Raw genomic sequence first — 227994 nt, forward strand, 5'->3', positions numbered from 1 at the left:
GGTCGGTGAGACGGTGTCCCAGACGAGCCGCGCCAGGTCGTGACGCTTGGTCTTGTCCTCCATGGCGATCCGGCCGCGCTCCGTGGCGAAGTAATACTGGTACCACCAGGCGTACTCGGCTTTGGGGGGCAGGGGCTGGAGGTTGGCCTTCAGATTCGTGATGAGGTAGCCGCTCACCGAGACCAGGGCCTTGCAACGCTCGGGCCACAGGGCCGCGATGATGTCGGCGGTCCGCGAGCCCCAGTCGAAGCCGGCGAGCACGGCCTTGTGGATCTTCAGGGCGTCCATCAGCGCGATGATGTCGAGGGCGATCGCCGACTGCTGGGCGTTGCGGAACGTCCGGGAGGAAAGGAACCGGGTCGTGCCGTGGCCGCGCAGGTAGGGCACGATCACGCGGTAGCCCTCCGCCGCCAGCAGTGGTGCGACGTCGACGAAGCTGTGGATGTCGTAGGGCCAGCCGTGCAGGCAGATGACCACGGGGCCGTGTGCGGGGCCCATCTCTGCGTAGCCGACGTCCAGCAGCCCGGCCTTGATCTGCTTCACCGAGGCGAAGGACGTGTGGTCACCGGGGACGGCCGTGGGTGCGGTCCCGGCCCGTGCCGGCGTCGAGTGCCGTGACCCCGGGGCGGCGGAGGCGCTCGGGAGGCCGTGCAGACCGGTCACCGCAACGGCAGTCGCGCCCGTGCCCAGCCCCAGGGCCTTGCTGAAGGTGCGCCTGTTGATCATATGAAAACCCTCCGCGTAATCCATTGTCCTGATATGCCCGATGCGGGCCATCCGGGCCGGGTAGCGGTGTGTGGCGCTGTCCCGGATCGGCGTCCGGGGTGACCCTCGCACGGCATGCATCACCGGTCAAGCTGGTGACGCTGTTCTGTGAGGTATGCGACGGCGACTCTTCCGTGCGAGTGAGCTCGCAAGGTTTGCCGATGTGTGAGTGGGGACGCCCGTCGGGTGACCTTCACTCTCGGTAGCCGCGACTGGGCGTGTTCGTCACCGGCTTGACTAGTGATTCTTGGCGTGTGACGATCGTCGGCACATGATGAGTGGTGACTTCGGAAAGGTGCAGTCCCATGAACTTCGCGAAGGGCCTCGTGGCCGTGTTCGCCGTGGTCGTCATCTCGGTCGGCTGCTTCACCCAGGTCTTCTGACGGGACGTCGGGCGGCCTTCACCGGACACCTGTGGGCGGCGCGCGCATCCTCGTGCAGGGTGTCGGCGCCGCCCACGCGTGTTTCCGGCGTGGCTCGGCGCGTCGTTCCCTTGTCTCTCCCGATCGCCGCGTCACCGGCTTGACGGGCGTACGACGGCGAGGCGCGGAGACCCCGGGTCTCCGCGCCTCGCCGTCGTACGCTCATCCCCGCCCGATGCCGGCCGGGGGTCTCATAGGCACGTGCGGACGAGCCACTCGTCGTAGTTGAAGGCGTCCTTGGCCGGGTCCGGCGCCGAGGCCGGCCTCTCCTCGACCGTGTCCTCCAGGCGGATGCGCTCCGGCAGTGTGCCGAAGCGTGCGCGGCGAGCCGCTTCGGCGACGGTGTCCGCGACCACTTCCTTGCGTGACATCTGCTCTCCTCGACCGGGCCCCGGCGGGCCCATCCGGGCGGACGGGTCGGCCGCCGTGAACGGTTTGCTCGCAGCCGGCGGTATGTCGGCGACGGCCTCCATCGTTGCTCAGGAGGCTCCGTTCGCGATACCGCTTGAACTGGTGACGATGCTCGCAGTATCACCATCACCTGTCAAGGTGGTGACGGAATTGAGGTGTGCCGACCCGTCGGATCGCTTCGTGTCGAGCGAGGGGATCAAGCGGTGCCGACGCCGTGCAGCAGGGTGTCGACGACATGGTCGGCCGCCTGGGCGTCGCTGAGGTCGGGCAGTTGCTGTGAGGCCACGTGCATCAGCTGTGGCAGCAGAGAGCTCACCCATCCCGTGGGCAGGCCGGAGCGGAGCAGTCCCTCGTCGATGGCGCGTTCCAGGAAGACGTCGAACTCCCGGATCACGCGGTTGCGGCGTTCGCGGATGGACTCCTCGGCTCGCATCCGGGTCAGCTCGACGGGCCACTTGCGGTTGACCGCGATGATCCCCTCCACGTACCGGTGCAGCGCCACGGTGACGGGCGCCTCGCGCAGCCGGGCGGCCTCGACGGCCTCTTCGATGGCGTTGAGGCGGGCCTCGTAGACGGCGGCCAGGAGCGCTTCGCGCGAGGCGAAGCGCCGGTAGACCGTCCGGCGGTCCACGCCGGCCTCCGCGGCGATGGCGGCGATGCTCGCGGCCGGATCGGCCGCGAGCATGCGCGCGCCGGTGGTCAGGACGGTTTCCAGGTTGCGTGCTGCGTCGGCTCTCACCTCCTCAGTTTAGGCGCCGACGTGACTCCTCGGTCGCGTACTGGCGCATGAATGTAGCTGTCATGAAAATAAGTGCTACGATGCAGTGACACTTAAGGCTCGAGAGAGCCCGCCGAACGCATGCGGAGGGATCCAGGATGATCACGTATGACCAGCTCTTCGTCGGAGGCTCATGGGTCGCGCCGAGCAGTGCGGAGCTGCTCGACATCCAGTCCCCGCACGACCGGACCGTGATCGGCCGTGCGGCTCAGGCCCAGCCCGCCGACGTGGACCGCGCGGTGGCGGCCGCCCGTGCCGCTTTCGACGCCGGCCCCTGGCCGCGTACGGCACCCGCGGACCGCATCGCCGTCCTGCGGCGGTACAACGCGCTGCGCGAGGCCCATGCGGAGAAGATCGCCGAGCTCATCTCCGCGGAGGACGGTTCGGCCCGGTGGTTCACGCTCGCCGGTCAGCCCGGGCTCTCGCGGCAGGCCAACGCGTACTTCAAGGCGGCGGAGGAACTGGACTGGGAGGAGGCTCTCGCGCCCAGCGATCCCGCCTCGCCCGTGCGCAGCCTGCTGCGCCGCGAAGCCGTCGGTGTCGTCGCCGCCGTCATTCCGTGGAACTCGCCGTTCTCCGCCGCCAACGCCAAGATCATCCCCGCGCTCCTCGCGGGCAACACGGTCGTTCTCAAGGTCTCCCCGGAGAACTCCCTGAGCATGGGATTCCTGGCCGAACTGCTCCAGCGGGCAGGCCTGCCCGAAGGGGTGATCAGCGTGCTTCCCGCCGACCGTGAGACCAGTGAGTACCTGGTGTCGCACCGCGACGTGGACAAGATCGCGTTCACCGGCTCGACGCGCGCCGGCCGCAGGATCGCGTCGATCGGGGGCGAGCAGCTCAAGCGGGTCAGCCTGGAACTGGGCGGCAAGTCCGCCGCCGTCATCCTGCCCGACGCCGATCTGGACAAGGCGGTCCAGGGGCTGAAGTTCGCCTCCCTGCTCAACAACGGCGAGTCCTGCATCGCGCACACCAGGATCCTCGCGCCGCGCGGCCGCTACGAGGAGGTCGTCGCCGCCCTCAAGGATCTCGTGGAGTCCCTGAAGGTCGGCGACCCGGGCGACCCCGGCACGTTCATCGGCCCGATGGTGCGCCGCGATCAGCAGCGGCGCGTGCGCGACTACATCGAGCTCGGCATCCGGGAGGGCGCCCGGCTCGTCACCGGCGGCCCCCAGGTCCCGCCCGGTCTGGAGGGCGGCAACTACGTCACTCCGACGGTGTTCGCCGATGTCGACAACACGATGCGGATCGCGCAGGAGGAGATCTTCGGTCCCGTCCTCGTGGTCATCGCCTACGACGACGAGGACGAGGCTGTACGCATCGCCAATGACTCCGAGTACGGCCTGTCGGGCGGCGTGTGGTCGGCGGACGAGGCGCATGCCCTCGATGTCGCCCGCCGCATCCGGACCGGCACGGTCACCGTGAACGGCGCGTCCATCGGCTTCGACGGGCCGTTCGGCGGCTTCAAGGCCAGTGGGATCGGCCGAGAGTACGGGGCCGTCGGGCTGGCCCAGTACATCGAGTACAAGACCGTCACCGTGTGACGGCCGGTTCGGAGGCGAGGGGCGCGCCGATGACCACGAGGCGGACACCCGCCCGTACGCGAACTGCGCACCCGCATCGGTCATGTGAGCTCGGCTCAGGCCGTGCCGAAGGGCGTCGACTCCCGCACCGCCGTCCTCGCCGGGCGCGGCGGCACGGTCCAGTCGCAGTGGCGCACGTACGGCGACGGGGTGCATGAGCGTGCCGACGCGCTCCGCACGGAACTCTTGGACGTGACCTCATCGGGTGCCAAATCGGATAATTGACGCATCTGGCGTATTTTGGAGCTCATTGGTAGGGGATTCCCGTGGTGCCCTCACCCGGCCGGTCGTCCCCACCTACGGCGGTGCCCCCCACCGGCAGAGCCCCGAAAGCGAGACCACAGCCATGGACTTGAAACTCGAAGTCGTCGTACTGCCCGTCTCCGACGTCGACCGGGCCAAGGACTTCTACACGCGTCAGCTGGGCGGTCGCCTCGACGCGGACCTGCCCGTCAAGGACGGCTACCGGGTCGTGCAGGTGACACCCCCGGGTTCCGCCTGCTCGGTCATCTTCGGCGAGGGCGTCACCGACGCGGAACCCGGCTCGGCCCAGGGCCTCTACCTGATCGTCTCCGACATCGAGAAGGCTCATGAGGAACTCACCGGCCGCGGCGTGGAGGTGAGCGACCCCTTCCACGACGACACCGGGATCTTCCACCAGGCGGGCGAGACCGGCCGGGTGCCCGGGCCGGACTCCGAGCGTGCCAGCTACGGGTCCTTCGCGTCGTTCACCGACCCCGACGGCAACGGCTGGGTCCTCCAGGAGATCACGGAGCGGCTGCCCGGCCGGTGACCGCGGCCCCCAGGGGGCGGCCGGCACCGGCCTGCCCCCGCTTCGGCGCCTGGCGAGGCTGCCGCATCCCTTTTGGCGTGTAGCCCGCCTCGAAGAGACTCATGGTGGCTCGGCCATTCTTCGGCCATCGATGACGTCGTCGAACGAGCCGAACGCGAACTGGACCTCAACTCCGCAGTCCGGTGAGTGACTTCGGGTGGCAAGGACGTCGTCACCAAGGCCGTCGGACAGTCCATGACCGGCGTGGCGGCACAGCCCGGCACGCGCTTCCGGTCCGGCTCGGTGGGCATCGCCTGCATGGCCCCCGTCCTGCCGCAACCGGCCACCGGCCGGGGCGACCGGGCGACGGACCCCGACCGCGTCGCCACGTCAGCGCAGCGCCGCGTCGAGTTCCGCCAGCCGGTTCGCCACCGGGCCCAGCGTGAGCAGGCCACTGCCCGCCGCCTCCTCGGCGGCCGCCGGCAGCAGATGCGCCCGCGCCCGCTCCATCACGCCCCGCTCGCCCACGGCGACGGCGGCCCGCGCCACGAGGCACCACAGCGCTTCGAACATCAGATCACGCGGCGGTGAGTCCAGACACCGCAGTGCCTCGCGCGCCTCCTCGGCACGTCCCTCGTCCACCAGGAGCGCGGGACGCACCCAAGGCTCGTACGGTCCGGGGTCGACGTCGCCGTCCCCCGCGAGGGGCAGTCCGTGCCGCACCCGCACGCTCATCAGCGCCAGCGGCAGCAGACCGCGGCTCAGGCCGGGCATCCCGGCCCCGCGCAGCGACCCGGCCGCCCGCCGGTAGGCGTCCAGGGCGGCAGCCGGCGGCTCCGTCGCCGCGACCCTCAGCGCGCGGAACCAGGTGGTGAAGACCGACACCAGCGGCAGCTCGTGCCGTGCGGCCAGTTCGTCCGCCGCGTCCGCGTGACGGCCGGCCCCGGCCAGGTCCGCCCGCGCACACCGTGACTGGAGTCGGATCAGATGCCCCAGCACCTCGTACCTGACCAGGTCGTGCCGTGCCGAGAGCGCCACGATCTCCGCCCCGACCGCGTCGCGTCGCGCCGCCAGTCCGGCTCGCTGGAACGACTGCATGAAGACGCCGTTCAACGCGAAGGCGAGCAGGGACGGATCCCCGAGGCGCCGGGCGATCTCCTCCGCCCGCCGGGCCGCCCGGACGGGCCACGCGTGCTCATCCGACGGCGGTTCCTCCGGCGGCAGCGCGCCCCGTGATTCCACGGCGACCGTCGCCAGCAACCGGCATCGTGCGGCGTCGTGCCCCTCCGCGGGCAGCGACCGCAGGGTCCGCTCCGCCGCTCCCACAAGCCGTCGAGCCTGCTCCGGGTCGTCGGAACGCGTCCAGATCGCCGGTACGTCGTAGACGCCGATGACCCGTGCCGTCAGCTCGGGGTCACCCAGCTGTTCCGCGGCCGCCACCGCCGCGACCCGGTGCTGCCGCGCCGCCTCCAGACCGCCCCCGCCCGTGACGGCGAGGTCCCGCATCAGCCCCGCCGTCGATTCCAGTCTGGTCCGTGCCCGCGCCGCCACGGCACTCTCGTAGGCCGCCGTGGCCCGTGCCCACACCCCGTCCACGGTCTGCGCCGCGTCGGGATCCAGATGATCCGCGTGCCGCAGCACGTCCTCCTCCAGCCGGCGCAGCCGAGGCCCCGGATCCACGCCCAGATGCTCGCGGAGCATGCCGCGCGCCCGCCGCAGCACGGTCAGCGCGTCGGCCTGACGGCCGGAGTGGTACAGCGCCAGCGCCAGCAGACGCCACGCCTCCTCGCGCCACGGATGCTCCGTGACGTGCGCGTCCAGGTCGGGTACCGCCTCGGCCGCCGCCCCCAGGGTGATCCGCGCCTGCGCCATGCGCTCGACGGCGTGCAGCCGCAGCTCGGTGAGCCGGGAGCGCTCGGCGCGCAGCCAGCGTTCGTCCCCGAAGTCCGCGAAAGCGGGGCCGCGCCACCAGGTCAGCGCCTCGGCGAGCCGGTCCGCCACCTGCGCGGGCCCGGCGTCACCCAGGGCGTCCAGCACCTGCTCGAACCGCCAGGCGTCGACGTCGTCCTTCGTTGCCCGCAGCGCGTATCCGGGTCCCTCGGTGACCAGCAGCCGGGGCGGTGTTCTGGGCACCCGGTCCGGTTCGACAGCTCGCCGCAGGTCGCCGACGAACGTACGCACCGTGCCCACCGCGTCGGCCGGGGGGTCCTCCCACAGGTCCTCCACCAGCCGGGAGACGGGAACCACCCGCCGGCGGGCGACGACCAGCCGGGCCAGGACCGCGCGATGTCGCGGTCCTCTGAGCGGCAGCGGGTCACCGGCCTCGTCCCAGGCGGTCACCGCCCCGAGCACCCCGAACCGCACCCTCACCGCCGCTGCCCGTCCCTTCCACCTGCCGCTTCTCCCACGCGCCGATCCGTCCAACCTACAAGCGTTCATCCGTTGCTGATCCGCGCCCCGCAGCCTGGGTCCCGTCAGCCGCCGGGGACCACCTCACGGCGGCAGGAACGGCGATCGCCACCGGGCCGAGGAGAAGTGCCATGGCACACACCATGACCGGATTCGACCACCAGCGCGTGCGGGTGGACGACGGAGTGGAACTGCACGTCGCGGTGGGCGGGAGCGGCCCAACGATCGTGCTGCTGCACGGTTTCCCGCAGACCCACCTGATGTGGCGGCACGTCGCCGCGGACCTCGCCGCCGACCACACGGTCATCTGCCCCGACCTGCGCGGCTACGGAGACAGCGACAAACCGCGGGAGGAGGGCCCGCAGACGTACGCGAAGCGCACCATGGCCAAGGACGTCGTCGCGCTGGCCCGCGCCCTCGGCCACGAACGTTTCGCCCTCGCGGGCCACGACCGCGGCGCTCTCGTCGCGTTCCGGGCCGGACTCGACCGCCCCGACGTCGTCACCCACCTGGCCTGTCTGGACGTCCTGCCGACCCTGGACATGTGGGAGGCACTCCACGGCACCTCGGCGGCCGTCGGCTTCCACCTCTACCTGATGGCCCAGCCTGCCGGCCTGCCCGAGCGGATGATCGAGGCCAGTGCCGACGCCTTCTTCGGCCACTTCCTCGACGCCTGGACCAAGGCCCCCGACGCCGTGCCGGCCGGCGTTCGCGACGTCTACCTGGAAGCGTGCCGTGGCGCCGTCCCGTCCATCGTCGCCGACTACCGCGCCTCGGCGGGCATCGACGTCGAGCACGACCAGGCGGACCGCGCGAGCGGGAAGCGGCTCACCATGCCGGTGTCGGTGCTTCAGCAGGACTGGGGCGCGGCCCTCGGGTACGAGGCCGCCGCACTGTGGGGCGCCTGGGCCACGGACCTGCGGCACTCCACCGTGTCGTGCGGTCACTTCATGGCCGAGGAGGCACCCGGCGACATCGTGAAGGCCCTGCGGGACCTGATGGCCCGCTGACCGACGCGGGGCCGGCTCGAGCGGAACTCCGGGCGCGCACCCCGAACGGGCCCGCACGCATCCCGGAACCGGTGGCCGCCCTGGACCGCGTACGACCAGAATGGGCCAAGTCGACTCAGGCGCAGGCGAGTTGTGGCCGAGCCGGTCGTACCAAGGATGCCGGCCGCAGTGCCTCGCGGCCCCGGGGACGGATTCGTCGGTGGCCCCGACCACGAGGCGAGGCGGTGAGTTTCTACGAGGAGGACCTGCGTGACGCACACACTGGCTCGACTGGCCGTCGCCGGATCACTGATCACCGCCGTCTCGGCACTGGCCCCCGGCGCGCAGGCGACACCTGCGGGCCCCGGGGTCACCGGCCGGGTCATCTCACAGACCACGGTCGGCGGCACCGACTACATCCTGCGGGAGGTGACCATACCGCCTGGTCAGGCGACCGGATGGCACTACCACGACGGCGTCCTCTACGGGTACGTCAAGCAGGGGACCCTGTCCCATTTCGACGCCGCGTGCACGTCGGACGGCGTCTACCCCACAGGCAGCGCCCTGAAGGAGCCGGCGGGCCCCGGCAACGTGCACATCGGCAGGAACCTGGGAACCACGGACGTCGTCCTCGAAGTCCTCTACGTCCTGCCGCACGGCGCCCCCTTCTCGGAGGACGCGGTGAACCCCGGGTGCGACTTCCAATAGCCCTTCCCGGACGGCCTGTTCCCCCGTCGCGGGGCTGCCCTGTCGGGCAGCCCCGCGCTCCGGCGAGGGGCCTGGCGCGGGCCGTGGGCGTCGCCGGGGAGCGGTGGGGGTGCCGGAGAGGGGCCTCAGCGCCTGTGGCCTTCGGGTGCGGGTCCGGGCTCGGCGGGGGAGCCGGCGGAGAGAAGACGGCGCAGCCAGCGCAGTCTCGCCGCGCGCGCCTCGCGTGAGACGGTCGCCTGCGGAGCGGCGAAGTCGAATCCGTGGAAACCCCCGGGCCACACGTGCAGTTCGGCCACTCCGCCGGCCTGCCAGATGCGCGAGGCGTGGGCGACCACCTCGTCGCGGAACGTCTCCGCCGAACCCACGTCCAGGAACGCCGGGGGAAGTCCGGACAGATCCTCCGCCCGTGCCGGAGCCGCGTAGCCGGGTACGTCGTCGCTGCCGTGCAGACCGCCCAGGAAGTGCCGCCAGGCGGTGCCGTTGGACTCCCTGTCCCAGATTCCCCGCCCCTCCATCTGCCGGGCGGAGGGGCTGTCGTTGCGGTCGTCGAGCATCGGGCAGAGAAGCATCTGCCCCAGTGGCCGCGGGCCCCCGCGGTCCCGGGTGAGCAGACACAGGGCCGCGGCGAGCCCGCCGCCTCCACTGACTCCGGTCACGACGATGCGCTCGGGATCGATCGCGACGTCCTCGGCATGTCCGGCGAGCCACTCCAGCGCGGCGACGCAGTCGTCCAAGGCGGCCGGGTACGGGTGCTCGGGTGCCAGCCGGTACTCCACGGACACCACCGCGAGTTGGAGTTCCGCCGCCCAGGGCAGGAGAGAGTCCACCCCGAGGCGACTGCTGCCCATGATCATGCCGCCGCCGTGCAGATGGAACAGCACCGGCAGAGCTCCTCGGGCACCCGACGGGCGGCACACGAGGAGGCGGACGCCGGGCGCGCCGACCGGGCCCGGGACGGTCCGTTCCTCGACGTGGAAGGCGCCGTCGCGGGCGAGGTCCTCGTTCGTGGGCATCAAGGGAACCTGCTCGGCACGCAGCGAGACCAGCTCGCCCGGCGACAGCGCGCTGTTCATGTGCTGTGCCAGCGCGTCGGCCAGGCCTTCGAGCTCGCCGTCGAACGGCGGGGGGTTCAGTTCCACGGGCCATCCAGTCGGAATCGGGAGACGGTCCCGCCCGTGTCACGCACGAGGCGGGCTTCGAAACCGTGTGCCCTCCGCAACGCCTCCGCATGCGCGCACATGCAACCGACCACACCCATGGACGGGGGCGTTCTTGTGGGTTTCGCCTCGGCAGCAGGTCCTCCACCGACCTGTCGGCGGCGGGGCCCGCCGCGATGGACCGGACGGGCACCACCCACGTGCGCCTCCGCTTCGCATCGAACTCCGCCTCGACCGCGTACCTCTTCGTCACCAAGGGCACCCGGGCCACAGTGACCATCGAGGACCAGTAGCGACAGACCCGCAGGAGACGGGGGCTTCCGGGGGCTTCCCATGGCCGGCGACCGCGCCGCCGGTCACGGAGAGCTCAGTTCGGCTGCTCGGCCTCGAGCGAGCCGATCATGCGAACGGCGTCGCGCAGCCCGTACGGCCGCAGCAGCCCGGGCTCGGGCCGCCGGTCCCAGCCGGGCCCGCACAACAGCACCGTGGTGCGGGTCCGGGCGCCTTGAACTCCCCATTGTTCGGCGGCGATGTGACGTGCCAGCGGGAGGCTCGAGGTGGAGCGGGACTGGGACCACAGGACCACGGCGAGAGGGCTCACGCGATGGACGGCCGCGAGGAACGCCTCCGCCGGGACGTCGCCGCCCAGCATCAGGGCGGCTGCTCCCTGCTCCGCGAGGGCGGCGCCGAGCGCCTCGATCGGCAAGGTGTGCGGTTCGCCCGGGACACACCCGAGGAGGACGGGGGAGGCACCCTGGCGTGCTTCCGGGGCCGCGGTCGCGGTCACATACGCATGGCGCAGGGTGGCCGAGACGTGCCAGGACAACAGGTGCTCGACCTCGACATGACGGTCGTCCGAAGCCTGCCACTTGCGTCCGACCGCGTGCAGGGCGGGCATCATCACCTCTTCCCAGGCCGTGGCCAGGCCGTGGGTGCGTACGGCGCAGGTCAGGTGCCGCTGCACGGCCGCGCCGTCCAGCCGGACGGCGGCGGAGGCCAGTCCCCGGCATCGCGTGCGCGCGTCCCCGGCGAGCGGTTCGCCGTCCAGGGCCTCGTCCTCGGGATGCGGGGTGCGCGCGGAGTCCGTGACCGCGGGCCCGTCCGTCGTCCCGGGGGGCGTGCCGAGCGGGTCGGCCGTCGGCGCGCCGCGGGTACGGGCATGTCTCTTGGCCGTACGGGCGGCCTCCGCGGGCGGCACGCCCGCCGTCGTCAGCCTGCACATCTCCTGCACCATGCGGACATCGTCCGGGGACCAGCGACGATGCCGACCGTCCGTCCGTACGGCCGGCCCCAGCCCGTACCGGCGGTCCCAGGACCGCAACGTCATGGGGGAGACACCCAGTTTGCGCGCCAGGAACCCGGTCGTCACACCTGCGTCGGCGGGTCCCGCCGCCCGGTGGGCGTTCACCTCCATGGCGAGTCCCCTCAGTTCAGCCGGACGCCGGAGCCCAAGTGCTGGTCGAGGGCCTGCGGCAGCTGCCGGGAGACCTCGTTGCCGAGGCGTTCGAACTCCCGCTTCAGCAGGGGGCCGGCCAGCCGGACCCAGCCGTGGAAATCGATGCGGGCCCGGTAGACGAGCAGCGTGTGCCCGCCCCGGCTCTCGAAGAGCATGTCGTCCGTCGACGTAGCGGTCCTGTTGCGTCCCACGAAGGTCAGACGATCGTGCTGGTGCCGCACGAGCCGGTAGCGCAGTTCGGTGCGACGGCCGCGGAATTCCGACACGTTGAGCCACTCGGCGCCTTTGGCGACCGGGCCTCTCCCGACCCGCTCGCAGCTGACTGTGCCGGGATCCCAGGCCACGGCATGGGAGAAGTCCGCGAGCCAGGGCAAGACATCGGACAGCGGATGGCCAAGGAGGACGGTGCGCTCGACTCGGACCATGGGCCTCTTCCCTCTCGGACGTCCCGGCGGACATCGCCGGTGCGGGTGGACACCCTCCCTTCGGCGCGGACCACCGCCATGGATGCGGGTGTCACCCAAGAGGAGGACCCACCTCGGGGGGAGCACGCTGCGAGGGCATATCGATGCAGACTCGATGCAAGTTGTATCGATGCATTCCTGCGCCGCATGGTGGGAGCGTGACGTCGCCCGGAGCGACCGGCGCACCCCGGCATCCGAGGGACGGCACGGCGAACGCACGGTCCGCCGCTTCCGCCGGGACAGACGCCGATCCCGCGAGGAGACGGTCTTCCACGGCGCGAGGAGCAGTCGTCATGACCACCATCCAGACCCGCGAGCACTCCCGCGACGACATGTCGCTGTGGGCGCCGGTGGAGGAGTCACTCGCCGACGAGCAGCTCGCCGAAGGATTCCGACGAGGGGACGAAGCCTGCCTGACGGCCATGTACCGACGATGGGGCTCGCTGGTGTACACACTCGCGAGGCGATCCCTGGGCGACGCGCGCGAGGCCGAGGACGTCACCCAGGTGGTGTTCCTGGCGGCCTGGCGCGGCCGCGGCGGCTACTCGCCCGAACGCGGTGAGCTCTCGGCCTGGCTGGTGGGCATCACCCGGCGCAAGATCGCCGACGCGCTCTCGGCCCGTACCCGGCGCTCCGAACTCGTCGCGGCGGCAGGCGCGAAGCTGTCGCTGGACACCCACGACGGCCCGCCCCGGCCGGACGCCGTGGTGGACCGCGTCGTCATCGGGGTCGAACTGGACCGACTGCCCGCACCGCAGCGGCGCGTGCTCAGCCTCGCCTTCTACGACGACCTCACACAGACCCAGATCGCGCGGCTCACCGGCTGGCCGCTCGGCACGGTCAAGAGTCACGCCCGGCGTGGCCTGCACCGGCTCGGCCGCAGGCTCCGGGACGCCGACGCGGCCTTCCACCAGCCGACGGCCCCCGTGGCCACGGGTGACCACCCGTAGTACCGACGCAGCATCGATGCGACCTGAGTCGGCGCTCCTGGGCGGTCGTCTTGCGCCAGCTGCATCCGAAGGGGCCGCGTCGCGGCGAAGAGAAAGCGTCGTCCGCAGTTCGCGCCGTGTGCACGACGGCGCCGATCGACCGCGGAGGTGTGACCGATGAGCGATCCCCGGCAGGCCCCCCACCTGCATCCCGCCGACCTGGCGCAGCACGCCCTCGACGACGGGGAGGTGCCACGCCCGGTGTACGCACGCCACCTCGCCGAATGCGCGCCGTGCCGGCGCCGGCTCGCGGAATTCCGGCGCGTCGTGGCCGCGGGCAGGAGCTCACGCCCGAACGACCCTTTGCACGCTCCACCACCCCGCGTCTGGCAGGCCATCCGCACGCAGGCGCGCGCCGGTCGTCCGCCGCACCGTGCGACGGACCGTCCGCTGTTCCCCGGTACGAAAGGACAGGGCAATGCCCACTGATGAAGCGGACGTCGTCGTGATCGGCGCCGGCCTGGCGGGACTCGCCTGTGCGAGCGACCTGAGCGCCGCCGGGATGAAGGTGCGCGTCCTCGAAGCCTCGGACGGGGTCGGCGGGCGGATGCGCTCCGACCGCGTCGACGGTTTCGTGGTGGACCGGGGCTTCCAGGTGTTCAACACGGCCTACCCACAGGTCAAGCGACGTCTGGAGCTCCGCCCTCTGCGCCTGCGCCCCTTCACTCCGGGATTCCTTGCGCACACCGACCGGGGACGCATCCGCCTCAGCGACCCCAGCCGACGGCCCCGGCACGCCGCGGGGTGGCTGTCCAGGCACGGCGCAGGCACGCGCGACCTGCTCGCCCTGGGCAGGCTGTCGGCCCGCGACGCGCTCGCGCCGGCAGCCGTGCTGAAACGCGGCACGGAGCACACGACCCGCCACGCCCTCAACGCCTGTGGTCTGTCCGGGAAGTTCGTCGAAGACGCCCTGCGGCCGTTCCTGTCGGGTGTCTTCCTGGAGGACGAACTGGAGACGTCCAGCCGGGTCTTCCACCTCGTGTGGCGCAGCATGCTGCGCGGCACGCTGTGCCTGCCCGCCACGGGTGTCGGCGCCGTCCCCGCCCAACTGGCGGCCTCGCTGCCGCCGGGCACCCTCCGCCTCGATCACCCCGTCCGACGCCTCACCGACGAAGGGGTGCTCGGCGCCGACGGCACCGAGACCGCCGCCCGCGCCGTCGTGGTGGCGACCGGGCCCGGCCCGGCCACCCGGCTGCTGCCCGGCCTGCCGGTCCCGGCCTACCGCACCGTCACGTCGTACTACCACGCCGCCCCCACGTCACCGCTGACCGAGCCGACCCTGATGACCGACGCGCGGCGCCGGTTCGTCAACACGTGCGTCCTCAGCGAAGTGGTGCCCGGCTACGCTCCACGCGGGGCCGCTCTGGTCGTCACGTCCGTCCTCGGCGAGGACACGCCGGGCCGCGAGGACCTGGTGCGCGAGGCGCTGGCCGAGGCGTACGACACGGACACGGCGGGATGGAGCCGGGTGGCGGTCCGTACCATCGCGGACGCCCTGCCCGCGATGCCGCCCCCGCAGCCGCTCACCCGCACGACCCGTGTCGGCTCCGGCCGTTACGTGTGCGGCGACCACCGGGCCACCGGCTCGGTGCAGGGTGCCCTGGCCTCCGGCGGCCGGGCGGCGCGCGCGGTGCTGCGCCACTCGGGCCGGTAGCCGGACCGGGGCGCGGACCGCACCCGCGAGGACGGACGGCGTGGCACGACCTGGCGCCGACGCGATGGCAGGTCGCGCCACGACGGTCCGGGGGGCACGGCGGGCGCGACGGGCGCCGCGGACGGAACGGAGGGCACGGAGGGCACCGGCGCCGCGGGCGTCACGGAGGGCACGGGCGGCACGGGTGCGAAGGAGGGCACGGGTGCCATGAGCGCGACACTCACGCGGTCGGCCCGGCACGCGCTCCCACCGGAACGGCGGCGCGGCCGGTCGGCCGACGGGACTGTCACGGCGCACCGATCGGTCCGGTGCCGGGCTCAAAGGGCAGCCGCAGGGCCCGGACCGCGAACGAGACGGCGTGGTACCAGCCGCAGATCAGGACCGCTTCGAGTGCCGCGTCCTCGCCGGCGACCGCGACCAGCGACGCCCAGGTCCCGTCGCAGAGGTCGTACGTCCGGTGGAGCTCGTCGACCGCTTCCAGCACGGCCCGGTCGTCCGCGTCCCAGCAGTCGTCGGCCGGCATCCCGGAGGCCAGCGACGTGAGTTGCTCCGCGCCGAGACCTGCCTTCCCGGCGAACGCGGCGACGTGGACGCCCCATTCGTAGTCGGCGCCGCACAGCGAGGTCGTCCGGTCGATGACCAGTTCGCGGCGGCGGACGGTGAGGGCGGAGCGCTGGGAGAAGTAGTAGCGGCCCCAGCCCGCGACGCCGCGGGCGAGGTCCGGGCGCCGGGCCCAGATCCGGAACAACTGGATCGGCGGCCCGAGGAGATCGAGGGCCGCCGCGGTCTCCTCGTCGTACGGCGGCGCGAGGGGTTCGATGCGCGGTTGCTTCGAATTCAGAGGCATGGCGGGATGCTAGTGTCGGCGCTTCGGAAAGGGAAGCAGATGACGCGACCGACCCCGCTGCCCGGCCGACGGGTCCGCGGTTCACACACCGGGCGCCCGATCATGGCGCTGCTCGACCTCCTGGGGCGGCGCTGGGTGCTGCGCGTTCTGTGGGAGCTGCGGGACGGGTCCGCGCCGACCTTCCGGCAGCTCCAGCAGCGTTGCGACGGGGTGTCGTCAAGTGTCCTGGCGGCCAGGCTCCGTGAGCTCGCGGAGGCGGACCTCGTCGAGCACACGGGCGACGGCTATGTGCTCACCGGACAGGGCACGGCCCTGCTCGGACGACTCGCGCCGCTCGATGCCTGGGCCACGGACTGGCGCCCCAGGCCGGCGGACGACTGAGCCCCGACGGGCATCGGCATCGGCATCGGCGTCGGCGTCGGTGCCGGGGCGCCGAGGTGCCAGGATGGCCGAACCGCGCTGTCGCGCCCGCCAACTGCCGTGCTCCGCAAGGCGACATGATGTGCGAGACTCGATGATCGTCAGCACCCCAGGTCACCTCGCGCGACGGAGTCCGCCATGACGACCGGCACCCCCGGCCCCCAGCAGATCGACACGAGCAAGGCGCACCCCGCGAGGGTGTACGACTGGCTTCTGGGCGGCAAGGACAATTACCCCGTCGACGAGGCGGTGGCCGAGAAGCTCCCGGCCGAGGCGCGCGACGCGGCCCGGCAGAACCGCGAGTTCATGCATCGGGCCGCCGCCTGGCTCGCCGGACAGGGCATCGACCAGTTCCTCGACATCGGCACGGGCATCCCCACCGAGCCCAACCTCCACCAGATAGTCCAGCGACTCACGCCGGCCGCGAAGGTCGTCTATACGGACAACGACCCGATCGTGCTGCGGCACGCGGAGGCCCTGCTGGTCAGCCGCCCCGAGGGGGCCACCGACTACATCCAGGCGGACGTCCGCCGGCCGCGCGAGATTCTCGAACACGCCCGGGGCGTACTCGACTTCGAGCGTCCCATCGCCCTGTCCCTGATCGCGCTGATGCACTTCATCCCCGACGACCAGGACCCGTACGGCATCGTGAGCGATCTGCTCGCCGCCCTGCCGCCCGGCAGCCACCTGGTGCTCTCCCACGCGGCGTCGGATCTCTACCCGGAGCTCGCGGAGCAGGTCACCGCTGAGTACGCGAAGGGCGGCATCCGGCTCGGCTTCCGCACCCGCCCCGAGGTCGACCGGTTCTTCGACGGCCTGGACCTCGTCGACCCGGGCCTGGTGACGGCCCCGGAGTGGTTCAAGGGCACCCCGTCGCCGTCGCCCGAGGGGAGCGGCATCTACGCCGGCGTGGCGCGCGTCCGCTGACGGCCACCGCTCCACGCACACCGCGAGAACGCGTGCGCGTGGCCACGACCGAGGGCGCGTGGCCACGACCGCGGGCATGGCGACGAACACGCGCGCACCGCGACGGACGGGGCGTGCGGAACGGCCGGGTCCGACCCGTCGCGGCCTCGACAGGGGGCCTGGGCCGGATATGTTCACCCCCGACAAGGCCCCGCGGCGAGGTCTGGGAGACTGAGACCCTGTGACCACACACTCCGATCTCGCTCGCCGTATCCATGCCGTCTCCCACCTGACCGGGCAGTTCACTCTGCGCTCGGGACGCACCACGGCGGAGTACTTCGACAAATACCGCTTCGAGGGCGACCCGGTGCTCCTCGACGAGACGGCCCGCGCGATGGCCTCCCTGGTGCCGGCCGGCACCGAGGTGCTGGCCGGGCTGGAGATGGGCGGTATCCCTGTCGTCACCGCCCTGGGCCGGCACACGGGACTGCCGTGCGCGTTCGTCCGCAAGCAGGCGAAGCCGTACGGTACTTGCCGTCTCGCCGAGGGCGCGGAGGTGGTCGGGCGCAAGGTGCTGGTGGTCGAGGACGTCGTCACCAGCGGCGGACAGATCGTGCTGTCGACCGCCGACCTGCGAGCCCTGGGCGCGGAGGTCGGCGCGGCTCTGTGCGTGATCGACCGTGAGCAGGGCGGGACCGATGCCCTCGCCGCCGAGGACATCGAGCTCATCTCCCTGCTGACCGCCACGGACCTGCGGGACGCCGTCTCCGACTGCCCGTGAGACGAGCCGCGTTCTCGGCTGCCGTCGGGGTCCGGCGCTCCGCGGCCGAGCGCGGCCTCGCTCTCGAGGAGGGCGTCGGGATCGGCGAGGGCTTCACCGAACATACGGTGGACCCGGTGGAGACGCCGGCGGGCGGTCCGGGGATGGATCCCCAGGCGCGCGGCGGTCTCCGGAGCGGTGCAGTGCGGGGTCTGGAGGCAGCCGGCGGGGTGCAGGCGAGCCGGTCGCGCTGCTCGGGGGTGAGGGGCGCCGGGGGCCTGAGCCGGTGGGCGGCCATCAGACGTACCAGGGTGGGATCCGCCGGAAGCGGCAGTTCGGCGAGGCACCCCCGCAAGGTGCTGTGCCAGGTGGTTGTGCCCCTGACCGGTCCGGTCGTCCCGACGGACTGACATCGCGGGCCCGTTCACACGCCGGCCCGACCACCACCCCTGTGGACACTGTGCAAGGCATCGAGGTGAGGCCTCGGGCAGTGCGGCGGGCCCTGCCGTGGAGAGCCGGCAGGGCCCGCCGCCTTGCGGGGAGGTCAGGCCGTGTGGAGCGTCAGACCGTACCGGTTGAGGATCTCGTTGACGGGCTGGAACCAGGTCTCGCCGCCGCTGGAGCAGTTGCCCCAGCCGCCGGAGGTGACGCCCTGGGCCTGGTCACCGCTGATGAACGAGCCTCCGGAGTCGCCGGGTTCGGCGCAGACGTTGGTCTTGGTCATCTGATGGACCGCGCCCTGGCTGTAGTTGACGGTCTCGTTCTTGGCGAGCACCGTGCCGCAGTGCCAGTGCGAGGTCGATCCCGAGCGGCAGATGGAGGCGCCGACGGGGGCCTCCGCCGAACCGCGCACGAGCTGGTCGGAGACCGTTCCCCAGCCGAGGACGACGGGGACCGTCCACCAGCCGCTGCCGACGTTGACCCAGGCGTAGTCGTTGTCCGGGAACGACGAGCCCTGGAAGTTGCCAATGTAGGACCTGTCCCAGCCGCTGACTCCGGCGCCGGGCTGTCCGCAGTGCCCCGCGGTGACGAACCCGCCGTACACGGAGAAGCCGATGGAGCAGCGGACGTTGCCGGTGTAGTACGGGTCGCCGCCCACCGTTCCTGCCGCGAGGGTCCGCGGGGCGCCCGCCGTCTGCTCGACGGTCATGGGGCCGGCCTTGCGGGCCTTTGCGAGGAAGCGCTGGACATCGTTGTCATCGCGCGCGCCCGGGGCGACGTTCACGATCACGGTGCTGGCCTTCGGGTCGACGTGCCAGCTGCTGACGCTCGCCGGTGCGGACAGCTCGTCGATGCGCGCTTTGGCGGCGTCGAGTTGCCGCGCGGTGTGTGCCACGGTGCGGACGGCCGCTCCGGTGGCCCGTATCGCCCGTCGTGTCGCGGGGGACGCGTCGGAGGTGACGCCGACGGTCAGCCGACTGTCGGCGGCGTCGAACCATGAGCCCCCGAAGGAGGTATGCGCGGCTCGGCGGGCCTTCGGTTCCACGGCGGTGGCGCGCTGCTCGGCGGCCAGCCGTGCGGTGGCCTCGGTCCTCGACAGGTGCAGATCCCGTCGCATGGCCGATAGGAGGGCGGTGGAGGCGGGGGCCTCGGCCGACCGGCCGCGTATCGGGGAGTCGCTGGCCGAGGCGGGCAGGGTGCCCGTGGTGACGCAGGTGCCGAACGTGAGCAGTGCGGCGAGGCCTGCGAGGCTGGAGGTGGTGCGTCTCATGGGGGTTGCCCTTCGTCGTTCCATCTGGGTGGGGGTGGAACAGAGCCCTGAGAGCGCTCTCAGTCTGGTGTCGCGGCAGAGCCTAGCGGGTGATCATGGGCAGGTCCATGCCAATGCGAGGGGTAATTGGTCCGGAGCTGACACTGTGTGATCTCCGGCCTTCGGGCACAGGCCCGTACGGATCACGGGCGGGACGTCTCCGCCCCGCTCGGAACCCCGGGCAGGCGTACGCCGCGGGCCGGGCTAGGGTGCCCGCACGGAATCGCCCGGCGCGTGGTCGCGCACACGCCGCGTGGCGTTCAGCCCCGGCGCGGGTTCGGCTTCAGAACGGCGAACATCGCCTGGCTCGGGTCCGCCAGCCAGGCGATCCGCCCGACCTCCGGGACGTCTGTGGCCGGCATGAGGACCGCACCGCCGTTCTCCCGCACCGCGGCGACGGTGGCGTCGGCGTCGGCCACCGCGAAGTACGGGATCCAACGGGCCTCTTCCTGATCCGACCGGAGCGGGGCCACGCCGCCGAACGCCCCGTCCTGCTGATCGCCGTCCCGGATGCTCAGCACCCGGTAGGTCATGCCGGGTGCCTGCATCTCCTGGGAGCGCCAGCCGAACAGCCCGTCGTAGAAGCGGATCGCGGCATCCGGATCGCCGACGTGCAGCTCCACCCACACCAGGGTGTCGTCCTCGGACGTCGTCTCCAGGCCGCCCGTGCCTGGTTGCAGCACGGCGAACTCCGCGCCCTGGGGATCGGTGAACTGGGCGAACGACGCCTCACCCATGTGCGCCGGCTCGACCCGCACGGTCCCGCCGCCGGCGACCACGTCGCGGGCGGTGGCCTGGATGTCGTCGCTGTGGAAGTACGTCGTCCAGGCGGGCCGGGCTCCCTCCTCGCTCAGCCGCCCGAGGGCGCCGACGGTCCTGCCGCCCCTCTGGAAGAACCCGTAACCGCCCGCGTCGGGCCCGGCCGACACGTACTGCCACTCGAACACCGACCCGTAGAAGGCCGCGGCCGCGTCCTGGTCCGGGCTGCCGAGGTCGATCCAGTTGGGCGAGCCGGTGCGGAAGTCGGTGCCGAGCATGTCGTGCCTCCTGCGGTGCCGGGTGCGGACCCGGCCACTATGCCGCCTCGGCGGGCGCTGTCCGGCGTACCTGTCGCGATGTCCCGAGGGAGTTCACCCGGGCCGGGGCCGGGCGGGTGCGGATCACTTCTGCGGGGCCGGGCGGCCCTGGGGATGACCGTCGTGGTGGGCCGCGAGGTGGGGGCGACGGTGCACCGGGGTGCGCTGGATGACCAGTAGGGCGGCGTCGTCGGTGGGGCGATGGCCGACGTGGTCGACGAGGTCCTCGTGGATGCGTTGCAGAAGGCCTTCGGGGTGTCCGGTGGCGAAGGCCGCGACCCGCTCGGCCAGCGGGTAGAAGGCCCCGCTCGGGGAGCGTGCCTCGATGACGCCATCGGTGTAGAGGATGAGGGTGTCGCCGGTTGCCAGCTCGAAAGGTTCGGGGTGGTGGTTGGTGGCCGGGAGCTCGCACATGCCGAGGGGCGGCACCGGGCTGCGCGCGTGCAGGACCGTGACGTCACCGTCCTGGAGCAACAGGGGAGGCGGATGACCGCAGTTGATCAGCATCGGCTGGGCGCCGTCGTCGGGGATGTCGAGGACGAGAGCGGTGATGAAGTGCTCGCCGGGGTCGAGCGCGGTGTCGGCGACTTCTTCCATACCCCGGCAGACGCTCACTTCGAGCGCGGACGTCAGTTCCGGCAGGGTCGCATAACGGTGGGCACCCTCGCGGAATGCGCCCAGCAGCACCGATGCCTCGGCGATGGAGGCGAGCCCCTTGCCGCGGACGTCGCCGATGATGACGCGGGTGGAGGAGCCGGTGGCGCGGGTGACCGCGAAGAGGTCGCCGCCGATGCGCGCTTCGTCCTCTGCCGCGAGGTACAGCCACGCCACGCGCAGGGGGCCGACGCGGCGGGGCGGCGGCCGCAGGAGGACGCGTTGCGCGGTCTCCGCCACCGAGCGGGCCCGGCTCAGTTGCCGAGCGCGGCGTTCGCGCAGGAAACAGACGAAGACGACCAGGGCGGAGAGCACGGTCAGGGCGATGATCTGCGCGATGTGGTTCGCCGTCATCAGGCCTCCGTGGAGGGCGGCGATGACGATCTGCGCGATCACCGCGAGCGCTCCGACGAGGGCGGTGACTTTCGCTCCGGCGAGCGAGGCGGTGAGGGCCGGTGCGATGACCAGCAGCGGACCGAGGTGGATGTCGGTGGGGGAGTGGACGTCCACCACGGTGATGACGACGATCAGCGCGAGGGGAATCAACACCCACCCGCGGCCCGGCGGCTGATCGGCGAGGTGGTCCACTGGCACGCGCCGGATCTCCACGCGCCCATTTTGCCCTGAAATCACCGGCCTGTCGCCTGTCGCCTGTCGCCTGTCGCCTGTCGTCAAGGAGGGCGACACCTGCGGCGGGAGCGGTCGCGCCCTCGGGGAGATGCGGTGTGCGCGGTGGTGGCCGGCTCCCGGGGGCCTGGCGGCGACGGTCCGGTGGAGCGGTGTCAGGCGGCCGGATGTGGCCTGTGACACGCCCGTGACAGTCGACGGACGTGGTGATGACGTCGCCGAGTCAGTCTTTTGGAACCAGGGCAAAACACCTTAATCGGGCATTTGCCTACTGCTTCCGAGGGTGCGGGCAGTGACGACCCGGCCGACCCGTCGACAGAGAAGGAAGACCTCATGAGCCCCGCCCTCACCGCCCCGATCTCCACCCCGTCCGCCGAGACCTCGGCCCCCGGCGCCCAGGTTTCCGCCATGACCTCCGCCACGACCTCCGAGGCCGACGCCCCCGCGCTGGCCCCGCGCGAACGCGAGACCCTGCGACATATCGCCGCCGGCTGCACCTACCTGCAGGCGGCACGCCAGATGGGACTGTCCAAGCACACGGTCGACGCCTACCTGCGCCGGATCCGCGCCAAGCTCAACATCACCACCACCGCCGAGATGACCCGACTGGCCATCTCGCTCGGCCTGTGACGGCCGTGCGGCGAAGCAGCGGAGAGAGAATCGGAATATGACCTTCCGATTCCGTGGCGGACGGGCAATCCCGAGGCGCGGGCGGACCGTATATACGGATGTGACGAGATTCAGGTTCCCGGTGGGCCGTCTTCCGGACGAAGCACTGTTGTCCGGGCTGGCCGACGGTGATCCGGAGCTCGCGGTCACCTTCGTACGAAGGTTCCAGCACGCGGTCTTCGGCGTCGCCATCGCCGTCACGGGTGATCCGCAGCTCGCCGAGGACATCGCTCAGCAGACGTTCGAGCGCGCGTGGCGCCACGCGCAGATGTACGACGCGCGCCGCGGTTCGGTGAAGACCTGGCTGACGGCCATCGCCCACAACCTCGCCATCGACGCCGTGCGGTCGCGACGGCTGGAGCCGGTGGCGCCCGAGGATCTCGAAGCGATCCTCGACGTGGTCAGCGACACTCCGGAGCAGCACGCGCTGGCCGACGAGGCCTCCGCCCGACTGCGGGCGGCTGTCGCGCAGCTGCCGCGCGAGCAGGGCCGTGCCCTGGTGATGGCGGGCATCTACGGCATGACCGCCCAGCAGGTCGCCGACTCGGAGAAGATCCCGCTGGGCACCGCGAAGACGCGCATAAGGACAGCGATGGGCAAGCTGCGCACGACGCTTGCGTCTCCGAAACGAGGCGACCATGTCCAGTGAAGTGACCTGCGAGAAGGTGCGGGAGGTCGGCACCGAGCTGGCGCTCGGCGTGCTGCCCGGCCGGGAGCGGGCCGGCGCGGTCGCCCATCTCGACGAGTGCGCGGGCTGCCGGGAGTACGTCGAGCAGCTCACTCTCGTGGGGGACGGCCTCATCGGGCTGCTGCCGGGCAGCGAACCCCCGGTCGGGTTCGAGGCCCGGGTGGCCCAGTCGCTGACGCAGGAGAAGCACGTGCGCGAGGCCCGCGGGCACGGGGCCCGCATGCGCGGGCCGACGGGACGCGACATGGCGCACGAGACATCAGTGCATGAGACGTCCGAGCGCGAGACGTCCGTGCGCGAGGCGGCTGTGCGCGAGACGCATCCGCGTCCCGGCGGGCACTCGGCCAGGCGCAAGGGCGGACGCGGACGGATACGGCCTCGGGTCGCCGCCGTCGCGGCCGCGGTCCTCGCCGCGGTCGGTTTCGGCGGCTGGGCCGCAGGTACGGCGATCGAGAACGTCATTGCCGGCCCGGCCGCCACGTCCGTCGGCACCGACAAGGAAATGCTCTCCGGTGACCTGATCTCGACCGTCGCCCAGAACAAGCCGAGCGGCGAGGTCTACGCACACACCGACCCCGAGGGCTGGGTCTACATGACCGTCGATCTCGCCGAGGCGGGCAACCCCTTCAGCGGCAAGATCGTCTGCCTGTTGGAGCACAAGGACGGCAGCACGGTTCGCGTGGGCACCTTCACCTTGCGCGACGGCCGCGGATCCTGGGGGAGTCAGGCCCGAGTCGACCCCTCGGCGGTCTCCGGCGCCCGGGTCGCGACGCCCGACGGCACCGTGCTCGCGTCGGCACACCTCGGCCCCGGCGACGTGGGGGGCGACCAGGAGTCATCCGCAAGCTCCGTAGCGAGCCACCTGGAGTGATCCGCGGTTTTCCAGTGAGCGCACGGCGGAGCGGACCGCTTCCCAGGTCACCGGTCCGCTCGGCCTGCCCTCGCCAGTCGTGGTCACGTCTCTTCCCGCGACACGTTCGTCGGGCAGGCCCTCACACGTGTTTCGAGCCAGGCCCTCACACGCGTTTCGACAGGTCTCGCCCGGTGTCCGACAGGTCTCGCTCGGCCGGTGCCGGAGCGTGGGCCGTCCTGCGCGGCAGCCCGGGCACGACGCCGTGCGCGGTCCTGTCGCCGAGCCAGACGAGGAAGGTCAGGACGAAGAGTGCCTCGACGAGTACGGACAGGGGGCCGTAGGGCGCTTCCCAACCGGGCTCGTAATAGCCGCCCGGCAGGCCGACGGTGCGCGACAGCACGAAGCCGACGATCATGCCGAGACTGACGAGCGCCCCGGTCAGCCAGGCGATCAGCGCTCGCCTCATCAGGATCAGTGCCACGGCCACGCCGAGCATGACGGCACTGCCCACGGCGAACAGGACGCCGATGTAGAACATCTCCTCCAGGTGGTCGGGGACGAGGATCGTGTGCAGCACCGTGTTGGCGACGGCACAGCACACGCCCAGCCCCCGCAAGGCCGCTTCGGCGGCGTTGTGGGACGTCATGGCGACTCCAGGTGTTCATGGGCACGGACAAAGCCCACGGGGGAAAGGCGTCCCGGCCGGGGGATCGCCGCGCGGTGCGGTGCGGACCAGAGCGCGGCACTGGCCGGATCGCGGGCGGGCACCGGCCGGCCGGGACGCATCCGCGCGCCGGGCGCCGCCCTGGGACACCCGGCGCCGGTCACCACGCGGAGCCCGGCGTCGCGGAGCTGTCGTCTCGGAGGGATCGCCTCCTGTCAATGCATACGGACAACAGCCCTGTAGGGATTGCACGACTCGGCGACGACCGGACGGCGGGAGTCGTAGGACCGGCCTGAAACCGGACCTGCCGACAGCCGCGGACCGAGCCCCTTCGCACGGCCGTCCCCCTTCTCGTACATGCGTCCGGCGCCTCAACGTGCGTTTCCCGCATCCGAGATGAGCCTTCGGGGTTGCCGCTCGAAGTCCGCGGGCGATTGGCTATCGTGACGGCATGTCCGCCCCTGAACTGATCCGCATCGTCTCGCGCGACTCGCCCATGGCCCTGGCACAGGTGGAACGTGTGCGCGCCGAACTGGCCGTGCTCCACCCCGGGATCCGTACCGAGGTCGTGCCGGTGAAGACCACCGGCGACAAGTGGATGGGGGATCTCGCCCAGGTCGAGGGGAAGGGCGCGTTCACCAAGGAAGTCGATGCCGCGCTGCTGGACGGACACGCGGACCTCGCGGTGCACTGCGTCAAGGATGTACCCGCCGACCGCCCGCTCCCGGCAGGCACGGTCTTCGCCGCCTTCCTCCGGCGCGACGACATCCGCGACGCACTCGTGCACTTGGACGGCCTCACCCTCGACGAACTGCCCGCCGGCACCCGTGTCGGCACCTCGTCGGTGCGGCGCGTGGCCCAACTCGCCGCGTCCTACCCCCACCTGGAGTGCGTCCCGATGCGCGGCAACGCCAACCGGCGCCTGGACAAGCTCGCCGCGGGCGAAGCCGACGCCCTCCTGCTGGCCGTCTCCGGGCTCGAACGCATCGACCGTCAGGACGTGATCACCGAGATCCTCCCGACCGACGTGATGATGCCCCCGATCGGTGCCGGGATCCTCGCACTCCAGTGCCGGGAGGACGACACCGAACTGATCGACACCGTCAGCGCCCTCGGCCACCCCGACACGCACCGGGAAGCAACCGCCGAGCGGATGTTCCTCCATGTGCTCCAGGGACACTGCAACTCGCCCATCGCCGGATACGCCAAGGCCGAGCGCAACGGCGATCTGTCCCTGCGCGCCTGCGTGTTCACTCCCGACGGCAAGACCGTCCTCAACGCCCATGAATGGGCCGGACCCCTCGACCCGGGCACGCTCGGCACCGCGGTCGCCGTCGCCCTGCTCCGCCAGGGTGCCCGCGACCTCATCGACTCCATCGCCCACTGAACCGACTCCGTCGCCCACCGGTCGGACGCGGCACGACGCCGGTGCGAGAGCGTCCGGCGGGCGACCGCCCGCCCGGCGCGGCGCTCTGCCCGCCGCGCCGCGCGGGCCGGCGTACGTCTGCCTCAGGGCCCTCAACAGACCGGCGGTCTCAGTGAATCCGCGTCGCTCAGCGTGTTCCAGGGCGGTCACGCCGTCACCGTCGGCAGGTGCGGGGTGGCGCCCGCCGTGACGAGCAGCCCCACGATCTCCTGGTGTGCGCGCCCGCCGTCATCGAGGATCACGGGCTTGCACAGGGCCGTCCAGCCGAGGCGGTTGACGTGGTCGACGTCGATGTCGGTCTCCCGTGATACCGCGCGTACGCAGTCCACGTGGCCGCGTTCCGCCGTGGGGACGAGGGCGATGCCGCCGAAGCGGTTCCGCAGTCTCAGGTCGGGGGCCGCCGGGAGCAGGGCGCGCGTCATGGCGACGCTGCAGGTCATCCCGGTGACCAGCCAGGGGCTGTCGTCGCGGTTGTCGCGGGCGTTCGGGTCCGCGCCCGCCGCGAGGAGCGCCTCGGCGGCGGTGACGTGGTCGCCGAGCGCGGCGAGCAGGGGTGGGGTACGGCGGTATCCGTCGCGGGTCTCGGGATCGGCGCCCGCGGCCGGCGCGGCCCGCACGGAGTCGGTGTCGCCGTCCCGGCGGCGCCGAGCAGAGCGCGTTGCCGCGTGTTCATGGTGGCTGTGCTCCCCTCCTTGACCTGCGGGCGAGCCGACAGGGCCCACGGATCCCTACGGGCGAGCCGGCAGGGGTCCACGGATCCCTACGGGCGAGCCGCCCGGGTCACGCGGACCTCTGCGGCGCGAGTCGGATCGGGCTCGTGCCGCAGAGGTCCGCGTGCGTCGGCGACCGGCTCGGTCACCGGATCAGCGGCCCAGCGTCGCCGCGCCCGCCGCCGCGAACTTCTCGTCCAGGTCGCCGGACGGCGCACCGGCGACACCGATCCCGGCGACCGGGGCACCCTTGGCGGCGACGGCCACGCCACCCCCGAGGAACAGGGTGCCGGGGATGTCCTTGAGGTTCGGAGCCTGCTCGAGACGCTTGGCGAGCTCGGACGTGGGCGCGTTCCAGGAGACGGCCGTGTACGCCTTGCGCTGCGCGGACTCGTACGACTGCGGGCCCGCGCCGTCGCCGCGCAGGGTGACGACGGTGTTGCCGTTGCGGTCGACGACCGCGACGGTGATCTTCTGGTTCTCCCGCTCGGCGGCGTCGAGCGCGGCCTGCGCGGCCTCGGTGGCGGCGTCGACCGTGAGGTGGGTGGACGTGTTGGTGCTGCCGCTCTTCGCGTTCGCCACGGGAGCGGCCGCGGGTGAGGCGGGTGCCGAGGCGTTCGCGGAGACCGTGCCGAACGTGCCGGCGGCGACCACCGCGATCACGGCACCGCCGGTGGCGGCGCGGGCACGGCGGGAGAGCTTCTTCATGAGGTCGACTCCTGGGGTCGCAGGGCAATCGCTTCTTCCGCTCTCCAGCCTGGTGCCGTCCGCGTCCGGCCCGGTCGGCGTTCCGGCTGGTGACCGGGCGCCGACCGGGTGACGGCCGGGTCAGCCGATCGGATGACCCCGGGGTCGCCGAGACTGGCGACAATGGGAGTGTTTGACCTGGCAGGAGCGGTGGAGGAGGTGGATGACGTGGATTCGGAGGCGAACCGCAGGTACGACACCGGCGCGGGCGATGACCCGGCGCGCGCCGCGTCATCGCGAACGGACCGACGGCGGACGCCGTCCACGCGGACGGGCCAGGACCAGGCGTCCTCCGCGCGGACCGGCGAGGAACACGCGTCCTCCACGCGCACGGGCCGCGACCACGCGTCCTCCACGCGAACGGCCCGGGACCGCTCGGCGTACGCGCGAACAGGCCGGGACCACGGGGCGTACGCGCACCCGGACCCGACGTACGACGCGGACGGCCCCTGGCTCGGCGCCGTGATGCACGTGGCGTTCTTCCTGCTGCTCGGCGGCGCGCTCGCCCGGTTCCTGCTGCGCCACCCCGGGGAGCCCCGCACCCCGTGGATCATCGCGCTGTCCGTCGTCCTCGCCCTGCTCTACGCGATCCCGTCCTCCGGAACCGCCGCGGCGAAGGGCCGCTGGGCGCCGCTGGGCCGGGACGCCGGGCCGGACGACGAGGGCGCGCGGCCCACCGCACTGGGGCTCGGCCGGCTCGCCGTGGTCGTCGCGGTGTGGATGGTCCTCGTGGTGCTCGCCCCCAGCTTCGCCTGGTGCGCGGTGCCGCTCTTCTACACCGGGCTGCGCATGCTGCCGGCCCGGGCCGCACTCGTGCTGGCCGCCGTGCTCACGGTGTTCGTCGTCGCCGTGCAGCTCCGTCTCGCGGGCCACTTCGATCCGAATCTGCTGTTCGCGCCGCCCGCCGTCGCCGCGATCGCGACCGCCGTCTTCCTCCAGATGGAGCGGCAGACCGCGCGCCAGCGCGCCCTCATCGACGATCTGATCCGCACCCGCCGTGAACTGGCCGCGTCGGAGCGCCGTGGAGGGACCTTCGCCGAGCGGCAGAGGCTGTCGATGGAGATCCACGACACGCTCGCCCAGGGGCTGTCGAGCCAGCAGATGCTGCTCCAGGCCGCCGACCGGCTCTGGGAGTCCGACCCGGCGAGGGCACGCGCGCACGTGCGGACGGCCGGGGCCGTCACCCAGCACAACCTCGACGAGGCTCGCCGCTTCGTGCACGACCTCGCCCCCTGCCGACCTCGCCCGCGGCGGCGGCCTCGACGACGCGCTGCGCGCGCTGGCCGCCCGTGAGTCCGGTGAGCGGCTCACCGTCCGTGTCCACGTGGACGACAGCAGTCGCGCGCCCCGCCTTCCGGAGCGGGTCCGGTCCACCCTGCTGCGCATCGCCCAGGGCGCCCTGGCCAACGTACGGGAGCACTCCGGTGCGCGTACGGCCACCCTCACCCTCACGCTCCTGGAGGACCAGGTCGTCCTCGACGTCGCCGACGACGGTCACGGCTTCGCACCCGACGACGCGTCCGTGTCCGCACCCGGCGTCCGGGGCCACGGGCTGCCCGCCATGCGTGCGCGGGCCGGCCGGCTCGGTGGCACCCTCACCGTCGAATCCGCCCCCGGCGAGGGCACCGTCCTGTCCGCCGCGATCCCCCTGGCGCCGCCCCGATGAACGGCGCACACGGCGCCTCCCGCCCCGTCCGCATCCTGCTCTGCGACGACCACGCCGTCGTACGGGCCGGTCTGCTCGCCCTGCTCGGCAGCGCCCAGGACATCGAGGTCGTCGGCGAGGCGGGCACGGGTGAGGAGGCGCTCGCCCTGACGACGAAGCTCGATCCGGACGTGGTGCTGATGGACCTGCAGCTCGGCGACGGCATCGACGGGGTCGAGACCACCCGTCGGCTCACGGCCGCTCCCGGTGACCGCCCGCACGTCCTCGTCCTCACCACGTACGACACCGACGCCGACATCGCCCGTGCCATCGAGGCGGGGGCGACCGGCTATCTGTTGAAGGCCGAGCGGCCGGAGGAACTGTTCGCCGCCGTCCAGGCCGCCGCGCAGGGCCGTACGACGCTCTCGGCCCCGGTCGCCGGCCGGGTGATGGCCCACATGCGCAGCCCGCGCCCCACCCTCACCGACCGTGAGCGGGACATCCTCACACAACTGGCGCAGGGCCTCGGCAACCGGGAGATCGCGAAGGCACTCTTCATCAGCGAGGCGACGGTGAAGACGCACCTCGGCCGGATCTACGACAAGCTCGGCGTCGGCACGCGGGCCGGCGCCGTGGCCGTGGCAAAGGAACGACGCCTGCTGCCCTGAAGACGTCACCGGTGGCCTGTCGACGGCGAGGCTTCAAGCCGTCGCGGGGCCGGGCGGAGGTCACCACGGGGCCGAGGCCGGGCCGTCCCAGGGGTCGGGCCCCGGGCTGTCGGTCCCGGACCATAGGTTGGGGGTGTGACGACCACCGCATCGCAAGAAGCGTTCCTCCAGGCCTTCCACGCCGAACGTCCGGCGGTGACCGCGGAGGCGTTCGGGCGCGGCCGTGCCCCGGACGGCCGGTCCAGTTACGAGATCCTGTGCGACCGGGTCGCCGGCAGCGAGCGCGTGCTGGACCTCGGCTGCGGCGACGGCCTGCTCCTGGAGCTGCTGGCCCGAAGCGGCGGCAGGCGGCTCGCCGGGTTGGACCTGTCGCCCGAATCGCTGGCGCTCGCCCGACGGCGGCCGGCCCTGTCCGGGGCGCGGCTGGAGGAAGGCCGGGCCCAGGCCCTTCCGTTTCCCGACGACAGCTTCGACGCCTGTGTCTCCCACATGGCGCTGATGCTCATGGCCGAGATCGAGCAGGTCGCGGCGGAGGTGGCCCGAGTGCTCTCGCCGCGAGGTGTGCTGGCCTGCGTGGTGGGAGGCGGAGCGGCCGGCGAAGAGGCGTACGAACGCTTCGTCGGGCTGTTGCGTTCCACGGTCCAGGAGCTGCCGCCCTCGCGGCGCATCCCGGCACTGGGAGACAGAAGGACCCGTACGCGCGAGGGTCTTGACGACGTCCTCGGGGCGGCGGGTTTCGCCCCCGTGGAATGGGACACCTTCGCCATCGATCTGAGCGGTCCCGTGGAGCAGGTGTGGGCGACGGTGTCGGGCCTCTACGACCTCGGCCCGCTGGACCGCACCACGGTGGAGCGCCTGCGGGAGGACTTCATCGCCGAGGCGGCGGAGTTGACGACGCCTCAGGGAACCGTCCCCTGTGTCTTCACGATGCACCTCGCGACGGCCCGACTGCGCTAGGGGTGGTTTCGTCTGGACCGGGTCGGATCAGGCCGCGGCGTCCGGTGGGTGCATCGCAAGGCGGAGGATCACCCGTGTTCTGGGGATACTCGGTTGGTCCGACAACGTGGCGAGGTGTCGTGCCGGGCGTCGCGGACCCCGGCCGATCCGAACGAAACCCCCTGGAGGCCGGCCAGGCACGGGCGGTGAGGTGGCCGACGTAATGTGCATGCGTCGGCGCGCGGGCGGACGTGAGCGCGTCGGTGTGCGCGTCGGTGTGCGTGGACCGTCGTGCGGGCGTGCCTCGGCGGGTGCGTGTGCGTCGGCGGGTGTGCGTGGTGCGGCGCCTGTTGACCTTCACCTTGGGGCAGGTCGCAGCATGGGTGGGCCGGGCTACCTGCCCGGCGGGGGAGGAGTGGGAATGGGGTTGTTGACCATCGGGGCGTTCTCGAAGGCGTCCCGTCTGTCGCCGAAGGCGCTGCGTCTCTACGACGAGCTGGGCCTGCTGACCCCCGCTCGCGTCGACCCGGTCACCGGCTACCGGCTCTACGCCCCGGAGCAGCTGGACCGTGCCCGCACCGTCGCCTGGCTTCGGCGCCTGGGAATGCCGCTGGCCCGCATCCGGCACGTGTGCACGCTGGAGCCCGCACAGGCGGCCCGGGAGATCCGCGCGTTCTGGGCCCAGGTCGAGGCCGACACCGCCGCACGGCGCGATCTCGCCGCCTTCCTCGTCGACCACCTGTCCAGGAAGGACCCTGCCATGACACCGACCACAGGCACCCTGGGAATTCGCTACGCCGCCCTCTCCGACGCGGGACTGGTCCGCACCGGCAACCAGGACACCGCGTATGCCGGCCCCCGCCTGCTCGCCGTCGCCGACGGTTTCGGCGGTGCGGGGGCGCGGGCCGGCGCGGCCGCCGTCGACGCTTTCAAGCACCTCGAAACGGGCGGCATCCCCGCGGGCAGCCTCCTCGGGGTCCTCGAGGACGCGGTCGAACAGGCCCGGCAGGCCGTGTACGACGTGGGCGGCTCCTCGCCCGAAGCGGCCGGCACCACGCTCACCGCGATGCTCTGGACCGGGTCGCAACTGGCGCTCGTCCACATCGGTGACTCCCGTGCGTATGTCCTGCGCGACGGCGAGCTGTTCCAGATCACCCACGACCACACCGTGGTGCAGTCGATGGTCGACGAGGGCCGCATCAGCGCGGAGGAGGCCGTCTCCCACCCTCAACGGTCCTTGCTCATACGGGCCTTGGGACAGGGCGCGGACGGCACCCCCGACATGCGCCTGCACGACGTACGGTCCGGGGACCGCTATCTCCTCTGCTCCGACGGCCTGTCGACGGTCGTCGACGCCGCGGAGGTCCGACGGGTGGTCACCACGGTCGCGGACCCGGAGCAGGCGGTACGCGAGCTCGTGGCCCTCGCCAACCGCTCCGGCGGACCCGACAACGTCAGTTGTGTGGTCGCGGACGTGTCGGAGGTGCCGCGGTAGCGGTGCAGCGGCCGGCGCCGCGCACGGCCTGTCGTGCCGTGCGCGGGCAACGGCCCTGTCCCTCCCCGGTGTTCAGAGTTTGCTCGCCTCGGCGCTGCGCACCCGCGTGGCCGTCGGCTGCGGGGTCTCGGAGGCGGGGCGCAGGATGCCGGCCGTGACGGCGCCGACCACGCACAGGGCGACCGGCAGGAGGAGAACCGTGTCGAGCGGGGCGAGGTGGGTGAGCGGGCCGATGACGGCGGGCCCGGCGAGCATGCCGAGGTAACCGAGACCCGCCACCCGGGACACGTTCGTCGCGGCCGTCTCGGGATCGGTGTGTCCGGCGGCGCTGAACAGCTGGGGGACACAGCCGGACAGGCCGATCCCGAACAGGGCCCAGCCGGCCAGCGCCAGGGGAATCCACGGTGCCAGAGCCGCCGTGCCGAGGCCGAGGGCGGCGACACCGGCTCCGTGGCGCAGGACGGCGACCGCTCCGACGCGGGCGGCGATGCGGTCGGTCAGCAGGCGTCCCACGGTCATCGCGGTCGCGAAGGCCCCGTAGGCGAGGGCCGCGGTGGAGGCGGGGGCGTCGAGGACGTCCCGCAGGTGCAGCGCGGACCAGTCGTTGGCCACCCCTTCGCAGAGCATCAGCATCAGGGCGAGCGCGGCCAGTACCCAGACACGGGGCGGTGTCCGCCGTCGTACGGAACCTCCGGCAGGGGCGGCGGCGCCCTGCACGGGCGAGGTGCGCAGCAGGGCGGGCGCGGCGAACAGGCCGGTCGTCAGTCCGAGCGCGGCGACCACGCCCAGGGTGGCGGCCGGGGAGACTCCCTCGCCGAGGGTGCGGGCGCCGAGCAGCGCGGCCAGCACACCGCCGATCGAGAAGACGGCGTGGAAGGCGGACATGACGGGGCGCCCGTAGGCGCGTTCGACGTGGACGGCGTGGGCGTTCATCGCGACGTCCAGGCAACCGTTGCCGAAGCCGAGGACCAGCAGGGCGCCGCCGAGCGCGAGGGGGCCGCTGGCCAGTCCGGGCAGGGCCAGCGCGCCGCTGCACAACGCCGCTCCGGCGGGTACGGCGATGCGGGCGCCGAGGCGGTCGGTGAGCGGACCGACCAGCTGCATTCCGGCGAACGCGCCGGCGCCGAGCGACAGCAGCAGCCAGCCGAGCACGGTGTGGCTGATCCCGGCACGATGCTCGATCACCGGGATGTGCACGATCCACATGCCCATGACGAAGCCGTTCAAGCCGAAGTAGAAGAAGGTGGCCCAGCGGGCGATCCGAAGCGAGCGTGGCATACGGTGAACATACAGAACATTTTCTTTGTTCGTAAACTCCCATCTCGAACATACTTGATGTTCAATAGGACTCATGAGCAGTGAACGACTGAGGCAGATCACGGATGCCGTGCGTGCGGCGGGCCGCATGGGCGTGGCCGAGTTGGCCGAGCTGACCGGGGCGTCGGAGATGACCGTCCGCCGCGATCTGGAGGTCCTCGCCGCGCAGGGCGTCCTGGAGCGCTACCGCGGCGGGGCCCGCACGCTGCTGTTGCGCGGCCAGGAGCCGCCGTTCGCGCTGCGCGCCGCCGAGGGCCAGGAGACCAAGCGGCGCATCGCCGAAGAGGTCTGCCGGCTGATCTCCGACGGCGAGTCGGTCGTCCTCGACAGCGGTACCACCTGCCTGGAGGTGGCCCGGGTCCTCCACGACCGCCGTGTCACCGTGATGCCGCTGTCCTTGCACGCCGTCAACGCCCTGACCGGCGGCCCGGAGGTGACCCTCCTCGTCCCCGGCGGCCAGCCGCGCCCCGGCGAACTCGCCCTGACCGGCCCGCTGACCGAGGCCTCGCTGGCCGCGCTGCGCTTCGACACCGCCGTCATCGGCTGCTGCGGCCTCACCGCGGCCGACGGCCTGACCGCCTTCGACCTGGCCGACGCCGCGGCGAAGCGCGCGGCGATCGGGTCGGCCCGTCGCGTGATCGCGGTCGCCGAAGCCCCCAAGCTGACCCGCACGGCCCTGGCCTTCGTCGCACCCGCCTCCGCGCTGCACGCGATCGTCACGGACACCTCGGCCCCCGATGAACCCAGCGCGGCCCTGGCCGCGGCGGGCGCCGTCATCCGGAAGGTGTGACCCCACGACGCACACCGCGCATCGGCCACGCCAAGCCCGACCCGGCCGCCTTCCGGTGGTGCGTCGACGCGCTGGGTACCGAGCCCCGGAACATCCTCTTCGTGGACGACCGCCACGAGAACGTGCGGGCCGCCGAAGAGCTCGGCATACAAGGCCACCTCTTCACCGGCGCTGCCCCGCTCAGGACCGTACTGACCTCCAACGTCCGAGGCAGCGGGGAGGCTTGACCGTCCACAAACGCCCTCCCGGTGGACTCACATCGTTGCCGCGTCCCGTCGGCAGGCGGCCTTCACCGGCCTCCGCCCGGCCCCTGAACAGCCTCACCCGGCCCACCCGGCGGGTCGGCCGGCCGCCGCTCCTACCGGCGCGCTCCGTGGATGTGAGAGGAAAGCGGCGGCAGAAGGGGCGCGCGTTCGGCCTGGGGGGACGATCCTGTATGCGGGGCGGTCCGGGCTGCGGAAGCCGTGGTCCGGGCGCCGTCCCGCAGCCGACCAGCACCGTGACCGCACTGTCCCGGTCTCGTCCGGGGATGGGAGGAGCGCGTGAGCGAGCGCACGAGCGAGGCGCCGTCCGAGAGGGGCGACGGCCGGCGGACGGATCCACTCGTCCAGTTGTCCCTGGCACAGCTGAGAGCGCGCACCAGCATGAAGTGGCGTACGCACCCCGAGGACGTGCTGCCGCTGTGGGTGGCGGAGATGGACGTCCCACTCGCAGCGCCCGTCGTCGACGCGCTGCGCACGGCCATCGATCTGGGCGACACCGGATACCCCCACGGAACCGCCTACGCCGAGGCGCTCGCGGCCTTCGCCGGCAAACGCTGGCAGTGGGACGACCTTCGCGTCGAGAACACGACCGTCGTGCCCGACGTCATGCTGGGCACCGTCGAGGTGCTCCGCCTGATCACCGGTCCCGGTGACGCCGTAGTGGTGTGCTCACCGGTGTACCCGCCCTTCTACGCATTCGTCTCCCACGACGCCCGTCACATCGTCGAGGCACCCCTCGGGCCCGGCCTGCGCCTCGACCTCGGCGCACTGGAAGACGCGTTCGTACGGGCCCGGCGGCACGGCAGGCGAGCGGCGTTCCTCATGAGCAACCCGCACAACCCGACCGGTACCGTCCATACGCGCGAGGAGCTCGAAGCGGTCGCTGAGCTGGCGCGCCGACACGGCGTACGGGTGGTGTCCGACGAGATCCACGGACCTCTGGCGCTGCCCGGCGCCACCTTCACCCCCTTCCTGACGGTGCCCGGCGCCGAGAACGCCTTCGCCCTGACCTCCGCCTCCAAGGCCTGGAACCTCGCCGGTCTCAAGGCCGCCCTCGCCGTGGCCGGCACGGAAGCCGCCGACGATCTGCACCGCATGCCCGAAGAGGTCGGCCACGGCCCCAGCCACCTCGGAGTCATCGCCCACACCGCGGCGTTCCGCGACGGGGGCGACTGGCTCGACGACCTGCTGACCGGACTCGACGCCAACCGCGCGCTGTTGGGACAGCTCGTCGACGAACACCTCCCCGGGGTGCGGTATCTGCCGCCCCAGGGCACCTATCTGGCCTGGCTGGACTGCACACACCTGAACCTGCACACCGACCACTGCTCCTCGGACGGTCCGGGTGTGGTCGGCGACGTGGCCGGACCGGCGAAGATGTTCCTCGACGAGGCCCGGGTCGCCCTCAGCTCCGGACACGTCTTCGGTACCGGCGGCGCGGGCCGCGTACGCCTCAACTTCGCCACCTCGCCCGCGGTCCTGCGCGAAGCGCTCACCAGAATGGGGCGCGCTCTGGCCGGACTGCGGGGCATGCGCAGCGACGCCGAAGGCCGGTGACCGCCACCACCGGCACCGGGCTCGCCGGGGATCACCGGGCAACGCGGCTTCCAGCCGGTCGAGTTGCGTCGGGAGTGAGGGTGCGTTCCGGTGACCGGTCCGAGGGCGGTACATTCCGCGCAGTAGGCGCACGGGGAGAGCGTGCGCCGGGGGCGGGGGTGTGTGATGCGTGCACGTGCGGCGACCCTGACCGTCGCCGTTCTGCTGTGCGGTGCTGTGTTCGGCGCGGCGGTGGCCCTGGTCGCGACGGGCGCGCGGGGGACGCTCGGGGCGACAACGTGCGTGCTGCTGTGGAGTGTCGGACTGATCGTCGCCTTTCTGGCCGGCTTCGCCGCACGTGGCCGCATCTCTCGGTCGGCCGGCGCGCCGGACACCGTCGGTGACGCGACCGGCGGGAGCGCCCCCATGGACGCGATGGAAGCGGCGGAGAAGACGCGGGCGGCTCCTGAACCCGCCGCGTCCTGGCGCGGCACCACCGTCCGGTCCGCGCTCGCGTTCGTCGTGTGCCTCGGCCTCGTCGGCGGGCTCTGGGCCCTCCGTGCCGGCGACGAGCCGGATCGGCGGCCGGCGGCAAAGGCTTCGGCCGGCGCGGAGCCGCCCGCGAGACCGACCGTCGCCTGGCACGTCGCGGCCACCGGCGACCGCTACGACGAGGGGCCCGGCGCCTGGGGACGTCGTCCCGCAGTGGCCAGAGATCGGCCCAGGCCGCCGTACGGCCGTCGTGCCGCGCCCGGTCCGCGGCGTGCAGCGCGAGGCTCTTGCCGACCCCGCCGGGCCCCGTCGGCGTGACCAGCAGGTCCCTGGCCAAGGCGTTGGTCGGATGGGCCGGTTCGCTGCCGCGGCCGACGAATCCCGTAGGTACCCCGGGCGGATTGCGCAACACCCCACCAGCCTTGCGTCCCGGCGAGACCCGCCGTGCCGGTTGAGCCGAGACGCGTGGCCGTGCGGGACCCGGGCCCCTCCTGCGTACGGCTCGCCCGGGCGGGACTCCACCCGCGAACCCGTGGCGGAAGACCGGTGACCGCCGGGCCGCGACGCCGCCGGCCCTGGCCGGCGGGCCGTCTGACCTTCGCCGCGGGTCACTCACGGAACGTCACCCCTCGAGGCACGGCGCGAACCGGACCCGCCGTGGGCCGACCGTTCCGCCGCTCCCTGCCGGCCACGCGTCGTCGTGGCTGTTGCTCACTTTCGGGTGAGGGAGCGTGCGGGGGAGACCTGGCTTGCCTGCAGGGGAGGGACGGGTGGCCGTTGCCGGTGGTGAATCCGGCGCGACGGGGCATCAAAGTGGGTCATTCAACGCATAGATGGACGTTGCATCCGAGTATCACGAGCATGTGCGGGATCCGTAACAGGCCTCGTGCCGGAGCCGCGGTCCGGTGTGCCGGCTGGAGGGTGTGGATGCGCGGCCACCCGGCCGCCACCCGCACAACACACCGGGCCGGCCTGCGGCTTTGCTGTCGCACGTGCCGGCGGGGGTGTGCTCTCATCCTGTGAAGGGGGACACCTAGTGTCCGTTTCTGCTTCTTTGATCGCCCGCCGTCTGACCGGCGTCACGGCCGTCGCCGCGGCCGTCGTGGGCGCGGTGGCACTGCCCGCCGTCGCCACCGGGCACCACCCGGGCGACCGGGACGGCGACCAGGTGATCATCAGCGCCGTCCAGTACGACGCGCCCGGCTGGGACAACCGCTCCATCCACTCCCTGAACAAGGAATGGGTGGAGATCACCAACACCAGCCGGCACGACGTGAACCTGGACGGCTGGACGCTGTCGAACGAGTACGGTCGCACGTACACCTTCCGCCACTTCCGGCTGGACGGCCGCGCGACGGTGCGCGTTCACACCGGAGTCGGACGGGACAGCGCGCGCGACGTGTACCAGGACCGTCGTGACCACGTGTGGGACAACCACGACGGGACGGCCACGCTCCGCACCGACCGCGGCCGCTTCGTCGACGAGGCCTCGTGGGGTGACTACCGCCGCCACGGCAACCGCCACGACCGTGACCGCGACCGCCGCTACGACGAGTCCCGCCGTGACCACGACGGTCGCCGCTGACGGGCCCGCGCATGCCGATACGCGCGGAACCCTGCGTCCGGCATGACCTGACCGACGGCGCACCGCTCCCTGTCAGCGGTGCGCCGCCGCCCCGCTCACCGGCCACGGCCCGTGCCACAGGGGTCCCGGCGCGCGACCAGGCGGCCGACACGGTGGTAGCGCCGCTGCACGTCGGGGCGGGCCGTCCGCCGTACGCGAAGGCGGTGACCGGCCTGGTCGGCGAACTGACCGCCCGCAGCGAGGAGTTCCGCACCCGGTGGCGGCCCGTGACGTGCGGGACCACCGTCGCGGCACCGAGCGGTTCGCCCATCCGCTGGTGGGGGAGCCGACCCTGCGCTTCGAGGCGCTGGAGATCGCCGGCGCCGGCGGGCTCGGCCTGATCGGCTGCACCGCCGGGCCGGGCTCCCCCTGCCACGAGGCCCTCCGGCCGCTCGCGAGCTGGATCATCGAGGACGGGCACTCGCCCGCCCGCCGGGACACGGACGCCACAGCGCGCACGTCGCAGGGCGAGTGGGCGCCCCCGCGCCCGACGACGGACTTCTCGCGTGGTGGCCCGCGGCCCGTCCAGACCGGCAGCCTGGCGTCAGTCGCGCCCGTGGTCGTCGCCGTTGCCGTCGTCGCTGTCGTGTTCGTCGTCGCCGGAACGATGGCGGTCGCCGCCCGAACGGTACCGGTCATCGTCGGCCCGAGTGGACACGGCCGTCCCGGTCCGCGCGTCGACACCGATCTCGTGCTCCAGCCCCGCGGAGTCGACGACGTCGACGTGCCACCCGACGGCGCCGCCCTCGTGGTCGTCGAGTTCGGCCGAGACCGCCGTACCGTCGACGACGCCGAGCGCCGCGTCCACCGCGCGGCCCAGATCGGCCCCGGCGGTCCGGGCCCGCGTGTCGTCGTCCCGGTCCCGGTCGGCACCGATCCCGAGGATCCTTCCGTCGCCGGCGTCGACGGTGACGTCGCGCTCCACGCCGGCGGCGTCGACGACCTCGACCTTCCAGACCGCCCGGCCCGCGCGTCCGTCGAGTTCGACCTCGGTGACGGTGCCCGCGACGGACTTGGCGGCCGCCTCGGCGGCGGACCCGAGATCGACGTTCGTGCCGTCCACGACGACACGGTGGTGACCGGAGTCGTCCCGCCCCTCGTCCGTAGGGCCGTTGTCGTCGTGCCGCGATGCGAGCGCGCCGCCCGCGGTCGTACGGGTGTCGTCGTCGTGCCGGTCGTCGGCGACCGCCACCGCGGTCGCCGCGGCGCCGCCGCCGAGGAGGGCGGTGGCCGCGAGCACGGCGGCCAGCGTGCGGTGACGACCTGTCAGGGGGCGCTTGAGAGCCTTCATCGAGGGGTGGTCCTTTCCTGGCGTCTGCGGCTCGACCGCAGCGGAGCCGACGACTCGGTCTGACGTGCACCACCATGGACGGGAGACCCTGAAGCCAGGCTGAAGCATCCTGAAGATCACTTCAGGTGTGGTCTGAGACGCTGTGCCCATGCGCCTGTTGATCGTGGAGGACGAGAGACGTCTCGCCATGGCCCTGGCCCGCGGCCTGGCGGCCGAGGGCTACGCCGTCGACACGGCCCACGACGGTGTCACCGGGCTCCGGCTGGCACAGGAGCGCGACTACGACCTGATCCTGCTGGACATCATGCTGCCCGGCCTCAACGGCTACCGGATCTGCACCCAGTTGCGTGCCGCGGGAGACGACACCCCGATCCTGATGCTCACCGCGAAGGACGGCGAGTACGACGAGGCCGAGGGTCTGGACACCGGCGCGGACGACTACCTCACCAAGCCGTTCTCCTACGTCGTGCTCCAGGCCCGTGTCCGCGCGCTGCTGCGCCGCCGGACGCGCGGTGGCGCCCCGGTACTGCGGATCGGCGACCTGACGGTCGATCCCGACGCCAGGCGTGTCGACCGCTCCGGGACCGAAGTGGTGCTGACGGCCAAGGAGTTCGCGGTCCTGGAACACCTCGCACTGCACGCCGGGCAGGTGGTGTCGAAGGCCGACATCCTCGGTGGCGTATGGGACTTCGCGTACGACGGCGACCCCAACATCGTCGAGGTCTACGTGAGCGCGCTGCGCCGTAAGATCGACCTGCCCTTCGGACGGCGGTCCATAAGGACCATCCGCGGGGCCGGGTACCGGCTGGAGGCCGACGGCGGTCGCGGTGCCTAGCCCGTTCTCCTCGGTACGGGCCCGGGCCGCGCTGGCCGCCACCCTCGTCGTGTGCGTCGCACTGATCGCGGCGGGCACGGCGGTCGTCGCCGTCCTGCGGCACAACCTCACGGACCGTGCTGGGCTGGAGTCCGAGGTCAGGGCCCGCACCGTGGCCGCTGCCCAGGCCGCGCTGAACGGCGACTTCGGCGGACTGGATCTGCCCGACGACGAGGACGACCCCGTCCAGGTCGTCGACTCCGCGGGCCGGGTGCTTGCCGCGAGCGACGACCTGGACGGGCGCGCTGCCGTCGCCGACTACGCCCCGGCCGCCGCCGGCACTCCCTCGAGTACCGCGTCCGACGGCAGCGGCGACGACCACGGAGGCGACAACCACGGCCGCGGCGGCCATGGCGGCGACGGCCGTGACGACGACAACGGGGACGACGAGGACAACAGCCCGCCGCGCGGCAAGGTCGGCACGGACGTGGATCACAGGACACTGAGGGTCACGGTGGGCGGCGAAGCCCACGACTACACCTTCGCCGCGGTGCAGGGCACCACCTACGGAGGCCGGACGTACACGGTGTACGCCGGCACCTCCCTCGACGACCAGCAGGCCACGCTCGCCCAGGTGTCCCGGGCCATGCTGACCGGTCTGCCGTTCCTGCTGGTGGTGGTCGCCGGGGTGACGTGGCTGGTCACCCGGCGTGCGCTGCGCCCGGTGGAGGGGATCCGCTCGGAGATGGCGGAGATAACGGGCAGCGGGGACCTGGCGCGTCGTGTGCCCCAGCCCCGCTCACGCGACGAGATCGCCCGGCTGGCGAGCACCACCAACGAGACGCTGGCCGCCCTCGAGAAGTCCGTCGAGCGGCAGCACCGCTTCGTCGCCGACGCCTCGCACGAACTGCGCAGCCCCATCGCCAGTCTGCGCGCCCAGCTCGAAGTCGCCGAGCAGCACCCCGGCCTGCTGAACACCACCGACCTGCTGCACGACGTCGTGCGCCTGCAGGGTCTGGCCACCGATCTGCTGCTCCTCGCCCGCCTCGACGCGGGTGAACAGCCGGGCGGCACCGCTGTCGACATGGCCGTACTGGTGGCGCAGGAGGTCGCCCGGCGCGCCCAGTCCGGCCGCATCACCCCCACCCTGAACATCGAGGACACCGCGCTGTCGGTCCGGGGCAGCGGCGGGCAGTTGTCCCGCGTCCTGGTCAATCTCCTGGACAACGCCCAGCGGCATGCGGCCGCCGCGGTCACCGTCGCCCTGGAGGCCGAGGGGGACGTCGTCCTGCTGACCGTCGCTGACGACGGCCACGGCATCGCACCTGCCGACCGCGAGCGCGTCTTCGAGCGCTTCGTCCGCCTCGACGAGGCCCGCGGCCGCGACGACGGGGGAACGGGTCTCGGACTCGCCATCGCCCGTGACGTCGTGCACCGGCACGGGGGAACACTGGCCGTCACCGACGCACCGGGTGGCGGTGCGGCCTTCGAGGTCCGGCTGCCCCGGGCGGGCTGAAGGCCGTCTCCGGGCCCCGCGGACCGCATACCCTCGGCGGGTACGTCAGTGCGCCCAGACGCCGGGCCCGCCGCCGCGCCACTCGATCCACTCGGCGGTTTCGACGTCCGCGGCCTCGATGTCCTCCCACCCGGCCCGGCGCAGGAATTCCGCGATGTCGACCAGCGTGTAGGCCAGGCCGACGAAGCGTTCGCCGACACGGACGCGACGGCCGCCGTCGGGGGCCGGGGCGTAGACGACCGCGGATATCTGCATGCGTCCAGAGTGACGAGGGCTCCCGGCCCGCGCATTCGGGGCCGTGCGCCGGCCGGTAATGCCGAACACGGTGACGCGCGGAAGGCTCGCCGGCCGCCTGCCGGGCCCGCGGGATGAACGGCCGTTCGGGTGATCCGTATTTACCCCGATAGTGCTTGGAAACCAAGGGATACCGGTGCACCGGCCGCTGCCGACACGCTTTGCGACCGATTCGGAGTGGCAATCTCCCAGTGCCCGAACGAGACTGATCTTACGGTTCGTGATCAGAAGCGAACACGGGTCCGCGGCCGATGGCCGATCGGGCTGTCAGCCGTGGCACGAGGACTGTGGCACGAGGACAAAAGGCAACCATTTCGTGCCGATGTGGCATCGGCGAGCGAGACGTCCTTCAGGAGGTCAAATGGTGGAGAAGTCCTCCGAGGTCCATATAGCCGGGCCGGACCGGTTCGTTGTCGGCGAGCACAGCAGCGCCGGCACGTTGGGGATGGACACCGAGAGTAAATTCGCGGAAGTGCTGGCCCAGGTCACCTGCGTCGAAGACGTTCCGGTCGACGCGCACTTCTTTGACGATCTCGGCGCCAATTCTCTGGTGATGGCCCAATTCTGTGCGCGAATCAGGAAGATGCCCGGCCTGCCGTCCGCGTCGATGAAGGACATCTATCGGAACCCCTCGATCAGAAGTCTGGCGGCGGCCCTGACAGCGGCGGATCCCGCGACGGTCGGCGTTCACGCCCGGACATCGCAGGCGGCGCGGACCACGCCGGTGCTCCAGCCGATGCCGAATCCGACGAGCAAGCTGAACTATTTCCTCTGCGGCACGTTCCAGTTGGCGATTTTCCTGGCGTACTCCGTGGTGTTCGGACTGATAACCGCTCGGGGTTACGAGTGGGTCGCCGCCGGTTCAGGTGCAGTCGACATCTACCTGAGATCTGTCGTGTTCGGGAGCTGCGGTCTTCTGGCTGTGTTCCTCCTCCCGATCGCCGTCAAATGGATCCTCATCGGCCGCTCGAAACCATGTGAATTCCCCGTCTGGGGCATGGCCTACATGCGCTTCTGGGTCGTGAAGGCGCTGCTCCACAGCAATCCCATCGTCCTCTTCGCCGGAAACCCGCTGTTCGTGCTGTACCTCCGGGCGCTCGGTGCGCGGATCGGCAGCGGGGTCACGATCCTCTCCCACTCCGTACCGGTCTGTGCCGACCTGCTCACGATCGGCTCGGGCAGCGTGATCCGCAAGGATTCGTCCTACCTCTGCTATCGCGCCCACGCGGGGCGTATCCAGACCGGCCGGGTCACGCTCGGACGCGATGTGTTCATCGGCGAGAAGACGGTTCTGGACATCGACACCTCGATGGGCGACGGAGCCCAGCTCGGCCACTCCTCCGCGCTGCACCGTGGTCAGTCGATCCCGGACGGCGAGCACCGGCACGGATCGCCGGCGCAGCCCACCGACATCGAGCACGTGAGGGTCGCCCCGGCGACGTGCGGTGCCCTGCGACGGACCTGGTTCGGCCTCGTCACCGTGCTCCAGATGTTCTTCCTGTACGTACCGCTGGGCGTCGGCGGGCTGTACATACTGTTCATCGAGGTTCCGGAACTCGGCCGGCGACTGGGGCCGGACACGAGCGGACTCGCGACGTCGGTGCTGATCACCGATGCCGTGTATCTCTCCCTCGTGGTGTTCTTCGGCTTCATCGTCCTGGGCCTGGCCTGGTTGTACACCGTGCCCCGTGTGCTGAATCTGGCCCTCGAGCCCGACAAGGTCTATCCGCTCTACGGGTTCCACTACGCGGCGCACCGGGCGATCGCCCGCATGACGAACATCAAGTTCTTCGGCTGGCTCTTCGGTGACAGTTCGTACGTCGTGCACTATCTGCGCGGTCTCGGATACGACCTGTCCCGCGTCCAGCAGACCGGGTCCAACTTCGGCACCGAGCTGCAGCAGGACAACCCGTATCTGGTGACCGTCGGTACGGGGACGATGGTGGCCGACGGACTGTCGATCGTGAACGCGGACTACTCCAGCACGTCCTTCCGGGTGTCCCGGACCTCGATCGGACCGCACAACTTCCTCGGGAACAACATCGCCTATCCCGCGGGCGGCAGAACGGGCAAGAACTGCCTGCTCGCGACGAAGGTGCTGATCCCTCTCGACGGTGAGATCCGCGAGGGCGTGGGGCTGCTCGGTTCGCCCTCCTTCGAGATTCCCCGGTCGGTGGAACGCGACGCGCGGTTCGACGACATCAGTACGGGAGACGAACTGCGCCGCCGCCTGTCCGCGAAGAATCGCTACAACCTCCGCTCGATGGCGGTCATGCTGTTCGCGCGCTGGGTGTTCACCTTCCTGCTCACGCTGTTCGCCCTCGCCTCCATCGACTTCTACGGTGTGTTCGGGCACGTGGTGATAGCGGCCTATCTGGCGCTCTCGCTCGCGTTCACCGCCGGCTACTACATCCTCGTGGAGCGTCTGGCCGGTCGGTTCCGCCGGCTGACACCTCAACTGTGCTCCATCTACGACCCGGCCTTCTGGTGGCACGAGCGCATCTGGAAGGTGCCGGACGAGCACCTGAACATCTTCAACGGAACCCCTTTCAAGAACGTGATCTGGCGGCTCATGGGGGTTCGTATCGGCAAGAGGGTGTTCGACGACGGTTGCTACCTGACGGAGCGGACCCTCGCCACCATCGGCGACGAGTGCACCCTGAACTTCGGCAGCAAGATCCAGTGCCATTCCCAGGAGGACGGCACGTTCAAGTCCGACGTCTCCACCCTCGGCGCCGGCTGCACGCTCGGTGTGGGCGCGCATGTGCACTACGGCGTGACGATGGGGGACGGCGCCGTGCTGGCAGCCGACTCCTTCCTCATGAAGGGCGAAGAGGTCCCGGCGAGGGCGCGGTGGGGCGGAAATCCCGCCGTAGACATGCCGGATGCGTTCGAACCACTGCCCTTCGGCGTCGAAACGGTGAAAGCGACGACGCCCTCGGTCAACGGCACTGCGGCGAAGGTGGGTTCATGATGGAGACGCGCGTGGAGTCGGACCGGGAGTTCTGGAGCCGTGTCCTGACCGCCGGTGGGTTCACCGCGGTGCCACGGTGGGCTCGCGAGCCCGTCCAGGGGGTCGCCGAGTACGAGGTGGCCGTGCCGGACGACGTCCTGCGGGCCCTGCGTGAGCTGGTGCGGGAGTCCGGCGTCCCGCTGAGCACGGTGCTGCTCGCGGCGCACGCCAAGGTGCTGGCCGCGCTCTCCGGCGAACCCGAGGTGGTCACGGGCTACGTCACGGGTTCGCGGAGCGGACCGCTGCCGTGCCGGCTGACCGTCGGCCCCGGATCCTGGCGCGCGCTGCTGACCGGTGTCCAGCGCGTCGAGGAACAGCTGCTGGCACACCAGGACTTCCCTATGGCCGAGCTGCGGCGGGAGCTGGGTGTGGCCGGGCCGTCGTACGAGGTCGCCTTCGACGCGGCGGCCTCCGCGAGCGGTCTCGACGACGACACGGCGCTCGGCGTCAGATGGTGCGACCGCGGCGAACGGCTGCTGATGCGGCTGCGGTACCGCACCCAGGTCATCGACGGCGAGTGCGCGGCCCGGATCGGCGGCTATCATCTGGCCGTGCTGCGGTCGGTGGCGGCGGACCCCGACGCCGAGCACACGCGGCAGAGTCTGCTGTCCGCCGACGAGGTGCGCGAGCAGCTCGAAGGACTGGCCGGACCCCGCAGGGAGCTGCCCGACGCGCGGGCGCACGAGCTGTTCGAACAACGGGTACGGGAACACCCGGAGGCGGTGGCCGTGGTGCACGGCGACCGCGAGTGGACGTACGGCGAGCTCAACGCTCGCGCGAACCGACTGGCGCGCGCCCTGCTGGAGCGCGGACTCGGGCGCGAGGACGTCGTCGCCGTGGTGACCGAACGCAATCCCGACTGGGCCGCCGCGATCCTCGCGGTCTTCAAGGCGGGCGGCGTGTACCTGCCGATCGAGCCGCACTTCCCGGCCGGTCGCATCCAGGCGACGCTGTCGCGGGCCGCCTGCCGGCTCGTGCTGACCGAAACCGGCAGCACCCACACCCTCGACCAGGCGCTCACCACCCTGCCCGGGGTCGAGAAGCTGCTGATCGAGGACGCGTACGCGCAGCAGCACGCCGACGGCGACGTCGGTGTGAGCGTCGCCGCCGACCAGTTGGCGTACATCTACTTCACCTCCGGCTCCACCGGCGAGCCGAAGGGCGCCATGTGCGAGCACGCGGGCATGCTCAACCATCTCTTCGCGAAGATCGACGACTTGGGGATCGTGCAAGGGCGTGTGGTGGCGCAGACGGCCCCGCAGTGCTTCGACATCTCCTTGTGGCAAGTGCTGTCCGCCCTGCTGGTGGGCGGTCGGACACTGCTGGTCGCGCAGGAGGCGATCGTCGACGTGGAGCAGTTCCTCGACACGCTCGTCCGCGACCGGGCCGGAGTGGTGCAGGTAGTGCCCTCCTACCTGGAAGTGGTGGTGTCGTACCTGGAACGGCATCCGCGCGAACTGCCCGACCTGCGCTGTGTGTCGGTGACCGGTGAGGCGCTGAAGCGGGAGCTGGTCCAGCGCTGGTTCGCGATCCAGCCGGGGATCAAACTGGTCAACGCCTACGGACTGACCGAGACCTCGGACGACACCAACCACGAGGTGATGACCGGGGTGCCCGAGCGGGTCCTGCTGGGGCGCGCGGTCAACAACGTGCACGTCCACGTCGTCGACGAGCAACTGGCACTGGTCCCCCTGGGCGCGCCCGGACTCATCGCGTTCTCGGGTGTCTGCGTGGGCCGCGGATACGTCAACGACCCCGAACGGACCCGCGAGGCCTACCGCGAGAACCCTCACCGGCCCGGTGAGCGGCTCTATCTGGGCGGTGACTGGGGGCGCTGGCACCCCGGCGGCAAGCTGGAGTTCCTCGGCCGCCGGGACAACCAGGTCAAGATCCGCGGTTTCCGCATCGAGATCGGCGAGATCGAGAACACGCTGCTGCGGGTGACCGGAGTGCGGGACGGCGCGGTCGTCATCGCCGAGCGGGCCGGCGACAGCAAACACCTCGTCGCCTTCTACTCGGGCCGGGAACTGCCCACGGACGAGCTGCGTGAGGCGCTCGCCGCCCAACTGCCCGCCTACATGGTCCCCTCGGCCGTCCACTGGCAGCAGAGCTTGCCGCTGACCGCCAACGGCAAGATCGACAGGAAGGCGCTGACCGCGCTGGCCGAACAGACGCCGGCGGCGCAGAGCGACGGTGCGGGAAAGCGCGAGGACGCCCCGCTCACTCCGTCCGAGCGGAAACTCGCGGGCGCCTGGGCCGAGTTGCTGGGTGTCCCGGAGTACCGGATCGGCAGGCGCGACCACTTCTTCGACTCCGGCGGCACCTCACTGTCGGCGGTGAAGCTCACCATCGCCCTGGACCGCGCGGTGTCCCTCAAGGACATCACCCGGCACCCGGTGCTCGCCGATCTGGCCGCACTGCTCGACGGCGCCGCCCGCCGCCCCCCGGAGCTGCTGCAGCCGCTGTCGACGCCGGCCGGCGTGCCCGAGTACGCCCTGGTGTGCTTCCCCTACGCGGGCGGCAACGCGGTCAACTACCAGCCGCTGGCACGTGCGTTGGCAGGCAGCGGCATGGACACGACGGGCGGTCCGCACGGACCGGACCGGCTCGCGGTGTACGCCGTGGACCTCCCCGGCCACGACCTGGCCGCCCGGAACGAGCCGTTCGCCCCGATAGAGCAGGTGGCGGAACAGGTCGTCGCCGAGGTCACCCGGCGTGGTCTGACCCGCGTCATGCTGTGGGGCCACTCCTCGGGTGCGGCGCCGGCGGTGGAGACCGCCCGCAGGCTCCAGGAGCGCGGCATAGACGTCCCACGGGTGTTCCTCGGCGCACAGCTGCTCGGCTCCGCCGCCGAACGTCGGGCCGCGCTCACCGAACTGACCGGCCGCAGCGACACCGAGATCGCCGCGGGCCTGACGGCGGACGGCGGATACACAGAACTCGGCGAGCTGAACGCGCAGCACACCGCGCAGATAGGCGCCGCCTACCGGCACGACTACACGTGCGCACACCGCTACTTCGCCGAGGCGCTGGAAGCCGCGCCGACCGCGAAACTGTCCGCGCCGGTCACGGTGGTCGTGGCCGCCGACGATCCCGTCACCGCCGGATACCGCGACCGCTACCGCGACTGGCAGCACCTGGCCGAACACGTCGAACTGCACGAACTCGCCGACGGCGGCCACTACTTCCTGCGCATCCGTCCCGCTGAGGCGGCCCAGGCCGTCCTCGGCGCAGCCGAACCACTGGCCTCCCCCTGAAACCCGGCCGGGAGATTCCCCGAGCCGCCGGAGGACCGACCGAAAGGAACCCGAGATGTCGTCCTCACCAATGGCACCACCGCTCGACCTGGATCTGCGGCCGGACAGGCCTCCGGTGCTGCACGTCGAGACGCCCGGTGACGCGCCGAGTTGGGCGACCCAGTACCGCGACGCCCTGCACGCGCAGGTCACCGAGCACGGCGCTCTGATCGTCCGTGGTCTGGCACTGCGGGAGCCTGAGCAGACCGGTGCCGTCTTCCAGGGACTGACCAGCGGTCTGATGACCGAGCGCGAGGCCTTCGCTCCCCGCGAGACGTACCGCCCCGGGGTCTACTCGTCCTCGACCTGGCCGCCCAACCAGCCCATGTGCATGCACCACGAACTGAGCTACACGCTCGAGGTTCCGGGCCTGATGCTGTTCGCGTGCCTGACCGCCCCGGAAAGCGGCGGAGCGACGGCGGTGGCCGACGCCGAGCAGATGCTCCAGGCACTGCCCACCGCGCTGAGCGAACGCTTCGAGCGGGAGGGATGGCTGCTGACCCGCAGCTACAACGACGAGATCGGCGCGTCCCTGGAGGAGTCCTTCGGGACCGACGACCCGACCGCCATCGAGCGCTACTGCCACGCCAACGACATCGAGTTCACCTGGCAGCCGGACGGGTCCCTGCACACCCGGCAGCGGCGCAGCGCCGTGGTGCGGCACCCGCTCACCGGCCGGCGCTGCTGGTTCAACCAGATCGCCTTCCTCAACGAATGGACCCTGGCCCCTGAGGTCCGTGAGTACCTGGTCGATGTCTACGGCGAGGACGGACTGCCGTTCAACACCCGCTTCGGGGACGGATCTCCGATCGGCGAGGACGTCGTCCAGGTGCTCAACAGCACCTACGACGCCCACACGCGCCGTGAGCCGTGGCAGGCCGGTGACCTGATGCTCGTGGACAACATCCGCACCGCGCACAGCCGGGAGGCCTACACCGGGGAACGCCGGGTGCTCGTCGCCATGGCCGAGCCCCGACGCCTCGCCGACAGCGGCCCGGCACCGGAGGCGAGTCGGCGATGACCCACCTGTTGTCGCCCGCCGAAGAGCGGGCCGCGTCCCATCCGGCCTCGGTGCCGACCTTCGCCGTGATCTCTGGCGCACAGGTGCAGCAGGCGCTGGGCGGCCGGGAGAAGCAGATCGTGGAACTCGTCGAGGCCACCTACCGGCTGCACGGCGCCGGTGACTCGGTGAACCCGCCGTCGTACTTCCTGCGCTTCCCCGACCGGCCCGCCTCGCGCATCATCGCGCTGCCGGCCTCCATCGGCGGATCGGTGAACGTCGACGGCCTGAAGTGGATCTCCAGCTTCCCGGCCAACGTGTCGGCCGGGCTGCCCCGTGCCTCGGCGGTCCTGATCCTCAACGACCACGACACGGGCTATCCCTTCGCCTGCATGGAAAGCTCCATCATCAGCGCGACCAGGACTGCGGCGTCCGCCGCGCTGGCGGCCGACTGGCTCAGCCGCACCCGCGGCCGACCGGCCCGTGTCGGGTTCTTCGGCACCGGGCTGATCGCCCGCTACATCCACACCTTCCTGGCCGGCACCGGCTGGACGTTCGACACGGTCGGCCTGCACGACCTGTCCGCGGACAGCACCGCCGGGTTCGCCGGCTACCTGCGAACGACCGGCGCCGCAGGGAAGGTCACCGTCCACGACAGCGCCGAGGAGCTGATCCGCTCCAGCGACCTGGTGATCTTCGCCACCGTCGCCGGTGAGCCGCATGTCACCGACCCGGGGTGGTTCACGCACAACCCGCTGGTGCTGCACGTGTCCCTGCGCGACCTCGCCCCCGAGATCCTGCTCGGCTCGGCCAACTTCGTCGACGACGTCGAGCACTGTCTCAAGGCGAACACCTCGCCCCACCTCGTGGAACAGCTCACCGGCAACCGTGACTTCCTCGACGGCACCCTTGACGACGTCATGTCCGGACGGAAGGCACCGCCGGCCGACCGGCCAGTGATCTTCTCGCCCTTCGGGCTCGGCGTCCTCGACCTGGCCGTCGGCAAGTACGTCTACGACGAAGTAGCCCGGGAGGGCCAGCTCCGCATCATCGACGACTTCTTCCACGACCTGCGCCGACACGGCTGAACCGACCGTCAGCCAAGGCACCAGGAGGCCCACCGTGCCCGTCATAACCTCTCCCTACGCCTTCAACGAGAGCAGGCTCTACGTCGATCTCGAACCGATATTCGGGCGTCGCCTCTACCTGAAGTGCGAGGGGTTCAACTTCGCCGGCTCCATCAAGCTGAAGGCCGCGAACGAGATGGTGGAGAGTGCCGAGCGCGAGGGAGTCCTGAAACCGGACTCGATCCTCATCGAGTCCTCGTCAGGCAACCTCGGCGTGGCGCTCAGCATGATCGCCGCGAGCAAGGGCTACCGGTTCCTGTGCGTGACGGACTCCCGGTGCAACCTGTCGACCAGGCTCCTCATGGAGGCGCTCGGCAGCGAGGTGCACGTCGTGGCCGACCTCGACGCCAACGGCGGCTTCCTCGGCAAGCGGATCGACTACGTCCGAGCTCTGTGCGCGTCCGACGACCGCTACGTGTGGCTCAGCCAGTACACCAACGAGGGCAACTGGCGGGCACACTTCCGTACGACCGGGCCGGAGATCGCCGAGCACTTCCCCGAGCTCGACGTGCTCTTCATCGGAGCGGGCACCACCGGCACCCTGATGGGCTGCGCGCGCTACTTCCGCGAGTGGAACCGCGAGGTGCGGATCGTCGCGGTGGACAGCGTGGGCTCGGTCGCCTTCGGCGGCCCGCCCGGCCGCCGGATGATCCCCGGCCTGGGCATGAGCATGCGCCCGCCGCTGCTCGACGAGTCCTTCGTGGACGAGGTGGTCCGCGTCGAGGAGGCGGACACCATCCGCACCTGCCACCGGCTGGCCAGACGCGGCTTCCTGTTCGGCGGCTCCACGGGGACCGTGGTCAGCGGCGCGATGGACTGGCTGGCCCGGCACGGGTCACGCGACCTCACCACGGTGGCCATCGCCCCGGACCTCGGCGAGCGCTACCTCGACACCATCTACCAGATCAACTGGCTCCAGGATCTGTACGGCGACGACATCCTCGAGACCGAGGGGATCGCGCCGTCCTCGGCCACGGCCGAGTCCGCCACGGACTCGGCCACGGCCGAGTCCGTGGCGCGCACGCCGCACCGGCCGAGTCCCTAGCGATTCGTCCTCGCACGATCCGGGCCCGGCTCACGCCGGGCCGTCCGGGCCGGGCGCCCCTTCCTCCGGGAGGGCGGCGTCCGGCCCGGCCTCGTCGAGGAGGACGTTCGGGAGCGCCTGCTCGGCCCAGATCACCTTGCCGTGCGGGGTGTAACGGGTACCCCAGCGTTCGGCGATCTGCGACACCAGGAACAGGCCCCGGCCGCCCTCGTCCGTCGTGGCCGCGTAGCGCAGATGCGGTGAGGTGCTGCTGCCGTCGGACACCTCGCAGGTCAGCGTCCTGTCGTGGATGAGCCGCACATGGATCGGCTCGGAGGCGTACCGGATGGCATTGGTGATGAGCTCGCTCAGGATGAGCTCCATGCTGAAGGCGAGCTCGGCCAGCCCCCACTCCTCGATCTTCTCGGTCACGGCCTCGCGCATCCCCGCGACGGCGGCCGGATCGGCGGCCACGTCCCAGTCGGCGATCCGGTCGGGCGACAGCCCCCGGGTACGGGCGATGAGCAGGGCGACGTCGTCCTTCGGGCGCTTGGGCAGCAGGGCCGCCAGCACCTCCCGGCAGCTCTCCTCGGGAGGCCGCTCGGGGTGCCCCGCGAGCGCCTCGCGCAGCAGTTCCATGCCCACGTCCAGATCGCGACTGCGGTCCTCGATGAGGCCGTCGGTGTACAGCACGAGCTGGGTGCCGTCGGCGAGCTCCAGCTCCTCGGTCTGGAACGGCATCCCGCCGAGGCCGAGCGGAGGCCCGCCCGGCAGGTCCGGGAAGGTGACCGTTCCGTCCGGGTGGACCAGCGCCGGCGCCAGGTGTCCCGCGCGCGCCATGACGCAGCGGCGCGTCACGGGGTCGTAGATCGCGTACAGACAGGTGGCGCCCACGACGTGCTCGGGGCTCTCCGTACCCGTCTCGTCCTGGTCGATGCGGCCGACCAGGTCGTCCAGATGGCTCAGCAGCTCGTCGGGCGGCAGGTCGAGGGTGGAGAAGTTGTGCACGGCGGTCCGCAGGCGCCCCATGGTGGCGGCGGCGTGCAGGCCGTGGCCGACCACGTCCCCGACGGCCAGCGCCACCCGGCCCCCGGGCAGCGGAATCACGTCGAACCAGTCTCCGCTCACGTTCGCCTGGGCGGGGAGGTAGCGGTAGGCGATGTCGAGGGCGTTCTGTTCGGGCAGGGCCCGCGGCAGCAGGCTGCGCTGGAGGGTGACCGCCATGGCGTGCTCGCGCGTGTAGCGGCGGGCGTTGTCGATGCTCACCGCGGCGCGCGCCACCAGTTCCTCCGCCAGGGACAGCTCCTCCTCGTCGAACGGCTCGTGGTCTCCGCAGCGCCAGAAATTGACCATGCCCAGGACGGCGCCGCGTGCCTGGATCGGGGCGGCGACGAGGGAGTGGATGCCGTAGTCGATGATCTTCTGGGCGCGTACGGGGTCCTGCGCCTGCCACCCGGTGGCGGCCGCCAGGTCCGTCACGAGCTCGCTGTGGCCGCTGCCGTAGCTGCGCGCCTGGGGCGTGGACGGCACGAAGTCGATCAAGCGCCCCATCTCGTAGAGCGGGTGATCGCTGCGGATGCCCTCCACGGCCGAACGGCGCATGCCCGTCGCGGTGGGGGCCGGCTCCTCGCCGCGGAGCACGGCGTCGGCCAGATCCACGGTGACGAAGTCGGCGAAGCGGGGGACGGCGACCTGTGCCAGTTGTTCGGCGGTGTCCTTCACGTCCAGGGTGGTGCCGATGCACAGACCCGCGTCGTACAGCAGCTTCAGCCGCTCCCGCGCGGTCTCCGCCCGGCCTGTCACCGCTTGGAGCTCGGTGGAGTCGCGCAGCGTCACCACCGATCCCTTGGGGCCCCCGTCCGGATCCGTGGGGCGCTGGTTGACGGCCAGCAGCCGATCTCCGGCGAAGTGCACCTCGTCGGTGGCCTCGCGCCCGGAGACGAGCAGTTCGACGGTCTCGGGGTCGAGACCCGGCAGCTCGGAGACGAGCCGTCCCTCGACGTCCGGGGGCAGCTCCAGCAGCCGTCGGGCCTCGTCGTTGGCGAGCAGCAGCCGTCCGTCGTCCGCGACGATGAGCACGCCCTCGCGCACGGAGTGCAGCACCGTGTCGTGGTGGTCGTACATGCGGGTCATCTCGTCCGGCGCCAGGCTGTGCGTCTGCCGTCGTAGCCGCCTTCCCACCAGGGCCGTCCCGCCGGTGGCCAGCACGAGCGCGCCGGCTCCGGCGCCCAGGATGATCGGCAGCTGCCGGGCCACCTGGTGGGTCACGTTCTTCACCTTCAGCCCGGCAGAGACGAGGGCGATCACCTTGCCGTCGTCGTCCTTGATGGGGACGGTGGCCTGCACCTCGCGCCCGAGCGGACCGTTGACGCTCTCCGTGTAGACCTTGCCTGCGAGTGACGGCTCGATGGTGCCCACGAACCTCTTCCCGATGCGGCTCGGGAGCGGGTGCGTGTAGCGGATGCCCTCCGTGTCCATGACCACGATGAAGTCGACGCCGGCGACCTTGCGCGCCGCCTCGGTGAGCGGCTGGAGGACTTTGCTCGGGTCCGGGGCGGCGAGCGCCTCCTGCACGCCGGGGGAATGGGCGAAGGTCTCCGCGACGGCAATGGAACGACGCTTGGCCTCGGCGTTCGTGTCACGTCCGGACTGCAGGACGAGGGCGAACACGCTGAAGGCCACGAGCAGCACCACCACGGCCACCTGGAGCAGGAACACCTGCCCGGCTACGCTCCGCGGGCTCCTGCTGACCAGTGACCTCAGTGAAAGGCGTCGAAAACCGGCGAAACGATCCGCCATGTGACCTTTCTAGCACCGGTGATCCCGAGTGGCCATGGGCCGCCCGAGAGTGGATCTTGCCGTGTCCGCTCTCCGGGGCCGTTCGGGGCGTGTGCCGCATGCCCTGTTCCGCCTGCCCGGAAAGCGGCTCGGGGGCGGGTCCTCCGGGGTGTGAGCGGTCGCTCGCCGTGTCCGGGTGCGTGCCCGTCGGAGATTGGCGTCCGCTTTGGACCGATATGATTCTGTTTGTGGTCAAGTTCGGACGGCTGCGGGGCCATCGACCCCACTACGGCGGCGGGTGGCAAGCTGCCCAGCTGTCACCGATGATCCTGACGGTCCTCATCACCGGCCTTGCGTTCTCCACGCCGAGAGAGATCGCCTTCAGCCGCCTCCTGCCCGCCGCCCCCGCTCTCGCCGCAGCCATGTGGACCGTCGTCCCCACGATCCTGCTGGGCGGGTTCTGCCTCGTGGTGATGATCGTCCTCAGCTTCTTCTATGAGGACCTGGGCACGCAGTACACCTCGGCCGCCATCATCGCGGTCACCCTCGCCGCCGCGTACGCGAGCCATGTCCGACTCCAGCGGGAGGAGATCCTCCTCCAGGTCCGGCTCGTCGCCGACGCGGCCCAGAAGGTATTGCTGCGCCCCCTGCCGCGCCGCATCGAGGACGTCGAGATCGAGTCCCTGTACCTCGCAGCCCAGGAGCAGTCCCGGATCGGTGGCGACTTCTACGAGGCGGTCGGCACGCCGTACGGGGTACGGCTGCTCATCGGCGACGTGCGGGGCAAGGGACTGTCCGCGGTCGGCGCGGCCTCGGCGGTGATCAGCTGCTTCCGGGAAGCCGCGTACGACGAGTCCGACCTGAGGAGCGTCATCTACCGCCTGGAAGCCAGCATCAACCGTCACAGCGCCTCGTTTCCCGGCCAGGACCTGCCCGAACGCTTCGCCACCGCCCTCGTCGCCGAGATCCCCCACGGCGGCGGACGCGTCCGCATCCTCAACTGCGGGCACCCGCCCCCGCTGCTCGTGCACGGCGACAACATCCGCGTGCTGGAGCCCACCATCGCCTCGCCCCCGCTCAACCTCGCGGAGCTCATGGGGCACCAGTACTGCGTCGACACGGTCGCCCTGGGGGCGGGCGACCAGCTGCTGCTCTACACCGACGGCGTCTCGGAGACCCGGGACCGGACCGGTGCGTTCTTCCCGCTGCCGGACTGGATGCGGGGGCAGATCCTGCAACCGCCCCGAGGACTGCTCGACCGCCTCCACCACGACCTGCTCGAGTACAGCGGGGGACGACTCGACGACGACATCGCCGCCCTCGCGGTGCGCTGCCCGAACACACTGGGCCGGGAGCGTTTGGCGTAGGCGGGCTCCGACGTGCGCGCGCCGGGCTCCGGTGCGGCCGTGGCAGTCTCGGTGCGTGCATACCGGGTTTCGGTGCCACCGCCACCGTGTGCGTCCGTGTGCGCGCCGGTCTTCGGCCACCGCGAGGACCCCTCCCGAGTGTGTGCGCCGCCCGTCGGCGTCACCCCGTCCGCCCCGGTGGGACCGCGCCGACCCGCTGGTCCCGGGAGCGCAGCCGTCGCAGCATCCGGGCATCCTCGAAGCCCACCTCGCGGGCGGCGGCATCCAGCGTCGCCCCGTGCCCCGCCAGGTGCTCGGCCCGCTCCAGTCGCAGGGTCTGCTGGTAACGCAACGGAGTCAGCCCGTTCGTGGCCCGGCTGAACAGACGGGTCAGGGTGCGCTCGCTGACTCCCGCGTACGCGGCCAGGGCCGCCAGCGGCAGCGGCTCGGTGAAGCGTCGCTCGATCAGGTCCTGGACCCTGTGCACCGTGTCGTCCAGGTGTGAGCGGTGCCGCAGCATGGCGCTCGCCTGGGGCTCGCCGCCGTTGCGCCGGGCGTAGACGACGATGTCCCGTGCGACCTGGGCCGCGAGCGCCGGACCGTGCCGGACCGCCAGCAGATGCAAGGCGAGATCGATGCCGCTGGCGATGCCCGCGGACGTCACCACACGGTCGTCCGTGGTGAACAGCACGTCGCGCACGACGGTCGCCCGGGGGTACCGGGAGGCCAGTTCGTCCTGCACGTCGTGGTGCGTGGTGCAGCGCCGGCCGTCCAGCAGACCGGCCCTGCCGAGCGCCTCCGCCCCGGCACACACGCTGGCGACGGTGCCGCCCGCGCCGTGATGGGTGCGCAGCCTCTCCAGCGTCTCCGCGCCGGGTTCCGGCCCCTGGCACAGGCGGTGAGCCCGCCAGCCCGGCACGACGACGAGGTCGTCGGGGCCCAGCTCGGGCCACCGGGTGTCCGCGGCGAGCGGCAGCCCCTGCGCGCTGACCACCTGCTCTCGCTCGGCGACGTACGCGAGGGCGTAGGGCTGCCCGAAGTCCGCCGCCGTGCTGAAGACCTGAGCCGGACCGGCCAGGTCCAGGAGGTGGACCCCGGGCAGAAGGACGAAGAGGACTCGGCTCACACCGGAGATACTTCCAGCTCGGCCTCCAGCTCGGCCACCGAAGCGATGCGCGCGAAGCGGTCACGGAGGACCGCCTCGGTGCGTTCGATGATCGCGGCGGCGCTCAGGCCGCCGATCGGATTCGTGGCGGTGGCGTCGGTGACGAAGACCATGCGGTACCCGAGGTCGCTGCCCACACGCGTCGTCGTCTCGACGCACTGCTCGGTACGGATCCCGCAGACCCACAGCTCGCCGACCCCGGCCTCCGTCAGCAGCTGCTGGAGGTTGGTCGTCGTGAAGGCGTTGTGCGAGGTCTTGTACAGCACGGCCTCGTCCGGCCGTGGCCCGTCCAGTTCCTCCAGCAGGCGCACGTGCCCGGACCGGGGATCGAACACGTCGCCGCTTCCCGGTTCGGTGTGCAGCACCCAGAAGATCCGGTCGCCCGAGGCCCGGGCCAGGGCGACCAGCCGGTTGACCGGCTCGGCGATCCCGGGATCGGAAATCTCCTCCCACAAGGGGCGGGCACGGAAGGACTCCTGGACATCCACGACTATCAGCGCTCGGTTCATGACATCGATTCTGAGCTGCCGAGACACATGAACCCCAGGCCCGATCCAGGCCCGTGCCGGAACGATCCGGTCAGCGTGAACGCCCGCGGAACTCCTCGCCGGGCGGCCGGCCCGGGTCCGCGCACGGCCCGGGCCCGGCGACGCGTCCTCCCGACGGCGAGCGACGCGTCTTCCCGACCGCTGGCCTACGTGGCAGCCAGGAGCGGCGTCACGACTCCGTGGCGCCCTCCGGACCGTCCGTCCCGGAAGGCAGCCACCAGACCGCCGCCCAGCAGCACGCCCGCACCACGAAAGCTCCCGCCAGCGCCCACCCCACGCTGCTCACGTGGACATCGGACATCCAGGCGATCAGGTACCACACCAGTGTGTCCTGGAGCAGGCCGACGATCGCCAGCAGGGGCAGCAGAAGGCCTTGGCGCGGGTCCTTGGGGGTGGCCCAGATCGCGGTGCTGACGCCCGCGAAGACGACGTACGCGATGACGTAACCCAACAGCGCGCTCTGACCGGTCTCGTCGAGCGTGATGCCGGGAAGCGCGGCGGCGAGCGCGACTCCCGGAAGCAGGCCGACCTGTTGTCTTCGTATGTCCTTCATGATCGGGACTTTGGCAGACACCGCCCCGCTCGGGAAGGGGTGCCGACGATCAGCCGTGTACGGACCCCGTCCGCCGCCACCCGGACCCGGATGTGTGGATCGTGAAAGGATTCGAGTCGCAAATCTCCTGATGCGCACGTGACTTGAACGGGCGTCAGCAGGGAAGGTTCGAGATGCCGTCCGGGGGGCCTCTGGGCGAAGGGCTGGCACGATCAAATGCCCTTTCCCTAGGATGGTCCGCCTAGCCGGGCCACTTGAAGCTGCTTGGAGCAGGGGGAACGATGCAGGCTGGTAGGCAGTTGTCCACGAAGATCGACGCCACCGTGCCCACGGCCGCGCGCATGTACGACCACTATCTCGGCGGCAAGGACAACTACGCGGCCGACCGTGCGGCCTGCGCCGAGCTCGACAAGGTCGTGCCCAGCACGGGTGCACTCGCGCTGAACAACCGGCGCTTCCTCCAGCGGGTGGTCAGGACGCTCGCGGCCGAGCACGGCATCAGGCAGTTCCTCGACCACGGATCCGGTCTGCCGACCCAGGAGAACGTCCACCAGGTCGCACAGCGCGTCGATCCCGCATCGCGCGTGGTCTACGTGGACAACGACCCGATGGTGCTGGTGCACGGCCGGGCGCTGCTCGACCAGAACGACTGCACCGCGGTGATCCACGCGGACCTGCGGAACACGGACGAGATCTTCGCCCATGCGGACACGCAGCGCCTGATCGATTTCTCGGAGCCGGTGGCCGTGCTGTTCAACTCGGTCTTCCATTGCATCCCCGACAGCGAGACCGACGGTCCGCCTGCCGTGGTCCGCCGCGTGGCCGAACGCCTCGCGCCCGGCAGCTTCATGGTGATGTGCCAACTGGTCAGCGAGGACCCCAAGGTCAGGGAGTTCGTCACCGACTTCATGGCCCAGGTCACCCAGGGGCATTGGGGCAGGGTCCGCCAGGAGAAGGATGTCGCGGCGTTGTTCGACGGCCTCGAGATCCTGGAGCCGGGGCTGGTGGAGGTGTCCACGTGGCGACCCGACAACGAGGTGGCGCCCCGTCAGCTCACGCAGGAATGGGTGGAGTTCGGCGGCGTCGGCCGACTTCCCTAGGAGCTGGGAGCATCGAGCGGGCCGTCCTTCGTCCGGTGCGCCGACGAGACGCCTTCGGGTACGCCCGCACCGCGGCGGGCGTACCCGTGACCGTGTTCAGGATGCGGCGTAGCGTTCCGCCGCCGTCTTCTTCAGGAGCGCCAGCGACTCGCGCGGGGTGAGGGCCTCGTCTCCGAGCCGGTCCAGCGCCAGCCGGTACTCCTCGGTCTCGTCCCGGTCCTCCAGGAAGTTCGCGCTCCTGATGTGCTCCAGATAGACGATGTCGGGCAGGTCGAGACCGCCGAAGCGCAGATAGGTGATGGGGATCGCGGGGGCGGAGGCGTTCGTCACGTCCAACGGCACGATCTGCAGCGTCACATGGGGACGTTCGGCCATGTCCATCAGATATTGCAGCTGCTCACGCATGACGTCACGGCTGCCGAGCACCCGCAGCAGCACCGACTCGTCGATGACCGCCCATAGTTGCGGGGTGTCCGCGCGATGCAGGAGTTCACGCCTGCGCATGCGCATCTCGACCCGGCGCTCCACCTCGCTGGACGGTGCCGTCGGCAGCCCGCGCTCCACAACCGCCCTGGCGTAGGCGGCAGTCTGCAACAGGCCGGGGACGTACTGGATCTCGAAGGTGCGGATGGCCGCCGCGGCCTCCTGGAGTCCGACCAGCCGGTCGAACCACTCGGGCATCAGACGTTTGTCGTAGCGCTGCCACCACCCGGGCTCACCTGCGCGCCGGAGCAGTTGCAGAAGGATCGACGTCTCGTGCTCGCCGGTCCTGTACAGGTTCAGCAGGGCCTGCACGTCGCGTTCCGTGGGCGGGCGACGTCCCTTGCCGGCCTCGATACGCGACAGCTTCGCGGGACTGAACCCGATCTCACGGGCGGCCTGGTCCTGCGAGAGGCCCGAGTCCTCGCGGATACCCGCGAGCTGCACGCCGACCAGCATCTTCAGCAGTGTCGGGGCGGGCTCGGTCCGCTTCAGATAGGGTTCGAGGCGGGAGATGCGAGGTGACTCGGCGGACATCCTGACTCCCAGTAGACCGGCAGACGACGGGGTTCATCATCGCATCCCTGGCCGTACTGCCGCACGCCTGCGGAGAAGTGGGCCACGTGACTCCACTTCACACCAGGTGATCGAACTCCCCGTCCTTCGCGCCGGCCAGGAAAGCGGCCAGCTCGGACGGGGTGTAGACGAGTGCCGGCCCGTCGGGGTCCCGCGAGTTGCGCAGCGCGATCCCGCCTCCGGCGAGGGAAGCGACCTCGACGCAGTTGCCCTCCGCGTTGCTGTGCCGGCTCTTGACCCAGTCGACGGCCAGTGAACTGGCAGGCACACCGTTTCGCACTGATGGCACCGGACTCTCCTCGCTCACGTTCGATGACGGGCTCGACGCGGCCGCCCTGTGACGGGACCGAACGAGCGTGGCCTGTTTGAGTCGCCACTCGTGCAATTTCCCGTGAAATTGCACGCCGGGCGCTGACGGAGTGGATAATAGCTGAGGAGTCAACGCCGCTGCAGTCGTGCGAGCCTGACGTTCCATCAGGGAGAATGCCGTGTCGTTACCTGCGCGCTCAGCACCACGCTCCGCCGCTCGGACCGCGTCGGGGGACGGTCCGAACGACGGGTCGCGACCGCTTTTGCGGGGAGCGCATCCTGACGCCGCGACCCAGTTGCGGCTCGCCGGTCACCGGCCGGCGAGCCGCTTCCCGGTGCCCGCCAGGATGCGTGTCATCGACGCACAGCACGGCCTGGCCCAGGTACGGGACTTCACCCGCCGGACCCTCGCCGCCTGGGAGTTGAGCGCCTGCGGCGACGAAGCCGTGCTCGTCGTCGACGAACTGGCCACCAACGCGCTGCTGCACGCCGCGTCGAAGGTCCCCGTCGAGCGCAGGGAGGTCTGGCTGAAGCTCTCGCTTCGGCGCGCTCACCTCGTCTGCGCGGTCACCGATCCGTACGACCGCCCCCCTGTGCACCTGCCCGCGGATGTCACCCAGGACGACCACGGCAGAGGCCTCGGGATCGTCGACGCCCTGTCCGAGCACTGGGGCTGGACACGATTCCCCGCGGGCAAAATCGTCTGGGCCATGCTGCGTACTCCCTGTCCACCCGACGGCATCGAGGCATGGGGCCCGGCATGAGACCCGCGCCGGCGGCACAGCAGTCGAGCGCGCAGCAGCCCCCCTTCTGGAGAAGCAGACATGGAGACACCCCTGAAGAGCCTGAGTCACGTCCCGTGGCGCGAACTGCAGGACTCCACCGGGTCGGCCGCGGAGATCCCCGAATTGCTCAGCGCGATCACCTCGGAGGACGCGGCCACGGCAATCGCCGCGCTCGCGCGTCTTCGCGACCGCATCTGCCAGTACGGCTTCGTCGTGGACCAGGCGACCGCCGCGACGGTGCCCTTCCTGTGGGAGCTCGCCCAGGACTCCGAGGTCGCCTGCCGTGTACAGATCCTCCAGCTGCTGAAGAACATCGCGGACGCCAGACAATGGGAAAGCACCGCCGTCGCCTATCCCAAGCTGCTCAACCGCCGCGAGAACTACGTCGGTTGGGAACGCGAGGCCCGCCAGGCCGTCCGCGCCCACCGCGGTGACATCAGGGGTCTCCTCGCCGAGCCGGACGGAGAACTCGTCCAGGCCACGAAGGAACTGGCCGCCGCGCTGACGGACTGAAGGATCGACTCTGCACGCCGTCGATCCCGCACCGCAACGCCCCCGCATCGCATCGATCCCACACCGCCACGCTCCTGCATCGCATCGATCCCGCACCGCATCGATTCCGCGCCGCAACGCCCCCTTGCGTCCCATCGATCCCGCAAGGCACCGCTCCCGGACGTCCGGGGACAGCCGCTTTCGGACAACACCGCGAGGAGGCCGAGGGCGGAAGCGAGCATGGCCGACCAAGCCGCCGGGCGCCCCGCCACGGATCACCGGTGACAGACTGAAGATCCGAGCGAGGCGAACGCGTGGCAGACGGGGAGCACCGATGGCGGCGCAGGCGAAGACATCCCCTCTTGGTGGGGCGGGCGGGCCCGCATCCGCGCTGGTGACGCACCACGCCCCCGCCGAGGTCCGCACCGCCGTCCTCTTCCTGCACGGCGGCAGAGCCCACAGCCGGGCGCCGTCCAGGCCCTGGCACCTGGCCGCGGTCCGGATGAGGCCCTTCATCCGGGCAGCGGCGGCAGCGGTACCCGACGACGTCTTCGTCGGCGAGGTGCGCTACCGCCTCAGGGGATGGAACGAACCCGACGCCGACCCCCTGCGGGACGCACGCCGAGCGCTGGGTGAACTCTCCCGCCTCACCGGCGACGTGAGCGTCGTCCTCGTGGGCCACTCCATGGGCGGTCGCGCGGCCCTGAGAGCCGCCGCGGCCACAGAAGTACGGGGTGTCCTGGCCCTGGCCCCGTGGTGCCCCGACGACGAGCCCGTGGCCCACCTGCGCGGCAAGGACGTCGTCGTGCTCCACGGCGACCGGGACAAGGTCACCGATCCCGACGCGTCCGTGTCCTTCGTGGACCGGGCCCGCGAGGCGGGCGCCCGGGCGGATGCCGTGGTGATGGCGGGTGGCGACCACGCCATGCTCCGGCCGCGCGGGGCATGGAACCGGGCCGCGGTCTCGGCCATCGCGGCGCTGGCCGCGTCCGGTCCCGGCTCGGCAGGCTGACCGGGCACCCCGTGCACCCGTCCGTCCGCGCACGCCGGCGGGCGTGGCAGCCCCGTCCGCTGAGCGACGCAGGCGACGCGAAGCCGCAGGGCGCCCGCCGTCAGGCGGTCGGCACCGCCGTCGGGGGCCGCGACGGCGCCATCGCCCACCGGACCGCCGAGGTCACGGCGCAGCCCAGCGGCCGTACGCACAGACTGTCCACGACGGGCAGCCTGGGCAGCCGCAACTCGGCCGCGGCCCAGGAAGGCAGCAGCGACACGGCGTTGGCGGCCAGCACCCCGTACGGAAGACGGACCGCCAGCGGCACGGGCGGGTCGAACAGGAGGAAACGCGCGGCTGCCCGCGCCTCCGGAGTGGCCCGTGTCTCCGCACGATAGGCGGCCAGACGTGCCTGGAGCTCGGCCAGGCTCGAGGGCGGGTCGGGGACACCCAGTGCCGTGGCCACCCGCGCCATGTCCATGACGTATGCGTCGCACCCCGTCGAGGACAACGGCCTCACGCCGTACCGCTGGTGAGCGCGCAGGAAGCTGTAGGCCTCCGCGGCGTGCACCCAGCCGAGCAGATGCGAGTCCGCGGCGTGATATCGCATTCCCTCGCCGGTGACGCCCCGCACCCTCTCGTGCACCGCCCTGACCCGGTCGCACGCCTCCTGGGCGCTCTCGGCCGTGCCGTACGTGGTGGTGGCGAGGAACGTACTCGTGCGCTGGAGCCTTCCCCAGGGGTCGCCGCGGTAGCCGGAATGGGCGGCGACGGCAGCCATGGCGAGGGGATGAAGCGACTGGAGCAGCAGGGCGGTCAGTCCGCCGATGAACATCGACGCGTCCCCGTGCACCCTGCGGATCGGACGGTCCGGGCCGAACCAGCGCGGGCCGGGAGTGCCGTGGATCCGGGCGCGGTTGCTGGGTCCCTCCGGGCCCGCCACCCGGGCGAAGAGGCTGTTCCCCAGCCGCTCCCGCAGGCCGGGCGGTTCCGTGCCGGTGCGTCTCATCGGTGCTGGGCCTCCCGGTCTCCTGGTGCCGGCGCGGCGCCCGGGTCTTCCGCCGCCGACGACGAAAGACCCGGGGGGTACGGCACACCGTCCCGCCACCGGGCGAGGGCGACGTGCTGCCCGCCGTCTCTTCGGTGTCCCGGCCGCCTTCGGATGCAGCGCTCTTCGCATCGGGTGACGGAGGGCACCTCCTGTGGCAGCAGCGTCCACCATGGCTCGAATCCCCGGAAACGCCTACATTGACAGTACCTCTGCCGGGTAGGGCGGCGCGGAGCGCGCCGCGGGAACCGGCTGCCCCGAGCGAGCGGCCCGAGGAGCGGCGGAGGACGGGACGAGCCGTGCGAGAAGCCCAAGGGACACCGCATCGCGGGGCGACGGCGTCCGGGAGCGGCCGGACCTACGGGATCTCCGCCGTGAACTGGCGCGAGTCGGCGGCCTGCCGTTCCGAAGACCCGGAGCTCTTCTTCCCGATCGGCGACGACGGGCTGTCGCTGCGCCAGATCGAGCGGGCCCGCGCGGTCTGTCGTGGCTGCCCGGTCGTCCGGGCCTGTGCGGACTGGGCGCTGCGCCACGCCGAGTACGACGGAGTGTGGGGCGGGATGTCGGCGGAGGAACGCCGCAGCCTGCGCCGCGACCGAACGGCCGGGAGCGCGCGAAGCCCCGAGGCATGACACGACAGGCGGGCGCGGGCGTGGCCGGCGGGGCCGTCCGGCCCGCCGAGGGCAGGTCCGGTCAACCGTGTTTTGGACGGAGGAACACCTCGTCCTCGTAGCACCAGGCCCAGGTGTCGCCCGGTTCCACGGACCGGGCGAGGGGATGCCCGGTCCGCTCGTGGTGCGCTGTGGCGTGCTGCCCGCGGGAACTGTCACAGCAGCCGACGTGGCCGCAGGTCAGGCACAGCCGAAGGTGCACCCAGCGCATGCCCCTGGTGAGGCACTCCTCGCAGCCGACGCCGGGGGAGACAGGGAGATCGGGGAGATCCGCGGCCAGGTGCGTGCAGACTCCGCCCTCCGGCCGTCCGCCGTCCTCGGCGACTGCCCACGTGACCATCGGACCTCCCCGGTCGGCCTGCGTCCGGTATCCACCTTGGCGTGTCGGCTCGGCGAGCGCACGCGCGACTCCGGGCACGGCGCACCCTTGCGCGTGGCACGGCGGTCCCGAGCGTGCGCCCGTGCACTTGGCGCGGCGGCCCCCGCGGAGGGCCCCTGCGCGTTGCACGGCGGCCCCGGGGAGAACTCGTCGCGGGCTCTCCCCGGGGCCGCGTCGGGGGGCCGGGCGGCGCGGTCGGCGTCAGACCCGGTCTGCGGCGATCAGCAGGTACTGGAAGCTGCCGTTCTTGTACGCGTTGATGAACGTCTCCTCGATGCCGGTGACGAGATCGTCGGCCTGGCTGCGCAACTCCCAGTAGGGGAGGGCGGCCTCGGTGAGGTCCTCGACGTGCACGGGCACCAGGCGGTTGGCTGCCAGGGCCCGGAAGTACGCCGACCGGGGGTGGATGTCGCAGATGTAGTGGGCGTTGATGAGGGAGACCTCGCGCGAGGCCTGGCCGTAGGTGTCGTTGTAGCAGCCGGTGATCACGACGTAGCGGCCGCCGCGTCGCAGCAGCCGGGCGTGTTCGGCGAACAGCAGGTCGAGCTCGACGTACATGGTCGATTCGTTGTTCCACGACGCGGCGAACTCCCCGGACGGGAGGCCGGTGTCGAGCATGTTGGCATGGTGGTAGCGGACCTTGGCGTCGATGCCGCGCTTGCGGGCCTGCGCGTTGGCGAACTCGGCCTGCTTGGCGGAGATCGTGACGCCGTCCGTCCGGCAGCCGTACCGCAGATGGGCCACGACGCTGCCGCCGCCGCGCCCGCAACCGGCGTCGAAGACCCGGTCGGTGGGGGCGAGGGGGCCGAGATGGGCGGCGAGGAGTTCGGCCTGGGAGTGCTCCAGGCGGTGCAGTTCGGCGGTGATCCGCTCGTGGCGCCGGACGGGGTCCCGTTCGTCGAGCACGGAGTCGTCGGCCGCACCGATCCCGTAGTGGTGGTGGTACAGGTCGTCGATCTTGCCGAGTTCGAGGTTGACCGGGTTCTCCTCGGCGTTCCAGTAGTCGGCGACGCGGGACTGGTACGTGGACTGGGTCGGGACCGAGGCTGCCTGGGTGATGTGGGGGGCTGTGGTCAACAGTGACTCCTCGCGATGCTTCTGACGACAGGTCAGGGACGGTGCGGGTGACGGATTGCAGGGGTCGGGGGCGGTCACCAGTAGTTCGGCAGGTGGTAGCGGTGGGTATTGGTCGCGTGCCATTCGTGGTTGCCGGACACCCAGGAGGCGAGACCCCCGGCGTAGCGCTCGACGAGGGGTGAGCCGGCGGACAGGGCGGCGGCCTCCTCCTCGAAGGCCGTCATGATCTCGTTGTGGATCTCGACGGACTTCAGATAGGCGGCCTTCAGCCCGCGGCGGTCGTTGGCGGCGACGACCTGCGGCAGATTGAGGTGCGTGGGATCGTTCGCCAGCTCCTTGGTGAAGGAGTACAGGTCGTTGACGATCGTGGTGGCGTTACAGGCGAGCGCCGTGATCCGCTGGATCTCGGGCCGGGCGTAGAGGGCCTCGGGCAGTTCGTAACCGTCCACGGCGTCGACGATGGAGAGGCAGGGGCGGAAGTTGTTGAACTGCCGCATCACCAGGTACTCCCACACCCGCGGCGCGTACCGGGTCTCCGCCCAGGCGGCCTCGGCGAGATATCCGAGGTGCAGCCGCGCGATGTCGTGCAGGAAGCGGTCGGCCTGACTGGGCGTGGCGAAGGCCGCGTACTCCTGGAGCGCCCAGTGGTACGAGCGCAGCGGTCCGTCGGCCTGCATCCCGTCCCTCCACTGCGCCTCTGTCCCGGGGGTGCCGTGGAAGGGGTCGATGGCCGACTGGGCCATGATCAGCCGGCCGCCGAGGCCCCGGGGCGATCCGCCCTTGTCCTCGCAGTAGCAGTCGTCGACGACGTTCTCGGCGAGGAGCAGCTTGCCGGCGGTGGTGAGGCGCTCCAGGTCGGCCGCGCCCGGGTGCTGGAGCACCACGGCCCGGCCGAACTGGAAACCCGCGAAGTCCTCGAACCAGGCGTCCGGGAACAGGTCGAGTCCGCGGGCCCAGGCCTCCAGCCTGCGATCCACCTCCTCGACCTTCGCCGGATCGGCGGGCACCGCGGGTCTGTGGCGCAGCCCGGGAACGGCCCCGCCCCGCCGGGCTCTGAGAGAGCCCGCCAGGTCGGGCGGACCCGGGGGCGTGAACGGGGCGGCGGAAACCGGCGGCGCGCTCATCGCGTACCCCTCCTCCTGGGCGATGTCATTCAGCGGTCCGTCCGATCTGGACGTTCTCCAGGAGCCCGGCCGCGTCGGGCACGAGGATCGCCAGCGAGTAGTAGGCGGTGACGAGGTAGTTGATGATCGCCGCGGAGTCGATGCCCATGAACCGCACATTGAGTCCGGGCTGGTACTCCTCGGGGATGCCGGTCTGGTGGAGGCCGATGACTCCCTGGTCCTCCTCGCCGGTGCGCAGAGCGAGGATGCTGGTCGTGTGCTGGGGGCTGATCGGGATCTTGCCGCAGGGAAAAATGGGGACGCCGCGCCAGGCGGGAACCTCGTGGCCGTCGACGTTCGCGGTGCCGGGCACCAGGCCGCGCCGGTTGCACTGCCGGAAGAAGGCCGCGATGGCCTTCGGATGGGCGAGGAAGAGCCGGGTCTTGCGGCGCATGGACAGCAGGTCGTCGAGGTCGTCCGGGGTGGGCGGGCCGGAGAAGGTGCTGACCCGCTGGCCGTAGTCGGTGTTGTGCAGCAGCCCGAACTCGCGGTTGTTGAGCAGCTCCCACTCCTGACGCTCGCGGATCTCCTCGACGGTGAGCCGGAGTTGCTGCTCGGTCTGGTCCATCGGGTCGTTGTAGAGGTCGGCGACCCGGCTGTGGACCCGCAACACCGTCTGGGTGAGCGACAGCTCGTACTCGCGCGGAGCCAGTTCGTAGTCCACGAACCCGCCCCTCAGGGTCGGCTCGCCCGAGTGTCCGGCCTGGACCGGGACGTCGGCCTCGCCCTTGCGGTTCATCGGCAACCGCTGCCGCTGCGCGTACGCCGCCAGGTGCGCCGCGAGGGACGGCGCCCGCTCGATGAACTCCCTGACGATGTCCCAGGGCAGCACCAGGACGGTGCCGGCCGTCTCGGCCCGGACCGAACTCAGCCACAGCGGGTCAGGCTGGCCGATGGCCTCGTCGCCCATCTGGTCGCCGTCGGTGACGACCCCGAGGACCTCCTCCTCGCCGTACTTGCCGGCGGTGTAGCGGGTGAACCTCCCGTGGGCGACCAGGTACGCCTCGGTGACCGGTTGACCGGCCTCGAAGAGGACCTGCCCGGCCCGCACCCGCCGGGTCCGGAATCGGGTGGCGATCTCACCGAGGACAGCGTTGTCGGAGTAGCCGCGCAGGACCGGGAGTTCGGTCAGCGTCTCGGGAATGACCCTGATGTCGTCCCCGCCGTTCTGTTCGAACCGCACCCTGCCCCGGCCGACGCTGAGCTGAAGGCGCCGGTTGACCCGGTAGGCGCCGCCCTTGACGTCCACCCAGGGCAGCATCTTGAGCAGCCATCGTGAAGTGATGGCCTGCATCTGCGGAGCGGACTTGGTGGTCGTGGTGAGCCTGCGCGCCGCGTGGGTGCTCAGACTGGTCAGCTGCTGGTGGTCGGCGGTGTCGGGGGCGGGTTCGTCGGTGGCGGGACCGGTGGCGCTGTCCGGTACGGGCACATTCCCTCCTGGGAGGTGAACGAGGGTGAGCGAAGCGGTCGGCGATGCGCGAGGTCCGTCCGCGCACATCCCAGGCAAACAGCTGTGACGTGCTGTGCGGTACGGCGTACGAGGGGCGGTTTTCGCGTTCTGGTGGTGCAAACCCGCCGGATGAGGCGGGTGGCAGGTGGGGCGGCGACCGCACGCCGTTCACACGCTCCGGGAACGTGTGTGCCGTGGGTGTACGGGCGATCGCCACACCGGCGACGGCCGGGACCCTCCGGTGCCGGACCGGCGAGGGGTGTCCGTCGGCGGACTCCGGCCGCTGCGATATGACGGTTATCATCCGATTGAAGCGGGTTCATGCCTTCTGTCGATACTGGTGTATTCCTTCTGGAGTGGTCGATGGGCCGCAAGCGCCTGACGGGCGACGGCGACGAGCTGCTGGCCAGGCTCGGCTCCCTGACCGCCCAGGTGCGCGAACGCGCGGAGTTCCAGCGCTCCCAGGTAGAACTGGCCATCGCCCTGCAACGCGACATGCTGCCCGGCGACATGCCGACCGCCCCCGGGTTCCATCTGGCCGTCCAGTACGCGCCGGCCTGCTACGGCCTCAATGTGGGCGGGGACTGGTACGACGCCTTCAGGCTGCCGGACGGCTGCATCGGCCCGTCCATCGGCGACGTCCAGGGACACAACATCGAGGCGGCGGCCTTCATGGGCCAGGTCCGGGTCGGTCTGCGGGCGCTGGCCTCCGTAACGGGCGATCCGGGGGAACTCCTCTCCCGGACGAACGAGCTCCTCCTGACCCTGGGCACGGACCTCTTCGCCACCTGCACCTTCGTGCGGCTCGACCCGGCCACCGGAGTGCTGGAGAGCGCGCGGGCCGGACACATCCCCTGCGTGTGGGCCACCGCGGACGGGCGGTCCGGCATCGCCGAGGACGAGTGCGGGCCGCCGCTCGGCGTCCTGGGCGGCACGGACTACCCGGTGACCTGCCAGCGGCTGAGCTCGGGCGGGGTCTTCGTGCTGCTCACCGACGGTGTCGTGGAGGGGCCTTCGATGAACATCGACGAGGGGCTCGACCAGGTGGTCCGCCTCGCCGGCCCGGACGTCGACGATCCGGCAGTGGCGCAGCCGCCGTTCTGGCACTGTGCGTCCCGCCGTCACGGCCCGGTGCGACCGCGGAGCCCGGTGGGGAAAGATGAGACCACAAACGAAGAACCACCGATGTGGAGGTGCGGGCACATGCAGCACGAGCGAGCGGGCAGTCCGGCCGGCCCCGAGGACCTCGTAGACGTCGCCCGGTTGGTCACCGCGTACTACGCGCTCCACCCCGACCCGGCGGAGCCAGGACAGCGGGTCGCCTTCGGAACCTCCGGACATCGCGGATCGTCCCTGGCGACCGCGTTCAACGAGGACCACATCGCCGCGACGAGCCAGGCCATCTGCGAGTACCGCGAGAGCCAGGGCATCGACGGCCCGCTGTTCCTGGGCGCCGACACCCACGCACTGTCGGAACCCGCGAAGGTCACAGCCCTGGAGGTGTTCGCGGCCAACGACGTGTCGGTCCTCATCGACGACGCCGACGGCTACACGCCGACGCCCGCGGTCTCGCACGCCATCCTCACCCACAACCGCGGACGGTCCGCCGGCCTCGCGGACGGGGTCGTGGTCACTCCCTCCCACAACCCGCCCGCCGACGGCGGCTTCAAGTACAACCCGCCGAACGGCGGCCCGGCGGGCTCCGAGGCGACATCCTGGATCCAGGACCGGGCCAACGAACTCATCGCCGACGGCCTCAAGGGTGTACGCCGCATCCCCTACGCCAGGGCGCTGGCCGCCCCCGGCACCGGCCGCTACGACTTCCTCGGCACCTATGTGACCGACCTGCCGCACGTGCTGGACCTGGACGCCGTCCGCGCGGCCGGCGTACGCATCGGCGCCGACCCGCTCGGCGGGGCCTCGGTCGCGTACTGGGGACGCATCGCCGACCAGCACGGACTCGATCTGACCGTGGTCAATCCGCTCACCGACCCGACCTGGCGGTTCATGACCCTGGACTGGGACGGCAAGATCCGGATGGACTGCTCGTCGCCCTATGCCATGGCCTCGCTGATCGAGCGGCGCGACCGTTTCCAGATCGCCACCGGCAACGACGCGGACGCCGACCGCCACGGCATCGTCACCCCGGACGCCGGGCTCATGAACCCCAATCACTACCTCGCCGCCGCCATCGCGTACCTGTACGCCCACCGGGAGCAGTGGCCCGCCGGGACCGGCATCGGCAAGACGCTGGTGTCGTCCGGCATGATCGACCGGGTCGCCGGCGACCTCGGCCGTCAGCTGGTCGAGGTGCCTGTGGGCTTCAAGTGGTTCGTGGACGGTCTGGCCGGCGGTTCTCTCGGTTTCGGCGGTGAGGAGTCGGCCGGCGCCTCCTTCCTGCGCCGCGACGGCTCCGTGTGGACCACCGACAAGGACGGCATGATCCTGGCGCTGCTCGCGTCCGAGATCACTGCGGTGACCGGGAAGACGCCGTCCGAGCACTACGCCGGGCTGACGGCGCGATTCGGCGAGCCGGCGTACGAGCGCATCGACGCCCCGGCGAACCGCGAGGAGAAGGCCCTCCTCGCGAAACTGTCGCCCGCGCAGATCATCACGGACACCCTGGCCGGTGAGGCGGTCACCGCGGTCCTCACCGAAGCGCCGGGCAACGGCGCGCCCATCGGCGGTATCAAGGTGACCACCGCCAACGCCTGGTTCGCGGCCCGTCCCTCGGGGACCGAGGACGTCTACAAGATCTACGCCGAGTCGTTCCTCGGCACGCAGCACCTCCGACAGGTGCAGGAGGAGGCGAAGGGCGTGGTCTCGGCGGCGCTGGGCGGCTGAGCAGAAGCGCCGGAACAGCAAGCCGACGCCGTACGCCGAGAGCCGTACGCCGACGCTGCGGGCCCTGTCGTCCCCGGGCCCGTGCGCCGGGCGCTCGGCTGACGGCGCGTCATCCGGGGGAGGGCTGCGGAGGCCGCGCACCCGGCCGCCGCGGCCCTTCCCTTCCCGTTCGGCAGCGGCCGGCCGGTCCCCTGTCCCTTTCCCGCTCGGCAGCGGCCCGACCTGCCGAATGCGCTGGACCTGTACGCCGTCCGCGCGGGCGGCGACCATCGGCGCCGACCCGCTCTGCCGGGGCTCGGTCGCGTGCCCGCCGGCTGCGTCCCCTTCCCGGCTCGGCAAAGGCCCGGCGACACCCGGCAGGGCGGTCCCGCCCGGAGTCGGGGGACGCCGTTCGACGCCTGGACGGGGCGCTCGCCGGACCGCCCGCCAGACCGGGTCGCAATGGCCCGCTCGTCGGCCGCTGACCTGCTGTGATTTCGCCCACCTCCTCTTGTCGCGGCGAGAAGGGCATTCCTAGGTTCTGTTCCATGGCCCCACATGACCCCCCACACCCCCACGGCCCCGGCGAGGCGGCCGGCCCCCGGCAGCCCGATGCCGGTCGGGACGACGCCCCCGCACTGGTCGACTTCACCGTCGATCTCACCTCGCAGGAAGTGCTCCGGCAGGCGCAGGTCCTCACCGCCCTCGGCCCCGACTGGGACCCGATGGAGGCGCTGCGCGGCGAGGGGGCCGCCTACGACCTGCTGTACTCCGGTCTCGACGACGAACAGCAGCGCCTGTACGACAGGCTCGTCACGGCCGGGGTGCTCCCCGAGCGCGGGGGCGGTCGTGCTGCCGCTTGACCCGCAGGCGGACCGCGGGCGGCGCGCCTGGGTGAGGTGCCCGAACTGCGACGACAGCCGTGGCTGCGCGTCGTGCGAGCAGCAGCGTACGTGCTCCGTCCACTGGCGCTATCTGCTGTCCAGCCGCGGCAGCCTGCTCCACCTCCAGTGCCCGTCGTGCACCCATCTGTGGGTGCACGAGAGCGGCTTCGGCGCCTCTCGGTCCCGTTGGGACCGCATCACCGGCAGACGTCGCGAACGCTGACCGTGTCTCCGGCCGGGGGCGCGTCCACCGGCGCGATGCCGTGGGGGGAGCCCGTTTCCGGGATCCGCGCACGGACCTGTCCACCGATTCGAGGACGCGCGCGGGCCCCTGATGGATCGCGGACCGGCACCTCGGGGTACAAACACTATGCGCACTACCGCGAACACCCACTGCTGAAGGACTGCCGGCCTTGGACTTCCCACACCCAGAAACCTCTGCCCCGCGACGCCAAGGGCGGACATGGACCGTCAGGGTCTCCGGCCACAGCGACCGCACCGCGTCCGTCACCTGCTCCTCACCCTGCGCGATGCCGCCGCGCTCCCGCGACCTCGCCGGACTGCGCCGCTTCGCCGAAGCCCACGTCGCCGCGCACGGCCGGGCGGCCACCGTGCACCCGGACGCCTCCTGCGCCTGCCGCCAGACGCAGTGCGCCTCCCACGAGGACAGCCCGGTGCACTGCGCCGGGGGCGTGCTCCTGGTCCTGCGCCACGACCCGGCGGTCGCCCAGGTGTGGACCCTCATGGAGGTCTGTGCGGCCTGCGCACCACTGATGACGCACACCCGCATCGTCGGCCGCGCCGTACCCCGCACCCGTACTCCGGGCGCGCCGCCCGCGCCGGCCCCCGCGGCGGACGCCTCTGTGGGCGCGCCCGCGGTTCCAGGCGGATTCAGCGCTCCGACGGGGCCCGGATTCAACAGCGAGGACGCGTCCTCGGCACCTTCGCGCCGTCGCTCGGACGGCGGCCGTGGCGGTCCTCGGCAACGGCAGGGCCGCCGCGGGCAGGGCCGGTCCAGGGGCTGAACCCGGCCCTGCTGGACGCCCGCTCGCCGATCCGGACGTCGAGCCAGTCGCCGTGCTCGGGCCGGTAGAGCGACTCCTGGTAGGCGAAGGCCGACTCGGCGAGACCGGCCCAGCCCCGCCGGCCGGCCGCGGACCCGGCGTCGCTGAGGGAGAGACGGGCCAGTGCCCGGCCGATGCCGGTCGCTCCATGGGCGAAGCCGCCGATCGGCGATTTCCGCCCGTCTCTCCGCGCACCGGTCGAGGGCCTCGCCGACGGAGCGGGCACCGGAACCTGGCGGGCCGCGGTGCTCGACGGGACGCCGGCCGCCTTGGCACGTCCTCCGGGCCTGACCGGCACCGCTCGGCGGCGGGGCATCCGATCCCCGTCCGGCCGTGTTGCTGATCCCGCGTGGTGCTCGAAGGATGGTGAGGGGGCGTGGCACCCCGGGTCCGCCCGGGGCGTCGACGGGTACCGGAGGACGGGAGCCGGTACCCGGGCGACGGCGGCGGAGAGGAGCCCCCGTGGGACCGGCCGTACAGGCACAGGGAAGTGGGAGCCCGTCGGCGGGAGCGGCACAGGGAACCGACCCCCGGCGCTGGCGAGCCCTGTGGGTCACTCTCGTCGCCGGGTTCATGAGCCTGCTCGACGTGACGATCGTCGCGGTGGCGCTCCCCTCCATGCAGCGGGACCTGCACGCCTCCGCGGCGGCCATCCAATGGGTCGTCTCCGGCTACGCACTCACCTTCGCGCTGGTCCTCGTGCCCGCCGGGCGCCTCGGGGACGCCATGGGCAGGCGGCGCATCTTCCTGCTGGCGTTCGCCGGGTTCGTGCTGTGCAGTGCAGCCGCGGGCGCGGCTCCGACGATCACACTCCTCGTCCTGGCGCGGCTCGCGCAGGGCGTCGCGGCGGGCTGCCTCGCCCCGCAGAACTCCGCGCTCATCCAGCAGATGTTCCGGGGTGGGGAGCGCGGACGGGCCTTCGGCATGTTCGGTGCCACCGTCGGGATCTCCAGCGCCGTGGGCCCCGTCGTGGGCGGCCTGATCCTCATGCTCGCCGACGGGCCCCAGGGCTGGCGATGGATCTTCTACGTGAACGTGCCGGTCGGCGCGCTCGCCCTCCTGCTGGGGTTGCGGCTGCTGCCCCGCGTCGCGTGCGGGCGACGTGAACCGCTCGACCTGGTGGGTGTCGCGCTGCTCGGCTGCGGGGTGCTGAGCCTGATGCTGCCGCTGGTGCTGGCCGAGGGGGGCGGTGTCCGGCGGCTGTGGTGGCTCTTCGTGGTCGGGCCGGCCTTCCTCGTGGCGTTCGCACGCTGGGAGCGGCGCGTCGCGGCAAGGAAGGGACAGCCTCTCCTCGATCCCGCGCTGGTGACCTGCACCCGTGGCTACGCCACCGGCGCGGCCATCGGCGCCCTCTACTTCGTCGGGTTCAGCGGAGTGTGGCTGGTGTTCGCCCTGTTCTTCCAGAACGGGCAGCACTACTCGCCGCTGCGGTCGGGCCTCGCGGTGACCCCCTTCGCCATCGGTTCGGCCGCCGCCGCGTTCGTGGCGGGCCGGCTCGTGGAACGACTGGGCCGGCTGCTGACCGTGTACGGACTCGCGGGCGCGATCCTCGGCCTCGGCTGCGCCGTCCTCGTGCTGTGGCGGGTGCCGGGGGAGAACGCCGTCTGGTACGCCGTGCCGGCGCTGCTCGTAGGGGGCATCGGCAGCGGATGCGTCATCTCGCCCAACATCACGATGACGCTGCGTGACGTACCCGTCCGGATGGCGGGAGCCGCCGGCGGTGCCCTGCAGACGGCGCAGCGCCTCGGCGGCGCCGTGGGTACCGCCGTCCTGCCCGGTCTGTTCTACCTGGTGCTGGTCGCCCGGCACGGCTCCTTCCACACCGCCGTCGCGGTTGCCGTGGGGTGCGGCATCGCGCCCATCGTGTGCGCGTTCGTCCTCGCCGTGCAGGACTGGCTGCGCGATCACCGGTCTCGTCCGGCGGCGTCGCCGCCCGAGGTGTCGCACAGCCATACGCATGCCAGTCAGTGCTGAGGACGGGGGCGAGGACGTCTGTCCGAGGGGTGGGTCGGTCCGTGCGCGTTCTGCCGGTGGGTGGGGTCCGTGCCGGTGATCCGCCCGTTGCGGCGGTTGTGCGGGGCGGTGCTGATGGGTGCTCGGTGGGTCCGTGTTGCTGTCCGCAACGGGCATTTGATTCACCGGCACGGCCCCCTCCGTGGGTGGGCGGGTGCCGCGTCGACGGGACGTGGTCGCGGTCTCAGAGGTTGACGGACTTCATGCCTGCCTCGTCGTAGCGTTCGCCCGCCGGTTCCGGGAGTTCGGCGTCGATGCGGGCCAGGTCCTCCTTGGTCAGCTCGATGTCGACCGCGGCGGCGTTCTGTTCGAGGTAGGCGCGTCGCTTGGTGCCGGGGATCGGTACCAGGTCGTCGCCCTGCGCCAGGACCCAGGCGATCGCGAGCTGAGCCGGTGTCACGCCCTTCTCCGTCGCGATCTCCTTCACCTTCTCCGCGAGCCTGAGGTTGGCCTCCAGGTTCTCGCCCGTGAAGCGCGGGCCGGAGCGACGGAAGTCGCCCTCGTCGAGGTCCGCGGGGGAGGAGAACCGGCCGGCGAGGAAGCCGCGGCCCAATGGCGAGTACGGGACGAAACCGATGCCGAGTTCCCGGCACGTGGGCAGGACCTCCGCCTCCGGGTCCCGGCTCCACATCGAGTACTCCGTCTGCACGGCCGTGATCGGGTGCACGGCGTGCGCACGGCGGATGGTGTCCGGTCCCGCCTCGCTGAGGCCGATGTGGCGTACCTTGCCCTCCGCGACCAGTTCCGCGAGGGCACCGACGGTCTCCTCGATGGGCACCTTGGGGTCCACGCGGTGCTGGTAGTAGAGGTCGATGTAGTCGGTGCCGAGCCGTTCGAGGGAGCCGTGGATCGAACTGCGCACGTGTTCGGCGGAGCCGTCCTGCGGTCCCACCGTGCTCATGTCGCCGGGCGAGGCGTTGTCCATGCGGTAGTTGAACTTCGTGGCGACGACGTACCGCTCGCGGCGCCCCTTGATCGCCCGGCCGACGAGCGTCTCATTGGTGAGCGGCCCGTACAGCTGAGCCGTGTCGAGGAAGTCCACGCCGAGGTCGAGGGCGTGGTGGATGGTCTTGATGCCCTCCTCCTCGTCGGTGGTGCCGTAGAAGGCGGACATTCCCATGCAGCCGAGGCCGATGGCTGACACCTGCAGGTCTCGCAGCCTGCGCTGTTTCATGTGGGGTTCCAGCCTTTCCCGCAGTGCCGATCTTCGTTCCGGGGCGCCCCGCGTCCGGATCCCCCATCCATTGAGCTCTGGATCGCGGACTCCGGCATCCCGGGCGGGTGCGCCATGTCCTGGACGCTATGACTTCGAGAGCGCTCGAAGTCAAGTGAGCGGTCCCGGGTGCGCAAGCCGGCGGGCGTGGCTTCCACCGCGGAGGCGGCTCGCCGGGCGCGTCCTGCTGTCGGCGGCGAGGATGGCGTCATGACCGATGCGACCAAGGCAGTCCTCGAAGGCGGCCCTGACGATCTTCCCGAGCGGATCGTCTCCGCGCCCGCGCAGGGGCTCGACATCAAGGTGCCGTTCCTCGGGGGGTACGAGCACTTCAGGGCGACGACGCGTGAGCGGGAGACGCCGGCGGGCACGCTGCCCGTGTACGAGTGGTGGGAGCGGACCGAACTGCCGGGCTAGTCACCCGGTGCACGCAACGCCCCGGAGCGGGGCGTTGCGTGGTGCGCCTACGCGTTCGGCGGTGCCGCCTGCTGCACGACGTCGAAGGACCACAGGGTGGAGCCGCTGGCCGCGGGCTTGGGACGTTCACCGCTGTCGGCGCCGCCGCCCTGGTGGGCTGCCTTCATGGGGCCCTCCATCCACGCCTGGAAGGACTCCTCGTCACGCCAGCGTGTGTAGACGAGGTAGTTGTCGGTGCCCTCGACGGGGCGGAGAAGCTCGAACCACTCGAAACCGTCGGAGTTCTCCACGGCGTGGGCGCGGGAGGCGAAGCGCTTCTCCAGCGTCTCCCGCTGGTCGGCGGGGACGGCCAGCACATTGATCTTGACTACGCTCATGGTCCTCATCCTGCCGTACGGCGGTTCGTGGGCCGGGAGCGCCTCAACCGCTCGGGGTGTCCTGCAAGGTGGCGGAGTCGCTCTCGGTGTGTTCGCGTACCGCGATCCGGGCCAGTTTCGTCAGCATCATGCCGTTGCGGACCGCGATGACGTAGTCCACGGGCAGCCCGTGCATCCGGGTGCCGGGCCCCCGGAGAGGGTGCCAGTCCAGGACGAAGAGCGTGTTCTCTCCCCACGGGACGAGGCGCATGGCGATGCGGGCCGCGCCGAAGGGCTCGGCCTTCGCTTCGAGTTCCAGCCGGCGTTCCGGTTCGCAGATTCGGACGACGCAGGTGTCGTCGAGGGCCAGCGGACCGACACCGACGCGGACGCGCAGCTGGGCGCCCACCTCCGGCCAGTGCGGATCCGCGTCCAGGACCTGCTGGGTTCCGGTCACCCACTCGCCGTAGCGGTAGCCGTCGCACAACAGGCTCCAGACCTCGGAGGGCGAGCTCAGGATGAGACGGCGGTTCCGGGCCACGGCGGCCACGCTCCTTCCGCAGGACGGCCGCGTGGTGCGCTCGACCGCGCGGCGTGCCCTTCGACGGTAGCCGCGCGTCCCGCGTCGGGCACCCGTGGCCGTGACCGGGACAGGGGTGCCCGACGTGGTGGCCGTCAGGTGGGGCAGTGGTGCCGGGCAGTGTGGTGTCGCCGTGCGGTAGCACTCCCGCTCGGCCGATCAGGTGACGCCGAGCGGGGCGCGGATGCCGGTCACGGGGCCCAGGGGTTCTCCACGGACCATGTGGTGTCCTCGGTGAAGGACGCCGGATTGTCCCAGGCGTGCGCGCCGCCCGGCGTGGCCAGCCAGAGTTCGGCGCCGATGTGCCTCAGATACTGGCCGGGGAAGCCGGACGCCATCAGCCGCACGCCTCCGCTCCCTTGCACCGCGCACCAGGTGGCGTCGGATTTGAACAGCGCGGATCCGTCGCCGGGGTCCTTCCGGACCCGGAAATCGCGGTGCCGCAGGTATTCGCCCGGGTAGTTGCGCGACTCGAAGGAGTAGCAGGAGGAGTCGGCGAGACCCGGGACGATCTTCCAGGTGGCGTCGTTCTTCAGCAGATCGGGGCTGCCGGAGCCGACGGCCTCGGTGTAGCCGAGGCCGTCCTTGTGCCGCACGTAGCGGTTGGCGTAGCCGGGTGTGGTGACACGCAGGGACTTGTAGGCCCCGGTGGGCAGGGTCACGGGTGGGGCCGGGTTCCTGGAGGCGTCGACCAGTGCCTGATTGGCGGCCTTGACGCGTGTCTCGTCGACCTTCACCACCTGGCGGTCGTACGTCATCAGGCCGTTGGCCTCGTTCTCGACGTCGGTGATCTCGGTGTAGACGGAGGCCGACAGGCCCGCGGGCATCTGCTGGAGCCGGATCGCGTCCAGCAGCCCGGTCAGCCGGTCGTCGAGTCTCGCGGTGCTCGCCTGGTCCTCGTAGCTGAACCCGCCACCGGGGTACCACTCGTGGCCGGACACCTTGTAGCCGAGCCCGCCGTACTCGCCGAGGACGGCGGCACGGGTCGCGGTCGGCGAGGTGACGCCGGGGCCCACGTAGACATGGTGGTCGACGACGTCGCCGTTTCCTCCGTCGACGGCGCCGCAGCAGTTGATCCCGCTCATGTTGTCGACCAGCCGGGACGGGTCGTAGGCCTTCACGTCGTTCGCGATGCGGGCCTGGTCGTACTGGCCCCAGCCCTCGTTCTGGTCGACCCACATCACCAGGGACGGTGAGCTGCGGTGCTGGTCGATGATGCGGTGGAACTCGCTCTCCCACTGGGCGCGGGCGGCGCTGCTCGGGGTGCGCAGGTCCATCGCCGGCATGTCCTGCCACACCAGCAGACCGAGCCTGTCGGCCCAGTAGAACCATCGCTGCGGTTCGACCTTGATGTGTTTGCGGACCATGTTGAAGCCCAGGTCCTTGTGCTTCTGGAGGTCGTACCTCAGTGCCGCGTCGGTGGGCGCGGTGTAGATGCCGTCGGGCCAGTACCCCTGGTCCAGGGTTCCGGTCTGGAAGACGAACCTTCCATTGAGGACGGGCCGCAGCACATTGCCGACCTCGGCCAGGCCGATGGAGCGCATGCCGGTGTAGCTGCCGGCCGTGTCCACGACCGACGAGCCGGACAGCAGGTCGGCCTCGACGTCGTACAGGAACGGGTCGTCGGGAGTCCACAGGCGCGGGTTCGGCACGGAGACGGTGAACTGGCTGCCGACCGGCCCGGTCGCGGTGCCGACCGTGGTGCCGCCCGTGGAGACGGTGACACGTGCGGTCTGCCCTCCGACCCCGTCACCGCGCACCGTGACCTTCAGGGTGTTGTTCGCCAGATCGGGAACCATGTCCAGGCGCGTGATGTGCGCGGTGGCCGTGGGTTCCAGCCAGACCGTCTGCCAGATGCCGGAGGCGGCGGTGTAGAAGATGCCGCCGCCCGCGTGCGGGGTCACGTCGTTGATGCGTTGCTTGCCGACGGCCTGGTCGCCGGTCTGGGTCGGGTCCCACACGGAGACGACGACGGTGTTCGTCCCGCCGGTGAGCAGATCGGTGATGTCGTACGAGAACGCGTCGTACCCGCCGTTGTGCTGGGCACCGGCCTGCCGGCCGTTGACCCAGACCGTGGTACGCCAGTCACTGGCACCGAAGTTGAGCTGGATACGGCGTCCGTTCCATCCGGCGGGGACGGTGAAGGTACGCCGGTACCACAGCTTGTCGTTCTGGGTGATCCTGCGCTGGATGCCGGAGAGGGCGGACTCCGCGACGAACGGCACCCGGATCCGGTCCGGCCAACTGGTCGGCTGCCCGGCGTCCGCGGAAGTCACCGCGAAGTCCCAGATGCCGTTGAGGTTCGCCCAGTCCGGGCGGGTCAGCTGGGGGCGCGGATACTCCGGCAGCGGGCTGTCCGTCGGGACCTGGCCGGTCCACGGTGTCACCATGGGCGCCGGTTTGGGCGTCCAGGCCGTCGCCGCTGCCGCTGCCTCTGCCGTGCCGGCCACGGCGGTCAGCGCCGCGGCACACAGCAGGACCATGGACACGAAGGCGGCAGCGGTGTCGCGCAGCGTCCGTCTACGTCGTGGCTGCGGTAAGGAAGCCATGAGTGCTCCTTGCGGGTGTGGGGAGGAGCCCCGGTCCTGTCGGGCCCGGGCGCGTTACAGCAGGCGCCACTGGTGGTCGGTGGTGCCGTTGTCCGTGAACTGGACGACCTCGGCGCTGTCTCCGCGGGACATCAGGTGGACGCCGAGGACCTTGCCGCTGTTGCGGTTGCGGATACGGAAGAATCCGTCGCCGTCGTGTTCCGGGCGCCATTGGTGGTCGGCGGTGCCGTTGTCGCTGAACTGGACGACCTGGGCGCTGTCCTCGTGGGACATGCCGTCGACGCCGAGAACCTTGGCCGAGTTCTCGTTGCGGATGCGGTACCAGCCCGCGTCGTCCGGCAGGAAGGTCCACAGGTGGTCGGGGGTGCCGTTGTCGGTGAACTGGACGACCTGGGCGCTGTCCTCGTGGGACATGTCGCTGACGGCCAGCACCTTGCCCGAGTTGCGGTTCTCGATCCGGAGCGGTCCGTCCGGCAGCAGCCGCCAAAGACGGTCGTCGGCGCCGTCGTCGGAGCGCTGGACGGCGGCCGCGCTGTCCGCGGTGGAGCCGCCGAGGACACCGAGCACCTTGTCGCTCTCGCGGTTGCGCAGGCGGTACCAGCCGTCGCCCGCGTCCACGAGCTGCCATTGGTGGTCGGCGGTGCCGTTGTCCGCGAACTGCACGACCCGTGCGCCGTCGGCGTGGGACATCCGGTCCACGCCGAGGACCTTGCCGGAGTTGGCGTTGCGGACGAGGTACCAGCCATCGTCGGCGACCAGCTGCCACAGGTGGTCCGCCGTGCCGTTGTCCTCGAACTGGACCACTTGGGCGCTGTCTTCATGGGACATGCCGTCGACTCCGAGCACCTTGCCGCTGCGGCGGTTGAGCAGCCGGAAGAACGCGCCGCCCGTGGTCCACCGGGTCCCGGACGGTGAGGCGAGCGGAAAGGCGGAGATCCGCAGGCGCGCCGCACCGAGCGGGATCAGGGTCACCGTCTCCACGGGCTCGGCACTCAGCGCCGGGCTCGGCTGGAGGGGTTCGACGACGTGTTGGTCGTCCGAGCGCCATTCGGGGATGCGGCGTGCGGGGGCCGTGATCCGGTGGGGCACGGAGGCCTGCGTGAACGGATTGTCCGGGAGGGGACTGCCGGAGGAGGCGAACGTGAGGCCCGCCGTGGGATCGGCGGCAGTGGTGGCCAGCCCGTAGTTCCAGGGGGTGGTGGCGTGCACGTCGTACTCGGGGAAGGCGTCGCTGCCGCCGGTGCGGACGTGGTCCTCGCCGATGCGCAGGGCGTACGTCAAAGGTCCGCGGTCGATGCTGACGGACCGCCCGTTGCGCTCCCAGGTGCGCGCCGTGATGCGCTGGGGCAGGCGCAGCCGCACCACGTCGCCGTCGCGCCAGGTGCGGTTCAGTCGCACGAACGCCGGACCGGGCGAAACGGAGCCCGCCGAATGCCCGTTGACGGTCACACTCGGGTTCGGGCACCAGCCGGGGACACGGAGCAGGAGCGGGAAGGCGGTGGCGGCGGGGAGGGAGACGGTGAGCGTGATGGTGTCCCCGAACGGATAGTCGGTCTCCTCGCGCACGCCGACCCGCACGGAGTCGGCGACCTCGGCGGTGACCTCGCACGGCGCGTAGAGGGTGGCGCACAGACCGTGGTCGGGCGTCGCCGTCCACAGTTCCTGGGTGAACCAGGGCCAGCCCATGCCGTAGTTGTGCGGACAGCACCGGTACTGGTCGACGCCCGGTCGGTACGACTGCATCGCGAAGCCGTTCTGGAACTGGGCGTGCGTCTTGGGCCGGTTGTCGAGGTCGACGCAGTTGGCGCTGGTGATGTAGTGGACGGACCGGCCCTGCGGGTCGAGCGCGGCAGGCAACGCGTTGAACGCCAGGTCCTCGCAGCGATCGGCCCACACGGGGTCCCCGGTGAGCCGGGTGAGCAGCTCGTGACTGGCCATCAACTCGACGATCCCGCAGGTCTCGAAACCCTGGCGGGGATCGGTGAATCCGGGGCGGACGTTCTCGTCACCGGCGAACCCGCCACCGGGGAACTGCCCGTAGAGCCCCATGACCGAGTCGTACGTGCGGTAGGCGGCGCGGACGTCGTCGGCGGACCCGGAGCGGGCCGCGTACTGCGCGGGTTCGCGGAACCCCTGGGCGATGTTGACGTTGTGGCCGCTGGGCAGCGGGCCGGTCCAGTCGGCTCCGCGTTCGTGCATGGTGTCGATCAGGTCGAGCAGGAACGCGTCCCCGGTGCGGTTGTACAGCCACACCGCCGTGTCGATGCCGTCGCCCCAGCGGTACGACACCCAGCTGCGGTCGAAGGCGGATGTCCCCTGTGCGTGCATGTACCGCAGAAAGGCCGTGAGGAAGGGGATGATGCGGTCGTCGCCCGTGTACTCCTGCCAGGAGCGCAGGGCTTGGAGGAGGGGCAGGAAGGGCCAGAAGTCGGGGCCGCCGTCCAGTGAGGTCCGCAGCGGCTCGGGGCCGAAGAAGCCGTCGGAGCGGGCGGTGCCGACGATCGCCTGGATCCAGCGGTGGGCCCGGGCGAGGGCGTCGGCGTCGCCGGACACGATCGCGAGGTCGACGAACCCGCGCAGCCAGTAGGGCACTTCCTCCCAGCCGCCACGGTCGGGGTGCGTCCATCCCGATGCCGACCGGTCGAGGAAGTGGGAGATCTCGTCGTACCGGCCGCACAGGCCGTCCAGCTGGAGCCGCAACTGACCCGCCAGCCAGCCGCGCGGGCGCACGGCGGTCACCGGCAGCCGGAGCAGTGCCGAGGGGTGCAGGGGAGCGGCGTTGGGATGGTGGAGGCCACCCGGTGCCGGTGTCAGGGCCGGCTGTGAGGGGCGGCCGGAGGCCTCCGCGACCGCGGCGGGTCCGGTGGTGGTGAGGACGGTGAGCGAGGCCAGACCGATGAACCGGCGTCTGTCGAGGGGCATGGGGGAGCCTTCCGTGGGTGGGGGAGGAGAACGGCCGCGAGCGGGTGAACGCCCGCGGCCGACCGGTGCGAACCACGGTGCGGTGTCGTGCCGTTGGTGCCTGGTGGTCCTGGTGGTCCTGGTGGTCCTGGTGGTCCTGGTGGTCCTGGTGGTGCGGGCGGTCCTGGTGGTGCGGGCGGTTCGGGCGGTTCGGCGGAGGCGGGGGAGGCCGCGGTGCCGCGGCCTCGCCGTCGTCGTCAGTGATCATCTGGTCGGCGGCGCGCTTGCCCTGCTCGACGAAGTCGGAGGCGATGAAACTGACGTAGTCCTTGCAGGCAGAGGCGGCCTGCTGTCCCCCGTCGTCCGCAGGGGCTGAAGTGCCTTCGTTCCTCATGGAGTTGTCGTCCTCCGACTCGGCGCGTGCGTCTGCGGAGAGGACGAGTGCGGCCGTGTACGGAGCGAGCACGGCGGGTGCGGATCCGGCGGCCGGTGCGGGTGCGGTGCGTCATGGGGAACCCCGTTCCGCGTGAACTTGATGACGGTTGCATGACAGGAGTCGGTCGAGCGGGCGTTCACCTGCGAGTCGGGGCCTCGGTGAGGTGCCTGGCGCGTGGCGGGGCGGGCCGGCTGAGGGGCGGGCCTGGTCTGCATCAGGGTTTTACATCGTTGGAAGAAGCGTGTAAAGGGTCGGTGCACCAAAGCGTTTCCGCCGCGGAAGGGCCGGTGTCCGCCCGGTCCGCCGAACGGGCAGATCAGACACCCTGCGCGGCGCGGTGACAGAACTCGGCTTTCTCTCAAGGCAATTGGATGGAGTGTGGGTGTTGCCGGGGTGCCCGCCGGGTGCAGGCGCACGGGGCGGCACCCGGCCTGCTTGCATCGTTGGAAGGCGTACCGCGCAGGTCCGGTGCGGCGACGGGGGCGCGGTCTCAGCGGCGGCCGAGGGTGCTCTCCCGGCACACCAGCGAGTACCCGGCGTGGATCCGGCGCGCCTCGTGCTGTTCTCCACCCAGCCGGGCCAGTACGGCTTCCACGGCCATTCTGGCGATGGCCGCCTTGTCGGGCGAGACGGAGGTCAGGGTGATCGCCCCGTACCGGCCCTCCACCACGTTGTCGAAACCGACGACAGCGACGTCCTGCGGAATGCGCAGCCCCCGCTCGGACAGCACCCGCATGGCGCCGAGCGCGATGAGGTCGTTGTAGGCGAACACCGCGTCCGGCTGGAGGCCGGCGTCCAGGATGCGGGCCATGGCCGCGGCTCCGTCGGCGTGCCCCCAACCGTCCGTGGCGCCCACCAGCCGGGGGTCGGCGACGAGCCCCGCGGCGTCCAACTCCTCGCGCCAGCCGCGCAGTCTGAGGTGGGCCGGCTGACTGCGTCCCCTGCGTGCTCCGAGGAAGGCGATGTCACGCCGTCCGAGCGAGATCAGGTGCCGCATCGCCTGACGTGCGGCGGCCACGTTGTCGATCGCGATGTGGTCGTACGGCAGTCGGTACTCCCGCTCCCCGAGCAGCACCAGGGGGACCGCCTCGGCCCGTTCGCTGAGATCCTCCGCCTCCAGCTCGATGGGGCTGAGGATGAGCCCGTCGATGACCCGGGTGCGAAAGCCCTGGCTGACCAGGATCTCCTGGTCTCGCCGGCCGCGGGTGTGGTCCAGCAGCACCGTGTACTCGTGTTCGGCCGCCGCGTCGATGATCTCGGTGGCCAGCTCCGCGAAGTAGGGATTGCCCAGTTCGGGCAGGGCGAGGGCCATGATCCCCGTGCGGCCCTTGCGCAGGTGCCGGGCGGTGAGGTTGGGGCGGTAGCCGAGTTCGTCGATGGACTTCTGCACGCGTGTCCGCATGGCGGGGGTGACGTGCGGATGGTCGTTGACCACGTTGGAGACCGTCTTGATGGAGACGCCCGCGTGCAGCGCGACGTCCTTGAGGCTCACCCGCACGATGCTCCCTCCGCATCCGGGCAGCGGTCCGCTTCACGAGCCGCATGCGCGCCCGCAAGCGGGATCCCGGCGTGCCCGGAAGGCTTCACACCGGGTTTTTCCAACGTTATACGCGGCCGTGTTCGTCCATGACAAGGGCTTGTGCCGCATGCGGAAATGCCTCGAAGTGTTTCAAGAGGGCCGAATTCTTCACTCCTGGCCGTATGTGCAACAACGTTGCTTTCCACGGCTCGTGACGCCACATCGGCATCGAGCGCCCGCCTGAGAGGCGCTTCGCAAAGCCTCCGGCGACGACGTCCGCCCGCGGTCGGTGACGTCACCTGCCGCCGACGCCGCTTCCTCGGCCCGACCGTCCGCCGTGCGTCGGACACGGGTCCGGCGCCGCCCCCGTGGGTGACCCCCCGGGTCGCGACGCGCGCAACCTCCGGTCCACAAGTCAGGCCCGGAGGGCGACTTGACGTGCCGTCACTCCTCGGTGGTCGGCCGTCCGCCGAAGACCCAGTTGTGCACCTCGACGTCGGCGTACAGGTCCGGGGTCAGGACGGCGCGTGCCGTATCCGGGTCCGGCGCGCGGACCAGCGCCGCCGTACCTAGCCAGGTGATCCCGTCGTCGGCCAGCAGCGGCCCGTACGCGATCAGTTCGTCCCGGTCGTCCGGGACGGTCAGGTCGGCGGCCCGCCCCGGGGCGATGCCGAGGCCGATGACCAGGTACCGGTTCCCCTCGGTGCGGCCGCCGGGGAACTCCCACATGGTGCGCCCCAGCATGTTGCGCCACCGGCGCAGCATTACGTCCCGGTAGGCGCCGGCCTGGTAGTTGGGCTCGTCCAGGGCGAACGCGCGGGCGACGGTGGAGTCCGGCAGGTCGAGGATGTGCACGCTGCCGGTGGGCATGTCACCGTCGTCGGCGAGTGTCGGACCGCGGGCGATCATCTCCTTCGCGTACTGGTTCATGTAGGACCAGTGCGCTTCGAGCAACTCGTCGCGGAGCGTCAGGGAGCCTGGCCGGTCGCGGTGGTAACAGAAGTACTCCATGGCCGCTGACTCTCCCCGACGAGGGGGCGCATCTCAACAGAGTTTGGCGCCCCCTGCCGCTGCGCCGGTGTCGATGCGCCCGTCCGCCGACTCCCCCACGGCTGAGGCCGGGGCCGACGGTCACGGCAGTTCGTACCGCACGAGTGCCCTGGAAGCGGGCTCGCCGGTGCGTTCGGCGTACTTCAGCCGCGCGCGAACCTCGCGGAGCGTCCGGGGCCGGTAACCGGGCCCGCAGCAGCAGCTCTTGTGGAAGCCGACGCCCGCGTTCAGCAGAACCGTGAGCGTGCGCCACGCGGCGGTGTCGCGCCGCCGGGGAGCGGCGAACGCCGACCCGGCATGGATCAACGGCCCGGCGCAGCGCGGGCAGAGCCGCGGTCGCAACCGGTCGTAGGGCTGCTTGTACGACGCCCGGCACGGAAGGCAGACGTACGAGGTCCTCGCATGAGCCATGGCCTCAGCGTAGAGAGAGTTCAAGGGAGTGACCACTGAAAAACGTCCGGCGCCATCAGCTTGTCGCTCGGGTCCGGCCGGCTCACGGTGCGGGACGAGGGACCGGGTGTCCCTCCCGACGAACTCCCGCACGTCTTCGACCGCTTCTGACGGTCACCGACCGCACGAGGCGTGCCGGGCAACGGCCTCGGACTCGTGATCGTCTCGCAGGCCGTGGGGCGGCCCGGGGGAGGCGTCGAGCTGCGCTCCGCAGGCGCCGTGGGAACCGAGGCGGTCGTACAAATACCGGGATCGCATCAGCCTCCCCCCGAACGGGCTCCGGGAAACCGGCCGGCAGACGCGTGATTGCCCGTGCAGCACGCCCACTTGCCGATCTCGGGGTGGTGCGCGAGCCCCGGCCAGGGCATGTGCACCGACAGACGCGGAGTCGATGTGACGTACGTCACGCCGTGACGGGTGCAAGTTTTACCCGACGTGATGATCAGGGCGGCCGATGCGTCCGTATCTCCTGGCATACGAGTCGCTCACGCCTGGAGGCCCCGTGCCCTTGCCCCGCAAAGCCGGAACCGTGTTCATCGTCGGTGCGCTGGGTCTTACCGTCTCGGCACTTGCCTACCCCGCCATGCTGGGGGTGCAGAACACGACGACCTCGCAGACCCGGGTCATCGCCAACACCCGCTACGGCCCGCTCACCGAGGCCGACCGCGACTTCGTCGTCAAGGTGCGCTCGGCCGGCCTGTGGGAGTACCCCCTCGGGGAGATCGCCCTGAAGAAGGGTTCGACACCGGAGATGAGGGAAGCGGGCAAGCATCTCATCGTCGGGCATGCCGGGCTCGACGCCCTGTGCCGCAAGATCGCACCTGAACTGAACATCACTCTGCCCAACCAGGCGACGCCTCAGCAGCAGCAGTTCGTGCAGACCTCGGCGGCCCAGTCCGGCAAGCAGTTCGACACGACGGCCGCCAACATCATGCGTGTCACCCACGGTCAGATCTTCCCGGCCATCGCCAAGATCCGTGCCAGCACGCAGAACAGCCTGGTGCGCGAGCTCGCCGACCTGGCCAACGACACGGTCCTCGACCACATCACCGTGCTGGAGAAGACCGGCATGGTCAACTTCGACCAGGTCAACTTCCAGCAGTCCACGCCGCCGAAGCTGCCCGCCAGCCAGGTCACGCCGCCCCCGCCGCAGCCCGGCTCACCCGTCGTCGTCCTCACCCCCCGGCCCGACCTGAACATCAACACGCGCTCCCCGGCGCCCAGTCCGACGGTCCGGTGACGCGGCGGCCCCGCGATCCGGCCCTGACGAGGGCGCCGTGAACCGCTGGTGCACGAGTCCGGGCAGATCACCCCGGCCTCCGCCGGCGTCGGCCGACCCGGCCGACGCCCCGGCCGCCGTCTCGTCTCATTCACCTGGACCTCATCACCCCCACCCCGAGTGCTTCCCGCCCATCGAGTCGCCGGTGATGTGCAGTCGTCCCGCGGCGCCCGGTGCCGGAGGGCCGGGCCGTCCGCGGCTTCGCGCATCCCCCGCGGATGCGTGCGGAACAGCGCGCGCGTAATCGGGTCGCGGCCGGTGCCGCGATTCGGCACACTCCGGGGAGTGGAACGTCTGCGGGAGATCGCCGACCGGCTGGCCGGTGTCGGAGGTGTCGTCGGGGTGGCCCTGGGCGGCAGCCGGGCGAGGGGGACACACCACCCTGACTCCGACTACGACCTGGGCCTCTACTACCGGCCACCCCTGGACACCGGGACCCTGCGCCGCCTCGCGTCCGAGCTGACCGGCGAAACGGTCGACGTGACCGAGCCGGGCGGCTGGGGGCCGTGGGTGGACGGCGGCGCATGGCTGACCGTGGACGGCCATCGTGTCGACTGGATCTACCGTGACCTGGACCGGGTGCGGCGGATCTGGGGCCAGTGCCGGCAGGGGCAGGTCGAGGTGGGCATTCAGCCCGGCCACCCACTGGGCGTCTACTCCCACGCCTACGTCGGCGAGTTGGCCCTCGGCCGCGTCCTCGCGGACCCGGCCGGTGAACTGCGCACCCTGCAGGGCGAGACCCGCCGCTACCCGGAGCCGCTGCGCGCGGCGCTGATCGCCCCCGCCGTATGGGAGGCGCCGTTCATCCTGGAGAACGCCCGCAAGGGAGCGGCCCGCGGCGACGTCTTCTACGTCGCGGGGTGTCTCTTCCGCGCGGTCGGGGTGTTGGTGCACGCCCTGCACGCGCACGCGGGCCACTGGGTGCTCAACGAGAAGGACGCGGTCCGGGCCGCAGGTGAACTCCCGGCCGCCCCCGCGGACTTCACAGCGCGTGCGCACGGGCTGTTTGCCGCCCTGGGCACGGATGCGCACGCCCTCTCCGGGACGCTCGACGCGGCCGAGGCGCTGGCCGCCGAGGTGGCCGACCGCACGTCCGGAGGCCCGTGCCCTTCTCCGTGATCCACCGCGCGACGCCCGTGGGGGCGAGGAAGGCGCCGAAGCCCGCAGGGCAGTCCGGGTTCCGTACCGGCGACCGGCCGCCGCGACGGTGACCGACCGGTCGACATGGGCGTCCGGCCGGAGTGGCCGGTCGGCGTGAGCGTTCGACCGATGACGGCCGACGAGACCCGGGCGCGCTCCCGGACCACGGAGCCCGGGCGAGGAGCAGGGCGGCGCTACTCCACGCTCGCCCGCTCGAACGCGATCGTCACCTGCTCCATCGCCGGACCGCCACCCGACTGGAACGACGGAGTGGTCCACTGCGCAGCCCAGGCGTTGGACAATGTGATGCGTCGGACGGGGTTATTGTCGGCGTCCAGCTCGACGAGCGTGACGTCCTGCCGCGCCGATCCGAGAGACTGGTCGACGAGTGTCCTGTCGACCCAGTCGGTGAACGCGGGGCTCTTGTCCGAGCCCCGGACGACGGTCACTTCGCCGTGGGGCGGCTCCGTCCGCTCGCGCGCCACGCCGGCCTTCGCCGGTGTCGCGCACCTGTCCGCGGGGACGTCCTGGTCGCAGTCGACACCCGTCACGCGCTGCACCGTCTCCACTGGGAACCGGCCCAGTTCGATGACGAATCTGTGGTTCGTCGGCAGATCTCCGAGGTTCATCGCGACTTCCTTCCACGACCATTGTGGCTACTGATAGTAGTCATTGCGTAGTGCTATGTGATGCTGCGTAGCGCTGTGTGATGTTGCGGCGGGTCGGCGGCACCGCCCGAGTGGTCCCGCGGTCGCCCGTCCGGCTGCGGACGCACCCATGGATGCGCCGGCAGGCGTGCGCCTCGGACCACCGGGGGAGGCCGTGTCAGAGGTGGTAGCCCGCACGCCTGCGTCACCGTCAGGTGAACGCGCGCCGCCAGACTGCGTATCCGGGACTCACTCGGGCTCGTCGCCCCAACTCCCCTTTCCGCAGGTCGCCGTGCCCGTCCGGCTCACCAGCCGCGCCGGCCCCAAGCGGAGGGGCGCCTTTCTCGCGGCTGCCATGGACGGCGTCCCCGGCCGGGCGGAACATCCCAGCACCCGCGGGCTGACGAGCACCGGCCTCGCCGCTCCAGCCTCCCCAGCGCCGGCCGGTCTCGCCGTCCACCAGCTTCCGGGCCCTTGCCCGGACCGTCCTGAGGAGTGCTGTGACCGCACGGAGCGGACCAGACCCGAACAGCTCACCCGTAGGTGCGTCCGCGAGTGACGCCAAACTCGCCGAGAACTACCTGCGCGCCTTCGGCTACCTGCCCGAGGACGTCCCGCTGCAGAGTGACAGCGGGCGGGCCGCGGTACGGGCCTGCCAGGCGATGGCGCTGCTTCCGACCACAGGAGACGTCGACGAGGCCACCCGCACGGTCTTCGCGCGGCCCCGGTGCGGCTTCCCCGACCGGCAGGGCGTCGAGGATCCGCGCAGCGGGAAGTCCCTCACGAGCGTCGCCGAGTTCGTCGCCTTCGGCACCGTGTGGGACCACGCGGTGATCACGTACCGGATCAACAACCTGAGCCCGGACTTCGACCAGGACCGGCAGCGGGCACTCATCCGTGGCGCCTGGGAGCGCTGGGCGGCCGTCGTCCCCCTCGTGTTCCAGGAGACCACCGGCGCGCCCGACATCGAGATCCGCTTCGCCCGGGGCAGCCACGGCGACGGCTCCCCGTTCGACGGTCGCGGCAACATCCTGGCCCACGCGTTCTTCCTGCCGCCCAACGGCGGAAGTCTCGCGGGCGACGCGCACTTCGACGAGGACGAGCAGTGGCAGGACGGCGTCCGTCCCGGCGGCTTCGACCTGTTCAACGTCGCCGTCCACGAGTTCGGTCACTCGCTCGGCCTGAACCACACCTCGGTGCCGAACTCCACGATGAACCCCTTCTACCCGGTGCCGAGCACCCCGGCCACGGACGACCGCGAGGGTGTGCGGCAGATCTACCGGCGCCACATCTGGGCCGCCTCCCTGTACCGCGACGTACTCGGCCGACGGTTCGACGACGGAGGCCTGGACTTCTGGGTGCGCAAGCTGTTCTCCAACAGCAGCCCTGAGCAAGTGGCTCGCGGGTTCCTCTACTCGCTGGAGAACTCCGGCCGCATCGCCACCGACCTGTACTTCACCCTCCTCGACCGGGCGCCGGAGCCGGCCGGCCTCGACCACTGGCGTACGCAGCTGGCCGGCGGTCTGGGCCGGCAGTCCGCGATCGTCGCCTTCCTGGACAGCGTCGAGTACCGCGGCAAGTACCCGGCGGACGACGCCTTCATCGATTCGCTGTACCGGCGCCTGCTGCGTCGTCCGCCGGACGCGGGCGGCTACCGGTACTGGAAGGACATGATGAAGGACGGCATGTCCCGCTACGAGGTCGCCCGTGCCTTTGTGCTGAGCGACGAGTACTGCCGCGCGTACACCCGCGGCCTGTACCGGAACTATCTGCGCCGCGAGCCGGAGCAGGCCGGCTGGGACGGGTGGACGGGTCGTCTGAAGGCCGGGCTGAACCATCAGGACGCGGAGACCGGCTTCGTCGCCTCGCCGGAGTACCAGAACGCGGTGGTCAGTTGGTGGTGACCTACCGCCTGCGGCGCCGTCGAGGCCGCCGGGGTGCCGCGTGCCGGTGGCACGCGGCATCCGTGGGAAGCGGGTCGCGGGGGAGGACGGCGCCGCCGCCGGACACCACGGCCAACCGTGCAGCTTTCGGCCGTCCGGCGCGGGGAGGCCCGGTCGGCGGCAGGTCAGACGTCCGTCACCGTCGTGGTGACCGGCGTGCCCGTCTCGATCGTGCGGCTGACCGTGCAGAGCCGTTCGTGGGAGGTCTTCACGGCACGGGGCAGGATGGCGCGCGCCCGGTCGCCGGGCTCGCCGTCCGGGAACGCGACCGAGAAGGTGACGTGCAGGTCGGTCATCCGGTTGCCCAGCTCGTCGGTGATCTTGTGGCCGGTCACGGTGACGTCGAACCGGTCGGGTTCCGCGTGGCGGCTGGTGGCGACATCGACATCCGCCGCCGTACAGCCTCCGAGCGCGGCGAGCAGCAGCTCGACCGGGGTGAATTCGGTGTCGCTCTGCGCATCGGAGCCGGTGCCGAAGCTGATCGTGCCGCCGCGGGCGTTCGTCGCCGTGTAGTGGCCGGTGCTGGTGCGCTCGACGGCGACTGAGCGCAGGGTGTTGTCGGTCATGCCGACGACACTAATGTCGCGCCGGGCCGACCGGTGCGACCCGGGTCGGCCTCGACGTCGTGCCGGGTGGTCGGGAGTGCGGCGGGTCGGCCCCGAGGTCGTGCCGGGTGGACCGGCCGACGCCGGTCCACCCGGGTGGTGGATCACAGGAAGCGGCGGATGGGCACGACGGACGCCTCACGGGCCCGCTGCACGAGCGAGCGCCGCTTCCACCGGTCGGCGCGGATCAGCTCGCTGGCCTCCCGGTCCTCATCGAACTGCGCGTCGAGGGTGGCCGTGAACTCCCGGTCCAGGACGGCGAGCATGACCTCTTCGTCGTGGTCGAAGGAGCGGCGGTTGAAGTTGGTCGATCCGATCAGCGCCGCGGTGCGGTCGACGGTGATGGCCTTGGTGTGCATCATCGTCGGCTGGTAGTGGTAGATCTTCACCCCGCTGTCGGTGAGGTCGGCGTAGAAGTTCTGACCGGCCAACTGGCACACCCGCTTGTCGGTGTGGGGCCCGGGCAGCACGATCTCCACCTCCACCCCGCGTCGCGCGGCGGCGCAGAGCAGTTCGACGAAGTAGGCGTCCGGCGAGAAGTAGGCGGTGGTCAGCCGGAAGCGCTCCTCCGCGGACTGGAGCATCACGCGGATCAAGGTCTGCATGTCCTGCCAGCCGAAGCTGGCCGAGCCGCGCACCACCTGCACCACGGCGTCACCGTGCGGACGGTGCTCGACGAACCGGTCGCGCTCGTCGAAGAGTTCGTCGTGGCATTCGGCCCAGTTCTGTGCGAAGGCCGCTGCGAGACCGTCCACCGCGGGGCCCCGCACCTCGACATGGGTGTCACGCCACTCGTTCTCGTTGCGGGCGTCACCGCACCACTCCTCGGCGATCCCGACGCCGCCGGTGAAGGCCACCTGCTCGTCGACGACGAGGACCTTGCGGTGGCAGCGGTGGTTCTGCTTCAGGGGCGAGAGGTACAAGGGCTTGCGGAACCACGCGACCTGAACGCCGGCTCGCCGCATGGCATCCAGCAGGTCCTCGTCGATGAGCCTGCTGCCGAAGCCGTCCAGCAGCAGGCGCACCCGCAGGCCCGCCTCGGCCCGTTCCGCGAGGGCCATCGCGAACTCCCGGGCGATGTCGCCCTTCCAGTACACGAAGGTCATCATGTCCAGGGTGTGCTCGGCGGAACGAATGCGGTCGAGCATGGCCGCGAAGATCTCGTCGCCGTTGCGCAAGGGGCGCAGCGCGTTGCCCTCGGTCGCGGCGATGCCGATCAGCCGCTCCAGTCGCCTTCGTATCCGCGCGGCGCGCTCCTCGAAGTCGTCCGGGGCGGTGTGTGCGCCCGGCTCGGGAGAGGGTGTGTCCGTGAGCTCGTCCGTGTTGGTCGTGGCTGTGGTGGGCATCGCCTCTCCTGGCCGGCACTCGTCGGAGGAAACGGGACGCCGGCGTCACCCGGTCCGGCACGAACCGGCGGGCGCGTCGGCGACGTCGGTCAGCGTCGGCGGCGGGAGGACCAGCCGGTGCCGACGCCGGCCAGGTGCAGCGCGAGCACCGTGAGCCCGATGAGCATGATGTTCGTCGACGTGAACGTGTCGTTCGTGGAGATGTCTGCGGCGTTGATGAGGAACGAGATGAAGAACAGGACCGCCGCACCTATCGCGAGCATGGGGACCTCCGATTCGAGTGTGTGAAGAACGAGTGAAGTCCGAATGCCCCCAAGCAGCCGATCGACACAACCCGACTCGGCGGACCGGGTCACGAGTCGAGCAGCCCCGTACGGGGCGCACGTTCGCCCCGGAGGCCGTTCGACGGAACGCGTCCGACGCGTGCCGGCGTCACCTGTGCCGTTCGGAGTACGCGTGGTCGGCCGGTACGCCGTCGATCACCCGCACATTGGGCGCGATCCGTGCGTCGTGGGGATCGGCGCACTCGGTCAGGACCAGCAGGGCCTTCCACAAGGCCCCTCGGCGACCAGCGGATTGCCACTGGCGACACGTCGCCGTGCAACCACACACGGGTCCCGCGCCATACGGCGTCGAGGGCCGCCCGCCGTGTCGCACCGATGGAGGGCGATGACCAACTCGGCGACGGCGACGGCGACCGCGAACTGTGTCCTGTCGGCGATGCGCTCGGGCGAGGCCGTGTCGCCGGGCGGCCGGCCGCGCACGGACCAGGGGCGGGGCAGCCCTCGCCGGGTGCTCGACCGGCCTCCCGTGGACCTCACGGTGAGGGATGGCGCTCCGCGGTGAGCAACTGCTCCGCCCAGACGGTCTTGCCGTCGGGTGTGTAGCGGGTTCCCCAGCGATCGGCGAGCTGGGCGATGAGGAACAGGCCCCGGCCGCCCTCGTCGAGCGTGGCCGCGTGCCGCAGATGCGGTGCGTTGTGGCTGGTGTCGGAGACCTCGTAGGTCAGATAGCGGTCGTACAGGAGGCGCACGGTGATCGGCGGGTCGCCGTAGCGGATGGCGTTGGTGATCAGTTCGCTGAGGATGAGTTCCGCGGCGAACAGGTCGTCGCCGATGTCCCACGCGGTCATCTGCCGCACGCAGGCGGCGCGGGCGGGCGCGACGGCCGCGGGGTCGTCGGTGATGTCCCACTGCGCGACACGGTCCGGTGCGAGCCGGCGGGTCTCGGCCACCAGCAGCGCGATGTCGTCGCGCTGGGGTGAAGGCAGGAGCGCGTCGATCACATCGGTGCACATCTGATCACAGCTTCGGCCGGTGCCGGCGAGGACCGCGGTGAGCCGGTCCAGACCGGTGTCGATGGCGTGCTCGCGGCTTTCGACGAGGCCGTCGGTGTAGAGGACCAGGCGGGTTCCGCCGGTCAGGTCGGCGGCGTACGTTTCGAAGGGCGAATTGCCCAGTCCGAGCGGGAGATTGGGAGGGACGGGCACCAGGTCCACCGTGCCGTCGGGACGGACCCGGGCCGGCGGCGGATGTCCCGCGCACGCCATGTGGCAGCGGCCCGTGGCGGGGTCGTAGACGGCGTACAGCATGGTGGCGCCGGTGACGGGTGCGGTCTCGGAGGCCGTCGGACCGTCCTGGTCGAGACGGGTGACCAGCTCGTCCAGGTATGTGATCAGCTCGTCGGGAGGCAGATCCAGCGCGGCGAAGTTGTGGACGGCGGTGCGCAGCCGCCCCATGGTGGCAGCGGCCTGGAGACCATGGCCGACCACGTCGCCGACGACGAGGGCGACGCGGGCGCCGGGCAGCGCGATGACGTCGAACCAGTCTCCGCCCACCCCCGCCTCGGCGGGCAGATACCGGTACGCCGCGCGCACGGCGTTCTGCTCGGGCAGTTCGGTCGGCAGCAGGCTGCGCTGCAACGCGATGGCCAGTGCGTGTTCGCGCGTGTACCGGCGGGCGTTGTCGACGCACACCGCCGCTCGCGCGACCAGTTCCTCGGCGGAGCTGACGTCGTCGTGATGGAACTCCCCGCGCCGCCAGAAACTGGCGATGCCCAGCACGGTGCCGCGGGCGCGCATGGGCACGGTGATCAACGAGCCGAGCCCGGCTCCCAGCACGCGTTCGGCGAAGACGGGGTTCGTGCCCCGCCAGCCCGAGGCGGCGGTCAGATCGGGCACGAGGACCGCCTCGCCGTCGCGCAGCCCCTGCGTCTGGAGTGCGGTGGGGTCGACCGGCACCTCGGAACCGACCGGGTGCAGGGCCTGCTGCTGTGTCACGCCTCGGAGGGCGGCGCGCCGCAGGACACGGGGGACGCCCGCGGGGGGCTCCTCACCGGCGACGACCGGGTCGAGCAGGTCGACACTGACCACGTCCGCGAAGCGTGGCACGGCGACCTCGGTCAGTTCCTCGGCGGTACGCGTCACGTCGAGGGTGTTCCCGATCCGGGCACTGGCGTCGTAGATCATCTCCAGCCGTCGGGACGTGGCCTCGACCCTGCCGGCCAGGGCGCGCAGTTCGGTGGCGTCCCGAAACGTGGTGACGGCTCCGGGGGGTCCGCCGTCACGGTTCGTGTGACGGTGGTTGACGCTCAGCAGTCGCCCGCCCGCCGGATGTACCTCGTCGACGGCTTCGAGGTCCGAGGCGAGCAGGTTCCGGATGCCGTGTTCGAGACCGAGTTCGTCGATGTGACGGCCCTCCATGCCTTCGGGGAGGGCCAGGAGCCGTCTGGCCTCGTCATTGGCGAGGACCAGGCGTCGATCGCGGTCGGTGACGAGTACGCCTTCGCGCACCGTGTGCAGGACAGCGTCGTGGTGCTCGTACATGCGTGTCACCTCGACCGGGCCGAGCCCGCCCGTCTGTCGGCTCAGTCGTCTGCCCACCCCGCCCGCCGCGGCCGTGGCCAGGAGGAAGGCTCCCGCCGCCCCGGCCAGCAGGAGCGGCAGTTCGTGGTTCAACGTCGCCGAGACGGTCGTGACCTCCACGCCGGCGGTGACGATCCCCACCACTTCGTCGTCCTGCCCCCGCACCGGTACGACCGCACGTACGGCGTCCTGCGGCGCTCCGTCGAAGTGCTCCGTGTAGGACAGGCCCTGAAGCGCTCGGCCGAAATTGCCCGCCGCCCGCTGACCGATCAGGTCGGGCACGGAATCCGTGTGCCTGATGCCGGCCGTGTCCAGCACCGCGATGAAGTCGACCCTCATGGATTGCCTCGTACGCTCGGCCACGGGCTGGAGAGCCGAGGTCGGGTCCGACGACAGCAGCCCCTTCGCGGTGTCCGGCAGCTGGGCGACGGCGACGGCACTGGCCATGGACCGGTCTTCCGCCCGGTGGAGGTTCGCGGTGCGGGTCTGCCAGACCAGCGCCACCGCGCCTCCCGTCACGAGCAGCACGATGATCACACATTGCAGTGCGAACACCTGACCTGCGACGCTGCGGTTGGCCAGCCAGCCTCCGCCCCATGGCGACGAGAGACGATCTCGTATCACCGGAAGCCCAGCATGCTTTCGTCCCATACAACCCTTCTACACCAATTGGTTGAATTCGCTCTCCGAGTCGTGCGCTGCGCACTTCGCGTCACGCACAGCGAGCGCATCAAGCGCTTGCTCAGCGGGGGGCGTCGGCCTGGACGGTCCGGGGGGCGTCGGCCTGGACGGTCCACGCTGGTTCCTGCGCGGACCGATCTCCGGCCAGGGCGTGGTGCAGCCGCAGGCCGCGGGTCTGCTGGAACAGATCTTCCGGGACACGGCCGTCGTCCGCGGCGAGGGTCCGATGGCCCCCGCCACCCCACCGTCCTGAAGCTGCCGAACGACGCCCAGATGGTCTCGCAGGGTCCTGCGGACTGATCGCGTGTGCCCGGCGGATGCCTACTGAACCGTGCGCGTGGCGGATGCCGACCCGCGGCGCGACGGCTGGGCCAACCTGCGTCACGGGTGACAACGTCCTTTCTCGGACGGGATGTCGCTTCCGACCGGCCTGCGGTCAGCCGTGGTGTGTGTCGATGACGCAGAAGCGGTTCCCGTCGGGATCGGCCAGGACCACGAAGTCGGCGTCCGGAGGATAGCGGTCCCAGTCGATCCGGCGGGCGCCGAGGGAGACCAAGCGCTCGACCTCCGCGGCCTGATCGGCGGCGTCTCCCGCGTACAGGTCCAGATGGATCCGGGGATGCTCCTGCACGGGTGTCTCGCTGACCCCCAGCGAGAGCTGGGCGCCTGTCCCGTCGGCCGGCACGAGGACCACCCAGTCGTCCTCCATCTCCTCGCGCGGGACGTAGCCCAGCGCCTCCGTCCAGAACGCCGCCGCACGCGGCACGTTCGACACACCCAGCACTACGGATCCGATCGTCAGCACGCCCTCCTCCTACCCCGTGGGGAGCCGGCGGCTACCTCGCGCCGTCCTGCGGCGCTCCCGCATGCACCGGCTCCGCAGGGGAGGGCTCCGGCCGGGACTCCTTGCGCGCACGCGCCCGGTCGCGGAACCACGCGCTCACACCCACCAGTACGGCCGCCCCGGCCCCGTACAACGGGAGCCACAGGGTCGTCGTCGCCGACAGGCAGCCGGCGATGGCCTCACGGCTCTTGGACTCCGCCGCGTACGCCGCGGCGGTGCGGTCGAGACCGGTCAGGCCCGCCAGTGTGGCCCGGGAACGGACGGCCTCGTACCTGCCCAGCCAAGTGCAGTCGATGCGGGTGCCCGGCATCGGGAACACCCAGGCCCAGCGCTGCATCATGGGGGCCAGCGCGATCGCCACGCACAGGCCGACGACCAGGGCGTACGCGATCAGACCGCGCATGTACGCGGACCGCAGGTCGGACGTCCACGGCGGTCGACGCTGAAAAGCGAAGATCACCGAGAGGAGCGTCACCCCGATGAACGTCGCGAACCACTGCCATGAACCCTGCGCGAGAGCGAACGTCAGCACGGCCGCGAGCCCGATGCCGATGACCCCGGCCTGACTGCCGGCGTCGGCGCCCGCGTCGGTGGAGGCCGGCGGACGGGGTCCTTGCGGGATGTGGTCGTTCACGGGCCTCTCCTGCAGGCGGGAGGCATCAGCTTCCGCCGTGCGGCGTCGCAGGTCCCGAAGCCATGCCGGGCGAGGGGAGCATGGCGCCCGGATGGGGGAGCCGCCGTCCGGGCCACCACGCGGGGCCGTCTCAGTAGGTGCGGCCAATTGCTCCGACCTGCCCAACTCGACTGCATGCGGTGGATGTTGGCGCGTCGCCTCCGGCGGGGACATCGGCAGGCACGACGCAGAACGGTCCGCTCCCGCCCGCAGCCCGCACAGGCGTGCCCCTCGTCGGTGGCCCCCTCCCCGAGCCAGGGCGTCGCGCGAGCCTCGTCGTGGCTCACGGAACCCTCCGCGCGCCCGCGCCGTGCCGGGGGCGTCGGCGGCGGACGGCTTCACGGCGGGCCTGCCGTCGGCCCGCTGCCATGGCCCCTTGGGCCGCCGATGGGGGCCGGACGGCCCAAGCGGTCTCCTTCCTTCTCGGAGAGGCTGGAGCCGCGGGGCGATCCCGGCTCCGGGAGAGACGCCGGTCGGCGCCGGTCGCCGACGAGGTGAGTCCCGTGGCGCGAGGCATGACGAGAGGACGTGGCGAGTCATGACCGAACAGGTACGGACGAACACGGTGGAGGCGCCACCGCTCGGCGATCTCGGCCGACGGCTGGTCGCACGCCGGGCCGAACTCGGCCTGACATGCGAGGAGGCGGCCGCGCGAGCCGGCGTCGCGCCCAACTATCTGCGCTACCTGGAGGAGAAGCCGGGAGCCGCGCCCGGCACGGGCACCCTGCTCAGGCTCGCCGAAGCACTGCACACCACGATGCCCCACCTCACCGGATGCGACAGCGACCGGCCGCCCGGCCCGGGACAGGCCGGACGGAGCCCCGACGTCACCGAACTGAGCCCCTCCGAGTGCCGGACCCTGCTGTCGGACCACGGCGTGGGGAGGGTCGCGGTGCTCACGGCCACGGGCCCCGCCGTCGTACCCGTCAACTATGGCGTCGTCGACGACGCGATCGTCTTCCGCACCTCTCCCGGCACCACGCCGGCCCTGGCCGCGGGCTCCGAGGTGGCCTTCGAGGTCGACCGCATCGACGACGCGTTCAGCGAGGGCTGGAGCGTTCTCGTGCGCGGGCACGGGCAGGCCGTGACGGACGAGGAGGAGGCGCGTCGGCTCGCCGGCCTGGCACGCAGCGAGCCGTGGGCCGGCGGCCGGCGTGAGCTGTGGGTGCGCATCGACCTTCACACCGTGACCGGCCGCCGGGTCACGGTCTGACCGAGAACGCCCGTCGGTACGGGCCGGCGTCGTACGCCGCGAGCGTCGCGCGTCGGCAGTACGTCCGGAACCGAAGCCGTACGTCCGAAGCCGGAGGTCCGGGACCGAAGCCGACCGGCCCCGGGCACGGGACCATCGGCACATGCGCCGCGGCCCGGACGGGAGGAGAGTGGAGTCAGGAGCGGCGCCGTTCCCCCGCGGTGTCGCTCCGTTCGTACCCTGTCGCTCCGTCGCTACCCGGAGAAGGCGTCGCTCACGCAGGTGTCGCCCCGCCCCTACGCATACGATCGCGTCCTACGCACGAGCGCTCGTATGCGTACCACGGCGCCGCTCCCGTCCGTACGTGTCCGACGGCGCCCTGCGGTCGACCGGCCCGACCCCGACCGGTTCCCGCGCGCGGGCCGCTAAGCCAAGCCCCCGTCACCGCCGCTCGGACCACTCCTCGGACCGCGCGGAGGCCTGGGCGAGGTGGCAGCGGACGTCGACGACACCCTCCACGGCGCGGGCCAGGCGTTCCGCCACGGGGACCAGCCCGGTGCTCTCCACCCAGCCGGTGAGGGTGACGACACCTTCGGAGGCCTCCACCTGTATGTGGTCGGCGGACAGGGGGAACAGCCGGTCGATCACCTCGTGGCGCACTTCCTCGGCGAGATCCTCGTCCTCGCGCAGGAACACCTTGAGCAGGTCCGCGCGGCTGACGATTCCTTCGAGGAGGCCGACGTCGTTGACGACGGGAAGTCGCTTGATCTTGCGCTGCGCCATGATGCGCGCCGCCTCCGCCAGGGCCGCGTCGGCGTGCACGGTCACGGCCGGGGTGCTCATCAGATCCCGGGCCGTGAGCCCGCTCGCCTTGGCCAGGTCCGCCAGCCTGCGTTGCCGGGTGAACCGCTCGGGGTCGCTGTCCCGGAACTCCTCCTTGGGCAGCAGGTCGGCCTCGGAGACGACTCCGATCACCCGCCCCTCGCCTTCCAGTACGGGCAGGGCGCTGACCTTCCACTGCTCCATCAGCGTGACGATGTCTTTGAAGGGCGCGTCGCGGCCCACCGCGACGACGGTGGGTGTCATCACGTCGCTCACGATGTGCGGGCTGCCGTGCATGATCTCCTCCTCGGAAGGTCGAAGTGCGGTCGACAGCAGGGCCGACGACTCTTCGGTCCCGCGCGCCCGGTGTGCCGAACAGGGGCGAACCTGTTCCGGTCCGGTGCGGCGGTCCCGCGGCCGTCCTTGCCGTGGAGTCCTCGATTCCAGCGTGGGCGCCGACGGAGCCGTCCGCCACGGGCCGCTCGGACCTGGCACGGGGGCGTTCGGCCCCGGTGGGTCTCCGCGCGGCCGTCCCTCGGGAGGGCGCCGCAGAGAGGGCGACATGACAGGACGGGAAGGACGCCATCCGCTTCTCGCGGATCCTGATTGCGCGGTGCACGGCTGTCGGCCGCTTCCCCGCGTCTCGGTCGGGTCCTCCCCGTCACCTACAGGACACCACGGTATGGGCCCGGCCACCAGGGCCCGCCCGGCATCCGGGCTCCCCGCCTGGGCCGAACGTCCCCGACGAGAGCCGACGTGCCCCTCGTACCGGAGGGCCGTGGCTGGCACGGTGAGGGGTTGAAGCCCCGTACTGCCGACGCGGCAGTCCGACGAAAGGCGGTGGGGACGATGATGACACCTCCCCTGGTCGTGGGCGTCGACGGTTCGGACTCGAGCCTCCAGGCGGTCGACTGGGCGGTGGACGAAGCCGCTCGTCACGGACTCTCGCTGCGACTGGTGCACGCCTCGCTCTGGGAGCGCTACGAGGGAGCCCTTCCGTCGAGCGACCTGGACCGCCCTTCCGGGCGCGTGCTGGCCGAGCACATCGTGGCCTCCGCGGCGGAGCGCGCCACGCGACGCGACCCGGACGTGAAGGTGTTCACCGACGTGATCCCCGAGGACGCGGTGGAAACCCTCCTGCGAGAAGGCGACAACGCCTCCGCCCTGGTCACGGGATCGCGTGGACGGGGCGGGCTGCCGGGGCTGCTGCTCGGTTCGGTCGGGCTGGCCGTGGCGTCCCGTGCCCACTGCCCGGTGATCGTGGTTCGCGGCGACAGCACCGGTCTGGCCGGCGGCCACGAGCGGATCCTGCTCGGTGCCGGGGATCCCGTCACCAGCGGCGAGGCCGTGCGGTTCGCGTTCCGCGAGGCCGAGACCCGCGGGTGCGTCCTCGACGTGGTGCGGGCCTGGCGCCGCCCCGTGCACGACGTCACCGGGCCGCCCGAGCCGGACGACGCTTCCGCGTGCCTCCACCAGGAGCGGGCCGCGGCCCTGCTCCACACCGTGCTGCACAACGCCGCGGCCGACCACCCCGGCGTCCGGGTGCGCGGTGCGACGGTCGAAGGGCCGGCCCGCCGGATCCTCGTGCGGCGTTCGGCCGCCGCCGATCTGGTGATCGTCGGCGCGCGCCGGAGGGCGGGCCACTTCGGTCTCCAACTCGGCCGGGTGAGCCACACCCTGCTCCACCACGCGTACTGCCCGGTGGCGATCGTGCCGCAGCCGGTGTGATCGTTTGCGGTGTTGGTCCGCGAGGGGAGCAGATATGGCCGTCCGGTTGCCGGGGGCCGCGCGCGGCCCTTCGAGCGCGCTGTGTGCGGAGCGATTCCCTGAGACTCTGCTCGATGGGGTCGAACCCAGCAGTGCGGAGCTCGACGTCACCTGGGTCGCCGCGTACGCGTGCGGATGGAAATGACCGCTGCCACGTCGGCCGGGCGCGATCTGCGACCGGCCGGGCGGGGGCACCGTGACGCCTCCCCGCCTGCCGTCCGACAGGCGCGGGGCACACCGCGACGCCTCCTAGAAATCCAGACCAAGTTTGTTTTTGAACCGGGTATGGTTAAAGTCGTCGTGTGACAGGGCTTCGTGAGCGCAAGAAGGAACAGACCAGGCGACGCATCGCCGCGGTGGCCATGCGGCTGTTCATCGAGCGCGGATTCGACGCTGTGACCGTCAACGAGATCGCCGAGGCCGCGGAAGTGGCCAAGGCGACGCTCTTCGCGTACTTCCCGACCAAGGAATCGCTCGCCCTGCAGGGCGTGGGCGGCGACGACCTGGCCGGGATCGTCGCCCGTCGGCCGGCCGGTCAGACGTTCCTGGAGGCGCTGCGCGCCCATCACCGCGCGCTCGCAGCCGGACGGGTTCCGGAATCGGACATGCAAGCGCTGATCGCCCGTGTGCGCGTCGTCCAGGAGAGCCCGGCACTGCAGAACGCGGCGAACGGACTGCTGTACCAGCAGCGCCGAGCGCTGGCGCAGGTCCTGGCCGACGAGTACGGCGACACTGCGGCGGCGCTCATGGCGGCCCAGATCGCGGCGTCCCTGATCACCCTCCAGGAGGCGTACTTCCGGCGACTGCTGGACGGCGCGTCCCCCGAGGCCACCGGCCGTGCTCTGGCCCAGGACGTCGAGCTGGCCTTCGACCTGCTGGAACACGGACTCGACCATGTGAAAGGCCCCTGACGTGCGCGCACGCGGCATCAACTACGACACCGGGACGTTTTTGGGAGACCGGCTCACCCGGAAGAGCTTCGACTCCGAGGCGGTTCGCCGCGAGATGGCGGTGATCGCGGGTGAGCTGCACTGCGACGCCGTGCGCGTCTCCGGCCGAGACGGCGACCGACTGGACATCGCCGCCCGGTACGCCGCGGACGCCGGGCTCGAAGTGTGGTTCTCGCCGTTCCCCGTGGACCTTTCCCCCGACGACGTCCTGGCGTTCCTCGCCGACTGCGCGCGGCGCGCCGAGGCACTGCGCCAGGACGGCGCACAGGTCGTGATCGTCACCGGCTGCGAGCTCAGCGCCTTCGCGCACGGCTTCCTTCCGGGAGACACCCATCTCGATCGCCTGCACGCCATGGCCACCGCCGACATGCAGTGGTGGCTGTCCCTCGACGCGGTCCCCGAAAGGCTCAACGCCTTCCTCGCCCGAGCCGCGGCGACGGTCCGCGCGCACTTCGGCGGCAGGATCACGTACGCCTCGGGCCCCTGGGAGCCCGTCGACTGGGAACCGTTCGACCTGGTGGGCATCGACGCCTACCGGTCCGCCGAGAACGCCGACACCTTTCGCGCCCACCTGCGCGAGGCCCTCTCCCACGGCAAGCCGCTCGCCGTCACCGAGTACGGCACCTGCGCCTACCTCGGCGCGGGAGACCTCGGCGGCATGGCCTGGCAACCGCCGCGGGGAGCGGTCCCCGACGAGGACGAGCAGGTGCGCTACCTCACCGAACTGCTCGACGTCTTCGAGGAAGAGGGCGTGGACACCGCGCTGTGGTTCTCGTTCGCCAACTACGACAAGCCCCGCGACCGCGACCTCGCCTCCTACGGCGTCGTACGCGTGCTCGACGACACCCACTGGGAGCCGAAGAAGGTCTTCCACGCCATGGCCGCCCGGCACCAACTCCCGCACGAGCGCTCCGAGTCGCACTGACCGGGAGCGCCGGCCCGGACAGCGGGAGCAGGCCGGTGGCGTGGCCGTGCGGGGCCGTCGAGGTCTCATCCGGGGCGACCCCGAACCCCCGTCGCCGCGGCGTCGGCCCTGTGCCGGTCTCCCGGAGGTGTGCACGAACCGTCGCGTCCACCCCGCTCCGGCGATCGCCGCGTGGCCCGGGAGCGGGCGGTGCCCGGCACGGTGCCGTCGAGTCCGGCCGGCGCCCGGCTTCAGCGTCGGCGTATGCGAGGTGCGCCCGTCACGGACATCACCAGGGAGTACAAGGACGTCGTGGCGGTGATGAACATCCGGTTGTTCTTCCTTCCGCCGAAGGCGATGTTGGAGACGGCTTCGGGGACGCGCAGGCGGCCGATGAGTGTGCCGTCGGGGTCGTAGCAGTGCACTCCGCCGTTCATGGCGGCGGCCCACAGACGGCCCTGGTCGTCGAAGCGGATGTTGTCGAACCGGCTGTCGCCGTCGGTGGCTTCGGCGAAGACCTTGCCGTCCGAGAGGGAGCCGTCGTCCCGTACGTCGAAGACCCGGATGTGACCGGCGCGGGTGTCGGAGACGTAGAGCTGCTGCTCGTCGAGGGAGAGGACCAGGCCGTTGGGTCCGCCGAAACCGTCGGCGGCCAGGGCGACGTGGCCGTCGGCAGGGTCGATGCGGTAGACGTGACAGGCGCCGATCTCGCTCTCCGCCCGGTGCCCTTCGTAGTCGGAGGTGATCCCGAAGTCGGGGTCGGAGAACCAGATGGTTCCGCCGGAGTGCACCACGGCGTCATTGGGGCTGTTCAGCCGCTTGCCCTCGAACCGGTCGGCCAGCACGGTGACGGTGCCGTCGTGTTCGGTGCGGGTGACGCGGCGATTGCCCTGCTCGCAGCTGATCAGCCGGCCTTCGCGGTCGAGGGTGTTGCCGTTGCTGTGGCCGGCGGGGGAGCGGAACGTGCCGATGGTCCCCGTCTCCTCGTCCCAGCGCAGCATGCGGTCGTTGGGGATGTCGCTCCAGATCAACTGCCGCCAGGCGGGGAGGTACACCGGCCCTTCGGCCCAGCGGCAGTCGTCGTACAGCGTCTCCAGCCGGTCGTCGCCGAAGGCGCAGCGTCCCGTGAGGAAGCGCTCGTCCAGAATCTCATACACAGAATTCGAAGGCTGACCGGACAAGATTCCACCCCTGTAAGCTCGTACTGAATCTGGATCGTCGCGACACCACCTCTACCAGATGGATTACGGCCCACCTATGAAGCGTGTAGATGACATCGACCGTGAGCTGCTCGGCCTGCTCCAGAAGGACGCCACACAGTCCTACGCGGCGCTGGGCCAGGCGGTCGGGCTGTCGCCGGCCGCGGCGCACGAACGCGTCCGCAAGCTGCGCGAGCGCCGCGTGATCCGCAGGACCACGATCGACGTCGATCCGGCCGCCGTGGGTCAGGGCGTACTGGCCTTCGTCATGGTCGACTCGAAGTCCTGGATGGGGGAGTCGGCGGCGGCGTTCGCGGCGCTGCCCGAGATCCAGGAGGCGCACGTCATCGCGGGCAGCGCGTCGGTGCTGGTCAAGGTGCGCACGTCGACCACGGAGCAACTGCAGGACGTGCTGCGGCGGTTGTACGCGATCGAGGGCGTGAGCGGAACCCAGGCGACGATCGTCCTGGAGACGTTCTTCGAGAGGCCGCTGGGTGGAACGCCGAGCGGTGAGGCTTGAGTCGGCCGATGGAGGGGACGACCCGCGTCCGGGTTGTTCCGAAGCGCGGGTCCGGGAGAGGGGTGCGCCCTCGCCCCGGCACCGGTACTGAGGGACGGGTCCCTCGCCCCGGTACCGGCGGCCGCCGACGTGGCGCGTTCAGGACGCCTTCCGGCCCGCCTTCCACTCCCGCGCGAGGACCGACCCAACCGGCCCTCCGCACCGCGCGCCCGAACCGAACACCGCGCACCGCGCGCCCCTCACGAACGGAGAGAACGCGATGGCCACCTACGTCCTGGTCCACGGAGCCTGGCACGGCGGCTGGTGCTGGCGTGACGTCGCGGACCTCCTCCGCTCGGCCGGACACACGGTGCACACGCCGACCCTGACCGGTCTCGGGGAGCTCGCACACCTGCGGAGCCCCGACACGGGCCTCGCCACGCACGCGGAGGACGTTCGGAGCGTGCTCGAAGGTGAGGACCTGTGGGACGTGAAGCTGGTCGGACACAGCTATGCGGGCTTCGTCGTCCGGCAGGCAGCCGACCGCGTGCCGGACCGCGTGGAAGAGCTGATCATGCTCGACGCCTGGGCGGGCGGCAACGGGGAGTCGCTGCTCGACCGCGCGTCCGAGAGGTTCCGTGCCTGGGTGGCCTCGCTGGCCGACGGGGACGTCCTGGCCGTGCCGCCCCCGGGGTCCGTGGGAGTCACGGCTCCCGACCAGGTGGCCCGGCTGGAGTCCCTGCTGACGCCGCACCCTCGGCTCACGTTCACCGAAGCCGCGCGACTCACCGGCCGTGTCGACGCGGTGCCCTGCCGCGCCATCGTCTGTACGCCGTCGAGGATGCCGTTCCGCGATCTCGCCGCCGAGTTCGGCTGGGAAGTCGCCGAGCTGGAGAGCGGGCACGACGCGATGGTGACCGCGCCGGACGCGCTGACGCGGCTCCTGCTCGCTTCGGCGTGACCGTCCCTCCCGTCCCGGGGCGACGCCGTGCCGCTGCGCCGTCGTCGTCCTCGGGCAGGCGGATCACCGCCCACCCATGTCACAGACCACATGGACGCGGGCCGGCCCCGGTTCGAGGCGGACCGCAAGGAGCGCGAGGAACTCGCCGGGCGCTTCTTCGAGGCCTTCAGGGAAGGCGACGTCGACGGGCTGCGCGAACTCCTCGCCACCGACGTCCAGATGATCGGCGACAGCGGCGGCAAGGCACCCCAATGGGGCCGGGCCGTCACCGGCGCCGGGAACGTGTCCCAGATGCTCGCCGCGATCGCCGAGCCGTTCATCCGGATCGGCGGCTCTGTCGAGGAGCACCAGGTGAACAGCCAGCCGGGCGCGGTCGTCCGGGACCGGGACGGCAATGTCCTCAAACACCCTGGCGCTCGACGTGCTCGACGGCCGGATCCAGGCCATCCGCTCCGTCATCAACCCGGACAAGCTCGGGCACGTGGGTCCGGTCGCGGACGCCTGGGCGGTCGTCCGAGAGGCGAGGGAGGCCCGCCTGCCCACGGATTGAGCGTGACCGGCGCTCGCCCATGGGGTGACGCGGGCCTTGAACGGGTCGGGCCCTGCCGCACGGAGGCAGGCGCCCGGCCTCCACGGACCGGCCCTGCCTCACCGGAAGCAGGGCTCGCCGGGAAACACCTCGGGCATCAACTCGCCCATCTGCCACGAACGTTCGCAGCGACTTCTTCGCGAAGAACCCTTCGCGAACAGTTCTTCGCAATCTAACGTGGACTCATGACCCAGGGCCGAACCCCCGATCACATCAACCTGGACGCCAGGAGTCTGCGAGCGCTGGCACATCCCGACCGGGTGCAGATACTCACCCTGCTCCGCAGGGACGGGACGTCCACCGCCACCCGGCTGGCGGGGGAGATGGGGATCAACTCCGGATCCGCCAGCTACCACCTGCGCCGGCTGGCCGAGGCCGGGCTGGTGGCGGAGGACACGGAGCGGGGCAACGCCCGGGAGCGCTGGTGGCGTTCGGTGTACGACCGGACGGTCTTCGACGACCTGGAGCTGGCCCGGCAGGAGCCCGAGGCCACCTTGGCCTACCTCCAGTCCGTGGTGAACTCGCACCAACTGCGCATCCAGCAGGCCCTGTCCACCCTGCCGACGCTGCCGGCGGAATGGCAGGCGAACCTCAGCATCAGCGACTGGGGGCTGACGTTGACGGCTTCCGAGGCGCAGCGGCTGGGCCAGGAGCTGGCGGAGGTCGTGGAGCGCTATCAGCGGCGGAACGGTGCGCAGGCCCCTGACGGCACGCGGGCCTCGGAAGGCGTGCAGGCCACCGACGGTGCGGAACCGGTCGTGGTGATGGCCTATGTGCTGCCCGTGCGGGAGCCGAAGCCGTGACGCACGGCGAGTGAACGCCGCCGCGGCGCGGGCGTAGGCCCGATCCGCTTGCGTCGGCGGACCGGGTCCGAGGCCGGCCGCGACGGCGATGTGCGGGCGCCGCCGGTGCGCGGCGGGACCTTGCTCGGGGGTGCGGCCCCGACGTCCGTTCCCCCCTCGTGCCGATTCTTGAATCGTGCTTTGCATTCGGAGCCGCAACCGCGGGCAAGCGCTCACTGTCCAACAGAACGTTGAGGTCGGTACGATCACGAGCCGGGGTAAGCGTGAAGCGACGTAGCGGTATAGCGATGGCACTCGTCATGGCCGGAGTGCTGGCGGGCACCAGCGCCTGTGGCGGGGGCAAGCCGAAGGCCAGTTCCGGTGGTGGCAAGGGCACGTCCGGGAAGCCCACCGCCACCGCGAGTCCGTCCCCGTCGAAGCCCGCCGGGCCGCCGATGCTGCTGGAGACGATCACACCGCAGACCGGCAGCACGGTCGGCGTCGCGATGCCGATCTCGGTGATCTTCACCAACCCGGTGGCGCAGAAGGCGCGGGCCGACATCGAGAAGCACATGAAGGTGACCTCCTCCCAGCCGATGACGGGTGCGTGGCACTGGTTCGGCGACCGGCGCGCCGACTGGCGGCCCAAGTCCTACTGGGCCGCGGGTACCAAGGTGCGGATCGACGCCGACCTGAAGGGCGTCACCAACGGCAACGGCCGCTACGGCACGCACTCCTACGTGCACGACTTCACCGTCGGTGATGATGTCCGGGCGGACGTCTCCGCCACCGGCCACACCATGAAGGTCACGAAGAACGGCAAGCCCGTACGCACCCTGTCGATCAACGCGGGCAGTACCCAGTACCCCACGTGGAACGGCACCATGGCGGTGATCGACAAGCAGAAGAAGGTCCACATGACCTCGTGCAGCGTCGGCATCAGCTGCACCAAGGGCAGCCCCGACTACTACGACCTGACGCTTCCCTGGGACGTCCACCTCACCCAGTCCGGCACGTACGTCCACTACTCCACCGGCGACCCCAACCCGGGCAGCGGCAGCGCCCGGGGATCGCACGGCTGCGTCCACCTGTCCATGTCCGACGCCAAGTGGTTCTACGGCCAGGTCAAGCAGGGCGACCCGGTCACGGTCACCGGCTCGCCGCGCGCCAAGGCCCCGGCGGACAACGGCTACGCCTCGTTCAACCTGAGCTGGGAGCAGTGGCTGGCGGGGAGTGCGTCAGGCCCCGTCCAAGCGGGCTGAGCCGGCGGACCGCGGACGGCGTGGCGGTCAGGCCAGGACGGCCAGATCGCCCGGCCGCACCCGTGCCGTGACGGGGAGGACGGCCTCGACCTCGCCGTCGGCCCCGTAGGGAACCGGCCGGTCGGCCTCGATGCGGATCTCCCGGCCCCGCAGGATCTCCACCTCGGGCCGGTCGATGTGGCTGCCGGTCTTGAGCTCGTTCATCAGGGCGAAGAACAGCCGGCGCGGGGCCTCCCGGATCATGACGACGTCCAGCAGGCCGTCGTCCACCCGGGCGGCCGGGGCGATGATGCGCCCGGAGCCGTAGTAGGCCGAGTTGGCGGCCACGACGGTGTAGCCGCGGTGGAGGTGTTCCTGTCCGTCGACGGTGACCCGGTAGGACGCCGGGCGCCAGCTCGTGACCGCGCGCAGGCCGCCGGCGTAGTAGGAGGCGGCCCCGCGCAGTACGCGCGCGTGGTTGGCGTGCCGGTTGGCGAGCGCGTCGACGCCCGCGTACACGCTGCCCAGGACCACGGTGCGCGGGTGCACGGCAGACTCCACCTCGATCGTGTCGACCCGACGTGGTTCGTTCTCGAGCAGGACGCGCGCCAGGTCCGCGGCGTCGGGGGGCAGTCGGAGCGCGCGGGCGAAGTCGTTGCCGCGGCCCGCGGGCACCAGGCCGAGGACGGAGCCCGTTCCGCTGAGGGCGCCGCCGATGCCGCCCGCCATCCCGTCGCCGCCGACGGCGAGCACCACCCGTCCCTGTTCCCCGGCGCGGCGCGCGAGGTCCTGGGCGTGCGACAGGCTGCGGCTGTACTCGGTCTCCAGCCCGGCTCCGCCCTCCCGCAGCAGTCGGGCGACCTGGAGCAGCGCCGCCGCCCCGGTGGAGCCGCCCGCTGTGGGATTGACGACCGCGGTGAACTGTCGCATCGGTGTGCCTCCGGACGGTGACGGGTGGATCGAAGCGGGGGACGGGCGGAGCTGCGGTGTGGGAACGGCGCTGGGACCCGGTCAGTCGACGGGCAGCAGGATCCCGGGGCTGAGGAGGCCGTCGGGGTCGAGCCGCCGTTTGACGGCACGCAGGGCCTCGACGCCGAGCGGACCGGCCTCGCGGACGTACCAGTCGCGGTGGTCGGTGCCCACGCCGTGGTGGTGGGTGATCGTGCCGCCCGCGTTCAGCACGGACTCGTTCGCGGCCCTCTTGGCCGGCTCCCAGTGGGCCACGGCGTCGTCGCCCTGCGCGCAGACCACGGTGAAGTACAGCGAGGCGCCGTTCTCGTAGACGTGCGAGATGTGGCACATGACCAGGGGAGGGGTTCCCGCGGCGGTGAGGGTCTCGGTCAGTGCGGTGCGGACGGCCGCATACAGCTCCGGGATCCGGGACCAGAACGTCGCGGTCTCCAGCGTCTCGGCGAAGGCGCCGGCGTCGAGCAGGGAGTCCCGGAGGTACGGCGCCGAATAGCGGCCGTGGGCCCAGCGTTCGCCGGGCTCGGCGCCCAGGTAGGTGCCTCCGGCGGCGCGCAGGACCTCGGCGGCCCGCTCACGGCGGTACGTCGTGTCCTCCTCGGTCCCCTCGTACCCGGCGATGGCCGTGCAGCCCGCGCTCGACGGGACCTCGCCCGCACCGATGGCGTCGGGCTGGGCGAGTCCGATGAAGGTCTCGGTCTCGTCGGACAGCCGCAGCACCGTGGGGCGCGGACCGTCCTGGGCGAGGCGGCGCAGGGCGGTGGCGCCCTCTTCGAAGGAGGCGAAGCGCCAGCCTTCGTAGACGCGGGTGTGCGGCACCGGGCGCACCCGGACCGTGACGGCGGTGATCACCCCGAAGGCGCCCTCGGAGCCGAGGATGAGCTGCCGGAGGTCGGGGCCGGCCGCCGAGCGCGGCGCGCGGCCGACGTCGAGCGTGCCCTCGGGCGTGGCGAGGGTCAGGCCGAGGACCATCTCGTCGAAGCGGCCGTATCCGGCGGAGGCCTGTCCGCTGGAGCGGGCCGCGGCGAATCCGCCGATCGTGGCCCACTCGTAGGACTGGGGGAAGTGCCCGAGCGTGAACCCGTACTCGGCGAGGAGAGCCTCCGCGTCGGGGGCGCGCAGCCCCGGTTGCAGGGTCGCGGTGCGCGAGACGGGGTCGATGTCGAGCAGGCCGTTCATACGGCGCAGGTCGAGTGCGACGAACGAGCGTCGCTCGGGGGCCAGGCCGCCGACGACGGAGGTGCCGCCGCCGAACGGGACGAGCGCGAGGCCGTGTTCGGCGCACACCCGCAGGACGGCGACGACGTCGTCGTGGGAGGCGGGCAGGACCACGGCGGCGGGTGCGTCCTCGACGTCACCGGCGCGGATCCGCAGCAGATCGGGCGTGGACTTGCCGCGGGTGTGCCTGATCCGGCTCTCCGCGTCGGTGCGCACGTGGGCCTCGCCACCGACGGCGTCCGCCAGTGCCTTCATCGTGGCGGGGTCCAGCGAGGACTCCGGGACGGAGATCTCGTCGAGCGCGCGTGCGTCGGCGTCCCGCGGCTTGACGCCGAGCAGGTCCCGCAGCAGTCCGGTCACCGAGTCGGGCAGCGGGGCTGCCTTGGCGGGGTCGCCCCAGCCACTCCACAGCATGTCCATGAACGGTTGTCCTCATCGGTCGGTTCGCGACGTGCCGTCTCCCGCACGGCCGCTCAGGGCGTTACACTGTTACACATGGCGCCTATTCGTCACAACCACTCGGACAGCGATCCCGTTCTCGACGCCGTGCGCGACTGTGTGCTGGCCGTCGGGGTCAGGCGCACCACCCTGACCGACGTGGCCCGCCGCGCCGGGGTGTCGCGCATGACGCTCTACCGCCGCTGGCCCGACGTACGGTCACTCGTCGGCGATCTGATGACCCGTGAGTGGATCGACGTGGCCACCGAGGCCATGCCGCAGCGCCGACCGGACCGGGAGATGCGCGGGCTGATCGTGGACGGCCTGGTGACCGGAGTCGCCGCCTTCCGCGACCACCCGCTCTTCCGCAAGATCATCGACGTCGACCCCGAACTGCTGCTGCCCTACGTACTGGACCGCCGCGGAGCCAGCCAGGACGCACTCCTCGACCTGCTCGCCGAAGCCCTGCGCGAAGGCCACGCCGACGGATCGGTGCGGCACGTCCCGGTGACGCGGCAGGCCCGCTCGGTGCTGCTCGTCGTGCAGTCCTTCACCTTGTCCCTGCGGACCATGACCGACGAGAACGACCCCGAACTGACCGGCACCGCCTTCCTCGACGAACTGCGCACCCTTCTGGAGAGGACCCTCACGCCATGAGCCCCACAAGCAGTGCGCCCCCCTCGACCGCCCCGGCCCCCGGCTCGTCGCTCAACGCCGCCCGCCGCCGCCGCGAACTCGCCGAGGCCGTGAACGGCGACATGGTGGACGTACTGGTCGTCGGACTCGGCGCCACCGGCGCCGGGGTCGCCCTGGACGCCGCCGCGCGCGGCCTCAGCGTCGTCGCGGTCGACGCGCACGACCTCGCCTTCGGCACCTCGCGCTGGAGCTCCAAGCTCATCCACGGGGGGCTGCGTTATCTGGCCTCCGCGCAACTGGACGTCGCCCACGAGAGCGCGGTCGAACGCGGTGTCCTGATGGAACGCACAGCCCCGCACCTGGTGCGCGCGCAGCCCTTCGTACTACCTCTGACGCCTCTCGTGTCACGCGGGCAGGCCTCCCTGGCCTGGGCCGGCTTCCGGGCGGGCGACACCCTGCGGCTGGCGGCCCGCACCTCACGCGCCACCCTGCCCGCACCGCGCCGCCTGTCCGCGGTCGAGGCCCGGCACCTGGCGCCCTCGGTACGCCCGGACGGCCTGCGTGGCGGACTCCTGTCCTGGGACGGCCGGGTGACCGACGACGCCCGCCTGGTCACCGCCCTCGCCCGCACCGCCGCCGCGCACGGCGCGAAGATCCTCACCAGGGTCAGGGTGCTGGAAGCCGCCGGGAACGGCGCCCGCGTCCGCGACGAACTCACCGGAGAGCAGGGCGAGATCAGGGCCCGAGCCGTCATCAACGCCTCCGGCGTGTGGGCGGGCGACCTCGTCGACGGCATCCGGATCCGCCCCTCGCGCGGCACTCATCTGGTCCTGCGCGCCGACCTGTTCGGCCCCCTGCCGGCCGGCCTGCACATACCGATCCCCGGAGAGACCAACCGGTTCGTCCTCGTCCTGCCCCAGGGCGACGGACGCGTCTACGTCGGCCTCACCGACGAACCCGTCGACGGGGACATCCCGGACGTGCCCGAAGTGCCCGAGTCGGACATCGGTTTCCTGCTGGACGTCCTGGGCTCCGCGCTGGACGTCCCCGTGCGACGTCACGACGTCGTCGGCGCCTTCGCGGGCCTGCGCCCCCTGCTGGACGCCGAGCCGACGCGGTCGGGGGAGGAGACCCGCACCTCCGACATCTCACGCCGACACGCGGTCCTGACCTCGGGCGCAGGAGTGATCACCGTGGTCGGCGGCAAGCTCACCACCTATCGGCGCATGGCACAGGACGCCGTCGACACCGCCGTCGAGGCCCGCCGCCTCCGCGCCGGCGCCTCGACCACCGCCTCCCTGCCGCTGGTCGGAGCCGCCGCCCCCGACCGGCTCGGCGCGCTGCCCGCACCCGGCCACCTGATCCGGCGCTACGGCACCGAGGCCCCCGCCGTCCACGGCCTCGCCGCACGCGACCCCCAGCTGAACGATCCCGTGCTGCCCGGCCACCCCGTCACACGCGCCGCCCTGCTGTGGGCCGCACTGCACGAGGGCGCCCTGGACGAGGGCGACCTCCTCGACCGGCGCACCCGGATCGGCCTCGTGCCGCAGGACCGCACGGCGGCCTCGGCCGCGGCCCGGGAAGCGCTCGACGCGGCCGCCACCCAGCCGGCCTGACGCCCCGCAGCCCCCTGCCGCGGACGCGGGCGGCGGTGCGCACCGACCGGTGCCGGCCGCCCGCGTCCCGAGGGAACGACATGCACGGTCCTGTGAGTGTGACCGTCAACTCATCTGTTTCAGGCCGCATTTCAGCAAGGGCTTGCATTTCTGGCGCCCATATATGATCAAATTTGCTGATGCGTACCCCCCACCACATCGACACGCATCGCTCCGGCCGTTCACCGGCGCCCCGTGAACACCGCGTCCCGTCAGACGGGATGCCGCCCCCCGGGGTTCCCCTCGGCCGCAACCCCTATGACGAACTCGCGGCCCTGGCGGACCCGCCGCACGACGGCCCGCGGACCGCCCACGACCGGTCGCAAGGAGAGCCGTCCGACGACGAGGAACCCTGGTCGCCGCCCAACCACCGGCGGGGCAGCCGCCGTCGCAACCGTGCCACCGGACTGCCCACCGTCTTCAAATGCGCGGTCTGGCTCCTCACCGTGACCTGCCTGGTCACACTCGCCGATCGCTGGGCCGCCCTCTACGCCGAGCACAAGGCCTCGCAGAAGCTCAAGGACCAGCTGGACCTCGCCGCGGCCCCCGAGGTCAGCATCGGCGGCTTCCCGTTCCTCACCCAACTCGCCGCACGGCGAATGGATTCGGTCAGCGTCACCGTCCCCGACGTGGCCGCCCGCCGGGTCACGCTGACCCGGATCACCGCCACCGCGCGCGACGTACGCATCGACGGCGACGGCCCCACCTCGATACGCGGCGCGCTCGTGCGGCAACTGCGCGGCCGCATCCAGCTCTCGTTCGCCGACATGAATCGTGAACTCGGCGCGTCCCAGGTGTCGTTCTCCTCGAACGGGGCCGACCGTGTACTGGCCCGCGGCGCGCTCCCCGTCGCCGGACACGACCTGCGGGTACGGGCCGACGCACACATACGGCGCGAGGGCCACCGGGGCATCGCCCTGTCCGTCGACGGCATGCGGCTCGACATCGGTCACCTGGCCACCTACCGGCCCGGCACCCGCGCCTCGGAAGGGCTCCATCTGACCCCCGCTTCCGTGCGCCGGCTCACCCGCGAGGGCGAGAAGATCCGGGCCTTCCTCTCCGTTCCCGCGATCGTGCACCGCCTGGGGGTGCCCGACTCCATCGTGCGGGCGGCGCTGCGCGACGACGACAAGCTCCACCGGCTGACCGGCGCACCCCGCTTCGTGCACGACCTGATGAGCCTCAACCTGGTCGACGTGACACTGGCCCACCCCGCGCTCCTGAAGCGGGTCGGCCTCGACCCGTCCCTGCTGGCGGCGCTGAAGCGGCTCAGCCGCCCCGCGATCGCCGAGCGCCTCTCCTTCTCCTTCCAGCTGCCGAAGCCGCGATCGGGGGACGTGCGCGTGCTCGACGTGGCAGTGGAGAAGGACGGAATCCGTGCCGACGTCACGGGGACGGGGCTGCTGGTCGGACACTGAGCCGTCCGGAGGTCCAGGGGCGAAGGAACTCCGACGGCGGGGTGCGACGGGACCGGGACACGGCCCTGTTGCCTGCCGCCCGCCGTGAACGACATCGCCCCCACGGAGGCTTCAGCAAGCGGGGCGGCGTGGATCGGGACCTCACGCGCGCATGGTGGTGGGGAGCCGTTCTCACCGCCCTGGTACTCGTGTGCTGCGGCTGACAGCCGGACACGACGGTGACGTACTGTCCGTGCTGACGCCGGCGCTCCTCACGAGCGTTGCCGGCGTGGTCCCCACACACGCCCTCGCCTTCGCATGGCCGGCGAGAGGCCGTCGTCGCGTCCCCGGGCGGACCGCCTGCCTCGCTGCCCCGTGCTGGTGTCGGCCGCCCTCTCGCCGCCGGCCCGCACCGTCGACCCGGCCGCGCGCGGCCCCGAAGTCGCCTGGTGAGCCCGCCAGCCGCATGTGTCACCTGGAGGGCGGCGGGCCCGGTCCGGCTCGCCGCCCTCAACGTGACGTCGGTGGTGTCAGCCGAACATCCCGGGCTGGTAGTCGCCTGCGGGCTGCTGGACCAGCACGTTCAGGCGGTTGAAGGCGTTGATGACGGCGATGATCGACACCAGGGCGACGAGCTGCTCCTCGTCGTAGTACTTGGCGGCATTCGCCCAGGCCTCGTCCGTGACCCCACCGGCCGCGTCCGCGATGCGGGTGCCCTGCTCCGCCAGCTCCAGGGCCGCGCGCTCCGCTTCGGTGAACACGGTGGCCTCCCGCCAGGCCGCGACCAGGCCGAGGCGTACCGAGGTCTCACCGGCGTGGGCGGCGTCCTTGGTGTGCATGTCGGTGCAGAAGCCGCAACCGTTGATCTGGCTGGCGCGGAGCTTCACGAGTTCCTGGGTCGAGGCCGGCAGCGTCGAGTCCGCGATCACCTTGCCCGCCGAGGTGACGTGCTTCAGGGCCTTGGCGGCGAGCGGGCTGTCGAAGAGGTTCAGACGGGCTTCCATGGTGCACTCCTTGCCGTGGTGGGCGATACACCTCTATGACGGGCCGGCTCGGAGAGATGTGACATCGGTGTGTGTGACGCCCGTCTCCCCACGCGGACGCCGGTTCCGCCGGGGCTGCTTCAGGACCGCAGCGGACGGGACCGGCCCTCGCGGGACAGGCGCCGGCCGCGCGATGCGGGTCTTCTGCTGCCGGGGTCCCGGAAAGGGCCACGCCGCCCGGTGACCATCGGCGGCGTTTCGCAGGCGGAGCGGCATCGGAGGCGATCTACGCTCGGCCCGTGGGACAACCCGAGCAACGCGCCGAGGGCGCGGGACCGTTCACCACCCGGCTCACCTGGCACCTTCCCGGCGGCGGCACCGCCGTGTGGGAGTCACGGCTCGCCCGGCGGCGGGGCATCATGGCCGTCCGCCCGCCCGGCGCACCCACGAGCCGGCACACCAGCGCCGACGAGATCGGGCTCCGCCGCCTGCGCAGGCTCAACGCCACCGCCGCGATCGCCTTCATCATCGGCGGCGCCCTCTTCGCGGCCGGTGCCGGTGTCGCCCAGGTCGGCTCCGGCGACGCCACCACCAGCGCGGCGATCTACTTCGCCGGCGGACTCTTCTTCAACACCGGCGGCTACGTCTCCCTGCTCCAGGTGATCAACGCGCCCCGCCACGTGCCCGGCGGCGAAGGACGACTCGTCACCCGCGGCTGGCGCTGGTGGAGTTACGAGCCGGGCCGGGTCGACTGGCTGAGCACGTTCGTCCTCTTCGCCGGCACCCTGGTGTTCGGCGTCAACCTGCTGGACTCCTTCCTCCACGGACTGAGCGTGCGCCAGATGAACCGGCTGATCTGGACCCCGGACGTGATCGGTTGCGTGCTCTTCCTGATCTCAGGTCACCTCGCCTTCGCCGAGATCTGCCACGGCCGGATCTGTCTGCGCAGCCGCAGTCTCGGCTGGTGGATCGTCGCCGTGAACCAGCTCGGCTCCGTCCTGTTCATGATCTCGGCGCTCGCCGCCTACACCCGCCCCGCCACCGACAGCCTGATCAACGCCGACATCGCCAACTGGGGAACTTTCAGCGGAGCCTTGTGCTTCTCCATCGGCGGCTTCCTCCAGCTTTACGAACGCCCGTGAACCCGGACGGCGATCGGCGGCGGCTGGATGCGGAGCGGGCGGTCACGGCCTGCGTCTTTGTACGGGGAGCGGGACCAGGCGGCGTGAGGCGGTCGCACCGCCGGTGGCGGCTGCTCCGCCCGTGCTCGCGGTCCGGGCGGCCGGCACCGCGCCGGGGCGCTGTTCCGGTCGCGTGGTCAAGTAGAGCGTGGCGAGGGCGAGCACGCCGGCGACGAGGTAGCACAGGGCGCGGTAGTGGAGCACGGATATCAGCGCGGCTCCGGTGGCGATGCCCAGCGATTGCCCGCCGCTGACCAGGAAGTTGTCGACTCCCGCGACCCTCCCCATCAGTTCGTTCGGTGTGTTGAGCTGCATCGCGGTCACGGCGCCGACGGTGACGAACGGCAGGCCGAGCCCCAGCAGCGCGGAGCCGGCGACGACGACGGCGTCGTCCGGTACGGCCAGGACCAGTGCGCACACGCCGATGACGGCAAGCCCCGTGGCGGTGAGCCTGCCCGGGCCGAGGTGTTTGACGAGGACTCCGGCCGACAGTCCTCCGATGACGCCGGTGATGCCCATGGCCGTGACGATGACGCCGGCCCAGGACGGTGAGTGATGCAGTCCAGTGGTGACGATCGCGATCCCCAGGGTCTCGAAGAAGCCCATGACGAAGATCCCCGCGGTCAACGTGACGGTCAGCTGGCGCAGGACGGGTGTCCTGACGAGAAAGGCGAAGCCGGCAGCGGTCTCCCGCGTCCAGTGCTTCCCGGAGGGGGAGGGCCTGTCCTCGGCGACGTCGACGAGGGCCCAGCAGGCCACGCCGACCGCGAACGAGGCCGCGTCCAGGAGCGCCACGGCGCTGCCGCCGTACAGGGCGAGCAGTCCCACGCCGAGCGCCGGAGTGATCAGTCGCTGGCCCTGCAGCAGTGCCTGCGAGAGTCCGTTCGCCCGGCCCAGCAGCTCCTCGGGCACCATCTTCGGCAACAGCGCGGCCGTCGCCGATCCGGAGACCGTGCCGGAGAGACCGTAGAGGAACATGACCGCGTAGATCATCCAGACCTGGTCGGCGCGGTGGACCAGGGTGAGCGACAGCACCAGCAGGCCGGTCACCGAGTTGGTGACCAGGATGAGGGGCTTGCGGCGGACCCGGTCGACGACCAGCCCCGTCAGCGGTGACAGCAGCGTCCCCGCGCTGAGGAAGAAGAGGCACAGGCCCGCCATCGAGGTCGAGCCCGTCAGCTCCTTGACCCAGATTCCGGCGGCCAGCCAGAGCGCGTGGTCGCCGATCTGGCTCAGGCTGTTGCCGAGGAAGTACAGACGCATGCGCGGTGTCTTCAGCAATTCGCCCATGTCGTGGCCCTCACGCCTCCGGATCGGCAGAGGCGAGCGCCTCGAATGGATGCGTGAAGACCAGCATTTCGAAGGGAACCGATCCCTCGGGGCGGAGAGCCGGATCGGTGAGGCGGTCCGCGAACCGCATCAGGATGTCCGCGATCCCGGTCTGTGCCTCCTGGATTTCCGCCGCCGTGCCGAAGACGACGAACTGGCTGCTGTCACTGACGGCGCGCACGTCGGCGGGGTACTGCTCGCGGTGGCTCTCGTAGTGGCGCAGCCGGCCGAGCCAGCGGTCGAGCAGCACCTCGCCGAGGGCGTGCGCGGCATGGCTCACGGTCGGATCCGGGGCGCCGACGTCGAACCGTATGCCGGTGTTGCCGAGCTTCCACGGCCGCTCCCGGCCGCTCCCGCCCTCCGCCTCGGCGACGTACCCGTACTTCGCCAGCGTCCGCAGATGGTAGGAGACGTTCGGGACGCTGCCGCCGACGATCCGCGCCGCTTCGGTGGCGGTGAGGGGGCCGCTCACCGCCACCGCCTCCAGCAGAGCTACACGTGTCGGGTGCGCCAGTGCGCGCAGCGCTCGCGCGTCGGTGACCTCAGCGGGAGCGGAGTACGGGGCGCCGGGGTCCGCCACCGGCGCCTGCTCGCGGTCTGCATCGCTCATGCACGGGACTCTAGACGGAAAACAACTCTTTCGAAAGAAGTATTGCGAAAGACTTGTTGCGAGATGGGAGGGCCGCCGCACGCCGTGGATGCGCACCGGCGCGACGGCTCCGTGCGGGCGGCGCCCGGCAGGCCGGGGCGATCGCGCCCCTCGTCACACCACGCTGTTCACCGGAAGCCGCAGGCTGAGTTCGTAGCCGCCGTCGGGTGTCGGGCCGGAGGTGACCACGCCGCCGAGGAGTGCGGCGCGCTGGTTCAGACCGATCAGGCCGTAGTGCGCGCTGGGCAGGGGGAGGGCGGGACGGGTCGGCGCGGAGTTGGTGACCGTGACCCGCACGGCGCCCCCCTCGGTGCCCATGCGCACGGTCGCGTCGGCGCCCGGGGCGTGCTTGCGGACGTTCGTCAGCGCCTCCTGGACCGTGCGGTAGATGGCGCGCTGCACGGGCGGCGAAAGGCCCTCGGGCAGGTCCATGTGCAGCTCGGCCTCGATGCCGCTGTTGTCGACCAGCTGCCGCAGATCGGCCAGCGACGGCTGCGGCGTCAGCTCCGTCGGGCGGCCCCCGGAGGCGCGCAGGACGCTGACCATGTGGCGCAGTTCGTCCAGGGTCTGGACGCTCAGCCGCCGGATGGTCATCGCGGCCTCCCTCGCCTCGTCGTCCCGCGCGCCGACCTGGAGGGCCCCGGCCCGCACCGCGATCAGGCTGACCTGGTGCGAGACGACGTCATGCATCTCTCGGGCGAGCTGGGCCCGCTCCCGGGCCAGCACGGTCTGGTCGGTGAGCATCCGTTCGTGGTCGCGTGCCTCGGAGATCTCGGCGATCCGCAGCGAGAGGTCACGCCGGGTCTGGACGAGCTGGCCGAGGAAGACCGCCGCACCCGCGGTGCCGCCGGTGTAACCGAAAGTGACCAGCGTCGAGGGCTCGGACAGATCGAGGTGCGGGTTCGGCCACGAGGTCAGGTCGCTGATGGTGAACGCCACCGCGCACAGGGCCAGCAGGACACGGCGCCGGCTGTGGGAGGAGAGCGTGTACAGCGCGGCCAGCGCGGAGAAGACCGCGTCGGAGAACAGGACCGCAGGCATCGTGAGCAGGAACGTGAGAAACGGCCACCGGCGCCGCAGCAGCAGCGAGAAGGCCGCGACCAGGGCGCACGCCATGCGCAGCGGCTCGGCGCTGTCGAAATGCGCCCAGACGTCGAGCAGCGACACCGCGACGAGCGCTGCGTCCGCCAGGGGTGCGTGCCAGCGCTGGGAGGTCATTCCCGTTCCTTCTTGAGGAGGCCGGCCTGCTGGGCGAGCAGGGCCGCCTGCACACGACCGCCCACCTCCAGCTTGGTGAGGATCGCGCTCACATGGTCCTTCACCGTGCCCGTGCTCAAGTGCATGCGTCCGGCGATGTCGGCGTTGGAGAGCCCCTCGGCGATGAGCACGAGCACATCGCGCTCGCGGTCGGTGAGCCGGTCGAGGCAGTGGGTCGCGGCGCCGGGGGAAGCGGCCTCCAGATAACCGTCCACGACGGCCCTGGTGACCTTCGAAGACAGGACGGTGCCGCCGTCGGCCAGCGTCCGCACGAGGAACGGCAGCTCCTCGGGGTCGGTGTCCTTGAGCAGGAATCCGGCGGCGCCCGAGCGGAGGGCCGCTTCCACGTACTCGTCCATGTCGAACGTGGTGAGCATGGCCACCACCGGAGGATCCGGCTGCCGGCGCAGCGCGGCCAGGACGGTCAGGCCGTCCACGTCCGGCATCCGGATGTCGAGCAGCACGACGTCGGGCCGTACTTCCTCGGCCGTGCGGATCGCGTCGCCGCCGGGTACCGCCGCGACGACCTCGATGCCGCTCGCGGCGTCGAGAATCCGCTGGAAGCCCGTTCGGATCAGGGCTTCGTCGTCGACCACCAGTACCCGGATCACCTGTGCTCCACTCGCCGCCGGACCACTGTCCGATTCGTACCACGGCCGGGGACGCTCCGCCCGGCGCCCCGCGCCCGACGGCCGGCGGACAGGGCCGGGCCAGCCACTCGGCGGGGTGGTTGCGGACACCTGCCGGATGGTTTTCGCCGACGCGGTCACGAACCGTGGAACTCATGAGGCATGGCGTATCCGAAGCCGTCCCGTACACGGCGCCGCTCACAGAGGGCCCCTCTTTGGGCACCCCGTCCACGGGACGCCTGATCGGCCTGGACCTGGCTCGCAGTCTGGCGATCTTCGGCATGTTCGCCGCCCATGTGGGACCGGACCCTTCGGTGGGCGGACCGCTGGGATGGGTGATGGAGGTCTCCCGCGGCCGGTCGTCCGCGCTGTTCGCCCTCCTCGCAGGGTTCACCCTGGTCCTGATCACCGGCCGCCCGCAGCCGCGGACCGGGCGACCGGGCCGCCAGGCCGTGGTCCGGGTACTGATCCGGGCCACCGTGCTGATGGCCGTGGGATACGTACTCACCGCCCTGGACACGTCGGTCGACGTGATCCTCGCCAGTTACGCTCTGCTCTTCATCCTCGTGCTGCCGCTGCACCGGCTGCGGCCCGCCACCCTGGCCGTCCTGGCCGCGGCGGCGGCGCTGGTCATGCCACAGGTCCTGTTCCTGCTGCGCATCGCGGTCGACGGTGGCAGCTGGGCCGACACGGCCGTGGCGGCCGATCCGCTGGCCCGCCTCACCGGCACGGACGGGTTCCTCGAACTCTTCGTCACCGGGGAGTACCCGGTCCTGACCTGGCTTCCGTTCATCCTGGCCGGCATGGCCGTGGCCAAGATCGATCTCACCCGGCCCCGCGCACTCGCCAGGACGGCCCGGTGCGGCGCCGCACTGGCCGTCGTGGGCTACGGAGGATCGTGGCTGGGGCTGCACCTCGTGCCGGGCGCGCAGGCCGCGGTGAGGGCGGCCACCGACGGCGGACCGGCCGCCTCGGCCTGGTGGTCCGACGCGGTCGGCGACGACCCCACGACCGGTGCTCCCGCCTGGCTTCTGGTGGGCGCGCCGCACAGCCAGACCACCTGGTCGATCCTCGGCAACACGGGTGTCGCCCTCTGCGTGCTCGCCGCCTGCCTCGTGGCCGTCGAGTACGCCGGTGTGCGGCGGGTGGCCACCCCGTTCGTCGCGGTCGGCTCCATCTCCCTGACCGTCTACGTCGGCCACATCATCGCCATCAAGACCCTGGGCACCGATGACATGCCGGACGCCGCTGCCCTGCCGGTCCTGCTCGGCTTCATCGCAGTCGCCATGCTGCTGGCCGTGGCCTGGACCCGACGCTTCCGGCGAGGACCCCTGGAGTACATGCTCTACGCCGCCACCACACCCGCGCGCCTGATCCACTAGCCCGTGCGCGGGTCCACGCCGTCCGGCGCCATGCCGGGCCGATCAAGGAGGACAGCCCCATGACGGTCAGCCTGACATTCGTGTGTGCGACTGACGGGGACGCGACCCGGGCCCTGAGCGGCCAATCCCCCTGCCTGACCGCCCTGCGCGGGGCAGGCAGCGCCACGCCGGCGTCTCCCGCGTACTCGCTGGCTGTCCGGGGACCCTCGGCCCGCTGCGCGCACACCGCCGACGCACTGGGCCTGGACGCGACCCCGGAGGCCGCGCTGCGCGACTTCGACCACGGCGCCTGGGACGGCTACTCCATGGCCGACGTGCCGGCCAAGGACCCCTACCGGTACTCCGTGTGGTTCACGGACCCGGATGCCGCCCCGCACGGCGGCGAGTCCATACGGCAGATCTGCCGCCGGACCGGGAACTGGCTGAGCGGCCTGCCACCCCACGCGGGACGAGCGGTGGCCGTCACCGAGTCGTCCGTCGTGCGGGCCGCCCTCGTCCACGCTCTGTCGGTTCCGGCGCGAGCCTTCTGGCACTTCGACCTGCCGCCGCTGTCCGCGGTCACGCTGACGAGACGTGACGGTCACTGGCGCGTGCACCCCGGCTGCGTCGTCCTCGGACGCTCCGGTCGCTGGCTCGTTCCGCCCGAGGCACCCCCCGGCCCGCGCGTCCCCGAACTCGTCAGGGCCGCACACGGCGGCATGTGACGGGCCTCCGCACGAACCCGGTCGGAGAGTGGCCGACCGGGTTCCGCACGTCGGCACCCGACGGTTGCCGCGGACGGCGCCTTTGCGCCCAGGGGGCGACTGCGGATGACGCCTCCGCGCCTCGGTGGCGCGACTGCGGATGACGCCTCGGCGTCAGCGGCTGCGGATGGCGCTGGTGGTGAAGAATCCGGTGGCTGCGGCGGCGATGAGAGCGCAGACGGCGAACAGCGTGGTGCGGCGCATGGGATGTCCTCTCGGAAGGTGCATGGCTGAGCACGGTGCACAACGCCGTTCGTGCCCGCCGGGGTTCACCGTGGCCGCGTACTCCACCTGCTTGGACGCGGCCGCTCGTGGTCCTCGGCCCACGTTCTCGTACCGGGGGCCGAGACGGCGGAAGCGGACGCCTCCGTCGCGGCGGGTTCGGACTCCGTCGCCCGCGGCCCGGCGCGGTCAGCCGTCCGGCAGGACGCCCCGGAGCGCCTTGTCCAGTTCCGCGGCCAGGTCGCCGTCGCTCGGCGGGTCGTCGCTGAGGAGCTTGCCGAGCTCGGTCGTGAAGGTCTGGGTGAAGGCGCCGTAGAGCGGGGTGCGCGGGCGCGACACGGCCCGCGTGATGCCCGGGAGGAGGATGGTGCGGGCGTACGCGGGCCGACCGGCGGCGTCGCGCGGCATCCGGTCGGTGCTCTCGGCCGACGACGAGGGCGAGGGGCCGGTGGTCGTGGCTCCCGAGGGCCGCGCGGACCGGCACGTCACGTCGCTGTCCTGGTACGCGGACTTCCGCGTGGCGGCGAACCCCGCGTCGAGCAGACAGCGTTCGCTCTCCGGGCCCGTCAGGAACCCGATCAGATCGCGAGCCGCGCCCACCTGCCCGGACGAGTGCGTCACCGCGAGGTTCTGTCCGCCGAGCACCGCCGTGCCGGGCAGCGGGGCCACACCGAGCTGCTTCGCGCTCAGCGACTGGTGGAGCGTGCGGTACGCGTAAGGCCAGTGGCGCAGGAACGCGGTCCGCCCGTCGGCGAAGTCGGTGAGCGACTCGGCCTCGTCGGAGTGGAGGGCGTCCTTGAGGAGGTACGGACCCTGGGTGCGGGTGCGCAGTTCCGCCAGACCCTTCTCCAGGTCCTCCACGGAGGCGGTGTACCGGCCGTCCTCGTCGGTGAGGGTGACGCCGTCCGGGGCGGACGCGAACGCCTCGACACCGTTGACCGTGCGGCCCTCGTAGGCGCCGAACTGCGAGGTCCAGCCCTTCTCGTAGGCACTCGGCCGGTCCTTGCCACGCTTCTCGTCGACCGCACCGATCAGCGCCTTCAACTGCGTCCAGTCGAGCCCCTCGCTCAGATCGGTGTTCTGGACGCCGGCCTTCTCCAGATAGTCGCGGCGGTAGTAGAGCAGCCCGACGTCGCTGTTGAACGGCATCGCGTAGACCTTGCCGTCCCAGCGTGCCGTACGGGCCACGGACTTGATGACGTCCGCGTCGACCATGGTCTCGGGCAGCGTGCGGATCAGTCCCGCGTCGGCGAACTCCGGCACCCATGTGACGTCGAGGTTGATCACGTCGTACTGAGCGCTGTCGGACTGGAGCGCGCCCAGGAGCTGGCTGCGCTGCTGGTCCGCGGAGCCCGGGAGTTCCACCAGACGGGCGTGGCGGCCCGTGTGCAGCCGGTCCTGTCGTGCGTTCCACGCGTCGACGAGCTGCTGGCGGATGCCGCCCTTGCCGGTCACGTCCCGGCCGCTGGCGACGACTATGTCGCCGGAGCCGCCGGGAGCGGCCGTGGTGCCGGACGGCGTGGCCGTGCCGCCGCCGGTGCAGGCGGCGCAGGCCATGAGCAGAGCGGCGAGCACCCACCTCGCCGCGGGTGTCCGTGATGGCCTCACTCGTCCCCCGTCCCGGTGCGCGCCACTTCGTCGCGCAGACCCGCCACGAGGTCGGTCTTGGTGTCCAGACAGCGGCCGCCGCTCGCGTCCGAGACGCGTGCGTCCGGCTTGCCCCGGTCGCAGCCGCCGCTGTCGAGGGCCGCTATGACCACCGGAACCCCCTTGTCCCCGGCCGACTCGACGAGCCCGTCCAGCTTTGCGCGGGTGAGGTGGTTGTTGTCCTCGTCGTCGGTGACGTACACGATCAGCTGGGGCCGGTCATCGTCCTTGCCCCGCCCGGCCATGTAGTCCAAGGCGGCCGTGAGCGCCGCGTACGGGTCGGTCTCGGTGTCCTGGACGGCCGCCGTGCGGTCGATGGTCCTCTCGGCGTCCGACCGCCGGTGGCGGTCGAAGGGCAACAGCACGCGGGAGGGGCCGTCGCCGTGCGAGGCCACCGCCCATACGCCGTACTCGTCCCGGTCGCCGAGGCCGCCGAGCGACTGCTTCAGGATGCCGGGGGCGCCGCCCGGTCCCTCCCACAGGCCTCCCATGGAACCCGAGCTGTCCAGGAGGAAGAGGACCCGGCCGGGTCCGTTGGCGTTCCGGTAGCGCCGAAGGGCCGTCGTCATCGCGTCCGCGGCGGCGGGGGCCGGCAGCGCACCGGGGTGCGCGAGCGTGCCCGCCTCCGTGTCGGGCGTGGCGAGGAAGTCGTGGGCGCCGGCGACCGCGCGGAATCCGTCCTGACCGAAGACGTCCAGACCGCCGCCGGGCTTCCCGCCGTGAGAGTCGCCCCGCGTGAGCCAGCTGCGGAAGCGGTCGACGGCCTCGTCACGGGCCGCCCTGTCACGGTCGGCGTCCTCCCAGCGGACTCGGACGAACGTGGGGTCCAGGGCCGGGACGTCCGTGGGGTATTCGGCCATCCGCCGGCTGCGCGTCGGCCGGTCGCAGCCGACCCCGCTGACCATGAGGAACTCGGGCACGAGCGCGGCCGTGCGGTCGTCGACGGCACGGTCGTCGGGCAGCGTGCACAGCAGGTCGGAGCCTGTGTGCGAGGGCGGGCCCGGCTGCGCCACGCTTCCCTCCGCCCGGCTCACACCGTCCGCTTCCGGGCCGTACAGGCCGACGGTCGCCAGCAGCGCCGAGTCCGTGAACTCCGGGTCCGTGCGCCGTACGTCGGCGTCCTCCTGCCGCTGGACGAGCTTCTTCCTGAGTACGGCGAGCGAACCCCCGGTCCGGTCGTCCACCGAGTCCTCGGCGATGTTCTGCGGCACGGCCAGCACCATCGGGGAGTACGCGAAGGGGCCGTGCGACTCCAGCGTCAGGTAGGTGCGCGGTGGCTCGACCGGCTGCGCCCGGGCCACGCTCGCCGACGACGCGGGGATCCAGATGTCGGGCTGCGGCCCGATGTCGCGCTGCGGGTCGAGGTCGTCGCTGACGGGGCGCTGCCACGGGTCGGACCGGTCGCGGAAACCCGTCACGGCGTCCGTGGCGCCCGCGCTGTACACCGTGATGCCGCTGCGGCGGCAACCGTCCGTCGTGGTGTTCGCCGGGGACGTCAGATAGACGTCCGCGGCCGTGCGGACGGTGGACTCGATGTCCGGGTCGGTGAGCAGGCGCAGTTCGAGGGGCGGCCCGCAGGACGACTGGCCGGGGCCGGAACCGGCGGAGGCCAGATAGCCGCCGAGGCCCGCGCCGACGAGGACGGTCGTGACCAGCGCCGTGCGGCGGGGCCTGCTCCGCAGCAGGCGCAGCGTGAGGCCGGCGGCGGACAGCGCGGCCGGGCCCCAGGACCGCAGACCGGGCAACAGACGCCGCCACCACGGCGGTTCGGCGGCCCTCGCCGGTTCACCCGGGCGCGGCCGCGAGGGCGACGAAGGCCGCCCCGGCGTGTGCGAGCCGGACGGCTGCTCCCGCTCACCTCGGGACTCTGCGGTCCCCTTCGCGGTCTCGTCCGGTGGCTCTGCGGACGGCAGCGGGTGCACGGGTTGCGGCGGATCGCCCGGGAACGTCGCCGGGAACCCGGACGGTGCCCGGGCGGACGGGCGCGACAGCAGGACGTCCGTGTCGCCCCACCGCTGCGGCTCCCACGGTTCGTTGCGAAGAGTCTTGTGGTGGGCGGACATCTGAGCGGTGAGTGCCTCCGACAGGTCCCGGAACCCCACGTCGGTGCCCTGCCCGTCGACGCCGTCGTGCAGAAGGCGCACCAGCCGCGCCGTGAACGGCGTGGGCGTGGCGTCGTCCCCCGCGTCGATCCGGTTGTTGGCCTGCACGCTCATCAGCACCGAGAAGCGGCGCCGGTCGGCGAGCGCCTCGCACACCTGGGCGGCATTGCCCGCGTTGCAGCAGTCGAGGACGACGACCACATGCCGGGCCCGGCTCGTGGCGAGCACGGTCAGCACGCTGGAGAAGGGGTCGGCCCCCGGGAACACGGCCCGGCTGCCCGGCACGACGCGCGCGTTGCGCATCTGCAGCCACAGCTCGTCGCCTGCGCTGGGCACGGCCCCGTGACCGGCGAAATAGAAGAGGAGCAGCCCTTCGGCCTCGTCGGCGGCGATGCGCAGCGACTCGCTGAAGGCGTCCAGATACGGCGACCGGGAGACGACCACCTCTTCCTTCCGGAAGACACCGCCGTGCGACAACGTCTCCTCCAGCAGGGAGACGTTGTGCGCCACGGCGGCGAGGTCGCCCGGCACTCCGTGCGGGTCGTTCGGCCGAGTGGAGTCGTACGCGGACACGCCTACCAGCAGCGCCCGGTTCACCTCGCCACGCGGCTCGAAGCGGGGCACCGGCCTACCTCTCGTCGAGATGCACCGGATCGACGTCGTAGTCGGGCGGATCGCCGCTCTCCACGGAACGGCGGTTCTCGTACCAGGCCTTGACGCCCCTGCCCACCTGTTTGAACACGGTGTCGAACATGGACTGGGCGGCCGCCCCGGACAGCAGCATGAGGATCTCGATGGCGGCGCCCATCGGGGTGCCCTGTTCGTCCGTCCCCTGCTCGTCGCTCCCGGCGCTCTCCTGGATCCGGAGTTCCCCGCTTCTGACCAGTTCCTCCAGGGGTTTCTCCCGTTCCAGCCACTTCTTCAGAGCGCCGATGTCGCTCTGGCTCGCGGTCCCGTCCAGCCGGACGCGGATCGCACGGGTCACCACTCCATCCCCCTCAGTCATAACTCATCATCATGGCACGCCCATTGACGTCGGGGGAGGGCAACGGAGCCGCCACGGCCGGCTGCCCGGCGTGTCGGGGCGACGCGCCGCCGTGCGTCGCGGGTGACGCCCTTGGACAATCGTCGGGCACTTCTTGGACTTTCGTGCCGCGCGCGGTCCGGACCTATGAACAGAGGCACTGGTCATCCGACCTCTCGGGTAAATCGGCAGGGAATGGGCCCCGTTGACAGCCCCCAGGGGCGACTCGAAGATCAGACCTCCGATGAATGGGAGCTGTCCATGCGTACGTTTCCAAGACGTTGGTCTCGACTGCTCGGCACCGCCGCCGCGGCCCTGTTGCTGCTCACGGCGACCCAACCGGCCGCCCAGGCGAAGGAGTCGGCCCAGTCGCCCCCGCCGACCGTGCCCGCCCTCGCCGACTGGACACCCGCGCACGGCAGTTACGCCTTCGGCCGCGCCACCCGCGTCGTCGCCCGGGACCGGGCCGCGCTGGAAGCCGCCCGCACGCTTGCCGGCGATCTGCGGGCCGCCGGCCACGGCACGGTCCCCGTGGTGCGCACGGGCGCGCGCACCGGCGACATCGAGGTCGGTGTCGACCCGGCGGCCGCGGCGACGCTCGGCGCCGAAGGCTACGAACTGCGGGCCGGGCAGCGTCTGTCGGTGACCGGAGCCACCGGTACGGGAGCCTTCTACGGCACCCGTACCGTCCTCCAGTTCCTGGCCCAGGGCGACCGCGTGCCCGCCGGCCACACGGTCGACGTCCCCCGCTACCGGGAGCGCGGCGTCGGCGTCTGCGCCTGCTACGTGCACATCTCGACGCGGTGGCTGGAGAATCTCGTACGCGACATGGCGTACCACAAGCTCAATCAGCTCCTGCTCGAACTCAAGGTCAAGAGCGACGTCCACCCCGAGGCCAACACCTGGGGCTACTACAGCAAGGACGAGATCCGGAACCTCGTCACCCTCGGTGAGAAGTACCACGTCGACATCGTCCCCGAGATCAACTCGCCCGGTCACATGGACCCGTGGATCGCTGACCGGCCCGATCTCCAGCTGACCGACTCCGACGGCAACCGGCAGCCGGCCCGCCTCGACATCACGAAGCCGGAGGCCTTCGCGTACTACCGCAGCCTCGTCGACGAGTACGCGCAGGTCTTCACGTCCGACTCCTGGCACATGGGCGCCGACGAGTACATGCTCGGCTCCGACTTCGCCAAGTACCCCCAGGTCCTGGCCTACGCGCGGGCGCGGTACGGCGCTGACGCCACACCCCAGGACGCCTTCATCGACTTCGTCAACCGCGTCCATGCCTACGCGGCGGCCAAGGGCAAGAAGCTGCGCATCTGGAACGACGGACTCACCGGCGCCAACACCGTACCGGTCGCGGCGGGCACCACGGTGGAGCACTGGCTCGACGTGGCCACCAAGCCGAGCCGGCTCATCGCCGAGGGCCACCCGCTGATGAACGCCGCCTACTCCCTCTACCTCGTGCGCGGCGGCTTCCACACGAACACGAAGGCGCTGTACGACCAGAGTTGGGACCCCCGCAGCTTCGAGGGAGAAAAGCTCACGTCCGCCGTGGGCGTCACCGGCGCGAAGATCAGCCTCTGGCCCGACAACGGCCGCGGGGAGACCGAGAACGAGGTCGCCGGCGCCATGGTCCCGGCGCTGCGGCACATCGCCCAGGCCACCTGGGGCGTGGCGCACCCCGACCCCACGTACGCCGAATTCACCGCACGTGGCGCGGTCGTGGGGCACGCACCGGGATGGCGTGACCTGACCCGGGTGCCGGTCGCCGACGGGACCTACACCTTCCGCGGCGGGGCCGCCACCGCCGACTTCGAGGTCGGGCGGACCGCCGACGGCTACGTGACCCTGAAGTCCGCGTCCGACGGCACCTGCCTGGAGGTGACGGGCGGAAAGCTCACGCTGAACGTGCCGCTGGAGCCCGGCACGCCCGTGACCGGATCGGCCTGCGACACCAGGAGCACGCTCCAGCGCTGGGAGCTGGAACCCGTCCCCGGCGGCTACCGGCTGCTGAACGCGATCACCCGCATGACGGTGCACGTCACCGGTGAGGGCCGGCTCCGCCAGTACCCGCCCGACCAACAGCAGCCCACCACCTGGACATTGACCGCATCCTGACGTGAGGAGCCCCACCCGCATGGCCGTCTCCCGACGCCTCTTCGTCACCGCAGCCGCCGCGGTCGCCGCGTCCGGCGGCGCCGCGCCCGCCCTGGCCGCCCCCGGCGGCACGGACCTCACCCCGGACACGTCCGGCGGAGCGGACCCCGCCGCGGCCGGCACCTCGGAATCCCCCGGGTACCGCATCCCCGTCGGCCCCGACGACACCGAGGCCGACCTGGTCCGCAAGGCCTCCCGGATCCGCCCCACCGCCCGCCAGATCGCCTGGCAGAACCTGGAACGCACCGCCTTTCTGCACTTCGGCGTGAACACCTTCACCGGCCTCGAATGGGGCACGGGCGACGAGGACCCCGACGTCTTCCAGCCCGTCGGCCTCGACACCGACCAGTGGGCCCGCGCCCTGCGCGACGGCGGCTTCCGGCTGGCCGTCCTCACCGTCAAGCACCACGACGGTTTCGTCCTCTATCCCTCCCGCTACTCCCGCCACACCGTGGCGTCCAGCAGCTGGCTCGACGGACAGGGCGACGTGCTGCGCGAGTTCGCCGACTCCATGCGGCGGCACGGCATCAAGGTCGGCGTGTACATCTCGCCCGCGGACGAGAACCAGTACCTGCACGGCGTGTACGCCAACGGCAGCGCACGCTCCGAGCGCACCGTCCCGGAACTCGTCGACGGCGACGACCGCACGCCGACGACGACCTGCACCCTGGACGCCACCGACTACGGCGCCCATATGCTCAACCAGCTCTACGAGGTGCTCACCGAGTACGGACCCGTCGACGAGGTGTGGTTCGACGGCGCCCAGGGACGCATTCCGCCGGACAAGGTGGAGAAGTACGACTGGGACAGCTGGTACGCGCTGGTGCGGGCGCTCGCCCCCGACGCCTCGATCGCCGTGTCGGGACCGGACGTCCGCTGGGTGGGCAACGAAGGCGGTCTCGCCCGCGAGGACGAGTGGAGTGTGGTGCCCGTCGCGGAGAAGGACTACGGACGCACGGACTACGCCCTGCCCTACGACGCCGTGGACATGGGTGGCCGGGCCGCACTCGTCGCCGCCCGACCGGTCGCCGACCACCTCCAGTGGTGGCCGGCCGAGTGCGATGTGTCCATTCGCGACGGCTGGTTCTACCACGCGGACCAACAGCCCAAGAATGTGGATCAGTTGACGGACATCTACTTCCGGTCGGTGGGCCGCAACTCGGTGCTCCTGCTCAACATCCCGCCGGACACCCAGGGACTGCTGCCGGCCGCCGACGTCACGCGGCTGAAGCAGTTCCGTGAGCGGATCGACCGGGAGCTGCCCGAGGACCTGGCCCGCGGCGCCCGGACCACCACCGGGCGAGGGGCCGTCACCGTCGACCTCGGCAAGGAGCGGGAGGTCGACCGCATCAGGCTTGCGGAGGACGTCCGGCACGGCCAGCAGATCGAGCGCTTCGTGATCGAGGCCCACGGCGGCGACGGCTGGAGGCAGGTGGCCGAGGCGGGTGCGGTCGGCGCGAGCCGGATCCTGCTCCTGCCGGCCGCCGTGCGCGCGCGCCGCTGGCGCGTGCGCGTGACGGCGTCCCGCGCGACCGCGCACATCGCCGCGTTCGCCCTCTACCGGTCCGACGGCTGACCGCCACGCGAGGACGGCGGCCCTCCAACCGGCAACGCCGGCCCGGGCGCTGAGCCGGGCGGTGTCGGTTGCAGGGCCCTGTGAACGGACTCACGCTCAGAAGAGGGGTTCGTGGCAGGGGCGGTCGTCGTGAGCGGAGCCGCAGGCCGCACACCGGGACTGTTCTCGGACCGGGACCGTGCGGTCATCGCCGCCGCCTCGCGAGCGACGGCGGCGCCGGGCGGGTTCGGTGTCCTGCGCCGGTCCCAAATCCTTTTGATGCGTGGTTCACGGGCAGCGATGATGCACGGGTCGTCGACTGACTGGGGGAACGATGGGTCTGGGAACGGTAGCGGTGACCGGCGCGGCGGGGAACATCGGCTCCGCGGTCCGGGAAGCACTGCGGCACGACGCGTCGCGGCTGATCCTGCTCGACCGCGTGCCGCTGCGGCCGCAGACCGCGAACGAGGACGTGCACACGGCGGACCTGCGGGACGCGCCGGCCGTGGAGGCGGCGCTCGCCGGGGCGGACAGCGTGCTCCACCTGGGAGGTGTTCCGGACGAGGCACCCCTCGCGGACCTGCTCGAAGCGAACGTGCTCGGCACCCACCACGTGCTGGAGGCGGCGCGACGGCGCGGCATCGAGCGGGTCGTACTGGCCGGCAGCAACCGTGTGACCGGCTTCTACCCGGCCGGACACCTCACAGGCCCGCAGGAACCGATCCGCGCGGACGGTCTTTACGGGGTCAGCAAGGCCGCGGTCGAGGCTCTGGGGCGGCTGTACTCCGACAAGTTCGGACTGTCCGTGATCTGTCTGCGCATCGGCAGCTTCGAGCCGGTGCCCGTCGAACCCCGGCACCTGGCGACCTGGCTGAGCCCGCGCGACGCCGTCGGCTTCGTCCGGGCCGCGCTGACCGCGCCACGGTCCACGCGCTTCGCCACGGTGTACGCCGTCTCCGCCAACACCCGCCGTTTCTGGGAGCTCCCGGAACCGTCCGTCCTCGACTACACCCCCGTCGACGACGCCGAGCTCCACGCCGGGGACATCCCCGGAGCCGAGCTCCCGGCCGACCCCGCCGCACCCCAGGCCGGCCCTTACGCCTCGCCCGAGTTCACCCTCGAACACATCCGTCCCTGACGCCGAACCGCCCGCCGGGGCACCGGTTCCGACCCGTCCGGGAGGCGCAGGCGTGCGCTCGGTCGGCGGGGCCGAGGGCCCGCCGGGCACGTCCGTACGCCGCACACGGTGAGTACCTCAACGAGCGCCGGAAGCCAGGGGCCTTCCGGGAATGCGGGCGCTCCGGGACTGTTCTAGCGTCGTAGGAGCGAGGGTGGCCGGAACCGAGCCGATCGGTCGCGGAGGAAACGTACACCACCCGCTCGCCGGGCACGGCACAACACCCCCGGCCGACCAGCGCGGTGCTCGCAGCGCGGTACGCAACCCGGCGCGGTGCTCAGACCCCAGGGAAGCGCGTCTTCCGGGGTGTTGCCCGCCGCCGCCCCTCACACGATCCCACGTGCACCCGGGATCGTACGACCCGACACCGGAGAGCAGGTGCATCCTCATGCGTCGCTCGGCAACCATTCCCAGCGCCCTCGCCGGCCTGGCCCTCGCCCTGGGTGGCGTCGTCATGACCGCTCCGGCCGCCCACGCGGACATCGCGGCCTGCCAGGACCACGTCCAGAACCAGGGGACCGAGGTCACGGACGACGTCCGGATGGCCTGTTACGTGGGCCTGGTGGGCGACCAGGCCCGCTGCGTCAGCGACCTTGCGCAGGCGGGCGTGTCGAACGCCGTCGCGACCGAGGCCTGCCGCCAGGCTCCGGGGTGACCGAGGTCTCGGGCGGAGCCGCGCAGTGACCGGGGCCTAGTGCCGGGCCGGGAGGCGCTGCGACTCCCGACCCCGTGTCAGCCGGGTCTCGGTGGGCGGCAGCACCGAGGTGCCAGGAGTGCCGTAACAGCACCAGGGCGCCGTGGAGTTCGGTGGTCAACGACGAGGCGACGTGACGTCACTCGCGTACCTCACTCGCGCGTTCGCGTCGCGCGGCGCTCTCCACGGGGTCTTCGGCCCTGAGCGGGTCGGTGCCCGGACGGGTGTGATGCTGCGTGGTGTAGAAGCGGATCTCGTGCCCGTCGGGGTCGTGCAGCTGCGGCAGGATCCAACCGATGGTGGCGAAGTGCACGCCGGCGTGGGTGTCGCCGAGCGCGTCCAGGTGCTCTGCCAGCGCTTCGATGGCGGCCTTGTCCGGGACGCCGATGGAGAAGTAGTCGAAGCCCGCCGCGGCCTTGGCCCGCGACGGGTCAAGGCGCAGTGCGAGTCGGGGACCGCCGGCCGGATGCCGCAGGGCGTAGCCCATCAACCTGCCTTGTTCGGCGAACTCGATCTCCACCTCGTAGCCCAGTCGGGTCCGGTACCAGTCCAGGGACCGCTGCAGGTCGCTGACGGGCAGTTTGAGGTGGTGCACCCCGTCGAGCCGGGGTGGGGGAGCGGATGCGGCGGCGTCGGCCATGGCGTCTCCTTGCAGTCATACTGCATTGATGCAGTTATAGTGCAACGTATGGCGTCCGACAAGACCGATCTGCGTGCCGCCCGCGTGGCCGAGACCGAGGAGAAGATTCTCCGGGCCGCCACCGATCTGTTCGTGCGGCAGGGCTACACGGCGACCACGCTGGCCCAGGTCGCCGAGCACGCCCATGTCGCGGCCCGGACCGTCTACGTCCGCTTCGGCACCAAGGCCGCGCTGCTCAAACGCGCCGTTGACGTGGCGTTCGCCGGTGACACCGCCCCCGTCGACGTCGGTGGACGGCCCTGGTCCGTCCTCTCCCGTACCGCTCCCACGGCCACGGAGCGCATCGCGGCTCTCGTGGCGGGCACCCGGCAGATGATGGAGCGGGCGGGCGACATCCTCGCCGTCGCCCTGCAGGCGGCAGCCGTGGAACCCGAACTCGCCGCGGCCGCCCATGCCGGGCGCCTCGCCACCCGCGAGAACCTCCGCCTCTTCTGGACGCGGATGGCGTCCGACGGGCTGCTCGAACCCGGCCGCGACCTGGACTGGCTGACCGACACCAGCACGGTGCTGATCCATGCCGAAACGTACCTGCTCGCCCGGGACATGATCGGCTGGGACTCCGCCGGCCATGCCGAGTGGCTGAGCACCACCCTCAGCCGCTTGGCAGGACTTCCTCGGTAGGCGCGGGGCCGGGCGACCGGGCCGGGCGGGCCGCGGCGCCCCTGGCAGCCTCGGACGACCGGGCGCAGGCTGGAAGGAAAGCGGACCAGGGAGGCGAGCAGCCCATGGGTGCCCTCGAAGTCGCCGTCGTCGTGGCCTCGGCCGTGCTGATCGGCGCCCTGGCCCGGTACTTCTTCGGACCGCGCCGCGCCGGCACCGCCCGGCTGGAGGACGGGGTGCAGCGGGTGGAGGTGACGGTGCGGGGCGGCTACAGCCCCGACTTGATCAAAGTCCGCCAGGGCACACCGGTCGAGATGGTCTTCGACCGGCAGGAGGCAGGTGAGTGCACCGCCCGTGTCCTCTTCCCGGATCTGAGGGTCGGCGCGGGGCTGCCCGCCCATATGCGGACCACCGTGCGGCTGAACCCCGACCGGCCCGGCGCCTTCGGGTTCACCTGCGGCATGAACATGATCCAAGGCACGCTGCTGGTCGAGCCCGCAGAAGGCCCGGTGCCGTCGGCTCCCGACGGCGACGGCACCACCACAGTGGCGCCGGCCGCTCGCGCGACCGGAGGACCGTCGCAGGGCGACCAACGGACGGCGGCCCAGACGGAGGCCGCCGACGCCGCCGAGCGACAGGCCGAGATCAAGGACCTCACGCACCGGGTGGCGGTCGGCGCGGTGCTCACCGCCCCGGTGCTGTTCGCGGTGATGGCGCATGAACTGTTCGGTGCGGACTGGGTGCCCGGCTGGTTGCTGAACCACTGGCTGCAGCTGGCGCTGATCGCGCCGGTGATGTTCTACACCGGGTGGCCGGTCCATGTGACCGGCTGGCTGACCCTGCGCCACCGGGCAGCCGACATGAACTCGCTCATCACCCTCGGCACGTCTGCCGCCTTCGGCTACAGCCTGATCGTCACCCTCGTCCCGGGCCTGCTGCCCGAAGAGGTGCGGGAGGTCTACTACGAGGCCGTCGGCGTCATCCTGACCCTGATCCTGCTGGGACGGCTCCTTGAGGCGCGGGCGAAGGCGGGCACCGGAGAGGCCATCCGTGCACTGCTGGGCCTGCAGGCCCGTACCGCCCGCGTCGTGCGGGACGGAACCGAGAGCGAGATCCCCGTCGAGGACGTCGTGGTCGGTGACCAACTCGCCATCAGGCCCGGGGAGAAGATCCCCGTCGACGCCGAGGTCCTCTCCGGCTCCTCCGGGGTCGACGAGTCCATGGTCACCGGTGAGCCGATGCCCGCGACCAAACGCGCCGGGGACATGGTCATCGGCGCGACCGTCAACGGCACCGGGTCCCTGCGCGTACGGGCCGCCAAGGTCGGGGCCGACACGATGCTCGCCCAGATCATCCGCCTCGTGCAGCAGGCCCAGGCGTCCAAGGCGCCCATCCAGCGGCTGGCCGACGCCGTCTCGGCGTACTTCGTGCCCGCGGTCATCGCCGTCGCGATCGCCACCTTCGCCGTGTGGTTCACCCTGGGCCCGTCTCCCGCACTGACCCTGGCGCTGGTCTCCGCGGTCGCCGTGCTGATCATCGCCTGCCCGTGCGCGCTGGGTCTGGCCACCCCGCTGTCGGTGATGGTCGGCACCGGCAAGGGAGCCCGGGCGGGCATTCTGATCCGCTCCGCCGAAGCTCTGGAGACCGCGCACAAGCTGGACACCGTCGTGCTCGACAAGACCGGCACCGTCACCGCGGGCAAACCCGTCCTGACCGACGTCCACCCCCTCGGTGGTGTCGACGAGACGCGGCTGCTCCGGCTGGTGGCCGGGGCCGAGACCGACAGCGAACACCCGCTGGCGCAGGCGATCGTCGCGGGCGTCCGTGACCGTGGCCTGCGCCCGCCCGTGGCGACGGGCTTCGACTCGGTCACCGGCAAGGGCGTGCAGGCCACCGTCGACGGACATCCGGTCCTGGTGGGGACCGCCCGGCTGCTGGGTGACGTCGGCATCGACACCACCACGCTGAGCCCCGTGGCGGCCACCCTGTCCGGCGAGGGCAAGACCCCCGTCCTCGTCGCGGTCGACGGACGGCCCGCCGGCGTGCTCGCCGTCGCCGACACCGTCAAGGAGGACTCCGCCGCGGCCATCGCCGCCCTGCGGGATCTCGGCATCGACGTCGTGATGCTCACCGGGGACAACGCCCGTACCGCCGCCGCCATCGCCGCGCAGGTCGGCGTCGCCCGGGTGCTGGCCGAGGTGCTGCCCGAGCACAAGGCCGACGAGATCCGCCGCCTCCAGGCGGAGGGCCGCACCGTGGGCATGGTCGGCGACGGCATCAACGACGCCCCCGCCCTGGCCGCCGCCGACGTCGGCCTGGCCATCGGCACCGGAACCGACGTGGCCATCGAGGCCGCCGACATCACCCTGATCTCCGGTTCGCTCGGCGGGGTCGTCACGGCGATCCGGCTGTCGCGGGCGACGATGCGCAACATCCGGCAGAACCTGTTCTTCGCCCTGCTCTACAACGCCGTCGGCATCCCGCTCGCCGCGGGCGTCCTGTATCCGTCGTGGGGCATCCGCCTCAGCCCGATCATCGCCGCCGCGGCCATGGCACTCAGCTCACTGTCGGTCGTCACCAACGCCTCCAGGCTGCGCCGCTGGCACCCACCTTCCATGCCCACGGCCCGGCCCGCCCGCGCACAGCCCCACGTCGAGTCCGCGGCCGACCGGGCCCCGGCGGACGGCGGTGCACACCACCACCCCGAACCCCAGGGCGACGACGACGGCGACGGCACGGTCGCGGACCCGGTGTGCGGCATGCGCACGGTCCGGGCGCCCGCCACCGCACACCGGCAGACCGAGCAGGGCACCTACTACTTCTGCTCAGCCCACTGCGCCGCCGCCTTCGACGCCGACCCCGGCCGGTACACCGCGCCGACCGCCGGCCACGCGCGCAAGGAGAGCGGCCCCCGCTGACCACCGCTCGGCCGGGCGGACCGGCGCCCTGCGGCAGCCGGCAGCCGACCGACGAGCGGACCGGCGGCAGTCGGCTACCGGCGACGGAACGCGGCGTCCAGGGTGCGTGTGCTGGTGTTCCACATGTTGTCGGCGATGTTGACCGTGTGGCCCGGGGGCACGATCTCGTCGATGCGGTCGAGCACGTCACCGGACAGGTCGACGCCGTCGGCCGTCAGGTAGGAGTCGAGGTGGTCCATGGTGCGCGGGCCCACGATCGCGGAGGTGACCGCCGGGTGGCGGGTGACGAACGCGATCGCCATCTGCACGAGTGTCATCCCGGCCTCGTCGGCGAGCGCCCCGAGCGCGTCGGCGGCGTCGAGCTTGGCCGCGTTCGCCGGGGACGTGGCGTCGTAGGCGCCGGGGAACCGCTGCTGCCGGGCGACCGAGCCCGGACCCGCGACGTCCCGGCCCTTGCGGTAACGGCCCGTCAGCCAGCCGCCGGCCAGCGGGCTGTAGGTCAGCACGCCCATCCCGTACCGCCGGCAGGTCGGCAGCACGTCGTACTCGACGGCGCGGGTCAGGAGCGAGTACGGCGGCTGCTCGGTACGGAGCCGTTCGCGGCCGCGCCGCTCGGCGGTCCAGTGCGCCTCGACGATCTCGGAGGCGGCGGCCGTCGACGCGCCGAACATCCGGATCTTCCCGGCGTGCACCAGATCGGACAGGACGCCCAGGGTCTCGTCGATGTCGACGGCCGCGTCGAGGCGGTGGACCTGGTAGAGGTCGATCCAGTCGGTCCCGAGGCGGCGCAGTGAGTCGTCCACCGCCTTGGTGATCCATCGCCGTGACGTCCCGCGTCGGTTGGGGTCGTCACCGAACGGCAGACCCGCCTTGGTGGCGAGCACGACGTCGTCGCGGAGCGAGCCGGTGAGCGCCTTGCCCACGATCTGCTCCGACTCGCCGCCCGAGTAGACATCGGCGGTGTCGATGAAGTTGATCCCCGCGTCCAGGGCGCGGTGGATGATCTTGATGGAGTCGTCGTGATCAGAGTTGCCGAATGCGCCGAACATCATCGCGCCGAGGCACAGCCGGCTGACGGAGACGCCGGTGCGTCCGAGGGGTCGGTAGTCCATGGAGGGCTCCTCCGGTCGCCGCGAACCGGTCGCGGCAGGTAGGTAGAATCAGGCCCCACGCAGAAGTGGACAGCCTGTCCGTTCAGCGTACCGGATAGCCTATCCATTTAGGGAAACGATGACCCCGGACCAGCCGACCGCACCGCCCAGGCGTGCCGACGCCGAGCGCAACCGCGACAAGATCCTCGCCGCCGCCCGCGCCGCGTTCGCCGAACCCGGCGCCCAGGTGTCGATGGCCGAGGTCTCGCGGCGCGCCGGGGTCGGCATGGCGACCCTCTACCGCAATTTCCCCGGCCGCCGCGAGCTCCTGGAAGCCCTCTACGTCGACGAGGTCGACGCCGTCTGTGAGGCCGCGAAGACCGCCTGCGGCGAGACGCCGGGCGTGGCGTTCGCGGCCTGGCTGCAGCGGTTCTTCGCCTTCTTCGTCAGCAAGCACGACATCGCCTCCGAACTGCTGACGCAGACGGACGGCGACGACCCGGTCTTCAGTGAGAACCGTGCCCGGGTACTGGCCGCCGGCCGGCCGCTCCTGACTGCCGCGCAGGAGGCGCGCGAGGTCCGAGAGGACCTCACCCTTGAGCAGATGTGCGACATGGTCATCGCCATCGCCGCGATTCACGGCGATCCCGGCTACGTCGAGCCGATCCTGCGGGCCGCGCTCGACGGCCTGCGCCCGGCGGCCGGCGGGGCGCCTGCCTGAAGGGCTGTCCCGTAACCCCCGGCGGGCGGGCGACGACAGTTGCGGCACCTCGCCGCGTTGTCGGATCGCCCGCACACATCCAGTATGGGGACGCCCCTCCGCCTTGCGATGCACCGCATCTGACGCCGCCCGCTGATCCACCGGGGATTGCGGGACAGCCCTTGGGGGAGCGATTGCGGCGCCTGCGCAGGAAGCGGCTGCGGTGCCTCCCCGCCCGGCGGGCGGGGAGGCACCGACGGTTCGGCCGCGCCGGTGCGCGGCGGCGCCGACGCTCAGGGCAGCTTGACCGCGAGCAGGTCGACGGGCCGGATGTCGGGAGCCGAGGCGAGCATGGTCTCCGCGGCTCCCATGAGCGCGGCGGCGATCCGCCCGCGCAGATGCTCCGTACGGTCCTCGTCGTTGTCGAAGGTGTCGAAGACGCCGAACGTGGTGGCGTCCTCCCTGAACGCGAACCAGGTGACCGTCCGCTTCTCCTCCTCGGCGAGCTGCACGGCGTCGGTCAGCATCCGGGCGACCTCGTCGGCGTGGTCGGGCTTGGCCTCGATGCGGGCCAGCAGGCCGATGTTGTTCATGACGGTGGGCTCCCTCTGCTCGGTTCGGTGCCCCCTTCGGGCACCCGTGGCGCGATCGCCCGGCACTCCGCTGCGGGGAGGCGGTCGGCGCGGTCGCATGCCCCGGTGATCGGGGACGTCGTTCACGCTAGGCCGGTGATCCGACCGGCCCCAGTGTCGGAAACGACACGTCTGATAGCGTTCCCGACATGGATGTCGCGGTACTGGTGTACGACGGTGTGTTCGACTCGGGACTCAGCGCGGCGCTGGACGTCCTCGACGCGGCCAACGCGATGCGCGGCGAACTGCCCCAGCCCCCGCCGGCCTGGAAGGTCACGACGGTCGGCTTCAGCGCACAGGTACGGACCGGCGCCGGACACCTCGTCACCCCCGAGCCCCCGTCCGCCGCGGCGACCACGGATCTGCTCGTCGTGCCCGCACTCGCGGAGCGCCGGCCCGACGCCCTCCTCGACCGGGTCGCCGGCCCCGACCTCGCTGGGGTGCGGGAACTGGTCGCCGAGTGCCGGGACCGGGGAACACCCGTCGCCTCGGCCTGCACCGGCACCTTCCTGCTCGCCGAGTCCGGCGTCCTCGACGGCCGCCGGGCGACGACCACTTGGTGGCTGGCGCCCGTCTTCCGGGGCCGCTACCCGGCGGTCGATCTCGACGAGACCAGCATGGTGACCACGTCACAGGGGGTGACCACGGCGGGCGCCGCCTTCGGGCACGTCGACCTCGCCCTCGCCCTCGTACGGATCGCCAGCCCGGCCCTCGCCGACCTCGTCGCCCGCTACCTCGTCGTCGACGAACGGCCCTCGCAGTCCGCGTACACCATCCCGAGCGCGCTGGCCCAGAGCGACCCCCTCATCGCGGGGTTCGAGCGCTGGGCGCGCCTGCACCTCGACGCGCCCGACAGCCTCTCGGAGGCGGCCCACGCCCTCGGTGTCAGCGAGCGCACGCTCCAACGCACAGTCCGACGCGTCCTCAACACCACGCCGGTACGGTTCGTCCAGGACCTGCGCGTCGAACAGGCCACGCATCTGCTGCGGACCACGGACCTGTCCCTGGAGACCATCGCCCGCAAGGTCGGCTACGAGCACGCGACCACCTTGCGCTCGCTGCTGCGCGACCGCACGGGCGCCACCACCGCGGGCCTGCGCACACGCTGAATGCCGTGTGCGCACGGCACCACTCGGGGGCGGCCGAACTCATCCCGTACAAAGGGGTCATGCACCCTGGACGGGCTGGTCGGTGAATCTGTCGGCCCCGGGCAGGAGCCCCTGCCCGATCCCCGACGGGGCGCGCCGCGTGTTCCTGTTCAGCATCGTCGCTCCCAGCAGCGTCAGCGTGTGGATGACGCTGTTGCCGTGACGGTGGCTGGTGATCAGGCCGGCATCGCGCAGCGCCGTGGTGTGGTGCGTCGCGGTGGCGGGGGTGACTCCGGCCAGTCGGGCGGCTTCCGTGGTGGTCGCCCCGGCTGCGGTGGCCCGCAGGACGGCGGCCCGCGCCCGGCCCAACAGGAGCTCCAGGGACGGCGAACCGGCCGCGTCCGCGGCCGTGCGGGCCGACCCGGTGGGCACCTCGTGGTGCAGCGAGTAGACGAGAACGGGGGGTAATCGGGGATCGGCGAGCGAGACCGGGCCCTTCCAGCAGAAGTAGGAGGGTATGAGCAGCAGCCCGCGGCCCTCCAGTCGGATGTCGTGTTCCGTCGGGTACGTGCCGATCTCCAGGCGCGGGTGCCGCCAGCGGACCGCCGGCCCGAGCCCTTCGAGCAGGCCCTCGGTGCCCCCGTCGAGCAGATGCCGGGCCAGCCGTATCCGTTCGGTGTGCACGCTCTCGTGCACCCACTCCTCGTGGGGTTCGATGACGGTCCGGTGGTAGGCGCGGAGGATGCCCACGAGCTCGCCCCGGGCCTCCTTCTCCGTCAGCCGGCCGAGCGGGGCCGGCACCCTCCCGATCCGGGCGAGGGTGGCGAGTTCCGCCGCCACCCGGTCCGCGGGCGTGGCCAGGATCGCCTCCAGTCCGGCCTCCAGCCCGGCCACGCCCTCCAGCGGTGTGAGGAAGTCGGGCCAGTACGACGTGCGCGGGAAGAGGGGCAGGAGGACCTGCCGCACCACGCCCTCGAGCCCTGCCTCGCGGAGCCGCTCACGCGCCGTGCGGTACCAGTGCGCGTACGCCCAGCGTCCCGCCGGGGTCTGGAAGCGGTGAAGACTCGAGGCGATCTCCCACAGCGGGTGCGGAGCGGCGGCGACCCGTGTCCTGGCCAGATCCTCGGCCGAAAAGTGGAAGCGCAGCACGGTCAACACCCTTTCCACCTGCGACATTTCACCCTGTTCGAATGAGCATGACAGAAGGCGGCGTACGCCGGAGCATGAAGTCGCTCCGCCGCACCGATCCCCGCGGCCGCCCGGCTCCCAGGCACCACGTGAGGCACCGCGCGGCGACCTTCCCCGCGAACCCCCACACCTTCCGCAAACCCCCGAACGCAGAAGGAATCCGATGGCGAAGACCTTCACCCACCCTGCCGCGGCGGCCCTGCTCGCCGCCCTCGCCGTCACGGTACCCACCACCGCGTCCGCGGCTGCCGCCCCGGCCACCAGCTGCTACGGCGGCGCAGTCACCGTGTACACCGGCGACTCCCTCGAATTCGGGCCCTACACCTCGTCGTCCCGCTGCAACGACATCAATGTCCGGATCGTCAGCGGCGACGCCGGCTCGGTGAACGCGTGCGTGAAGTTCGTCCGCTACGGCCGGTGCAACTACTGGACCGCCGTCGGCCGGAGCTGGAAGACCATCGCCACCGACGTCAAGGACGGCAGCACCTTCACCGTTCCCCTCGGCGTGGACCTGGAGGGCGCCACCGCGCACGTCCAGATCGCCTACTGAGACCCACCGGGCCCCGCCGGACCAGCGCCCGGGCTCCCGCTCTTCCCGCTTCAGTGATCGGAGGGTTCAGATGACCCGCACCCGGCGAACGACGGCTGTCCTCGCAGCCGTGACGGCGCTCCTCACCGGCGCCTCCACCGCGCCCGCCCTCGCACAGTCCGAAACGGCCGCCACCTCCTGCTACGGCGGCGCAAAATCGCTCACGTACCACTACTCGGCCGACGCGGTGGAGTTCGGCACCTACACGACCAGTTCGCGGTGCGCCGACATCAACATCAAGCTCAGCAGCTCGGCCACCGGCTTCCTGGACGCCTGCATCGTCTTCGTGGACCACACCTCGCTGTGCAACCACGACGACACGTACTCGACGTTCGGCCCCCAGTGGGCGACCGTCGCCACCGACGTCAAGGACGGCACGCACTTCAGACTGCGCGTGCACGCCTACGACACCGACGCCCAGGTCGTGCCGTTCCAGCTCGCCTACTGACGACCGACCAGCCTGAGCGCCCCACCCGCCCACGCCCCACAGGGAGTCACCATGACCTTCACCCCGAACCGCCGCGCGATCCTGCGCGGAACCCTCGCAGCGACGGTCGGCGCGTTCGCCGGCCCCGTGCTCCTGTCGGGCACCGCCCGCGCCTACAACTGGACGCGCACCATGAACCAGGGTGCCACGGGCGCCGATGTGACGGAGCTTCAGATACGGGTCGCCGGCTGGGCCGCGGACTCGGCCTCGCAGTCGCGGGTGAGCATCGACGGCGACTTCGGCCCGGGTACGGCCGCCGCGGTCCGCAGATTCCAGGCGGCCTACGGCCTGTCGGTCGACGGCAGCGCCGGACCCGCGACCCAGGCACAGCTCAACGCCCTTGAGCAGTCGGACGGTTCGACGGCGCACTTCAACTGGAGCGAGTTCACCGACCGTTCGAGCGGCAACTTCGACGGCGGCAAGGTGAGCGCGGCAGCCGTCAAGGAGAACGCCCGCCGGGCCATGTACAAGCTGGAAGCCCTGCGCAAGAAGCTCGGCAACACCGCCATCACCGTCAACTCGGGCTTCCGCAGCATCGCGCACAACGCCGAGATCGGCGGGGCCAGCGACAGCATGCACCTCTACGGCACCGCGGCCGACCTCACCGTCCCCGGCGTCAGCAACCGCACGGTGTACCAGAAGGCGGAGACCTGCGGGTTCTCCGGTCTGGAGCGGTACACCGTCGACCACCAGCACGTCGACAGCCGCGCGGACCTCGGCCGCGCCTGGTGGTGGGAGAGCGGCACCATCTGACAGTCCGTCGACACGAAGGCCCGACTGTCGGCGGGCGGCTCGCCGGGCGGACACCCGGACCGGACAGCCCGGCGGGCGCCGAACGCGACCCGGGCTCGGGTCGACCCGAGCCGGTCGGGGCCGCGCACCCCAGGTGAGGTGCCGGCCCCGGCCGCCGGCGCCCGTCATCAGGCCGCTCTGGTTCAACCCGGTTGTCCGGCGCCCGTCATCAGGCCGCTCCGCGTCACCCCACCCACCCGGGCAGGCCACGTCGTCCCGAGGTCCGAAGCCACAGCCCAGCCCCCGGAGGCCCCACCGATGTTCCGCAGATCCCCCCGCATGCCCCTGGGCCGCGCAGCCCTGCCCGGTCTGGGCGTCCTTGCCGTGCTGGTCACCGTCGTGCAGCCCGCCGGTGCCGCGCCCCGCTCCGCCGGCTCACCGGCCCCCGGCGCCGTCGGCCACGCCTTCAGCCGCGCGGCGGCCGAGTACGGGGTGCCGCGCGACCTCCTGATCGCCACCGGATACGGCGAGACCCACCTCGACGACCACGCCGGCCGGCCGAGTCAGGCAGGCGGCTACGGGGTGATGCACCTGGTGAGCAACCCCGACCGGCACACCCTTGAGCTGGCGTCCCGGCTGACCGGTGTCGCGCCCCGCACGCTGCGCACGGACACCACGGCCAACATCCGCGGCGCCGCGGCCGTCCTGCGCGCCTACGCCGACGACGCCGGGCTCAGCCGGGCCGAACGGCGCGACACCGACGTCTGGTACCCCCTGGTGGCCCGGTACGGTGGTGCTGCCGACGCCTTTGGCGCGCGGCTCTACGCCGACACCGTCTACACCTACCTGGCCGAGGGTCTGACCGCCCGCACCCAGGACGGCGACACCCTGACCGTCCCCGCCCGCCCCGTCGCCCCCGAGCGCGGCCGCTACGAGAGCGCCGCGCCACCGGCGGTCCAGAGCCCCGACTACCCGTCGGCCCTCTGGGTCCCGGCCGACTCCGCCAACTACGCCGTCGGCCGCTCGGCATCGATCAGCAAAGTCGTCATACACGTCACCCAGGGCTCGTACGCGGGAACGATCAGCTGGTTCCAGAACCCGGCGTCCCAGGTCAGCGCCCACTACGTGGTGCGCTCCTCCGACGGCCGGATCACCCAGACGGTGCGCGACAAGGACACCGCCTGGCACGCCCGTTCGGGCAACGCGTCCGGTATCGGCATCGAGCACGAGGGGTACATCGACGATCCGAGCTGGTTCACGGACACGATGTACCGCTCCTCCGCGACGCTGACGGCGTTCCTCTGTGATCGCTACGGGATCCCCAAGGACCGCGCCCACATCGTCGGACACTCCGAGGTGCCCGGCAACGACCACACGGACCCGGGACCGAACTGGAACTGGACCTACTACATGCAGCTGGTGGGCGGCAGCAACGGAGACGGCGGCGTCCAGCTGACCTTCCCGGCCTACGACACCCTGCGCTCCGGTTCCTCCGGTCCCCAGGTGTCGGCGGCGCAGTGGCTCCTCGATCAGCAGGGATTCGACGCGGGCACCGTGGACGGCAGCTTCGGATCGAAAACGGCCGCCGCTGTGACCGCCTTCCAGCGGGACCGCGGCCTCGGTGCCGACGGAGTCGTGGGCGCCCGCACCTGGACCGCGCTGCACGCGGCCGGCAGCACCCCGGCGCTCCGCCAGGGCAGTACGGGCTCCGCCGTCCAGCGTCTGCAGAGGGCACTCACCGCCGCCCTGGGACGCACCGTCTCCGCGGACGGCGAGTTCGGACCGGCAACCGACCAGGCCGTCCGTGACTACCAGAGCAGTCGAGCCCTGGACGTGGACGGTCAGGTCGGGCCCGCGACCTGGAGCGCCCTGCAAGCCGGACGCTGATCGACGGGCGGGCCCGGGCGGGTCTAGTTGTCGAACCAGACCACCAGGCGGACGTTCTCCGCCCCGTGGCGCTTGGCCAGGGCGCGCATCACCGTCCACACGTCACCCCAGTCCTCGTCCCGCAGCACCTGCCGCCGGGTGAGCCGGTCCTCGGGTCTCGACCGCACCGTGTTGGGGAGCTCCTGTTCGTCCCAGTCCGCGGCCGTCAACTCGGCCCAGCTGATCCATGAGGCGCTGTGGGCGTCCCCGTCCTCCCACTCGAAGGCTCGTGCGACGGCCCGGGAGGCGTCCGGCGGGAAGCCCCGCTGCGCCGCAAGAGGCTCGAACGACGCGTTGCGGACGCCGAAGAGGCAGCCGAACGCCTCGTAGGACCTGCCGTCGTAGACATGGCACAGGTCCATGGCCCGGTGCCAGCGGAGGAAGAGTTCGTCGTCGGGTTCGGAGGCGTCGATGTGACTGTTCCGGACCTCGATGAACCCATGGATGTCTGTTCCCATGGGCGTGATCCTCACATTCGGTGCGCGTGCCTCACCAGCGGTTTTCCACCGCGTAGCGCGTGGCGACGAGGCCGAGCCGCTGCGCGCGGAGCACCGTGGTGATGCGGTCGCGGGTGCCCAGTTTGCGGTAGATGTTCTCGATGTGCTTGTGCACCGTGCGTTCGGAGATGCCGAGGCGGCGGCCGATGGCCGCCGCCGTGAGGGCGTCGACGAGCAGGAGCAGAACGGTCGTCTCGCGGGGCGTCAGGGTATTGGCAGCGGAGGGCGCGCCGCGCGAGCCCGCGGAGGCGTCCGGGACGGCCAGCCGCTGCCAGCTCTCCAGCAGTTGCCGTTGCTCGTCCACCGCCGCCAGCAGCGGCTGGAGACGCCGGGCGACACGGACCTGGTCGTCGGTGAAGTCCGCACCGGAGCGGTAGATGAGACACCCCGTGATGGGGGTCTTCGACTGCGGCAGTGGAATCGCCAGAACGTGATCGAGGTCCATGATCTCGCCCAGGAGTCCGGCGGTCCGGCTCGCGGGCCATGCGCGTCCCGCCGCCCGACGGGCCGTGACGGGCTCCCGGTCGTCCCCGGTCCCGTAGTGCTGCGCGAACGGGTAACCCGCGCGCAGCAGGCCGAGGGCCTCGTCCCCGAGCCGGCCGAACTCCGCGGCCGCACCGGGTGACAGACCGAGCGTCCCGCTGCTCTCGTTCCAGTCGTCGAGCTTGTAGATCAGGGCGTCGGCACCGAGCAGTTGCGGCAGCGACTGAGCCAGCAGCGGCCACAGACGGTCGGGTTCGCGTTCGTGGAGTGCAGCCACGGCCAGCGACACCATGCGTTCGTAGGCTCCGTCCAGCCCGTTCGCCACGTGTCCTCTCCGCTCGTCGACGTACGCAGTTCTGCCCATACCGGAGCGGCCGCAGCTGCACCAGACTTCAACCGGGCAACACCGAAGTCACGGATGTACTCCAGCACATCGAAACTCCGGCACCTGCGGCGGGGTTCAACAGACCAGGCGGGGAGGTCTGTTGGACCTCTGCTTCCGGTGTGCCCGGCAGACTCCGTGCGGGCCGCCGGCACGGGGGAGCGGCGGCCCGCACGGTGGCGTGCCCTTCCCGGAGCACGGCGGCCGGTACGGTGGCGTACCCGCATGGAGCCGCGGTGCGTGCCGTCCGGGAGTGCCGCGGCCGGCACGCCGGTGTGCCCGGCGCGGCAGATCCGGCCCAGCCGAGCGCGGGCCGCGGCGATACGCTCGGGTGCGACCACGGAAGGTTGCCCATGCACGCAGTCCCGCCTCGTGCCCCGTCGGCCCCGGCGCGCCCATGACCTCCGAGGGGCCGAGTGCCGCGGTGGCACGGATCACCGGGCGCCCGGTGACCGGCGAACACCGGCTGTCGGCGACGCTCGCCGAAGTCACCCTCGACGGTGGGCAGCCGGTGATGGCCAAGCTCGGTGACGGTCCCGGCGCGGTGCAGGCGGAGGCGGCCGGACTGCGATGGCTGAGCGAGGCCGGCGCGGTGCCGGTCCCGACGGTCCGCGGCCACGACCAGCGGTGGCTGGTGACCGATCGGGTTCCGCCCGGCCGGCCGGACGCCGCGGCGGCGGCCCGCTTCGGCAGGGCCCTGGCCGCGCTGCACGCGGCCGGCGCGCCCGCGTTCGGCGCCGCACCCCCCGGCGGACCGTGCGACGCGTACATCGGTCGCGCCCCGATGCGCAACGTCACCGGCACCGACTGGCCCGCCTGGTACGCCGAACACCGGGTGCTGCCGTATCTGCGCCGTGCGGTCGACGACGGCACGATCCGCCGCGCGGAAGCCGCTGTCGTCGAACGCGTCGCGGAACGGCTGCCCCGACTCGCGGGCCCCGCCGAGCCACCCGCCAGGCTGCACGGTGACCTGTGGAGCGGCAATGTGCTGTGGGGCGCCGACGGGGACGCCTGGCTGATCGACCCTGCCGCACACGGCGGGCACCGCGAGACCGATCTGGCGATGCTCCAGCTCTTCGGATTCCCGCATCTCGCCCAGGTGCTGGGCGCCTATCAGGAGGCGGCGCCGCTCGCCGAGGGCTGGGCGGACCGGGTGGGACTGCACCAGCTCTTTCCGCTGCTGGTGCACGCGGTGCTCTTCGGCCGTGGTTATGCCGAGCAGGCCCTCGCCGTGGCACGGGCGGCATCCGCGGACTGAGCCGTGGGCGCCGCCCGGCGCGACCACCTCGTACAGGTGCCGGTAGGTGCCGTACGACGGCAGGGTGAGCAGGTTCGGCACACCGTGGTGCGCCGGCGGGCCCGCCGAGAGGGTGAAGCCCACGGAAGCAACGCGGTGTCGAACTGCCGTGCCGGGACGGCGCCTTCACCGGTGGGACCCGTCGGGGAAGGGACGCGGTGGGTGTGCCGGATGACCAGCGCCTCAGGACTCGGCGCCATTCCGGCATGGTCGCAGGGGCGCGCGAGCCGGCGCGCCGGGCATTCGGGTGTGACACCGGCTCGGCGGACTCCAGCTCCGCCGGTCTGTCCGGGGCGCCCTCCGTCAGTCGACCGGCCAGGTGTGGACCGGGGCGTTGAGGTGCATGTAGTCGATGTACATCTGCGTCATCCGGCGCAGGGCCTCATGGCGGCCCGAACGGGCGGACGCCTCGATGCGGTGGCACATCTCCTTCTGCCAGACCGCTCCGTTGCGGCCGGCGACGCAGCGCTGCTCGATGATGCCGAGCAGCGGCTCGCGCCAGGACTCGTCCATGCCTGAGTGCTCCAGCCCGCGGTGCGCCAGTGGCAGCAGGCGCCGCAGGACGAGCTCGGGGACCGGAACCTCGCCCATCCCCGGCCAGTACAGCCGAGCGTCGATGCCGTGCCGCGCCGCCGTGTGCAGATTGTCCTCTGCGGCCGAGAAGGACATCCGCGACCACACCGGCCGGTCCTCCTCGACCAGCGCGCGGGTGAGCCCGTAGTAGAAGGCGCCGTTGGCGAGGGTGTCCGCGACGGTCGGGCCGGCGGGCAGGACACGGTTCTCCACCCGTACGTGCGGCATGTCGTGGGCGATGGCGTAGACGGGCCGGTTCCAGCGGTAGATCGTGCCGTTGTGCAGGGTGAGCTCGGCCAGTTCGGGGACGTCGCCACGGTCCAGCGTCTGTGCGGGGTCCTGCTCGTCGCACAGCGGCAACAGGGCCGGGAAGTAGCGCAGGTTCTCCTCGAAGAGGTCGAAGACGCTGTTGATCCAGCGCTCGCCGAACCACACCCGGGGGCGCACCCCTTGCACCTTGATCTCCTGCGGGCGGGTGTCGGTGGCCTGCTCGAACAGCGGGATGCGGGTCTCGTGCCACAGTTCCTTGCCCAGCAGGAACGGCGAGTTGGCCGCCAGTGCGACCTGGACCCCGGCGATGGCCTGCGCCGCGTTCCAGTAGTCGGCGAACTCCTCGGGGGACACCTGGAGATGGAACTGGGTGCTGGTGCACGCCGCCTCCGGAGTGATCGTCTCCGAGTAGGTCCGCAGCCGGTCGACACCGTCCACCTCGATCAGCAGGTCCTCTCCCCGGGCCGCGAAGACCTGGTCGTTGATCAGCCGGTAGCGGGGGTTCTCCGACAGGGCGGCCTCGCCGACGTCCTGCTCCCTCAGTGTGGGGAGGATTCCGATCATGATCAGGTTCGTGCCGACCGACTTGGCCCGTTCGTCCGCGTGGTTCAGCGCGTCGCGGATCTCGGACTCCCAGTCGTCGGGGCCGCCCGCCGTCAGATGGCGGGGCGGGACGTTGATCTCCAGGTTGAAGCGGCCCAGCTCGGTGGACCAGGCGGGATCGGTGATCGCTTCGAGCACGTCGCTGTTGCGCATCGCCGGTTCCGCCGCGTCGTCGACCAGGTTCAGCTCGATCTCGAGTCCGACCTGGGGCCGCTCGGACTCGAACCGTTCATCGCGCAGCATCTGCGCGAACGCGTCGAGGCACTCGTGCATCTTGATCCGGTACCGGCGGCGGTCCTCGCGGGTGAAGACCAGCGCCGGAACGTCCCGTCCCATCGGCCCTCCCGGCTTCCCCCTCCTCGGACAGCTCTCCTTTCAAGCGTCGCACCACCGGCCGACCCCGACCAGGCGAGACGGAGATCGCCGTCCGGCGCGGCCCCGCTGCCGCGGCAGGTGTGCGGCCCGAGGACGCACGGCTACGAGCACACCTGAGTGCCACCGAGATCCACACAGGCCGGGCAGGCCGCATCGCCCCAGCTCAAGGCGGCCTCTCCCGCATTCGATCAAGCCGCCGGCAGGTCGCCCGTAGCCACCCGAGCGCCCTGCGTATTGCTGCTCCAGTAGCTTTCACGCGGTGCAGTAGCTTTCCAACGCCGCCTGGAATTCCCAGGTGTGGCCCAGCCGAGCACCGGAGAGTCGCACATGCCCAGACAGGCCTCGTACCTCGCAGTGGCCGACGCGCTGAGCGCGCGGATCGTCGCGGGGGAGTGGGCGGCCGGGGAACGTCTGCCCTCCCGGGCCCGGCTCGCCCAGGAGTACGGCGTAGGGCGCAACGTCACGCAGCGCGCCGTGGACCACTTGATCGTCAAGGGCCTCCTCGAAGGACGTGCGGGCTCGGGCACCTTCGTGTGCGTGCCACGCGAACGTCTGCTGATGGTGCGTTCGCGACACCGCGAGCGACGGGGCGGCACCCCCACCCTCGTCGGCGGGGCGGAGCGGGGCATGGCCGGCGCCTGGGACGCGCACAGCCAGGTGCGCGTTCCCGCCCCCGAGGCGATCGCCGAGCGGCTCGCCATCGGCACCGGCGGTCTCTGTGTCCGCACGCACTACGAGTTCCTCGCCGACGGGCACCCGGTGCAGCTCTCCGACTCCTGGGAGGCGATGGCGATCACGGGCGGAACGCCGGTCGTGCTGCCCGAGATGGGCCCCCTCGCGGGCAAGGGGGTGGTGGCGCGGATGCGCTCCATCGGCGTGGAGGTCGAGACCGTGGTCGAGGTGCCGCGCCCGGCCCGCGCCACTCAGGAGCAGGCGAACCTCCTGGGGATCGGCGTCGGGGACCTGGTGCTCCGGATCGAGCGGACCCTCTACGACACCGACGGACGCCCGGTGGAAACAGCCGACATGGTCATTCCGGACGCCCGACGGGAGGTGGCCTACGAGTTCGGGATCGACCGGCGTCAACTGCCGAGGCCCCACGGCCACTTCTCGCAGCCGACACCGAGCGACGGCAGGTGACCGACGTGCCGTCCCCTGCCGGTGGTGCACTCCTGCGCGACCCGGACTTCGGGCGGCTGTTCGCCGCCACCGCACTCGGCCAGCTGGGCGATCGCATCATCTTCCTGGCGTTGCCGCTGGTCGCGATCGTGGCCCTGCACGCCGACGAGCTCCGGGTCGGACTGCTCACCGCCATGACCACGGCCGGCTCGCTCCTGGTCGGGCTCCCGGCGGGCGCCTGGGTGGACCACCTGCGCAAGCGCTCGGTGATGGTTTGCACCGATCTCGTGAGGGCGCTGGTCCTGCTGACGGTACCGACGGCGTGGTGGGCTGGTCTGCTGACGATCTGGTGGCTGTACACGGTGGCCTTTGTCCACGGCGTGCTGACGGTGTTCTTCGACGTGGCGTACGTCAGCTACCTGCCGCACCTGGTGGGGCGCGCCAGACTCGTGGAGGGCAACTCGAAACTCTCGGCGGTGCGTTCGGTGACCAGTATCAGCGGGCCGGCGCTGGCGGGCCCCCTGGTCGGCCTGGTGGGCGCGCCCGCGACGCTTCTGGCGAGTTCCGCCGGAATGGCCGCGTCGGGGTTCCTCGCGATCGGTATCCGCAAGGGCGAACGGAAGCCGGAGACGGTCGAACACCCGCCTGTGTGCCGGGACATCAAGGAGGGACTGAAGTTCGTCCTCGGACATCCCGTGCTGCGCGCCACCATTCTGGGGGACGCGATCTTCAACCTCTTCCTGGTCATGTACCAGGCCATGCTGCTGGTCTTCCTGGAGCGGGAGATCGGCCTCGGGTCGTACGGGATCGGACTCGTTCTGTCGGGCATGGGATGCGGTGCCCTGCTGGGCGCACTGCTGGCGACCAGACTCTCCGCACGGGTCGGACAGGGACCGCTCATCTGGCTGGCGCCGCTCGTCACTTGCCCGCTGACGGCCCTGATGCCGCTGGCGCGACCTGGCTGGAGCCTGTGCGTGGCGGCGGCAGGACTCGCGGCGCTCTCGCTGGGTGGGGTGGTCCGGGTGGTGGCTCAGTCGAGCCTCCAGCAGGGCCTCACCCCGGATCGGCTCCTGGGCCGGATGAGCGCGACGGCCCGGTTCGTGTCGTGGGGAGGCCTTCCGCTGGGCGGGGTCCTGGGCGGAGTCTCGGGCGCGGTGTCCGGAGCAAGGGCCACGCTCTGTATCGGCGCCGTCGGTATGACGCTGAGCATGCTCCCGTGCTTCCTCTCGCCGCTTCGTACGCTGCGCGAGCTGCCCGAAGCCGTTCCGCTGCGCCCGGCCGGCCGCCGCGGGAGCAGGTGACGTGCCGCCCCCCACGAGCGGGGCTCCGCGCTGTCGGAGCTCGCTGGCAGGATGCGCGGCACGACCGCAGCCACCGCCGCCGACTACGGCTGGATGCGCTCCTCATCCTCGCTGTCAGGCGCTGGAGACCGGGTACACCTTGGTCCTGGCGCGGCGGGTGTCGCCGGAGGTACTGACCGCCCGTCGCCGACGGCCGGTCGACGTCGGGATCGGCGCTGAGCCCGTCGCCGACCGCCGGGCGGGCCAGGGACACGGTCGCCTAAGAAGGCGGCGTGGGGAGACGGGACACGGACCCCGCGGGGGCCCGCCCCGGCGGCGGCTCAGTCGTCGGCGGACTCCACGCCCGCCGTCTCGATGCTGAGCGTCATCTTTTTCAACAGTGCGGCCAGGGTGGCCCGTTCGTCGGCGTCGAGGACGTGCACCACCTCGTCCTCGGACCGTCCGCGCCCGTGCATCGCCTTGCGCCACAGGTCCACGCCGGCCTCGGTCACCTCGATCTCGACGCGGCGCCGGTCGTCCGGTGAGGGTTTGCGCCGGATCCAGCCCGCCTTCTCCAGCGCGTCGATCCGTCCGGTCATCCCGGCGTTGCTGATGCCGAGGTCCTCGGCCAGCCGCGTCGGGCTGGCACGGCCCGGGGTGTCCCGGATCATCAGCATGTGCAGGGTGACGTACTCGTGCTCGTGGAGACCGAGTTCGGACAGCGCCGCCTGCGAGGCCTGTTTCCAGTGCCGTACCAGCCGCTGGCAGCGGGTCACGATCGCCTCGACGTCGTCCTCGAACCCCACGTCGATCCAGTGGTCGCGCCACCGGGCGACGTGTCGGTCGGTCCAGTCCTGGGGCTCCTCGTCGGCCATGGTTCTACTCTAGCGAATATTACGTTGACGAATAATTCGCCAGCGAAGTAATCTCCGCGGCATGCCCACCACCACCGCCGCAGCCCCGTCGGCCGCCGTCGGGCGGTTCACGCCGCTGCGGCACTCCAACTTCCGGCTGCTGGTCACCGGCACCGCCACCAGCGCCCTCGGCAATGCCATCACGCCGATCGCGCTCGCTTTCGCGGTGCTCGACCTGGGCGGCTCGGCCGCCCAGCTGGGAATCGTGGTCGCGGCGTACGCGGCCGCGGAGGTCGTGACCGCCCTGTTCGGCGGGGTGCTCGGCGACCGCGTGAAGCGACAGCTGATGCTGGAGGGCTCGTCGGCCGCGTGCGTGCTCACACAAGGGCTCGTCGCCGTGCTGGTGATCGGCGGGTGGGCCACCGTACCTCTGCTCGCGGTGATCGGCGCGGTCAACGGATGCCTCGGCGCGCTGGCCCAGCCCTCCTCGTCGGCGATGACCCGCGCCACCGTGCCCGAGACACTGCTCGGCCCGGCGGTCGCGCTGCGCTCGCTGCTGCAGACCTCGGCCCAGGTGATCGGCTTCGCCGTCGGCGGAGTCCTGGTCGCGGCCGTCGGCGCGGGGTGGGCGATAGCGGTCGACGCGGCCACCTTCGCGGTGGCGGCGTACTGCTTCTCCCGGCTGACCGTCCCCCAGACACGCGCCGAGGGCGGTCGCGGTGCGATCCTCGCGGACCTGGGAGAAGGGCTCCGCGAGGTGCTGCGCCACCGGTGGCTGGTCCTGCTGCTCGTACAGGCGCTGCTCTACCATCTCTTCTTCGGCGGCGCGCAGTCCGTGCTCGGGCCGATCGTGGTCGGCGAGGACATCGGCCGCTCCGCCTGGGGTTTCTCGATGGGCGCGATGATGGTCGGCTTCGTCGTCGGCGGACTTGTCTGCCTGCGCTGGCGGCCGCGCCGCGCGCTCCTCACCGGAACCCTGCTGCTCTCGCTCACCGCGGCGTTCCCCCTGGCGATGGCCGTGCACCCGACCTTGTCGCTCGTACTGGCCGGCGCGTTCGTCCACGGGTTCGGGCTCCAGATCTTCGACGTGTTCTGGCAGCTGTCGATCCAGGAGAACGTCCCCGAGGACAAGCTGGCCCGGGTCTACTCCTTCGACATGGTGGGCTCGTTCGTGGCCCGCCCGGTCGGCCTCCTGCTCACCGGTCCGGTCGCCACCGCCGTCGGCCTGCACGCCTGGCTGGTCGTGGTCGCCGCCGTGATGGGCGGGTCCGCGCTGTTCTCGACCCTCTTGCGCGACGTACGCGGGCTCGAACGAAAAGACGCCTGAGCACAGCCCGGCGGGTCGAGGCGCCTCGCACGCTCCCGCGTCGGCAACTGCCCTGCGGACACCGGCCGGTCGGACGTGGGGGTCAGGGCGCGGCCGCGGTGCGCACAGCGCCGTGGACGGCCCGGGCGAGTCGGGCGCCCCACAGGGAACGCGGCCCGGCGAAGGAGTGGACCTCCTCGCCGGGGCGGGCGACGCGCGCGGCGACGCAGACGGCGTCGGTGGGGGTGCCGGAGCAGTCGTAGCCGACGTCGAGAAGGGCCTGCACCTTGGCTTCGGTGGCGGTCGCCACGGCATTCACAAGTGCTGCGTCGGTGAGCGGTACCGGCAGCGCCACCACGATGTTGATCGTGCCCGGCCGGTAGGGCACCGGCGTGCCCTCGGCGGGGGAGGCGGCCCACCCGCGGACACCGAGCCCGGCGGTGGCGACCGCCTCGGCGCCACCGTCGTACGCCCGGCCGTGGCCGGCGACGTCGGCCGCCGTCAGCAGACCGACTCCCGGGCCGTGCGCGCCCGCCTCACGGGCCAGGTCGGCGAGGTGCCGTTCGGGGTCGGTGCGCCGGTAGCCGTGGGCGACCTGGGCGTTGAGGACCCAGACCCGCTCCCCGATGCCGCCGCCGAGCACGGCGCTGCTGATCATCCGCCAGCCGGCGCCCGCCCGCCACAGGAGGGCGTGCAGCCGCTCGCCGTCCTCGACCCGGTCGAGCTGCTGCGCGGCCCGCAGGCCGGTGGCGGTACGGGGAGGCGGGACGACAGCGGTCACCGGGCGGAACTCCTATGGTGCGGGGACCGGGTGATCGTACCCGGACACCCCTGTGCCGCCCCGGCGGCCCAGGACCCCTCGGTCCCGCCCGTCGGCGGCCTCGACCGGACCTCCATTGGCGGCACGTCGGTCACGCGTCGGCCCCGGCACCCGCCGGTGAGGAGCCGCCTTGCCGAGACTGGCCCCATGCGCGAAGAATCCGTACCACCGGAGTCGGGCGACCGACGCGAACGTCAGCAGATCGTCGTCATGGCGACGCTCACCGTCCTGGCGGGCGCGGTCGACGCGGTCAGCTTCCTGACGATGGGACACGTCTTCACCGCGCTCGCCACGGGAAACCTGCTGTTCCTGGCCTTCGCCGTCGCCGAGGCGGGACAGCTGCCGGTGGCCCGCCCGGCCTTCGCCCTGATCGCCTTCGCACTGGGGGCCGCGGTCGGAGGCCTGGGCACGAGCCGGCTCGTCGCCCGCCACCGGCACTGGTTCGCCGTGGCGCTCGTCGTCGAAGGGGCACTCCTCGCGCTCGCCGGCGCGGTAGCGCTGTGGCGCCACGGTCACGGCTCACTGACCGCGCACCCGGACCTGCTCGTCATCGTCATCGTGGCCTTCACCATGGGCCTGCGCGCGGACACCGCCGTGCGCGCGGCCGTCCCCGGCATGCCGACCCTGCTCATCCAGATGTCGCTGGTGCGCCTCATCCTCGACTTCGCGGCACCGGCACCCGCGACCCCGCACCGGCGCATGACGCGTCTCCGTTTCGTCGCGACCGTGGCCGGCATCTTCGTCGGCGGAGTGCTCGGTACGCTCATGACGCCCTGGGGGACGGGCCGGGCACTGCTCGTCATCGCGGGGGTGGTCCTCGTCATCGCGTTGCTCTACGTCCTTCTCCCGCGCTATCGCCTGCTCGCGTCCGAGCTCGTCGGCTGAGCCGGCCGCACGGGAATCCACCGCCGCCCGTCACCGTGGTCGTCACAGTGGCGACCACGGTGACGGGCGGGAGCGCATGCGCGTTCAGGCGGACGCGAACCTAGCCGCGCCAGGGTCCCGTGACCGCGAAGGTCGTCCCGGGCGTATAGCAGTTCACGTACATCGTCCGGCCGTCCGGCGAGAACGTGACGCCCGCGAACTCGCCCCACTCCGGCGCCTGCGGGGTGCCGATGTTCTGGGCGCCCCGCGCCATGGCGTACACCTCGCCGCGTCGCGTCACCCCGAACACGTGCTGCGCGCCGTTGCCGTCCTCACAGACCATGAGCCCGCCGCTCGGGGCGAGACAGATGTTGTCGGGGGACTCGCCGGGGAGCTGCACGTCGGTGCCGGGCCCGAAGACGATCACGAGGGTGAGGCGGCGGGCCGACGGGTCGTAGCGCCAGATCTGGCCGTAGTGGTCGGCGGCCGAGCCGTCCGCGCTGCGGGCGAAGGAGGAGACGAAGTACACGCACGAGCCGCCCCAGTAGCAGCCCTCCAGCTTCTGCGCGTGCGTGATGCCCTTCGGGCCGAAGTCCTGGAGGCGGACGGGCGTCCGGGCGGCCAGCGGATCCGGTACGTCCACCCACTCGATGCCGTCGAAGGCCGCGCCCGGCTCCTGGACGGAGGAGAGGTCCGGTACGCCGGGCACCCGCATCGCCTGGAGCCGTCCTCCCGCCCGCAGTGAACCCGTGCCGCCGTGCGGCTTGTCGGGCAGGAAGCGGTAGAAGAGGCCGAACGGTTTGAGGAACGCGTCCTCCGTCTCGTAGACGATGCCCCGCTCGGGGTCGACGGCGATCGCCTCGTGCTGGAAGCGGCCCATCGCGGTGAGCGGCACGGCTCCGGTGCGATGCGGATCCGCGGGGTCGACCTCGAAGATGAAGCCGTGGTCCTTGGTGTAGCCGTTGGTGCCGGCCTGGTCCTCGGTCTCCTCACAGGTCAGCCAGGTGCCCCAAGGCGTGGGTCCACCGGCGCAGTTGACGGCCGTGCCGGCGATGGCGACGCGCTCCGCGAGCACCTCTCCGTGCCGGTCCAGCGTCAGGGAGGTACAACCGCCCTTGCCCATCGGGTCGTACGTGAGGCCCTTTACGTTCGGGACCGGGATCGTCGCGGTGGCGCGGTTCTCGTGATTGCGGACCAGGTGGACGCCGCCGTGACGTGCGGCGAACGCGGCCATGCCGTCGTGGTTGCTGGGAACCGGGCCCTCGCCGGAGCGGAGCTGGTCTCCTTCACGGGACAGGACGCGGTAGCGGAATCCTTTGGGCAGGTCGAGCATGCCGTTCGGGTCGGGGATCAGCGGGCCGTACCCGCGGTGGCCGAGGCTCTGCGCGGCGGCGGTGCCCGCGAAGAGTTCGGAGAGGTTACCGGCGAAGGCGATCGACGCACTCAACGCGGCGGTGCGGGCGAAGACTTGACGTCGTGTCGCCGTGCGGCCGTTTTCGGGCATGGGGCAACCTTCCTGCTGGCGGACAGGAGTGTGACCCGCTTGTGTGTATCACGCGGCCGGGGTTGCCGGAACCACTCGCGCCATACCTGCCACTCGTGGCGCACCGGCCGGTGCAGGGGACGCACGGGCACGCACGTGTCAGACCGGAGTGCCGCCGAACCCGATCTGGTTGCCGTCGGGATCCCTGTACGTGACCTTGCGGACGCCGTTGGCGTAGGTCTCGCGGTTCATGGGTTCAAGACCGCGCTCGGAGATCCCGGCGACGCGGGTGTCGAGGTCGTCGACGAACAGCGTGTGCATGGCGTGGCCGGCGTGTTCGGGCCGCAGCTCGATGTACACGTAGCGGTGTTCGGCCAGCTCCCACACGGCTTCACGGTCGTTCGGGATCAGTGTCGGCGGGAAGCCGAGGAGCCGCCCGTACCAGGTGAGCGCCGATTCGTAGTCGTTGACCGAGATGCCTGCGAACAGTTCGACGGACATGACGCCATAGTAGTTCCGGCCGCGCGGTCGCACGCCGTATCGCTCACCGTCCGTCATGCGCCGCAACGCCGTGTCACGAGCGTTTTGCCGGCGTGCACCCGGCGCGAGGCCCGCGGGCGAGGGATCCCGCCTGATCCGCGCCGGCGACAGCTCTGTACAGTCCGTGGCGAGGGGGTGCGGGGTGGCCGACCGGAGCTGGGACGACGACACCGAATTCCGCCGGGCCGTGTGGCGGTCCCGGCTCATGGTGGCGGTCGCCTCGTGCTGCTGGCTCGTGGTCGTCGGATTCGTCCTCCTCGCCGTCTTCGGCACAGGTGCCTTCGTGACGCTGGTGGACGTGCTCGACAGGTAGCCCGCCGTGCCCGTCGAGGACCTTGCACCGACCTCCTCCCGGGCCTCGCCGTGCGAGCCGGGCTGCCCCCGGAGTAGCGGTACGGGCGAGAGCGCGCCCCGCACGACGGCTGCAGCGAGCGGATCACCGGTACGGACCCGACCCACCCACCACCGGAGTGCGCGCGTGCGCACGAGTGTGGCAAGGCGTTGTCAGCGGTCTCGGGCGGACACGGAGCCTTGATCATGAGGTGGGCGCCGATGCCCGTGGGGCCGACGCCGGTCGGAGATATCCGGGCGATCGGCGTACCGTCGTGAGTGTGGAGCCCCCGGCCGACGGCCTTCTGTCACGTGCGGCGCACGAGCTCGGATCGAAGGTGGACGAGCTGACAGCCGACGTGGAGCAATGCCTGCGGCGCGAACTTCCCGCGTTGTGGGAAGAGCCGGACGTGGCGCGGATGGTCTCGGCGAACATCATCGACCACGTCCGCGCCTCGCTGTCCGCTCTGGAGACCTCCGTCGAGCCGCGCCGCCTCGAGCCGCCGGCCGCCGACGCGGAGCGGGCGCGCCGGCTGGCCCGCTACGGCATGCCTCTCAGCACGGCACTGCGGGCCCTGCGGCTGGGGCAGCGGATCGTCAACGACAGGCTGCTCGCCGAGATCCCCCGGCTCACCGGCGATCCGGTGCAGGTCGCCGCGGCGGCGCGCCGCCTGGTCGAGTTCTCGACGATGTACGTGGACCGCGCGGCGGAGCAGGGCGCCGCGGCATTCCAGGAGGAGCGGGACCGCCGGCTGCGGTGCCGGCTGACCATGGTGAACGAGGCGAGCATGCGCATCGGGACCACCCTCGACATCGCCCGTACCGCGCAGGAACTGGCGGACTTCGCCACGGGGCGCTTCGCCGACCTCGTCACCGTCGACCTGCTCGACGCCGCGCTCAGCGGGCAGGACAGCGTGCCGCCGGGCCCGCTGGAGCTGCGCCGGACCGCGCAGTGCCCGGTCACCAGGACGGGGCTCCGGTCGGGCATCGCGCCGCAGCAGCACCACACCTGCCCGGACGGATCGCCGACGGCCTACGCCCTCGCCACCGCGCGCCCCTGCCGGCACCAGATGGACCGGCCGGGTGACCCGCGGCGGTTCCACTCGACGCTGGTGGTGCCGCTGAAGGCGCGGGGCGCCGTCCTGGGCGTCGCCGAGTTCTTCCGGTACAGCAATCCCGTCCGCTACGACGACGAGGATCTGCTCCTGGCCCAGGAGATCGCCGCCAGGGCCGCGGTCGCCGTCGACAACGCGCGCCGCTACACGAACGCCCGCGCGACCGCCCTGACCCTCCAGCGCAGTCTTCTCCCGCGCCACGCGCCGCAGCAGTCGGCCGCGGAGGTCGCCTGCCGGTACCTGCCGGCCGGCTCCGAGGCCGGGGTGGGCGGCGACTGGTACGACGTCATCCCGCTGTCCGGCGCCCGGGTGGCCCTCGTGGTGGGCGACGTGGTCGGCCACGGCATCCGCGCGGCCGCCACCATGGGCCGCCTGCGTACGGCCGTACGCACTCTGGCCCACATCGACCTGCCGCCCGACGAACTCCTGACCCACCTCGACGACGTCGTGCTCCACCTGTCCGCCGAAGCCTCCACCGACCCGGACGCAGAGGAGGCCGAAGGCGACATCGGGGCGACCTGCCTGTACGCGGTCTACGACCCGGTCGCCCGCCGCTGCACCCTGGCACGCGCGGGGCACGTGCCGCCGGCGGTGGTGATCCGTGACGGGAAGGCGGACGTGCTGGACCTGCCTCCCGGCCCGCCGCTCGGACTGGGCGGTCTGCCGTTCGAGACCCTGGAGATCGAGCTGCCCGAAGGCAGCCTGATCGCCCTGTACACCGACGGTCTGATCGAGGGCCGCGACCACGACGCCGACGGGGGACTGGCCACGCTGCGGCGGACGCTCGTGCAGCCGGATCCCTTCCTGGAGAGCATCTGCGACAGAGCGCTCGAGGCCCTGCTGCCCGACCGGCCCGACGACGACGTCGCCCTGCTTCTCGCTCGCACCCACGTCCTGGGGGCCGACCGGGTCGCCTCCTGGGACCTCGAGGCCGACCCCGCGGTCGTCGCGCGGGCCCGTTCGGAGGTGTCCCGGCAGTTGCGGGAGTGGGGGCTGGAGGAGCTCGACTTCACCGCCGAGCTGGTGGTCAGCGAACTGGTCACCAACGCGATCCGCTACGGCCTGCCCCCGATCAGCCTGCGCCTGATCCATGACGGCACGCTCTTGTGCGAGGTCTCCGACGCCGCCAGCACCACACCGCATCTGCGCCGGGCACGGACCTTCGACGAGGGCGGGCGCGGCCTCCTGCTGGTCGCCCAGCTCGCCGAGCAGTGGGGGACCCGTCACGCCCGGCGCGGCAAGACGGTCTGGGCCGAGCTGAACGCGTCCACCGAGTTCCCGGTGCACGTCTTCGAATAGCCGGGGGCCGCTCACACGGTCGCCGAGTCCGGGCGGAAGGTCACCGGACCGGCCGGCGTGTCGATGCGGCCCGGCGTGTCGCCCGGTGAGAGGCCCAGGCCGAGGGCGTGCGACGGGTCCTCGCAGGACAGGAAGGCGCTCGCCGTCACGCTGCGCGTGCGGGCCTCGGCAACGAGTCGAGGCGAGCGGTGACGCTGCGGGCACCGCCCTGTGACCCCGTGACCGGGGGGTGTGGAAGCCGGGGCGCGTCAGTACCCGAGGCTCGTCGTGTAGGCGCACTCGGTGTACGTGTAGCCCGGCGACAGCTTGGCGGTGTCGGAGGCCGGGGTCCTTCCCGCTCCGGTCCGGGACTTGTGCACGAAGTAGGTGGTGCCGACGGGCAGCCGGATGGTCCGCTGCGGATAGTGCTTGCCGCTGTCGCCGCACGGTTCGAAGCCGATCCCCAGGGTGCTGCCGAGGGAGTACGAGGTGCAGCTGCCGCAGGCCTTGAGGGTGAGGCTGCCGGTCACCGGCCCGGTGTACAGGACCGTGATGTCGTCCGGGCTGTCGTTCTTCACCGTGACGGTGATGCTGCCGCCCGACGCCGTGGTCGGCAGGCGCTTGCCGGCTGCGGGCACTGTCTCGGCGACCTCCGCGGCGATGGCTATCTTCTTGGCGCGCGCCCGGTTCTTGTGGTGCGGGTTGTTCTCGACGAACTCGTTCATCGTGGTGAGGGCTTGGCTGAAGCTGCCGTCCTCGTACTGGTCCACACCGCAGGTGTACGTACCCGAACTCGCGCTCTTGCGCGCCCGGTCGGCGTCCTTGCCGAGCGCGTCGGCGAGGCCCGCCTGCTCACCGGGCAGCCCGCGGACCTGTCCGGAGAGACCCTCCAGGCGCTTGACGGCCGCACAGGGGTCGTCGCCGCCCACCGACTTCACCGCCTTGTCGACAGCGGATCTCACGGCGGGCTCGACCTTCCCGGCCTGCTCGGACTTCGGGAACGTCGACAGCAGCTCCCCGAACTGCGTGGTCCAGGTGGCGGCTCCGCCGTCGAGCGAGTCCGCCGCGCACTCGTAGAGCGATGTGGCGAGTCGGTCGTCGGGCCAGGTGGCCAGGTCTCCGAGGTCCTTCTCGCCCATCGTGCGGGGGACGGTGCGGAGATACTTGAGCGGCGCTACGGCGTCGCAGTACTCCTTCTCCTCGTAGGGCGAGGCGACGGTGGCGTAGTAGGTCTGGAGCCGGGCGGGGACCCGTCGGGCCGCCCGTGACCCCGGATGGTCCTCGCTCAGTCCGTCGTAGACCGCCAGGGCCCGGCGGTAGTCGGCTTCGGCCGTCTGGAAGCGCTGCTTCCCGGACGCCTTGACCAGCTCGTCCGCCCGGTCGAGCCGGTCCAGCAGCATCTGCTCGACGGCTTCGTCACGCGCCCCGTCGTACAGGACCACGCCACCTGCGGGGACGGCCAGCAGCACGATGCCCAGCGCGGCGGCGATCAGCATGTTCGGCGGCCACGACAATCGGGTCCGCAGCCCCACGCGCGCACCGTGCGCGGCCGCGAGTACCAGGAAGCCGAGGTAGAGGACGACCACGGCACCGGGGACCCCGTCCGGGTCCGCGGGCAGGGCCGCCACGAGCATGATCGCCGTCGCGATCCAGCATGCGGCCATCAGCCCCCAGCGGTGTGCCAAGGCGTATCCGACGCCGAGTCCGCAGAGATTCAGCAACCCCACCGCGACGGCCCGCCAGGGGTCCGCGGGCGCGGGCGGCGGAGCGGCCGGCATCGGTGGAACGACGAAGTCGTCACGTGCGCCATCGTGGTTCCAGGACATGACGGCTCCCCCGGTCGATCACGCCCGAAGTTCTATGACTTGTCAGGGTACGGTCAGTCGGTTCGTGGCGACAGAGGGTGCGTCGTGGGCGTTCACGGGATTTGTCGTCCGGGCGGGCGCCGTGCGCGCGGCGAGCAGCCGAGGAGCGGCTTCGGAGCCCGTTCCGGGGGCCGCCGTGAAGGTGAGGATGCGCTGTCCCGTGTCCTGCGCGAGGTGGAGCATCTCGAACCGGGAGCTGGCCGGGTTCGGCGGAATCATCGGCCCCAAGGTCATCGGAACGGTCGGCACCAGGAACGCCCTCGTGGCCGGGTTCCTCGTCCAGGCCGCGGCCACCGTCCCGCTCGTCTTCCTCGGCGCCGGGTCGGGGTGGATCTACGTCCTGCTGGCCACGACGTTCGCGGGAGGCGTCGCCAACCTGGTGGTCATCGTCGGATTCATGGTCACGGCCACCTCCCGCCTCCCCGACGAAGAACAGGGCCTGGCCAACGGGTTGGCCACGATGAGCCAGCAGATCGGCATCACCATGGGCATCCCGGTCATGTCGGACGTCGCCACCGCCAGGATCCACAGCTTCGACGTCCAGGATGCCCACGCCGTACTGAGCGGGGTGAGCGTCGCCCTGACCGCGAACGCCGCGGCGTGCTTCCTCGCCGCCTTCCTGCTCGCCCTGACCCTGCGCGCGACGGAGCGGGACATGGTGCGGGTGAGCGGCTGGTCCCTCCTCGACCGCTGGGCACGGGACTTGGGCAGTTCGAGGGCACGCCGGGCCTTTCGGCCCCAGGGGACGCGGTGATGCCGCACGGTCAGCGGATGTCGGCGGAGCCCGGTGGGTGCGGTGTGTCCGAGCGGAACGAATGACCGAGCTCGTCGCCCAGCCCGAAGTAATGACGGAAGTTGTACACGAGCGGGCTCCAAGCCGTCGGGTCGATGTGCTGTGTGCCGGGGACGACCAGGTCCGGATCGGCGTGCACGGTGAGGACCTGCGCCTCCACGATCAGGAAGTCGCCGCCCGCGTCGCGCCGTGCCCGCACGGCGCGGGCCTCCAGTTGCAGCGGGCACTCGGCGACGCGGGGCGGGCGGACCGCCTCGGACGGTGCGGGGTGCAGTCCCGCGGCGCCGAACTTGTCGCGCTCGAAGCGGAAGGCCGCCTTCTTCTCCTCGGGCAGCGGGTCGCGCCCGCTCAGCGGGGCCAGCCGCTCGACCGCCCGCCACTGGTGCGGAGCGGGGAGACTGATCACCAAGTCCGGCCTGGACACCAGGTTGTGGGCCGTCTGCCCAGAGGTCCCGAGGCCGAGGACGACGACCTGCCCCAGGGCCCAGGCCGAGGACATGGGCGCGAGATTGAACGAGCCGTCCTCGTTCTCGGTGGACAGCAGCACGACAGGCGTACCGAAGTAGAGAATGCGCGGCTCGACGGTGATGCGGTCACCATGGCCGCTCGGACGGTGACCCGTGCGTGACAGGGTCGCTCGGTTGGGGCTCATGACCGCCAATGTAGGTACGCGAAGGTTCGGCCCTCGCCGAAGTGTCGCGGGCACGCCCCCGGCGCCGCGGAGGCGGACCCGCGGTCCGGGTGGAGATCAGCCGACGAGAGCCGCGAACGCACGGCGGATGCGCGCGAGGTCCGCACCGTCGGACAGCAACGCCTGGAGCAGCAGGCGTGCCTTCGGCGCGTCGAGGAACCCCGCCGAGAGCAGTCCCCGGCCGAGCAGGTCGTGCTCGGAGCCCGGACCGCTGTAGGTGCGGCTCAGTATCGGGCCGGCGCCGGTGCGCGAGGCGAGGACGACCGGCATGCGTGCGGCGAGCCGTTCCAGAGGTTCCACGAACCACTCTGGAAGGTGACCCGCGCCGAAGGCTGCCACGACGAGGCCGTCGAACCGGTCGTCGATCGCCTCGAGGAGTTCCCCGCGGTCGCCCAGCGACACCGTGAGCAGCGCGACCCGCGCCGCGCGGAGCAGCCGCAGAGGGCGATCGGTGAGCGGGGCGGGCGGCCGCAACAGGACGCGCGGCCGCCCCTCGACCACCGAACCGAGAGGACCCGCCCCGGGTGAGGCGAAGGTGGTGACGGACGTGCTGTGGGTCTTGCGGACGTGCCGGGCCGCATGGATCTCGTCGGCGAGGACCACGAGCGCACCGAGGCCCCGGCATCCGCTGTCGTCCGCGACGGCGATGGCGCCGGCCAGGTTCGCCGGGCCGTCCGCGCCCGGCAGATCGGGACGCCGCATCGCGCCGGTGACCACCACGGGACGGTGATGCGCGCACAGCAGGTCCAGCAGGAACGCGGACTCCTCGATGGTGTCCGTCCCCTGCACCACGACCGCGCCGGAGCCCGCGGCCCCCGCCGAGTCGATCAGTGCGGCGAGTTCGGCGAGGTCGTCCACGGTGAGGTTCGAGCTCGGGATCCTCCGGAAATCGTAGAGGCGCACGTCGACGTCGGGGGACGGTGCGAGCTGCGCCAGGACCTCGGCGCCGGTCAGCCGGCCGGCACCCCCGCGGGCAGCGGAGATCGTTCCGCCGAGGGTGAATACGGTGACGCTGCCTGCCATCTCGCGACTCCACTCGTCCCTGCGCGACGGCCTCTCACGACGGATCGCCCGGCGCGCGCTCGCAGGCCGACGCCCCCTACTCCGGGATCTCACGCAGTCAGCGGCAGAGGCGCGGCTCCGGCCTGCGAGAGCGTACCCGCGGCTCCCGTGACCTCCGGTGAGCGACGGCCTCGTGACGGAGGCTCACGTCCGTCCCGTACGGGATCCACTGCCGGCGGAGTGATCCGCGTCACGCGCTGTCACGGCGGCCGCCCGCGCGGTGTCTTGAGGCCGCACCCCTGGAATCGGCCGGCCCGTGGAGAGGGCCGGACACCGGACACGAAGGAGCACCTCATGAACCTCGCGCTGTGGATCGCCACCGGACTGCTCGCCGTGGTCGCCCTGGCCGGCGGCATCACCAAGGTGTTCGTGCCCAAGGAGAGACTGGCCGAGGCGCCCGGCGGCGAATGGACCGCGGACGCCGGCGCCGGCTTCGTCCGGAGACTCGGATTCCTCGAACTCGCCGCCGCGGTCGGCCTGATACTCCCCGCCGTGGCCGACGTCGCACCGGTTCTGGTGCCCGTGACAGCCGTCTGCTGGGTCCTGCTGATGATCGGCGCGATGATCACGCACTTCCGCCACGGCGGCCTCGACAGGTTCGTCGCCCTGAATCTGATCTACCTCGCCCTCGCGGCCTTCATCGCATGGGGGCGCTTCGGCCCCGAGTCCTTCACCGCCTGACCGGCAGATCCTTCCATCGACCCCACCCCTCGGAGTGATCCGCGTCACGCGCTGTCACAGCGGCCGACCGCGCGGTGTCTTGAGGCCGGACCCCTGGAACCAAGGAGAGACGATGAACGAGAACACCGATGTGGTCGTGATCGGCGGAGGCTACGCCGGTGTCATGGCCGCCAATCGCCTGACACAGCGTGCCGACGTGACAGTGACCTTGATCAACCCGCGCCCGGCCTTCGTCGAGCGCATCCGCCTGCACCAGCTCGTGGCCGGATCCGACGACGCCGTCGTCGAGTACACGAAGGTGCTGGGCAAGGGCGTCCGTCTCGTGGTCGACACGGTGGCACGCATCGACGCGGCCGGGCGCAGCGTGGCGCTGGCGACCGGTGGCACGGTCCGCTACGACTACCTCGTCTACGCGGTGGGCAGTAACAGCGCGGCCCCGCGCGTACCCGGAGCGGCCGAGCACGCCTACCCGCTCGGCGGCCTCGAAGAGGCGGAACGGCTGCGGTCGGTCCTCGTCGCGGCGCCCGCCACGGCCGCGGTGACCGTGGTCGGCGCCGGCCCCAGCGGCATCGAGACCGCGGCCGAGCTGGCCGAGGAGGGGCGCGCCGTGACCCTGGTGTGCGGCGGTGCGCTCGGCCCCTACCTGCACCCGCGGGGGCGACGCTCGGTCGCCGGGCGGCTCGCCCGGCTCGGTGTGACCGTGCTCGACGGTCCCGGTACGAAGGTGACGGGCGTGACGCACGACGCCGTACAGCTCGCCGACGGCCGCGAACTGCCCAGCGCCGTCACCGTCTGGACCGTCGGGTTCGGCGTGCCGGACCTGGCCGCGCGCAGCGGGCTGAGCACCGATGCCTCGGGCCGCCTGCTCACGGACGAGACGCTGACCAGCGTGGACGACGAGCGGATCGTCGCGGGCGGGGACTCGGCGGCACCGTCGGACCTGCCGTTCCGGATGAGCTGCCAGGCCGCGGGACCCCTGGGCGCGCACGCCGCCGACACCGTGCTCCACCGGATCGCGGGCGAGCGACCCGGACCCGTCGCCCTCGGCTTCGTCGGCCAGTGCATCAGCCTGGGACGCCGAGGCGGCATCTTCCAGTTCGCCCACCGGAACGACACCGCGATGCGGCTCCACGTCGGCGGACGTGCCGGTGCGAAGCTCAAGCAGCTCGTGTGCTGGGGCACCGTCAAGCAGCTGGTCGACGAGGCGCGCAAGCCCGGCTCGCTCAGCTGGGCCTGGGCCAAGGACGACACGCGCGAGCAGGCGCTGCGTGCCCTGCACGGCGAGACACCGGTCGCACGCTGAACCGGCGACGGGCGACGGGCGGCACCCGCCGCCGTCGCCACGAACTCCGCGGGAGAGGCGGCGCCTTCATGGCGGGCGCCGCCGCAGGGCCCGCCGCGAGCCCGACCGCACACGCGGGGACGGACGGATCACATCGAACGGGCGGCCGGAGCCGCGCCCGCCCGTACTGTGAGTGCACTCTTGAAGATCTTCGGCCACCAGCGCCGGCAGCGAAGGAGAAGAGTCGAGACATGAGCGACCAGGCCACCGACCCGGCGACCGAGGCGTTCGTCGCCCACCGCAACCTGCTCTTCACCGTCGCGTACGAGATGCTCGGGTCGGCGGCCGACGCCGAGGACGTCCTCCAGGAGACCTGGATGCGGTGGGTCAAGGTCGACTTGGCGGAGGTGCGCGACCAACGTGCCTACCTGGTGCGCGTCACGACCCGGCAGGCGCTCAACCGGCTGCGCACGATGACGCGCCGCAAGGAGGCGTACGTCGGCCCGTGGCTGCCCGAACCGGTGCTCACCGCACCGGACGTGGCCGAGGACGTCGAACTCGCCGAGAGCGTGTCGATGGCGATGATGCTCGTCCTGGAGACCCTGTCGCCCACGGAGCGCGCCGTGTTCGTGCTGCGCGAGGCCTTCGACGTCGGCTACGACGAGATCGCTGCGGCGGTCGACAAGAGCCCGGCGGCCGTCCGCCAGATCGCGCACCGCGCCCGCCGGCACGTCGAGGCCCGCCGACCGCGCGAGGTGGTCTCGGCGAGTGAGACCCGGGCGGTTCTGGAGTCGTTCCAACGTGCCCTCGAAACCGGCGAGTTGCAGGGCCTGCTCGACGTCCTCGCCCCCGACGTCGTCCTCCTGAGCGACGGCGGTGGAGTCAAGCAGGCCGCGGTGCGACCGGTCGTCGGCTCCAGCAAGGTCGCCCGCTTCATCATCGGCGGAGCCGGCAAGGTCGAGGCCGAGATCACCAGTGTCACGACCGTCTTCAACGGCAACCCGGCCCTCGTCCTCAACCTGGACGGGGAGATGGACGGTGTCATGACGGTCCGTGTCGAGGACGCCCGCGTCACCGGCATCTACTACGTCCGCAACCCGGAGAAGCTGACCCGCGTCGCGACCGAGACCCGGCTCACCCGGCGCTGAACACCGTCGCCGCTACGGACCCCGGGATCCGGCACCGCTGATCGCGGCTTCGAGGAGCCCCCTCGACCAGCGGTGCCGAGGACCCCGGCGGACGGAGTACGACGTCGTCCTCACTCGGTGTGCTGCTTTGCCGAAGGCCATGCGCCGTCGGCGAACTGCCGCCCCCAGTAGTAGGGGTTCACCTCCGCGAGGGTCCGTGCCACCCAGGCGGTCGCATCGTCCTCCCGCGGCACCGCGACCTCCACGGCCGGTCCCCAGAGCGCAAGTCGCTCCTGGCAGACACCACATGGCGGGAGGATCAGCACCCTGTCCCGCTCCAGGTCCCGGCTCACACAGACGGACGCGACGACGACACGGTCCTGCGTGTAGGCCTGGATGAAGGCGCCCGTCTCCTGGCAGAGGGCCACCGAAGCGTGCAGGTTGTCGAGTCCGACACTGGTCAGGATGCCGCCGTCGGCGAGCCGAACGGCCGCCGCTCCGCCCGGCTCGCCCGACGGCCAGCGCCGGTCCATGAGGCCGACGGCGGCATCCACGAGTTCTTGATCAAGGCCCATGGGCCGGAGTCTGGCACATCCCTTGTCGGCCGACGGAGTTGAGAACCGTGCTCAGCCCGCCGCGGCCCCGGCACCGAGCCGTGTGGGAGTCTTGACGCATGCGCTACATCATCATCGGGGCCGGAGCCGTCGGCGGTGCGCTGGGCGGCCGGTTGGCCGAGGCAGGGCACGAGGTGGTCCTCGTGGCGCGGGGAGCGCACCATGAGGCGCTGCGCGACCACGGATTGCGGCTCACGACCGCGGAGGGGCCGCACACCCACCGACTGCCCATCGCCAGGCATCCCGAAGAGCTCGGGCATCTGCGCGAGGACGACGTCCTGATGCTCGCCGTGAAGACTCAGGACAGCACCGCCGCCCTGGACGCCTGGGCTCCGCGGCCGGTGGCGGGCGGAGGCACGGCCGGCGAGAGGCTGCCGCTGGTGTGCGCCCAGAACGGCGTCGAGAGCGAACGCCTCGCGCTGCGCCGCTTCCGCCGTGTATACGGGATGTGCGTCTGGCTGCCGGCGACCCACGTCGAGCCGGGTTCGGTCACCGCGGTGTCCGCCCCCGTCACCGGCGTCCTGCACCTGGGGCGCTTCCCCTCCGGCACGGACGAGACCGTGCGGAGCGTCTCGGCGGCCCTGGAGAAGTCGCACTTCGACGCGCCCGTCGTCGACGACGTCATGCGGTGGAAGTACGGCAAACTCCTCGGCAATCTGGCGAACTCGGTCGAGGCCGTCACGGGCAGGGTGGCCGGGGAGGAGGTCCGCGCCGTGTGTCGCGCGGCCCGGGCGGAGGGCCGTACGGTTCTGGCCGCCGCGGGCGTGGAGACCGTGACCGACGCGGAGGCGGCCGAGGTGCGGTCCAGGCTTCGTTTCGAGCCCTCGGGCGCTTCCCCGCGCGGCGGGTCCTCATGGCAGTCCCTGAGCCGCGGGACGGGCACCATCGAGGCCGACTTCCTGAACGGCGAGATCGTCCTGCTCGGCCGCCTGCACGGGATTCCCACCCCGGTGAACGAGGTGCTGCAGCGGGTCGCCGACACCTTCGCCCGGGAGCGCCGCGCGGCCGGCTCGATGACCGTGGCCGAGCTGACCGGCCTGGTGGCGGCGGCACGGCACTGAGGGCGCCGAAGCCCGTCGGACACGCGGTGACCTCGCGTCGGGCGGGATCGGCCCGGGTACCCGGCACATCAGGTGCATCAGGCGCGGGCCGCCGCGTCCGGTCGGCCTCACCTTTCGGTGCGCTGCGTCGTCGGACCGGTGAGAGCAGATGCGACCGAGGGAGCCGACCGCACCATGAGCACCCCGTCCGAGCCGCGAGACGGCCGGACCGACCCGAGCCTGGACGCGATCATGAGCGAGCGGCGCCGGCTGATCGATCTGGCGTACCGGATGCTCGGCTCGCTGGCCGAGGCCGAGGACGTCGTACAGGAGACGTACACACGCTGGTACGCCCTGCCCCAGCGGAAGCGGGACGCCATCGAGTCGGTCGGCGGCTGGCTGACGACGGTCGCCAGCCGCATCTGCCTGGACGTGCTCGGCTCCGCGCGGGCGCGCCGCGAGCGCTACGTGGGCGAATGGATCCCCGAGCCGTTGCCGGAACGCACGGAGTGGACGCTCGGGCCGGCGGGCGGCACGGCGGCCGACCCGGCGGACCGGGTGACCCTCGACGAGTCGGTCAGCATGGCCTTCCTCGTCGTGCTCGAATCGATGACCCCCGCCGAGCGAGTCGCGTTCGTCCTGCACGACGTCTTCCGCTACTCCTTCGCCGAAGTGGCCGAGATCGTGGGCCGTACGACGGTGGCCTGCCGGCAGCTGGCCTCGTCGGCCCGGCGCCGCGTCCGCGCCTCGCAGGTTCCCGCCGGACCGACCGCCGAGCACGCCGCCCTCGTCAGGGGCTTCAAACAGGCATGGGAAGCGAAGGACATCAAGACTCTCGTCGCCCTCCTCGACCCCGACGCCACGACCGTCGCCGACGGCGGCGGCCTGGTGAGTGCGAGGCTCCAGCCGATCGACGGCGGCGAGCGGATCGCACGCTACCTGGTCGACATCCTGGCCAGGACACCTGCCCTGACGATCCTGGAACGCATGGTCAACGGCCGGCCCGGCCTGGTGGCCCGGTACGACGGCGTCACCGTCGCGGTGTACGCGTTCGGGGTCGCGGGCGACCGGATCAAGCACATCTGGGTGGTGCGCAACCCCGAGAAACTCCGTCCGTGGACGACGGAGGGGTGGGGACGGAACACGTCGACCGGGGGCGAGTGACCACCGACGGGACTCATCGCGGCCGACCGGCAGGCGATTCACGGGTGGCGGCCGACCCCGTATGACCGCCCACCGTATGACCGCCTTCCGTATGACCGCCTTCCGGCCGGTCGCCGAGTCTCGGCGACCGGCCGGAAGGCGCGCGACATGTGAGGTCCGGGCCGTGCGACGAGAGGTCAGCCCATGTGCGGAGCCGGCTGCCTCCGGGGTTCGCCGACGGTGGCCGGGCGGGGTGCGTTCATCAGGACCGCGATGAGGAGGGCCGCCGAGACGAGGATGACGGTGGCCACCGAGTAGGCGGTCGAGAATCCCTCGACCAGGGCGTCCCGCAGGACGTCCGGAGTGTGCCGGCGACCGGCGAGGTAGTCCGTACTCGCGTCGATGGCGAGGGTGTTCAGCAGCGCCGTGCCGATGGAGGCACCGATCTGCTGGGACGTGTTCGCCATGGCGGAGGCGACCCCGGAGTCCTCCGGCCGCACACCGTGCGTCGCGTAGTTCATCGCCGGCGCCATCACCAGGCCCATGCCGAGGCCGACGATGATCTCGGCGGGCAGCACGCCGGTCGCGTAGGAGGTGTCGGCCTCCAGAGGAATGAGCCAGCCGGTGCCCACGGCGGCGAGCAGCAGACCCGGGACGACCAGGGCGCGCGGCGCGACTCGGGGAAGCAGCCGGGAGGCGATGCCGCCCGCGGACACCAGGACGCCCGCCGTGAGCGGAAGGAACGCGACGCCGGTCAGGACCGCGGAGTAGTCCTTGACGACCTGCATGTAGTAGGTGAGGAAGAGGAACATCCCGAACATGCCGATCACGGCCAGCGCGACCGCCAGATAGGCACTGGCCCGGGTCCGGTCCGTGACCACCCGCGGCGGCAGCAGCGGCCGGGGGGAACGGGCCTCGAAGAGGGCGAAGCCCACGAGCAGGCAGACACCGGAGGTCAGCAGCGCCATGACGAGCGGGGAGTCCCACCCGTCGGATTCCGCCTTGCTGCACCCGTACACGACGGCGACGAGGCCCGAGGTGGCGAGCAGAGCACCGGGAAGGTCGAGCCGAGTCCGTGCGGTGGCGCGCTGGTCCGCGGGGAGCACGGACCAGCCGCAGGCGGCGATCACGGCGATGGGCACGTTCACGTACAGGCACCAGCGCCAGTCGAGGTACTCGGTGAGCAGACCGCCGAGCAGGAGCCCGACGGCGCTGCCGCCGGCCGCGATCGCGCCGTAGACGCCGAAGGCCTTGGCCCGCTCACGGCTCTCGCTGAAGCTGATGCTGAGCAGGGACAGCGCGGACGGAGCGAGCAGTGCCGCGAAGGCCCCCTGGAGTGCTCGGGCGGCCAGCAGCGGTGTGAAGCCGGTGGCCGCACCGCCCAGGGCGGAGGCGCAGGCGAAGCCGATCAGGCCGATGAGGAAGGCGTGTTTGCGGCCGGTGTAGTCGGCGATCCGGCCTCCCAGCAGGAGCAGGCTGCCGAAGGCGAGGGTGTAGGCGGTGATGACCCACTGGCGGTCGCCTGCGGAGATGCCCAGGTCCTGCTGGGCGGACGGCAGGGCGATGTTCACGACGGTGATGTCCAGGACGATCATCAATTGGGCCAGACCGATGAACACCAGGCCCAGCCAGCGCCGAGGGCTGTCCCCGGGAGTCGGCGCCGGGGTGCGTGCCTCGGCGGGTCGGGGGGCGGAAGACATGACGAACTCACCTTCGTATGCAGGGAAAAGGTGTGCCAGGGGGTGGCAGGGGATCAGGCGGCGCGCGTCGCCTTGCGCGCCGCCGAAGGAACCGCGCCCGCCATGCGGGCCCGGATGCGACGGAACCAGGCGGAGCCGATCGCGGGTCCGGGAAGACCGTCCTGGCGTGGCGACGCCCCGGGGGACCGCAGACCGTCGAGATAGATCTCCAGCTGGCGGTGGGCGAGCGCGTAGTCCTCCGCGACCGCCCGGCCGGGCAGGGGACGGGTCAGTCGTACGACCATGAAGATGACGTCGCCGGGCAGGACGTCGGCCCGCACCTCGTCGGCCGCCTGGGCGGCCTGAAGCAGCTCGGTGACGTGGACGAGGGCATCCCCGGAGCGCTCGATGATGTCCTCGACGTCGATCCGGCCGAGCAGTGACGGCATGATCGCGCCCACCTTCAGGTCCAGAGCCGCGTGCATGAACACACGCAGGGCCCCGAACGCGTCGGGCTGCTCCTCGGCGGCCGTGCGGACCGCCGTGTTCAGACTCCGCAAGGTGTCCGTCGCAACGGCCATGACCAGGTCCTCGCGGCTGGGAAAGCGCCGGTAGAGGGTGGCGATCCCGACGCCCGCACGGCGAGCGATCTTCTCCAGCGGCGCGTCCGGGCCCTCGTGCACGAAGATCAGCCGTGCCGCCTGAATGATCTTGTCCCGGTTGAGCTGGGCGTCGACGCGCACCGCCTGCCCACCTCCTCGCCCCTTGTCGCAGGCGGAGGAATTTCCTCCGCCTGCGGTCCAGAATATTCGGCGACTGATGAATATCCAGTCGTGGCGGGCAAGTGAGAGGAGAAAGTGCCGAGGGCCTCCGCATCGCCCGCGTCTTCGCCGCGGATCGCCGGTTCACCATCGTCGGCGCCCGCCCGTCCGCCGGTTTGCCGCGCGCCGGGTGACGGTGTCCGTCGGCGGGCCGTCGACATGTTCGGCGGCGCACCCGGGCCGAGTCGCGGCCGGGCGCTCCGTCCGGCGCGACTCGGCCGGTTGCTTCGCCGGTGGGAGCCCCCGGGCGTGCAACTACGGTTTATTGAGAAGCAGTTGTGGTCTGCGCTACAACCATCCGGCACCTCGGGCCGTCTGACTTGATGACCGATACGCGAGGACAGTGCTCTTCACGGGGTTAGGCGACGATTCGCGTTGGTCTGCCCTGCCCTGTTCGCTGTCCGGCGTGCCTCATCGGCACCCGTGGAGTCATACACCCAGAGCAAGGGGGAGCTTTCTCATGCGCGCTCGCAGAATCCTGGTCGTGGCGGCGGCGTCGGCCGCCGCTCTGATCCCCGCGGCCTCGGCCGTCGCCGGTACGGGCCCGGCCCCGTCGCCCGGCAAGCAGAGCCTGACCGCACGTTCCGCCGTCCCGTCGGAGGCGGGCAACCCGCTCAGCGTCAAGGCACAGGCCGCCGGCGTGTGTTCCGACGCGTACCAGATCGGCGCCACCGCCTACATCAACCGGTCGGGAGCCCACGTCGCCTCCGTCAAGCAGTTCTACTCACCCACGTGCAAGCGCAACTACGGCTACGTGTGGGTGTGGCAGAGCTTCCGCGACAAGATCAAGGACTACGACGTCAGCACCGGCGTCTACAGCTACTCGCGCGACCAGATCGTCGGCCAGGACTGGTGGAACGCCACCAACCAGCAGGAGTTCTGGTCCTACCCCGCCGACACGGTGAGCGAGTGCACCGCGGCGATCGGCACCCTGCGCGCCCCTGGTGACCCGGTGGCCGGGCAGGCCTCGACGTCCAAGCGCTGCTGAGTGTGACACCCCGGGCCCGGCCGACGCGCGACGGCCGGGCCCGACGGCCGTTTTCCGGCGCGTCGTCCGGTGGAGATCACCACCGTTGCGGGACTTCGGTCCGTCCACCAGAGTGCGGGCACGACGGATGCACTCGGACCGGGCGACGACTGTGCGGGGCATGACACGAAACCCGAACTGCGCGCCTCCGGCCGGGAGCGCGACCAGGTCGTGGAGATCCTGCGGGTCGCCGCGGGCGACGGGCGGATCACCGCCACCGAACCGGACGAGCGCCTGGAGGCCGCGTCGACGGCCCGCACCACCGGCGACCTGGCCCGGCCGACCGCCTGCGGGTGCGACTCACCGGACGCTCCCGCGGCGGCGACACCGTCGCCCGGCCGCGGCGGCGGACGCTCTCCCCATGGCTGCGCCGCCGGTCGCCGGACAGCACCGGCCGCCTATCGCCCCGGCGGCGTGTCGACGCGGGGCCGCTCGTACCTGCGGCAGACGGTCAGACCCGCAGCAGATTGCGGACATGCCCGAGGACGGAGAACCAGCAGCAGTCGGGATTCTCCATCACACCGGGTTCGGTGTCCCGCATCAGACGGAGCAGTCGCTCGGCGGCTCCCTCCGGATCGACCTCGACGGTGTCGGACTCGGGGTCGTACTGAGGGCGCTCCCGTTCCAACGCCAGGAGGAAGAAGGCCAGTTCGTCGATGCCGCTGTTGAGCCGGTGCGGGGCGGCACCGCTCTCCGGGATGCAGTGGACGACCCCCGTGACGGTGTCGACGGCGACGTCGTCGAGGGCGATGCCGCCCAGGGAGAGCCAGGAGGACATGTCCAACGTGCAACCGGGGTAGCGGCGCGCGACGTTCCGCCATGGCTCACCGCCGACACGCACGTCCCCTTCCTCCAGACGGCGGTCCATCTCGAACCAGCCCATCCACGAGGGCAGGCCGACGTCGCGCAGGAACGCACGGGTGGGTTCATGACCGACAGGCGTGAGCGTCGCCTCGTCCAGAGTCACCAACTCCCTGGACCCGTACACCGACTCCATCGCCTCGCGGCCGACCATGGGACTCATGGGCAGCCACCCTTTCACGGGCCGTCCCACCGCGACAGACGCAGCGCGCGGTCCGGGAGACCGAGCCCTGGTGGTGCGTGCCGAGTTCACTTACGGTCGTCGTCCTGGTGCCGCTGCGCGCGCAGGGTCTCCAGAAGCCGGAGCCAGATCTCGCTGACGGTCGGATAGCTCGGGACGACATGCCACAGGGTGGAGAGCGGAATCCGGCCCACGATCGCTGTGGTCGCCGAGTGCACCAGTTCGGCGACGCCCGTACCGACGAACGTGGCTCCCAGCACCACGTCGTCGGCGCGGTCGACGACCAGTTTGGCGCGGCCCCGGTAGTCCGGGCGCAGTACGTAGGTTCCGGCGAGGGCGGCGAGGTCGTACTCCACGATCTCCACGTCCTTGCCGGCGTCGCGCGCCTGCTGTTCGGTCATTCCGGCGCTGCCGACCTCCGGGTCGGTGAACACGACCTGCGGCAGCCCGACGTGTCCGGCGGCGGCCGAGGGCAGTTCCGCGGAGGACCCGCGTGCGCGCGCGTCGATGGCCTCACCCGCGATACGGGCCTGGTACTTGCCCATGTGCGTCAGCAGCGCACGGCCGCACACGTCGCCGATGGCGTACAGCCAGTTCCCGCTCACACCCTCGGCACACTGCTGGTCGTCGACACCGATGTACCCGCTGGGCCGCAGGCCGACGGACTCCAGGCCGATGTCGTCGGTGTTCGGGATGCGGCCGGTCGCCACGACGATCTCGTCGGCGACCACCGTCCTCCCGTCGTCCAGCGTCACGCTGACTTCTCCGCCGTGGACGTGCCCGTGCCCCGTGTCACGGGGGTCGGCGCGCTTGACCTGCGCCAGGTTGCGCTCCGGGTACAGCCGCACACCGCTGTCCTGCAACGTCTGGGCGACCAGTGTTCCCGCGAAGGGTTCCTGACGGGCCAGCAGGTGCTTGTCGCGGTACACGAGCGACACCTCGTCGACCCCGAGTCCGCGCAGCCACGTGGCCGCCTCGCAGGCGACCACGCCTCCGCCCAGAATGACCACGCGACGTGGCACTTCCTCCATCGAGGTCACGTCGCGCGACGTCCACGGAAGGGCGGCACGCAATCCCGGCACGTCCGGAACGGACGGACGCGACCCGGTGTCGATGACCACGGCGTGCTCGGCCGTGACGGTCCGGGTCGAACCGTCGGGACGAGTCACGACGAGGGTCCGCTCACCGGTCAGCCGTCCGTAACCGCGCACGACATCGATACCGGTGCTCAGCGCCCAGGAGATCTGCGAGCTGTCGTCGCGATGGTTGACCACGCGGTCCCGCAGGGCGAGTACCTCGGCGGCCTTCAGTTCGGCCGACACTCCCGGCAGATGCGCTGCCGCCTCCACCACTTCGACCGGCCGCAGCAGTGCCTTGCTCGGCATGCAGGCCCAGTAGGAGCATTCGCCCCCGACCAGGCTGTTCTCCACGAGGACCGACGACAGGCCGGAGAACTGGCTTGCGTACTGTGCCGCGTTCTCGCCGGCTGCGGCACCACCGAGAACGACGACGTCCCACGTGGAACGGTCCGGGTCCACACTGGCGGTCATACGTGAGTCTCCCATCGCTGGTGTGCGGGGGCCCTGTGCCCGGCGATCACCCGCCGGAACCGTCCGAGGCCGCACCGCCCTCCGAGGTCTGCTCTCCCTCCATGAAGCGCGCGTACCAGCGCGGCCAGTCCTCGTCCCGGTGCCCGAGTGTCTGCTCGAAGCGCCCGTGGGCCTGTTCCGCACGGCTGAGGGCCTCGGCCAGTTCGTCCGTCGAAGCGAAGGTCACGGACATGGATTCCTCTCCTGTCGTTCAACGCAGGGAGCGGGGCCGGCTCACGCGAAGGCCGCCGCGCAGGACTGCCGGCCGGTCCGGAGGCGCCCTGAGGCCAGGACGTTCGTGCCCTCGCGCTCTTGCGCATGTCCTGGCCTGTGGTGCGGGGAAGGTGCGCGAAACCGACCAGCTCCGAATAGGACGGGACTCCACAGGCGTCGCGTATCCGCTCTCGGAATCGGGCGGTGGAGATGTGGCGGTGGAAAGACGTCTTCACGATACTGCTCCAGCACATCAGCGGCACCCAGAGCCCTTTCGCCGCTCACCGCGGGGCCCCTGCTCTCCGACGTGGCCGCGATGCCGCGCGCAGACCGGGTGGTGCGGGATCGCGAACCGCCGGTCACGGACGGGCCTCACGCGGTCGCCGTGCGTCAGATCAGGCGTCGTGACGCGAAACGCGGGTGGGTGTCCGCGGCCTCACGACCGTGCAAGGAATTGCTGAGGGCTCGAATGCGCTGATGAAGCCGAGAGACCAGGGGTCGTCGGCGGTGTACGAGCCGAGCGGCCCCGGTGACCGGTACGACAGATATTGGAGGGGCCGAAATGGCAGCGCAGACGCAGAGGGCCGTGCTGGCGGGAGGCTGTTTCTGGGGGATGCAGGACCTGATCCGCCGGCACCCGGGCGTCACGGCGACCCGGGTCGGATACACCGGGGGTGACGTGCCCAACGCGACGTACCGCAACCACGGCACGCACGCGGAGGCCATTGAGATCCTCTTCGACCCCGAGAAGACCGACTACCGTCAGATCCTGGAGCTCTTCTTCCAGATCCACGACCCGAGCACCAAGAACCGCCAGGGCAACGACATGGGTCTGAGCTACCGTTCGGCGATCTACTACGTGGACGACGAGCAGAAGCGAATCGCCGAGGACACCATCGCGGACGTGGACGCCTCAGGGCTGTGGCCCGGCAAGGTCGTCACCGAGGTCGAGCCGGTCGGCCCCTTCTGGGAGGCCGAGCCCGAGCACCAGGACTACCTGGAGCGGTACCCGGACGGTTACACCTGCCACTTCCCGCGTCCGGGATGGCGGCTGCCCGCGCGCACGGAGGGCTGACCGCACGACAGCGGCCCAGCGGGCACGAGTTCGGCCCTGCGGATACTCCGTCAGGGCCGGCTGATCCATGCGCACGACGCTCCGGCCAGGCCCGGCGCCCCCTAGGCGCGCGGCCCCGGTAGGGGCGGACTCCTCCATGTCCACGTCTCCAGGCCCGTACACCGGGCCTGGCGGCGTGGTCGACGACGTGACGTGGACACCTGGCGATACTTGACTCGTCAAGCATATTCGTGTCTACTTCTCTCGCGAGCATGTAGTTGAAGGAGAAATTACATGCTTCGGAACGGAGGAGAGTCATCATGAGCAAGACCGGAATCGCCCGTGTGGAGCGCGGTGGAGAGACCACTGTGAACCGGGCGCAAGCCGAAACCCCGGCGGACGCCGCCGTGTGGCCCTCGACCCTCGACGACCCGGTGAAGGGGCGATACCGGGGACGGGCGGCATCCGAGCGCCTGCCCGATTGCGGGCTTCCCGGGCACGGCAGGCACCGCCGCCCCGTCGTCGCTGCCGCGTAGCGGGGCGAGCGGTGCGAGCCACTTCCGGACACATCTCCCTGGCCGGCGGCGCGGGTGGTGTGTCGAGCGCCATCCCTGTGCCTTCCCGGCCGTTCACACCTGGCCCCCGAGCGGGAGAAGAGGTGCCCATGAGTACGGTCATGCTCGCCGGCGGGCCGAGACTCGTACGTGCGGCGCTCGCCACTGTCATCGGGCGGCTCTCCGGCAGTCAGGTCCTCGGCGAAGCCGTAGACGCCGACGAGCTGCTTCTCCTCCTGGATGATCACGAGCCTGACGTCGTCGTCCTCGACCGCTCGATCCGGAGCCGCCACGACGAGTTCGCCCGACTCGTTCACTTCGTCGCCGCCAGAGCCCGCGTCGTCGTGTTCGGCGCGGAAGGCGGCCAGGACGTCGACGCGGCACTGCGGGCGGGCGCGACGGGCCTCCTCGGCGCCCACGCCACCGCACCGCAACTGGTCGGTGCGGTGGAGACGGTCCTCGCCGGCGGTTTCACGGTCACCCTGGACAGTGCCCTGTCGGCCTGCCCGTCGAGGAACAGTGACGTACGCCCCGTCGTCGAGACGACGTTCACACCCCGAGAGCTGCAGGTGCTCCAGCTGCTGGCGGGGGGATACGACAGCGCGGCTCTCGCCGGCGCTCTCCGGCTCAGCCCGCTCACGGTCAAGACGCACATCAGTCGCATGCTGAGCAAAGTCGGTGCGCGTGACAGGGGTCAGCTGATCGCCTTCGCCTACGAGAGCGGCCTGGTCGAGCCCGGGAGTGTGGTGATGCCGCCCCTGGCCGGCGCGTCCCCTCTCAAGGTGGCGTCCTAGTCCGGCGCGGACGTGGGCGCGTGCGGGCCCTCGGCGCGTGGGTCCGTGGTCGCTCCCGCAGGGGAGGGCCCAGTCGGCGTCCCACCCGAACGCCAGGACTCGGTTACGCTCGATAAGACGATCGGTCGTCTTACGTCGGTCCGGGCCGCTCGGAGCGTGTGCCCATGCCCACTCGGACTGTCACGTCACCTGTTTGACAGGTGACAAACTCTTTGCCACGATCAGAGCCACCTGTTCAACAGGTGACGACTCGGGGGCGAAGGCCCAGCCGGTGCCGACACCGCATGCCCGCCGCCGCGTCGACGTCCCGGGCGTCGCGCGGTGGTTTGCCGAGACCCCCCACAACACCGAAGGACTGGTGAACATGGCAAAGCGGTCGAAGGCCTCGACCGGAGGCACCCCCGTGGGGCGGCGGGCGATGCTGGGCATGATGGCCGCGGGCGGCGCGGCACTTGCCGCCGCTCCCTATCTGCAGAGCGGCTGGGAAAAAGTCCTGAGCACTGCTTCCCAGGTCGACTCGACCGGACTGTCGGGGCTGCTGCCGAATCCCGGAGGATTCCGGTACTACAGCGTCGTCGGTTCCGTGCCGCGCAAGGACGCGACCAACTACGAGCTGCGGATCGACGGGCTGGTCGACCGGCCCAAGAGCTATACACTTCCGGACCTTCGTGCGCTCCCGCAGAAGCGGATCGTCCACGACGTGCTGTGCACCGACGGCTGGCGTGTGGACGGCACGCCCTTCTCCGGAGTGCGGCTCTGGGACCTCCTGGAAGCCGCCGGAGTCCGTCCTGAGGGCAAGGCCGTTCGCTTCACGTGCTTCGACGGTGCGTACACCGAGAGTCTCACCCTGGAGCAGGCGCGACGCGACGACGTCCTGGTCGCCCTGGACATGCAGGACAAGCCCATGACCCATGAGCACGGCGGCCCTGTCCGCCTCTATGTGGCCCCCATGTATTTCTACAAGTCGGCCAAGTGGCTGTCCGGGGTCTCGGTCACCGACAAAGTTGTGCCCGGATACTGGGAGGAGCGCGGATATGCGGTCGACGGCTGGCTCGACGGAGCCGACCGGCGCGGCGACGCGGCGTCCTGAACCGGCCGGCAAGGTCCAGCGGTTCACCGGTGCCGAGCGGCTCGTGCACCGTGCCACGGGATGGCTGATGCTGGTGTGCCTGGTGACCGCGGCATGCCTGTATCTGGGGCCTGTCGCCCAGTTGGTCGGGCGGCGCTACCTCATGATCACCGTCCACAAATGGTCGGGCATCCTGCTGCCGCTTCCCTCGCTGCTCGGCCTGCTCTCACCCGCCTTCCGCGCCGACCTGCGCCGCCTCAACCGGTTCGCGCCCTACGACCGGCAGTGGCTGCGCGCGGCCCGGAGACGGCTCAAGTCGCCGACGGCGCGTCCGGCCGGCAAATTCAATGCCGGTCAGAAGATCTATGCGGGCTGGATCGCCGGCGCTGTCGCGGTGATGATGGCGACCGGCCTGCTGATGTGGTTCACGGGATGGCTCCCGTTCATTTCCCGCACCAGCGCGATTTTCGTTCACGACTGCCTGGCGTGGGGCATCACCTTTGTCCTGATCGGTCATATGAGGAAGGCTCATCAGGACCCGGAAGCCAGGCTGGGAATGCGCACCGGCTACGTCCGCCGCGAATGGGTGATGCGGCATCACTCCAAATGGCCGGGGGAGGAGAAATAGTCCGATCGCACCGGGTGTTCGCGCCGGCGTTTCCGTAGGACCGTCCACCGTCACCCATGGTGTGCGGCTGTTTCATGTGGCGGAACAGCGACGTCGAGTGGATCCCTGCCGGTCTGCGTGGTTTGGTCCGCGGGACGAGCCGCGCCTGCTCGGGGAGGGCGGGCGGAGAAGGCGCCGGGCGAGGTGTGTGCCGGAATCCCGGAGTGCCGTTTCCGAAAGTACGACGACATTGCCCGTTCAATTTCCTTCGCTGTGCAAGTAAACTGCGCGTCATGTCAGACGTCACGCGGTCCCCGGAGGCGGTGGAGCCCTTGTCTCCGGACGAAGAGGCCGTCATCCGGGCGCTCGGTCGCGTCATGTACAGCCTGCCCCGGGCCATGGACGCCGACATGGTCCGGGAACAGCGGCTCTCTCTCATCGAGTACCTGACGATGGTGCATCTCTCCGAGGCTCCGTACCGGCGCCTGAGGATGAGCGACCTTTCGGTCGCCTGCGAGATGTCCCTGAGCGGAATGACTCGCGTCGTGAGCCGGATGGAGAACCAGGGGTTCGTCGAGCGGGTCAAGTGCGAGGAGGACGGCAGGGGCTGGAACGCGGCGCTCACGGACCTCGGTCTCGCCCGACTGCGGCAGGCGTGGCCGACCAATCTCGCTTCCGTCCGTCGCCACTTCCTCGACCACCTGAAGGGCGTGGACCTCAAGGCGCTCGGGGCCGCTCTGCGACGCGTCGCCACCTGAAGCAGGTTCACCTTCCTCGCCGTGGCCGGGTACCGCATACGGTTTCAGGCGCCGGGAAGCGCTGCCGGTGGACGGCACGGCATCGGGACGGAAGCCGGACCGTACCCGTCCAGGCACCGGTGGCGGAGTCGCCGAGACATGCCGAAAGTATACTTGTCGCGCGAAACATCCTGTGCATTTACTACGCACAGCAAGTATTTTTTCGTTGCCCCTGGCGTGGAACTCGCCGGTTCGAGGGCTGTGGGGCGGGCCGACCGCCCTCTCCCGTCCTGGAGCACGCGCTGCGACCGCTGTTCGGCCACCTGCGCGCGGTGGTGGTGCCCGCGGGGTGTTCGCCGCCGCCGGAGGACCGGGCGGCGGGTGACGCCGCGCAGGGGCCGCTGGACGGCAGGATCGAGCGAGCAGCCCCGCATCCCGCCCGTCGCCCCATGAGCCGCGACGGCGTGCCGGTCGCACCGAGAGGCGTGTCCGCCGCACAGAGACATACGTCTCACCGATCCGGGGTGTGCTTGCTGTGTCAAATATGTTCTGCTTGACTAGTCAATCAGTTGCCAGGGTCTTTCACTCTCGTGACCCCTGAGTACAACCACTCCACGTCCGGCGTGCTGGAGAACGCCATCGACTTCCTCTATGCCGAGTGGCACAACAAGGCGGTCGGATTCGTCAGTCACGGCTCGACCGGTGGCACTCGCGTGGTGGAACACCTGCGCCTGGTCGCGGGCGAACTCCAGATGGCCGACGTGCGCTCCCAGGTCGCGCTGTCGCTCTTCACCGACTTCGAGAACTTCAGCGTGTTCCGGCCCGGCGGCATTCACCTCGACGGGCTCAACACGATGCTGGACCAGCTCCTGAACTGGTCCCACGCGCTCCGGTACCTCCGCTGGCGGGCCGGGGCACACGAGCCGGGTGGTGGGTGGTCGCGGTGGGTGACCGTCCACCACCCTGTCGTCGGTACGGGGGTGTGCGTCGCAGTCGGTGCGGCCCGTCCCCGGCGCCGGGGACGAGCATCGCGCCCACGGCGGTCCCGGCGCCGCACCCGAAGGACGGTGGCGGCGGGCCCTGCACGGACCGCTCCCGCAATGCCGGTAGTTCCTCATACTGAGGGACATGGCCATCTATGACACGCTCGGCGCGACGTACGGCCGGACCCGGCAACCCGATCCTCGGATCGCCGCACAGATCCACGCCGCGCTCGGGGACGCCGCGGACGTGGTCAACGTGGGCGCGGGCACCGGCTCCTACGAGCCACCCCGGACGGTCCTCGCCATCGAGCCCAGTCACGTCATGCTCGCCCAGCGCGCGCCCCGTTCCGCACCCGCCGTGTGCGCGGTCGCCGAGCGGCTCCCGCTGCGCGCCGCCGCCGCCGATGCCGTCCTGGCCGTGCTGACCGTCCATCACTGGACCGACCTCGAAGCCGGCATCGCGGAACTCCGCCGGGTCGCCCGCCGCCGCATCGTCATCCTGACCTGGGACCAACCGGTCTTCCGCGAGCGGTTCTGGCTCGTACGCGAGTACCTCCCGCACGCTGTCGCCCTCGACGACGTCCGGGCCGTCCCGATCGACCGGCTGGCCGCTCTGCTCGGCGGCGCGCGCCGGGAGCGGGTCCTCGTCCCGCACGACTGCACGGACGGGTTCGGCGCGGCGTACTGGCGCCGTCCCCACGCCTACCTCGACCCTCAGGTGCGCGCCGGGATCTCCATGTTCGCCCAGGCGGGAGAAGACGTCCTCGCCCCGGGTCTGGCCCGGCTCGACGAGGACCTGGCGACCGGCCGTTGGCGCAGCCGTCACGCCGACCTGCTCGCGCTCGACAGTGTCGATGTCGGGTACCGGCTCCTGGTGACGGACCTCTGACCGCGCAACCAGCGGTGAGCCGTGCGAAGTCGGTGCCGACTGGACGGATCGGCGGGCCCTGAGCAGCAGCATGCCCCACGCGGGGGGTGAGGCGTGGGGCATGCCGGTTCGGCGAAAGGGCCGGCCTCGGAGGCCGATGCCGTGACGGTGTCAGACGGCGGTGGCGTTGATGGTCACGGGTATGTTGCCGCGGGTGGCCTTGGAGTACGGGCAGATCTGGTGGGCCGCGTGGGCGAGTTCCGTGGCCGTGTCCTGGTCGACGCCTCCGAGTTCGAGGTTGAGGGTGGCCGAGAGGCTGAAGGAGCCGTCGACCTCGTTCAGGGTGATCTCGGTGCTGATGTTCGTGTCGGTCAGCCTCACCTTGCGGTCCGCTGCGGCCTTGCGTACGGCCCCCAGGAAACATGCGCCCCAGCCCGCGGCGAAGAGCTGCTCGGGGTTGGTGGCGGTGCCGGATCCACCGAGCTCCTTGGGGTAGGCCAGCGTGGTTTCGAGGAGGCCGTCGCTGGACTTGACCCGGCCGCCGTTGCGGCCCTCTCCGGTGACGTCCACAGCGGCGGTGTAGCTCTGCGTCATTACTTGCCCTCTTGAAAGTGGGGAACGGTGACCTGTCCTGTGCCGTCGAGGCGTTCCTGGAAGGGAGCGCTCTCGGCGTCACCTGTTCAAATGGTGACGGATATTGCGTCACTGGTCAAACGGGTGACGCGTGAGGGGCGTCACAATGCGCGTGTCCGGTGGAGTGGTGACGGGGGAGCGGCGGTCGAGGGGTGGGCTGGTTCGAGCGCCGGGCGCCGGCCGCGGGCGGTGGGCGCCGCGCGCCGGCAGCTCTGGTCCAAGGGGGCGGCGGTCTCCGTATGTGCCGGCGGCTCCGGTCCGAGCGGGACTCGGCGGCCTCCGCGACGTCGGCAGTTCCGGCCCAGGCGCGATCCGACCGTCTCCGTATGCACCGGCGACTCCGGTCCGAGCGGGGCTCCGGCCTGCGCGACGTCGGCGGCTCCGGCCCAGGCGCGATCCGGCAGCCCCGGTCCGCGGGGGTGGTGCACGCGGGTGACAGGACGCTTCTGCCCTGCCGCCCGCGCCTGTTCAGGGCTTCATCGTCGCCGCCGCCTCGGCCGCCCGCGCCGAGACCTGGGCCGCCGCACGAGTGGCGCGTCCGGTCGCCCGCCAGGCGAGTATGGACAGTGCGGTGCCCGGGGCCGGCGGGAAGACGCCGAGCTGGCCGAGCATGGTGATGTCGTCGCGCACCGCTTCGTGCCGGACGACCTTGCCGTCGCGCAGACCCAGGACGTGCATCTGTTCGAAGTCGATCTCCTGTCCGGTGGGAGGGACGGCGCGGTCGAGGCTCCCGTCGCGGAAGAGGACGAACGCGCCCGTGTGGCGCCCCTGCATCCGCAGGCGCACCCAGACCTCGTCGTCGTTGTGTGCGACACCCAGGACCGGGAAGCGCAGGTCGCTGAAGGCGGAGCGCATCCAGGCGCCCGAAGCGAGAACACCGGCCGGGCCGGGGATCGCGCAAGCCGTGGGCGATACGGCTGATTCGCGGTTGTGGAAGTCCGCGTGCACCACTTCGGTGGCCAGGTCCGGATCCCCCGATTCGAGGATCCGGAAGAGCCCGTGGGCCAGGGCTGTGGCGTCCATTCCCATGGCGGCTGTGCCTTTCGTCTGTAAAGCGCTGGTGTGCGGCATCGAGGTCGGACCGGCGGCCTGAGAGGGCAGCCCGGATGATCTCCGAGGTCGATTGATATTGAGGTTATACATAGCCTAATGAATAGGGAAACCATGTTCTGGATCGCCGTCGATACGATGGCGGCGTGTCTCCCAAGCGCGCCTACGTCTCCCCCCTGCGTGAGCAGGCCGCCGCCCAGACCCGCGCGCTGATCCTGCAGTGCGCCACCGACCTGTTCGCCGAGCGCGGGTACGGCCGAGTCACCGTGGCGGACATCGCCTCGGCGGCCGGCGTCGCCTCGAAGACCGTCTTCGCCAGCGTCGGTAGCAAGGGCGACATTCTCGACAAGATCGTGGACCAGGGCGTCGTCGCGTCCGACTACGAGCGGTCGGTGCGGCAGATGCTCTCTCTGAAGACGGGTGAGGCGGTGCTCGAAGCGCTGGCACTCGGTACCCGCAGGGGCAATGAGGGGCAGTTCAGCGTCCACGAGGCGATCCGCAAGGCGCTTCCCGCCCACGAGAACGGCGAAGCTCTCTGGGCGCGCGCCACCGCCGCCTATCGGGACGCGCTGCGGTGCGTCGCCCATCACCTGCACGCGCTGCCGTCGCCGCCGTCGTGTCCGGTGGAGGAGACGGCCGACCTGCTCTGGTTCTGGTTCGGACCCACCGGCTGGCGCACCCTGGTGGTCGAGAACGGCTGGTCCTGGGACCGGGCCGAGGCGTTCCTGCGGCGCACCGCCGTCACGACGCTGCTCTAGCGCCGGTCGCAGACGCCGGCGCCGAACGTCACGCCGGTCGGCGGGCGTCGGGGGATCGGACGCCTTGGGGGAGAGGTCCCGTCAGCGAAGGATCACGCCGAACACGATGGTGAAGAACGTCTCGAACGGCTTGGCCGAGCGTTCTGTGCGGGCCGAGATCAACGCTCCCTCCCATGAGGCGAGTACGAAGCCCGCCAGAGTGGAGGAGTCGAGGGCCTTGGACACATCGCCCGCCCTCTGTGCGTCGGCGATGGCATGCGCGAGCGCTTCGGCCCAGGCTTCGAAGCTCTTGCGGGTCGACGCGCGAAGGGCCTCGCTGTGGTCGGCGACCTCGACCGCGAGGTCTCCGACCAGACAGCCCCGGTTGAATTCGGCGTCGACGTTCTCGTCGCGCAGGAACTCGAAGTGCCGCCGAAGCCTGGTCAGAGGCGGCACCGAGGGGTCGAGCAGGCTGCCCAGCCCGCGGCTCGCCCCGTACCGCTCAAGAGCGACGACCGCCAAGGCCTCCTTGCTCTTGAAGTGATTGTAGAAAGACCCCTTGGGAGCGCCGGCCGCATCGGTGATGTCCTTCACACCCGTCGCCGCGTAGCCGCGGCCGTGGAACTGTTCGACAGCGGCTGCGATGAGGTTCTCGCGCAGACTCGGCCTGGCCATCGGCAGCCTCCTGGTCATTCAAAGTGGGCGATCGTCTTAAAGCCTACCACTGGGCCGCCGGGGGCCTGAGCGCGCCGTCCGTACCGCTTGACCCGTACGGGAGGGCTCATGTGGTGATCCGTGCCGGCGGCGCACTGCTGACGCCGAGCGGACGCGGTGAATGCAGTGTCGACGCAGAGCGGACGAATCACCGCTTGAAGTAAGACGACCGGTCACATACAGTCGGCCGTATCCCGAAGCGGGTCTGTTCGGCGCGGAGTCCGACCGCCCGGTTCTCCGGCACCACCAAGGAGCAACGTTCATGAGTGACCTCACCACTGCCGTCATCGATGCCCACGGAGGCCTGGCGCGCTTCGCGCGGTACGACTCCGTCACCGCCCGCTTCCGCTCGGGCGGGGCCCTGTGGGCGATGAAGGGGCAGGAGGGGATCCTCGATCGCGCCGCCGTGCGCATCGACCTGAGGGAGCAGCATGTGAGCCACCGTCCCTTCACCGGCCCCGGTCTGCGCACCTCGATGACCGCCCAGCGGGTGGCGATAGAGAGTGACGCCGGTGAGGTGTCGGCGGAACGGCACGACCCGCGGGCCGCGTTCGCGGGACACGGGCTGGAGACGCCGTGGGACTCGCTGCACGTCGCCTATTTCGCGGGCTATGCCATGTGGACCTATCTCACGTCGCCCTTCACCTTCGGCTCTCCCGGCTTCCGGACCGAGGAGCTGCCCCCGGTGGACGTGGACGGGGAGATCTGGAACCGCCTGAAGGTGACCTTCCCCGACCGCATCGCGACCCATTGCCCGGAGCAGGTCTTCTCCTTCGGCCAGGACGGGCTCCTGCGTCGGCACGACTACACGGCCGAGGTCATCAACGCGGGCCCGGCCGCGCACTTCTGCTTCGACTACAAGGAGTTCGGCGGGATCATGGTCCCCACCAAGCGGCGTGTGTACCCGCTCGGTGAGGACGGAGTGGTGCTGAAGGACATCGAACTCGTCACCATCGACATCGAGGACGTGCGGTTCGGCTGAGCCGGCCGTGGCCCGGCAGAGGCGGCGTGGCCGCGGGCGCCCTCCCGGCGCCGCCGGGGTGGCCGTCCGCTACTCGGCCCAGGGCTCGAAACCGGTGTCGCGGACCGCTTCGAGGGCACCACGCAGTCGGGCCGCCTCGTCGCTGCCGAAGCTCACTTCGAACTGATTCTGCACGGCTCGCCACAGGGGCAGTGCCGTCTTCATACGGTCGAGGCCGTCCGGCGTGATGGCGGCGATCCGTGCACGCCTGTCGGCCGCCGACGTCTCGACCGTCACGAGGCCTTCGCGGGCGAGTGGCTTCAGATTGGAGGCCATCGTCGTGCGGTCCATGGCGATCGCCTCGGCGAGGCTGGTGATCGTCATCTCCCCCTCCGAGGCGAGCCGTTGCAGGATGCTGAACTGCGTCGCGCGAAGACCGGCGGGGGCCAGGGCCTTGTCGTAGGTCGCGCCGAGGTAGCGGGCGGCCTTCCGCAGGGCCAGGTTGTTGCACAAGTCGCCGGGGTTCACTGGTGCGGTGTTCATGATGTCCTCCGAGGTTCTCCCGTCCATGATACGAGGAGATGCTCGTAAAAGCGACAGGCTCGGCGTCCGTCGCATGCAGGCCCCGGGCGAGCATGTCGGCCGGTCTTGCGATCCGACCATTAGGAGCATATGCTCCTAATAGCGTCGCGGTGCCATCCGGACCGTCTCGCGAGCCCCGCCCTCATAAGAAAGCATCCCCATGGAAACGTCCCCCGGATCCGCTCCCGCGCGTGAACTGACCTCGCATGCCGCTGCCGAGGCCCCCACGGCACGGTCCCACCGGGCCGCAGGCCGGCCGCCGGTCAGAGCCTGGCTTCAGCCGACGCTCATCGCCCTCGTCGTCGTGGCCGCCTTCGTCAGCTGCTACGTCGGCCTGCAACGTGATCCCCAGCCCCATGGTGTCCCCCTCGCCGTCAGCGGACCCCGCCTCTCGCACGAGATACGTCAGGCCCTCGGCGACACCGTCGACGTGCACCCGATGGCCGACGCACCGGCGGCGCGCGACGCCGTGCAGCGTCATGACGTCGTCGCCGCGCTCAGCGTCGACGGCCCGGACCGTCTGCGCCTGGAGATCGCCGGAGCCGCGGGAACGTCCACCACCTCCGCGGTGAAGAACCTCGTGGGCGCCTACGCCCATGGAGCGGGCAGGCACGTCGTCACCGAGGACGTCGTGCCGCTGACCCGGTACGACGCCCGCGGGCTGGCCGGTTTCTACATGGCGTTCGGCGTGACCCTGGCCGGCTTCGTCCTCGGCTCGAACGCGCTGGTCCTGGCGAACGTCCTTCACCTGCGGCATCGGTTCTGGCTGCTGGGCGGCGCCTCCCTCGCCATCGGTACCGTCGCCGCGATCATCGCGGGACCCGTCATGGGTGCCGTCCCGGCCCCGCTCCTCCCGCTGACAGCCACGCTCACCCTGCTGGCGGCCGCCGCCGCCTTCACCACCAAGCTCCTCGGCACCTACCTCGGGCCGATCGGAGTGCCCGTCTCCACCCTGCTGCTCCTCACCGTGGGCAACGCCACGAGCGGCGCCAGCGTCGGCGCCGATCTGCTGCCCTCCGCAGCCCACGCCGTCTCCGCGCTGCTGCCTCCCGGCGCGGCCGTCCGTACCATCACCGACCTGAGCTACTTCGACGGCTCCCACGCGGCAGTGCCCGTGATCACCCTCGCCCTCTGGGCCGGTGTCGCGGCGGTCCTGCTCGCGTTGCGTCCCCGCATGACCCGTCGGCGTTCTGCCGGCACCGCGCCGACCTCCTGAGGCGAGACCGCGGTGGAGCCCACACGGCAGAGCGCCGATCCGGCCGAGGCGGCCCGCCGTACGCGCTTCGGCGAACTACCGAGGCGCATCCGTGTCGAGGAGATGGTCGAAGAGCGGCCCGCCGGGGCCCCGGATCCCGCGAAGGACAGGTACTCCGCCGGCGAATGGCTCGTCCGGTGGTGCCTGTGAGCCACAGTGCCCCGGCCGGACGCCCGTCGGCCGGTCTTCGGCCGGTGAGTGTCCGGCCGGGGGCGAGGTGAGGGAGTGAGTCCCGGATCGCATACGGTCCGTCCAGGCACCGACTTCTGGGCGCCGACTTCCAGCGATGCCGAGGAGCGCGACATGAACACCACCACGCCTGTGGAGCGTCGAGTGGCCCGGCCGCGCGCCGATGCCCTGCGCAACCGGGAGCGGATCGTCGCCGCCGCCCGCGAGATGTTCGTCGAGTCCGGTTCCGGGGTGCCGTTCGACGAGATCGCGCGCCGCGCAGGTGTCGGCAACGCCACGCTGTACCGGAACTTCCCCGACCGCGACGCCCTCGCACGCGCGGTCGTCTGCGCGGTGATGGACCGCACCTCGGAGTGGGCCGAGCGGGCGCTCGCCGAAGGCGGCGACGCTTTCGCGACGCTCAGCGGCTTCGCGCACTTCGCCGCCGACGAACGGATCGGCGCACTGCGCCTGCTGTTCTCCGAGGGTTTCGACCCCGGCCAACCCGACCTCATCGCCGCCCGCGATCGGTTCACCGACCTCGTCACGGTGCTGATGTCGCGTGCCCGCGAGGCCGGACAGCTGCGCCCCGACGTCGAGTTCGGCGACCTGATGATCGCGCTCAGCCAGCTCACCCGGCCGCTGCCGGGCATCGCCTGCCGTGGCATCGACCGTTTCGTGCACCGCCATCTACAGCTGTTCCTGGACGGCATGCGGGCCCCGGCCCGCTCCGTACTGCCCGGAGTGGCCGCCACCATGGGGGACTTGTGACGAGGGTGCCCCGCCGACGCGTGTGATCGGCCCGGCCGGCGGACTCTCTCGGCTACAGCCAGCCGCGGCGTGCCGCCTGCCAGGCGAGCTGCATGCGTGTCGCGGCGCCGGCGAGAGTCATCATGTGCTGGATGTGACGCTGGACCGTGCGACGGCTCAGACCCATCTGGCTGGCGATGGCCTTGTCGGCGATGCCCGCGACGAGGAGGGAGAGCAACTTGCGGTCGGTCTCGGACAACGGGGCCGTGTCGCTGGTGTCGTCGACGGTGCCGGAACTGCTGACGTGCAGCGGTACCGCGTCCTCCCAGTACCGCTCGAACAGAGCCGTCAGCGCGTCCAGCAGGCTGCTTTCGCGCAGCAGGGCCGCCGTGGGTTCGCTGGGACTGCCCTGAGGGCCGCCCGGCACCAAGGGGCATATGGCGATCCTCCGGTCGGCGACGGCGAGCCGGAGCGGGAGGTGGGGGACGGAGCGCGCGATCTCACCTGCGCGGACTCCATCGATAACGTTGTCAATGGCTCCTTCGTCGTCGAAGAAAGCCCGCTCGTACAGAGCGCGATAGCGGACCCCTCGCGCGAGGGCGTCGAACTCGGCGCGGTTGCTCCCCGACGGCATGGCGACGTACTGGGCCTTGCAGAACCAGAGCATTTCGTGGCGTGCGTTGTCCTGGAGTTGGCGCAGGTGCTGGCGCAGCGCGCTCGCGCCGGTGATGACTTCGATGAGCTGCCCCGCGTCCTGTCGGCGCCGGGTGCTGCGGTAGGTCTCCAGCAGGTCGGTGACGGCGGAGCGGGCCTGGTCGAGGGCGTCGGCGTTGCGTTGCAGCCGTGGCAGCAGGGCCACGTCGGGCGGTGACGCGGTGAAGTGTCGTGGCTGCCGGTCGGTGGGACTGGCGAGACCCTTGGTGGCGAGCGCCGCGAGGATGCCCTGGGCCTGGCCGGGCGCGAGTCCGGTCTGTGAGGCGATCTCGTCGGACGAGGCCGTGGTGGTGGTGATCAGGAGGCGGTAGACGGTCTCCTCGACCGCTGTGAGGCCGGCTGCCTCTAGCATGCAGGTTCCTCCTGGCCGAGCCGGGTTCGCACACAGGTGTGGACCACGTTGATCATTGAGGTCAGAACTATAAGGGGTGCCGGGCACTGTGCGGTGGGTGCCGTAGTCACGAACTCCGGCACCCACCGCACATTCAGGAAGGACGACCCGCCGTCGGGATCACCGTGCGCCGGGGTGCAGGAAGGCGCGGTCCACGGTTTGCCGGACGGTGTGGCCGGAGGCGTCCTGCGCGGTCACGCGCAGCGTCACGTACGCGTCCGCGTGCACGCGGGCCGGGCGCTCCACGACGGCGGTGAAACCATTGCCCTTGCGGGCCGTGGTCGCTGCGGTGGCCCAGGTCCGCCCGTCGTCGTAGGACGTCTCGACCTTCAGCGTCACCCCACGGGGTGCCGCCATGCCGTCCTGCATCCGGACGGTCAGGCCGAGTTGCTGCTTGCGGGCCCGGCTCACCGCGTTCCGGGCGTCGACCGGTACGGAGTAGTCGACCTGGAGCAGCGGCAGCAGGGACTTCTGAGCGGCGGACTCCGAGCGGAACGTCCACGACGTACGGGTGGACGGGCCGAAGCTCCAGTCGTCCGAGTCGCGGCCGGTGGTCAGGTCGAGCCGGTACTCGGCGCTGCCCGCGGGCACTTCGATGTCACCCCACGCGCCGTAGTCGGACTCGGCGATCTGCTGTCCGTTCCGGTACAACGTCGCTGTGGCCGTGTCGGGTTGGCCGAGACCGCCGAAGGGCGGAGCCTCGGCGTACGCGTAGTGGGTCGCGCCGGAGTCGGTGAACTCGGGAACGAACACCGAGAGCGTGTTGCCCTCGCGTACCGACGGCCAGGCCGCACCGCGCGGGATCGACGGGCGGACCGGTCCCGCGAACCACCGCTCCGTCGCATGCTGGCCGGGGCGGTAGGTGTGGGGGGTGTCCCGCATGCCGACCCGCAGTGGCTCGTCGGGCTCGTCGGCGACCTTGTGGCGCACGGTGTGGCTCCACAGGGTGTCCCCGCTGCTGACGTACTCGACGCGTTCCCGGCCCGTCGGCACGTAGCGGCTGTACTGGTTCCAGGCGGTGTCCTGGTACGGCCTCCACCCGAAGCGCTGCTCGCTCGCCCACTGAGTGGCACCCGTGCGGGTGTAAGTGACGCCGACCTCGGCGGTGTTGCGCTCGGAGACGGTGTGGACCAGGTTCTTGGGTATGGAGCCGTTGGAGACCTGCATCACGTCGTAGAGGTAGGGGCTGCGCACCGTGCCGGAGAAGTCCACCGTTGTGGTGCCCTTCGCGACCCGCTTCAGCAGTGCCGTCCCCTCGTCGAAGGAGACGCGCATGGCGGGCACCGCCGTCCGCACGCCGTTCGGCTGCCATCTCGTCCAGGAGGGTTCGTCCTCCGGCCACACCAGCAGGAGGCCCTTGGCCCCGTCCGCCGCCGCGGCCTGTGCGAGAGCCCTGGTGTCGTCGGCGATGGACTGGACGCGTACGACGGCCAGTTTGCCGCGCGTGCCACGGAAGCGGGGTTCCGCCGATGTGCCGGCGTCCACGGCGGTCAGGTGTGCGCCTTGATCGTCGAAGACGGCGGAGTTCTGCTCGTAGTAGGGGCTGAGCCCCAGTCGCCCGCCGGAGATCTGCGCCCGCAGCTGGGGGGCCACCATCTGCCAGCGCGAGTGGAACTCGAACGTGCCGTCGGTGACCGGGGCGACGGTGCTGACGTACAGACGCTTCACCTCGTCGAACATCATGTGACCCTGGATCAGGCCACGGCCGTCGATGCGGCGGTACAACATGTCGCTGAGGATGCCTCGCTGCTCGGCGGGGCGAGGCGTACGGATCTTCACCTCGGTGACGTCGGCCGCGCTCAGCGTCACCGTCATGTCCTTGGTGACCTTCACCTCGGGGTTGACGACCTCGCCCGCTTCGAACCCGTCGGCGGCCCGATCGTAGAAGCCGGAGTTGAGGCTGTAGGTGCCCTCCTCGACGACAGCGACACCCGCGGCTCTGTCCGTGTAGTCGACGAATCCGTTGCCGAAGTCGGTGGCACCCCAGATGTTCGGCAGTGCGCCGGGAACGACCCGGCCGTCACGGCCCCGGTACACCACGGTGAGCCGGTGCTGCTTGCCGCGCACCAGCAGGGACAGCGTGGTGTGGGCCAGCACGGTGCCGTCGGCCGACGTGGCGGTGACGTACCCGTAGTACAGGCCGCGCGCGGCGTTCGCCGCGTCGATCTGCAGCGGCACGTCGGTCGTGGCACCGGGCGCCAGCTCCACCGAGTCGGAGCCGGGACGAACCACCCCGTCGGCGAGAGCGCGCCCGAAGTCGGTCGTCAGCTTGACCGCCAGAGTGAGCTTCAGGGGACGGTCACCGGTGTTGGTGTAGTGCACGGTGGTCGTCTGCTGCCGCCCCGCAGCACGGGCCTCGACCGTCGGCAGGATCAGGGAACCGGTGGCGGTCACCGGACCCATGGCCGTGGCCAGGTCGATGCGGCCGCCGCCCTGCTCGGTCACCTTGGTGCCGGACACCGTGCGCGACGTGCTGATCAGGGCGTCCTTCAGCTGCTGGGCGCCCCAGCCCGGGTGCTGCTGGGCCAGCAGCGCGGCGGCACCGGCGACGTGCGGGGTCGCCATCGACGTGCCGGACGCGGCGGTGTAGTCCGCGTCGATCGGCTTGCCCATGCTGGTCCCCGACGCCCGGGCCGCGACGATGTCGACACCGGGGGCGGTCACGTCGGGCTTCGCCGCTCCGTCGCCGAGGCGGGGGCCGCGGCTGGAGAACGGCGCGAGGGAGTCGTCGCGGTCGACGGCGCCCACGGTCAGCGCGGCGTCGGCCGCGCCCGGGGACCCGACCGTGGTCGGCCCGGACTGGCCCGCGTTGCCCGCCGCGACGACGAAGAGGGTGTCGGTGGAGGCGGTCAGGGTGTTCACGGCCTGACTCATGGGATCGGTGCCGTCGGTCGCGCCGTCCGAACCCAGGCTCATGTTGACGACCTTGGCGTGCTGGGCGGTCGCCCACTCCATGCCGTCGATGACCGCCGACTCGCTGCCGTAGCCGTCGTCCCCCAGGACCTTGCCGACCAGCAGGTCGCTTCGCGGCGCGACACCGCGCCGGGTCCCCGAGGACGCGGCGCCCGTGCCGCCGACGATCGAGGCGACGTGCGTGCCGTGACCGAAGACGTCGTTCGTGCCGGTGCCGCCCGCGAAGTTCTTCGCGTCCGCGATGCGCCCGGCAAGGTCGGGATGGCCGGCGTCGACACCGGTGTCGAGCACGGCCACTTTGACGCCCTGGCCTTCGTAGCCCGCCTTCCACGCGGTGGGGGCGTTGATCTGTGTCGTGCTGCGGTCCAGCACGGCCTTGACCCTGCCGTCCAGGGAGACGCGGGGGGTGACCGCGGCACGGGAGACGTCCGTGGTCCCGTTCGTGGTCAGCGTCTTCCAGAATCCGCCCAGGTCGGCACCGGCGACGTGCAGCGACCGGGCGTCGATGCTGCTGAGATCGCGGGCGGCGGTCTTGGGCGCCTTGTATCCCACCAGCCGGTCGGCGGTGGCCGCGGCCGTTTGCGCCGCCCGCGCGGCCCCCTTGGTCCCGTCCGGCGACGGCTCGGAGGAGACGATCAGCGGGAGGGTGCGCGAATGGGCCTCGTCGTAGCCCTCCGAGATGAGGGCGGTCACATCGAACAGCCGGCGGTCCAGCGTGCCCGCCGTCACCAGGGCCTCGGCGTCGGAGGGCAGCACCGTCAGTGCCTTGTCGTCCCCCTCGAACGTCCGGAAGGAGATGTGTTCCCGACCGGGGCCGGGCTGCACCGATGCGGTACGGCGACCACCGGGCAGCGGGGTCACGGTCACACGGTCGCCGGTCAGCAGTCGCACCGTGGCGGAAACCGCCCTGTCCGCGTCGGTGAACCCCGCCGCGTCTTTCGGGCCGGGTTCGGCCGAGACGGGCGATACACCTCCGATCGTCACCACCAGTACGGTCGATATCGCCGCCGGCAGGCGGATCCATGCCATCTGTAGAGCACCTTTCGTACGGCGTCAGGTCATGCGCCGTACGAAAGGATCAGGTCGGGGCCCCGGGCATGTCACCGGTATCACCTGCCGCAGATGTGACATGTCCCAACGGCGACACGGACAGCCGGTGACGCCTGCGCGAGGCCGCGCCCACGCCCGGCCCGTATGGACAAGGGCGGTGGGGCGGGCCGGAATTGAGGGAGGTCGGGACGGCCGTCCAGGCGCCGGGCCGGCACGGTTCATACGCCTCGACGCAGAGCGCCACGGGCAGCGGCGGAGCCACGGCAGGGGACTCGGCGGACGTGCGATGGGCCGGAAAGCGGGCCTGCCGCATGCGTGAACTCGATCGGGAAGGCGGGCCCGTTGGAAGAATCGACGCGCGACGCCCGCGGTGGTGCTCGACGGAGCGACCGTGCGCTACGTGTCGGCACGGGCCGTACTGAGCCGCGTCGGGCGTCGGGCGGCCGGGGTATGCGTATGCGTCAATGATCGGGCGCGATGCGCCGCAGTACCTTCGCGGCCGCGGCCACGTCGCACCCCTCCAGGTGGGAGAAGACGTGTCGCCGGACACTGGCGAGATTGGTGGGCCACGCCTGCTTCAGCCGTGTCCATCCGGGGCTCGTCAGGACGGCGAGCAGTGCCCGTCCGTCCTCGGGCGACTTCACCCGCATGACCAGCGACTGGCCCTCCAGTCGGTTCACCACCCTGGTCATGCCGCTGAGCGAGAGCCCGCAGGCGGTGGCCAGCTCGCTCATGCGCATCTGGTTGTCCCGGGCCTCCGAGAGATGGACCAGCACCATGTATTCGGTGCCGGAGATCTCCTGCTCCGCGAGCATGTCGGCGTCGACGAGGCGGGGCAGGAGCGTCATGACCCTCCCGAGAGCCCGGAGGAATGCCTCCTCGTCGGGGTTGAGGGGCTCGATCGTCGTCGCCTTTGCCATGAACTCAGTGTAAGTGGCCCGACCGGAGGCAGATCCCGTGACTTCGACGGGACGATCATGCCGGTAGGGGCCCGTCCGGTCGGTGATCGACGAGCATGTGGGGGCGGGCCGGGCCGTCGAAGCCGACCGTCCGTGGGCCGCAGGGATCTCGGGCGGGTCCCCTCGCCGGGTCCCGGTACGGGGGTGCGTCGGAACGCGGGGCTGGAGACTCGATCCCTCCCGGGCGTCCGTCCCGCGGAGCGGGCGGACCGTGCGGACGCCGGCGCTGGGAGGATCCCGGGCGGGGTCCGTCGCCGAGGGTGCGCGGACGGCGCGGATCGCCCAGGACGACCGCAGCGGCCCGGACTCCGGCGGCTGGGCGAACGCCGACCCGGCCCCTTGTGCCACAGCTGTCGCGCGGCCCGAGGTCCAACAGGTCTGACGCAGAGGTGACTTGTCGCAGGTTGGACAGGCGAAAGTGCCGACGTCCGCGCCGGGGGAGTTCAAGGTGGGACTCCGCAGCGGGCGGCAGCGCGCGGTGCGTCGTGACGCATCCGCGGGGAGCAGGCCCGCCGCGCGGGCCGTGGCCATCGGTTGCCGGTAGCCGGTAGCCGGTTGTCGGTCGGCGCGATCGGTGGCCGCCGGTCACCGGTCATGTGCCCGGTCCCGTCGCAGTTGTGACGTCGTGTCACGCAGAGAGCGTTCCAGTACCGTCGACTCAAGGAACTGCATGCCATCCATACCCACCCGCAAGCGGGGCCTCGCAGCCGCCGCCCTCGCGTTGGCCATGCTGACCGCGCCGCCTCTCGTGTCCGCCTCGGGCACTCCGCGGACCGGTCCGGCCGACCGGACCCTGGCCGGCGACGTGGCAACACCTCAGCCCACCTCACGTACCGTCACCTTGGTGACCGGTGACAAGGTGACCGTGAACACCGCGGCCGACGGCAAGGTCACCCGGTCCGTGCAGGGTCCGGACGGCCGGCCCACCGCGTTCGCCGTCCACGAGGCGGGCAAGGACACCTACGTGTATCCCGACACGGCGGTGCCATACCTCGCCGCCGGGCAACTGGACAAGGAGCTCTTCAACGTCACCGGACTGCTGGCGGACGGGTACGGGGACGCGCAGCGCAGCACTCTGCCCCTGATCGTCACGTACACCGACGCGGCCGTCCGTGCCCGTGCGGCGGCTGTGCCCACCGGCTCCACCAGGACGCGCGCACTGAACAGCATCCAGGGCGCGGCACTGTCGCAGCAGCGGACCAAGGCCGGCGCCTTCTGGTCCGCCCTCACCGGTGGGAACGCATCGGCCACCGGCCGGGGGACCGCGGCGAAGCCACGGCTGAGCAGCGGGATCGCGAAGGTCTGGCTGGACGGGAAGGTCAAGGCCGATCTGTCCGACACGACGGCGCAGATCGGGGCGCCCGAGGCGTGGGCCGGCGGCAACACCGGCCAGGGCGTGGACGTGGCGGTGCTGGACACCGGTGTCGACACCCGCCATCCGGACCTGGTGGGACAGGTGAGCGAGAGCACGAGCTTCGTGCCGGACCAGGACGTCGAGGACCGCAATGGTCACGGCACCCACGTGGCCTCGACCATCGCCGGCACCGGCGCGGCCTCCGACGGCAAGGAGCGGGGCGTCGCGCCCGGCGCGCGCCTGCACATCGGCAAGGTCCTCGACGACAACGGCAGCGGCCAGGAGTCCTGGGTGCTCGCCGGCATGGAATGGGCCGCACGTGAGCAGCACGCCAAGATCATCAGCATGAGCCTCGGGGCCGGCCCGACGGACGGACACGACCCGATGAGCCAGGCGGTCGACGAGCTCAGCGCCGAGACGGGTGCGCTGTTCACGATCGCGGCCGGCAACAGCGGGAAGTACACCGTCTCGACGCCGAGCGTCGCCGACGCCGCGCTGTCGGTCGGCGCGGTGGACGGTTCCGACCGTCTCGCCGACTTCTCCGGCACCGGACCGCGCCAGGGCGATGCCGGCCTGAAGCCGGAACTGACCGCGCCGGGCGTCGACGTCCTCGCGGCCCGCTCCCAGTACTCCTCGGAGGGCACCGGCTCCTACCAGACGATGAGCGGGACCTCCATGGCCACCCCGCACGTCGCCGGTGCCGCGGCACTGCTGGCCCGGGCACACCCGGGCTGGAGCGGGAAGCAGCTCAAGGACGGGCTGGTCAGCACCACCAGGACGACACCCGAGTACACCCCGTACGAGGCCGGCAGCGGTCGCCTGGACGCTGCCGCCGCCGTGAAGGGCACCGTGTTCGCCTCCGGCAGCGTCTTCGGCGGCTACCGCGACGCGTCGACACCGGCCGGCGGCACGAGCGGGAAGACCGAGAAGAAGGTGACGTACACCAACACCGGGGACCGTCCCGTCACCCTCGACCTGAATGTCCGGGCTCCCGGCGCGGCCCAAGGCGCGTTCACGCTGTCCGCCCGGCAGATCACCCTCCCGGCCAACGGCACCGGCACGGTCGACCTGATCACCGACTTCGACCTGGTGAAGGCCGACACGGTCACCTCGGGGCAGATCCTCGCCACCGACGGGTCCGGCGCGCTCGTCGCCCACACCATCACCGGCGCCTACAAGATGGGAGCGCGCTACACGATCACGGTCAATGGCAAGGACCGCAGCGGCCGCCCCATGGGCGGCGCCGTGTGGGTGACGGGCGAACGCTTCGCGCTGCCTCTGATCCTGGACGACTCCGGTACGGGCACCGTGACCCTGCCCGGAGGCACGTACGCGGTCCAGCTGGTGGCCGACGTCGAGGGCGTTCACGGACCGCACTCCAAGGGCATGGCCGTCCTGACCCGTCCCGAGGTCGTTCTCGACAAGGACGTCACGGTCGACCTGGACGCCTCCAAGGCCAGACAGGTGACGGTCCGGACTCCTCAGGCGACCACCCCGGCCCTGACCCGACTCGACTTCTACCGGTACTTCGACGACACGCACGCCTACCGCAGCGAGTACGTGCCGGACCAGTCCTACGACAGCTCGTGGGTCCTGCCCAGCAAGGAAGTCACCACGGGCACCTACGAGTTCGGTGTCGCCGCCCGTCTGGAACAGCCCGCACTGACGATCGCTGCCGGGAAGCACACCTACGACGACCTGCGCGTCCGGCGCGGACACGTCCCCCTCAAGAAGGGCCGACACAGCTACGGCGCCGTCTTCGCCGGGGAGGGCGGGCCCGGCGCCTACCGCGGTCTCGACGCCAAGGGCAGGACCGTCGTGGTCCGGCGCAACGACTCCGTGGCACTCGACGAGCAGGCCGACAACGCGGCCAAGGCCGGCGCGAGTGTGCTGCTGGTGGTCAACGACGGTGACGGACGCCTGGCTCCGTGGGTGGACGACTCCTACTCCGACACGGAGATTCCCGCTCCCTTGACGGTGGCCACTCTCACCGCGGACGAGGGTGACGCACTGATCGCCCGCATCAAGCAGGGCAGGACCACACTGCGGGTCACGTCGAACCCGACCATCGAGTACCTCTACGACATCGCAGACCATCAGAGCGGCGTCCCCGCGGACCCCACCTACCGCCCGCGGCGAGCCGACCTGAACCGGGTCGAGGTCTCCTTCCGCAACAACCACCAGGCCCGGGCCATGGAGACCCGTGTCGCCGTCTGGCACGACGACTACATGCCCGTCCTGCTGCCCACCCCGGCCCAGGGGAAGCGCACCGACTGGGTGTCCGCCGGCACGGTCTGGCACGAAGAGGCCACGATCAACCGCCAGCTCCAGATCACCAACGACACCTTCAAACGCTACCCGCGCGGAACGACCTCCCACGTGGAGTACTTCGGGCCGATCCAGCGGCCGCGGATGAACAGCCACTACATGCCGCTGCGCTCGGGCAACACGGTCGGGGCGACGATCCCGGGCTGGGCCGACTCGGAACCCGGACGCGCCGGCACCACCTTCGGCAACCCGGAGGTCGAGGACAGGGTGAAGATCTACCAGGGCGACACCCTGATCAGGGCCTCGGACACGAACACCATCGGCAGCCCGCGGTTCCCCCTGATCCTGGCTCCCGAGAAGCTGCGGTACCGCCTGGTGTCCGACAACGCGCGGGGCAACTGGACGAACGACTACTCCACCACCACCAGCACCGAATGGGGCTTCACCTCCGGAGAGACCGCTGCCGACACCGTCGACGTACTGCCGCTGATCCAGCTCGACTACGCGGTCACCGGCATGGACGCCTCCGGCAGGAGCGGCCGCCGCAGCGACATCACCGTCACGCCCTCGCACCTCGCCGGAGCCCCCGGCTCCGACACCATCAAGACCGTGAGCGTGGACATCTCCTACGACGACGGCTCCAGCTGGCAGCACGCGACACTGCGTCACACCGACCGGGGCTGGTGCACCGAGCTGAACGCACCCGCCAAGGCGCGGTTCGTCACGCTGCGCACCAGCGCGAGCGACACCCAGGGAAACACCGTCAAGCAGCGGATCACCCGGGCCTTCGGCCTGAAGTGAGCGCGACCCCGGTCGGTACGCCCTGACCGGCGAGGGGGCGGGATCGCGTCGAGCGGTCCCGCCCCGAGTGTCCGCTACGGACCCCGGCCGTGCCGAAGACGCACGGAGGTCAAGAGGACGACACAGCCATGACGTTGGCCGAACTCCCATACCGATTCTCCGTTCCTGAGGGCCGCTTGACCGCCGTCGGCCACCCTGCCGCGCCGCGGCGTGTCCACCACGACCTGAGGAATGCACGCGCCGCGGACCAGGACGAAGTCCGCCGGGGACAGGGCGCCCCACGGACCCGGGTCGCCATGGAAGCCGCGCGCACGGCGCGGATCCCGCGGCTTCGGCGAGAGGCGAGGCCGTGTCGCGTCGGGGACGTCTGTCTTCGCGGGCACCGGGTACACGTGTCCTGTGCCGAGACGAATCCGTGCCGGCGGCGGTACGAGGACGACAAGGGGCGTGACGTGGCAGTCAAGGCGATGGGCTGGGCGCACTCGTTCCCCATGGCGCAGGGCGTGCGGGCCGGACGGCAGTGGACACGCGACCATCTCGCCTCCCTGCCCTGGACGGCGGACGAACCGGACACGGCGGACGCGATCGTCCTGGCCGTCTCCGAGCTGCTCACCAACGCCCACGTCCATGCCCACAGTGACGCGAGTCTCGTCCTCACCTGGGACGGCGAGTGCCTCCATGTGAGCGTCCACGACGAGGACCCCACCCTGCCCCGACAGCGCGAGCCGGAGCCGGGCGAGACGTCGGGACGCGGGGTGGGCATCGTGCGCGCCCTGGCCGACGACTTGGGCACGACCTGCCAACGGCACGGCAAGACCGTGACCGCGTGCTTCCGCCCGTCCGGTCCCGTGCGTTAGGACGTCGACGCGGGCGATCGCTGACGACTTGGGCGACAGCTGCGTTGCTGCTCGCCGCCCCGATCGAGCGTGCCCGTCCCACCCCCGCAGAATTCCCCCGAGTCACGTCTCCCCAGGTGAGAGGTGTTTCGGCTGTCCCGCGGTGTCCCACCGGCGTCGTCACGGCAAGCCCGTGCGGCTGTGATGGAGTCACGCCCCGAGGGAACGGGGCACCACCGCTAAGGGGAGTCGATATGCAGTCTCGTATGCAGAACCCGGCCGTCGTCCTGTCCGACGCGATGCAGCCGATCCAGGCGCTGCTGAAGGCCGCGCACGGGGGCGGGGTGGACGCGCAGACGCTGGAGCTGGTGCATCTGCGGGTCAGCCAGATCAACGGATGCAGCGCCTGCGTGGACGGCGGCGCGAAGACGGCCCGCAAGGCGGGGGTGAGCGACGAGCGACTGGCCACGGTCGCCGCCTGGCGCGAGACCCCGTACTTCAGCGAGGAGGAGCGGGCGGCGCTCGCCCTCGCGGAGGCCGCGACGCGGCTGGCCGACCGCCCCGACGCGGTCGGCGACGAGATCTGGGACGCGGCGGCCGGCCACTTCGACGAGAAGCAACTCGCCTCGATCATCCTGATGATCGGCGTCACCAACCTGTTCAACCGGCTCAACGCCACCACCCGCCAGATCGCCGGCGCCTGGGGATGAACGGGCCCGGTCCCGGGCGGCGGACACGCGTCCGCCGCCCGGGACGCCCCGCAGGCCGCAAGCACCACTCCGCACGGCAAATGAGCCGTTGCGCGAGCAGAAGTACTCGCAGATCCGCAGATCCGCAGATCCGCAGATCCGCAGATCCGCAGATCCGCAGATCCGCAGACCAACAGGAGAATTCGTCATGAAGGCCGTGCAGAATCCTGCCAGGAGCACCACCGCGACCGGCACGACGTCCGAGCGTTTCACGGACGAGGAGCGGGCCGCGATGAAGGAGCGAGCCCGAGAGGTGAGGACGTCCGCGCGCCGTGGATCGCGTGCCGAGAAGGCGGCGGAGGACGAGGCCGCGGTGCTGGCGAAGATCGCCGAGATGCAGGAGCCGGACCGGGTCATGGCCGAACGGATCCACGCCGTCGTGAAGGCGAGCTCGCCGGACCTCGCGCCGAAGCTGTGGTACGGCATGCCCGCGTACGCCGTCGACGGCAAGGTCGTCTGCTTCTTCCAGGGCGCTGAGAAGTTCAAGGCCCGGTACGCGACGCTGGGCTTCAGCGACAAGGCGAACCTCGACGAAGGCGCCATGTGGCCGACCTCCTACGCCCTGAGGGAGCTCACCGCCGCCGACGAGGCGAGGATCGCCGCGCTCGTGCAGCGGGCGGTGCGCTAAGCCGAGGAGGCGCGCCCCCAAGCGGGTCGGTGGGGGAGCCGGGGCGGGCCGCGCACCTGGCTTCCGGGCACCGCGCGCATGGGTCCGCGGGGGTGTCGCCGTCCTCGGCCGGCCCCACGACGAGGACGCTGTACGCCGAGTGGCCACCGCTCACAGGCGGTCGCAGTGAGCGCCTCCCGCCCCGTTCGACCCGAGGGCACCCCGTGCGGTGCGCCGGGACGTCAAGACGGTGTCAGGGTCGCCCGGGCGGCCGCCAAGGAAGCGCAGCCGCCACGTCTGCACGGCGACGGCAGCGTCACGGTGGGCCGGCGCGTCTGGGACGTGGACGCCGCAGGCTGGCCCGAGGACGAGATCGAACTTCGCGCCTACGGCAACGGCCACTACCTCGGCCGCTTCATGCTCACTCCGGGCCCGCGGGAAGTGCGCCCGCTCCAGGCCCGGTTGGTGGCGGTGACCCTCGCCGACCAGACGGGAGCGGCGCTGGACACCTCGGGACTCGTGCACCGGTGACGCCGCCGGCCGGCTCGCCGACGGGGCGTCGGCGAGCCGGGCCGGCGGCGTCACCGTGCTGATCCCGGAAGCCGAGCCGGCAGCCGCTGTGGCAGCGGCTGCCGCAGAACCAGCGGGGCGCCCTCGTCGCACACGCCGTGCGGCGGGAGACGGACGCGGTGATCTGCCGGCTGCGCTTCCGGCTACGGCCAGGCCACCGACCGTCGGGGCCGCCTGCTCACCCGTCCGGATCAAGGGCCGTAAGGGTCCCGTCAAAGGCGTGGGCCCCGCCGTAAGGGAGCCGTCAACGGTGGCCGGATCCGGCCACTGAGGCGCTTTCCTCGAAAGCGTCCGTACCGACCGAACCTCACTCCAGGAGCTCACGATGGCCGATCTGGCCTTCGTCGTCACCACGATCGCGGTCTTCGCGCTGGTGGCTCTCGTCGCCAAGGGGGTGACGAAGCTGTGACCGCCGAGAACATCGTCGGCCTGATCGTGGCCGTCGCCCTGCTGGGATATCTCGTCCTCGCCCTGATCTTCCCGGAGAGGTTCTGAGACACGTCATGGGTCCCCTGCTCGCCGCAGTTCTCCAGCTGCTCGCGCTCATAGGCGCGCTCGCACTGGTCTACGTCCCCCTCGGCACCTACATGGCCCGCGTCTACTCCTCCGACAGGCATCTGCGCGTCGAGAAGTGGATCTACAAGGGCATCGGCGCCGACCCCGACACCGAGATGCGCTGGCCCGCCTACCTGCGAGGCGTCCTGGCCTTCTCCGCGGCCGGTGTCCTCTTCCTCTACCTCCTCCAGCGGCTCCAGGGCGTCCTGCCCGGCTCGCTCGGCTTCGAGGCGGTCGACCCGGCGCAGTCGTTCAACACCGCCGTCTCCTTCGTGACGAACACCAACTGGCAGTCGTACTACGGCGAACAGACCATGGGTCACGTCGTGCAGACCGCCGGTCTGGCCGTGCAGAACTTCGTCTCCGCCGCCGTCGGCATCGCCATCGCGGTCGCCCTCGTGCGCGGCTTCGCCCGGTCCCGCACCGGCGAGATCGGCAACTTCTGGGCCGACCTGGTGCGCGGCACCGTCCGCGTCCTGGCGCCGATCGCGGTGATCGCCGCGCTCGTGCTGGTCGCCTGCGGCGCGATCCAGAACTTCTCCGGCATTCACCAGGTCGGGCAGTTCATGGGCGGCTCGCAGCAGTGGAACGGCGGCGCGGTCGCCTCCCAGGAGGCCATCAAGGAGCTGGGCACCAACGGAGGCGGCTACTTCAACGCCAACAGTGCGCACCCCTTCGAGAACCCCACCGCGTTCACGAACCTGTTCGAGATCTTCCTGATCCTGGTCATTCCGTTCGCGCTGACCCGCACCTTCGGCGTCATGGTCGGCAGCGTCAAGCAGGGTTACGCGATCCTCGCCACGATGTTCACCATCTGGCTGGGCTTCGTCGCGCTGATGATGTGGACCGAGTTCGCCCACCACGGCCCGGCGCTGCAAGCGGCCGGCGGTGCGATGGAGGGCAAGGAGACCCGCTTCGGCATCGGCGCCTCGTCGATCTTCGCGGTGTCGACGACACTGACGTCGACCGGTGCGGTGGACTCCTTCCACTCCTCCTTCACCGGCCTCGGCGGCGGGATCACGATGCTCGGGATGATGCTCGGCGAGATCGCGCCCGGCGGTACCGGCTCCGGCCTCTACGGCATGCTGATCATGGCGGTCATCGCGGTGTTCATCGCCGGTCTGATGGTCGGCCGTACGCCCGAGTACCTGGGCAAGAAGATCGGCGGCCACGAGATGAAGCTGGCAGCCTGCTACATCCTGATCACCCCGGCGCTGGTGCTCATCTTCACGGCCGCTTCCATGGCGCTGCCGACCCCGCCGCACTCGATGCTCAACTCGGGTGCGCACGGGTTCTCCGAGGTGCTGTACGCCTTCACCTCGGCGTCGAACAACAACGGTTCGGCCTTCGCGGGCCTGAACGCGAACACGGACTGGTTCAACACCATGACCGGGCTCGCGATGCTGCTGGGCCGCTTCCTGCCGATGGTGTTCGTGCTGGCGCTGGCCGGCTCGCTCGCCGGGCAGAAGCGGGTACCGGTGACCGCGGGCACCCTGCGCACCGAGAAGCCGCTGTTCACCGGCCTGCTGGTCGGCGCGATCCTGATCATCACCGGTCTGACCTACTTCCCGGCGCTGGCGCTGGGTCCGCTCGCCGAGGGGCTGGCGTCATGACCACCCGAACGGAAAACCACGAGGGCGCGATGTCCACTCCCACCCTTGCGCCGCACCAGGACGCGCCCACCGGGCACAAGCCCGCCGAGGGCCGTGTAGGGGCGGGGCTCTTCGACCCCAAGGCGCTGCTCAAGTCGCTGCCGGACGCGTTCCGCAAGCTCGACCCGCGGGTGATGGTCAAGTCACCCGTGATGTTCGTGGTGTGGATCGGGTCCGTGCTCACGACGGCCTTCTCCTTCGAGGAACCGGGCGACTGGTTCGGCTGGACCATCAGCGCCTGGCTGTGGCTGACGGTCGTCTTCGCCAACCTGGCCGAGGCGGTCGCCGAGGGCCGGGGCAAGGCGCAGGCCGACACCCTGCGCAAGGCCAAGACGGACACGGTGGCCCGGCGACTCGTGGGGAACACCGAGGAGCGGGTGCCCGGCACCGAGCTGACCATCGGTGACCTGGTCGTCTGCGAGGCCGGCGACATCATCCCGGGTGACGGTGACGTCGTCGAGGGCGTCGCGTCGGTCGACGAGTCGGCGATCACCGGCGAGTCGGCTCCGGTGATCCGTGAGTCCGGCGGTGACCGCAGCGCGGTCACGGGCGGGACGAAGGTGCTCTCCGACCGGATCGTCGTCAAGATCACGACGAAGCCCGGCGAGACCTTCATCGACCGCATGATCAGCCTGGTCGAGGGCGCCGCCCGGCAGAAGACGCCCAACGAGATCGCGCTGAACATCCTGCTCGCCTCGCTGACGATCGTCTTCCTGCTGGCCTGCGCCACGCTTCCGCCGTTCGCGGACTACGCGGGCACCCGTCTGACGATGGTCGTGCTGGTCGCCCTGCTGGTCTGTCTCATCCCGACCACCATCGGCGCCCTGCTGTCCGCGATCGGCATCGCGGGCATGGACCGCCTGGTCCAGCGCAACGTGCTGGCCATGTCGGGCCGCGCGGTGGAGGCCGCCGGCGACGTGTCGACGCTGCTCCTCGACAAGACCGGCACCATCACCCTCGGCAATCGCCAGGCCTTCGAGTTCGTAGCGGTCGCCGGAGCCACCCAGGCCGAGGTCGCGGACGCCGCCCAGCTGTCCTCCCTCGCCGACGAGACTCCCGAGGGCCGTTCCGTCGTGGTCCTGGCCAAGGACAAGTACGGACTGCGCGAGCGGCACCAGGGCGAGCTGGCGCACGCCGAGTGGATCGCCTTCACCGCCCAGACCCGGATGTCGGGTGTGGACGTGGACGGCAAGAAGATCCGCAAGGGTGCGGCCGGTTCGGTCATCGCCTGGGTCGAGGAACAGGGTGGCACGGTCGCCCGGGACGCCAAGCAGGTCGCCGACCGCATCTCCGAGGCGGGCGGCACCCCGCTGCTGGTCGCGGTCGAGGACACCGAGGGGGCCCGGATCCTGGGCGTCATCCACCTCAAGGACGTCGTCAAGGACGGCATGCGGGAGCGGTTCGAGGAGCTGCGCCGCATGGGCATCAAGACGGTCATGATCACGGGTGACAACCCGCTGACAGCGAAGGCGATCGCCGAGGAGGCGGGCGTCGACGACTTCCTCGCGGAGGCCACTCCCGAGGACAAGATGGCCCTCATCAAACGGGAGCAGGCGGGCGGCAAGCTCGTCGCGATGACCGGTGACGGCACCAACGACGCCCCGGCACTCGCGCAGGCGGACGTGGGCGTGGCGATGAACACGGGCACGTCGGCCGCCAAGGAGGCCGGCAACATGGTCGACCTCGACTCCAACCCGACCAAGCTCATCGAGATCGTCGAGATCGGCAAGCAACTGCTGATCACCCGGGGCGCGTTGACGACGTTCTCCATCGCCAACGACGTCGCGAAGTACTTCGCGATCATCCCGGCGCTGTTCGCGGCGGTCTACCCGGGCCTGGACAAGCTGAACGTCATGCAGCTGTCCTCGCCCAACTCCGCGATCCTGTCGGCGGTCGTCTTCAACGCGCTGATCATCATCGCGCTGGTGCCGCTGTCCCTGAAGGGCGTGCGGTACAGGCCGGTCAGCGCCGACCGCATGCTCCGCAGGAACCTCGCGATCTACGGCATCGGCGGACTGATCGCACCCTTCATCGGTATCAAGATCATCGACCTGCTCATCTCCCTCATCCCCGGAATCGGCTGATCGCCATGAACAACTCCGTAACGAACACCCTCCGGTTGCTCGGGGCGGGCCTCAGGGCCCTCCTCGTACTGACCCTGGTGACAGGCGTGATCTACCCCCTGGTCGTCACCGGCATCGCCCAGGGCCTGTTCAGCAACAAGGCGAACGGCTCCGAGATCAGGGCGGACGGCAGGGTCGTCGGCTCGTCCCTGATCGGCCAGTCGTACAACCTGCCGCTGAAGAAGGGACAGGACACCCCCGAGGCCGACCTGAAGTGGTTCCAGGGCCGTCCGGCCAACGGCCTCGGCTCCAACAGCATCAACACCCAGTACAAACTGCTGCTGTCCGGTGCCACCAACCTGGCCGCCGACAGCGGGGCCGTGGACGGCAAGTGCACCGCGAAGTCCGAGGAGGGCTCGCTCTGCGCGCAGGTGCTCGCCGCCCGTGCCGCGGTCGTCAAGGACAACTCGGTGCCCGGCTACACCGTCACCCCGTCCCAGGTCCCCGCCGACGCGGTCACCTCCTCCGGCTCCGGCCTCGACCCCGACATCTCCCCGAAGTACGCGGAGCTCCAGGTCCACCGGATCGCCGCCAGGAACGGGCTGCCCGTCAACCAGGTGGAGAAGCTGGTCGCGGACCACACCGGCGGCCGTTCCCTCGGCTTCATCGGTGAGCCCCGCGTGAACGTCCTCGAGCTCAACATCGCGCTCAAGGACCTTGTGGCCCAGCACTGAGGGGAGGGAGCTACAGGTGCGGAGCCGGAGGTTGGGAGGCGTCCTGGATCCGCCGGCTCGCGCAGCCACGACGCCGGCCCTCCAGGCCGGGACGCCCATTCCCCACCCGGCCATGGCGCCGGTCGCCCCGCGGCCGGCGCCCGCGGCCCGAACCCGGCATGGGCTACCGCTCCGAAGGGTGACACGGCCCACACAGCGGGCTCCGGTCCACGTCGGCGCGGTATCCGGCGTCGGCAGGACCTATGCGATGCCGGTTGCCGAGCCGGGGCTCCGGTACGCCGAAGGCGGCCGCCCGAGAAGCTTGCCGAACGCGGCCGTGTAGGCCGCGGGGTTGTCGTAGCCGAGCCGGGCGGCGATGCGCGTGACGGGCACGCCCGCGGTCAGGTGGTGCAGCGAGTGCAGGACGCAGGCGCGTTGCCGCCACTGCGAGAAGTTGAGGCCGGTGCCGCGCCGGAACAGGCGCGCCAGGGTCCGCTCGCTCACGTCGAGGGCCGCGCACCAGCGGGCCGGCGGGTCGTGGATGTCCGGCTTCCGCAGGAACGCCTCGCACAAGGCGCGCAGCCGCGGATCGGACGGCATCGGCACGTCGAGGGGGAGCGGGGTGAGGTTCTTGAGTTCGTGGAGGACGAGCGCGGCGAGTGCCGCGTCGCGGCTGTGCTCGGCATAGCGCGGCTCCATCTCGACCGCCGCCAGGAGCAGTTCCCGCAGCAGTGCGGAGACGTCGACCGCCTGGCAGCGGGCGGGGAACCACGGCACCGCGGCCGGCTCGATGTAGAGGCTGCGGGTGCTGACGCCCGTCATCGTGACCTGATGCCCGGTCATGGGCGGGATGAGCACCGCGCGGGCGGTGGGAATCGTCCAGCTGCCGTCCGCCGTCTCGACCCGCATGACGCCGGTGGCCGCGTACAGCACCTGGGCGCGGCGGTGCTCGTGCCGGGGGAGCAGGTGGTCGTGGGGATAGTCGGTGCCGATGGCCAGTACGGCACGATCGAGGCCGTCCACCTCCGCGACCGGAACGTTGCGCATGCCAGGAGGCTACGGGGGACCGAGCGCCGTGTCCGCTGCGCATAGGAAGTGGGCGATTCATCGATTGCCCGCCACAGGTGGTGATCACTAGCGTCCTGCGCGTGCTCACTTCGCTCTTCGCTCTCCTGTTCCTCGGGTGCCTGACCGGCATCACGACGGTGCTCTTCGGTTTCGGCGGTGGCTTCGTCACGGTCCCCGTCGTCTACGGCTTCGTGACCGTCACGGCGCCTTCGGGGAAGGACGCCATGCACGTCGCGGTGGCCACCTCGGCCGCCGTGATGGTCGTGAACACCGCTGTGGCGACTCTGGCCCAGTGCCGTCAGGGCCGAGTGCGCCGCGCGTACGTCTGGCCGCTGGCGGCGTTCATCGCGACCGGCGCCGTCGCCGGATCCTTTTTGGCGACCCTGATCGGCGGCACGGCGCTGCGTCTGCTCTTCGCCGCCTATCTCCTGGTGACCGTCCTCGACAGCCTGGTACGCAAGGGGTTCCTGTCCGTGCAGCGCCGGCCGTGCCCCGAGCCCCTGGGCAGGGGGACGACCACCTTCGGCGGCGTAGGCATCGGCATGGTCGCCGCCGGCCTGGGCGTGGGCGGCAGCGTCATGACCGTCCCTCTGCTGCGCCGCAGGGGCCTGCCCATGGCCGAGGCGACCGCCATGGCCAACCCCCTCAGCGTGCCCGTCGCCCTGGCCGGGACAGTCGTCTACGCCCTCGCCTCCAGCGGACCTGCCGGTACCGGCAGGATCGGTTATGTCGACCTCGCCGCGGGCGCCGCTCTGCTCCTCGGCTCGCTGCCCGCCATCGCGCTCGCGAGGCGGGTCGCCGGCCGTGTTCCGGACCGCGTCCACTCCGCCGCCTACGTGGTCCTTCTCGTCGTCGTCCTGGTGGTGATGACGGCCGGGGGACTCTGACGGTGGCCCGGGCGGTGCGGAGTCAGGGGGTGCCGTTCGGACCAGGCCAGGTGCGCGCTGCCCCGAACGACCGCCCCTAGGCGAGTCCGCCGTTGCTCATCAGCAGCTGGCCGTTGATCCATTGCCCCTGCGGTGAGCAGAGGAAGTCCACGAGGTGCGCGGTGTCGCGCGGTGTGCCGAGGCGGTTGAGGGGTGTGTGGTCGAGCACGTCCTTGCGGATGTCGTCGCCCATCCAACCGGTGTCGACCGGTCCGGGGTTGATGACATTGGCGGTGACGCCGAGGTGGGCGAACTCGTGCGCGGCGGCCAGCGTGATGCGGTCCAGGGCGCCCTTGCTCGCGCCGTAGGGGAGATTGCCCGCGGTGTGGTCGCTGGTGAGGCTGATGATCCGTCCGCTGCCCGGGGCCGCGGTGAACCGTCGGCCGTACTCGCGGATCAGCAGCCAGGCGGCGCGGGCGTTGACCGCGAAGTGCCGGTCGAAGCTTTCGACGGTCGTGTCCAGCAGACCGGAGTCGACCGATTCGCAGTGACACATCACCAGGGCGGTGACGCCGCCCAGAGCGCGTTCGACCTCGTCGAAGACACGGGCCGGAGTGTCCGGGTCGGCGAGGTCCGCCTCGACCGCCGTGGTGGCCGCGCCGTTTTCGATGAGCGTGTCGGTGATCGCCCCGGCCGCTCCGGGCTCGCTGCCCCACGTCATGCGCTCGTCGTAGGGGGTCCAGTAGGTGAAGGCCACGTCCCAGCCGGAGGCCGCCAGCCGGTGTGCGATGCCCGCGCCGATGCCGACCGTCCGTCCCACCCCGGTGACCAGGGCGAGCGGGCGAGTGGCGGAGCGGTCCCGATCGCGTTCGCAGCCGTCCCGGGCGCCGTTGATCGTCACGGTCCGAGATCGTCCACGACCGGCAACGGCTTGGCAACCGGCTTTTCGTCAAGGGGAGTTGCCACCAGGCCGGTGCGGGAGCCCGCGTCCGGGGCCCGGCAGCACGCGTGGACGACCCCGACCGGTGACCCGCTCCACCGTCGGCCACCAGGACGTGCACGGCCGGGACTGGAACGCCGAGGTCGACGGCTGGATCAGGTCGGCGTGCCGCAGGAGATCGCCGAGGCGAAGAAGAAGCCCACCGAGCGAAGAAGAAGCCCACCGAGGCGCGTGCCGTCATCCGGATCGGCATCGTCATCGGCGGTGCCGACGGCGCATTCGACAAGACCGAGCAGGCCGTCGTGCGGGAGGTGTGCTTCACCCTCGGCCTGCCGCCGCACGAGGTCGACCTCTGTTCCGTCGGGCGCGGCCTTGGAGCGGGGTCGCCGCCTTGAGGTGCGGCACGGCCGCCCGCACTTCCGGATCGGCCCAGGCGTCCGGCAGCGGGTTGCCCGGCAGTTGTGCGGTTCCGACGATCGCCGGCAGGCCGAGGCGCAGGCTGCTGCACAGGCTCAGGACCGCGGCGACGGCGGACAGCAGGCAGGTCGCCAGGCGCGGGTGCAGGCGGTGTTCGGCCGGGCGCGCGATGGGCCAGCGGTCAGGGGCAGCACGAGGGGGGAGGAAGACGAACACGCCCACGGGTCAGTTCTCCCGGCCCTCGGCGCGCTCGGGGGCGTGGCCGCCGGTCTCCTGGAGCAGCCTGCGCAGCAGTTCCCCGTCCTGCTGGGGCAGGCCGCAGACGAAGCTCGCCAGGACCGCCTCGCGGTCGGCCTCACGGTCCAGGACGCGGCGCATGCGGTGAGCGGCGAGGCCCGCCTCGTCCGTGGCCGCGCTCCACGCGAAGGACCGGCCCGCACGCTTCCGGGTGACCAGGCCCTTCGCCCGGAGCCGCGTCAGGATCGTGACGACGGTGGTGTAGGCGAGGACACCGCCGAGGCGCTCCCGCACCCAGCCGGCCGTCACGGGCTCCGGCGACCGGCGCAGAGCGGCCAGCACCTGCGCTTCCAGTTCGCCCTGGCCGCGCCGACGAGCGGGCGCGTCCGGTCCCGGGTCGCCGCTCCAGTCCTGCGTCCCCACTCTGCCTCCCTGTCCAGCCGTGAACCGCGCTCTTCCTCGTGAACGGCTCAACAGCCGCTCCATCGTAGTGAGATAGAGGGATTCACCCTCCCAGCAACTTCTACATTGTTGTAGATTCGGACCCCGGACGACCAGCCCCGCCGTCCGCCGCGCGCGGCGGACGGCGGTTCAACGGAGGAGAGCAGCAATGGGAGTTTCCCTGTCCAAGGGCGGCAACGTCTCACTCAGCAAGGAGGCACCCGGCCTGAGCGCCGTCCTCGTCGGACTCGGCTGGGACGTGCGTACGACCACGGGCACCGACTACGACCTCGACGCCTCGGCCCTGCTGCTGGACGCCTCCGGGAAGGTCCTCTCCGACCAGCACTTCGTCTTCTACAACAACCTCAAGAGCCCGGACGGCTCGGTCGAGCACACCGGCGACAACCTCACCGGTGAGGGCGAGGGCGACGACGAGTCGATCAAGGTGAACCTCGTCGGCGTGCCGGCCGAGGTCGACAAGATCGTCTTCCCCGTCTCGATCCACGACGCCGAGAACCGCGGCCAGAGCTTCGGTCAGGTCCGCAACGCGTTCATACGGATCGTCAACCAGGCCGGCGGCCAGGAGATCGCCCGCTACGACCTGTCCGAGGACGCCTCGACCGAGACCGCGATGGTCTTCGGCGAGCTCTACCGGCACGGCGCCGAGTGGAAGTTCCGCGCCGTCGGCCAGGGCTACGCTTCCGGCCTGTCCGGGATCGCCTCCGACTTCGGCGTCAACGTCTGAGGGCAGTCCCGCCCCGTACCGTCGCCCTGCACGACGACGGTCACGCACCTCCGCCGTCCGCATGGTCACCCCATCGCATGCGGGCGGCGGGTTCCGTGTCGGGGTAAGGGGCACGGGGAGAGCGACCGGGAACGTGCGTCGGGCCACGATCGTCCGGCGCCCAACTCGGCACCGCCATCTGCACCCTGGGGCTGGGCGCGGTGTCCAGGCCCGCGATCTCCCACGAACTGGACCGCCTGCTCCACGACCTGGGTCTGCCCAGCGCCCTCAGCGGCGGGGTCGCGTTCGCCGTCGCCATGGCCGGCGTGGTGTTCCTGCACATGATGCTCGGCGGATGGCCCCCAAGTCCTGGGCCATTGCCCACCCGGAGCACCCCGCGACGCTCCTCGCCCCGTCTTCCGGACGCTGGTGAAGGCGGTACGCCCGCTGATCGCCCTGCTCAACCGGAATCAGCGAGGCTCTGGTGCGGCTGTGCCGGGTCACCCGCGCCGCGAGGCGGTGCCGGTCCACAACCGGGAACGCTCACCCATCGGTCGAGGAGTCCGAGCGGCTGGGCCTGATCAGCGAGACCGATTCCGGGTGCGCGCGGACGGATCGTCGGGCTCGACGACCGTGCCCCGGACGACCCGCCCCGAAACCGGCGACGCTTCGGGGGAGTCCTGCGCCTTCAGCGCCTTGGACTCGCTCTTGAAGATCCGGGCCGCCTTCCCCGCCGAACGCGTCAGCGCGGGCAGCTTCTTGATGCCGAGGACCACGATGACGACGATGAGGATCAGGGCCAGTTCACTCAAGCCGAACATCAGATCTACTCTCTCCCGGTGGCGGACGAGGCCGGTACGTCTGCCGCCCCCACGTCACAATCTACAGTGCTGTAGAAGTATGGGGCGGGCAGAGCCGCGGCTCGAAGGTCCCTCGTGGTCGTGGACGGTCAGGTGAGCTTGAAGAAGAGCGTGTCCTGGGTGTACCAGTCGATGTTCTTGGTGGCGTACTCCCACTCCTCGTGCTCGAACTCGAGCTTCTCGATGAGCTCTTGGACGTCGTACCGGAAGCCGGGTCGAGACGGTCGAGGACGGCGCGGTAGGCGCCCGCGGTGCGCGTCCCGTCGAGCCGGCGGCCCTGGTCCGCCGTCAGATCGCCCTTGCTGCCCAGGTGGGCCAGGACGTCGGCCTTGTCCGCGGTGGAGTACGCGATGCTTGTGACTCATGACAGCCATCGTGCCAAGGGGCACTGACATTGACGCTGAGGCGGGCCGCGCCCTCAAAGGCCTTTGAACTCCGCGTACTCCGTCACCTGCGCGTACATGTCCGATGCGCGCTCGTCCTCGCCGAAGTCCCTGAGAGCCCCGGCGAACTTGAAACCGATGTTGTCACGCGGGTCGTCGATACAGCCCTGCACCCACGACAAGGGGAACTGCGCCACCCCGTCCTCCCGTACGGCGAGCACCGCGCGCAGGTTCATGCCCTCGCCGTCGACGACACTGCGCACACCGCGACACGTGTCCGCGAGCACTTCCGCCAAGTACACGGAGTAGGCCAGGCACTTGACCACCCGCAGCGACGGTTCCTCGTCCGCCTCCTCGGCCATCGATTCGAGCACCCCTTGGACGAACCAGACGCTCCCGTCGGTGCCGTCCAGATCGGCGCCCTGCTCCCGCGCCCAGTCCAGGAACCGGTGTGCCTCGGCCAACAGCTGGTCACTCATTCGGGAAGGCTATAGCCCTGCCGGTTTCCGGCGCTCGGTGTCCGTGGCGTGCGCACGACCCGCCGGACTGCGGCGGTACGGCGCTCAGGTCCGGTCACCGGCCTGCTCGGCCGGGCGAGCGGCAGCCCCGCGCGCGAGCAGCAGGAGGGCGTCGACCAGGTCGTCCGCCGGGCTGCCCGTCGCCAGGCGTCGCAGTTGCAGACCCATCACGAGCGCGACCGTCGTGGACGCCAGGCGTTCGGCGTCCGGGACGTCCAGGGCGGTCAGGATCCGGGTCGCGAGCCGGTCGTACGCGCGGAACGCCTCCGCCGCCGCCTCCCGCAGCCGCTCGTCGCGTCCGGCGTGCAGGTAGAGCTCGAAGGGCGCGAGATGGGCACTGTCGAGTGCCGCGCTGCACGCCACCTGGCTGGCGAGATGCGCCGCTTCCTCGATGTCGATGCCGTCGGTCTGGCACTGGTCGGCCAGCTCGGTGAAGTGCCGGGCCTCTTCGCGCACGAAGTGCAGCAGGCTTTCCCTCAGCAGTTCGTGCTGGGTCTCGAAGTGGTAGGTGACCGAACCGAGCGAGACACCCGCTTCCCTGGCGATGCGCCGGTTGGTGAGCGCCGAGAGGCCGTCCGCGCCGATGATCTTCAGGACGGCGGTGATGATGCGCTGACGCGTCGGGGCGGCGAGGGCGGCGTTCGGCATGCCACTCATTGTTCCATCCGCGCCGACGGTGGCCGGCGCGGTGTGCCGTGCGGGGCCGGGCGCGGGTCGCCGTACGCTGCCGGACCCGCCCACCGGGCTGCGTTCCCGGGGCGACGCAGCCGTGTCGCCGACGGCCGGGACGGCCTCGACGACCGGCCCGGCAGGGCCGGTTCCCGGAGGACGGCGGTGGACACGGCCACCCACCGTCTCTATTGTTCGTTCGAACGAACAAGACCGGAGGATAGTCGTGCGCATTGCTGGGGCAACTGTTCTGCTTACTGGTGGCACCGGAGGCATCGGCGGGGCGCTCGTCGCCGAACTGTCCCGCCGTGGGGCGGACCTCGTTCTCACCGGACGGCGTCGCGAGGCACTGGAACCCCTCGCGGACCGCTACGGCGCCCGAACGATCCTGGCCGACCTCGCCGACGCCGACGACGTGCAGCGCCTCGCGGCGGAGGCCGCCGGCACGGACATCCTCATCGCCAACGCGGCGCTGCCCTCCAGCGGCGACGTGCTCGACTACACGCCCGCACAGATCGACCGGGCGATCGCGGTGAACCTGCGCACCCCTGCCGTGCTCGCGCGGTTGCTCGCTCCCGCCATGGTCGCCGGCGGCCGCGGCCACATCTGCTTCGTCGGCTCGCTGTCGGGGGTGGCGGCCACCAAGTCCTCGTCGATGTACACGGCGACGAAGTTCGGTCTGCGGGGCTTCTCGCTGTCCTTCCGCCAGGACCTGCACGGCACCGGCGTGGGTGTCTCGATCGTCCAGCCGGGCTTCGTGCGCGACCTGGGCATGTTCGCGAAGACGGGCGCGTCGGCGCCGGGGGGCGCCCGTACCGTCTCCCCGGAGCGGGTCGTCAAGGGCGTGATGCGGGCGATCGAGCGCGACGTCGCCGAGATCAACGTCGCCCCGGTCGAGCTGAAGTTCCTGACCAAGATCGCATCACAGTTCCCGGGCTTCTCCGAGCGTGTGCAGCGGCTCGTGGGGGCGGAACAGACGATGGACACGATCGTGACCGCCCAGCGGGCGAGCCGCTGAGCCACGCAGGGGCATGCGCCGGGCCGTTCGAGGGCGTGTCCTCGCACGGCCCGGTGGGCGAGATCCCCCGTACGTTGCCGTACTGCCGTCGCCTGAAAGACGGTGGCGGCCGCAGGGGCGCGCGGCCGGAGCTCGGTGGTTGTCATGGCGTCGACGGTGTGTTCGGCCGTCGCGCCGGTCACGTCGGTTGACGGACGGCGTCAACCGACGCGGTCGGCGGCCGCCCGGTCGGCGATGCTGGAGGGATGACACTGCCTGCTGCCCTCGGGCAGCAAACTTCCTCCGGGCCGTACCCGGGGGCATTCCGTCCGGCCGTGCGAGGCAGGGCCTGTCACTTCAAGCAGTTCCCGGTCCGCGTCGTCCAGGAAGAAGAACCGCTCCAACTCAGTACGGGACGGCGCCCCGTCGAACGCCGCGGCCCGCCTACGGCGGTGAGTCCCCGCGGGCGTGCTCCTGGCGGCGGACCTCGTCGAGGTCGGGCAGGCGGTCGAGGCCCCTGACCGCCTGGGCGGTGCGGTGGTTGTGCTCGAGTCTGGAGCGGTGCCGGTCGAGGAAGTTCCAGTAGCCCGCGGTGTAGGGGCAGGCGTGTGCGCCGGTACGGTCCCCGGGGCGGTAGGCGCAGGGCCCGCACAGGTCACTCATGCGGTTCACGTAGGCGCCGCCGGACGTGTACGGCTTGGTGGTCATGCGGCCGCCGTCGGCGTACTGGGACATACCGACGACATTGGGCACCATCACCCAGTCGTAGCCGTCCACGAAGCTCCGGTGGAACCAGTCCGTGACGGCGGCCGGGTCCCAGCCGTGCTGGAGCGCGTAACTGCCGAGGATCATCAGGCGCGGGATGTGGTGGGTCCATCCCGTGTCGCGCACCTGCGCCAGGATCGTGTGCAGACAGCGCGCGCGGACGTCGTCCGCGTCCAGGTCGTCCCACCAGCCGGGCACCGGTGCGGTGTGCCGCAGTTCGTTGGAGTGCCGGTACTCCTCGCCGAAGTACCAGTACAGCTGCCAGACGTACTCGCGCCAGCCGGCGATCTGCCGGACGAAGCCCTCGACGCTGTTCAGCGGCGCCCGGCCGTCCCTCCATGCCGCTTCGGCGCGGTCCACGCACTCGCCGGGGTCGAGCAGACCGAGATTGAGGGAGGAGGACAGCAGGCTGTGGCTCATGACGGGGTCGGCGGCCAGCATGGCGTCCTCGTACGGGCCGAACGTGCCGAGCCTCCGGTCGACGAAGCGCCGCAGTGCCTCCCGGGCCTCGGCACGGGTCGCGGGGAAGAGCCGCGGGCCGTCCCGTCCGACGAAGGACACGTCACCGTCGCCCGCCCAGCGGTCGAGGTCGTGGCGGACCTCGTCGTCGATCTCGTCCTCGCGCGGCCGGTAGGGAGCGGGCACGGGCAGGGCGGAGGTCTTCCGGGGCGGCGGCTCCCGGTTGTCGTGGTCGTAGTTCCAACGGCCGCCGGCCGGGGCGTCGCCGTCCATCAGCAGCTCGTGCCCCTGCCGCACCCACCGGTAGAAGTCCTCCTGGCGCAGCCGCCGGCCGCCGTGCCCGTCCGCCCACCGCGCGAAGTCGTCCAAGGGCACCAGGAACCCGCGCGCGGGCCCCATGGTGACCTGAGGCAAAGAGCGCACCATCCGTACGGCGGCGTAGGAGGTCGGGTGATGGACGGTCACCGGGTCGCCGCCCGCCGCCTTCTCCAGTCCTTCCCGGTAGGTGTCGGCGCGGACGTACGTGACCCGGTCGCCGAGTTCCGCCGCCCGGTGGCGCATGGCGGAGAGCAGCAGGTGCGCCTTGGCCCGGTGGAAGCGGCGGCGCCGGAACACCGACCGGGCCTCGATCATCAGCAGGGGTGTGTCGCGGGCGAGACCGCTGTCCTGGGACGGGCGCAGGAAGTGCGGCCCGAGCTGATCGCCGAAAAGCCAGTGCATGAGGCGTCCCTTCGTCGGTCCCGGCCGCAGACCTGTCCGAACCGGCGGCACCCGTACTCGCCTGACCACTTCCCACGCGGCGCCGACGGCGGACGCACGACCCGCCCGGAACCGCCCGTTCAGGCGGCAGGGGAAGCGGACTTCTCCGGCTGCTTCGCCCCGGTCACGGGTCCGGCGTCACGGCGGGCCAGGGCGCTGGGCCACCACACCCGGGGTCCGATGTCGATCATCAGCGCGGGGACCAGGAGCGAGCGCACCACGAGCGTGTCGAGCAGGACGCCGAAGGCCACGATGAACGCGATCTGCACGAGGAAGGCCAGGGGGATGACCATCAGCGCCGCGAACGTGGCGGCGAGCACCACACCGGCCGAGGTGATCACACCTCCGGTCGTGGTCAGCCCGCGCAGCACGCCCTGCCGGGTGCCGTGCACGAGCGCCTCCTCCCGTACCCGTGACATCAGGAAGATGTTGTAGTCGACGCCGAGGGCGACCAGGAAGACGAACCCGTACAGCGGTACCGACGCGTCCGTGCCGCTGAACCCGAGGAGATGCTCGAAGACGAGCGCCGACACCCCCAGCGTGGCAAGAAAGTTGAGCGCGACGGTCGCGACCAGCAGGACGGGTACGAGCAGTGAGCGCAGGAGCAGGACGAGGATCAACAGGATGATGCCGAGGACGACGGGCACGATCACCGTACGGTCGCGGGCGGCGGTCTGCTGGGTGTCCAACTGCTGGGCGGTGTAACCGCCGACCAGCGCGTCGGCCCCGGACACCGCGTGCACCTTCGCACGCAGCCGCTCGACGGTCTCCTTGGCTGCGTCGCCGTCCGCCGCCGCCTTCAGGGTGGCGTCGATGCGCACACGTCCGTCGACGACCTTCGGGTCACCGGCGCCGGGCCGTCCGGACGCGGAGACCGTCCCGGCCGACGCCACGCCCTCGGTGTCCTTCGCGGCGGCCGTCACCTCGGCGGCACGGCCGGCGTCGGCGATGATGACGGCCGGGTTGCCGGAACCGCCGGGGAAGTGCCGGCCGAGCGTCTCCTGGGCGGCGACGGAGGGCGCGTCGTTCACGAAGATCTCGTCGAGCGGCACGCCCTTGGCGGTCAGCGTGGGGGAGAAGGCCGCGAAGACGGCGAGGACGAGCGCCGTGACCACCCAGGTCCGACGCGGCCTTGCGTCCACCCGCGCGGCGACACGGCGCCACACCCCGTGCCCTTCGACGGAGGCGTCCGACGCCTCGGGCTTGGAGGGCCAGTAGGCGGTCCGGCCCAGAAGCGCCAGTACGGCCGGCAGGAAGGTGAGGGTGCAGACCACGGCGCACACGATGCCGATGGCGCCGACCGGCCCGAGGGCGCGGTTGTTCGTGAGGTCGCTGGCGAGCAGGGCCAGCAGGCCGAGCGCCACGGTGGCGGCACTGGCGGTGATCGCCCCGAACGAGCGGCGCACCGCCGCCAACGCGGCCGCGGCCCGGTCGCCCCGTACGGCGAGCTCCTCGCGGAAGCGGGCCGCCAGCAGCAGCGCGTAGTCGGTGGCTGCGCCGATGACCAGGATGGAGAGGATGCCCTGTACCTGGCCGTCCACCCGGACCACGTCCCGGTCCGCCAGCGCGTAGACGACCGCGCACGCGAGTCCCAGGGCGAACACGGACCCGAGGATGATCACGAACGGCAGCAGGACGCTGCGGTAGACGAGCAGCAGGATCAGCAGCACGGCGCCGAGGGCCACGCCCAGCAACAGCCCGTCGATTCCGGCGAACGCGTCCGACAGGTCGGCCTGGCTCGCCGCGGGGCCGGCGATCTGCGCCTCGGTGCCGGGCACGCTCCCGGCCGCCGCCCGCACCTTGTCGAGCACCGCGGGCAGTCTGTCGCCCAGGTCGGGCTCGAGCTGGACGACCGCCTGCAGGGCCTTGCCGTCGTCGGAGAGCAGAGCGGGCGACGGGCGGCCGGCGACACCGGTGTCCGAGGCGAGCGCGGCGACGGCCTCGGTGGCGGCTGTCTGCTGGGCTTCGGTCGTGCGGCTCCCGTCCGCCGTCCAGATCACGACGGCGGGCAGCGTCTCGGACTGGTCGAAGGCCTCACGGGCCTCGAGGACCTTGGTGGACTCGGCGCTCTGCGGCAGGAAGGACGCCTGGTCGTTGGTGGCGACCTCGCCTAGTTTGCCCGCATAGGGGCCGAGCGTGCCGCCCACGGCCAGCCAGACGAACAGCAGGGCGAGGGGTACGAGCCAGCGGGCCGTACGCGGTGCGGTTCTCATCAGCATCTCAAGCCTTCGGGAAGTAAGTCACTCATCAAGTATCTCAATGATTGAGTGATCCTATACTGAGGGCATGAGTGGTTCCGGCATGCCATCGCCCTCTCTTCCCGGAGACGACCCGACAGGGTTGCAGTCCTTCGCCGTCCTGTTGCGCCGGATGAACGGCGAGTTCAACCGCATCGCCCAGGAGTTCGCTCAGGCGCAGGGTCTGCCTCTCACCGACGTGCAGGCCCTGATCGTGATCCTGGATGCCGACGCCGACGAGGGGCCCATCACGCCCGGCAGGCTGCGCGAGCGGCTCAACCTGACCTCCGGAGCGGTGACCGCCTGCATCGACCGGCTGGAGAGGGCGGGTCACATCCGCCGGGTCCGCGCGGTCGACGACCGTCGCGTGGTCCACCTGCACTACGCGGAGGCGGCCAGGCGGATCGCCAGGGACTACTTCCAGCCCTTGGCCCGCAGCACGGGGGCGGCGCGTGACCGCTTCACCTCCGAGGAGCTGGCGGTGGTCGTCCGGTTCCTCGCCGAGATGAACCGAGAGCTCGTCCTGCTGCGGCGGAGCCCCGGCTAGCCCATCGAGCCGCGCACACTCCACACATGGTGCGAAAACGCATCCATTTCCTCGATACCGGGCGAATCGTGGGCATGAAGCTACAAGATGAGCTCCCTGTCGACCACCACCTGGCGACCGTCTACCGGTACGGTGCCGGCTTCTGCGGACTGGTCCTGCTCACCTTCGCGGGCCTCGGCTTCGCCGACGCCCTGAGCCCCTTCGCCACGGCGGGTCAAACGATCGCGGGCATGACCACCAACGTCGCACTCAGTCTCATCTCCACGGTGGTGGGTGTGGCACTGCTCGCAGGAGCCGTGGTCGGCGGCAACTTCGCCTCCACCCTCAACATGGTGGTGGGCGCGCTGTTCGTCCTGAGCGGCTTCGCCCACATCTTCGTGCTGGACAAGCCCGCCAACGTCCTCGGCTTCGGCATGACCAACGTGATCTTCAGCTTCGTGATGGGCCTGATCATCGCGACGTTCGGCATGTACGGCCGGGTCTCCAGCAAGCTCTCGCACGACAACCCCTACTGGCAGAGCAGGCACCCCCGACAGGCCGAGTGGGAACGGCGGACGGCCCATGGGCAGGCGGCAGCCGCCCTCCCGGCCGCGGAGCGCGGGGTGCGGGCGCTGCCCGGCGCGACGGCAGTCGGCGCAGCGGGCCGGCGCCGGACGCCGGGGTGACGACACGCACCCACACGGGACGAGCACCACCACGGAGCGCGCGGGTGGCCACCGGGATCGGGCACCGGTGGCCGTCGCCTCACGCGCGAGGCGCCGCGCCCTCGTCGACGGGCAACGGAACCGGCTCGTCCGGGGGGCGGGGGGCCGCGTCGCCCGTACCGCCCCCGGCGCGCGCGGACTTGCGACGCAGACGGCCCAGCGCCAGGTGGAGCACCGGCATCAGCACGCACGTGATCACGGTGCTGTGCCACAACAGTGCGTCCAGACGGCCCGCCGCCAGGTACGCGCCCGCCGCGACCGCGGCCAGCGCGCACACCCCGCGGTCCACGATGCTCTCCACCGACAGCAGCGTGGCCCGCGGCGCACCCGCCGGGATGGCGTCGTTGATGAGCTTGCGCTGCACCGGATAGACGAACCCGGTGACGGCGGCGAACGCGCACAGCAGGGCGACAACGCTCCAGGGACCGCCCAGGGCGAGGCCCGCGAGGACCGCGGCGAGCACCACGCTCAGCAGCGACACCCACGACACCGGTGACAGCCTGCGGCTCAGCCACTGCGGGCGGGCCGAGGCGACCGCCTCGGCGACCGTCATCGCCGCGAGCACACTGCCGTGCGTGCTCTCCCCGATGCCGTGCTCGAGCAGCACCGGCTGGAACAGATTGACCTGGCAGATGCGCGACAGGGTGAAGACCGCCACGCCCTGCACCATCAGCAGGACCAGCCAGGGTGAGGCCCGCAGCACGCCCAGGGCGGCACGCGTGTCGTGCAGGAAGCCCCCGCGTCGCCGCTCGCGCACGACCGGTACGGAGTCCTCGCCGTGCGGGGCGAGACGCGGCAGGGCCAGGGCGCAGCCGAGAGACCCGGCGGCGCTCGCCGCGCTGAGCACGTAGGGAGCCTGCGGAAGCAGCAGCATCAGCGGCCCGACGAGCGGCCAGCACAGCACCTTGGCGGCGAGTCCGAGTGCACGAGCCGTGCCCTCCGCCTTGAGGTAGTGGGCGTCCGCCCCCTCGGCGCGCAGTCCGTCGTACAGGTAGGCGCTCGCCGCGCCCGAGGTGAGCGAGCGTCCCGCCGCGATGGCGAGGAAGTGCACGAGGAACCCCGCGTACGACGGGGCCAGCACCGGAGTCAGGTTCGCCGCCGTCATCACCACCGCGCCCGCGCGCAGACAGTTGCGGGCGCCGATGCGGTCGGCCACGGCCCCGGTCGGGATCTCGAAGAGGCAGAACGCGACATAGTAGATGCTCTGGATGCCGAAGATCTGGTCCTCGGAGAGGCCGGCGTCCCGCTGGTAGGCGTAGAACACGGGCATCCACCACAGCAGGTTGAACAGCAGCTGGAACCCGTTGTTCAGACGGATGATGCGGCGGGCGGCGGCGGGCAGGGCGGGCGCCCGGGGACGTGCCCACGGTTTCGGCATGAGGCGCCTCACCGGGAGTAGGGGCGGATCTGGACCAGCCGGAACGTTCCGTCGGCGGTCATCAGCCACTCGACGTCCAGCGCGTCGTCCGGGTCCTCCTGGCTGAAGTGGGACTGCAACAGCCTTCCTGCCAGGGCGAGTTCGGCCAGCGCTGCCCGGGTGGTCGGCGGGAGGTCCATGCCCGCGGAACCGATGTCGACCGTGCGTCCGCCGCCCTCGACGGTGTTGTAGAGGTACTGCTGCGGCAGGACGGTGCCGTCGACCACCCGTTCCGGCGATCCGGGCGCGCAGTTGAGGTACACGTTACGGAAGTCCTCGCGACGGGTCGGGTTGCAGGTCACCAGGACGCCTCCGAGGTCGGCCGGCAGGTACTCCTGGATGATCACGCCCATGTAGGTGTCGTCCAGCGAGATGCCCACCTGGTGGCGCAGGCGCACACTGCGGGGCGACAGCAGGGAGGCCCACACCTGGCGGACGGCGTCCATGAGCTGGTCCGTGCCGCGCACGGTGGTCACCGAGTCGTAGATGCCGGCGGCGGAGAAGCCCGGCAGGTCCTCCGCGTTGGAGGACGAACGGACCACGAGCCGACGGCCGTCGGCGAGCAGGCCCGGAACGGCGCCGGTGACCGCCCGTGCCACCTCGTCGGGCATCGGAGTGCCGCGCACCAGATGCTGGAGGTGCAGGCACAGCGGGTCGACGACGTCGAACGCCTCGAGCTCCAGGGCCATCTTCAGCTTGCCGATGCCCTGTTGAAGGGCGGGTGACGAGGTGAGGAACAGGTGGTGCAGGCGGAACGGCAGAGCGACACCCTCCGGCGCCCGCACCGTGTCCGCCACGCGTTCCACCGCCGCGGCGCGCAGGCGTTCCGGACTCGCCCACGGCTCCCCGAGACGGGTGGCCAGATGCGTCAGCAGGTCGGCACGCGGCGGACGCGGGCGCGCGTAGAAGGTGGTCAGGTCGGCGGTTCGGCTGTCCAGTACGTGGTGCAGTTCCCCCAGGTTGGCGGCCTTGGTGCCGTAGCTGTCCCGGTCGGCCCGGCGCAGCCGGTGCAGCGCCAGCACCGGCGCCTCCTCCAGCAGGGGAGTCTCCACGCGGATGCGCTGCTGGTGCCAGGCGGGCTTGTGCAGGACCGGTGCGCCGGCCAGCCGCTCCAGGGTGATCGTGTCCTCGGCGACGCGGTAGCGCACCCACGCGTCGTCCAGGCCGTCCTGCTCCACAAGGGTGTCGAGGTCGCGGACGATGGCGTTCGGGATGCGCCAGCCCGAGGCCAGGACATTGGTGTGCGACAGCGGGGTGATGGGCGCCGTGTTGATGAACCCGGCGACGCGGGGCACGTCGTCGGGCAGACACGCCATGGCGACGATGTCGGACCAGCCGAGCTCCGCGGCGGCGGCCTCGTACTCCTTCGTGGTGCGGAAGTAGCGCAGCCGGCCCTCGGCCTCGCCCTGGTTGAGGCAGGTGCGCGTGCGATGGCCGAACAGTTCGTGGCTGAGGATGCGCGGCACGACGGCCTCGCTCACCGACGCCAGTTCGTGTTCCTGGCCGTGGTTGGCGGGCTTCAGCAGCAGCGGCAGCCGTCCGTCGACCCGGCCGCGGACATAGCGGTAGAACTCCTCCAGCAGCGCACCGTGCATGGTGTCCGCCTCGGTCGTCTCCAGAACCAGGAAGGGGCGTTCGGGGTCCTCGGCCCGTTCGTCGGTGTGCAGCGACAGCACGCCGAGGAGGAAGCGGCGCTCCGGGTCCATGTAGACGGAGGTGTTGAACGCGTCGAGTTCCGCGTCGAGTTCGTCGAGCGTCAGACCGAGGATCCGGGTCGCTATGTAGTTGACGTGGAAGGGGTGCATCCGGGTGTCGAGCAGATGCCAGGTGTGCTCGGTACGGTCCACCACC

General features: G+C 71.4%; 207 protein-coding genes and 13 pseudogenes (2 of these 220 running past the window's edge). 122 read left to right on the plus strand and 98 right to left on the minus strand.

The window, feature by feature from the left end:
• From H305_RS0106640 to H305_RS0106655, 3 genes are all read right to left on the minus strand, one after another.
• On the minus strand, positions 1-726 hold the 5' portion of the coding sequence (locus tag H305_RS0106640; protein WP_028799727.1) for an alpha/beta fold hydrolase. The gene continues 348 nt to the left of window position 1, outside the view; 726 of the gene's 1074 nt are visible here — the first part of the coding sequence; its start codon is at positions 724-726; its stop codon lies beyond the left edge, outside the window.
• 652 nt (positions 727-1378) lie between these two features.
• Positions 1379-1558, minus strand: a complete 180-nt coding sequence (locus H305_RS0106650; protein WP_028799728.1) for a hypothetical protein — start codon at positions 1556-1558, stop codon at positions 1379-1381.
• A 236-nt stretch (positions 1559-1794) separates the two neighbouring features.
• Positions 1795-2283 (minus strand): TetR/AcrR family transcriptional regulator, encoded by a 489-nt coding sequence (locus H305_RS0106655; RefSeq protein WP_037762824.1) that lies wholly within the window; start codon positions 2281-2283, stop codon positions 1795-1797.
• Between the two features lie 191 nt (positions 2284-2474).
• On the opposite strand from H305_RS0106655, the gene H305_RS0106660 reads away from it, so the two are divergent.
• The 3 genes from H305_RS0106660 to H305_RS0106670 all read left to right on the plus strand — a co-directional run bounded on the left by H305_RS0106660 (position 2475) and on the right by H305_RS0106670 (position 4749).
• Positions 2475-3917 carry an aldehyde dehydrogenase gene (locus tag H305_RS0106660; protein ID WP_028799730.1) on the plus strand — a complete coding sequence of 481 codons (1443 nt, stop codon included), beginning with the start codon at positions 2475-2477 and terminating at the stop codon, positions 3915-3917.
• 84 nt (positions 3918-4001) lie between these two features.
• Positions 4002-4181: a hypothetical protein gene (locus H305_RS53250; protein WP_158690481.1), complete on the plus strand. Its 180-nt coding sequence runs from the start codon at positions 4002-4004 to the stop codon at positions 4179-4181.
• A 121-nt stretch (positions 4182-4302) separates the two neighbouring features.
• Positions 4303-4749 carry a VOC family protein gene (locus H305_RS0106670; RefSeq protein ID WP_028799731.1) on the plus strand — a complete coding sequence of 149 codons (447 nt, stop codon included), beginning with the start codon at positions 4303-4305 and terminating at the stop codon, positions 4747-4749.
• A gap of 369 nt (positions 4750-5118) precedes the next feature.
• On the opposite strand, the gene H305_RS0106675 is transcribed toward H305_RS0106670, so the two are convergent.
• Positions 5119-7098, minus strand: a complete 1980-nt coding sequence (locus H305_RS0106675; protein ID WP_028799732.1) for an AfsR/SARP family transcriptional regulator — start codon at positions 7096-7098, stop codon at positions 5119-5121.
• Positions 7099-7268: 170 nt separating this feature from the next.
• Here H305_RS0106675 and H305_RS0106680 point away from each other — a divergent pair, with 170 nt between their 5' ends.
• Together H305_RS0106680 and H305_RS0106685 are read left to right on the plus strand one after the other, a co-directional pair.
• A complete protein-coding gene (locus tag H305_RS0106680) occupies positions 7269-8147 on the plus strand; it encodes an alpha/beta fold hydrolase (protein WP_028799733.1) in 879 nt (292 codons plus the stop codon).
• Positions 8148-8396: 249 nt separating this feature from the next.
• A complete protein-coding gene (locus tag H305_RS0106685) occupies positions 8397-8834 on the plus strand; it encodes a cupin (RefSeq protein WP_028799734.1) in 438 nt (145 codons plus the stop codon).
• A 125-nt stretch (positions 8835-8959) separates the two neighbouring features.
• On the opposite strand, the gene H305_RS44685 is transcribed toward H305_RS0106685, so the two are convergent.
• On the minus strand, positions 8960-9973 hold the full coding sequence (locus H305_RS44685; protein WP_051370402.1) for an alpha/beta hydrolase: 1014 nt from the start codon (positions 9971-9973) through the stop codon (positions 8960-8962).
• 89 nt (positions 9974-10062) lie between these two features.
• On the opposite strand from H305_RS44685, the gene H305_RS53255 reads away from it, so the two are divergent.
• On the plus strand, positions 10063-10284 hold the full coding sequence (locus H305_RS53255; RefSeq protein WP_158690482.1) for a hypothetical protein: 222 nt from the start codon (positions 10063-10065) through the stop codon (positions 10282-10284).
• Positions 10285-10358: 74 nt separating this feature from the next.
• Here H305_RS53255 and H305_RS0106700 read toward each other — a convergent pair whose 3' ends face one another.
• Entirely contained in the window at positions 10359-11405 is a 1047-nt protein-coding gene (locus H305_RS0106700) for a MerR family transcriptional regulator (protein ID WP_037762707.1), read from the minus strand.
• Between the two features lie 11 nt (positions 11406-11416).
• Positions 11417-11872, minus strand: coding sequence for an SRPBCC family protein (locus tag H305_RS0106705; RefSeq protein ID WP_028799736.1), 456 nt, complete (start codon positions 11870-11872; stop codon positions 11417-11419).
• Between the two features lie 332 nt (positions 11873-12204).
• On the opposite strand from H305_RS0106705, the gene H305_RS44690 reads away from it, so the two are divergent.
• Together H305_RS44690 and H305_RS0106720 are read left to right on the plus strand one after the other, a co-directional pair.
• Complete coding sequence (locus H305_RS44690) at positions 12205-12861, plus strand: sigma-70 family RNA polymerase sigma factor (protein ID WP_078628906.1); 657 nt, start codon at positions 12205-12207, stop codon at positions 12859-12861.
• A gap of 457 nt (positions 12862-13318) precedes the next feature.
• Positions 13319-14554 (plus strand): NAD(P)/FAD-dependent oxidoreductase, encoded by a 1236-nt coding sequence (locus H305_RS0106720; RefSeq protein ID WP_028799738.1) that lies wholly within the window; start codon positions 13319-13321, stop codon positions 14552-14554.
• Between the two features lie 286 nt (positions 14555-14840).
• On the opposite strand, the gene H305_RS0106725 is transcribed toward H305_RS0106720, so the two are convergent.
• Positions 14841-15401 carry a carboxymuconolactone decarboxylase family protein gene (locus H305_RS0106725; RefSeq protein ID WP_028799739.1) on the minus strand — a complete coding sequence of 187 codons (561 nt, stop codon included), beginning with the start codon at positions 15399-15401 and terminating at the stop codon, positions 14841-14843.
• 39 nt (positions 15402-15440) lie between these two features.
• On the opposite strand from H305_RS0106725, the gene H305_RS0106730 reads away from it, so the two are divergent.
• The 3 genes from H305_RS0106730 (at position 15441) to pyrE (ending at position 17508) form a co-directional block, all read left to right on the plus strand.
• Complete coding sequence (locus H305_RS0106730) at positions 15441-15782, plus strand: winged helix-turn-helix transcriptional regulator (protein ID WP_028799740.1); 342 nt, start codon at positions 15441-15443, stop codon at positions 15780-15782.
• Between the two features lie 177 nt (positions 15783-15959).
• Complete coding sequence (locus H305_RS0106735; RefSeq protein WP_028799741.1) at positions 15960-16748, plus strand: SAM-dependent methyltransferase; 789 nt, start codon at positions 15960-15962, stop codon at positions 16746-16748.
• 220 nt (positions 16749-16968) lie between these two features.
• On the plus strand, positions 16969-17508 hold the full coding sequence (gene pyrE / locus H305_RS0106740; RefSeq protein ID WP_028799742.1) for an orotate phosphoribosyltransferase: 540 nt from the start codon (positions 16969-16971) through the stop codon (positions 17506-17508).
• Between the two features lie 107 nt (positions 17509-17615).
• Here the strand turns inward: pyrE and H305_RS54460 are convergent.
• The 4 genes and pseudogenes from H305_RS54460 to H305_RS44695 all read right to left on the minus strand — a co-directional run.
• Positions 17616-17900: pseudogene (locus tag H305_RS54460) on the minus strand (hypothetical protein); the annotation flags it as partial.
• 131 nt (positions 17901-18031) lie between these two features.
• Entirely contained in the window at positions 18032-19198 is a 1167-nt protein-coding gene (locus H305_RS0106750; RefSeq protein ID WP_028799744.1) for a S1 family peptidase, read from the minus strand.
• Between the two features lie 299 nt (positions 19199-19497).
• Positions 19498-20274 (minus strand): VOC family protein, encoded by a 777-nt coding sequence (locus tag H305_RS0106755; RefSeq protein ID WP_028799745.1) that lies wholly within the window; start codon positions 20272-20274, stop codon positions 19498-19500.
• Positions 20275-20397: 123 nt separating this feature from the next.
• Positions 20398-21576 carry a PP2C family protein-serine/threonine phosphatase gene (locus tag H305_RS44695; protein WP_234020639.1) on the minus strand — a complete coding sequence of 393 codons (1179 nt, stop codon included), beginning with the start codon at positions 21574-21576 and terminating at the stop codon, positions 20398-20400.
• A 351-nt stretch (positions 21577-21927) separates the two neighbouring features.
• Here H305_RS44695 and H305_RS0106765 point away from each other — a divergent pair, with 351 nt between their 5' ends.
• The 3 genes from H305_RS0106765 (at position 21928) to H305_RS44700 (ending at position 23822) form a co-directional block, all read left to right on the plus strand.
• Positions 21928-22224, plus strand: coding sequence for a response regulator transcription factor (locus tag H305_RS0106765; RefSeq protein ID WP_078628907.1), 297 nt, complete (start codon positions 21928-21930; stop codon positions 22222-22224).
• A gap of 100 nt (positions 22225-22324) precedes the next feature.
• The gene (locus H305_RS0106770) at positions 22325-22912 is read left to right on the plus strand and encodes an RNA polymerase sigma factor (RefSeq protein WP_028799747.1); all 588 of its coding nucleotides are present in this window, start codon (positions 22325-22327) and stop codon (positions 22910-22912) included.
• The gene (locus H305_RS44700; RefSeq protein WP_199791353.1) at positions 22902-23822 is read left to right on the plus strand and encodes an anti-sigma factor family protein; all 921 of its coding nucleotides are present in this window, start codon (positions 22902-22904) and stop codon (positions 23820-23822) included. Before H305_RS0106770 ends, H305_RS44700 begins: the two co-directional genes overlap by 11 nt.
• A gap of 145 nt (positions 23823-23967) precedes the next feature.
• Here the strand turns inward: H305_RS44700 and H305_RS49245 are convergent, their stop codons facing one another.
• Positions 23968-24450, minus strand: coding sequence for a hypothetical protein (locus tag H305_RS49245; RefSeq protein ID WP_051370403.1), 483 nt, complete (start codon positions 24448-24450; stop codon positions 23968-23970).
• Between the two features lie 469 nt (positions 24451-24919).
• Between H305_RS49245 and hemC the strand changes: the two genes are divergently transcribed.
• Positions 24920-25855: a hydroxymethylbilane synthase gene (hemC, locus tag H305_RS0106785; protein WP_028799748.1), complete on the plus strand. Its 936-nt coding sequence runs from the start codon at positions 24920-24922 to the stop codon at positions 25853-25855.
• A 126-nt stretch (positions 25856-25981) separates the two neighbouring features.
• On the opposite strand, the pseudogene H305_RS44710 reads toward hemC, so the two are convergent.
• Positions 25982-26511 (minus strand): annotated as a pseudogene (locus H305_RS44710) (ankyrin repeat domain-containing protein); the annotation flags it as partial.
• A gap of 246 nt (positions 26512-26757) precedes the next feature.
• Positions 26758-27312: a GlcG/HbpS family heme-binding protein gene (locus H305_RS0106795; RefSeq protein WP_028799749.1), complete on the minus strand. Its 555-nt coding sequence runs from the start codon at positions 27310-27312 to the stop codon at positions 26758-26760.
• Positions 27313-27816: 504 nt separating this feature from the next.
• Between H305_RS0106795 and H305_RS44715 the strand changes: the two are divergent.
• The 4 genes and pseudogenes from H305_RS44715 (at position 27817) to H305_RS0106815 (ending at position 32095) form a co-directional block, all read left to right on the plus strand.
• Positions 27817-29017, plus strand: a pseudogene (locus tag H305_RS44715) (sensor histidine kinase).
• Positions 29014-29664 carry a response regulator gene (locus H305_RS0106805; RefSeq protein WP_028799750.1) on the plus strand — a complete coding sequence of 217 codons (651 nt, stop codon included), beginning with the start codon at positions 29014-29016 and terminating at the stop codon, positions 29662-29664. The pseudogene H305_RS44715 and the gene H305_RS0106805 overlap by 4 nt, the downstream one beginning before the upstream one ends.
• 135 nt (positions 29665-29799) lie before the next feature.
• A complete protein-coding gene (locus H305_RS0106810) occupies positions 29800-30621 on the plus strand; it encodes a class I SAM-dependent methyltransferase (RefSeq protein WP_028799751.1) in 822 nt (273 codons plus the stop codon).
• Positions 30622-31021: 400 nt separating this feature from the next.
• Positions 31022-32095 (plus strand): MerR family transcriptional regulator, encoded by a 1074-nt coding sequence (locus H305_RS0106815; RefSeq protein WP_199791354.1) that lies wholly within the window; start codon positions 31022-31024, stop codon positions 32093-32095.
• A 72-nt stretch (positions 32096-32167) separates the two neighbouring features.
• Here H305_RS0106815 and H305_RS44720 read toward each other — a convergent pair whose 3' ends face one another.
• The gene (locus H305_RS44720; RefSeq protein WP_051370404.1) at positions 32168-33373 is read right to left on the minus strand and encodes an MFS transporter; all 1206 of its coding nucleotides are present in this window, start codon (positions 33371-33373) and stop codon (positions 32168-32170) included.
• 73 nt (positions 33374-33446) lie between these two features.
• On the opposite strand from H305_RS44720, the gene H305_RS0106825 reads away from it, so the two are divergent.
• From H305_RS0106825 to H305_RS53265, 6 genes and pseudogenes are all read left to right on the plus strand, one after another.
• Positions 33447-34202, plus strand: a complete 756-nt coding sequence (locus H305_RS0106825; protein WP_028799753.1) for a DeoR/GlpR family DNA-binding transcription regulator — start codon at positions 33447-33449, stop codon at positions 34200-34202.
• Positions 34199-34429 carry an HAD-IA family hydrolase gene (locus tag H305_RS0106830; protein WP_028799754.1) on the plus strand — a complete coding sequence of 77 codons (231 nt, stop codon included), beginning with the start codon at positions 34199-34201 and terminating at the stop codon, positions 34427-34429. The genes H305_RS0106825 and H305_RS0106830 overlap by 4 nt, the downstream gene beginning before the upstream one ends.
• 315 nt (positions 34430-34744) lie before the next feature.
• A complete protein-coding gene (locus tag H305_RS44725) occupies positions 34745-36022 on the plus strand; it encodes a MalY/PatB family protein (protein WP_234020640.1) in 1278 nt (425 codons plus the stop codon).
• A gap of 165 nt (positions 36023-36187) precedes the next feature.
• Positions 36188-36811 (plus strand): hypothetical protein, encoded by a 624-nt coding sequence (locus H305_RS53260; protein ID WP_028799755.1) that lies wholly within the window; start codon positions 36188-36190, stop codon positions 36809-36811.
• A gap of 718 nt (positions 36812-37529) precedes the next feature.
• Positions 37530-38078 (plus strand): lamin tail domain-containing protein, encoded by a 549-nt coding sequence (locus tag H305_RS44730; protein WP_028799756.1) that lies wholly within the window; start codon positions 37530-37532, stop codon positions 38076-38078.
• Between the two features lie 11 nt (positions 38079-38089).
• Positions 38090-38496, plus strand: a pseudogene (locus H305_RS53265) (hypothetical protein); the annotation flags it as partial.
• A 165-nt stretch (positions 38497-38661) separates the two neighbouring features.
• On the opposite strand, the gene H305_RS53270 reads toward H305_RS53265, so the two are convergent.
• Complete coding sequence (locus H305_RS53270) at positions 38662-39408, minus strand: PepSY domain-containing protein (protein ID WP_051370406.1); 747 nt, start codon at positions 39406-39408, stop codon at positions 38662-38664.
• Between the two features lie 148 nt (positions 39409-39556).
• Between H305_RS53270 and H305_RS0106860 the strand changes: the two genes are divergently transcribed.
• Both H305_RS0106860 and H305_RS0106865 read left to right on the plus strand, forming a co-directional pair.
• Entirely contained in the window at positions 39557-40243 is a 687-nt protein-coding gene (locus H305_RS0106860; RefSeq protein ID WP_028799758.1) for a response regulator transcription factor, read from the plus strand.
• The gene (locus tag H305_RS0106865; RefSeq protein ID WP_028799759.1) at positions 40236-41738 is read left to right on the plus strand and encodes a sensor histidine kinase; all 1503 of its coding nucleotides are present in this window, start codon (positions 40236-40238) and stop codon (positions 41736-41738) included. Before H305_RS0106860 ends, H305_RS0106865 begins: the two co-directional genes overlap by 8 nt.
• Before the next feature lie 45 nt (positions 41739-41783).
• On the opposite strand, the gene H305_RS0106870 is transcribed toward H305_RS0106865, so the two are convergent.
• Positions 41784-41993, minus strand: a complete 210-nt coding sequence (locus H305_RS0106870; RefSeq protein WP_028799760.1) for a hypothetical protein — start codon at positions 41991-41993, stop codon at positions 41784-41786.
• A 400-nt stretch (positions 41994-42393) separates the two neighbouring features.
• On the opposite strand from H305_RS0106870, the gene H305_RS44745 reads away from it, so the two are divergent.
• From H305_RS44745 to sbnA, 5 genes are read left to right on the plus strand one after another with little or no spacing between them, the layout of a single operon-like run.
• Positions 42394-45006 (plus strand): Pls/PosA family non-ribosomal peptide synthetase, encoded by a 2613-nt coding sequence (locus tag H305_RS44745; RefSeq protein WP_037762713.1) that lies wholly within the window; start codon positions 42394-42396, stop codon positions 45004-45006.
• The gene (locus tag H305_RS0106880; protein WP_028799761.1) at positions 45006-48302 is read left to right on the plus strand and encodes a non-ribosomal peptide synthetase; all 3297 of its coding nucleotides are present in this window, start codon (positions 45006-45008) and stop codon (positions 48300-48302) included. The genes H305_RS44745 and H305_RS0106880 overlap by 1 nt, the downstream gene beginning before the upstream one ends.
• 55 nt (positions 48303-48357) lie before the next feature.
• Positions 48358-49362: a TauD/TfdA family dioxygenase gene (locus H305_RS0106885; RefSeq protein ID WP_028799762.1), complete on the plus strand. Its 1005-nt coding sequence runs from the start codon at positions 48358-48360 to the stop codon at positions 49360-49362.
• A complete protein-coding gene (gene sbnB / locus H305_RS0106890; protein ID WP_028799763.1) occupies positions 49359-50429 on the plus strand; it encodes a 2,3-diaminopropionate biosynthesis protein SbnB in 1071 nt (356 codons plus the stop codon). Before H305_RS0106885 ends, sbnB begins: the two co-directional genes overlap by 4 nt.
• Positions 50430-50463: 34 nt before the next feature.
• Positions 50464-51513 carry a 2,3-diaminopropionate biosynthesis protein SbnA gene (gene sbnA, locus H305_RS0106895; protein ID WP_028799764.1) on the plus strand — a complete coding sequence of 350 codons (1050 nt, stop codon included), beginning with the start codon at positions 50464-50466 and terminating at the stop codon, positions 51511-51513.
• 30 nt (positions 51514-51543) lie between these two features.
• Here sbnA and H305_RS0106900 read toward each other — a convergent pair whose 3' ends face one another.
• A complete protein-coding gene (locus H305_RS0106900) occupies positions 51544-54291 on the minus strand; it encodes a SpoIIE family protein phosphatase (RefSeq protein ID WP_028799765.1) in 2748 nt (915 codons plus the stop codon).
• A gap of 302 nt (positions 54292-54593) precedes the next feature.
• Between H305_RS0106900 and H305_RS0106905 the strand changes: the two genes are divergently transcribed.
• Positions 54594-55637, plus strand: coding sequence for a PP2C family protein-serine/threonine phosphatase (locus tag H305_RS0106905; protein WP_420708032.1), 1044 nt, complete (start codon positions 54594-54596; stop codon positions 55635-55637).
• Between the two features lie 160 nt (positions 55638-55797).
• On the opposite strand, the gene H305_RS0106910 is transcribed toward H305_RS0106905, so the two are convergent.
• The 3 genes from H305_RS0106910 to H305_RS44750 form a co-directional block, all read right to left on the minus strand.
• Positions 55798-56742, minus strand: coding sequence for a GlxA family transcriptional regulator (locus tag H305_RS0106910; RefSeq protein ID WP_028799767.1), 945 nt, complete (start codon positions 56740-56742; stop codon positions 55798-55800).
• Positions 56739-57290, minus strand: coding sequence for a cysteine hydrolase family protein (locus tag H305_RS0106915; protein ID WP_028799768.1), 552 nt, complete (start codon positions 57288-57290; stop codon positions 56739-56741). The genes H305_RS0106910 and H305_RS0106915 overlap by 4 nt, the downstream gene beginning before the upstream one ends.
• Positions 57291-57498: 208 nt before the next feature.
• Positions 57499-57882: a hypothetical protein gene (locus tag H305_RS44750; protein WP_051370407.1), complete on the minus strand. Its 384-nt coding sequence runs from the start codon at positions 57880-57882 to the stop codon at positions 57499-57501.
• Positions 57883-58163: 281 nt separating this feature from the next.
• On the opposite strand from H305_RS44750, the gene H305_RS0106925 reads away from it, so the two are divergent.
• On the plus strand, positions 58164-58982 hold the full coding sequence (locus tag H305_RS0106925) for an SAM-dependent methyltransferase (RefSeq protein WP_028799769.1): 819 nt from the start codon (positions 58164-58166) through the stop codon (positions 58980-58982).
• 96 nt (positions 58983-59078) lie between these two features.
• Here the strand turns inward: H305_RS0106925 and H305_RS0106930 are convergent, their stop codons facing one another.
• Positions 59079-59999, minus strand: a complete 921-nt coding sequence (locus H305_RS0106930) for a helix-turn-helix domain-containing protein (protein ID WP_028799770.1) — start codon at positions 59997-59999, stop codon at positions 59079-59081.
• A gap of 97 nt (positions 60000-60096) precedes the next feature.
• The gene (locus H305_RS0106935; protein ID WP_063611268.1) at positions 60097-60327 is read right to left on the minus strand and encodes a DUF397 domain-containing protein; all 231 of its coding nucleotides are present in this window, start codon (positions 60325-60327) and stop codon (positions 60097-60099) included.
• Between the two features lie 367 nt (positions 60328-60694).
• On the opposite strand from H305_RS0106935, the gene H305_RS0106940 reads away from it, so the two are divergent.
• The 3 genes from H305_RS0106940 to H305_RS44755 all read left to right on the plus strand — a co-directional run bounded on the left by H305_RS0106940 (position 60695) and on the right by H305_RS44755 (position 62636).
• Positions 60695-61111, plus strand: a complete 417-nt coding sequence (locus H305_RS0106940; RefSeq protein WP_051370437.1) for an ATP-binding protein — start codon at positions 60695-60697, stop codon at positions 61109-61111.
• A gap of 60 nt (positions 61112-61171) precedes the next feature.
• On the plus strand, positions 61172-61645 hold the full coding sequence (locus tag H305_RS0106945; RefSeq protein ID WP_028799773.1) for a hypothetical protein: 474 nt from the start codon (positions 61172-61174) through the stop codon (positions 61643-61645).
• Between the two features lie 313 nt (positions 61646-61958).
• The gene (locus H305_RS44755) at positions 61959-62636 is read left to right on the plus strand and encodes an alpha/beta fold hydrolase (protein WP_037762863.1); all 678 of its coding nucleotides are present in this window, start codon (positions 61959-61961) and stop codon (positions 62634-62636) included.
• 100 nt (positions 62637-62736) lie between these two features.
• On the opposite strand, the gene H305_RS0106955 is transcribed toward H305_RS44755, so the two are convergent.
• On the minus strand, positions 62737-63624 hold the full coding sequence (locus H305_RS0106955) for an oxygenase MpaB family protein (protein WP_028799774.1): 888 nt from the start codon (positions 63622-63624) through the stop codon (positions 62737-62739).
• A gap of 413 nt (positions 63625-64037) precedes the next feature.
• Between H305_RS0106955 and H305_RS0106960 the strand changes: the two genes are divergently transcribed.
• Complete coding sequence (locus H305_RS0106960; protein WP_028799775.1) at positions 64038-64295, plus strand: WhiB family transcriptional regulator; 258 nt, start codon at positions 64038-64040, stop codon at positions 64293-64295.
• A 61-nt stretch (positions 64296-64356) separates the two neighbouring features.
• Here the strand turns inward: H305_RS0106960 and H305_RS0106965 are convergent, their stop codons facing one another.
• The 4 genes from H305_RS0106965 to H305_RS0106980 form a co-directional block, all read right to left on the minus strand.
• On the minus strand, positions 64357-64674 hold the full coding sequence (locus H305_RS0106965) for a UBP-type zinc finger domain-containing protein (protein ID WP_028799776.1): 318 nt from the start codon (positions 64672-64674) through the stop codon (positions 64357-64359).
• Between the two features lie 240 nt (positions 64675-64914).
• Positions 64915-65790 (minus strand): geranyl diphosphate 2-C-methyltransferase, encoded by an 876-nt coding sequence (locus H305_RS0106970; protein WP_028799777.1) that lies wholly within the window; start codon positions 65788-65790, stop codon positions 64915-64917.
• A 74-nt stretch (positions 65791-65864) separates the two neighbouring features.
• Positions 65865-66914 (minus strand): family 2 encapsulin nanocompartment cargo protein terpene cyclase, encoded by a 1050-nt coding sequence (locus H305_RS0106975; protein ID WP_028799778.1) that lies wholly within the window; start codon positions 66912-66914, stop codon positions 65865-65867.
• A 25-nt stretch (positions 66915-66939) separates the two neighbouring features.
• Positions 66940-68382, minus strand: coding sequence for a family 2B encapsulin nanocompartment shell protein (locus tag H305_RS0106980; protein WP_028799779.1), 1443 nt, complete (start codon positions 68380-68382; stop codon positions 66940-66942).
• A gap of 384 nt (positions 68383-68766) precedes the next feature.
• On the opposite strand from H305_RS0106980, the pseudogene H305_RS53935 reads away from it, so the two are divergent.
• The 6 genes and pseudogenes from H305_RS53935 to H305_RS0107000 all read left to right on the plus strand — a co-directional run.
• Positions 68767-69465 (plus strand): annotated as a pseudogene (locus H305_RS53935) (PP2C family protein-serine/threonine phosphatase); the annotation flags it as partial.
• Positions 69466-69606: 141 nt separating this feature from the next.
• Positions 69607-71247 (plus strand): phosphoglucomutase (alpha-D-glucose-1,6-bisphosphate-dependent), encoded by a 1641-nt coding sequence (gene pgm / locus H305_RS0106985; protein ID WP_028799780.1) that lies wholly within the window; start codon positions 69607-69609, stop codon positions 71245-71247.
• 527 nt (positions 71248-71774) lie between these two features.
• Positions 71775-72089, plus strand: a complete 315-nt coding sequence (locus H305_RS0106990; protein WP_028799781.1) for a DUF6400 family protein — start codon at positions 71775-71777, stop codon at positions 72087-72089.
• Positions 72076-72333, plus strand: a complete 258-nt coding sequence (locus H305_RS50215) for a hypothetical protein (protein WP_078628912.1) — start codon at positions 72076-72078, stop codon at positions 72331-72333. Before H305_RS0106990 ends, H305_RS50215 begins: the two co-directional genes overlap by 14 nt.
• A 307-nt stretch (positions 72334-72640) precedes the next feature.
• Positions 72641-73135, plus strand: coding sequence for a hypothetical protein (locus H305_RS54465; RefSeq protein ID WP_234020641.1), 495 nt, complete (start codon positions 72641-72643; stop codon positions 73133-73135).
• Positions 73136-73636: 501 nt separating this feature from the next.
• Entirely contained in the window at positions 73637-75148 is a 1512-nt protein-coding gene (locus tag H305_RS0107000; RefSeq protein ID WP_028799783.1) for an MFS transporter, read from the plus strand.
• 223 nt (positions 75149-75371) lie between these two features.
• Here H305_RS0107000 and H305_RS0107005 read toward each other — a convergent pair whose 3' ends face one another.
• A complete protein-coding gene (locus tag H305_RS0107005) occupies positions 75372-76361 on the minus strand; it encodes an aldo/keto reductase (protein WP_028799784.1) in 990 nt (329 codons plus the stop codon).
• A 249-nt stretch (positions 76362-76610) separates the two neighbouring features.
• Here H305_RS0107005 and H305_RS0107010 point away from each other — a divergent pair, with 249 nt between their 5' ends.
• Positions 76611-76817: a DUF5988 family protein gene (locus H305_RS0107010; protein ID WP_028799785.1), complete on the plus strand. Its 207-nt coding sequence runs from the start codon at positions 76611-76613 to the stop codon at positions 76815-76817.
• A gap of 47 nt (positions 76818-76864) precedes the next feature.
• On the opposite strand, the gene H305_RS0107015 is transcribed toward H305_RS0107010, so the two are convergent.
• The 8 genes and pseudogenes from H305_RS0107015 to H305_RS0107050 all read right to left on the minus strand — a co-directional run bounded on the left by H305_RS0107015 (position 76865) and on the right by H305_RS0107050 (position 86619).
• Positions 76865-77194: an antibiotic biosynthesis monooxygenase family protein gene (locus tag H305_RS0107015; RefSeq protein WP_028799786.1), complete on the minus strand. Its 330-nt coding sequence runs from the start codon at positions 77192-77194 to the stop codon at positions 76865-76867.
• Between the two features lie 43 nt (positions 77195-77237).
• Positions 77238-77714 (minus strand): SRPBCC family protein, encoded by a 477-nt coding sequence (locus H305_RS44765; RefSeq protein WP_051370438.1) that lies wholly within the window; start codon positions 77712-77714, stop codon positions 77238-77240.
• Positions 77715-77944: 230 nt separating this feature from the next.
• Positions 77945-80302 (minus strand): glycoside hydrolase family 2, encoded by a 2358-nt coding sequence (locus H305_RS0107025; protein ID WP_028799787.1) that lies wholly within the window; start codon positions 80300-80302, stop codon positions 77945-77947.
• Positions 80303-80356: 54 nt separating this feature from the next.
• Positions 80357-83224 (minus strand): RICIN domain-containing protein, encoded by a 2868-nt coding sequence (locus tag H305_RS0107030; RefSeq protein WP_028799788.1) that lies wholly within the window; start codon positions 83222-83224, stop codon positions 80357-80359.
• A 217-nt stretch (positions 83225-83441) separates the two neighbouring features.
• A pseudogene (locus H305_RS56305) lies at positions 83442-83546 on the minus strand (LacI family transcriptional regulator); the annotation flags it as partial.
• A gap of 583 nt (positions 83547-84129) precedes the next feature.
• Positions 84130-85137 carry a LacI family DNA-binding transcriptional regulator gene (locus H305_RS0107040; protein WP_028799790.1) on the minus strand — a complete coding sequence of 336 codons (1008 nt, stop codon included), beginning with the start codon at positions 85135-85137 and terminating at the stop codon, positions 84130-84132.
• Between the two features lie 465 nt (positions 85138-85602).
• Positions 85603-86169, minus strand: a complete 567-nt coding sequence (locus tag H305_RS0107045) for a YciI family protein (protein WP_028799791.1) — start codon at positions 86167-86169, stop codon at positions 85603-85605.
• 120 nt (positions 86170-86289) lie between these two features.
• Positions 86290-86619, minus strand: a complete 330-nt coding sequence (locus H305_RS0107050) for a hypothetical protein (RefSeq protein ID WP_028799792.1) — start codon at positions 86617-86619, stop codon at positions 86290-86292.
• A gap of 60 nt (positions 86620-86679) precedes the next feature.
• Between H305_RS0107050 and H305_RS55975 the strand changes: the two genes are divergently transcribed.
• The 3 genes from H305_RS55975 to H305_RS0107065 all read left to right on the plus strand — a co-directional run bounded on the left by H305_RS55975 (position 86680) and on the right by H305_RS0107065 (position 89056).
• Positions 86680-86769: a hypothetical protein gene (locus H305_RS55975; RefSeq protein WP_324608088.1), complete on the plus strand. Its 90-nt coding sequence runs from the start codon at positions 86680-86682 to the stop codon at positions 86767-86769.
• A 391-nt stretch (positions 86770-87160) separates the two neighbouring features.
• Positions 87161-87898, plus strand: coding sequence for a DUF4142 domain-containing protein (locus H305_RS0107060; RefSeq protein ID WP_028799793.1), 738 nt, complete (start codon positions 87161-87163; stop codon positions 87896-87898).
• A 324-nt stretch (positions 87899-88222) separates the two neighbouring features.
• The gene (locus H305_RS0107065; RefSeq protein ID WP_028799794.1) at positions 88223-89056 is read left to right on the plus strand and encodes a nucleotidyltransferase domain-containing protein; all 834 of its coding nucleotides are present in this window, start codon (positions 88223-88225) and stop codon (positions 89054-89056) included.
• Positions 89057-89271: 215 nt separating this feature from the next.
• On the opposite strand, the gene H305_RS0107070 is transcribed toward H305_RS0107065, so the two are convergent.
• Complete coding sequence (locus tag H305_RS0107070) at positions 89272-89706, minus strand: phage tail protein (protein WP_028799795.1); 435 nt, start codon at positions 89704-89706, stop codon at positions 89272-89274.
• 518 nt (positions 89707-90224) lie between these two features.
• On the opposite strand from H305_RS0107070, the gene H305_RS49250 reads away from it, so the two are divergent.
• A complete protein-coding gene (locus H305_RS49250) occupies positions 90225-91628 on the plus strand; it encodes a matrixin family metalloprotease (protein ID WP_051370408.1) in 1404 nt (467 codons plus the stop codon).
• Positions 91629-91792: 164 nt separating this feature from the next.
• Here the strand turns inward: H305_RS49250 and H305_RS0107080 are convergent, their stop codons facing one another.
• From H305_RS0107080 to H305_RS44775, 5 genes are all read right to left on the minus strand, one after another.
• Positions 91793-92233 carry an OsmC family protein gene (locus H305_RS0107080; protein ID WP_028799796.1) on the minus strand — a complete coding sequence of 147 codons (441 nt, stop codon included), beginning with the start codon at positions 92231-92233 and terminating at the stop codon, positions 91793-91795.
• A 143-nt stretch (positions 92234-92376) separates the two neighbouring features.
• Positions 92377-93618 carry a phospholipase D-like domain-containing protein gene (locus H305_RS0107085; protein ID WP_028799797.1) on the minus strand — a complete coding sequence of 414 codons (1242 nt, stop codon included), beginning with the start codon at positions 93616-93618 and terminating at the stop codon, positions 92377-92379.
• Between the two features lie 89 nt (positions 93619-93707).
• A complete protein-coding gene (locus H305_RS53940) occupies positions 93708-93881 on the minus strand; it encodes a hypothetical protein (RefSeq protein WP_199791355.1) in 174 nt (57 codons plus the stop codon).
• Positions 93882-94050: 169 nt separating this feature from the next.
• The gene (locus tag H305_RS55700; protein WP_267880783.1) at positions 94051-94173 is read right to left on the minus strand and encodes a hypothetical protein; all 123 of its coding nucleotides are present in this window, start codon (positions 94171-94173) and stop codon (positions 94051-94053) included.
• 262 nt (positions 94174-94435) lie between these two features.
• The gene (locus tag H305_RS44775) at positions 94436-97036 is read right to left on the minus strand and encodes a SpoIIE family protein phosphatase (protein WP_037762725.1); all 2601 of its coding nucleotides are present in this window, start codon (positions 97034-97036) and stop codon (positions 94436-94438) included.
• Positions 97037-97259: 223 nt separating this feature from the next.
• On the opposite strand from H305_RS44775, the pseudogene H305_RS50225 reads away from it, so the two are divergent.
• Positions 97260-97450 (plus strand): annotated as a pseudogene (locus tag H305_RS50225) (DUF3710 domain-containing protein); the annotation flags it as partial.
• A gap of 148 nt (positions 97451-97598) precedes the next feature.
• On the opposite strand, the gene H305_RS0107115 reads toward H305_RS50225, so the two are convergent.
• Together H305_RS0107115 and H305_RS44780 are read right to left on the minus strand one after the other, a co-directional pair.
• Positions 97599-97967 carry a VOC family protein gene (locus tag H305_RS0107115; RefSeq protein ID WP_028799798.1) on the minus strand — a complete coding sequence of 123 codons (369 nt, stop codon included), beginning with the start codon at positions 97965-97967 and terminating at the stop codon, positions 97599-97601.
• A gap of 31 nt (positions 97968-97998) precedes the next feature.
• Positions 97999-98640: a hypothetical protein gene (locus H305_RS44780; RefSeq protein WP_063611269.1), complete on the minus strand. Its 642-nt coding sequence runs from the start codon at positions 98638-98640 to the stop codon at positions 97999-98001.
• A 577-nt stretch (positions 98641-99217) separates the two neighbouring features.
• Here H305_RS44780 and H305_RS0107125 point away from each other — a divergent pair.
• Positions 99218-99892: a helix-turn-helix domain-containing protein gene (locus tag H305_RS0107125; protein WP_028799799.1), complete on the plus strand. Its 675-nt coding sequence runs from the start codon at positions 99218-99220 to the stop codon at positions 99890-99892.
• A 420-nt stretch (positions 99893-100312) separates the two neighbouring features.
• On the opposite strand, the gene H305_RS0107130 is transcribed toward H305_RS0107125, so the two are convergent.
• Positions 100313-100990 (minus strand): CBS domain-containing protein, encoded by a 678-nt coding sequence (locus tag H305_RS0107130; protein WP_028799800.1) that lies wholly within the window; start codon positions 100988-100990, stop codon positions 100313-100315.
• Positions 100991-101545: 555 nt separating this feature from the next.
• Here H305_RS0107130 and H305_RS0107135 point away from each other — a divergent pair.
• The 3 genes from H305_RS0107135 (at position 101546) to H305_RS0107145 (ending at position 104335) form a co-directional block, all read left to right on the plus strand.
• Complete coding sequence (locus tag H305_RS0107135) at positions 101546-102421, plus strand: universal stress protein (RefSeq protein WP_028799801.1); 876 nt, start codon at positions 101546-101548, stop codon at positions 102419-102421.
• Between the two features lie 341 nt (positions 102422-102762).
• On the plus strand, positions 102763-103371 hold the full coding sequence (locus H305_RS0107140; RefSeq protein WP_028799802.1) for a TetR family transcriptional regulator: 609 nt from the start codon (positions 102763-102765) through the stop codon (positions 103369-103371).
• A gap of 1 nt (position 103372) precedes the next feature.
• A complete protein-coding gene (locus tag H305_RS0107145) occupies positions 103373-104335 on the plus strand; it encodes a hypothetical protein (protein WP_028799803.1) in 963 nt (320 codons plus the stop codon).
• 230 nt (positions 104336-104565) lie between these two features.
• On the opposite strand, the gene H305_RS0107150 is transcribed toward H305_RS0107145, so the two are convergent.
• Entirely contained in the window at positions 104566-105471 is a 906-nt protein-coding gene (locus H305_RS0107150) for an SMP-30/gluconolactonase/LRE family protein (RefSeq protein WP_107439974.1), read from the minus strand.
• Between the two features lie 100 nt (positions 105472-105571).
• On the opposite strand from H305_RS0107150, the gene H305_RS0107155 reads away from it, so the two are divergent.
• The 5 genes and pseudogenes from H305_RS0107155 (at position 105572) to H305_RS44790 (ending at position 109606) form a co-directional block, all read left to right on the plus strand.
• Positions 105572-106033, plus strand: coding sequence for an Lrp/AsnC family transcriptional regulator (locus H305_RS0107155; protein ID WP_028799805.1), 462 nt, complete (start codon positions 105572-105574; stop codon positions 106031-106033).
• Positions 106034-106292: 259 nt separating this feature from the next.
• A complete protein-coding gene (locus H305_RS0107160) occupies positions 106293-106973 on the plus strand; it encodes an alpha/beta fold hydrolase (RefSeq protein ID WP_028799806.1) in 681 nt (226 codons plus the stop codon).
• A gap of 87 nt (positions 106974-107060) precedes the next feature.
• Positions 107061-107523: pseudogene (locus tag H305_RS50230) on the plus strand (RNA polymerase subunit sigma-24); the annotation flags it as partial.
• Between the two features lie 224 nt (positions 107524-107747).
• Complete coding sequence (locus H305_RS0107175; protein ID WP_028799808.1) at positions 107748-108365, plus strand: ArsR/SmtB family transcription factor; 618 nt, start codon at positions 107748-107750, stop codon at positions 108363-108365.
• A 287-nt stretch (positions 108366-108652) separates the two neighbouring features.
• On the plus strand, positions 108653-109606 hold the full coding sequence (locus tag H305_RS44790; RefSeq protein WP_037762728.1) for a L,D-transpeptidase: 954 nt from the start codon (positions 108653-108655) through the stop codon (positions 109604-109606).
• Between the two features lie 27 nt (positions 109607-109633).
• Here H305_RS44790 and H305_RS0107185 read toward each other — a convergent pair whose 3' ends face one another.
• Positions 109634-110515, minus strand: a complete 882-nt coding sequence (locus H305_RS0107185; RefSeq protein ID WP_028799809.1) for a diacylglycerol kinase family protein — start codon at positions 110513-110515, stop codon at positions 109634-109636.
• Between the two features lie 81 nt (positions 110516-110596).
• Complete coding sequence (locus H305_RS0107190) at positions 110597-112189, minus strand: FAD-binding oxidoreductase (RefSeq protein WP_028799810.1); 1593 nt, start codon at positions 112187-112189, stop codon at positions 110597-110599.
• Positions 112190-112264: 75 nt separating this feature from the next.
• On the opposite strand from H305_RS0107190, the gene H305_RS0107195 reads away from it, so the two are divergent.
• The 3 genes from H305_RS0107195 (at position 112265) to H305_RS0107205 (ending at position 115916) form a co-directional block, all read left to right on the plus strand.
• Positions 112265-112864: a TetR/AcrR family transcriptional regulator gene (locus tag H305_RS0107195; RefSeq protein ID WP_037762732.1), complete on the plus strand. Its 600-nt coding sequence runs from the start codon at positions 112265-112267 to the stop codon at positions 112862-112864.
• On the plus strand, positions 112861-114459 hold the full coding sequence (locus tag H305_RS0107200; protein WP_028799812.1) for a glycerol-3-phosphate dehydrogenase/oxidase: 1599 nt from the start codon (positions 112861-112863) through the stop codon (positions 114457-114459). Before H305_RS0107195 ends, H305_RS0107200 begins: the two co-directional genes overlap by 4 nt.
• 179 nt (positions 114460-114638) lie before the next feature.
• On the plus strand, positions 114639-115916 hold the full coding sequence (locus H305_RS0107205) for a DUF2993 domain-containing protein (RefSeq protein WP_028799813.1): 1278 nt from the start codon (positions 114639-114641) through the stop codon (positions 115914-115916).
• A gap of 509 nt (positions 115917-116425) precedes the next feature.
• On the opposite strand, the gene H305_RS0107210 is transcribed toward H305_RS0107205, so the two are convergent.
• On the minus strand, positions 116426-116899 hold the full coding sequence (locus tag H305_RS0107210) for a carboxymuconolactone decarboxylase family protein (protein ID WP_028799814.1): 474 nt from the start codon (positions 116897-116899) through the stop codon (positions 116426-116428).
• Between the two features lie 278 nt (positions 116900-117177).
• Here H305_RS0107210 and H305_RS0107215 point away from each other — a divergent pair, with 278 nt between their 5' ends.
• Positions 117178-118020 carry an NADH-ubiquinone oxidoreductase gene (locus H305_RS0107215; RefSeq protein WP_028799815.1) on the plus strand — a complete coding sequence of 281 codons (843 nt, stop codon included), beginning with the start codon at positions 117178-117180 and terminating at the stop codon, positions 118018-118020.
• A 42-nt stretch (positions 118021-118062) separates the two neighbouring features.
• Here the strand turns inward: H305_RS0107215 and H305_RS44795 are convergent, their stop codons facing one another.
• The 4 genes from H305_RS44795 to H305_RS0107235 all read right to left on the minus strand — a co-directional run bounded on the left by H305_RS44795 (position 118063) and on the right by H305_RS0107235 (position 121905).
• A complete protein-coding gene (locus tag H305_RS44795; RefSeq protein ID WP_051370409.1) occupies positions 118063-119349 on the minus strand; it encodes an MFS transporter in 1287 nt (428 codons plus the stop codon).
• Positions 119350-119359: 10 nt separating this feature from the next.
• Positions 119360-119998, minus strand: coding sequence for a winged helix-turn-helix domain-containing protein (locus tag H305_RS44800; protein WP_051370410.1), 639 nt, complete (start codon positions 119996-119998; stop codon positions 119360-119362).
• A gap of 153 nt (positions 119999-120151) precedes the next feature.
• On the minus strand, positions 120152-121255 hold the full coding sequence (locus H305_RS0107230; RefSeq protein WP_028799816.1) for a sensor histidine kinase: 1104 nt from the start codon (positions 121253-121255) through the stop codon (positions 120152-120154).
• Positions 121252-121905, minus strand: a complete 654-nt coding sequence (locus H305_RS0107235) for a response regulator (RefSeq protein WP_028799817.1) — start codon at positions 121903-121905, stop codon at positions 121252-121254. Before H305_RS0107235 ends, H305_RS0107230 begins: the two co-directional genes overlap by 4 nt.
• Positions 121906-122078: 173 nt before the next feature.
• On the opposite strand from H305_RS0107235, the gene H305_RS0107240 reads away from it, so the two are divergent.
• Complete coding sequence (locus tag H305_RS0107240) at positions 122079-123305, plus strand: DUF418 domain-containing protein (protein WP_028799818.1); 1227 nt, start codon at positions 122079-122081, stop codon at positions 123303-123305.
• A gap of 59 nt (positions 123306-123364) precedes the next feature.
• The gene (locus tag H305_RS44805; RefSeq protein ID WP_063611275.1) at positions 123365-124009 is read left to right on the plus strand and encodes a histidine phosphatase family protein; all 645 of its coding nucleotides are present in this window, start codon (positions 123365-123367) and stop codon (positions 124007-124009) included.
• A 450-nt stretch (positions 124010-124459) separates the two neighbouring features.
• Here the strand turns inward: H305_RS44805 and H305_RS0107255 are convergent, their stop codons facing one another.
• Genes H305_RS0107255 through H305_RS0107265 form a run of 3 tightly spaced genes read right to left on the minus strand, consistent with a single transcriptional unit; the run spans position 124460 to position 129025 of the window.
• Positions 124460-125827: an extracellular solute-binding protein gene (locus H305_RS0107255; RefSeq protein WP_078628928.1), complete on the minus strand. Its 1368-nt coding sequence runs from the start codon at positions 125825-125827 to the stop codon at positions 124460-124462.
• 47 nt (positions 125828-125874) lie between these two features.
• Positions 125875-128643, minus strand: coding sequence for a VWA domain-containing protein (locus tag H305_RS0107260; RefSeq protein ID WP_028799820.1), 2769 nt, complete (start codon positions 128641-128643; stop codon positions 125875-125877).
• A 4-nt stretch (positions 128644-128647) separates the two neighbouring features.
• Positions 128648-129025, minus strand: coding sequence for a hypothetical protein (locus tag H305_RS0107265; protein WP_028799821.1), 378 nt, complete (start codon positions 129023-129025; stop codon positions 128648-128650).
• Positions 129026-129304: 279 nt separating this feature from the next.
• Here H305_RS0107265 and H305_RS0107270 point away from each other — a divergent pair, with 279 nt between their 5' ends.
• From H305_RS0107270 to H305_RS0107285, 4 genes are all read left to right on the plus strand, one after another.
• Entirely contained in the window at positions 129305-131170 is a 1866-nt protein-coding gene (locus H305_RS0107270; RefSeq protein ID WP_028799822.1) for a family 20 glycosylhydrolase, read from the plus strand.
• 19 nt (positions 131171-131189) lie between these two features.
• Positions 131190-132785, plus strand: a complete 1596-nt coding sequence (locus H305_RS0107275) for an alpha-L-fucosidase (RefSeq protein WP_028799823.1) — start codon at positions 131190-131192, stop codon at positions 132783-132785.
• Positions 132786-133098: 313 nt separating this feature from the next.
• Positions 133099-133902 carry an NAD-dependent epimerase/dehydratase family protein gene (locus H305_RS0107280; protein WP_028799824.1) on the plus strand — a complete coding sequence of 268 codons (804 nt, stop codon included), beginning with the start codon at positions 133099-133101 and terminating at the stop codon, positions 133900-133902.
• A 427-nt stretch (positions 133903-134329) separates the two neighbouring features.
• Positions 134330-134596 (plus strand): hypothetical protein, encoded by a 267-nt coding sequence (locus tag H305_RS0107285; RefSeq protein WP_028799825.1) that lies wholly within the window; start codon positions 134330-134332, stop codon positions 134594-134596.
• 178 nt (positions 134597-134774) lie between these two features.
• Here the strand turns inward: H305_RS0107285 and H305_RS0107290 are convergent, their stop codons facing one another.
• Positions 134775-135275, minus strand: a complete 501-nt coding sequence (locus H305_RS0107290; RefSeq protein ID WP_028799826.1) for a VOC family protein — start codon at positions 135273-135275, stop codon at positions 134775-134777.
• Between the two features lie 48 nt (positions 135276-135323).
• On the opposite strand from H305_RS0107290, the gene H305_RS44810 reads away from it, so the two are divergent.
• Together H305_RS44810 and H305_RS0107300 are read left to right on the plus strand one after the other, a co-directional pair.
• Positions 135324-135956, plus strand: coding sequence for a TetR/AcrR family transcriptional regulator (locus tag H305_RS44810; RefSeq protein ID WP_037762736.1), 633 nt, complete (start codon positions 135324-135326; stop codon positions 135954-135956).
• A gap of 104 nt (positions 135957-136060) precedes the next feature.
• Entirely contained in the window at positions 136061-138853 is a 2793-nt protein-coding gene (locus H305_RS0107300; RefSeq protein ID WP_028799827.1) for a heavy metal translocating P-type ATPase, read from the plus strand.
• A gap of 74 nt (positions 138854-138927) precedes the next feature.
• On the opposite strand, the gene H305_RS0107305 is transcribed toward H305_RS0107300, so the two are convergent.
• Positions 138928-139965 (minus strand): aldo/keto reductase, encoded by a 1038-nt coding sequence (locus tag H305_RS0107305; protein WP_028799828.1) that lies wholly within the window; start codon positions 139963-139965, stop codon positions 138928-138930.
• Between the two features lie 118 nt (positions 139966-140083).
• Between H305_RS0107305 and H305_RS0107310 the strand changes: the two genes are divergently transcribed.
• Positions 140084-140665 (plus strand): TetR/AcrR family transcriptional regulator, encoded by a 582-nt coding sequence (locus H305_RS0107310; protein ID WP_028799829.1) that lies wholly within the window; start codon positions 140084-140086, stop codon positions 140663-140665.
• Positions 140666-140937: 272 nt separating this feature from the next.
• On the opposite strand, the gene H305_RS0107315 is transcribed toward H305_RS0107310, so the two are convergent.
• Entirely contained in the window at positions 140938-141237 is a 300-nt protein-coding gene (locus H305_RS0107315) for a putative quinol monooxygenase (RefSeq protein ID WP_028799830.1), read from the minus strand.
• Between the two features lie 188 nt (positions 141238-141425).
• Between H305_RS0107315 and H305_RS0107320 the strand changes: the two genes are divergently transcribed.
• Entirely contained in the window at positions 141426-142385 is a 960-nt protein-coding gene (locus tag H305_RS0107320; RefSeq protein ID WP_028799831.1) for a GlxA family transcriptional regulator, read from the plus strand.
• 57 nt (positions 142386-142442) lie between these two features.
• Here H305_RS0107320 and H305_RS44815 read toward each other — a convergent pair whose 3' ends face one another.
• On the minus strand, positions 142443-143513 hold the full coding sequence (locus H305_RS44815; protein ID WP_051370440.1) for a helix-turn-helix domain-containing protein: 1071 nt from the start codon (positions 143511-143513) through the stop codon (positions 142443-142445).
• 202 nt (positions 143514-143715) lie between these two features.
• Between H305_RS44815 and H305_RS0107330 the strand changes: the two genes are divergently transcribed.
• The 4 genes from H305_RS0107330 (at position 143716) to H305_RS0107345 (ending at position 147247) form a co-directional block, all read left to right on the plus strand.
• Positions 143716-144102 (plus strand): hypothetical protein, encoded by a 387-nt coding sequence (locus H305_RS0107330; RefSeq protein ID WP_028799832.1) that lies wholly within the window; start codon positions 143716-143718, stop codon positions 144100-144102.
• A gap of 70 nt (positions 144103-144172) precedes the next feature.
• Entirely contained in the window at positions 144173-144589 is a 417-nt protein-coding gene (locus H305_RS0107335; protein ID WP_028799833.1) for a hypothetical protein, read from the plus strand.
• Positions 144590-144640: 51 nt separating this feature from the next.
• Positions 144641-145381: a D-Ala-D-Ala carboxypeptidase family metallohydrolase gene (locus tag H305_RS0107340; protein ID WP_028799834.1), complete on the plus strand. Its 741-nt coding sequence runs from the start codon at positions 144641-144643 to the stop codon at positions 145379-145381.
• Positions 145382-145678: 297 nt separating this feature from the next.
• Complete coding sequence (locus H305_RS0107345) at positions 145679-147247, plus strand: N-acetylmuramoyl-L-alanine amidase (protein WP_037762741.1); 1569 nt, start codon at positions 145679-145681, stop codon at positions 147245-147247.
• A gap of 23 nt (positions 147248-147270) precedes the next feature.
• On the opposite strand, the gene H305_RS0107350 is transcribed toward H305_RS0107345, so the two are convergent.
• Together H305_RS0107350 and H305_RS0107355 are read right to left on the minus strand one after the other, a co-directional pair.
• Positions 147271-147744, minus strand: a complete 474-nt coding sequence (locus tag H305_RS0107350) for a hypothetical protein (RefSeq protein WP_028799836.1) — start codon at positions 147742-147744, stop codon at positions 147271-147273.
• A gap of 31 nt (positions 147745-147775) precedes the next feature.
• Entirely contained in the window at positions 147776-148558 is a 783-nt protein-coding gene (locus tag H305_RS0107355; RefSeq protein WP_037762881.1) for a helix-turn-helix transcriptional regulator, read from the minus strand.
• 487 nt (positions 148559-149045) lie between these two features.
• On the opposite strand from H305_RS0107355, the gene H305_RS0107360 reads away from it, so the two are divergent.
• Positions 149046-149906 (plus strand): fructosamine kinase family protein, encoded by an 861-nt coding sequence (locus tag H305_RS0107360; RefSeq protein WP_028799838.1) that lies wholly within the window; start codon positions 149046-149048, stop codon positions 149904-149906.
• 342 nt (positions 149907-150248) lie between these two features.
• On the opposite strand, the gene H305_RS0107365 is transcribed toward H305_RS0107360, so the two are convergent.
• On the minus strand, positions 150249-151727 hold the full coding sequence (locus H305_RS0107365) for a glutamate-cysteine ligase family protein (RefSeq protein ID WP_028799839.1): 1479 nt from the start codon (positions 151725-151727) through the stop codon (positions 150249-150251).
• Between the two features lie 366 nt (positions 151728-152093).
• Between H305_RS0107365 and H305_RS44820 the strand changes: the two genes are divergently transcribed.
• Both H305_RS44820 and H305_RS44825 read left to right on the plus strand, forming a co-directional pair.
• Complete coding sequence (locus H305_RS44820) at positions 152094-152906, plus strand: GntR family transcriptional regulator (RefSeq protein ID WP_051370412.1); 813 nt, start codon at positions 152094-152096, stop codon at positions 152904-152906.
• Between the two features lie 5 nt (positions 152907-152911).
• The gene (locus H305_RS44825; RefSeq protein WP_078628929.1) at positions 152912-154186 is read left to right on the plus strand and encodes an MFS transporter; all 1275 of its coding nucleotides are present in this window, start codon (positions 152912-152914) and stop codon (positions 154184-154186) included.
• A 320-nt stretch (positions 154187-154506) separates the two neighbouring features.
• On the opposite strand, the gene H305_RS0107380 is transcribed toward H305_RS44825, so the two are convergent.
• Positions 154507-155040: a MarR family winged helix-turn-helix transcriptional regulator gene (locus H305_RS0107380; RefSeq protein ID WP_028799840.1), complete on the minus strand. Its 534-nt coding sequence runs from the start codon at positions 155038-155040 to the stop codon at positions 154507-154509.
• Between the two features lie 61 nt (positions 155041-155101).
• On the opposite strand from H305_RS0107380, the gene H305_RS0107385 reads away from it, so the two are divergent.
• Positions 155102-156346: an MFS transporter gene (locus H305_RS0107385; RefSeq protein ID WP_028799841.1), complete on the plus strand. Its 1245-nt coding sequence runs from the start codon at positions 155102-155104 to the stop codon at positions 156344-156346.
• An 82-nt stretch (positions 156347-156428) separates the two neighbouring features.
• Here H305_RS0107385 and H305_RS0107390 read toward each other — a convergent pair whose 3' ends face one another.
• Positions 156429-157106 carry an adenosylcobinamide amidohydrolase gene (locus H305_RS0107390; RefSeq protein WP_028799842.1) on the minus strand — a complete coding sequence of 226 codons (678 nt, stop codon included), beginning with the start codon at positions 157104-157106 and terminating at the stop codon, positions 156429-156431.
• Positions 157107-157292: 186 nt separating this feature from the next.
• Between H305_RS0107390 and H305_RS44830 the strand changes: the two genes are divergently transcribed.
• The gene (locus tag H305_RS44830; protein WP_051370413.1) at positions 157293-158030 is read left to right on the plus strand and encodes a YoaK family protein; all 738 of its coding nucleotides are present in this window, start codon (positions 157293-157295) and stop codon (positions 158028-158030) included.
• Positions 158031-158130: 100 nt separating this feature from the next.
• Here H305_RS44830 and H305_RS0107400 read toward each other — a convergent pair whose 3' ends face one another.
• Entirely contained in the window at positions 158131-159513 is a 1383-nt protein-coding gene (locus tag H305_RS0107400) for an alkaline phosphatase PhoX (protein WP_028799843.1), read from the minus strand.
• A 138-nt stretch (positions 159514-159651) separates the two neighbouring features.
• Positions 159652-159993: a VOC family protein gene (locus H305_RS0107405; protein ID WP_028799844.1), complete on the minus strand. Its 342-nt coding sequence runs from the start codon at positions 159991-159993 to the stop codon at positions 159652-159654.
• Between the two features lie 181 nt (positions 159994-160174).
• Between H305_RS0107405 and H305_RS53280 the strand changes: the two genes are divergently transcribed.
• Entirely contained in the window at positions 160175-160345 is a 171-nt protein-coding gene (locus H305_RS53280; RefSeq protein ID WP_158690484.1) for a hypothetical protein, read from the plus strand.
• A 355-nt stretch (positions 160346-160700) separates the two neighbouring features.
• On the plus strand, positions 160701-162776 hold the full coding sequence (locus H305_RS0107415; protein WP_234020643.1) for an ATP-binding SpoIIE family protein phosphatase: 2076 nt from the start codon (positions 160701-160703) through the stop codon (positions 162774-162776).
• 11 nt (positions 162777-162787) lie between these two features.
• On the opposite strand, the gene H305_RS53285 is transcribed toward H305_RS0107415, so the two are convergent.
• Positions 162788-162925, minus strand: coding sequence for a hypothetical protein (locus H305_RS53285; RefSeq protein ID WP_158690485.1), 138 nt, complete (start codon positions 162923-162925; stop codon positions 162788-162790).
• 99 nt (positions 162926-163024) lie between these two features.
• Entirely contained in the window at positions 163025-164581 is a 1557-nt protein-coding gene (locus tag H305_RS0107425; RefSeq protein WP_028799846.1) for a MerC domain-containing protein, read from the minus strand.
• 199 nt (positions 164582-164780) lie between these two features.
• On the opposite strand from H305_RS0107425, the gene H305_RS0107435 reads away from it, so the two are divergent.
• Positions 164781-165374 carry an MFS transporter gene (locus tag H305_RS0107435; RefSeq protein WP_158690486.1) on the plus strand — a complete coding sequence of 198 codons (594 nt, stop codon included), beginning with the start codon at positions 164781-164783 and terminating at the stop codon, positions 165372-165374.
• 10 nt (positions 165375-165384) lie between these two features.
• On the opposite strand, the gene H305_RS0107440 is transcribed toward H305_RS0107435, so the two are convergent.
• Together H305_RS0107440 and H305_RS0107445 are read right to left on the minus strand one after the other, a co-directional pair.
• A complete protein-coding gene (locus H305_RS0107440; RefSeq protein WP_051370414.1) occupies positions 165385-166065 on the minus strand; it encodes a flavin reductase family protein in 681 nt (226 codons plus the stop codon).
• Positions 166066-166161: 96 nt separating this feature from the next.
• Positions 166162-167127, minus strand: coding sequence for an asparaginase (locus H305_RS0107445; RefSeq protein ID WP_028799850.1), 966 nt, complete (start codon positions 167125-167127; stop codon positions 166162-166164).
• Between the two features lie 333 nt (positions 167128-167460).
• On the opposite strand from H305_RS0107445, the gene H305_RS0107450 reads away from it, so the two are divergent.
• The 3 genes from H305_RS0107450 (at position 167461) to H305_RS0107460 (ending at position 170277) form a co-directional block, all read left to right on the plus strand.
• On the plus strand, positions 167461-167847 hold the full coding sequence (locus H305_RS0107450; protein ID WP_028799851.1) for a DoxX family protein: 387 nt from the start codon (positions 167461-167463) through the stop codon (positions 167845-167847).
• A 112-nt stretch (positions 167848-167959) separates the two neighbouring features.
• Positions 167960-169150, plus strand: a complete 1191-nt coding sequence (locus tag H305_RS0107455) for an NAD(P)/FAD-dependent oxidoreductase (protein ID WP_028799852.1) — start codon at positions 167960-167962, stop codon at positions 169148-169150.
• 230 nt (positions 169151-169380) lie between these two features.
• Positions 169381-170277, plus strand: a complete 897-nt coding sequence (locus H305_RS0107460) for an RNA polymerase sigma-70 factor (protein ID WP_028799853.1) — start codon at positions 169381-169383, stop codon at positions 170275-170277.
• Positions 170278-170387: 110 nt separating this feature from the next.
• Here H305_RS0107460 and H305_RS0107465 read toward each other — a convergent pair whose 3' ends face one another.
• Entirely contained in the window at positions 170388-170831 is a 444-nt protein-coding gene (locus tag H305_RS0107465; RefSeq protein WP_028799854.1) for a cytidine deaminase, read from the minus strand.
• A gap of 98 nt (positions 170832-170929) precedes the next feature.
• Between H305_RS0107465 and H305_RS0107470 the strand changes: the two genes are divergently transcribed.
• On the plus strand, positions 170930-171931 hold the full coding sequence (locus H305_RS0107470) for a ketopantoate reductase family protein (RefSeq protein WP_028799855.1): 1002 nt from the start codon (positions 170930-170932) through the stop codon (positions 171929-171931).
• A gap of 174 nt (positions 171932-172105) precedes the next feature.
• Positions 172106-173074 (plus strand): RNA polymerase sigma factor SigJ, encoded by a 969-nt coding sequence (sigJ, locus tag H305_RS44835; protein WP_051370415.1) that lies wholly within the window; start codon positions 172106-172108, stop codon positions 173072-173074.
• 176 nt (positions 173075-173250) lie between these two features.
• Here the strand turns inward: sigJ and H305_RS44840 are convergent, their stop codons facing one another.
• Together H305_RS44840 and H305_RS0107485 are read right to left on the minus strand one after the other, a co-directional pair.
• Positions 173251-174753, minus strand: coding sequence for an MFS transporter (locus tag H305_RS44840; protein ID WP_051370416.1), 1503 nt, complete (start codon positions 174751-174753; stop codon positions 173251-173253).
• A 53-nt stretch (positions 174754-174806) separates the two neighbouring features.
• The gene (locus tag H305_RS0107485) at positions 174807-175475 is read right to left on the minus strand and encodes a TetR/AcrR family transcriptional regulator (RefSeq protein ID WP_028799856.1); all 669 of its coding nucleotides are present in this window, start codon (positions 175473-175475) and stop codon (positions 174807-174809) included.
• A 538-nt stretch (positions 175476-176013) separates the two neighbouring features.
• Here H305_RS0107485 and H305_RS0107490 point away from each other — a divergent pair.
• Positions 176014-176541 carry a hypothetical protein gene (locus H305_RS0107490; RefSeq protein WP_028799857.1) on the plus strand — a complete coding sequence of 176 codons (528 nt, stop codon included), beginning with the start codon at positions 176014-176016 and terminating at the stop codon, positions 176539-176541.
• Positions 176542-176610: 69 nt separating this feature from the next.
• Positions 176611-176853 (plus strand): annotated as a pseudogene (locus H305_RS55705) (DUF1707 SHOCT-like domain-containing protein); the annotation flags it as partial.
• Positions 176854-177031: 178 nt separating this feature from the next.
• Here the strand turns inward: H305_RS55705 and H305_RS0107495 are convergent.
• The 3 genes from H305_RS0107495 to H305_RS0107505 form a co-directional block, all read right to left on the minus strand.
• Positions 177032-177604 carry an SUKH-4 family immunity protein gene (locus H305_RS0107495; RefSeq protein WP_078628916.1) on the minus strand — a complete coding sequence of 191 codons (573 nt, stop codon included), beginning with the start codon at positions 177602-177604 and terminating at the stop codon, positions 177032-177034.
• Positions 177605-177690: 86 nt separating this feature from the next.
• The gene (locus H305_RS0107500; protein WP_028799859.1) at positions 177691-179172 is read right to left on the minus strand and encodes a dihydrolipoyl dehydrogenase family protein; all 1482 of its coding nucleotides are present in this window, start codon (positions 179170-179172) and stop codon (positions 177691-177693) included.
• Positions 179173-179218: 46 nt separating this feature from the next.
• The gene (locus H305_RS0107505) at positions 179219-179404 is read right to left on the minus strand and encodes a hypothetical protein (RefSeq protein WP_028799860.1); all 186 of its coding nucleotides are present in this window, start codon (positions 179402-179404) and stop codon (positions 179219-179221) included.
• A 582-nt stretch (positions 179405-179986) separates the two neighbouring features.
• Here H305_RS0107505 and msrA point away from each other — a divergent pair.
• From msrA to H305_RS0107540, 8 genes are all read left to right on the plus strand, one after another.
• Positions 179987-180499 carry a peptide-methionine (S)-S-oxide reductase MsrA gene (msrA, locus tag H305_RS0107510; protein ID WP_028799861.1) on the plus strand — a complete coding sequence of 171 codons (513 nt, stop codon included), beginning with the start codon at positions 179987-179989 and terminating at the stop codon, positions 180497-180499.
• 299 nt (positions 180500-180798) lie between these two features.
• Positions 180799-181014, plus strand: coding sequence for a hypothetical protein (locus H305_RS53290; protein WP_158690487.1), 216 nt, complete (start codon positions 180799-180801; stop codon positions 181012-181014).
• A gap of 128 nt (positions 181015-181142) precedes the next feature.
• Positions 181143-181826: a helix-turn-helix transcriptional regulator gene (locus H305_RS49260; RefSeq protein ID WP_051370417.1), complete on the plus strand. Its 684-nt coding sequence runs from the start codon at positions 181143-181145 to the stop codon at positions 181824-181826.
• A gap of 364 nt (positions 181827-182190) precedes the next feature.
• Positions 182191-182916, plus strand: a complete 726-nt coding sequence (locus tag H305_RS0107520; protein WP_028799862.1) for a molybdopterin-dependent oxidoreductase — start codon at positions 182191-182193, stop codon at positions 182914-182916.
• The gene (locus tag H305_RS44850; protein ID WP_028799863.1) at positions 182861-183523 is read left to right on the plus strand and encodes a cytochrome b/b6 domain-containing protein; all 663 of its coding nucleotides are present in this window, start codon (positions 182861-182863) and stop codon (positions 183521-183523) included. Before H305_RS0107520 ends, H305_RS44850 begins: the two co-directional genes overlap by 56 nt.
• Before the next feature lie 272 nt (positions 183524-183795).
• On the plus strand, positions 183796-184260 hold the full coding sequence (locus H305_RS0107530) for a MarR family winged helix-turn-helix transcriptional regulator (RefSeq protein WP_028799864.1): 465 nt from the start codon (positions 183796-183798) through the stop codon (positions 184258-184260).
• A 569-nt stretch (positions 184261-184829) separates the two neighbouring features.
• Positions 184830-185381 carry an NADPH-dependent FMN reductase gene (locus tag H305_RS50240; RefSeq protein WP_234020644.1) on the plus strand — a complete coding sequence of 184 codons (552 nt, stop codon included), beginning with the start codon at positions 184830-184832 and terminating at the stop codon, positions 185379-185381.
• Positions 185368-186111 (plus strand): methyltransferase domain-containing protein, encoded by a 744-nt coding sequence (locus H305_RS0107540; protein ID WP_028799865.1) that lies wholly within the window; start codon positions 185368-185370, stop codon positions 186109-186111. The genes H305_RS50240 and H305_RS0107540 overlap by 14 nt, the downstream gene beginning before the upstream one ends.
• A 150-nt stretch (positions 186112-186261) precedes the next feature.
• Here H305_RS0107540 and H305_RS0107545 read toward each other — a convergent pair whose 3' ends face one another.
• Positions 186262-186684, minus strand: coding sequence for an organic hydroperoxide resistance protein (locus H305_RS0107545; protein ID WP_028799866.1), 423 nt, complete (start codon positions 186682-186684; stop codon positions 186262-186264).
• Positions 186685-187191: 507 nt separating this feature from the next.
• Positions 187192-187752: an ester cyclase gene (locus H305_RS0107550; RefSeq protein ID WP_028799867.1), complete on the minus strand. Its 561-nt coding sequence runs from the start codon at positions 187750-187752 to the stop codon at positions 187192-187194.
• Positions 187753-187919: 167 nt separating this feature from the next.
• Between H305_RS0107550 and H305_RS0107555 the strand changes: the two genes are divergently transcribed.
• Positions 187920-188531 (plus strand): TetR/AcrR family transcriptional regulator, encoded by a 612-nt coding sequence (locus H305_RS0107555; protein ID WP_028799868.1) that lies wholly within the window; start codon positions 187920-187922, stop codon positions 188529-188531.
• A gap of 81 nt (positions 188532-188612) precedes the next feature.
• Here the strand turns inward: H305_RS0107555 and H305_RS0107560 are convergent, their stop codons facing one another.
• A complete protein-coding gene (locus H305_RS0107560; RefSeq protein WP_028799869.1) occupies positions 188613-189185 on the minus strand; it encodes a TetR/AcrR family transcriptional regulator in 573 nt (190 codons plus the stop codon).
• Between the two features lie 301 nt (positions 189186-189486).
• On the opposite strand from H305_RS0107560, the gene H305_RS0107565 reads away from it, so the two are divergent.
• Complete coding sequence (locus H305_RS0107565; protein WP_028799870.1) at positions 189487-190206, plus strand: hypothetical protein; 720 nt, start codon at positions 189487-189489, stop codon at positions 190204-190206.
• Between the two features lie 69 nt (positions 190207-190275).
• Here H305_RS0107565 and H305_RS0107570 read toward each other — a convergent pair whose 3' ends face one another.
• Positions 190276-190728 (minus strand): MarR family winged helix-turn-helix transcriptional regulator, encoded by a 453-nt coding sequence (locus H305_RS0107570; RefSeq protein WP_028799871.1) that lies wholly within the window; start codon positions 190726-190728, stop codon positions 190276-190278.
• 199 nt (positions 190729-190927) lie between these two features.
• Between H305_RS0107570 and H305_RS0107575 the strand changes: the two genes are divergently transcribed.
• From H305_RS0107575 to H305_RS0107585, 3 genes are all read left to right on the plus strand, one after another.
• Positions 190928-191983 (plus strand): hypothetical protein, encoded by a 1056-nt coding sequence (locus H305_RS0107575; RefSeq protein ID WP_028799872.1) that lies wholly within the window; start codon positions 190928-190930, stop codon positions 191981-191983.
• A gap of 12 nt (positions 191984-191995) precedes the next feature.
• Positions 191996-192172 (plus strand): hypothetical protein, encoded by a 177-nt coding sequence (locus tag H305_RS53945; protein WP_199791356.1) that lies wholly within the window; start codon positions 191996-191998, stop codon positions 192170-192172.
• A gap of 153 nt (positions 192173-192325) precedes the next feature.
• Positions 192326-192961: a TetR/AcrR family transcriptional regulator gene (locus H305_RS0107585; RefSeq protein WP_028799873.1), complete on the plus strand. Its 636-nt coding sequence runs from the start codon at positions 192326-192328 to the stop codon at positions 192959-192961.
• 52 nt (positions 192962-193013) lie between these two features.
• On the opposite strand, the gene H305_RS0107590 is transcribed toward H305_RS0107585, so the two are convergent.
• The 3 genes from H305_RS0107590 to H305_RS0107600 form a co-directional block, all read right to left on the minus strand.
• Complete coding sequence (locus H305_RS0107590; RefSeq protein ID WP_028799874.1) at positions 193014-194006, minus strand: LuxR C-terminal-related transcriptional regulator; 993 nt, start codon at positions 194004-194006, stop codon at positions 193014-193016.
• Positions 194007-194165: 159 nt separating this feature from the next.
• Complete coding sequence (locus H305_RS0107595) at positions 194166-197987, minus strand: S8 family serine peptidase (protein WP_028799875.1); 3822 nt, start codon at positions 197985-197987, stop codon at positions 194166-194168.
• 482 nt (positions 197988-198469) lie between these two features.
• Positions 198470-198928 (minus strand): MarR family winged helix-turn-helix transcriptional regulator, encoded by a 459-nt coding sequence (locus H305_RS0107600; protein WP_028799876.1) that lies wholly within the window; start codon positions 198926-198928, stop codon positions 198470-198472.
• Positions 198929-199637: 709 nt separating this feature from the next.
• Here H305_RS0107600 and H305_RS0107605 point away from each other — a divergent pair.
• The 10 genes and pseudogenes from H305_RS0107605 (at position 199638) to H305_RS0107650 (ending at position 211156) form a co-directional block, all read left to right on the plus strand.
• Positions 199638-203390 (plus strand): S8 family serine peptidase, encoded by a 3753-nt coding sequence (locus H305_RS0107605; protein ID WP_028799877.1) that lies wholly within the window; start codon positions 199638-199640, stop codon positions 203388-203390.
• 452 nt (positions 203391-203842) lie between these two features.
• Positions 203843-204247: an ATP-binding protein gene (locus H305_RS0107610; RefSeq protein WP_028799878.1), complete on the plus strand. Its 405-nt coding sequence runs from the start codon at positions 203843-203845 to the stop codon at positions 204245-204247.
• 233 nt (positions 204248-204480) lie between these two features.
• On the plus strand, positions 204481-204936 hold the full coding sequence (locus H305_RS0107615; RefSeq protein WP_028799879.1) for a carboxymuconolactone decarboxylase family protein: 456 nt from the start codon (positions 204481-204483) through the stop codon (positions 204934-204936).
• 187 nt (positions 204937-205123) lie between these two features.
• A complete protein-coding gene (locus tag H305_RS0107620) occupies positions 205124-205603 on the plus strand; it encodes an iron chaperone (protein WP_028799880.1) in 480 nt (159 codons plus the stop codon).
• A 165-nt stretch (positions 205604-205768) separates the two neighbouring features.
• Positions 205769-206113 carry a hypothetical protein gene (locus H305_RS53295; protein ID WP_028799881.1) on the plus strand — a complete coding sequence of 115 codons (345 nt, stop codon included), beginning with the start codon at positions 205769-205771 and terminating at the stop codon, positions 206111-206113.
• A gap of 49 nt (positions 206114-206162) precedes the next feature.
• Positions 206163-206388, plus strand: a pseudogene (locus H305_RS54480) (hypothetical protein); the annotation flags it as partial.
• A gap of 169 nt (positions 206389-206557) precedes the next feature.
• Positions 206558-206647, plus strand: a complete 90-nt coding sequence (gene kdpF, locus H305_RS49740) for a K(+)-transporting ATPase subunit F (RefSeq protein ID WP_037659531.1) — start codon at positions 206558-206560, stop codon at positions 206645-206647.
• Positions 206648-206655: 8 nt separating this feature from the next.
• Positions 206656-208320, plus strand: a complete 1665-nt coding sequence (gene kdpA / locus H305_RS0107640; RefSeq protein ID WP_028799882.1) for a potassium-transporting ATPase subunit KdpA — start codon at positions 206656-206658, stop codon at positions 208318-208320.
• Complete coding sequence (gene kdpB / locus H305_RS0107645) at positions 208317-210443, plus strand: potassium-transporting ATPase subunit KdpB (protein ID WP_028799883.1); 2127 nt, start codon at positions 208317-208319, stop codon at positions 210441-210443. The genes kdpA and kdpB overlap by 4 nt, the downstream gene beginning before the upstream one ends.
• Positions 210444-210448: 5 nt before the next feature.
• Positions 210449-211156 (plus strand): potassium-transporting ATPase subunit C, encoded by a 708-nt coding sequence (locus tag H305_RS0107650; RefSeq protein WP_028799884.1) that lies wholly within the window; start codon positions 210449-210451, stop codon positions 211154-211156.
• 240 nt (positions 211157-211396) lie between these two features.
• Here the strand turns inward: H305_RS0107650 and H305_RS0107655 are convergent, their stop codons facing one another.
• Complete coding sequence (locus H305_RS0107655) at positions 211397-212182, minus strand: AraC family transcriptional regulator (protein WP_028799885.1); 786 nt, start codon at positions 212180-212182, stop codon at positions 211397-211399.
• A 101-nt stretch (positions 212183-212283) separates the two neighbouring features.
• Here H305_RS0107655 and H305_RS0107660 point away from each other — a divergent pair, with 101 nt between their 5' ends.
• Positions 212284-213090 carry a sulfite exporter TauE/SafE family protein gene (locus H305_RS0107660; protein ID WP_028799886.1) on the plus strand — a complete coding sequence of 269 codons (807 nt, stop codon included), beginning with the start codon at positions 212284-212286 and terminating at the stop codon, positions 213088-213090.
• 76 nt (positions 213091-213166) lie between these two features.
• Here the strand turns inward: H305_RS0107660 and H305_RS0107665 are convergent, their stop codons facing one another.
• On the minus strand, positions 213167-213970 hold the full coding sequence (locus H305_RS0107665) for an SDR family oxidoreductase (protein WP_028799887.1): 804 nt from the start codon (positions 213968-213970) through the stop codon (positions 213167-213169).
• A gap of 230 nt (positions 213971-214200) precedes the next feature.
• Here H305_RS0107665 and H305_RS52180 point away from each other — a divergent pair.
• A pseudogene (locus tag H305_RS52180) lies at positions 214201-214404 on the plus strand (tellurite resistance TerB family protein); the annotation flags it as partial.
• A 1-nt stretch (position 214405) separates the two neighbouring features.
• Here the strand turns inward: H305_RS52180 and H305_RS54485 are convergent.
• Both H305_RS54485 and H305_RS44870 read right to left on the minus strand, forming a co-directional pair.
• Positions 214406-214648 (minus strand): annotated as a pseudogene (locus H305_RS54485) (M56 family peptidase); the annotation flags it as partial.
• Between the two features lie 3 nt (positions 214649-214651).
• Positions 214652-215086, minus strand: a complete 435-nt coding sequence (locus tag H305_RS44870) for a BlaI/MecI/CopY family transcriptional regulator (RefSeq protein WP_051370418.1) — start codon at positions 215084-215086, stop codon at positions 214652-214654.
• Positions 215087-215273: 187 nt separating this feature from the next.
• Here H305_RS44870 and H305_RS0107685 point away from each other — a divergent pair, with 187 nt between their 5' ends.
• Together H305_RS0107685 and H305_RS54490 are read left to right on the plus strand one after the other, a co-directional pair.
• Positions 215274-215849: a TerD family protein gene (locus tag H305_RS0107685; RefSeq protein ID WP_028799890.1), complete on the plus strand. Its 576-nt coding sequence runs from the start codon at positions 215274-215276 to the stop codon at positions 215847-215849.
• A gap of 152 nt (positions 215850-216001) precedes the next feature.
• Positions 216002-216426: pseudogene (locus H305_RS54490) on the plus strand (CNNM domain-containing protein); the annotation flags it as partial.
• Here the strand turns inward: H305_RS54490 and H305_RS0107690 are convergent.
• From H305_RS0107690 to H305_RS0107700, 4 genes are all read right to left on the minus strand, one after another.
• Positions 216410-216649 carry a twin-arginine translocase TatA/TatE family subunit gene (locus tag H305_RS0107690; RefSeq protein ID WP_028799891.1) on the minus strand — a complete coding sequence of 80 codons (240 nt, stop codon included), beginning with the start codon at positions 216647-216649 and terminating at the stop codon, positions 216410-216412. The pseudogene H305_RS54490 and the gene H305_RS0107690 overlap by 17 nt on opposite strands.
• A gap of 128 nt (positions 216650-216777) precedes the next feature.
• Entirely contained in the window at positions 216778-217053 is a 276-nt protein-coding gene (locus tag H305_RS50255; RefSeq protein WP_234020645.1) for a hypothetical protein, read from the minus strand.
• A 53-nt stretch (positions 217054-217106) separates the two neighbouring features.
• Positions 217107-217550 carry a hypothetical protein gene (locus H305_RS0107695; protein WP_028799892.1) on the minus strand — a complete coding sequence of 148 codons (444 nt, stop codon included), beginning with the start codon at positions 217548-217550 and terminating at the stop codon, positions 217107-217109.
• Between the two features lie 84 nt (positions 217551-217634).
• The gene (locus H305_RS0107700) at positions 217635-218237 is read right to left on the minus strand and encodes a TetR/AcrR family transcriptional regulator (RefSeq protein WP_028799893.1); all 603 of its coding nucleotides are present in this window, start codon (positions 218235-218237) and stop codon (positions 217635-217637) included.
• A gap of 247 nt (positions 218238-218484) precedes the next feature.
• Here H305_RS0107700 and H305_RS0107705 point away from each other — a divergent pair, with 247 nt between their 5' ends.
• Entirely contained in the window at positions 218485-219276 is a 792-nt protein-coding gene (locus H305_RS0107705) for an SDR family NAD(P)-dependent oxidoreductase (RefSeq protein WP_028799894.1), read from the plus strand.
• Between the two features lie 423 nt (positions 219277-219699).
• On the opposite strand, the gene H305_RS0107710 is transcribed toward H305_RS0107705, so the two are convergent.
• Both H305_RS0107710 and H305_RS0107715 read right to left on the minus strand, forming a co-directional pair.
• Positions 219700-221199: a cryptochrome/photolyase family protein gene (locus H305_RS0107710; RefSeq protein ID WP_028799895.1), complete on the minus strand. Its 1500-nt coding sequence runs from the start codon at positions 221197-221199 to the stop codon at positions 219700-219702.
• A 119-nt stretch (positions 221200-221318) separates the two neighbouring features.
• Positions 221319-223451: an MMPL family transporter gene (locus H305_RS0107715; RefSeq protein ID WP_028799896.1), complete on the minus strand. Its 2133-nt coding sequence runs from the start codon at positions 223449-223451 to the stop codon at positions 221319-221321.
• 73 nt (positions 223452-223524) lie between these two features.
• On the opposite strand from H305_RS0107715, the gene H305_RS0107720 reads away from it, so the two are divergent.
• A complete protein-coding gene (locus tag H305_RS0107720; RefSeq protein ID WP_051370419.1) occupies positions 223525-224022 on the plus strand; it encodes a MarR family winged helix-turn-helix transcriptional regulator in 498 nt (165 codons plus the stop codon).
• Between the two features lie 74 nt (positions 224023-224096).
• A complete protein-coding gene (locus H305_RS0107725; RefSeq protein ID WP_028799898.1) occupies positions 224097-224687 on the plus strand; it encodes a DUF4383 domain-containing protein in 591 nt (196 codons plus the stop codon).
• A 79-nt stretch (positions 224688-224766) separates the two neighbouring features.
• Here the strand turns inward: H305_RS0107725 and H305_RS44875 are convergent, their stop codons facing one another.
• Complete coding sequence (locus tag H305_RS44875; protein WP_078628919.1) at positions 224767-226104, minus strand: MFS transporter; 1338 nt, start codon at positions 226102-226104, stop codon at positions 224767-224769.
• A gap of 8 nt (positions 226105-226112) precedes the next feature.
• Positions 226113-227994, minus strand: the 3' portion of a protein-coding gene (locus tag H305_RS0107735) for a PEP/pyruvate-binding domain-containing protein (protein ID WP_028799899.1). The gene runs 131 nt beyond the window's last position; only the last 1882 of its 2013 coding nucleotides appear in the window; its start codon lies off the right edge, out of view; the stop codon is at positions 226113-226115.

It is taken from the genome of Streptomyces sp. 142MFCol3.1, assembly GCF_000424945.1.
Taxonomy (GTDB): domain Bacteria; phylum Actinomycetota; class Actinomycetes; order Streptomycetales; family Streptomycetaceae; genus Streptomyces; species Streptomyces siamensis.

Coding starts and splice junctions, on each gene's coding strand:
- H305_RS0106650 (WP_028799728.1), bottom strand. CDS start 1,558: ATGTCACGCAAGGAAGTGGTCGCGGACACCGTCGCCGAAGCGGCTCGC.
- H305_RS0106655 (WP_037762824.1), bottom strand. CDS start 2,283: ATGCTCGCGGCCGATCCGGCCGCGAGCATCGCCGCCATCGCCGCGGAG.
- H305_RS0106660 (WP_028799730.1), top strand. CDS start 2,475: ATGATCACGTATGACCAGCTCTTCGTCGGAGGCTCATGGGTCGCGCCG.
- H305_RS0106670 (WP_028799731.1), top strand. CDS start 4,303: ATGGACTTGAAACTCGAAGTCGTCGTACTGCCCGTCTCCGACGTCGAC.
- H305_RS0106680 (WP_028799733.1), top strand. CDS start 7,269: ATGGCACACACCATGACCGGATTCGACCACCAGCGCGTGCGGGTGGAC.
- H305_RS53255 (WP_158690482.1), top strand. CDS start 10,063: ATGCGCGCACATGCAACCGACCACACCCATGGACGGGGGCGTTCTTGT.
- H305_RS0106700 (WP_037762707.1), bottom strand. CDS start 11,405: ATGGAGGTGAACGCCCACCGGGCGGCGGGACCCGCCGACGCAGGTGTG.
- H305_RS0106705 (WP_028799736.1), bottom strand. CDS start 11,872: ATGGTCCGAGTCGAGCGCACCGTCCTCCTTGGCCATCCGCTGTCCGAT.
- H305_RS44690 (WP_078628906.1), top strand. CDS start 12,205: ATGACCACCATCCAGACCCGCGAGCACTCCCGCGACGACATGTCGCTG.
- H305_RS0106720 (WP_028799738.1), top strand. CDS start 13,319: ATGCCCACTGATGAAGCGGACGTCGTCGTGATCGGCGCCGGCCTGGCG.
- H305_RS0106725 (WP_028799739.1), bottom strand. CDS start 15,401: ATGCCTCTGAATTCGAAGCAACCGCGCATCGAACCCCTCGCGCCGCCG.
- H305_RS0106730 (WP_028799740.1), top strand. CDS start 15,441: ATGACGCGACCGACCCCGCTGCCCGGCCGACGGGTCCGCGGTTCACAC.
- H305_RS0106735 (WP_028799741.1), top strand. CDS start 15,960: ATGACGACCGGCACCCCCGGCCCCCAGCAGATCGACACGAGCAAGGCG.
- H305_RS0106750 (WP_028799744.1), bottom strand. CDS start 19,198: ATGAGACGCACCACCTCCAGCCTCGCAGGCCTCGCCGCACTGCTCACG.
- H305_RS0106755 (WP_028799745.1), bottom strand. CDS start 20,274: ATGCTCGGCACCGACTTCCGCACCGGCTCGCCCAACTGGATCGACCTC.
- H305_RS0106765 (WP_078628907.1), top strand. CDS start 21,928: ATGAGCCCCGCCCTCACCGCCCCGATCTCCACCCCGTCCGCCGAGACC.
- H305_RS44700 (WP_199791353.1), top strand. CDS start 22,902: ATGTCCAGTGAAGTGACCTGCGAGAAGGTGCGGGAGGTCGGCACCGAG.
- H305_RS49245 (WP_051370403.1), bottom strand. CDS start 24,450: ATGACGTCCCACAACGCCGCCGAAGCGGCCTTGCGGGGGCTGGGCGTG.
- hemC (WP_028799748.1), top strand. CDS start 24,920: ATGTCCGCCCCTGAACTGATCCGCATCGTCTCGCGCGACTCGCCCATG.
- H305_RS0106795 (WP_028799749.1), bottom strand. CDS start 27,312: ATGAAGAAGCTCTCCCGCCGTGCCCGCGCCGCCACCGGCGGTGCCGTG.
- H305_RS0106805 (WP_028799750.1), top strand. CDS start 29,014: ATGAACGGCGCACACGGCGCCTCCCGCCCCGTCCGCATCCTGCTCTGC.
- H305_RS0106815 (WP_199791354.1), top strand. CDS start 31,022: ATGGGGTTGTTGACCATCGGGGCGTTCTCGAAGGCGTCCCGTCTGTCG.
- H305_RS44720 (WP_051370404.1), bottom strand. CDS start 33,373: ATGCCACGCTCGCTTCGGATCGCCCGCTGGGCCACCTTCTTCTACTTC.
- H305_RS0106825 (WP_028799753.1), top strand. CDS start 33,447: ATGAGCAGTGAACGACTGAGGCAGATCACGGATGCCGTGCGTGCGGCG.
- H305_RS53260 (WP_028799755.1), top strand. CDS start 36,188: ATGCGTGCACGTGCGGCGACCCTGACCGTCGCCGTTCTGCTGTGCGGT.
- H305_RS53270 (WP_051370406.1), bottom strand. CDS start 39,408: ATGAAGGCTCTCAAGCGCCCCCTGACAGGTCGTCACCGCACGCTGGCC.
- H305_RS0106860 (WP_028799758.1), top strand. CDS start 39,557: ATGCGCCTGTTGATCGTGGAGGACGAGAGACGTCTCGCCATGGCCCTG.
- H305_RS0106870 (WP_028799760.1), bottom strand. CDS start 41,993: ATGCAGATATCCGCGGTCGTCTACGCCCCGGCCCCCGACGGCGGCCGT.
- H305_RS44745 (WP_037762713.1), top strand. CDS start 42,394: ATGGTGGAGAAGTCCTCCGAGGTCCATATAGCCGGGCCGGACCGGTTC.
- H305_RS0106880 (WP_028799761.1), top strand. CDS start 45,006: ATGGAGACGCGCGTGGAGTCGGACCGGGAGTTCTGGAGCCGTGTCCTG.
- H305_RS0106885 (WP_028799762.1), top strand. CDS start 48,358: ATGTCGTCCTCACCAATGGCACCACCGCTCGACCTGGATCTGCGGCCG.
- sbnB (WP_028799763.1), top strand. CDS start 49,359: ATGACCCACCTGTTGTCGCCCGCCGAAGAGCGGGCCGCGTCCCATCCG.
- H305_RS0106900 (WP_028799765.1), bottom strand. CDS start 54,291: ATGGCGGATCGTTTCGCCGGTTTTCGACGCCTTTCACTGAGGTCACTG.
- H305_RS0106905 (WP_420708032.1), top strand. CDS start 54,594: ATGATCCTGACGGTCCTCATCACCGGCCTTGCGTTCTCCACGCCGAGA.
- H305_RS0106915 (WP_028799768.1), bottom strand. CDS start 57,290: ATGAACCGAGCGCTGATAGTCGTGGATGTCCAGGAGTCCTTCCGTGCC.
- H305_RS44750 (WP_051370407.1), bottom strand. CDS start 57,882: ATGAAGGACATACGAAGACAACAGGTCGGCCTGCTTCCGGGAGTCGCG.
- H305_RS0106925 (WP_028799769.1), top strand. CDS start 58,164: ATGCAGGCTGGTAGGCAGTTGTCCACGAAGATCGACGCCACCGTGCCC.
- H305_RS0106930 (WP_028799770.1), bottom strand. CDS start 59,999: ATGTCCGCCGAGTCACCTCGCATCTCCCGCCTCGAACCCTATCTGAAG.
- H305_RS0106940 (WP_051370437.1), top strand. CDS start 60,695: ATGCGTGTCATCGACGCACAGCACGGCCTGGCCCAGGTACGGGACTTC.
- H305_RS0106945 (WP_028799773.1), top strand. CDS start 61,172: ATGGAGACACCCCTGAAGAGCCTGAGTCACGTCCCGTGGCGCGAACTG.
- H305_RS44755 (WP_037762863.1), top strand. CDS start 61,959: ATGGCGGCGCAGGCGAAGACATCCCCTCTTGGTGGGGCGGGCGGGCCC.
- H305_RS0106955 (WP_028799774.1), bottom strand. CDS start 63,624: ATGAGACGCACCGGCACGGAACCGCCCGGCCTGCGGGAGCGGCTGGGG.
- H305_RS0106965 (WP_028799776.1), bottom strand. CDS start 64,674: ATGGTCACGTGGGCAGTCGCCGAGGACGGCGGACGGCCGGAGGGCGGA.
- H305_RS0106975 (WP_028799778.1), bottom strand. CDS start 66,914: ATGAGCGCGCCGCCGGTTTCCGCCGCCCCGTTCACGCCCCCGGGTCCG.
- pgm (WP_028799780.1), top strand. CDS start 69,607: ATGCAGCACGAGCGAGCGGGCAGTCCGGCCGGCCCCGAGGACCTCGTA.
- H305_RS0106990 (WP_028799781.1), top strand. CDS start 71,775: ATGGCCCCACATGACCCCCCACACCCCCACGGCCCCGGCGAGGCGGCC.
- H305_RS54465 (WP_234020641.1), top strand. CDS start 72,641: ATGCCGCCGCGCTCCCGCGACCTCGCCGGACTGCGCCGCTTCGCCGAA.
- H305_RS0107005 (WP_028799784.1), bottom strand. CDS start 76,361: ATGAAACAGCGCAGGCTGCGAGACCTGCAGGTGTCAGCCATCGGCCTC.
- H305_RS0107010 (WP_028799785.1), top strand. CDS start 76,611: ATGACCGATGCGACCAAGGCAGTCCTCGAAGGCGGCCCTGACGATCTT.
- H305_RS0107015 (WP_028799786.1), bottom strand. CDS start 77,194: ATGAGCGTAGTCAAGATCAATGTGCTGGCCGTCCCCGCCGACCAGCGG.
- H305_RS0107025 (WP_028799787.1), bottom strand. CDS start 80,302: ATGGCTTCCTTACCGCAGCCACGACGTAGACGGACGCTGCGCGACACC.
- H305_RS0107030 (WP_028799788.1), bottom strand. CDS start 83,224: ATGCCCCTCGACAGACGCCGGTTCATCGGTCTGGCCTCGCTCACCGTC.
- H305_RS0107045 (WP_028799791.1), bottom strand. CDS start 86,169: ATGGAGTACTTCTGTTACCACCGCGACCGGCCAGGCTCCCTGACGCTC.
- H305_RS0107050 (WP_028799792.1), bottom strand. CDS start 86,619: ATGGCTCATGCGAGGACCTCGTACGTCTGCCTTCCGTGCCGGGCGTCG.
- H305_RS0107070 (WP_028799795.1), bottom strand. CDS start 89,706: ATGAACCTCGGAGATCTGCCGACGAACCACAGATTCGTCATCGAACTG.
- H305_RS0107080 (WP_028799796.1), bottom strand. CDS start 92,233: ATGACCGACAACACCCTGCGCTCAGTCGCCGTCGAGCGCACCAGCACC.
- H305_RS0107085 (WP_028799797.1), bottom strand. CDS start 93,618: ATGCCCACCACAGCCACGACCAACACGGACGAGCTCACGGACACACCC.
- H305_RS53940 (WP_199791355.1), bottom strand. CDS start 93,881: ATGCTCGCGATAGGTGCGGCGGTCCTGTTCTTCATCTCGTTCCTCATC.
- H305_RS0107125 (WP_028799799.1), top strand. CDS start 99,218: ATGACCGAACAGGTACGGACGAACACGGTGGAGGCGCCACCGCTCGGC.
- H305_RS0107130 (WP_028799800.1), bottom strand. CDS start 100,990: ATGCACGGCAGCCCGCACATCGTGAGCGACGTGATGACACCCACCGTC.
- H305_RS0107135 (WP_028799801.1), top strand. CDS start 101,546: ATGACACCTCCCCTGGTCGTGGGCGTCGACGGTTCGGACTCGAGCCTC.
- H305_RS0107155 (WP_028799805.1), top strand. CDS start 105,572: ATGAAGCGTGTAGATGACATCGACCGTGAGCTGCTCGGCCTGCTCCAG.
- H305_RS0107160 (WP_028799806.1), top strand. CDS start 106,293: ATGGCCACCTACGTCCTGGTCCACGGAGCCTGGCACGGCGGCTGGTGC.
- H305_RS0107175 (WP_028799808.1), top strand. CDS start 107,748: ATGACCCAGGGCCGAACCCCCGATCACATCAACCTGGACGCCAGGAGT.
- H305_RS44790 (WP_037762728.1), top strand. CDS start 108,653: ATGGCACTCGTCATGGCCGGAGTGCTGGCGGGCACCAGCGCCTGTGGC.
- H305_RS0107185 (WP_028799809.1), bottom strand. CDS start 110,515: ATGCGACAGTTCACCGCGGTCGTCAATCCCACAGCGGGCGGCTCCACC.
- H305_RS0107190 (WP_028799810.1), bottom strand. CDS start 112,189: ATGGACATGCTGTGGAGTGGCTGGGGCGACCCCGCCAAGGCAGCCCCG.
- H305_RS0107195 (WP_037762732.1), top strand. CDS start 112,265: ATGGCGCCTATTCGTCACAACCACTCGGACAGCGATCCCGTTCTCGAC.
- H305_RS0107200 (WP_028799812.1), top strand. CDS start 112,861: ATGAGCCCCACAAGCAGTGCGCCCCCCTCGACCGCCCCGGCCCCCGGC.
- H305_RS0107205 (WP_028799813.1), top strand. CDS start 114,639: ATGCGTACCCCCCACCACATCGACACGCATCGCTCCGGCCGTTCACCG.
- H305_RS0107210 (WP_028799814.1), bottom strand. CDS start 116,899: ATGGAAGCCCGTCTGAACCTCTTCGACAGCCCGCTCGCCGCCAAGGCC.
- H305_RS44795 (WP_051370409.1), bottom strand. CDS start 119,349: ATGGGCGAATTGCTGAAGACACCGCGCATGCGTCTGTACTTCCTCGGC.
- H305_RS44800 (WP_051370410.1), bottom strand. CDS start 119,998: ATGAGCGATGCAGACCGCGAGCAGGCGCCGGTGGCGGACCCCGGCGCC.
- H305_RS0107230 (WP_028799816.1), bottom strand. CDS start 121,255: ATGACCTCCCAGCGCTGGCACGCACCCCTGGCGGACGCAGCGCTCGTC.
- H305_RS0107240 (WP_028799818.1), top strand. CDS start 122,079: ATGAGGCATGGCGTATCCGAAGCCGTCCCGTACACGGCGCCGCTCACA.
- H305_RS44805 (WP_063611275.1), top strand. CDS start 123,365: ATGACGGTCAGCCTGACATTCGTGTGTGCGACTGACGGGGACGCGACC.
- H305_RS0107255 (WP_078628928.1), bottom strand. CDS start 125,827: ATGGCCTGCGCCGCCTGCACCGGCGGCGGCACGGCCACGCCGTCCGGC.
- H305_RS0107265 (WP_028799821.1), bottom strand. CDS start 129,025: ATGACTGAGGGGGATGGAGTGGTGACCCGTGCGATCCGCGTCCGGCTG.
- H305_RS0107270 (WP_028799822.1), top strand. CDS start 129,305: ATGCGTACGTTTCCAAGACGTTGGTCTCGACTGCTCGGCACCGCCGCC.
- H305_RS0107275 (WP_028799823.1), top strand. CDS start 131,190: ATGGCCGTCTCCCGACGCCTCTTCGTCACCGCAGCCGCCGCGGTCGCC.
- H305_RS0107280 (WP_028799824.1), top strand. CDS start 133,099: ATGGGTCTGGGAACGGTAGCGGTGACCGGCGCGGCGGGGAACATCGGC.
- H305_RS0107285 (WP_028799825.1), top strand. CDS start 134,330: ATGCGTCGCTCGGCAACCATTCCCAGCGCCCTCGCCGGCCTGGCCCTC.
- H305_RS0107290 (WP_028799826.1), bottom strand. CDS start 135,275: ATGGCCGACGCCGCCGCATCCGCTCCCCCACCCCGGCTCGACGGGGTG.
- H305_RS44810 (WP_037762736.1), top strand. CDS start 135,324: ATGGCGTCCGACAAGACCGATCTGCGTGCCGCCCGCGTGGCCGAGACC.
- H305_RS0107300 (WP_028799827.1), top strand. CDS start 136,061: ATGGGTGCCCTCGAAGTCGCCGTCGTCGTGGCCTCGGCCGTGCTGATC.
- H305_RS0107305 (WP_028799828.1), bottom strand. CDS start 139,965: ATGGACTACCGACCCCTCGGACGCACCGGCGTCTCCGTCAGCCGGCTG.
- H305_RS0107310 (WP_028799829.1), top strand. CDS start 140,084: ATGACCCCGGACCAGCCGACCGCACCGCCCAGGCGTGCCGACGCCGAG.
- H305_RS0107315 (WP_028799830.1), bottom strand. CDS start 141,237: ATGAACAACATCGGCCTGCTGGCCCGCATCGAGGCCAAGCCCGACCAC.
- H305_RS0107320 (WP_028799831.1), top strand. CDS start 141,426: ATGGATGTCGCGGTACTGGTGTACGACGGTGTGTTCGACTCGGGACTC.
- H305_RS0107330 (WP_028799832.1), top strand. CDS start 143,716: ATGGCGAAGACCTTCACCCACCCTGCCGCGGCGGCCCTGCTCGCCGCC.
- H305_RS0107335 (WP_028799833.1), top strand. CDS start 144,173: ATGACCCGCACCCGGCGAACGACGGCTGTCCTCGCAGCCGTGACGGCG.
- H305_RS0107340 (WP_028799834.1), top strand. CDS start 144,641: ATGACCTTCACCCCGAACCGCCGCGCGATCCTGCGCGGAACCCTCGCA.
- H305_RS0107345 (WP_037762741.1), top strand. CDS start 145,679: ATGTTCCGCAGATCCCCCCGCATGCCCCTGGGCCGCGCAGCCCTGCCC.
- H305_RS0107350 (WP_028799836.1), bottom strand. CDS start 147,744: ATGGGAACAGACATCCATGGGTTCATCGAGGTCCGGAACAGTCACATC.
- H305_RS0107355 (WP_037762881.1), bottom strand. CDS start 148,558: ATGGTGTCGCTGGCCGTGGCTGCACTCCACGAACGCGAACCCGACCGT.
- H305_RS0107360 (WP_028799838.1), top strand. CDS start 149,046: ATGACCTCCGAGGGGCCGAGTGCCGCGGTGGCACGGATCACCGGGCGC.
- H305_RS0107365 (WP_028799839.1), bottom strand. CDS start 151,727: ATGGGACGGGACGTTCCGGCGCTGGTCTTCACCCGCGAGGACCGCCGC.
- H305_RS44820 (WP_051370412.1), top strand. CDS start 152,094: ATGCCCAGACAGGCCTCGTACCTCGCAGTGGCCGACGCGCTGAGCGCG.
- H305_RS0107380 (WP_028799840.1), bottom strand. CDS start 155,040: ATGGCCGACGAGGAGCCCCAGGACTGGACCGACCGACACGTCGCCCGG.
- H305_RS0107385 (WP_028799841.1), top strand. CDS start 155,102: ATGCCCACCACCACCGCCGCAGCCCCGTCGGCCGCCGTCGGGCGGTTC.
- H305_RS44830 (WP_051370413.1), top strand. CDS start 157,293: ATGCGCGAAGAATCCGTACCACCGGAGTCGGGCGACCGACGCGAACGT.
- H305_RS0107400 (WP_028799843.1), bottom strand. CDS start 159,513: ATGCCCGAAAACGGCCGCACGGCGACACGACGTCAAGTCTTCGCCCGC.
- H305_RS0107405 (WP_028799844.1), bottom strand. CDS start 159,993: ATGTCCGTCGAACTGTTCGCAGGCATCTCGGTCAACGACTACGAATCG.
- H305_RS0107425 (WP_028799846.1), bottom strand. CDS start 164,581: ATGTCCTGGAACCACGATGGCGCACGTGACGACTTCGTCGTTCCACCG.
- H305_RS0107440 (WP_051370414.1), bottom strand. CDS start 166,065: ATGAGCCCCAACCGAGCGACCCTGTCACGCACGGGTCACCGTCCGAGC.
- H305_RS0107445 (WP_028799850.1), bottom strand. CDS start 167,127: ATGGCAGGCAGCGTCACCGTATTCACCCTCGGCGGAACGATCTCCGCT.
- H305_RS0107450 (WP_028799851.1), top strand. CDS start 167,461: ATGAACCTCGCGCTGTGGATCGCCACCGGACTGCTCGCCGTGGTCGCC.
- H305_RS0107455 (WP_028799852.1), top strand. CDS start 167,960: ATGAACGAGAACACCGATGTGGTCGTGATCGGCGGAGGCTACGCCGGT.
- H305_RS0107460 (WP_028799853.1), top strand. CDS start 169,381: ATGAGCGACCAGGCCACCGACCCGGCGACCGAGGCGTTCGTCGCCCAC.
- H305_RS0107465 (WP_028799854.1), bottom strand. CDS start 170,831: ATGGGCCTTGATCAAGAACTCGTGGATGCCGCCGTCGGCCTCATGGAC.
- H305_RS0107470 (WP_028799855.1), top strand. CDS start 170,930: ATGCGCTACATCATCATCGGGGCCGGAGCCGTCGGCGGTGCGCTGGGC.
- sigJ (WP_051370415.1), top strand. CDS start 172,106: ATGAGCACCCCGTCCGAGCCGCGAGACGGCCGGACCGACCCGAGCCTG.
- H305_RS44840 (WP_051370416.1), bottom strand. CDS start 174,753: ATGTCTTCCGCCCCCCGACCCGCCGAGGCACGCACCCCGGCGCCGACT.
- H305_RS0107490 (WP_028799857.1), top strand. CDS start 176,014: ATGCGCGCTCGCAGAATCCTGGTCGTGGCGGCGGCGTCGGCCGCCGCT.
- H305_RS0107495 (WP_078628916.1), bottom strand. CDS start 177,604: ATGAGTCCCATGGTCGGCCGCGAGGCGATGGAGTCGGTGTACGGGTCC.
- H305_RS0107500 (WP_028799859.1), bottom strand. CDS start 179,172: ATGACCGCCAGTGTGGACCCGGACCGTTCCACGTGGGACGTCGTCGTT.
- H305_RS0107505 (WP_028799860.1), bottom strand. CDS start 179,404: ATGTCCGTGACCTTCGCTTCGACGGACGAACTGGCCGAGGCCCTCAGC.
- msrA (WP_028799861.1), top strand. CDS start 179,987: ATGGCAGCGCAGACGCAGAGGGCCGTGCTGGCGGGAGGCTGTTTCTGG.
- H305_RS53290 (WP_158690487.1), top strand. CDS start 180,799: ATGAGCAAGACCGGAATCGCCCGTGTGGAGCGCGGTGGAGAGACCACT.
- H305_RS49260 (WP_051370417.1), top strand. CDS start 181,143: ATGAGTACGGTCATGCTCGCCGGCGGGCCGAGACTCGTACGTGCGGCG.
- H305_RS0107520 (WP_028799862.1), top strand. CDS start 182,191: ATGGCAAAGCGGTCGAAGGCCTCGACCGGAGGCACCCCCGTGGGGCGG.
- H305_RS44850 (WP_028799863.1), top strand. CDS start 182,861: ATGCGGTCGACGGCTGGCTCGACGGAGCCGACCGGCGCGGCGACGCGG.
- H305_RS0107530 (WP_028799864.1), top strand. CDS start 183,796: ATGTCAGACGTCACGCGGTCCCCGGAGGCGGTGGAGCCCTTGTCTCCG.
- H305_RS0107540 (WP_028799865.1), top strand. CDS start 185,368: ATGGCCATCTATGACACGCTCGGCGCGACGTACGGCCGGACCCGGCAA.
- H305_RS0107545 (WP_028799866.1), bottom strand. CDS start 186,684: ATGACGCAGAGCTACACCGCCGCTGTGGACGTCACCGGAGAGGGCCGC.
- H305_RS0107550 (WP_028799867.1), bottom strand. CDS start 187,752: ATGGGAATGGACGCCACAGCCCTGGCCCACGGGCTCTTCCGGATCCTC.
- H305_RS0107560 (WP_028799869.1), bottom strand. CDS start 189,185: ATGGCCAGGCCGAGTCTGCGCGAGAACCTCATCGCAGCCGCTGTCGAA.
- H305_RS0107565 (WP_028799870.1), top strand. CDS start 189,487: ATGAGTGACCTCACCACTGCCGTCATCGATGCCCACGGAGGCCTGGCG.
- H305_RS0107570 (WP_028799871.1), bottom strand. CDS start 190,728: ATGAACACCGCACCAGTGAACCCCGGCGACTTGTGCAACAACCTGGCC.
- H305_RS0107575 (WP_028799872.1), top strand. CDS start 190,928: ATGGAAACGTCCCCCGGATCCGCTCCCGCGCGTGAACTGACCTCGCAT.
- H305_RS0107585 (WP_028799873.1), top strand. CDS start 192,326: ATGAACACCACCACGCCTGTGGAGCGTCGAGTGGCCCGGCCGCGCGCC.
- H305_RS0107590 (WP_028799874.1), bottom strand. CDS start 194,006: ATGCTAGAGGCAGCCGGCCTCACAGCGGTCGAGGAGACCGTCTACCGC.
- H305_RS0107595 (WP_028799875.1), bottom strand. CDS start 197,987: ATGGCATGGATCCGCCTGCCGGCGGCGATATCGACCGTACTGGTGGTG.
- H305_RS0107600 (WP_028799876.1), bottom strand. CDS start 198,928: ATGGCAAAGGCGACGACGATCGAGCCCCTCAACCCCGACGAGGAGGCA.
- H305_RS0107605 (WP_028799877.1), top strand. CDS start 199,638: ATGCCATCCATACCCACCCGCAAGCGGGGCCTCGCAGCCGCCGCCCTC.
- H305_RS0107615 (WP_028799879.1), top strand. CDS start 204,481: ATGCAGTCTCGTATGCAGAACCCGGCCGTCGTCCTGTCCGACGCGATG.
- H305_RS0107620 (WP_028799880.1), top strand. CDS start 205,124: ATGAAGGCCGTGCAGAATCCTGCCAGGAGCACCACCGCGACCGGCACG.
- kdpA (WP_028799882.1), top strand. CDS start 206,656: ATGGGTCCCCTGCTCGCCGCAGTTCTCCAGCTGCTCGCGCTCATAGGC.
- kdpB (WP_028799883.1), top strand. CDS start 208,317: ATGACCACCCGAACGGAAAACCACGAGGGCGCGATGTCCACTCCCACC.
- H305_RS0107650 (WP_028799884.1), top strand. CDS start 210,449: ATGAACAACTCCGTAACGAACACCCTCCGGTTGCTCGGGGCGGGCCTC.
- H305_RS0107655 (WP_028799885.1), bottom strand. CDS start 212,182: ATGCGCAACGTTCCGGTCGCGGAGGTGGACGGCCTCGATCGTGCCGTA.
- H305_RS0107685 (WP_028799890.1), top strand. CDS start 215,274: ATGGGAGTTTCCCTGTCCAAGGGCGGCAACGTCTCACTCAGCAAGGAG.
- H305_RS0107690 (WP_028799891.1), bottom strand. CDS start 216,649: ATGTTCGGCTTGAGTGAACTGGCCCTGATCCTCATCGTCGTCATCGTG.
- H305_RS50255 (WP_234020645.1), bottom strand. CDS start 217,053: ATGAGTCACAAGCATCGCGTACTCCACCGCGGACAAGGCCGACGTCCT.
- H305_RS0107695 (WP_028799892.1), bottom strand. CDS start 217,550: ATGAGTGACCAGCTGTTGGCCGAGGCACACCGGTTCCTGGACTGGGCG.
- H305_RS0107700 (WP_028799893.1), bottom strand. CDS start 218,237: ATGCCGAACGCCGCCCTCGCCGCCCCGACGCGTCAGCGCATCATCACC.
- H305_RS0107710 (WP_028799895.1), bottom strand. CDS start 221,199: ATGCACTGGCTTTTCGGCGATCAGCTCGGGCCGCACTTCCTGCGCCCG.
- H305_RS0107715 (WP_028799896.1), bottom strand. CDS start 223,451: ATGAGAACCGCACCGCGTACGGCCCGCTGGCTCGTACCCCTCGCCCTG.
- H305_RS0107720 (WP_051370419.1), top strand. CDS start 223,525: ATGAGTGGTTCCGGCATGCCATCGCCCTCTCTTCCCGGAGACGACCCG.
- H305_RS0107725 (WP_028799898.1), top strand. CDS start 224,097: ATGAAGCTACAAGATGAGCTCCCTGTCGACCACCACCTGGCGACCGTC.
- H305_RS44875 (WP_078628919.1), bottom strand. CDS start 226,104: ATGCCGAAACCGTGGGCACGTCCCCGGGCGCCCGCCCTGCCCGCCGCC.